This window comes from Nocardioides sp. Leaf307, from assembly GCF_001423135.1.
Classification (GTDB): domain Bacteria; phylum Actinomycetota; class Actinomycetes; order Propionibacteriales; family Nocardioidaceae; genus Nocardioides; species Nocardioides kribbensis.
This window is the reverse complement of the sequence record NZ_LMNY01000002.1, coordinates 746,554-976,408: the sequence shown is the minus strand read 5'-3', so window position 1 is coordinate 976,408 and position 229,855 is coordinate 746,554. Positions and strand designations below refer to the sequence as shown.

213 protein-coding genes, 1 tRNA gene and 2 riboswitches (2 of these 216 running past the window's edge) are annotated in these 229,855 nt (G+C 74.7%); of the genes, 108 read left to right on the top strand and 106 right to left on the bottom strand.

Features of this window, described 5'->3' with window-relative positions:
- Together truA and ASF50_RS13775 are read left to right on the top strand one after the other, a co-directional pair.
- Positions 1–150: the 3' end of a tRNA pseudouridine(38-40) synthase TruA gene (truA, locus tag ASF50_RS13780; RefSeq protein WP_056904798.1), read on the top strand. 681 nt of this gene lie to the left of the window's left edge; the window shows 150 of its 831 coding nt (coding positions 682–831); its start codon lies beyond the left edge, outside the window; the stop codon is at positions 148–150.
- Positions 143–763 (top strand): class I SAM-dependent methyltransferase, encoded by a 621-nt coding sequence (locus ASF50_RS13775; RefSeq protein ID WP_056904797.1) that lies wholly within the window; start codon positions 143–145, stop codon positions 761–763. The genes truA and ASF50_RS13775 overlap by 8 nt, the downstream gene beginning before the upstream one ends.
- A 104-nt stretch (positions 764–867) precedes the next feature.
- Here ASF50_RS13775 and ASF50_RS13770 read toward each other — a convergent pair whose 3' ends face one another.
- Genes ASF50_RS13770 through ASF50_RS13750 form a run of 5 tightly spaced genes read right to left on the bottom strand, consistent with a single transcriptional unit; the run spans position 868 to position 5,834 of the window.
- Positions 868–2,211, bottom strand: coding sequence for an ABC transporter substrate-binding protein (locus ASF50_RS13770; protein ID WP_056862106.1), 1,344 nt, complete (start codon positions 2,209–2,211; stop codon positions 868–870).
- On the bottom strand, positions 2,208–3,359 hold the full coding sequence (locus tag ASF50_RS13765) for a branched-chain amino acid ABC transporter permease (protein WP_082503179.1): 1,152 nt from the start codon (positions 3,357–3,359) through the stop codon (positions 2,208–2,210). Before ASF50_RS13765 ends, ASF50_RS13770 begins: the two co-directional genes overlap by 4 nt.
- A complete protein-coding gene (locus tag ASF50_RS13760; RefSeq protein ID WP_056862107.1) occupies positions 3,359–4,237 on the bottom strand; it encodes a branched-chain amino acid ABC transporter permease in 879 nt (292 codons plus the stop codon). Before ASF50_RS13760 ends, ASF50_RS13765 begins: the two co-directional genes overlap by 1 nt.
- A gap of 27 nt (positions 4,238–4,264) precedes the next feature.
- Entirely contained in the window at positions 4,265–4,969 is a 705-nt protein-coding gene (locus tag ASF50_RS13755) for an ABC transporter ATP-binding protein (RefSeq protein ID WP_056904796.1), read from the bottom strand.
- 1 nt (position 4,970) lies between these two features.
- Positions 4,971–5,834, bottom strand: coding sequence for an ABC transporter ATP-binding protein (locus ASF50_RS13750; RefSeq protein ID WP_056904795.1), 864 nt, complete (start codon positions 5,832–5,834; stop codon positions 4,971–4,973).
- Positions 5,835–6,084: 250 nt separating this feature from the next.
- Here ASF50_RS13750 and ASF50_RS13745 point away from each other — a divergent pair, with 250 nt between their 5' ends.
- Entirely contained in the window at positions 6,085–7,377 is a 1,293-nt protein-coding gene (locus tag ASF50_RS13745) for a PucR family transcriptional regulator (RefSeq protein WP_082503178.1), read from the top strand.
- A gap of 474 nt (positions 7,378–7,851) precedes the next feature.
- Here the strand turns inward: ASF50_RS13745 and ASF50_RS13740 are convergent, their stop codons facing one another.
- From ASF50_RS13740 to ASF50_RS13710, 7 genes are all read right to left on the bottom strand, one after another.
- Positions 7,852–8,550: a hypothetical protein gene (locus ASF50_RS13740; RefSeq protein WP_056904794.1), complete on the bottom strand. Its 699-nt coding sequence runs from the start codon at positions 8,548–8,550 to the stop codon at positions 7,852–7,854.
- An 81-nt stretch (positions 8,551–8,631) separates the two neighbouring features.
- A complete protein-coding gene (locus ASF50_RS13735; protein WP_056904793.1) occupies positions 8,632–9,570 on the bottom strand; it encodes an alpha/beta hydrolase in 939 nt (312 codons plus the stop codon).
- A gap of 44 nt (positions 9,571–9,614) precedes the next feature.
- Complete coding sequence (locus ASF50_RS13730; RefSeq protein ID WP_056862112.1) at positions 9,615–10,766, bottom strand: acyl-CoA dehydrogenase family protein; 1,152 nt, start codon at positions 10,764–10,766, stop codon at positions 9,615–9,617.
- A gap of 62 nt (positions 10,767–10,828) precedes the next feature.
- Complete coding sequence (locus ASF50_RS13725; RefSeq protein ID WP_056904792.1) at positions 10,829–11,578, bottom strand: SDR family oxidoreductase; 750 nt, start codon at positions 11,576–11,578, stop codon at positions 10,829–10,831.
- A 67-nt stretch (positions 11,579–11,645) separates the two neighbouring features.
- Positions 11,646–12,599 carry a phosphatase PAP2 family protein gene (locus tag ASF50_RS13720; protein ID WP_056862114.1) on the bottom strand — a complete coding sequence of 318 codons (954 nt, stop codon included), beginning with the start codon at positions 12,597–12,599 and terminating at the stop codon, positions 11,646–11,648.
- 32 nt (positions 12,600–12,631) lie between these two features.
- Positions 12,632–13,771 carry an acyl-CoA dehydrogenase family protein gene (locus tag ASF50_RS13715; RefSeq protein WP_056904791.1) on the bottom strand — a complete coding sequence of 380 codons (1,140 nt, stop codon included), beginning with the start codon at positions 13,769–13,771 and terminating at the stop codon, positions 12,632–12,634.
- 19 nt (positions 13,772–13,790) lie between these two features.
- Entirely contained in the window at positions 13,791–14,942 is a 1,152-nt protein-coding gene (locus tag ASF50_RS13710; protein WP_056862116.1) for an acyl-CoA dehydrogenase family protein, read from the bottom strand.
- Positions 14,943–15,148: 206 nt separating this feature from the next.
- Here ASF50_RS13710 and mfd point away from each other — a divergent pair, with 206 nt between their 5' ends.
- Genes mfd through ASF50_RS13695 form a run of 3 tightly spaced genes read left to right on the top strand, consistent with a single transcriptional unit; the run spans position 15,149 to position 20,066 of the window.
- Positions 15,149–18,730 carry a transcription-repair coupling factor gene (gene mfd, locus ASF50_RS13705; protein WP_056904790.1) on the top strand — a complete coding sequence of 1,194 codons (3,582 nt, stop codon included), beginning with the start codon at positions 15,149–15,151 and terminating at the stop codon, positions 18,728–18,730.
- On the top strand, positions 18,727–19,401 hold the full coding sequence (locus tag ASF50_RS13700; RefSeq protein WP_056904789.1) for a hypothetical protein: 675 nt from the start codon (positions 18,727–18,729) through the stop codon (positions 19,399–19,401). Before mfd ends, ASF50_RS13700 begins: the two co-directional genes overlap by 4 nt.
- Before the next feature lie 2 nt (positions 19,402–19,403).
- Entirely contained in the window at positions 19,404–20,066 is a 663-nt protein-coding gene (locus ASF50_RS13695; RefSeq protein WP_056862119.1) for a MazG nucleotide pyrophosphohydrolase domain-containing protein, read from the top strand.
- A gap of 27 nt (positions 20,067–20,093) precedes the next feature.
- Here the strand turns inward: ASF50_RS13695 and ASF50_RS13690 are convergent, their stop codons facing one another.
- A complete protein-coding gene (locus ASF50_RS13690) occupies positions 20,094–20,927 on the bottom strand; it encodes a class I SAM-dependent methyltransferase (protein ID WP_056904788.1) in 834 nt (277 codons plus the stop codon).
- Between the two features lie 135 nt (positions 20,928–21,062).
- Between ASF50_RS13690 and eno the strand changes: the two genes are divergently transcribed.
- From eno to ASF50_RS13630, 12 genes are all read left to right on the top strand, one after another.
- Positions 21,063–22,340, top strand: coding sequence for a phosphopyruvate hydratase (gene eno, locus ASF50_RS13685; RefSeq protein WP_056904787.1), 1,278 nt, complete (start codon positions 21,063–21,065; stop codon positions 22,338–22,340).
- Positions 22,341–22,529: 189 nt separating this feature from the next.
- The gene (locus tag ASF50_RS13680) at positions 22,530–22,976 is read left to right on the top strand and encodes an FtsB family cell division protein (RefSeq protein WP_227489012.1); all 447 of its coding nucleotides are present in this window, start codon (positions 22,530–22,532) and stop codon (positions 22,974–22,976) included.
- On the top strand, positions 22,973–23,470 hold the full coding sequence (locus ASF50_RS13675) for a DUF501 domain-containing protein (RefSeq protein ID WP_056904785.1): 498 nt from the start codon (positions 22,973–22,975) through the stop codon (positions 23,468–23,470). Before ASF50_RS13680 ends, ASF50_RS13675 begins: the two co-directional genes overlap by 4 nt.
- Complete coding sequence (locus ASF50_RS13670) at positions 23,455–24,384, top strand: exopolyphosphatase (protein WP_228941420.1); 930 nt, start codon at positions 23,455–23,457, stop codon at positions 24,382–24,384. Before ASF50_RS13675 ends, ASF50_RS13670 begins: the two co-directional genes overlap by 16 nt.
- A gap of 59 nt (positions 24,385–24,443) precedes the next feature.
- Positions 24,444–24,749, top strand: coding sequence for a hypothetical protein (locus ASF50_RS19055; RefSeq protein WP_056862124.1), 306 nt, complete (start codon positions 24,444–24,446; stop codon positions 24,747–24,749).
- Positions 24,750–24,759: 10 nt separating this feature from the next.
- The gene (locus ASF50_RS13660) at positions 24,760–25,557 is read left to right on the top strand and encodes a uracil-DNA glycosylase (RefSeq protein WP_056904784.1); all 798 of its coding nucleotides are present in this window, start codon (positions 24,760–24,762) and stop codon (positions 25,555–25,557) included.
- Positions 25,554–26,093, top strand: coding sequence for a glycine cleavage system protein R (locus ASF50_RS13655; RefSeq protein ID WP_056904783.1), 540 nt, complete (start codon positions 25,554–25,556; stop codon positions 26,091–26,093). The genes ASF50_RS13660 and ASF50_RS13655 overlap by 4 nt, the downstream gene beginning before the upstream one ends.
- Complete coding sequence (def, locus tag ASF50_RS13650) at positions 26,090–26,650, top strand: peptide deformylase (protein WP_056904782.1); 561 nt, start codon at positions 26,090–26,092, stop codon at positions 26,648–26,650. Before ASF50_RS13655 ends, def begins: the two co-directional genes overlap by 4 nt.
- A 37-nt stretch (positions 26,651–26,687) precedes the next feature.
- Positions 26,688–26,760 (top strand) — tRNA-Leu (locus ASF50_RS13645).
- Between the two features lie 112 nt (positions 26,761–26,872).
- On the top strand, positions 26,873–27,247 hold the full coding sequence (locus ASF50_RS13640; protein WP_056862843.1) for a VOC family protein: 375 nt from the start codon (positions 26,873–26,875) through the stop codon (positions 27,245–27,247).
- 34 nt (positions 27,248–27,281) lie between these two features.
- A complete protein-coding gene (locus ASF50_RS13635) occupies positions 27,282–27,896 on the top strand; it encodes a class I SAM-dependent methyltransferase (protein WP_056905031.1) in 615 nt (204 codons plus the stop codon).
- Positions 27,897–28,059: 163 nt separating this feature from the next.
- Positions 28,060–28,926 (top strand): Bax inhibitor-1/YccA family membrane protein, encoded by an 867-nt coding sequence (locus ASF50_RS13630; protein WP_056904781.1) that lies wholly within the window; start codon positions 28,060–28,062, stop codon positions 28,924–28,926.
- A gap of 142 nt (positions 28,927–29,068) precedes the next feature.
- Here ASF50_RS13630 and ASF50_RS13625 read toward each other — a convergent pair whose 3' ends face one another.
- Positions 29,069–30,121: an SGNH/GDSL hydrolase family protein gene (locus tag ASF50_RS13625; RefSeq protein ID WP_056862130.1), complete on the bottom strand. Its 1,053-nt coding sequence runs from the start codon at positions 30,119–30,121 to the stop codon at positions 29,069–29,071.
- A 69-nt stretch (positions 30,122–30,190) separates the two neighbouring features.
- Here ASF50_RS13625 and ASF50_RS13620 point away from each other — a divergent pair, with 69 nt between their 5' ends.
- The 5 genes from ASF50_RS13620 to ASF50_RS13600 all read left to right on the top strand — a co-directional run bounded on the left by ASF50_RS13620 (position 30,191) and on the right by ASF50_RS13600 (position 35,409).
- Positions 30,191–31,597 (top strand): cystathionine beta-synthase, encoded by a 1,407-nt coding sequence (locus tag ASF50_RS13620; protein ID WP_056862131.1) that lies wholly within the window; start codon positions 30,191–30,193, stop codon positions 31,595–31,597.
- 138 nt (positions 31,598–31,735) lie between these two features.
- On the top strand, positions 31,736–32,377 hold the full coding sequence (locus ASF50_RS13615) for an ABC transporter permease (protein WP_056904780.1): 642 nt from the start codon (positions 31,736–31,738) through the stop codon (positions 32,375–32,377).
- Complete coding sequence (locus ASF50_RS13610; protein ID WP_056904779.1) at positions 32,374–33,567, top strand: ABC transporter ATP-binding protein; 1,194 nt, start codon at positions 32,374–32,376, stop codon at positions 33,565–33,567. The genes ASF50_RS13615 and ASF50_RS13610 overlap by 4 nt, the downstream gene beginning before the upstream one ends.
- Positions 33,564–34,388 (top strand): ABC transporter permease, encoded by an 825-nt coding sequence (locus ASF50_RS13605; protein ID WP_235557667.1) that lies wholly within the window; start codon positions 33,564–33,566, stop codon positions 34,386–34,388. The genes ASF50_RS13610 and ASF50_RS13605 overlap by 4 nt, the downstream gene beginning before the upstream one ends.
- A gap of 1 nt (position 34,389) precedes the next feature.
- Complete coding sequence (locus ASF50_RS13600; protein ID WP_056904778.1) at positions 34,390–35,409, top strand: glycine betaine ABC transporter substrate-binding protein; 1,020 nt, start codon at positions 34,390–34,392, stop codon at positions 35,407–35,409.
- On the opposite strand, the gene ASF50_RS13595 is transcribed toward ASF50_RS13600, so the two are convergent.
- Complete coding sequence (locus ASF50_RS13595) at positions 35,399–35,923, bottom strand: GNAT family N-acetyltransferase (protein ID WP_056904777.1); 525 nt, start codon at positions 35,921–35,923, stop codon at positions 35,399–35,401. The two genes, ASF50_RS13600 and ASF50_RS13595, sit on opposite strands and share 11 nt — an antisense overlap.
- Positions 35,924–35,957: 34 nt before the next feature.
- Here ASF50_RS13595 and ASF50_RS13590 point away from each other — a divergent pair, with 34 nt between their 5' ends.
- The 6 genes from ASF50_RS13590 to ASF50_RS13570 all read left to right on the top strand — a co-directional run bounded on the left by ASF50_RS13590 (position 35,958) and on the right by ASF50_RS13570 (position 43,524).
- On the top strand, positions 35,958–36,803 hold the full coding sequence (locus tag ASF50_RS13590) for a hypothetical protein (protein WP_056904776.1): 846 nt from the start codon (positions 35,958–35,960) through the stop codon (positions 36,801–36,803).
- A gap of 102 nt (positions 36,804–36,905) precedes the next feature.
- Positions 36,906–38,369: a cytochrome ubiquinol oxidase subunit I gene (locus ASF50_RS13585; RefSeq protein ID WP_056904775.1), complete on the top strand. Its 1,464-nt coding sequence runs from the start codon at positions 36,906–36,908 to the stop codon at positions 38,367–38,369.
- Between the two features lie 17 nt (positions 38,370–38,386).
- Entirely contained in the window at positions 38,387–39,409 is a 1,023-nt protein-coding gene (cydB, locus tag ASF50_RS13580) for a cytochrome d ubiquinol oxidase subunit II (RefSeq protein WP_056904774.1), read from the top strand.
- Positions 39,406–39,765 carry a hypothetical protein gene (locus ASF50_RS19285; RefSeq protein ID WP_162242385.1) on the top strand — a complete coding sequence of 120 codons (360 nt, stop codon included), beginning with the start codon at positions 39,406–39,408 and terminating at the stop codon, positions 39,763–39,765. The genes cydB and ASF50_RS19285 overlap by 4 nt, the downstream gene beginning before the upstream one ends.
- Positions 39,657–42,797: a thiol reductant ABC exporter subunit CydD gene (gene cydD, locus ASF50_RS13575; RefSeq protein WP_162242384.1), complete on the top strand. Its 3,141-nt coding sequence runs from the start codon at positions 39,657–39,659 to the stop codon at positions 42,795–42,797. The genes ASF50_RS19285 and cydD overlap by 109 nt, the downstream gene beginning before the upstream one ends.
- A gap of 82 nt (positions 42,798–42,879) precedes the next feature.
- Positions 42,880–43,524, top strand: coding sequence for a response regulator (locus ASF50_RS13570; RefSeq protein ID WP_056862845.1), 645 nt, complete (start codon positions 42,880–42,882; stop codon positions 43,522–43,524).
- 22 nt (positions 43,525–43,546) lie between these two features.
- Here the strand turns inward: ASF50_RS13570 and ASF50_RS13565 are convergent, their stop codons facing one another.
- The 4 genes from ASF50_RS13565 to ASF50_RS13550 all read right to left on the bottom strand — a co-directional run bounded on the left by ASF50_RS13565 (position 43,547) and on the right by ASF50_RS13550 (position 47,002).
- Positions 43,547–45,166 (bottom strand): GAF domain-containing protein, encoded by a 1,620-nt coding sequence (locus ASF50_RS13565; RefSeq protein WP_056904773.1) that lies wholly within the window; start codon positions 45,164–45,166, stop codon positions 43,547–43,549.
- 92 nt (positions 45,167–45,258) lie between these two features.
- Positions 45,259–45,675: a pyridoxamine 5'-phosphate oxidase family protein gene (locus tag ASF50_RS13560; RefSeq protein WP_056904772.1), complete on the bottom strand. Its 417-nt coding sequence runs from the start codon at positions 45,673–45,675 to the stop codon at positions 45,259–45,261.
- Positions 45,676–45,764: 89 nt separating this feature from the next.
- Positions 45,765–46,160, bottom strand: a complete 396-nt coding sequence (locus ASF50_RS13555) for a YchJ family protein (RefSeq protein ID WP_056904771.1) — start codon at positions 46,158–46,160, stop codon at positions 45,765–45,767.
- Positions 46,157–47,002 carry an adenylate/guanylate cyclase domain-containing protein gene (locus ASF50_RS13550; protein WP_056904770.1) on the bottom strand — a complete coding sequence of 282 codons (846 nt, stop codon included), beginning with the start codon at positions 47,000–47,002 and terminating at the stop codon, positions 46,157–46,159. The genes ASF50_RS13555 and ASF50_RS13550 overlap by 4 nt, the downstream gene beginning before the upstream one ends.
- Positions 47,003–47,090: 88 nt before the next feature.
- On the opposite strand from ASF50_RS13550, the gene ASF50_RS13545 reads away from it, so the two are divergent.
- Genes ASF50_RS13545 through ASF50_RS13535 form a run of 3 tightly spaced genes read left to right on the top strand, consistent with a single transcriptional unit; the run spans position 47,091 to position 51,584 of the window.
- Positions 47,091–48,068, top strand: a complete 978-nt coding sequence (locus ASF50_RS13545) for a universal stress protein (RefSeq protein WP_056904769.1) — start codon at positions 47,091–47,093, stop codon at positions 48,066–48,068.
- A 53-nt stretch (positions 48,069–48,121) separates the two neighbouring features.
- Positions 48,122–49,510: a hypothetical protein gene (locus ASF50_RS13540; RefSeq protein ID WP_056862141.1), complete on the top strand. Its 1,389-nt coding sequence runs from the start codon at positions 48,122–48,124 to the stop codon at positions 49,508–49,510.
- A complete protein-coding gene (locus tag ASF50_RS13535) occupies positions 49,503–51,584 on the top strand; it encodes a vWA domain-containing protein (RefSeq protein ID WP_056904768.1) in 2,082 nt (693 codons plus the stop codon). The genes ASF50_RS13540 and ASF50_RS13535 overlap by 8 nt, the downstream gene beginning before the upstream one ends.
- A gap of 28 nt (positions 51,585–51,612) precedes the next feature.
- Here ASF50_RS13535 and ASF50_RS13530 read toward each other — a convergent pair whose 3' ends face one another.
- The 4 genes from ASF50_RS13530 to bla form a co-directional block, all read right to left on the bottom strand.
- Positions 51,613–52,008, bottom strand: a complete 396-nt coding sequence (locus tag ASF50_RS13530; RefSeq protein WP_056904767.1) for a DUF2695 domain-containing protein — start codon at positions 52,006–52,008, stop codon at positions 51,613–51,615.
- A gap of 92 nt (positions 52,009–52,100) precedes the next feature.
- The gene (locus ASF50_RS13525; RefSeq protein ID WP_156718283.1) at positions 52,101–52,670 is read right to left on the bottom strand and encodes a hypothetical protein; all 570 of its coding nucleotides are present in this window, start codon (positions 52,668–52,670) and stop codon (positions 52,101–52,103) included.
- A 143-nt stretch (positions 52,671–52,813) separates the two neighbouring features.
- A complete protein-coding gene (locus ASF50_RS13520; RefSeq protein WP_056904765.1) occupies positions 52,814–53,662 on the bottom strand; it encodes an ABC transporter substrate-binding protein in 849 nt (282 codons plus the stop codon).
- Between the two features lie 4 nt (positions 53,663–53,666).
- Complete coding sequence (bla, locus tag ASF50_RS13515; protein WP_082503172.1) at positions 53,667–54,647, bottom strand: class A beta-lactamase; 981 nt, start codon at positions 54,645–54,647, stop codon at positions 53,667–53,669.
- Between the two features lie 44 nt (positions 54,648–54,691).
- Between bla and ASF50_RS13510 the strand changes: the two genes are divergently transcribed.
- From ASF50_RS13510 to ASF50_RS13495, 4 genes are read left to right on the top strand one after another with little or no spacing between them, the layout of a single operon-like run.
- Positions 54,692–55,468 (top strand): TSUP family transporter, encoded by a 777-nt coding sequence (locus tag ASF50_RS13510; RefSeq protein ID WP_056904764.1) that lies wholly within the window; start codon positions 54,692–54,694, stop codon positions 55,466–55,468.
- Positions 55,469–55,472: 4 nt separating this feature from the next.
- Positions 55,473–56,114, top strand: coding sequence for an IMPACT family protein (locus ASF50_RS13505; protein ID WP_056904763.1), 642 nt, complete (start codon positions 55,473–55,475; stop codon positions 56,112–56,114).
- A 32-nt stretch (positions 56,115–56,146) separates the two neighbouring features.
- Entirely contained in the window at positions 56,147–56,536 is a 390-nt protein-coding gene (locus tag ASF50_RS13500) for a hypothetical protein (RefSeq protein ID WP_056862147.1), read from the top strand.
- 57 nt (positions 56,537–56,593) lie between these two features.
- Positions 56,594–57,121, top strand: a complete 528-nt coding sequence (locus tag ASF50_RS13495; RefSeq protein ID WP_228941399.1) for a GNAT family N-acetyltransferase — start codon at positions 56,594–56,596, stop codon at positions 57,119–57,121.
- A 13-nt stretch (positions 57,122–57,134) separates the two neighbouring features.
- On the opposite strand, the gene ASF50_RS13490 is transcribed toward ASF50_RS13495, so the two are convergent.
- Genes ASF50_RS13490 through ASF50_RS13480 form a run of 3 tightly spaced genes read right to left on the bottom strand, consistent with a single transcriptional unit; the run spans position 57,135 to position 59,412 of the window.
- On the bottom strand, positions 57,135–57,671 hold the full coding sequence (locus tag ASF50_RS13490) for a hypothetical protein (protein WP_156718282.1): 537 nt from the start codon (positions 57,669–57,671) through the stop codon (positions 57,135–57,137).
- A 23-nt stretch (positions 57,672–57,694) separates the two neighbouring features.
- On the bottom strand, positions 57,695–59,029 hold the full coding sequence (locus tag ASF50_RS13485; RefSeq protein ID WP_056862149.1) for an ABC1 kinase family protein: 1,335 nt from the start codon (positions 59,027–59,029) through the stop codon (positions 57,695–57,697).
- Between the two features lie 23 nt (positions 59,030–59,052).
- Complete coding sequence (locus ASF50_RS13480; RefSeq protein ID WP_056904761.1) at positions 59,053–59,412, bottom strand: hypothetical protein; 360 nt, start codon at positions 59,410–59,412, stop codon at positions 59,053–59,055.
- A 113-nt stretch (positions 59,413–59,525) separates the two neighbouring features.
- Between ASF50_RS13480 and ASF50_RS13475 the strand changes: the two genes are divergently transcribed.
- A complete protein-coding gene (locus ASF50_RS13475) occupies positions 59,526–59,912 on the top strand; it encodes a hypothetical protein (protein WP_056904760.1) in 387 nt (128 codons plus the stop codon).
- On the opposite strand, the gene ASF50_RS13470 is transcribed toward ASF50_RS13475, so the two are convergent.
- The 5 genes from ASF50_RS13470 to ASF50_RS18560 form a co-directional block, all read right to left on the bottom strand.
- Positions 59,909–61,192, bottom strand: coding sequence for an MFS transporter (locus ASF50_RS13470; protein ID WP_056904759.1), 1,284 nt, complete (start codon positions 61,190–61,192; stop codon positions 59,909–59,911). The two genes, ASF50_RS13475 and ASF50_RS13470, sit on opposite strands and share 4 nt — an antisense overlap.
- A gap of 38 nt (positions 61,193–61,230) precedes the next feature.
- Positions 61,231–62,286 (bottom strand): YihY/virulence factor BrkB family protein, encoded by a 1,056-nt coding sequence (locus ASF50_RS13465; RefSeq protein WP_200920155.1) that lies wholly within the window; start codon positions 62,284–62,286, stop codon positions 61,231–61,233.
- A complete protein-coding gene (locus ASF50_RS13460) occupies positions 62,273–62,770 on the bottom strand; it encodes a TetR/AcrR family transcriptional regulator C-terminal domain-containing protein (RefSeq protein ID WP_056904758.1) in 498 nt (165 codons plus the stop codon). The genes ASF50_RS13465 and ASF50_RS13460 overlap by 14 nt, the downstream gene beginning before the upstream one ends.
- Before the next feature lie 106 nt (positions 62,771–62,876).
- The gene (aqpZ, locus tag ASF50_RS13455; protein WP_082503170.1) at positions 62,877–63,650 is read right to left on the bottom strand and encodes an aquaporin Z; all 774 of its coding nucleotides are present in this window, start codon (positions 63,648–63,650) and stop codon (positions 62,877–62,879) included.
- A gap of 204 nt (positions 63,651–63,854) precedes the next feature.
- On the bottom strand, positions 63,855–64,028 hold the full coding sequence (locus ASF50_RS18560) for a CsbD family protein (RefSeq protein ID WP_082499875.1): 174 nt from the start codon (positions 64,026–64,028) through the stop codon (positions 63,855–63,857).
- 134 nt (positions 64,029–64,162) lie between these two features.
- Here ASF50_RS18560 and ASF50_RS13450 point away from each other — a divergent pair, with 134 nt between their 5' ends.
- From ASF50_RS13450 to ASF50_RS13410, 9 genes are all read left to right on the top strand, one after another.
- The gene (locus ASF50_RS13450) at positions 64,163–65,197 is read left to right on the top strand and encodes a LacI family DNA-binding transcriptional regulator (protein WP_056862155.1); all 1,035 of its coding nucleotides are present in this window, start codon (positions 64,163–64,165) and stop codon (positions 65,195–65,197) included.
- 166 nt (positions 65,198–65,363) lie between these two features.
- A complete protein-coding gene (locus tag ASF50_RS13445) occupies positions 65,364–66,716 on the top strand; it encodes an ABC transporter substrate-binding protein (RefSeq protein WP_056862156.1) in 1,353 nt (450 codons plus the stop codon).
- Complete coding sequence (locus tag ASF50_RS13440) at positions 66,713–67,672, top strand: carbohydrate ABC transporter permease (RefSeq protein WP_200920153.1); 960 nt, start codon at positions 66,713–66,715, stop codon at positions 67,670–67,672. The genes ASF50_RS13445 and ASF50_RS13440 overlap by 4 nt, the downstream gene beginning before the upstream one ends.
- Positions 67,669–68,493 (top strand): carbohydrate ABC transporter permease, encoded by an 825-nt coding sequence (locus tag ASF50_RS13435; protein WP_228941392.1) that lies wholly within the window; start codon positions 67,669–67,671, stop codon positions 68,491–68,493. The genes ASF50_RS13440 and ASF50_RS13435 overlap by 4 nt, the downstream gene beginning before the upstream one ends.
- 69 nt (positions 68,494–68,562) lie before the next feature.
- Positions 68,563–69,555, top strand: a complete 993-nt coding sequence (locus tag ASF50_RS13430) for an acetylxylan esterase (protein WP_056904757.1) — start codon at positions 68,563–68,565, stop codon at positions 69,553–69,555.
- Between the two features lie 3 nt (positions 69,556–69,558).
- On the top strand, positions 69,559–69,939 hold the full coding sequence (locus ASF50_RS19720; protein ID WP_056904756.1) for a LacI family DNA-binding transcriptional regulator: 381 nt from the start codon (positions 69,559–69,561) through the stop codon (positions 69,937–69,939).
- A gap of 28 nt (positions 69,940–69,967) precedes the next feature.
- Positions 69,968–70,148: riboswitch (cobalamin riboswitch) on the top strand.
- 132 nt (positions 70,149–70,280) lie between these two features.
- Positions 70,281–71,294 carry a FecCD family ABC transporter permease gene (locus tag ASF50_RS13420; protein ID WP_056862852.1) on the top strand — a complete coding sequence of 338 codons (1,014 nt, stop codon included), beginning with the start codon at positions 70,281–70,283 and terminating at the stop codon, positions 71,292–71,294.
- Positions 71,291–72,079 (top strand): ABC transporter ATP-binding protein, encoded by a 789-nt coding sequence (locus ASF50_RS13415; RefSeq protein ID WP_056904755.1) that lies wholly within the window; start codon positions 71,291–71,293, stop codon positions 72,077–72,079. Before ASF50_RS13420 ends, ASF50_RS13415 begins: the two co-directional genes overlap by 4 nt.
- 162 nt (positions 72,080–72,241) lie before the next feature.
- Positions 72,242–73,264 (top strand): ABC transporter substrate-binding protein, encoded by a 1,023-nt coding sequence (locus ASF50_RS13410; protein WP_056905026.1) that lies wholly within the window; start codon positions 72,242–72,244, stop codon positions 73,262–73,264.
- Between the two features lie 14 nt (positions 73,265–73,278).
- Here the strand turns inward: ASF50_RS13410 and ASF50_RS13405 are convergent, their stop codons facing one another.
- The gene (locus ASF50_RS13405) at positions 73,279–73,863 is read right to left on the bottom strand and encodes a helix-turn-helix domain-containing protein (RefSeq protein ID WP_056904754.1); all 585 of its coding nucleotides are present in this window, start codon (positions 73,861–73,863) and stop codon (positions 73,279–73,281) included.
- A 101-nt stretch (positions 73,864–73,964) separates the two neighbouring features.
- On the opposite strand from ASF50_RS13405, the gene ASF50_RS13400 reads away from it, so the two are divergent.
- The gene (locus tag ASF50_RS13400; RefSeq protein ID WP_056904753.1) at positions 73,965–74,627 is read left to right on the top strand and encodes a class I SAM-dependent methyltransferase; all 663 of its coding nucleotides are present in this window, start codon (positions 73,965–73,967) and stop codon (positions 74,625–74,627) included.
- 5 nt (positions 74,628–74,632) lie between these two features.
- On the opposite strand, the gene ASF50_RS13395 is transcribed toward ASF50_RS13400, so the two are convergent.
- The 16 genes from ASF50_RS13395 to msrA form a co-directional block, all read right to left on the bottom strand.
- A complete protein-coding gene (locus ASF50_RS13395; RefSeq protein ID WP_056904752.1) occupies positions 74,633–75,721 on the bottom strand; it encodes an MSMEG_0565 family glycosyltransferase in 1,089 nt (362 codons plus the stop codon).
- Positions 75,718–76,557, bottom strand: a complete 840-nt coding sequence (locus ASF50_RS13390) for a carbon-nitrogen hydrolase family protein (RefSeq protein ID WP_056904751.1) — start codon at positions 76,555–76,557, stop codon at positions 75,718–75,720. Before ASF50_RS13390 ends, ASF50_RS13395 begins: the two co-directional genes overlap by 4 nt.
- Entirely contained in the window at positions 76,557–77,828 is a 1,272-nt protein-coding gene (locus ASF50_RS13385; protein ID WP_056905025.1) for an MSMEG_0569 family flavin-dependent oxidoreductase, read from the bottom strand. The genes ASF50_RS13390 and ASF50_RS13385 overlap by 1 nt, the downstream gene beginning before the upstream one ends.
- Complete coding sequence (locus ASF50_RS13380; RefSeq protein ID WP_056862163.1) at positions 77,825–78,154, bottom strand: MSMEG_0570 family nitrogen starvation response protein; 330 nt, start codon at positions 78,152–78,154, stop codon at positions 77,825–77,827. Before ASF50_RS13380 ends, ASF50_RS13385 begins: the two co-directional genes overlap by 4 nt.
- Positions 78,147–79,067, bottom strand: a complete 921-nt coding sequence (locus ASF50_RS13375) for a carbon-nitrogen hydrolase family protein (protein ID WP_056904750.1) — start codon at positions 79,065–79,067, stop codon at positions 78,147–78,149. Before ASF50_RS13375 ends, ASF50_RS13380 begins: the two co-directional genes overlap by 8 nt.
- Complete coding sequence (locus tag ASF50_RS13370) at positions 79,064–80,479, bottom strand: MSMEG_0567/sll0787 family protein (protein WP_200920151.1); 1,416 nt, start codon at positions 80,477–80,479, stop codon at positions 79,064–79,066. The genes ASF50_RS13375 and ASF50_RS13370 overlap by 4 nt, the downstream gene beginning before the upstream one ends.
- Entirely contained in the window at positions 80,476–81,558 is a 1,083-nt protein-coding gene (locus ASF50_RS13365; RefSeq protein ID WP_056904749.1) for an MSMEG_0568 family radical SAM protein, read from the bottom strand. The genes ASF50_RS13370 and ASF50_RS13365 overlap by 4 nt, the downstream gene beginning before the upstream one ends.
- Positions 81,559–81,570: 12 nt before the next feature.
- Entirely contained in the window at positions 81,571–82,095 is a 525-nt protein-coding gene (locus ASF50_RS13360; RefSeq protein WP_056904748.1) for an MSMEG_0572/Sll0783 family nitrogen starvation response protein, read from the bottom strand.
- 70 nt (positions 82,096–82,165) lie between these two features.
- Positions 82,166–82,996, bottom strand: coding sequence for an amidohydrolase family protein (locus ASF50_RS13355; RefSeq protein ID WP_056904747.1), 831 nt, complete (start codon positions 82,994–82,996; stop codon positions 82,166–82,168).
- A gap of 144 nt (positions 82,997–83,140) precedes the next feature.
- Entirely contained in the window at positions 83,141–84,136 is a 996-nt protein-coding gene (locus tag ASF50_RS13350; RefSeq protein WP_056904746.1) for a bile acid:sodium symporter, read from the bottom strand.
- On the bottom strand, positions 84,133–86,673 hold the full coding sequence (locus ASF50_RS19930) for an AMP-binding protein (protein ID WP_268778358.1): 2,541 nt from the start codon (positions 86,671–86,673) through the stop codon (positions 84,133–84,135). The genes ASF50_RS13350 and ASF50_RS19930 overlap by 4 nt, the downstream gene beginning before the upstream one ends.
- On the bottom strand, positions 86,670–87,731 hold the full coding sequence (locus ASF50_RS13340) for an ABC transporter ATP-binding protein (protein WP_056904745.1): 1,062 nt from the start codon (positions 87,729–87,731) through the stop codon (positions 86,670–86,672). Before ASF50_RS13340 ends, ASF50_RS19930 begins: the two co-directional genes overlap by 4 nt.
- The gene (locus tag ASF50_RS13335; RefSeq protein WP_235557666.1) at positions 87,728–89,284 is read right to left on the bottom strand and encodes an ABC transporter permease; all 1,557 of its coding nucleotides are present in this window, start codon (positions 89,282–89,284) and stop codon (positions 87,728–87,730) included. The genes ASF50_RS13340 and ASF50_RS13335 overlap by 4 nt, the downstream gene beginning before the upstream one ends.
- An 8-nt stretch (positions 89,285–89,292) precedes the next feature.
- Positions 89,293–90,303, bottom strand: a complete 1,011-nt coding sequence (locus ASF50_RS13330) for an iron ABC transporter substrate-binding protein (protein ID WP_056904744.1) — start codon at positions 90,301–90,303, stop codon at positions 89,293–89,295.
- Positions 90,304–90,446: 143 nt separating this feature from the next.
- Positions 90,447–90,662 carry a hypothetical protein gene (locus ASF50_RS19050; protein WP_156718280.1) on the bottom strand — a complete coding sequence of 72 codons (216 nt, stop codon included), beginning with the start codon at positions 90,660–90,662 and terminating at the stop codon, positions 90,447–90,449.
- A 180-nt stretch (positions 90,663–90,842) separates the two neighbouring features.
- On the bottom strand, positions 90,843–91,490 hold the full coding sequence (gene msrA / locus ASF50_RS13325) for a peptide-methionine (S)-S-oxide reductase MsrA (protein ID WP_056904743.1): 648 nt from the start codon (positions 91,488–91,490) through the stop codon (positions 90,843–90,845).
- Between the two features lie 310 nt (positions 91,491–91,800).
- On the opposite strand from msrA, the gene ASF50_RS13320 reads away from it, so the two are divergent.
- The 8 genes from ASF50_RS13320 to ilvA all read left to right on the top strand — a co-directional run bounded on the left by ASF50_RS13320 (position 91,801) and on the right by ilvA (position 100,402).
- Positions 91,801–92,136 carry a hypothetical protein gene (locus ASF50_RS13320; RefSeq protein ID WP_056904742.1) on the top strand — a complete coding sequence of 112 codons (336 nt, stop codon included), beginning with the start codon at positions 91,801–91,803 and terminating at the stop codon, positions 92,134–92,136.
- Complete coding sequence (locus ASF50_RS19500; protein WP_056904741.1) at positions 92,129–93,943, top strand: hypothetical protein; 1,815 nt, start codon at positions 92,129–92,131, stop codon at positions 93,941–93,943. Before ASF50_RS13320 ends, ASF50_RS19500 begins: the two co-directional genes overlap by 8 nt.
- A 30-nt stretch (positions 93,944–93,973) precedes the next feature.
- Positions 93,974–95,467 carry a LysM peptidoglycan-binding domain-containing protein gene (locus tag ASF50_RS19495; protein WP_056862175.1) on the top strand — a complete coding sequence of 498 codons (1,494 nt, stop codon included), beginning with the start codon at positions 93,974–93,976 and terminating at the stop codon, positions 95,465–95,467.
- Between the two features lie 52 nt (positions 95,468–95,519).
- Positions 95,520–95,999 carry a peptidoglycan-binding domain-containing protein gene (locus tag ASF50_RS19035; protein ID WP_156718279.1) on the top strand — a complete coding sequence of 160 codons (480 nt, stop codon included), beginning with the start codon at positions 95,520–95,522 and terminating at the stop codon, positions 95,997–95,999.
- Positions 95,996–96,487: a hypothetical protein gene (locus ASF50_RS13300; protein WP_056862176.1), complete on the top strand. Its 492-nt coding sequence runs from the start codon at positions 95,996–95,998 to the stop codon at positions 96,485–96,487. The genes ASF50_RS19035 and ASF50_RS13300 overlap by 4 nt, the downstream gene beginning before the upstream one ends.
- Before the next feature lie 50 nt (positions 96,488–96,537).
- Entirely contained in the window at positions 96,538–97,701 is a 1,164-nt protein-coding gene (locus ASF50_RS13295) for a cystathionine gamma-synthase (protein ID WP_056862177.1), read from the top strand.
- A gap of 62 nt (positions 97,702–97,763) precedes the next feature.
- On the top strand, positions 97,764–99,122 hold the full coding sequence (locus tag ASF50_RS13290; RefSeq protein ID WP_165699012.1) for an AI-2E family transporter: 1,359 nt from the start codon (positions 97,764–97,766) through the stop codon (positions 99,120–99,122).
- Complete coding sequence (gene ilvA / locus ASF50_RS13285) at positions 99,119–100,402, top strand: threonine ammonia-lyase (RefSeq protein WP_082503168.1); 1,284 nt, start codon at positions 99,119–99,121, stop codon at positions 100,400–100,402. The genes ASF50_RS13290 and ilvA overlap by 4 nt, the downstream gene beginning before the upstream one ends.
- Positions 100,403–100,461: 59 nt before the next feature.
- Here the strand turns inward: ilvA and greA are convergent, their stop codons facing one another.
- Complete coding sequence (gene greA / locus ASF50_RS13280) at positions 100,462–100,971, bottom strand: transcription elongation factor GreA (RefSeq protein WP_056862178.1); 510 nt, start codon at positions 100,969–100,971, stop codon at positions 100,462–100,464.
- A gap of 202 nt (positions 100,972–101,173) precedes the next feature.
- Positions 101,174–101,575: a DUF4307 domain-containing protein gene (locus ASF50_RS13275; RefSeq protein ID WP_056862179.1), complete on the bottom strand. Its 402-nt coding sequence runs from the start codon at positions 101,573–101,575 to the stop codon at positions 101,174–101,176.
- A gap of 82 nt (positions 101,576–101,657) precedes the next feature.
- Here ASF50_RS13275 and mca point away from each other — a divergent pair, with 82 nt between their 5' ends.
- Positions 101,658–102,563 carry a mycothiol conjugate amidase Mca gene (gene mca / locus ASF50_RS13270; protein ID WP_056904740.1) on the top strand — a complete coding sequence of 302 codons (906 nt, stop codon included), beginning with the start codon at positions 101,658–101,660 and terminating at the stop codon, positions 102,561–102,563.
- Between the two features lie 12 nt (positions 102,564–102,575).
- On the top strand, positions 102,576–102,914 hold the full coding sequence (locus ASF50_RS13265) for a hypothetical protein (RefSeq protein WP_056862181.1): 339 nt from the start codon (positions 102,576–102,578) through the stop codon (positions 102,912–102,914).
- Between the two features lie 42 nt (positions 102,915–102,956).
- On the opposite strand, the gene ASF50_RS13260 is transcribed toward ASF50_RS13265, so the two are convergent.
- From ASF50_RS13260 to ASF50_RS19925, 4 genes are all read right to left on the bottom strand, one after another.
- Entirely contained in the window at positions 102,957–103,337 is a 381-nt protein-coding gene (locus ASF50_RS13260) for a thioredoxin family protein (RefSeq protein WP_056904739.1), read from the bottom strand.
- A 67-nt stretch (positions 103,338–103,404) separates the two neighbouring features.
- Positions 103,405–104,379 carry a YihY/virulence factor BrkB family protein gene (locus ASF50_RS13255; RefSeq protein ID WP_056862183.1) on the bottom strand — a complete coding sequence of 325 codons (975 nt, stop codon included), beginning with the start codon at positions 104,377–104,379 and terminating at the stop codon, positions 103,405–103,407.
- The gene (locus ASF50_RS13250; protein WP_056904738.1) at positions 104,376–104,924 is read right to left on the bottom strand and encodes a hypothetical protein; all 549 of its coding nucleotides are present in this window, start codon (positions 104,922–104,924) and stop codon (positions 104,376–104,378) included. The genes ASF50_RS13255 and ASF50_RS13250 overlap by 4 nt, the downstream gene beginning before the upstream one ends.
- Positions 104,921–106,105 carry a serine/threonine-protein kinase gene (locus tag ASF50_RS19925; RefSeq protein ID WP_156718278.1) on the bottom strand — a complete coding sequence of 395 codons (1,185 nt, stop codon included), beginning with the start codon at positions 106,103–106,105 and terminating at the stop codon, positions 104,921–104,923. The genes ASF50_RS13250 and ASF50_RS19925 overlap by 4 nt, the downstream gene beginning before the upstream one ends.
- A 233-nt stretch (positions 106,106–106,338) precedes the next feature.
- Between ASF50_RS19925 and ASF50_RS13240 the strand changes: the two genes are divergently transcribed.
- From ASF50_RS13240 to ASF50_RS13230, 3 genes are all read left to right on the top strand, one after another.
- On the top strand, positions 106,339–107,715 hold the full coding sequence (locus tag ASF50_RS13240; protein WP_056862186.1) for an ABC transporter substrate-binding protein: 1,377 nt from the start codon (positions 106,339–106,341) through the stop codon (positions 107,713–107,715).
- Between the two features lie 173 nt (positions 107,716–107,888).
- Complete coding sequence (locus ASF50_RS13235; RefSeq protein ID WP_082499881.1) at positions 107,889–108,851, top strand: carbohydrate ABC transporter permease; 963 nt, start codon at positions 107,889–107,891, stop codon at positions 108,849–108,851.
- The gene (locus ASF50_RS13230) at positions 108,848–109,807 is read left to right on the top strand and encodes a carbohydrate ABC transporter permease (RefSeq protein ID WP_056862187.1); all 960 of its coding nucleotides are present in this window, start codon (positions 108,848–108,850) and stop codon (positions 109,805–109,807) included. Before ASF50_RS13235 ends, ASF50_RS13230 begins: the two co-directional genes overlap by 4 nt.
- Here the strand turns inward: ASF50_RS13230 and ASF50_RS13225 are convergent.
- Complete coding sequence (locus ASF50_RS13225) at positions 109,797–111,203, bottom strand: GH1 family beta-glucosidase (protein ID WP_056904736.1); 1,407 nt, start codon at positions 111,201–111,203, stop codon at positions 109,797–109,799. The genes ASF50_RS13230 and ASF50_RS13225 overlap by 11 nt on opposite strands.
- Positions 111,204–111,250: 47 nt before the next feature.
- On the opposite strand from ASF50_RS13225, the gene ASF50_RS13220 reads away from it, so the two are divergent.
- Positions 111,251–112,267 (top strand): LacI family DNA-binding transcriptional regulator, encoded by a 1,017-nt coding sequence (locus ASF50_RS13220; protein WP_056862189.1) that lies wholly within the window; start codon positions 111,251–111,253, stop codon positions 112,265–112,267.
- Positions 112,268–112,282: 15 nt separating this feature from the next.
- Here ASF50_RS13220 and ASF50_RS13215 read toward each other — a convergent pair whose 3' ends face one another.
- Together ASF50_RS13215 and trhA are read right to left on the bottom strand one after the other, a co-directional pair.
- Positions 112,283–112,873, bottom strand: a complete 591-nt coding sequence (locus ASF50_RS13215) for a sugar O-acetyltransferase (protein WP_056862190.1) — start codon at positions 112,871–112,873, stop codon at positions 112,283–112,285.
- Positions 112,874–112,897: 24 nt separating this feature from the next.
- Entirely contained in the window at positions 112,898–113,632 is a 735-nt protein-coding gene (trhA, locus tag ASF50_RS13210; RefSeq protein WP_056904735.1) for a PAQR family membrane homeostasis protein TrhA, read from the bottom strand.
- Between the two features lie 96 nt (positions 113,633–113,728).
- On the opposite strand from trhA, the gene ASF50_RS13205 reads away from it, so the two are divergent.
- The 3 genes from ASF50_RS13205 to ASF50_RS13195 all read left to right on the top strand — a co-directional run bounded on the left by ASF50_RS13205 (position 113,729) and on the right by ASF50_RS13195 (position 117,157).
- A complete protein-coding gene (locus ASF50_RS13205) occupies positions 113,729–114,502 on the top strand; it encodes an isoprenyl transferase (RefSeq protein WP_056862192.1) in 774 nt (257 codons plus the stop codon).
- 323 nt (positions 114,503–114,825) lie between these two features.
- Positions 114,826–116,205, top strand: a complete 1,380-nt coding sequence (locus tag ASF50_RS13200; RefSeq protein ID WP_056862193.1) for a PhoH family protein — start codon at positions 114,826–114,828, stop codon at positions 116,203–116,205.
- A gap of 223 nt (positions 116,206–116,428) precedes the next feature.
- Positions 116,429–117,157, top strand: coding sequence for a lytic transglycosylase domain-containing protein (locus tag ASF50_RS13195; protein WP_235557665.1), 729 nt, complete (start codon positions 116,429–116,431; stop codon positions 117,155–117,157).
- A gap of 45 nt (positions 117,158–117,202) precedes the next feature.
- On the opposite strand, the gene ASF50_RS19705 is transcribed toward ASF50_RS13195, so the two are convergent.
- Positions 117,203–117,424: a hypothetical protein gene (locus ASF50_RS19705; RefSeq protein WP_082503167.1), complete on the bottom strand. Its 222-nt coding sequence runs from the start codon at positions 117,422–117,424 to the stop codon at positions 117,203–117,205.
- Between the two features lie 163 nt (positions 117,425–117,587).
- Here ASF50_RS19705 and ASF50_RS13185 point away from each other — a divergent pair, with 163 nt between their 5' ends.
- The gene (locus ASF50_RS13185; RefSeq protein WP_056862196.1) at positions 117,588–118,112 is read left to right on the top strand and encodes a DinB family protein; all 525 of its coding nucleotides are present in this window, start codon (positions 117,588–117,590) and stop codon (positions 118,110–118,112) included.
- Positions 118,112–119,131, top strand: a complete 1,020-nt coding sequence (locus ASF50_RS13180) for a zinc-dependent alcohol dehydrogenase (protein WP_056904732.1) — start codon at positions 118,112–118,114, stop codon at positions 119,129–119,131. The genes ASF50_RS13185 and ASF50_RS13180 overlap by 1 nt, the downstream gene beginning before the upstream one ends.
- 86 nt (positions 119,132–119,217) lie before the next feature.
- On the opposite strand, the gene ASF50_RS13175 is transcribed toward ASF50_RS13180, so the two are convergent.
- Positions 119,218–120,120, bottom strand: a complete 903-nt coding sequence (locus tag ASF50_RS13175; protein WP_056904731.1) for an SCO6745 family protein — start codon at positions 120,118–120,120, stop codon at positions 119,218–119,220.
- 196 nt (positions 120,121–120,316) lie between these two features.
- Between ASF50_RS13175 and ASF50_RS13170 the strand changes: the two genes are divergently transcribed.
- From ASF50_RS13170 to ASF50_RS13150, 5 genes are all read left to right on the top strand, one after another.
- Positions 120,317–121,258 (top strand): hydroxymethylglutaryl-CoA lyase, encoded by a 942-nt coding sequence (locus ASF50_RS13170; RefSeq protein WP_056862199.1) that lies wholly within the window; start codon positions 120,317–120,319, stop codon positions 121,256–121,258.
- Positions 121,255–122,538: a CaiB/BaiF CoA transferase family protein gene (locus tag ASF50_RS13165; RefSeq protein ID WP_082503166.1), complete on the top strand. Its 1,284-nt coding sequence runs from the start codon at positions 121,255–121,257 to the stop codon at positions 122,536–122,538. The genes ASF50_RS13170 and ASF50_RS13165 overlap by 4 nt, the downstream gene beginning before the upstream one ends.
- Complete coding sequence (locus ASF50_RS13160) at positions 122,535–124,925, top strand: transketolase-like TK C-terminal-containing protein (protein WP_082503165.1); 2,391 nt, start codon at positions 122,535–122,537, stop codon at positions 124,923–124,925. Before ASF50_RS13165 ends, ASF50_RS13160 begins: the two co-directional genes overlap by 4 nt.
- Positions 124,926–125,037: 112 nt before the next feature.
- Positions 125,038–126,009, top strand: a complete 972-nt coding sequence (locus tag ASF50_RS13155) for an AraC family transcriptional regulator (RefSeq protein WP_200920149.1) — start codon at positions 125,038–125,040, stop codon at positions 126,007–126,009.
- Between the two features lie 130 nt (positions 126,010–126,139).
- Positions 126,140–127,624, top strand: a complete 1,485-nt coding sequence (locus ASF50_RS13150) for an aldehyde dehydrogenase (RefSeq protein WP_056904729.1) — start codon at positions 126,140–126,142, stop codon at positions 127,622–127,624.
- A gap of 29 nt (positions 127,625–127,653) precedes the next feature.
- Here ASF50_RS13150 and ASF50_RS13145 read toward each other — a convergent pair whose 3' ends face one another.
- Both ASF50_RS13145 and ASF50_RS13140 read right to left on the bottom strand, forming a co-directional pair.
- Positions 127,654–129,093, bottom strand: a complete 1,440-nt coding sequence (locus ASF50_RS13145; protein WP_082503164.1) for a class II fumarate hydratase — start codon at positions 129,091–129,093, stop codon at positions 127,654–127,656.
- Positions 129,090–129,800 (bottom strand): hypothetical protein, encoded by a 711-nt coding sequence (locus tag ASF50_RS13140; RefSeq protein WP_228941356.1) that lies wholly within the window; start codon positions 129,798–129,800, stop codon positions 129,090–129,092. The genes ASF50_RS13145 and ASF50_RS13140 overlap by 4 nt, the downstream gene beginning before the upstream one ends.
- Before the next feature lie 146 nt (positions 129,801–129,946).
- Here ASF50_RS13140 and ASF50_RS13135 point away from each other — a divergent pair, with 146 nt between their 5' ends.
- Positions 129,947–130,399 (top strand): DoxX family protein, encoded by a 453-nt coding sequence (locus ASF50_RS13135; RefSeq protein ID WP_056862203.1) that lies wholly within the window; start codon positions 129,947–129,949, stop codon positions 130,397–130,399.
- A 125-nt stretch (positions 130,400–130,524) separates the two neighbouring features.
- Positions 130,525–130,833, top strand: a complete 309-nt coding sequence (locus ASF50_RS13130) for a hypothetical protein (protein ID WP_056862204.1) — start codon at positions 130,525–130,527, stop codon at positions 130,831–130,833.
- Between the two features lie 69 nt (positions 130,834–130,902).
- Here ASF50_RS13130 and ASF50_RS13125 read toward each other — a convergent pair whose 3' ends face one another.
- Positions 130,903–132,603 (bottom strand): fumarate hydratase, encoded by a 1,701-nt coding sequence (locus tag ASF50_RS13125; protein ID WP_200918912.1) that lies wholly within the window; start codon positions 132,601–132,603, stop codon positions 130,903–130,905.
- Between the two features lie 96 nt (positions 132,604–132,699).
- A riboswitch (TPP riboswitch) is annotated at positions 132,700–132,809 on the top strand.
- 112 nt (positions 132,810–132,921) lie between these two features.
- On the opposite strand from ASF50_RS13125, the gene ASF50_RS13120 reads away from it, so the two are divergent.
- The 6 genes from ASF50_RS13120 to ASF50_RS13095 all read left to right on the top strand — a co-directional run bounded on the left by ASF50_RS13120 (position 132,922) and on the right by ASF50_RS13095 (position 138,941).
- Positions 132,922–134,136 (top strand): FAD-dependent oxidoreductase, encoded by a 1,215-nt coding sequence (locus ASF50_RS13120; RefSeq protein ID WP_056904727.1) that lies wholly within the window; start codon positions 132,922–132,924, stop codon positions 134,134–134,136.
- Complete coding sequence (thiS, locus tag ASF50_RS13115) at positions 134,133–134,333, top strand: sulfur carrier protein ThiS (protein ID WP_056862207.1); 201 nt, start codon at positions 134,133–134,135, stop codon at positions 134,331–134,333. Before ASF50_RS13120 ends, thiS begins: the two co-directional genes overlap by 4 nt.
- On the top strand, positions 134,330–135,112 hold the full coding sequence (locus ASF50_RS13110) for a thiazole synthase (RefSeq protein ID WP_056904726.1): 783 nt from the start codon (positions 134,330–134,332) through the stop codon (positions 135,110–135,112). Before thiS ends, ASF50_RS13110 begins: the two co-directional genes overlap by 4 nt.
- The gene (locus ASF50_RS13105) at positions 135,109–135,906 is read left to right on the top strand and encodes a thiamine phosphate synthase (RefSeq protein WP_056904725.1); all 798 of its coding nucleotides are present in this window, start codon (positions 135,109–135,111) and stop codon (positions 135,904–135,906) included. Before ASF50_RS13110 ends, ASF50_RS13105 begins: the two co-directional genes overlap by 4 nt.
- Before the next feature lie 119 nt (positions 135,907–136,025).
- A complete protein-coding gene (thiC, locus tag ASF50_RS13100) occupies positions 136,026–137,792 on the top strand; it encodes a phosphomethylpyrimidine synthase ThiC (protein ID WP_056904724.1) in 1,767 nt (588 codons plus the stop codon).
- Positions 137,793–137,858: 66 nt separating this feature from the next.
- On the top strand, positions 137,859–138,941 hold the full coding sequence (locus ASF50_RS13095; RefSeq protein ID WP_056862211.1) for an ABC transporter ATP-binding protein: 1,083 nt from the start codon (positions 137,859–137,861) through the stop codon (positions 138,939–138,941).
- 78 nt (positions 138,942–139,019) lie between these two features.
- Here ASF50_RS13095 and ASF50_RS13090 read toward each other — a convergent pair whose 3' ends face one another.
- From ASF50_RS13090 to ASF50_RS13070, 5 genes are all read right to left on the bottom strand, one after another.
- Positions 139,020–140,225, bottom strand: coding sequence for an ABC transporter ATP-binding protein (locus ASF50_RS13090; RefSeq protein WP_056862212.1), 1,206 nt, complete (start codon positions 140,223–140,225; stop codon positions 139,020–139,022).
- Positions 140,226–140,232: 7 nt separating this feature from the next.
- Positions 140,233–141,066 (bottom strand): carbohydrate ABC transporter permease, encoded by an 834-nt coding sequence (locus tag ASF50_RS13085; RefSeq protein ID WP_056862863.1) that lies wholly within the window; start codon positions 141,064–141,066, stop codon positions 140,233–140,235.
- 5 nt (positions 141,067–141,071) lie between these two features.
- Positions 141,072–142,046, bottom strand: coding sequence for a carbohydrate ABC transporter permease (locus ASF50_RS13080; RefSeq protein WP_235557664.1), 975 nt, complete (start codon positions 142,044–142,046; stop codon positions 141,072–141,074).
- Positions 142,043–143,419, bottom strand: coding sequence for an extracellular solute-binding protein (locus tag ASF50_RS13075; protein WP_082503163.1), 1,377 nt, complete (start codon positions 143,417–143,419; stop codon positions 142,043–142,045). Before ASF50_RS13075 ends, ASF50_RS13080 begins: the two co-directional genes overlap by 4 nt.
- A 126-nt stretch (positions 143,420–143,545) precedes the next feature.
- Positions 143,546–144,496, bottom strand: coding sequence for an alpha/beta fold hydrolase (locus tag ASF50_RS13070; protein ID WP_235557663.1), 951 nt, complete (start codon positions 144,494–144,496; stop codon positions 143,546–143,548).
- Between the two features lie 97 nt (positions 144,497–144,593).
- On the opposite strand from ASF50_RS13070, the gene ASF50_RS13065 reads away from it, so the two are divergent.
- On the top strand, positions 144,594–145,448 hold the full coding sequence (locus tag ASF50_RS13065; RefSeq protein WP_056904722.1) for an alpha/beta fold hydrolase: 855 nt from the start codon (positions 144,594–144,596) through the stop codon (positions 145,446–145,448).
- A 100-nt stretch (positions 145,449–145,548) separates the two neighbouring features.
- Here the strand turns inward: ASF50_RS13065 and glpX are convergent, their stop codons facing one another.
- The 6 genes from glpX to ASF50_RS13035 all read right to left on the bottom strand — a co-directional run bounded on the left by glpX (position 145,549) and on the right by ASF50_RS13035 (position 151,414).
- Positions 145,549–146,586 (bottom strand): class II fructose-bisphosphatase, encoded by a 1,038-nt coding sequence (gene glpX, locus ASF50_RS13060; protein ID WP_056904721.1) that lies wholly within the window; start codon positions 146,584–146,586, stop codon positions 145,549–145,551.
- Positions 146,583–147,632, bottom strand: coding sequence for an ABC transporter ATP-binding protein (locus ASF50_RS13055; protein ID WP_082503162.1), 1,050 nt, complete (start codon positions 147,630–147,632; stop codon positions 146,583–146,585). The genes glpX and ASF50_RS13055 overlap by 4 nt, the downstream gene beginning before the upstream one ends.
- Positions 147,614–148,441 carry an ABC transporter permease gene (locus ASF50_RS13050; RefSeq protein ID WP_056862217.1) on the bottom strand — a complete coding sequence of 276 codons (828 nt, stop codon included), beginning with the start codon at positions 148,439–148,441 and terminating at the stop codon, positions 147,614–147,616. Before ASF50_RS13050 ends, ASF50_RS13055 begins: the two co-directional genes overlap by 19 nt.
- Positions 148,438–149,265, bottom strand: a complete 828-nt coding sequence (gene modA, locus ASF50_RS13045; protein WP_056904720.1) for a molybdate ABC transporter substrate-binding protein — start codon at positions 149,263–149,265, stop codon at positions 148,438–148,440. The genes ASF50_RS13050 and modA overlap by 4 nt, the downstream gene beginning before the upstream one ends.
- A gap of 68 nt (positions 149,266–149,333) precedes the next feature.
- The gene (locus tag ASF50_RS13040; RefSeq protein WP_414855739.1) at positions 149,334–149,750 is read right to left on the bottom strand and encodes a TOBE domain-containing protein; all 417 of its coding nucleotides are present in this window, start codon (positions 149,748–149,750) and stop codon (positions 149,334–149,336) included.
- Between the two features lie 326 nt (positions 149,751–150,076).
- Complete coding sequence (locus ASF50_RS13035; protein WP_056904718.1) at positions 150,077–151,414, bottom strand: SLC13 family permease; 1,338 nt, start codon at positions 151,412–151,414, stop codon at positions 150,077–150,079.
- A 59-nt stretch (positions 151,415–151,473) separates the two neighbouring features.
- Between ASF50_RS13035 and ASF50_RS13030 the strand changes: the two genes are divergently transcribed.
- Positions 151,474–152,154 (top strand): DUF4245 family protein, encoded by a 681-nt coding sequence (locus ASF50_RS13030; protein WP_056904717.1) that lies wholly within the window; start codon positions 151,474–151,476, stop codon positions 152,152–152,154.
- A gap of 37 nt (positions 152,155–152,191) precedes the next feature.
- Here ASF50_RS13030 and ASF50_RS13025 read toward each other — a convergent pair whose 3' ends face one another.
- On the bottom strand, positions 152,192–152,410 hold the full coding sequence (locus ASF50_RS13025; RefSeq protein WP_056862222.1) for an exodeoxyribonuclease VII small subunit: 219 nt from the start codon (positions 152,408–152,410) through the stop codon (positions 152,192–152,194).
- Positions 152,403–153,668: an exodeoxyribonuclease VII large subunit gene (gene xseA, locus ASF50_RS13020; protein ID WP_056904716.1), complete on the bottom strand. Its 1,266-nt coding sequence runs from the start codon at positions 153,666–153,668 to the stop codon at positions 152,403–152,405. The genes ASF50_RS13025 and xseA overlap by 8 nt, the downstream gene beginning before the upstream one ends.
- Before the next feature lie 160 nt (positions 153,669–153,828).
- Here xseA and ASF50_RS13015 point away from each other — a divergent pair, with 160 nt between their 5' ends.
- Both ASF50_RS13015 and ASF50_RS13010 read left to right on the top strand, forming a co-directional pair.
- On the top strand, positions 153,829–154,833 hold the full coding sequence (locus ASF50_RS13015; protein WP_056904715.1) for a 4-hydroxy-3-methylbut-2-enyl diphosphate reductase: 1,005 nt from the start codon (positions 153,829–153,831) through the stop codon (positions 154,831–154,833).
- Positions 154,834–154,874: 41 nt separating this feature from the next.
- The gene (locus ASF50_RS13010) at positions 154,875–155,891 is read left to right on the top strand and encodes a phosphotransferase (protein WP_056904714.1); all 1,017 of its coding nucleotides are present in this window, start codon (positions 154,875–154,877) and stop codon (positions 155,889–155,891) included.
- Between the two features lies 1 nt (position 155,892).
- Here the strand turns inward: ASF50_RS13010 and ASF50_RS13005 are convergent, their stop codons facing one another.
- Positions 155,893–156,372 (bottom strand): GtrA family protein, encoded by a 480-nt coding sequence (locus ASF50_RS13005; protein WP_056862226.1) that lies wholly within the window; start codon positions 156,370–156,372, stop codon positions 155,893–155,895.
- Positions 156,373–156,398: 26 nt separating this feature from the next.
- A complete protein-coding gene (locus tag ASF50_RS13000) occupies positions 156,399–157,454 on the bottom strand; it encodes a glycosyltransferase family 2 protein (RefSeq protein WP_082503161.1) in 1,056 nt (351 codons plus the stop codon).
- Between the two features lie 148 nt (positions 157,455–157,602).
- Between ASF50_RS13000 and ASF50_RS12995 the strand changes: the two genes are divergently transcribed.
- The gene (locus ASF50_RS12995; RefSeq protein ID WP_056862227.1) at positions 157,603–158,223 is read left to right on the top strand and encodes an L-threonylcarbamoyladenylate synthase; all 621 of its coding nucleotides are present in this window, start codon (positions 157,603–157,605) and stop codon (positions 158,221–158,223) included.
- Here ASF50_RS12995 and ASF50_RS12990 read toward each other — a convergent pair.
- From ASF50_RS12990 to ASF50_RS12960, 7 genes are all read right to left on the bottom strand, one after another.
- Complete coding sequence (locus tag ASF50_RS12990) at positions 158,183–158,692, bottom strand: DUF6542 domain-containing protein (protein WP_156718276.1); 510 nt, start codon at positions 158,690–158,692, stop codon at positions 158,183–158,185. The two genes, ASF50_RS12995 and ASF50_RS12990, sit on opposite strands and share 41 nt — an antisense overlap.
- Positions 158,693–158,737: 45 nt before the next feature.
- Positions 158,738–159,814: a DNA recombination protein RmuC gene (locus ASF50_RS12985; RefSeq protein WP_056904712.1), complete on the bottom strand. Its 1,077-nt coding sequence runs from the start codon at positions 159,812–159,814 to the stop codon at positions 158,738–158,740.
- A 461-nt stretch (positions 159,815–160,275) separates the two neighbouring features.
- Positions 160,276–161,046 carry an exodeoxyribonuclease III gene (locus ASF50_RS12980; protein WP_056904711.1) on the bottom strand — a complete coding sequence of 257 codons (771 nt, stop codon included), beginning with the start codon at positions 161,044–161,046 and terminating at the stop codon, positions 160,276–160,278.
- Between the two features lie 129 nt (positions 161,047–161,175).
- Positions 161,176–162,390: a cysteine desulfurase-like protein gene (locus ASF50_RS12975; protein ID WP_056904710.1), complete on the bottom strand. Its 1,215-nt coding sequence runs from the start codon at positions 162,388–162,390 to the stop codon at positions 161,176–161,178.
- Positions 162,391–162,605: 215 nt separating this feature from the next.
- Positions 162,606–163,919 carry an acyl-CoA dehydrogenase family protein gene (locus ASF50_RS12970; protein ID WP_082503160.1) on the bottom strand — a complete coding sequence of 438 codons (1,314 nt, stop codon included), beginning with the start codon at positions 163,917–163,919 and terminating at the stop codon, positions 162,606–162,608.
- Positions 163,916–164,815: a poly(3-hydroxyalkanoate) depolymerase gene (phaZ, locus tag ASF50_RS12965; protein ID WP_200920147.1), complete on the bottom strand. Its 900-nt coding sequence runs from the start codon at positions 164,813–164,815 to the stop codon at positions 163,916–163,918. The genes ASF50_RS12970 and phaZ overlap by 4 nt, the downstream gene beginning before the upstream one ends.
- Positions 164,812–166,557 (bottom strand): PHA/PHB synthase family protein, encoded by a 1,746-nt coding sequence (locus tag ASF50_RS12960; RefSeq protein WP_200920145.1) that lies wholly within the window; start codon positions 166,555–166,557, stop codon positions 164,812–164,814. The genes phaZ and ASF50_RS12960 overlap by 4 nt, the downstream gene beginning before the upstream one ends.
- 232 nt (positions 166,558–166,789) lie before the next feature.
- Here ASF50_RS12960 and ASF50_RS12955 point away from each other — a divergent pair, with 232 nt between their 5' ends.
- Together ASF50_RS12955 and ychF are read left to right on the top strand one after the other, a co-directional pair.
- Entirely contained in the window at positions 166,790–167,290 is a 501-nt protein-coding gene (locus ASF50_RS12955) for a pyridoxamine 5'-phosphate oxidase family protein (protein ID WP_056904709.1), read from the top strand.
- A 151-nt stretch (positions 167,291–167,441) separates the two neighbouring features.
- Positions 167,442–168,518, top strand: coding sequence for a redox-regulated ATPase YchF (gene ychF / locus ASF50_RS12950; RefSeq protein ID WP_056904708.1), 1,077 nt, complete (start codon positions 167,442–167,444; stop codon positions 168,516–168,518).
- Between the two features lie 30 nt (positions 168,519–168,548).
- Here the strand turns inward: ychF and ASF50_RS12945 are convergent, their stop codons facing one another.
- A complete protein-coding gene (locus tag ASF50_RS12945; protein ID WP_156718274.1) occupies positions 168,549–169,100 on the bottom strand; it encodes a phosphate-starvation-inducible PsiE family protein in 552 nt (183 codons plus the stop codon).
- Positions 169,101–169,301: 201 nt separating this feature from the next.
- Here ASF50_RS12945 and ASF50_RS19030 point away from each other — a divergent pair, with 201 nt between their 5' ends.
- Together ASF50_RS19030 and ASF50_RS12935 are read left to right on the top strand one after the other, a co-directional pair.
- Positions 169,302–169,685, top strand: coding sequence for a helix-turn-helix domain-containing protein (locus ASF50_RS19030; RefSeq protein ID WP_156718273.1), 384 nt, complete (start codon positions 169,302–169,304; stop codon positions 169,683–169,685).
- A gap of 216 nt (positions 169,686–169,901) precedes the next feature.
- A complete protein-coding gene (locus tag ASF50_RS12935; RefSeq protein ID WP_056904706.1) occupies positions 169,902–172,070 on the top strand; it encodes a PAS domain-containing sensor histidine kinase in 2,169 nt (722 codons plus the stop codon).
- A 25-nt stretch (positions 172,071–172,095) separates the two neighbouring features.
- On the opposite strand, the gene ASF50_RS12930 is transcribed toward ASF50_RS12935, so the two are convergent.
- A complete protein-coding gene (locus tag ASF50_RS12930) occupies positions 172,096–172,566 on the bottom strand; it encodes a DinB family protein (protein WP_056862236.1) in 471 nt (156 codons plus the stop codon).
- Between the two features lie 48 nt (positions 172,567–172,614).
- Here ASF50_RS12930 and ASF50_RS12925 point away from each other — a divergent pair, with 48 nt between their 5' ends.
- Together ASF50_RS12925 and ASF50_RS12920 are read left to right on the top strand one after the other, a co-directional pair.
- Complete coding sequence (locus ASF50_RS12925; RefSeq protein ID WP_056904705.1) at positions 172,615–173,196, top strand: DUF664 domain-containing protein; 582 nt, start codon at positions 172,615–172,617, stop codon at positions 173,194–173,196.
- Between the two features lie 155 nt (positions 173,197–173,351).
- A complete protein-coding gene (locus ASF50_RS12920; protein WP_056904704.1) occupies positions 173,352–174,896 on the top strand; it encodes a serine/threonine-protein kinase in 1,545 nt (514 codons plus the stop codon).
- A gap of 378 nt (positions 174,897–175,274) precedes the next feature.
- On the opposite strand, the gene ASF50_RS12915 is transcribed toward ASF50_RS12920, so the two are convergent.
- From ASF50_RS12915 to ASF50_RS12900, 4 genes are all read right to left on the bottom strand, one after another.
- The gene (locus ASF50_RS12915) at positions 175,275–175,829 is read right to left on the bottom strand and encodes a GNAT family N-acetyltransferase (RefSeq protein ID WP_056904703.1); all 555 of its coding nucleotides are present in this window, start codon (positions 175,827–175,829) and stop codon (positions 175,275–175,277) included.
- Complete coding sequence (locus ASF50_RS12910) at positions 175,826–177,382, bottom strand: S28 family serine protease (protein WP_082503158.1); 1,557 nt, start codon at positions 177,380–177,382, stop codon at positions 175,826–175,828. The genes ASF50_RS12915 and ASF50_RS12910 overlap by 4 nt, the downstream gene beginning before the upstream one ends.
- Before the next feature lie 85 nt (positions 177,383–177,467).
- The gene (locus ASF50_RS12905) at positions 177,468–178,616 is read right to left on the bottom strand and encodes an acyl-CoA dehydrogenase family protein (protein WP_056904701.1); all 1,149 of its coding nucleotides are present in this window, start codon (positions 178,614–178,616) and stop codon (positions 177,468–177,470) included.
- Between the two features lie 148 nt (positions 178,617–178,764).
- On the bottom strand, positions 178,765–179,793 hold the full coding sequence (locus tag ASF50_RS12900) for a GNAT family N-acetyltransferase (protein WP_056904700.1): 1,029 nt from the start codon (positions 179,791–179,793) through the stop codon (positions 178,765–178,767).
- A 141-nt stretch (positions 179,794–179,934) separates the two neighbouring features.
- On the opposite strand from ASF50_RS12900, the gene ASF50_RS12895 reads away from it, so the two are divergent.
- Positions 179,935–180,981: a GNAT family N-acetyltransferase gene (locus ASF50_RS12895; RefSeq protein WP_056862243.1), complete on the top strand. Its 1,047-nt coding sequence runs from the start codon at positions 179,935–179,937 to the stop codon at positions 180,979–180,981.
- A gap of 111 nt (positions 180,982–181,092) precedes the next feature.
- Here ASF50_RS12895 and ASF50_RS12890 read toward each other — a convergent pair whose 3' ends face one another.
- The 6 genes from ASF50_RS12890 to ASF50_RS12865 are packed head-to-tail and all read right to left on the bottom strand — an operon-like array spanning position 181,093 to position 190,629.
- Positions 181,093–182,310, bottom strand: a complete 1,218-nt coding sequence (locus tag ASF50_RS12890) for a phosphotransferase (protein WP_056904699.1) — start codon at positions 182,308–182,310, stop codon at positions 181,093–181,095.
- On the bottom strand, positions 182,307–183,893 hold the full coding sequence (locus ASF50_RS12885; RefSeq protein ID WP_056904698.1) for a flippase: 1,587 nt from the start codon (positions 183,891–183,893) through the stop codon (positions 182,307–182,309). Before ASF50_RS12885 ends, ASF50_RS12890 begins: the two co-directional genes overlap by 4 nt.
- Positions 183,890–186,292 carry a glycosyltransferase gene (locus tag ASF50_RS12880; protein ID WP_056904697.1) on the bottom strand — a complete coding sequence of 801 codons (2,403 nt, stop codon included), beginning with the start codon at positions 186,290–186,292 and terminating at the stop codon, positions 183,890–183,892. The genes ASF50_RS12885 and ASF50_RS12880 overlap by 4 nt, the downstream gene beginning before the upstream one ends.
- The gene (locus tag ASF50_RS12875; protein WP_056904696.1) at positions 186,289–188,232 is read right to left on the bottom strand and encodes an O-antigen ligase family protein; all 1,944 of its coding nucleotides are present in this window, start codon (positions 188,230–188,232) and stop codon (positions 186,289–186,291) included. Before ASF50_RS12875 ends, ASF50_RS12880 begins: the two co-directional genes overlap by 4 nt.
- Positions 188,229–189,350, bottom strand: a complete 1,122-nt coding sequence (locus tag ASF50_RS12870) for a polysaccharide deacetylase family protein (RefSeq protein ID WP_056904695.1) — start codon at positions 189,348–189,350, stop codon at positions 188,229–188,231. The genes ASF50_RS12875 and ASF50_RS12870 overlap by 4 nt, the downstream gene beginning before the upstream one ends.
- Positions 189,343–190,629 (bottom strand): hypothetical protein, encoded by a 1,287-nt coding sequence (locus tag ASF50_RS12865; RefSeq protein WP_156697679.1) that lies wholly within the window; start codon positions 190,627–190,629, stop codon positions 189,343–189,345. Before ASF50_RS12865 ends, ASF50_RS12870 begins: the two co-directional genes overlap by 8 nt.
- A 257-nt stretch (positions 190,630–190,886) precedes the next feature.
- On the opposite strand from ASF50_RS12865, the gene ASF50_RS12860 reads away from it, so the two are divergent.
- The 5 genes from ASF50_RS12860 to ASF50_RS12840 all read left to right on the top strand — a co-directional run bounded on the left by ASF50_RS12860 (position 190,887) and on the right by ASF50_RS12840 (position 195,627).
- Positions 190,887–191,621: a maleylpyruvate isomerase family mycothiol-dependent enzyme gene (locus tag ASF50_RS12860; protein WP_200920144.1), complete on the top strand. Its 735-nt coding sequence runs from the start codon at positions 190,887–190,889 to the stop codon at positions 191,619–191,621.
- Between the two features lie 228 nt (positions 191,622–191,849).
- Complete coding sequence (locus ASF50_RS12855; RefSeq protein ID WP_056904694.1) at positions 191,850–192,857, top strand: alpha/beta hydrolase; 1,008 nt, start codon at positions 191,850–191,852, stop codon at positions 192,855–192,857.
- Positions 192,858–192,908: 51 nt separating this feature from the next.
- On the top strand, positions 192,909–193,478 hold the full coding sequence (locus tag ASF50_RS12850; protein ID WP_056862251.1) for a TetR/AcrR family transcriptional regulator: 570 nt from the start codon (positions 192,909–192,911) through the stop codon (positions 193,476–193,478).
- 59 nt (positions 193,479–193,537) lie between these two features.
- A complete protein-coding gene (locus tag ASF50_RS12845; RefSeq protein ID WP_082503156.1) occupies positions 193,538–194,599 on the top strand; it encodes an SGNH/GDSL hydrolase family protein in 1,062 nt (353 codons plus the stop codon).
- Between the two features lie 305 nt (positions 194,600–194,904).
- Positions 194,905–195,627 (top strand): DUF1275 family protein, encoded by a 723-nt coding sequence (locus tag ASF50_RS12840; protein WP_056904692.1) that lies wholly within the window; start codon positions 194,905–194,907, stop codon positions 195,625–195,627.
- Between the two features lie 162 nt (positions 195,628–195,789).
- Here ASF50_RS12840 and ASF50_RS12835 read toward each other — a convergent pair whose 3' ends face one another.
- Positions 195,790–197,328, bottom strand: a complete 1,539-nt coding sequence (locus ASF50_RS12835; protein WP_235557662.1) for an AtzH-like domain-containing protein — start codon at positions 197,326–197,328, stop codon at positions 195,790–195,792.
- A 78-nt stretch (positions 197,329–197,406) separates the two neighbouring features.
- Positions 197,407–198,516 (bottom strand): acetamidase/formamidase family protein, encoded by a 1,110-nt coding sequence (locus ASF50_RS12830; RefSeq protein ID WP_056904691.1) that lies wholly within the window; start codon positions 198,514–198,516, stop codon positions 197,407–197,409.
- 1,187 nt (positions 198,517–199,703) lie between these two features.
- Between ASF50_RS12830 and ASF50_RS12815 the strand changes: the two genes are divergently transcribed.
- The gene (locus ASF50_RS12815; RefSeq protein ID WP_056904688.1) at positions 199,704–200,114 is read left to right on the top strand and encodes a hypothetical protein; all 411 of its coding nucleotides are present in this window, start codon (positions 199,704–199,706) and stop codon (positions 200,112–200,114) included.
- A 13-nt stretch (positions 200,115–200,127) separates the two neighbouring features.
- Here the strand turns inward: ASF50_RS12815 and ASF50_RS12810 are convergent, their stop codons facing one another.
- Entirely contained in the window at positions 200,128–201,738 is a 1,611-nt protein-coding gene (locus tag ASF50_RS12810; RefSeq protein ID WP_156718270.1) for a hypothetical protein, read from the bottom strand.
- A gap of 336 nt (positions 201,739–202,074) precedes the next feature.
- Here ASF50_RS12810 and ASF50_RS12805 point away from each other — a divergent pair, with 336 nt between their 5' ends.
- Both ASF50_RS12805 and ASF50_RS12800 read left to right on the top strand, forming a co-directional pair.
- Positions 202,075–205,065, top strand: coding sequence for a hypothetical protein (locus tag ASF50_RS12805; protein ID WP_056904686.1), 2,991 nt, complete (start codon positions 202,075–202,077; stop codon positions 205,063–205,065).
- A 630-nt stretch (positions 205,066–205,695) separates the two neighbouring features.
- Entirely contained in the window at positions 205,696–215,721 is a 10,026-nt protein-coding gene (locus tag ASF50_RS12800) for a hypothetical protein (protein ID WP_156718268.1), read from the top strand.
- An 81-nt stretch (positions 215,722–215,802) separates the two neighbouring features.
- Here ASF50_RS12800 and ASF50_RS12795 read toward each other — a convergent pair whose 3' ends face one another.
- Both ASF50_RS12795 and ASF50_RS12790 read right to left on the bottom strand, forming a co-directional pair.
- On the bottom strand, positions 215,803–217,137 hold the full coding sequence (locus tag ASF50_RS12795) for a hypothetical protein (protein ID WP_056904684.1): 1,335 nt from the start codon (positions 217,135–217,137) through the stop codon (positions 215,803–215,805).
- Positions 217,134–217,517, bottom strand: a complete 384-nt coding sequence (locus ASF50_RS12790; protein WP_056904683.1) for a hypothetical protein — start codon at positions 217,515–217,517, stop codon at positions 217,134–217,136. The genes ASF50_RS12795 and ASF50_RS12790 overlap by 4 nt, the downstream gene beginning before the upstream one ends.
- 182 nt (positions 217,518–217,699) lie before the next feature.
- On the opposite strand from ASF50_RS12790, the gene ASF50_RS12785 reads away from it, so the two are divergent.
- Positions 217,700–218,323 (top strand): hypothetical protein, encoded by a 624-nt coding sequence (locus tag ASF50_RS12785; RefSeq protein WP_156718267.1) that lies wholly within the window; start codon positions 217,700–217,702, stop codon positions 218,321–218,323.
- A gap of 126 nt (positions 218,324–218,449) precedes the next feature.
- A complete protein-coding gene (locus tag ASF50_RS12780) occupies positions 218,450–218,971 on the top strand; it encodes a hypothetical protein (RefSeq protein WP_056904681.1) in 522 nt (173 codons plus the stop codon).
- 250 nt (positions 218,972–219,221) lie between these two features.
- Here ASF50_RS12780 and ASF50_RS19920 read toward each other — a convergent pair whose 3' ends face one another.
- A complete protein-coding gene (locus tag ASF50_RS19920) occupies positions 219,222–219,632 on the bottom strand; it encodes a YidH family protein (RefSeq protein ID WP_056862263.1) in 411 nt (136 codons plus the stop codon).
- A gap of 63 nt (positions 219,633–219,695) precedes the next feature.
- Between ASF50_RS19920 and ASF50_RS12770 the strand changes: the two genes are divergently transcribed.
- Positions 219,696–220,529, top strand: a complete 834-nt coding sequence (locus tag ASF50_RS12770; RefSeq protein WP_056904680.1) for a thioesterase family protein — start codon at positions 219,696–219,698, stop codon at positions 220,527–220,529.
- Positions 220,530–220,549: 20 nt separating this feature from the next.
- On the opposite strand, the gene ASF50_RS12765 is transcribed toward ASF50_RS12770, so the two are convergent.
- Positions 220,550–221,662 (bottom strand): hypothetical protein, encoded by a 1,113-nt coding sequence (locus tag ASF50_RS12765; RefSeq protein WP_056904679.1) that lies wholly within the window; start codon positions 221,660–221,662, stop codon positions 220,550–220,552.
- A 215-nt stretch (positions 221,663–221,877) separates the two neighbouring features.
- Positions 221,878–223,002 (bottom strand): DMT family transporter, encoded by a 1,125-nt coding sequence (locus ASF50_RS12760; protein WP_156718266.1) that lies wholly within the window; start codon positions 223,000–223,002, stop codon positions 221,878–221,880.
- A 47-nt stretch (positions 223,003–223,049) separates the two neighbouring features.
- On the opposite strand from ASF50_RS12760, the gene ASF50_RS12755 reads away from it, so the two are divergent.
- From ASF50_RS12755 to ASF50_RS12740, 4 genes are all read left to right on the top strand, one after another.
- Complete coding sequence (locus tag ASF50_RS12755) at positions 223,050–223,784, top strand: (deoxy)nucleoside triphosphate pyrophosphohydrolase (protein WP_056904677.1); 735 nt, start codon at positions 223,050–223,052, stop codon at positions 223,782–223,784.
- A 110-nt stretch (positions 223,785–223,894) separates the two neighbouring features.
- Positions 223,895–224,863, top strand: coding sequence for an N-acetyl-1-D-myo-inositol-2-amino-2-deoxy-alpha-D-glucopyranoside deacetylase (mshB, locus tag ASF50_RS12750; protein WP_056904676.1), 969 nt, complete (start codon positions 223,895–223,897; stop codon positions 224,861–224,863).
- Positions 224,864–224,940: 77 nt separating this feature from the next.
- Entirely contained in the window at positions 224,941–225,396 is a 456-nt protein-coding gene (locus ASF50_RS12745) for a hypothetical protein (protein ID WP_056904675.1), read from the top strand.
- A 32-nt stretch (positions 225,397–225,428) separates the two neighbouring features.
- Complete coding sequence (locus ASF50_RS12740) at positions 225,429–227,201, top strand: VanW family protein (RefSeq protein ID WP_056904674.1); 1,773 nt, start codon at positions 225,429–225,431, stop codon at positions 227,199–227,201.
- Positions 227,202–227,253: 52 nt separating this feature from the next.
- Here the strand turns inward: ASF50_RS12740 and ASF50_RS12735 are convergent, their stop codons facing one another.
- Entirely contained in the window at positions 227,254–227,601 is a 348-nt protein-coding gene (locus tag ASF50_RS12735; RefSeq protein WP_056904673.1) for a hypothetical protein, read from the bottom strand.
- A 110-nt stretch (positions 227,602–227,711) separates the two neighbouring features.
- Between ASF50_RS12735 and ASF50_RS12730 the strand changes: the two genes are divergently transcribed.
- Entirely contained in the window at positions 227,712–228,668 is a 957-nt protein-coding gene (locus ASF50_RS12730) for a DUF389 domain-containing protein (RefSeq protein WP_056862272.1), read from the top strand.
- A 6-nt stretch (positions 228,669–228,674) separates the two neighbouring features.
- Here the strand turns inward: ASF50_RS12730 and ASF50_RS12725 are convergent, their stop codons facing one another.
- On the bottom strand, positions 228,675–229,679 hold the full coding sequence (locus ASF50_RS12725; RefSeq protein ID WP_056904672.1) for a GNAT family N-acetyltransferase: 1,005 nt from the start codon (positions 229,677–229,679) through the stop codon (positions 228,675–228,677).
- Positions 229,680–229,755: 76 nt separating this feature from the next.
- Between ASF50_RS12725 and fdxA the strand changes: the two genes are divergently transcribed.
- Positions 229,756–229,855, top strand: the beginning of a protein-coding gene (gene fdxA / locus ASF50_RS12720) for a ferredoxin (RefSeq protein WP_056862274.1). The gene runs 227 nt beyond the window's last position; only the first 100 of its 327 coding nucleotides appear in the window; it begins with the start codon at positions 229,756–229,758; its stop codon lies off the right edge, out of view.

Here is a 229,855-nt window from a genome sequence, read left to right as displayed (position 1 = left end):
CCCGCCGAGGTGCTGGCCGCCGGCGTCCGCTCGCCCGCGGTGGCCGTGGCCCACGCCCACGGTCTCACGCTCGAGGAGGTCGCCTACGCCGAGGACGACCAGCTCGCCGCTCGCGCCGAGCAGACCCGCGCCAGGAGGACCTGTGACTGACCAGCCCGAGGACCGCTCCGAGGACCACTACTTCACCGCCGACCCCTCGGTGCCCTTCACCCGCGCCGCCGTCGCGGCGCACGTGTGGGGCCACGACCTCGAGCTCGCCTCCGGGTCGGGCGTCTTCGCCCGCGGCCGGGTCGACGTCGGCACCGCGGTGCTCTTCCGCGAGACCGAGCCGCCGTCGGCCGGGCGGGTGCTCGACCTGGGCTGCGGCTACGGCGTCATCGGGCTGGCCGTGGCCGTCGCCGTGCCCGGCGCCGAGGTCACCGCCGTCGACGTCAACGAGCGCGCGGTGCTGCTGGCGGGGGAGAACGCCGCGGCGCTCGGCGTCGCGGACCGCTTCACCGCGCTCACGCCCGACGCGGTGGCCGAGGGCGCGACGTACGACGAGATCTGGTCGAACCCGCCCATCCGCATCGGCAAGGCCGCGCTCCACGAGCTGCTCCTCACCTGGCTGCCGCGCCTGGCGCCGGGCGGGCGCGCGGTGATGGTGGTGGGCAAGAACCTCGGCGCCGACTCGTTGCAGCGCTGGCTGGGCGAGCAGGGCTGGCCCACCGAGCGGCTGGCCAGCGCCAAGGGCTTCCGCGTGCTGGAGACGCGGCGGGGCTGAGGCCCGGCCGGGGACGGACGCAGACGGGCCGCCCGCCCCCGGAGGGACGGACGGCCCGTGCTGTGCGGCTCGGCGTGCTGTGCGGCTCAGGTGGTGCGGCCGGCTCAGGGCGCCTCGGGGATGCCGGACTCCGGCGGGGCGTCGTCGGCCTGGCCGGAGCTGTCCTCCTCGATCGGGGCGTCGCCGATGTCGGTGACCAGCACCGGGGTGATCGGGTCGCTGGCGCCGCCGTTGAGCTCGACCAGCTGCACGCCGGAGATGCCGAGGTGGCTGTCGGCGGAGTAGCGGAAGGGCGCCAGCTGCGGGCCCTCCAGCGACTCGCCGGACTCCTCGAGGGCCTCGACGAGGCCGTCGCGGGTGAGGTCCTCGCCGGCCGCGGCCAGGGTCTGCACGAAGGCGTAGGCGCTGGACATGCCGTAGATGCGGAAGTTGCTCAGCTCGCCCTCCTCGCCCTCCTGGTCCCAGACCTTCTGCCACAGCTGGGTCCACGGGTTGTCGGTGTCCTCGACGCCGGGGATGTACTCCGAGGTCAGGATCCCGTCGAGGGAGGAGTTGTCGCCCTCGACCGCGCCCTCGGAGAAGCGCGAGAGCAGGGAGCCGACGAGCTCGGGGTCGGAGCCGATGTTGGAGTAGAACCACTGCGGCTCGTAGCCCAGCCGCAGCGCCACGAGCTGGCTCAGCGCGGTGTAGGACGGGGTGTTGAAGGACAGCACGAGGTCGGCGTCGGCCGACTGGAGCGCGGCGATCTGCGGGCCCACGTCGGTGTTGCCGGAGGTGTAGCGCTGCACCTCGACGATCTGCTCGTCGAGGAACTGGCGCACCCCGACCTCGGCGTCGGCGCCCAGGTCGTCGTCCTGGAGGAAGAGACCGACCTTGGCGTCGGGCATGTTCTCGGCGACGTACTGGCCGATGATCTTGCCCTCGATCTCGTAGTCGGGCTGCCAGCCGAAGGTGTAGGGCCGGTTCTCGACGTCGTCGCCCCACTGCAGCGAGCCCGAGGAGACGAACATGTCGGGCACGCCCTCGTCGTTGAGGAAGTCCACGACCGCGCTGTGGGTCGGGGTGCCGAGGCCGCCGACCATCGCGAAGATCTCGTCCTGGAGCACCAGCTCGTTGGTGACGGTGCTGGTGTTGGTGGGGTTGTAGCCGTCGTCGCGCACGATGTAGTCGATCTGGCGGCCGTTGATGCCGCCGGCGGCGTTGACGTAGTCGAAGTACGCCGCGGCGCCCAGCGGGATCTCGCTGTAGCCCGGGGCCGCGACCCCGGTCAGCGGGAAGTGCGCGCCGATGGTGATGGTGTCGTCGGTGACGCCGATGTCGGTCGACCCGCCGCTGTCACCTCCGCCCCCGTCGGACTCGCGGTCGCCGCCGGCGCCGCACGCTGCGAGCAGCGTGGAGGCGGCGACCAGTCCGGCCAGCGGGCCGATGAGCCTGGCTCGTCTTGTCATGTGGGTGTTCCCTTCGAGGAGGTGGGGACGGTGCTGCGGGTGGGGGAGTCGGGGGTGCCGGTCGTGCCGGTGGTGCTGGCCGCGACCGGCGCCGGGGCAAGGGCGACCCGGGCCTGGCGGCGGATGCGCCAGGCGCGGAAGGAGCCGGCGATGCCGGCCGGGGCGAGCAGGATGACCGCGATCATGACCAGGCCGTAGACGAGTGGCGCCAGCTCGGCGGCCCGCAGGTCGCTGAGGCCGGCGTCGCTGCCGACGCTGGTGACGAAGGGCGGCAGGAAGGTCAGCAGCGCCGCTCCGACCAGGGCGCCGCCCAGGCTGCCCAGACCGCCCAGGACCACCGCGGTGAGCAGGGTGAGGCTGAGGGTGAGCGTGAAGCCGCTGGGCGCGGCCAGCCGCACGGTGAAGGCCAGCATGGCGCCGGCCGCCCCCGCCGCGGCGGCGCTGACCATGAAGGCCGAGACCCGCGAGCGGCCCAGCCGGACGCCGGCCAGCTCCGCGGAGACCTCGCCGTCGCGCACGGCGCGCCACCGGCGGCCGACCCGGCCGCGGGAGAGGTTGGCCAGCAGCACGTAGGTGACCGCGAGGGTGGTCCACGCCATGAGGGCGACCCAGCCGCTGCGGGTCATCTCGGTGCCGGTGAGGAGGTACTCCGCGTCCAGCGCCCAGACCGGCACGTCGGGCATCGAGACCCGCAGGCCCTGCTCCCCGCCGAGGGTCTCGCCGAAGTAGAGCGCGATGCCGGGCACGGCGACGGCCAGGGCCAGGGTGGCGCCGGCGAGGTAGGGGCCGTGGAGACGGGCGGCGGCCGCGCCGACCGCCGTACCGACCGCGAGCGTGACGAGCACCGACACCAGCACCACCAGCGGCAGCGGCGTCGAGGCGTCGCGGTCGGGCAGCATGAGGGCCGCGGTGTAGGCCCCGATCGCCATGAGCGCCCCGTGGCCCAGCGAGATCTGGCCGTTGAGGCCGGTGAGGATGGTCAGCCCGCCCGCGGCGATGCCGAGGTAGGCCATCGAGGAGAGCTGGATGGCCCGGAAGTCGTTGACCGTCTCGAGCAGCAGCAGGACGACCAGCAGGCCGACGAGCGCGACGAGGACGTGGCGACCCAGGACGGAGTCGCGCCAGAGGCGTTGCAGCTTCGCGGGCATCAGACGCGCCTCTCCGCGGCCTGGGAGAACAGGCCCCCGGGTCGCAGGGTCAGGACCAGCATGAGGATGCCCAGGGCGGCCAGGGCGACGAGCTCGGAGCCGACGTAGCCGCTGACGAAGCTGAGCGAGACGCCGAGGGTCAGGCCCCCGACCACCGCGCCGATGGGGCTCTCCAGGCCGCCGAGCACGGCGGCCACGAAGCCGTAGACGACGACGGAGTCCATGTAGCCCGGGTGGACCAGGCTGCCGCCGGCGATGAGGATGCCGGCCAGGGAGCCGACCAGCGCCGCCAGGGCCCAGCCGAGGGTGAGCATGCGCCCGACCCTGACGCCCAGCAGGCGGGCGACCTCCTGGTTGTAGGCCGCGGCCCGCATGCGCAGGCCCACGTCGGTGAAGCGGAAGAGCGCCACCAGCAGCGCCATCACCACCACGACCGCGCCGATGGTGAAGACCCCGAAGCCGGTCAGCGCGATGGTGCTGCCGCCGACCTCGAAGCCGCGGATGCCGAACGGCGCGGGGAAGGAGCGGTAGGCGTTGCCGAACACCACGGCCGCGAGGGCGTGGAGCACGATGAAGAGGCCCAGGGTGAGGATGACGGCGTTGATCTCCGGCTTGTCCTCGACCGGGCGGATCAGCACCCGCTCGACGACCGCGCCGAGCACGAGGCCCGCGAGCAGGGCGGCGGCGAAGCCGATCCAGTAGGAGTAGCCGGCGTCGATGAGGGTGAGGGCGATGAAGGTGGTCACCATCGCCATCGGCGCCTGGGCGAAGTTCACGATCCGCGTGGAGCGGAAGATCAGCACGAGGGCCAGCGCGAACGCGGCGTAAACCATGCCGAGGGTCAGACCGCCGAGGGCGGTGTTCAGCAGCTGCTGCACGAGGTCTCTCCTTCTCGTCGCACGGGGTCAGAACCCGAGGTAGGCGTGTCGGAGCTGGTCGTCGGCCGCCAGCGTGGCCGCGTCGTCGTCGGCCACCACACGGCCGAGGTTGAGCACGACGCCGTGGTCGGCGACCGACAGGGCGCTGCGGGCGTTCTGCTCCACGAGCAGCACGCTCAGCCCGTCGGTCTGCACGAGCCCGCGCAGCAGGTCGAAGATCTGGGCGACGATGCGCGGGGCCAGGCCGAGGGAGGGCTCGTCGAGCAGCAGCATCCGGGGCCCGGCCATCAGCGCGCGGCCGATGACGAGCATCTGCCGCTCCCCACCCGAGAGCGTGTGGGCCAGCGCCGCCCGACGGTCGCCCAGGATGGCGAAGAGGTCGTAGACGCGGTCGAGGTCGGCGGGCTGCACGCGGCGCCCGCGTCCCAGGCCCCCGAGGCGGAGGTTCTCCTCGATGGTCAGCTCGGTGATCACGCCGCGGCCCTCGGGCACGTGGGCCATGCCGAGCCCGGGCATCCGGTCGGCCGCGACCTTGCCGAGTCGCCTGCCCTCGAGCTCGATGGTGCCGGAGTCGGCGCGCTGCAGGCCCGAGACCGTGCGCAGCAGCGTGGTCTTGCCGGCGCCGTTGGCCCCGAGGACGGCGGTGATCTCGCCCTCGCGGGCGGTGAAGGAGACCTGCTGCAGCGCCTTGACGGGGCCGTAGCTGGTCGACAGCTCGTGGAGGGTCAGCACGTCAGCGACCTCCCTCGGTCGTCGCGGGCAGGGCGCCGGGGGCGTCCTCGTCGCCGACGACCTCGCCGAGGTAGGCGGCCAGCACGGCGGGGTCGTCGCGGACCTCGGCCGGTGTGCCGTGGGCGATGACGCGGCCGAAGTCGAGCACCGTGATCTCGTCGCAGACCCGCATGACCAGGTCCATGTGGTGCTCCACGAGCATCACCGACATCCGGTCGGTCAGGCTGCGCACCAGGTCCCCGAGCTCGTCCATCTCGTCGGCGGACAGCCCGCTGGCGGGCTCGTCGAGGAGCAGCAGCGTCGGCTCGGCGGCCAGCGCCCGGGCGAGGGCGACCCGCTTGCGCACGGGGTAGGGCAGGCTGGGCGGGTAGCGGTCGGCGTACGCCGCGATGCCGAGCTCCTCGAGCACGGCGCGGGCCCGCTCGCGCAGCTCACGCTCCTCGCGGGCCGCCCGGGGCAGGGCGAGCAACGAGCCCAGGAACCCCACGCTCGCGTGGCGGTCGGCGCCCACGACGACGTTGTCGAGCACGCTCATCCGGTCGAAGAGGCCGAGGCCCTGCAGCGTGCGGGCCATGCCGAGGCCGGCCAGCTGGTGGGCGTGCAGGCGGCCCAGCTCGCGAGCCTCCCGCACGATCGTGCCGGTGTCGGGGGTGACGAAGCCGCACGCGACGTTGAAGAGGGTCGTCTTGCCGGCGCCGTTGGGGCCGATGACCCCCAGCACCTGGTGCGGACGGACGGCGAGGCCCACGCCCGAGAGGGCCGTGACGCCGCCGAAGGTGACGGTCACGTCGCGCAGCTCAAGCACGGGGCCGGTGGCCGAGGCGGCCCCGGGGGACGGCGCAGCGGGGGAGGAGGTCGCGGACATCGCGCCCTTTCGTCGGGGGGTCGGCGGGGGTCGTCGCAGGTCGGTCGCGGGTCGGTCGCGCGCGGCGGGGTGGCGCCGCGGGAGGACGGTGTCGACCAGGTCGAGGGTGGGGCCCCGGTGTGACGGCCACCACTTTGGTCGCAGCGCACAGGAAGTGCACTAGGCGCGGAGCACAAAGATCCTTGGATCCAACGCAGTGATCGGGGTCAAGGGCTGGTCAAGATTGTGCGCGGAGTGCGAACGTCGTCCCGTGTCCTCCTCTGGGCGACCCGGCGCCTCCCCCGGGGCCGCCGAGCGGGCCCCCGGCCGCCGGTCGGCGTGGCCGGCCCCCGACCCGGTCGGCTTCGACCGCGCCACGACGGCCGACGTACGTCGGGCCTGGCGGCTGCTGGTCGACGACGCCGACCGCATCGCCGACCAGATCACGCTGACCCTGCTCGAGCGCGACGCCGAGGTCTACGACCGCGTGGGGCCCGACCTGCGTCTCGACGTGCGCGAGAGCACCCGGATGCACATCCGGCGAGGGCTGGAGATCCTCAGCGGCAGCGCGCAGCCGGGGGGCGAGGGTGCGCGCGACGTGTGGCGGGAGACCGGCCGGCGGCGCGCCCGCCAGGGGGTGCCCCTGGAGGTCGTGCTGAACGCCTACACGCTCGGTGCGCGGGTGCTGTGGCAGGCGCTCGTGGAGCGCTCCTCGACCGGCCCCGCCGACCTGCGGGTCGACGACGCCGTGCTCCTCCTCGCCGGGCGGGGGGTCTGGGCCGACCTGGACATCCAGAACGCCGTGCTCATCGACGCCTACCGCCGAGAGGCGCGCCGGCTCCAGCGCCAGGACCTCCAGCGCCAGCAGACCGTGCTCGACGCGCTGCTCGAGGGCCGCGGCGCCGATCCCGACTTCGCCGGTGAGGCGCTCGCGGTGCTGGGCATCCGCGGCGACGCCGACCTCGCCTGCGTGGTCGCGCTCCAGGACGGCTCGCTCGACGACGCCCTCACGCTGGCCGAGGACGGCCTCGAGCGGCTCGGGGTCACCGCGGTGTGGCACGTCCGCGCCGGGGCCCACTTCGGCCTGCTCGCCGGCCCCCTGCCCGACGAGCCCGGGCTGGCGCAGGTCTTCGCGCCGCACGCGGCCGGTCGAGTCGGCGTCGCCGGCTGCCCCGACGGGATCGCCGGCTTCGCCGCCGCCTACCAGCTCGCCACCCGCGCTGCCGAGACCCTCCCGCGCGGCCGGCCCCAGGTGGTCTCGGTCTCCGAGCGGCTCCCCGAGGTGCTGCTGGCGGGCAGCCCCCAGGTCGCGCCGCTGCTGCTGCGCGAGACCCTCGGCGACCTGCTGAACCAGCCCGAGGCCCAGCTCACGACCCTCGTCGACACCCTGCGCGCCCTGCTGCGCCACGACGGCTCCCCGACCCACGCCGCGGAGGAGCTCTTCTGCCACCGCAACACCGTCATCTACCGCCTCAAGCAGATCGAGGCCCTCACCGGCCGCCACCTCGCCAACCCCCGGGACAAGCTGATGCTCGAGCTCGCCCTGCTGGCCTACGACCGCTGACGACGTCGGTCCCCCCGGGTGCTCGAGCAGTCGGTCGAGGTCTCGGGCGACGGAGCGCCTGAGGCGGCGCGTGGTCCCGCCGGTGGTCCCGCCCTCGGTGGCGCGGCGGGTGACGTCGTCGCCCGGGTGTCGTGGTCGTCGCGGATCCGAGACGGCGTGCTGGTGCGCAGGGCGCGGTCGGTCTGCCGGTCGCCGTAGCGTGGCCCGCCCGAGAAGTGGCGGCGTACCACCGGTCGAGGGCCGCCGGAGGTGTCGTCTCCCGCCACTCCCGGTCGGTCGGTCACCGCGCGCGCTGCCGACCCGTCACGCGCGGGCGCCTCGTGTCCTGGGGTGGGTCGTCCGGGGAGTGGCGGCGTACGACGGGTGGAGGGCCGCTTGGAGGTGTCGTCTCCCGCCACTTCCGGTCGGTCGGTCACCGACGCCGACCCACGGGCCGGTCGCCGGGCGGCACCGACGGCTGGGTGGAGCGGCTGGTCAGGCGGCGGTGAGGGAGTCGAGGACCAGGTCGGTGAGCTCGTCGCTGGTCGTCTCGGTGCCGGCGGTGACGGTGATGGTCACGAGCTGCCCGTCGACGTCGACGGCCAGGGCCTGCGATCGCACCTGGCCGCCACCGGCCTCCAGGGTGTAGGCGACACGGAGGGCGTCGCCGGCACCGGTCTCGACGGCCTCGATCGAGGTGATGGTGGCGCCGATCTGCTTCAGCTCGGCCCGCGCGGCGGACTCGGTGGGGAGGGCCCCGGGGACGTGCACGACGTTGAGGTTGGTCAGGACACCCGCGTCACGCTCGCCGTCGCTGGTGACGATGAGGTCCATCTGGGCGAAGGTCTGCACGGCCTGCTCGGGGGTGACGCCGAGGCGCTCGGCGAGGTCCTGGACGACCGGGTCTTCGGTGGCGTCGTCGCCGGAGAAGGCCTCGGCCGCGTCGACCGTCACCCACGACCCGGGTACGTCGAAGGCGACCTGGTCGGTCGCGACCTCCTGCGTGTCGGTCTCGGTGTCGGTGTCGGGCTCCGAGGTCTCCGACGGCTCCGAGGCGGATGCCGAGGGCGACGACGCGGCGGAGGTCTCCGGGGAGCTCTCGGAGGGGCCGTCGGCCGAGTCGTCGGAGGAGCAGCCGGTGGCGACGAGGGCGAGGCACAGGGCAACGGGGGCGAGGAACGGGCGCAGGCGCATGGCGTGACGCTACCCGCCGGCGCTCACGCCTGGGCCGCTCCTCCCCGCTCGGGCCGCACAGCTCTGCTCGGCCCTCCCTGGTCAGCGGTGCAGCAGCCCCCGGAAGAGCGCGAGCGACTCGTCCACCGCGGCCTGGGCCGCGGCGGAGTGGCGTCCCATGTCGACGAAGCCGTGGATGAGGCCGGGGAAGACGCGGTGCTCGACCGGCACGCCGGCCGCGGCCAGGGCCTCGGCGTAGGCGTTGCCGTCGTCGCGCAGCGGGTCGAACTCGGCGGTGACGACGACGGCGGGGGGCAGCCCCGCCTTGTCGCCGAGCATGGGGGAGAAGCGCGGCGACCCAACCACCTCGCCCCCGCCGGAGCCGACGTAGTGCGCCCCGAACCACAGCATGGTGGCCTGGTCGAGGAAGTAGCCCTCGGCGTTCTCGGTGGTGGAGGGGTAGCTGCCGGCCAGGTCGGTGGCGGGGTAGAAGAGCAGCTGCGCGTCGAGCGGGCGACCCTCGTCGCGCATCACCTGGGTGACGACCGCCGAGAGGTTGCCCCCGGCGGAGTCGCCGGTGACGGCCAGCACGTCGTTGCCGCCGAGGTCGGCGAGGTGCTCGGAGGCCCACCGGGTGGCGGCGACGGCGTCGTCGACGGCGGCCGGGAACGGGTGCTCGGGGGCGAGGCGGTAGTCGACGGAGACCACGACCGCGTGGCACGCGTCGGCGACGCAGCGGGCGTAGAGGTCGTGGGTGTCGAGGTCGCCGACGACGAAGCCCCCTCCGTGCAGCAGCACCACGGTGGGGAGCGGGCCGTCGGAGGCCGGGCGGTAGACCCGGGCGGGCCGCGGGCCGTCGCCGCCCGGGACCTCGACGTCCTCGACCCGCTCGACCTCCGGGAGCACCGCGGGGTCGCGCAGGTCGACGGCGAGGGTGCGGAAGTCGTGGCGCGCCTGCTCGGCGGTGCCCTCCGACATCGACGGCGCGCCGGAGTCGGCGAGGAACTGCAGCAGGGTGGCCAGCTGGGGGTCGAGCGGCACGGAGGGTGCTCCTGTCAGGGGTGGAGGGTGTGCGGCGGGAGGGGTCAGACGAAGGCGTTGATGCCGGTCTCGGCGCGGCCGATGAGCAGCTTCTGGATCTGGCTGGTGCCTTCGTAGAGCGTCATGACCCGGGCGTCGCGCAGGTACTTCGCGCCGGGGTACTCGTCGACGTAGCCCGCGCCGCCGTGCACCTGGATGCAGTTGTTGGCCGCTCGCACCGCGGCCTCGGAGGCGAACAGCTTGGCCTTGGAGGCGGCGGTGCCGAAGGGCTCGCCCCGGTCGATGAGGTCGGCGCAGCGCCACACCAGCAGGCGCGCGGCGTCGGCGTCGAGGGAGATGTCGGCGATCATGTCCTGCACCAGCTGGAAGCCCGCGATGGGCTTGCCGAACTGGGTGCGGTTGAGGGCGTAGTCGACGCTGGTCTCCAGGCACCCCTGCACGATGCCGACGCAGCCGGCGGCGACCGCCAGCCGTCCCTTGTCGAGGGTGCTCATGGCGATCTTGAAGCCCTTGCCGACCTCGCCGAGCACGGCCGAGGCCGGCACGCGCACGTCGGAGAGGAACAGCTCGGCCGTGGCCTGGCCGCGCAGCCCGAGCTTGCCCTTGATCTCGCGGGCCTCGAAGCCGGGGGTGTCGGTGGGCACCAGGAACGCCGTGACCCCGCGGGGTCCGTCGTCGCTGGTGCGGGCGAAGACGAGGGCGACGTCGGCCCAGGTGCCGTTGGTGATGAACAGCTTCTGGCCGTTGAGGACGTAGTCGTCGCCGTCCTTGACCGCGCGCGAGGTCAGGTTGCCGGCGTCGGAGCCGGTGCCGGGCTCGGTGAGCCCGAAGCAGCCCAGCTTCGAGGCGGTGGCCAGCTGCGGCAGCCACTCCTGCTTCTGCTCCTCGCTGCCGAAGAACAGGATCGACTTGCCGACCAGGCCGCTGCTGACCGAGACGATGCCCCGCAGGGCGGAGTCGGCGCGGCCGAGCTCCTCCATGGCGATGGCGTAGGTGACGTAGTCGCCGCCCAGCCCGCCGTACTCCTCGGGGATGGTCAGGCCGAAGAAGCCGAGCTCGGCCATCTTCGGCACGATCGCGAGGTCGACCGACTCGTCGCGGTCCCACTGGATGCGGTGGGGCACGGCCTCCTTGTCGAGGAAGGCCCGCGCGGTGTCGCGGAAGCTCTGCTGCTCGTCGCTCAGGGAGAGGTCCATGACCTCATCCTGACCCACGGGTGGTCGCCGTCACAGTCCCGGTCCCGGCGGGCGGACCGTGCTCAGCGGTGGGCGAGGGTGACGCCGCCGTCGAGCACGACGGTCTGCCCGGTCAGCCAGGAGGCCTCCTCGGAGAGCAGGAACGCCACGGCGCCCGCGACGTCGTCGGGCACACCGAGGCGGCGCAGCGGGTACGTCGCGGCGACCTCCTCCTCGCGGCCCTCGAAGAGGGCCTCGGCGAAGCGGGTCTTCACGACCGCGGGGGCGACCGCGTTGACCCGCACCGACGGGCCGAGCTCGACGGCGAGGTCCTTGGTCAGGTGGATGAGCATCGCCTTGCTCGCGCCGTACATCGCGATGCCCGGGGCGCTGCTGACGCCCGCGACCGAGGCGACGTTGACCACCGCACCGCCGTGCTCGCCCATCCAGGCGCGGTGGGCGACCTGCACCCAGCCGAGGGCGGCGACCACGTTGACGTCCACGATCTTGCGGGCGGCGTCGAGGTCGAGCGCCATCAGCGGGCCGTAGGCGGGGTTGATGCCGGTGTTGTTGACCAGCAGGTCGACGCTGCCAAAGGCCTCGAGGGTGCGGGCCACCGCCTCGTCGCGGTGCGCGGCGTCACCGGCGTTGCCGGCCACGCCGATCGCGTGGTCGGGGCCGCCGAGGCTCGCGACGGCCTCCTCGAGCGCCTCGGGCTTGCGGGCGGTGACGCAGACCCGCGCCCCCTCCGCGACCAGCCGCTGGGCCACGGCCAGGCCGATGCCGCGACTGGCGCCGGTGACGACGGCGGTCCTGCCCTGGAGTCCTCGCACGGTGGTGCCTCTCGTGTGTCTCGGTCGGTGGTGTGGGTCAGTCGGGTGGGGGTCAGGCGGGTGGGGGTCAGGCGGGGGTGGGGCGCTCGTGGCGGCGCTCCCACCAGGTGGAGCCGGCGAGCACCAGGCCCGCCAGCAGCCCGCCGGCGACCACGTCGACGACGTAGTGCTCGGCGTAGTAGACCAGGGCCACCGACATCAGCAGCGGGTAGAGCAGCAGCAGCCAGCGCCAGCGGGTGCGCAGGTGGCCCACGCCGTAGAGCGCGACGAGGAACGTGATGCCCGCGTGCAGCGAGGGCATGGCGGCGACCGGGTTGCCGACACCCTGGAGCACCAGGTCGAAGCGGCCCAGGCCCAGGTCGGCCCACCCGCGGCCGGTGATCCGGGTGACCTCGCCGAGGTAGCCCTGCTCGGAGGCCATCCACGGCGGGGCCATCGGGTAGACGACGTAGATGACCAGGGCGCCGAAGTTGATGGCCAGGAAGCGGCGCATCCAGCGCACCCACTGGGTGCGGTTGCGCACCCACAGCACGGCCGCGATGGTCAGGCCGGTGAGGAAGTGGGAGGCGTAGACGGTGGTCAGGACGACGTCGTACCACCGGGGCGGGCTCTCGCGCAGGCACGGGTCGCCGCACCACGCGTCCTGGAGGCGCTCGGTGGGCGTGACGCCCCCGCCGAGCCACTCGTCGACGGTGATCGGCATCCGCACGTGCACCGGGAGGCCGAGCTCGTCGGTGAGGCCGCGGCTGTAGAAGTAGACGACCAGGCCGATGACCGGCAGCGACCAGTCGCGCAGGAACAGCAGGTGGTAGCGCCACGGGGCCTGCACGTTCCACGCGATCGTGCCGAGCCACAGCCACACGAACACCTGGACGGTGTCGTTGGGGATGCCGAGGAGCTCGCTCCACAGCACCAGCAGCACGGCGTAGACCGCCATGGCCAGGGCCCGGGGGCCCCGGCTCGTGGTCGGCGGCAGGCCCGGGGGTGCCGAGCGGGTGGTGTCCTCGGCGGTGCCCGTCATGGGAGGGATCCTAAGGACCCCTCCCACCGGTGTCAGGGAAGCGGGTCGATCGAGCCGTAGTCGCCGATGCCGCCGGCCAGGGCGGAGAGGTGGTGCTGGCCGTCGCCGAGGAGCCGCTCGAGGGCGGTGAGGACCGAGACGTAGCTGCCCACGGAGTACTCCGCGGTCATGCCGATGCCCCCGTGCAGCTGGATCGCCTCCTGACCGACGTGGCGGCTGGCCCGGCTCACCTGGAGCGAGGCGCGGTGGGCGGCGTCACGGGTGGCCTCGGCGTCGCCGGTGGCCAGCACCATGGTCGCCCACTGGGTCAGGCTCGTGGCCAGCTCCAGGGAGACGTACATGTCGGCGGCGCGGAAGTTGAGCGCCTGGAAGGTGTTGAGCGGCACGCCGAACTGCTTGCGGCTCTTGAGGTACTCCGTGGTGGTGCGCAGCGCCACCTCCATCGCGCCGACGGCCTGGTTGCAGGCCATGATCCGGCCGATGTCCTGGACCGTGGCGATGCTGGCGGTGACGTCGCGCCCCGCCTCGCCCAGCGGCGTCGCGGCGGTGCCGGAGAAGGTCACCTTGGCCGCGCGGCCGCCGTCGTAGGTTGGGTAGTCGGTGCGCTCGGCGGCCGAGCCCTCGACGAGGAAGAGGCCGGTGCCGCCGTCGGGCAGCGCGGCGCTCACCACGAGCAGGTCGGCGCGCGCGCCGTGGACGACCGGCTCCTTGACGCCGCTCAGCGTCCAGGAGCCGCCCTCCTCGGCGGCCGTGACCGCGCCGGCCGAGGCGCTCCAGCGCGAGCCGGGCTCGTCGTGGGCCAGCGCCAGGACGCTCTCGCCGGCGCTCAGCGCGCCGAGCACCTCGCCGCGCTGCTCGGTGGTGCCGACCGCGGAGACCAGCCCGCCGGCGAGCACGACGCTGGTGAGGTAGGGCTCAGGCGCGATGACGCGGCCGAGCTCCTGGGCCACGATCGAGATCTCGACCGGCCCGGCGCCGACCCCGCCGTCGTCCTCGCTGAAGGGCAGGCCCAGCACGCCCATCTCGGCCAGCTGGGTCCAGACCTTCTCCGAGAAGCCCGGGTCGGCCTTGGTGGTCTGGCGGCGCTGCTCGAAGTCGGAGTAGGCCCGGCCGACCAGTCCGCGCACCGCGTCGCGCAGGGCGTCCTGCTCGTCGTCGTAGGTGAAGTCCATGATGAGTCTCCTGCCCGGCTCAGAGGCCGAGGATCGTGCGGGAAATGATCTGGCGCTGGATCTCGTTCGAGCCGCCGTAGATGGAGGCCTTGCGCAGGTTGAGGTACGACGGGGTCGCGTGGCGCGCCCAGTCGGGCAGCGCGCTGTCGTCGCCCGCGCCCGACGCCAGCGACCCGGGCCCGGCGAGGTCGACGAGCAGCTCGCTCACGGCCTGCTGCAGCTCGGTGCCCTTCAGCTTGAGCACGGAGCTCGCCGGGTGGGGCTCGCTGCCGGCGGAGTGGGCGACCACGCGCAGGGCGGTGAGCTCGAGGGCGAGCAGCTCGTTCTCCAGCTCGGCGATGCGGGCCGCGGTCAGCGGGTCGTGGGCCTGCTCGCCGGCCAGCTCCTTGGCCCGGGCCAGGCGGCGCTTGGTGGAGCCCACGGGGGCCACGCCGACGCGCTCGTTGCCGAGCAGGAACTTGGCCATCGTCCAGCCCTGCCCGGGCTCGCCGACGAGGTTCTCGCCCGGCACGCGCACGTCGCTGAACCACACCTCGTTGACCTCGTGGCCGCCGTCGATGAGCTCGATGGGCCGCACCTCGACGCCGGGGGAGGTCATGTCGATGAGGAGCATCGAGATGCCCTTCTGCTTCTTCACCTCCGGGTCGGTGCGCACGAGGGTGAAGATCCAGTCGCCGTACTGCCCCAGCGTGGTCCAGGTCTTCTGGCCGTTGACGACCCAGTCGTCGCCGTCGCGGACCGCGGTGGTGCGCAGGCCGGCGAGGTCGGAGCCGGCGTCGGGCTCGGAGAAGCCCTGGCTCCACCAGATGTCGAGGTTGGCGGTCTTGGCCAGGAAGCGCTCCTTGATCTCCTGGCTGCCGAACTGCGCGATGACCGGACCGATCATCGAGGCGTTGAAGGCCAGCGGCGGCGGCACCGCGGCGGCCTGCATCTCCTCGTTCCAGATGTGGCGCTGGATCTGGCTCCAGCCACGACCGCCCCACTCCTCGGGCCAGTGCGGCACGGCCAGGCCGGCCGCGTTGAGCGTCTGGTGGGCCTCCACGATCTGCTCGCGGGTGAGCTCGTGGCCCGCCGCCACCGCGTCGCGGATCTCCTGGGAGACCTTGGTGGTGAAGAAGTCGCGCATCTCCGCGCGGAACTCCTGCTCCTCGGCCGTCAGCTGCAGCTCCATGTCACGCCTCTCGTCGCGGCCCCCGCGGGGCCCAGTGCTGTGGTGCCGATCTCATCATGGCCTCCCGGTGGTTGCCCGCCCCCACCCGTCCGGGCCGCAGACGATCCCGTCGTCGGTGGTGCGACCTAGACTGGGACGGTCACCACCCCCTGTCGTCTCGACCGGGGGCCGTCGTCGTGGGTGACGCCCGTCAGTCGAGGAGCCTCGTGACCACCACCGTCCTTCCCCCCGCCCCGTCGACCAGCCCCGCGGTCACGGCGCTGGCGCAGGCCGTGCTCGCCGACGCCACGCTGTCCGAGGTGCTGGCCGACGCCGCCGGCGGCGCCCTGCGTGCGCTCGACCTCACCGGGCCGGAGGCGCTGCGACCCTTCGTGGTGGCGGGCCTGGTGGCCCAGGGCCGCACGGTGCTGGCCGTGACCGCCACCGCCCGCGAGGCCGAGGACCTGGTCGGGGCGCTCGGCGACCTCGTCGACCCCGCGACGGTGGCCTACTACCCCAGCTGGGAGACGCTGCCCCACGAGCGGCTCAGCCCGCGCAGCGACACCGTCGGGCGCCGCCTCGCGGTGCTGCGCCGCCTGCGTCACCCCGGCACCGACGCCTCCAACGGACCGCTCAAGGTGGTCGTGGCCCCGGTGCGCTCGGTGCTCCAGCCGCAGGTCGCGGGCCTCGCCGACCTCGAGCCCGTCGAGCTGGTCAGCGGCGAGGCCGCCGGCCTCGACGACGTGGTGCGGCGCCTGGCCGACGCGGCCTACAGCCGGGTCGACCTGGTCGAGAAGCGCGGCGAGTTCGCCGTGCGCGGCGGCATCGTCGACGTCTTCCCGCCGACCGAGGAGCACCCGCTGCGCGTGGAGTTCTGGGGCGACGACGTCGAGGAGATCCGCAGCTTCTCCGTCGCCGACCAGCGCACCCTCGAGAAGGTCGAGCGGCTCTGGGCGCCGCCGTGCCGCGAGCTGCTGCTCACCGACGCCGTGCGCGAGCGGGCCGCCGAGCTGGGCCGCAGCCACCCGCAGCTGCTGGAGCTGACCGACAAGATCGCCGCCGGCATCGCGGTGGAGGGCATGGAGTCGCTGGCCCCGGTGCTGGTCGACGAGATGGAGCTGCTGGTCGACCTGATGCCGGCCGACACCCACGTGCTGGTGCTCGACCCCGAGCGGGCGCGCCGCCGCGCCCACGACCTGGTCGCGACCAGCGAGGAGTTCCTCGGCGCGAGCTGGGCCGCCGCGGCCGGCGGGGGCACCGCCCCGGTCGACCTGGGCGCTGCGTCGTACCAGGACCTGGCCGAGGTGAGGCTGACCAGCCTCGAGCAGCGCAAGCCGTGGTGGACGATGAGCCCCTTCGGCATCGCCGACGACGCCGAGACCGCCACCGGCATGAGCGCCAGCGACGCCGGCGTGCCGACCCGGGCCCTGCCGGCCCACCCGGTCGACGCCTACCGCGGCGACGTCGAGAAGGCCATCACCGACCTCGAGGGCTGGCGGGCCGCGGGCTTCCGCACCGTCGTGGTGCACGTCGGGCACGGTCCGGCCAACCGCATGGTCGAGGCCCTCGGCGAGCACGACGTGCCCGCGCGGCTCGACGGTGAGCTGGGCCCCGACGTCGTGACCGTCACCTGCGGCTCGCTGACCCAGGGCTTCGTCGACGAGAGCAACCGCCTCGTGCTGCTGACCGGGGAGGACATCTCGGGGCAGAAGTCCTCCACGCGCGACATGCGCAAGATGCCGGCGCGGCGCAAGAAGCAGATCGACCCCCTCGAGCTCAAGGCCGGCGACTTCGTCGTGCACGAGCAGCACGGCGTGGGCCGCTTCATCGAGATGAAGCAGCGCGAGGCCGGGGGAGCGGTGCGCGAGTACCTCGTGCTCGAGTACGGCGCCTCCAAGCGCGGGGGTCCGGCCGACCGGCTCTACGTGCCCGCCGACGCCCTCGACCAGGTCACCCGCTACGTCGGCGGCGAGCAGCCCAGCCTCGACCGGCTCGGCGGCGCCGACTGGTCCAAGCGCAAGAGCCGCGCCCGCAAGGCCGTGCGCGAGATCGCCGCCGAGCTGATCAAGCTCTACGCCGCGCGCCAGGCCACCAAGGGCCACGCCTTCGGCCCCGACACCCCCTGGCAGCGCGAGCTCGAGGACGCCTTCCCCTTCCAGGAGACCGTCGACCAGCTGACCACGGTCGACGAGGTCAAGGCCGACATGCGCCAGGTCGTGCCCATGGACCGGCTGGTCTGCGGCGACGTGGGCTACGGCAAGACCGAGATCGCGGTGCGGGCGGCCTTCAAGGCCGTGCAGGACGGCAAGCAGGTCGCCGTGCTGGTGCCGACCACGCTGCTGGTCACCCAGCACCTGTCGACCTTCGCCGAGCGGATGAGCGGCTTCCCGGTCGTGCTGCGGGCGCTGAGCCGCTTCCAGAGCGACAAGGAGGCCGCCGAGGTGATGAAGGGGATGGCCGACGGCTCGATCGACATCGTCGTCGGCACCCACCGCCTGCTCAACCGCGACGTGCGCTTCAAGGACCTGGGCCTGATCATCGTCGACGAGGAGCAGCGCTTCGGGGTGGAGCACAAGGAGCAGATGAAGCGGCTGCGCACGTCGGTCGACGTGCTGTCGATGTCGGCCACGCCGATCCCGCGCACCCTGGAGATGGCGATCACCGGCATCCGGGAGATGTCGACCATCACCACCCCGCCCGAGGAGCGCCACCCCGTGCTGACCTACGTCGGCGCCTACGAGGACCGCCAGGTGGTGGCGGCCGTGCGCCGCGAGCTGCTGCGCGAGGGCCAGGTCTTCTACATCCACAACCGGGTGCAGTCGATCGAGAAGGCCGCCGCGCGCATCCGCGAGCTGGTGCCCGAGGCGCGCGTGGCCACCGCCCACGGGCAGATGGGGGAGAAGCAGCTCGAGCAGGTGATGCTCGACTTCTGGGAGAAGCGCTTCGACGTGCTGGTGTGCACGACCCTGGTGGAGTCGGGCCTCGACGTCTCCAACGCCAACACCATGATCATCGAGCGCTCCGACACCCTGGGCCTCTCCCAGCTGCACCAGCTGCGCGGGCGCGTGGGCCGCTCCCGCGAGCGGGCCTACGCCTACTTCCTCTACCCCGCGGAGAAACCGCTCACCGAGACCGCCCACGAGCGGCTGGCCACGCTGGCCCAGCACTCCGACCTGGGCGGCGGCATGGCGATCGCGATGAAGGACCTGGAGATCCGCGGCGCCGGCAACCTGCTGGGCGGGGAGCAGTCGGGCCACATCGCCGACGTCGGCTTCGACCTCTACGTGCGCCTGGTCGGCGAGGCCGTCCACGAGTTCAAGGGCGAGGGCGAGCCGGAGCTCGACGAGGTGCGCATCGAGCTGCCCGTCGACGCCCACCTGCCCCACGACTACATCCCCAGCGAGCGCCTGCGCCTGGAGATCTACAAGCGCCTGGCCGAGGTGCGCACCGACGAGGACGTCGACGCCATCAACGAGGAGCTGCTCGACCGCTACGGCGAGCCGCCGGTCGTGGTCGTGTCGCTGCTGCTGGTGGCCCGCTTCCGCGCCCGGGCCCGTCAGGCCGGCGTGGGCGAGGTGACGGTCGCCGGCAAGAACGTCCGCTTCGCGCCGGTGAGCCTGCCGGAGTCGCGGGTGGTGCGGCTGATGCGGATGTATCCGAAGGCCATCGTGAAGACCGGGGTCGACACCATCCTCGTGCCGCGGCCGCAGACGGCGGTCGTGGGTGGCAAGCCCATCGACGGGATCGCCCTGCTTGAATGGGCCCGCAGTGTGATCGACGCCATCATCGACCCGCGGGAGTCCACGTGAAGATCGTCCGCCCGGCAGCCGGTCTGGCCACCGTCGTCCTCCTCGGCTCGGGGCTCGCGGGCTGCGGGGTCGCCGACACCCCGATCCGTCCGGGCGTCGCCGCGACGGTCGGCGACGAGGACATCACGCTGAGCGAGGTCGACACCTACGCCGCCGACACCTGCGAGCTGCTGGAGTCCAACGAGGGCCAGGCCCCGATCGCCGGTGCCGTCTTCCGCGACCAGGTGCTCTACAGCCTGGTGCTGGGCTCGATGGCCGAGCAGATCGGCGCCGACTACGACGTGGACGTCGCGGCCGCGCGCCGCCAGGTCGAGCAGACCACCCGGGAGGGGCTGACCGGCGCCGACCCCGACCTGGTCGACGACGTGCTGCCCGTCTTCGCCGGGCCCGACCTCTTCACCGCCGTGCTCAACAGCGCGGTGACGTCGCAGGTGGAGGAGGGCACCAGCGGCGAGGAGGCCCAAGCCGCGGCCACCGGGCTGGTGCAGCAGTGGCAGGACGAGAACGGCGTGGAGACCAACCCCCGCTTCGCCTCGATCGACGTGGCCAGCCAGGAGGCCGGCACCGTGCCCGAGCTCTCGGTCGCCGTCGGGGAGGCCGCCACCGCGCTCGACGGGGAGCTGACCCCGGAGCAGGTCGCCGCCCTGCCCGCGTCGCAGCGCTGCGGCTGAGCGTGGCGGGCGCCGGGGAGCCCGGTCGGGAGGGGAGCGGGCAGGAGCCGCTGCTCGTCTTCCGCACGATGATGCGACGCCTGCGCGCCGAGTGCCCCTGGAAGCGCGAGCAGACCCACCGCTCGCTGTCGCGCTACCTGCTCGAGGAGGCCCACGAGACCCTCGAGGCCGTCGACGCGCTCGCGGCGGCCGAGGACGCCGGCGACCCCCGGCGTCGCGACGCGGCCGCCTCCCACCTGCGCGAGGAGCTCGGCGACCTGCTGCTGCAGGTCTACTTCCACGCCGCGGTGGCCGAGGAGCACGGCGACTTCGACCTCGACGACGTGGCCTCCGGCCTGGCCGAGAAGATGGTGCGGCGCAACCCGCACGTCTTCGGCCCCGACCCGGTCGCCCACGACGACGCGACGTCGGTCGACGACGCGTGGCAGCGGATCAAGGCCGAGGAGAGGCCGCGCGCCGCGCTGCTCGACGGCGTGCCCGCCACGCTGCCCGCCCTGCTGCTGGCCGACAAGGCCCTCGACCGGCTGGCCCGGGCGGGCCGACCGGTCGAGGACCTCGACCCCGACGACCTCGGCGACCGGCTGCTGGGCCTGGTCGCGGAGGCCCGCGCCGCCGGCGCCGACCCCGAGCAGGCGCTGCGCGACGCGGTGCGACGGCGGGTCTGAGCCGGCCCGGGCGGGTCCGGGGTCGGCTCAGGGGCGGGCGAGGGTGTAGCGCACCACCAGGTGCAGGTGGAGCCGGCCGTCGTCGCCGCGGGTGCCCTCGAGCACCTCGCCGATGCGCTCGAGGATCTCGGGGTGCTCCTCGACGGGGCTGCGCATCCACACGTCGGTGAGCCACGTGGTCAGCGACCAGCGTCGCCAGTGGTCGAGGTCGTCGAAGACCAGGTCGTGGGTGAGCGTGGCGTGCTCCACGTCGCTCCAGCCGGCGCCGGTGAGGAAGTCGGTGACCTCCTGGTCCTCGTCGACCTCGGGGGCCTGGGTCATGCTGCGCCGGCCCGTGCGGTGGGCGTGGTCGTCGAAGACGTCGAGCACCGCCCGCCACGCCGGCGGCCAGGTGCCGAAGGTCGTGAAGCCGGCGCGCCCGCCGGGCCGCACCAGTCGGCGCCACGCGGTGAGCGCGACGTCGGGCTCGGGCAGGAAGAAGAGCAGCAGCGAGGAGGCGAGCACGTCGTACGACGACTCCTCCAGCGGCGGCTCGACCGCGTCGCCGAGCACGACCTCGACCTGGGAGGCGCCGCGATGCCGGGCCTCGCCGGCGGTCAGCTCGACCATGCTCGGCGCCAGGTCGAGGGCGTCGACGTGGCCCTCGGCGCCGACGGCCTCGGCCAGCGGGAAGGTGACGGCGCCGCGGGCGCACCCCAGGTCGACGGCCCGCTCCCCGGCCTGCGGGGCGAGACGGCGCACCAGCTCGGCGCCGACCGGTCCGCTGAAGGCGACGTCGGAGGTGTCGTAGGTGTCGGCGAGACCCTCGAAGAGGGCGGTCACCTGGCGGATGCGGGTCTCGGGCGGGGGCAGGGGCTCCATGCGCACCGATCCTGCCCGGCGAGCGGGCGGGGCGGCTCACCCGAGACGACGGGGTCGCAGGGTCGGCGCGGGGTGCCGGGTCCCCTAGGCTGGCCGGGCCCTCACCCGAGACACCTCTGCACCAGGAGCAAGCCAGTGGCATCCATCGAAGCAGTCGGCGCCCGCGAGATCCTCGACTCCCGCGGCAACCCCACCGTCGAGGTCGAGGTCCTCCTCGACGACGGCACCTTCGCCCGGGCGATGGTGCCCAGCGGCGCCTCCACGGGCGCGTTCGAGGCCGTCGAGCTGCGCGACGGCGGCGACCGCTACCTCGGCAAGGGCGTCGAGAACGCCGTGCGCGGCGTCGTGGAGAAGATCGGCCCGGCCGTGGAGGGCCTCGACGCCGACGACCAGCGCCTGGTCGACCAGGTCATGCTCGACCTCGACGCCACCCCCAACAAGGCCGAGCTCGGCGCCAACGCGATCCTCGGCGTCTCGCTGGCCGTGGCCCGCGCGGCGGCCGACTCCGCGGGTCTCCCGCTCTACCGCTACGTCGGCGGCCCCAACGCCCACGTGCTGCCGGTGCCGATGATGAACATCCTCAACGGTGGCTCCCACGCCGACTCCAACGTCGACATCCAGGAGTTCATGATCGCGCCGATCGGCGCCCCCACCTTCCGCGAGGCGCTGCGCCAGGGCGCGGAGGTCTACCACGCGCTCAAGGCGGTGCTGAAGAAGAAGGGCCTGGCCACGGGCCTGGGCGACGAGGGCGGCTTCGCCCCGAACCTCGACTCCAACCGCGCCGCGCTGGACCTCATCGCCGAGGCCGTCGCCGCGGCCGGCCTGACCCTGGGCACCGACATCGCCCTGGCCATGGACGTCGCGGCCAGCGAGTTCTGCACCGACGGCACCTACGCCTTCGAGGGCGGCTCCAAGACCGCCGCCGAGATGGTGGCCTACTACGCCGAGCTGTGCGAGGCCTACCCGATCGTCTCCATCGAGGACCCCCTCGACGAGGACGACTGGGAGGGCTGGAAGGCCATGACCGACCAGCTCGGCTCGAGGATCCAGATCGTCGGCGACGACCTCTTCGTCACCAACGTCGAGCGCCTCCAGCGCGGCATCTCCGGCGGCCAGGCCAACGCGCTACTGGTGAAGGTCAACCAGATCGGCTCGCTGACCGAGACCCTCGACTCCGTCGAGCTGGCCCACCGCAACGGCTACCGCTGCATGATGAGCCACCGCTCGGGCGAGACCGAGGACACCACCATCGCCGACCTCGCCGTGGCCACCAACTGCGGCCAGATCAAGACCGGCGCCCCGGCCCGCTCCGAGCGCGTCGCGAAGTACAACCAGCTGCTGCGCATCGAGGACGAGCTCGGCGACGCCGCGCGCTACGCCGGTGTGTCGGCGTTCCCGCGGTACACCGCGTAGGGGACCCTAGGAGGCATGGCCGACAAGCGACGCACCCCCGCGCGGGGGGCCGCCTCCCGGCCGGGAGCCCGGGGCCGGTCAGGCCCCGGGCGTCCCGCGGGCGGCCCGCGGACCCGCGCCCCCCTGGCCGGCCGTGCCCCCGACGGGCCCGGCCCGTCGGTGCGGCGCCCGCGGCTGACCGGTCGCGCGATGATCCTCGTGCTCGTGCTCGCCGTGCTGGCGGTGTCCTACGCCTCCTCGGCGCGGGCCTACCTCCAGCAGCGGGCCCACCTCGACGACCTGCGCACCGAGATCGCGGAGCGCCAGGCCGACATCGACGTGCTCGAGCGCGAGCAGCGGCGCTGGGAGGACCCGGCGTACGTCGAGCAGGTGGCGCGCGAGCGCTTCGGCTACGTCATGCCCGGCGAGCGCTCCTTCGTGGTGCTCGACGAGGACGGCGAGCCGCTGGAGGCCGAGGCCACGCTCACCGACCCCGCCGACGTCGCGCCCGAGGAGCCCACCGCGTGGTGGGACGAGGCGTGGGCGTCGGTCGAGACCGCCGGACGCCCCCCGAAGGACGAGGGCACCCCGCCCGCCACCGAGATCGACGGCTCCCCGGAGCAGGCCCCCAGCGGCCAGGAGGACAGCGACCAGTGATCGACCCCGCCGACGAGGCGGCCATCGGCGAGCAGCTGGGCCGTGAGCCCCGCGCCATCCACGCCGTGGGCCACCGCTGCCCGTGCGGCAGCCCCGACGTCGTCACCACCGAGCCGCGGCTGCCCAACGGCACGCCCTTCCCGACGACCTTCTACCTCACCTGCCCCCGCGCCGCCTCCCGCATCGGCACCCTGGAGGGCTCGGGGCTGATGAAGGAGATGGAGGCCCGCCTCGGCGAGGACCCCGAGCTGGCCGCGGCCTACGCCCGCGCCCACGAGCGCTACCTCGAGGCCCGCGGCGAGCTGGAGCGGCGGACCGGTGCAGTGCCCGAGATCGCCGGCATCTCCGCCGGGGGCATGCCGAGCCGGGTCAAGTGCCTGCACGTGCTCGCGGGCCAGGCCCTGGCGCAGGGCCCCGGTGTCAACCCGCTGGGCGACGAGGTGCTCGCGCTGCTGGGCCCGTGGTGGGAGCAGGGTCCGTGCGTCGGCCCGTAGCCGCCGTCGACTGCGGCACCAACACCATCAAGCTGCTGGTCGGCACCATGCCGGAGGTGCTGGTGCGCGAGGCCACCGTCGTGCGCCTCGGCGCGGGCGTCGACCGCACCGGACGGCTCTCCCCGGAGGCGCTGGAGCGCACCTTCGCCGAGGTCGAGCGCTACGCCGCGATCCTGGCCGAGCACGGGGTGCGACCCGAGGACGTCCGCTTCTGCGCCACCTCGGCCACCCGCGACGCGAGCAACGCCGAGGACTTCCGCGAGGGCGTGCGCGCGCGCCTCGGGGTGCTGCCCGAGGTGCTCTCCGGCGCCGAGGAGGCCGCCCTGGCCTACGCCGGGGCCGTGCGCGAGCTCGACGCGCCGGCCGAGCCGGTGCTGGTCGTCGACGTCGGCGGCGGCTCGACCGAGCTGATCCTCGGCGGGGCGGCACCGACGGCGGCGCACTCGATGGACGTCGGCTCGGTGCGCCTGCACGAGCGGCACCTGCACTCCGACCCGCCGACCGCGGACGAGGTGGCGGCCTGCGTCGCCGACGTCGACGCCGCCCTCGACGCCTGCCCGGTCGACGCCGCCGCGGCCCGCACGGTGGTCTGCGTCGCCGGCACCGCGACCTCGGTCGCCGCGGGGGTGCTGGGCCTGCCGGCCTACGACCGCGACGCCGTCGACCAGGCCGAGCTCCCCGTCGAGGCGGTGCACGAGCTGACCGAGCGGCTGCTCGCGATGACGGTGGCCGAGCGGCTGGCCCTGCCCTGGATGCACCCGGGACGCGCCGACGTCATCGGGGCCGGTGCCCTGGTGCTCTCGCGGGTGCTGCGACGCACCGCGGTCGCCGGGGTCGTGGCCTCCGAGACCGACATCCTCGACGGGATCGCCTGGTCGGTGGCCGCCCCCGCAGGGGTGGTGCCGCCCGCCTGAGCGCGACGGCACAGTGGGGGGCTCGAGTGATCCACCCCCCCACAGGAGGAGAACGACCGATGAGCAAGACCACCCTGATCGCCGCCGGAGCCGTCGGCTACGTGCTGGGCGCCCGCGCCGGCCGTGACCGCTACGACGAGATCGTCACCGCCGCCCGCAAGGTCGCGCGCGACCCACGCGTGCAGTCGGCCAAGGACAGGGCCGCCGACACCGCCCGCACCCAGGCCACCGCCGCTGCCGAGGTCGCCCGCGAGAAGGCCGGCGACGTGGCCGCGGCGGCCAAGGACAAGATGAGCAGCGACGACGCGGCGTCCCCGACCGGAGGCCCGGTCGCCACCCAGACCACCACCCAGACCCCGCTCTGAGGTCGGGCCGGTGCCGGACGGGCTGCCCCACCCGCTGACCGGTGAGGTCTTCGCCTCGCCGGTGCCGCCCGGCACCGGCTGGCCCGACGACCCGGCCGAGCCCCGCATCCCGCTGGAGCGGCTCGCCCGCGAGGTGACCACCTGCCGGGCCTGCCCGCGGCTGGTCGCCTGGCGCGAGGAGGTGGCGCTCACCAAGCGCGCCGCCTTCGCCGAGCAGCCCTACTGGGGGCGGCCCGTCGCCGGCTGGGGCGCCGAGCGCCCGAAGCTGCTGGTCGTCGGGCTCGCCCCGGCCGCCCACGGCGCCAACCGCACGGGGCGGATCTTCACCGGCGACCGCTCCGGCGACTGGCTCTTCGCCTCGCTGCACCGCGTCGGGCTGGCGGAGCGCCCCACCAGCGAGCACGCCGGCGACGGCCAGCGCCTGGTGCACACGCGCATGGTGGCCGCCGTGCGGTGCGCCCCGCCGCAGAACAGGCCGACCCCGGCCGAGCGCGACACCTGCGCCCCCTGGCTCGACCGCGAGCTGGCGCTGGTCGGCGAGCACGTGCGCGTCGTGGTCGCGCTCGGCGCCTTCGGCTGGGCGGCGGCGCTGGGCGGCGTACGGCGGGCCGGGTGGCAGGTGCCGCGGCCGGCCGCGAGGTTCGGCCACGGTGCGCAGGCGCGGCTCGTGCGGCCCGACGGCGAGGAGGTGGCGCTGCTGGGCTGCTACCACCCCAGCCAGCAGAACACGTTCACGGGGCGGCTGACGGAGCCGATGCTGGACGAGGTGCTCGGCCGCGCCGCGGCCCTTGCGACAATGGAGCGGTGAGCACCCCCACGCCGCCCCCGACCCAGCACGCGATCACCGTCCTGGGCCACGACCGCCCGGGGATCATCGCCGAGACCACCGGCCGCCTGGCCGAGCTCGGGCTGAACCTCGAGGACTCCACGATGACCCTGCTGCGGGGTCACTTCGCGATGATGCTGGTCTGCGCGGGCGAGCCCTCGGCCGCGTCGATCGAGGCGGCCCTGGCGCCGCTGGCCGACGACGGCTCGCTCACCGTGACCGTGCGCGCGGTGTCGCCGGGCGCCGGCGCCGCGCCCGCGGGCAGTTCCTGGGTGCTCACCGTGCACGGCGGCGACCGTCCTGGCATCGTGTCGTCGGTGGTGGGCCGCGTCGCCGAGGTCGGCGGCAACATCACCGACCTCACCACCCGCCTGGCCGGCGACCTCTACCTCCTCGTGGCCGAGATCGACCTGCCCGCCGGGGCCGACGTCGACGCCCTCGAGGCCGCCGTGCGCACCGCGGCGACGGCGCTGGGCGTCGGGGCCACGCTGCGCCGCGCCGAGGCCGACGACCTGTGAGCGCTGTCGATCCCCGGGTGGCGGCCTGGACCGAGGCCGAGCTCGGCGTGGAGGGCCGGGTGCTCGACGTCCTCACCGCGCCGGCCCCGGTGCTGTCGGGGGTGGGGGAGCGGGTCGACCCGACCTCCGCCGAGGTCGTGCGGCTCGCGGCCGACCTGGTGGCCACGATGCGGGTCAGCCCGGGCTGCGTCGGCCTGGCCGCCCCGCAGGTGGGGGTCGGGGCGCAGGTCTTCTGCGTCGACGTCTCCGAGCACCCCAAGACCCGCGAGCACCACGGCACCTTCGTGCTCTGCAACGCCGAGGTCGTCTCCTCCAGCCGCAACGAGAGGGCCCGCGAGGGCTGCATGAGCGTGCCCGACCTCACCGGCGACGTGAAGCGCGCCGGCCGGATCACGGTGCGCGGCCAGCTGCCCGGCACCGGCGAGGAGGTGGAGGTGTCGACCAGCGCCTTCGAGGCCCGCGCGCTGCAGCACGAGATCGACCACTGCCAGGGGCTGCTCTTCCTCGACCGCGTCGCCGGGGCCCACGCGATCTACGCTCGCAAGACCTACCTCTAGGCGCTCGACCGGACGCTCCGCCGGAGGATCGGAGCCGGCCCCCGTATCCCAACGGCAGAGGAAGGCGCCTTAAAAGCGCCGCAGTGTGGGTTCGAGTCCCACCGGGGGCACACCGTCAACGAGGGCTCGTGTCGCGATGAGTCCGCGGCCGGAAACCGGTCGGACCACCCAGGACGCCGGCGACGGGCCGGCTCGAGGACCGAGGAGATCTCCGTGACCCGCATGATGTTCGTGAACCTGCCTGTGGCCGACGTGGCGGCCAGCCGCGCGTTCTGGGAAGGTCTGGGCTTCACCTTCAACGATGACTACAGCGACGAGCGAGCGGCCTGCATGGTCGTCAACGACTCCGCATGCGCCATGCTCCTGCGCCAGGACTACTTCCACTCCTTCCACGGCACCACCGCCCCGCCGTCGGGAGACCAGGTGCTGGTGGCGCTCACCGCGTCCGACGCCGCGGAGGTCGACCGCACGGTGGAGCGGGCGCTCGCCGCCGGCGGATCGCCGGCGGGCGCCAAGCAGGAGCACCCGGGGATGTACGGCTGGTCCTTCCGCGACCTCGACGGTCATGTCTGGGAGCTGGCTGCGATGGGCGGTTGACCTCAGGTCGACCTGAAGGGGGAGCATGGCCCCCATGACCGACGACATGTGGACCGCGGAGTTCTGGGACGAGCGCTACTCCTCCTCCGAGCGGATCTGGAGCGGCGCCCCCAACCCCCACCTCGTCGACGTCGTCGGCGGGCTCGCCCCCGGCTCGGCGGTCGACGTCGGCTGCGGCGAGGGGGCCGACGTGCTGTGGCTGGCCCACCGCGGCTGGCGCACCACCGGCGTCGACCTCTCGCAGGTGGCCCTCGACCGGGGGGCGGCCCGGGCGGCGCAGGAGGGGGTCGGGGCCACCTGGCTGCAGACGGACCTGCTCGCCGAGACCCTGCCCGAGCAGTACGACCTGGTCAGCGCCCACTTCGTGCACGTGCCGACCCAGCTCTTCGCGCCGCTCTACACCCGCCTCGGCGCCGCCGTCGCGCCCGGAGGCTCGCTGCTGGTGGTGGGCCACCACCCCCACGACGTCGAGACCGGGGTGCGCCACCACCACGGCGACGACATCCTCTTCACCCCCGACCGGGTCGTGGGCCTGCTCGACCCGCAGCACTGGGACGTGCGCCGCGCCGACGCCCCGACCCGCACGCATCGTGTGGAGGGCGCCGAGGTCGCCGTGACCGACACGGTGGTGCACGCCGTACGCCGCTAGCGCCGGTCGGGGGTCGGGGCCCGCCGGCGGCTCAGGAGATTCACAGCCGCACCGGGAACGCCCCGGACGGGTGTGACGTTGAGGCTGGTGAGGACCCCTACAGTGGTCCCCACTCAGTGAACCGTCAGGGAGACGGTCACCACCGGCCTCCAAGGAGAGACCAATGCAGAGCAACAACCCGGTGTTCCGCCGGTCGGAGGAGTTCAACCGCTCCGGCGCGAACGCCTACGGCAACCAGACCTACGCGGGCAACGGGTACCCCGGCTACTCCAACGACCCCTCGCAGTGGGGCGTCGGCACCCCGGGCGGCCCCGCCCAGCAGACGCCGGCCACCACCGGCCCGATGACGATCGACAGCGTCGTGCAGAAGACGGCGATCACGCTCGGCGTGGTCATCCTGACCGCCCTCGCGACCTGGATCGCCATGCCGGAGGTCACCGAGACCACCGCCGAGACCGCCCTGCCCACGGTGGGCGCGGCCGCGACGATCGGTGCGCTCGGCGCCTTCGCGCTGTCGATGGTCAACTCCTTCAAGCGGGTCATCAACCCGGCTCTCGTGCTCGTCTTCGCCGCCTTCGAGGGTGTCGCCCTCGGCGCGCTGAGCCTGCTCTTCAACGTCATGTACCCCGGCGTCGTCCAGGGCGCGGTCATCGGCACCTTCGCGGCCTTCGCCGGCACGCTGGCGGCCTACAAGGTCCTCAACATCCAGGTCACCCCGAAGTTCCGGATGATGGTGACCGCCGCCGTGCTCGGCATGGTCGGCCTGGCCGTCATGGAGCTCGTGCTCGGCCTCTTCGGCGCCCAGATCGGCTTCTTCGGTGTCGGCACCGGCCTCAGCCTCGTCTTCGCGGTGGTCGGTCTGGTGCTCGGCGTCTTCATGCTGATCATGGACTTCGACTTCGTCGAGCAGGGCATCGCCAACGGCCTGCCCGAGCGTGAGTCGTGGCGCGCGGCGTTCGCGATGACCGTGAGCCTGGTCTGGATCTACACCAACCTGCTGCGCATCCTGGCCTTCTTCCAGCAGGACTGACCCAGGAGCAGCACCCACCTGTCCGGCCCCGCTAGGTCGGCGTGGAACACGGAACCCCCCGGACCTCGGTCCGGGGGGTTCCGTCCGTCTGCGCCAGCGTCTGCGTCTGCGTCTGCGTCTGCGCCGGGGTCGTGGGGCGAGGTCAGCCGCGGGCGAGCTCGGGGTCGGGCGTGCCCTGCTCGCCCGCGTCCTCGTCGTGCTCGTCGGGGGTCTCGCCCTCGGTCTCGGGCCGGCGACGACGGTGGCGCAGCTCGACCCACAGGCCGCGCACGCCGAGCCGGTTGCCACCGATCTCGGTGCCGCCCAGCTCGGTGCCGGGGTGGTTGACGGCCTGGATCGCGGCGGCGGTGATGGGCAGCACGCCCTCGCCCCGCAGGGCCTCGAGCTGGGCCTCGTCGGTGTCGATGACGCCGAGCGCCGCCAGCGTGGAGGGCAGCAGCACCGCGGAGAGCGAGCGGTAGCCGGCGGCGGAGGGGTGGAACTGGTCGGGGCCGAAGAGCAGCGCGGGCGCCGCGGCGAACTCGGGTCCGAGCACCGAGGCCAGCGACACGGTGCGCCCGCCCTCCTCGATGACCGCGATGGTCTGGCCCGCGGCCAGGCGGCGCGACCAGGCGCGGGCGACCTGCTTGAGCGGCGGGGCGATGGGCTTGAGGGTGCCGAGGTCGGGGCAGGTGCCGACGACGACGGCCACCCCGGCCTCGCGGAGGCGGCGCACCCCCTCGGAGAGGTGGCGCACCGAGACCGCGGGCGTCACGACGTGGGTGACGTCGTTGGCGCCGATGAGGATGACCGCGACGTCGGGCTCGATGGGCAGCGCCCGGTCGATCTGCTCGCCGAGGTCGGAGGACTTGGCGCCGACGACGGCGAAGTCGCGCAGGTAGACCCGCCGGTCGGCGTGCTCGGCGACGCCGGAGGCGACCAGCGCGCCGGGGGTCTCCTCGACCCGCTCGACGCCGTAGCCCGCGGCACTGGAGTCACCGAGCAGGGCGACCTTGATCGCGGGCCCGGGCCGGCCGCGGCCGTACCAGCCGGTCGGGTCGGGCGGCGGCTCCTCGAGGATCGGCCCGATCGTCTTGCGCGCCAGGCGCGCCTCGGCGGTCAGGACGCCGTAGAGACCGGCGCCGAGCACCGACAGACCGCCGCCGCCGAAGGCAGCGGCGGAGGCGAGCTTGCGTGCCGCTGCTGCTTTTCCCACGCGGGGATTCTACGGAGCACGCCCGTCCACACTTCGCCGGGAGGGGTGAACGGGCCCTAGATTGACCGGGTGCAGTACGTCGACTCGCTCCTGGACCTGATCGGCAACACCCCGCTGGTGCGCCTCTCGCGCACCCTCGACCTGCCCGCGACGGGTGGCCCGCTGGTGCTGGCCAAGGTGGAGTACCTCAACCCGGGCGGGTCGGTGAAGGACCGCATCGCCACCCGGATGATCGAGGCGGCCGAGGCCTCCGGCGCGCTGCAGCCCGGCGGCACGATCGTGGAGCCGACCTCCGGCAACACCGGTGTCGGGCTGGCCATGGTCGCCCAGGCCAAGGGCTACCGCTGCGTCTTCGTGTGCCCCGACAAGGTCAGCGAGGACAAGCGCAACGTGCTCAAGGCCTACGGCGCCGAGGTCGTGGTCTGCCCGACGGCGGTGGCCCCGGAGCACCCCGACTCCTACTACAACGTCTCCGACCGCCTGGCCTCCCAGCCCGGCGCCTGGAAGCCCGACCAGTACTCCAACCCCCACAACCCGCGCTCGCACTACGAGACCACCGGCCCGGAGATCTGGGCGCAGACCGAGGGCCGGATCACCCACCTGGTGTGCGGTGTCGGCACCGGCGGCACGATCAGCGGCACCGGGCGCTACCTCAAGGAGCAGGCCGCCGCGGCCGGCCGCGAGATCCAGGTGGTCGGTGCCGACCCGGCCGGGTCGGTCTACTCCGGCGGCACCGGGCGGCCCTACCTCGTCGAGGGCGTCGGCGAGGACTTCTGGCCCGAGACCTACGACCGCGGCGTCGCCGACCGCATCATCGAGGTCTCCGACGCCGACTCCTTCGCCTTCACCCGCCGCCTGGCCCGCGAGGAGGCGCTCCTGGTGGGCGGCTCGTGCGGCATGGCGGCCTACGCCGCGCGCCGGCTGGCCCACGAGCTGGCCGGCACCCCCGAGGGCGAGGACGCCGTCATCGTCGTCATCCTCCCCGACTCCGGGCGCGGCTACCTGACCAAGATCTTCAACGACGACTGGCTGGCGCAGTACGGCTTCCCCTCCGGCGACGGCGCCCCCCACGCCCAGACCGTGGGGGAGGTGCTGCGCGGCAAGTCCGGCCAGCTGCCCGACCTGGTGCACACCCACCCGGCCGAGACCATCGCCGAGGCCGTGGCGATCCTCCAGGAGTACGGCGTCTCGCAGATGCCCGTCGTGCGCGCCGAGCCGCCGATCGTCGCGGCCGAGGTCGCCGGCGCCGTCTCCGACCGTGCCCTGCTCGACGCCCTCTACGCCGGCACCGCGCGGCTCACCGACCCGGTCGAGGAGCACATGTCGCCGCCGCTGCGCACCATCGGCGCCGGCGAGGACGCCCGCGAGGCGGTGCACCTGCTGGAGGAGGTCGACGCCGTGCTCGTGCAGGAGGACGGCAAGCCCGTCGGGGTGCTCACGCGCCAGGACCTGCTGGCCTTCCTCGCGCGCTCCTGAGGCCGCGCATGGTCGCCCCCGCGGGGGTCACGGGTGTTCACCCACCCGGGTGACATCACGGGACGCACCGGCCACACCTGTGGTGGGGTGGCCGCGGACCGCTGACCCCCGGCGGATCCTGGAGGCGGTGGACGCGACGTGTGGGACTTCGTCAGGGAACGGCAGGACCAGATCCTGTACAACACGTTCCAGCACTTCAACCTGGTGATGCAGGCCGTGCTGGTGGCCAGCGTGCTGGCGGTGCTGCTGGCCGTGGTGATCGTGCGCTACTCGTGGCTCCAGGGCCTGGCCAACGCGCTGAGCGCGATCGGCCTCACCATCCCGGCCCTGGCACTGGTCGGCGTGATGCTGGCCCTCACCGGCATCCAGCCGATCTCGGCCTTCGTCGCGGTCGCCTTCTACGCCCTGCTGCCGGTGCTGCGCAACGCCGTGGTCGGCCTCCAGGGCGTCGACCCGACGCTGGTGGAGTCGGCCCGCGGCATGGGCATGAGCCCGCTGGCGGTGCTGTGGCGGGTGCGCCTGCCGCTGGCGTGGCCCGTCATCCACGCCGGGGTGCGCACGTCGACCCAGATGTCGATGGGCATCGCGGCGATCGCGGCGTACATCCTCGGACCGGGTCTCGGCGGCTACATCTTCACCGGCCTGGCGCAGATCGGCGGCGCCAACGCCGTCAACTACGCCCTGGTCGGCACCCTCGGCATCGTCCTCGTCGCCCTCGTGGCCGACGTGCTCCTGCTGCTCCTCGGGCGGCTCACCATCTCGAAGGGAATCAGGGCATGACCACGCAGCACACGACCGGGCACACGACCGGGCACACCACCGGGCAGACCGCCGGCATCAGCGGGGCGGAGATCCGCCTCGAGGAGGTCGTCAAGCGCTACCCCGGCCAGAAGACCGCGGCGGTGGAGTCGCTGTCCCTGACCATCCCCGCCGGCGAGATCGTGATGTTCGTCGGCCCGTCGGGCTGCGGCAAGACCACCTCGCTGAAGATGATCAACCGGCTCATCGAGCCCACCTCGGGCACGATCCTCATCGACGGCGAGGACGTGCGGAAGAGCAGCGCCGACGAGCTGCGCCGCAAGATCGGCTACGTCATCCAGGGCGGCAGCCTCTTCCCCCACATGACCGTGGCCAAGAACATCGCGATCGTGCCGAAGATGCTCGGCTGGGACGCCTCGCGGGTCAAGGGCCGCGTCGACGACCTGCTCGACCTCGTCGGGCTCGACCCCTCGCGCTACCGCGACCGCTACCCCCGCGAGCTCTCCGGCGGGCAGCAGCAGCGCGTCGGCGTGGCCCGCGGCCTGGCCGCCGACCCGCCGGTGATCCTCATGGACGAGCCCTTCGGCGCCGTCGACCCCATCACCCGCCAGCGCCTGCAGGACGAGCTGCTCTCGATCCAGCGCGAGCTGCGCAAGACCATCGTCTGCGTCACCCACGACATCGACGAGGCGATCAAGCTCGGCGACCGGATCGTGATCCTGCGCGAGGGCGGCCACATCGCGCAGTACGACACCCCCGAGGTCGTGCTCGCCTCGCCGGCCGACGACTTCGTCAGCGACTTCGTGGGCTCCGGCTCCACGCTCAAGCAGCTCAGCCTGGCCCGGGTCAACGAGGTCGACCTGCGCGAGACGGTCACCGCCCGCATCGGCGAGCCCACCGCCGACGCCGTGCAGCGGGCCGAGGCGGCCGGCGAGCGCTCCGTGATCGTGCTCGACGACCGTGACCGGCCCCGCGGCTGGCCCTGGCTGCGCCAGCTCAAGGGCGACCGGATCGTCGAGCCCACCGAGGACCTCGTCACCGTCGACGAGCGCTCGACGCTCAACGACGCCCTCGACACCATGCTCACCAGCAGCCACGGCGCCGCCGTGGTCACCGGTGACCGCGACCGCTACATCGGCATCGTCACCTTCGACACCGTCACCGACCACATGCGCCTGCTCGAGGACCGCGCGGTCGAGGAGCGCGCGTGAGCACGGCGCCCGCGGTGACCTCGGCGACCTCGGCCGGGCCGTCGGCCGACCCGACCGCCGAGCCCGTGCCGACCGGGCGTCGGGGGCGGCGCCTCGACCCGGAGATGCTGCTGCTCCTCGTGCTGCCGCCGGTGCTGGTGGCGCTGGCCTTCGGGGCCTGGGTGCTGTGGCGCCAGACCGCCGACCTCGACTCCGTCGAGCAGAGCCAGCTGGCGTGGTCGACGGTGACCTCGCTCATGGTCGAGCACGTCAAGCTCACCGCCGTGGCCGGTCTGCTCGTCGTCGCCGTCGCCGTGCCGCTCGGCATCGCGCTGACCCGCGGCCGGCTCAAGGCGGCCTCGCCCGTGGTCGTGGGCCTGGCCAACGCCGGCCAGGCGGCGCCCGCCGTCGGCCTGATCGTGCTGCTCGCGCTCTGGCTCGGCTTCGGCTTCGGCACCGCGATCATCGCCCTGGTGGTCTACGGCGTGCTGCCCGTGCTCCGCAACACCATCGTGGGTCTGCAGGGCGTCGACCCCACCCTGGTGGAGGCCGGGCGCGGCATCGGGATGACCCCGGCCGCGGTGCTGCTGCGCGTCGAGCTGCCGCTGGCGCTGCCGGTGATCATGTCGGGCGTGCGCACCGCGCTGGTGCTGATCGTCGGCACCGCCGCCCTGGCGACCTTCATCAACGCCGGCGGGCTCGGCGCCATGATCGTCGCCGGCATCAACCTGTTCCGCTACTCGCTGGTCGTCTCCGGCGCGCTGCTCGTGGCCCTGCTCGCCCTCCTCGTGGAGTGGCTGGGCCGGGTCCTGGAGTTCGTCGCCCGACCGAAGGGGGTCTGAGATGACCGGTCCTGCCACCACCCGCCCCACCCGACTGCGCACGCGCGCCCGCCGACTGGCCGCCACCGGGCTGGCCGTCGCGGCACTGGCCGTGCCTGCGGGCTGCGGCCTGGGCACCGCCGGCGGCTACGTGCCCGACGCGACCCTGGCCGGTCCGCTCGAGGGGGTCTCCCTCGACGGGGCCGAGATCGCCGTGGGCTCGAAGAACTTCTCCGAGAACATCCTGCTCGGCAAGATCGTGCTCATCCTGATGAAGGCCGCAGGAGCGGAGGTCACCGACCTCACCAACATCCCCGGCAGCAACTCCGCGCGCCAGGCCCAGGTGCAGGGCGAGATCGACGCGATGTGGGAGTACACCGGCACGGCCTGGATCTCCTACCTCGGCGAGGACGAGCCCATCCAGGGCACCGAGGAGCAGTACGACGCCGTCGCGGAGCGCGACCTGGCCGAGAACGACCTGCGCTGGCTGCCGCCCACGCCGGCCAACAACACCTACGGCTTCGCGATGACCGCGCAGAGCGCCGAGCGGCTGGGCATCACCAAGCTCTCGCAGATCCAGGACATCCCCGTCGACGAGCGCACCTTCTGCGTGGAGTCGGAGTTCGAGAACCGGCCCGACGGCCTGCCCGGCATGCTCGAGACCTACGACATCCCGCGCGGCGAGGCCCAGGGCACCCCCGACGACAACATCGGGCTCTACCAGACCGGCGCGATCTACGAGGCGACCGCGCAGGGGGAGTGCACCTTCGGCGAGGTCTTCACCACCGACGGCCGGATCCTGGCCCTCGACCTCACCGTGCTCGAGGACGACCGGCAGTACTTCCCCAACTACAACATCTCGCTCGTCGTCGGCGACCGGCTGCTGCAGGACCAGCCCGGCATCGAGGAGCTGGTCGACCCCGTGGCCGCGGAGCTCACCGACGAGGTGCTGCTGGGCCTCAACGCCGAGATCGACGTCGAGGGCCGCGAGGCCTCCGACGTGGCCGAGGACTGGCTGCGCGAGGAGGGCTTCATCGCCTGAGCGGCAGCTCCATGAGGATCAGGTCGGGACGGTCGGCGCGCAGCCAGTCGGGCCGCGCGGTGCCCACCTCGACCCAGCCGCGCCGGCGGTAGACGGCCAGCGCGCGCGGGTGGGAGGGGGCCACGTCGAGCACCGGGCGCAGCCCGGCGTCGCGGATCCAGGCGACGGCGCGGTCGAGCAGCAGCCCGCCCGTGCCGGTGCCCTGGGTGGCGGGGTCGACGTACAGCACCGCCACCATGGCCGGGGCGGGCTCCGGGGCCGGGCGCGCGAAGGCCCCGGCCAGGTCGGGCGGCACGTCGGTGACCGAGACGTGGCCGACGACGCGACCCTCGTGCTCGGCCACCCAGGCCGCGCGCTCGCCGGGGCGCACCACGAACTCCTCGGCCGGGAAGGGCAGCGGCCAGCGCATCGGGTAGCCCGAGCCGGGCTGCTGGGCGGCCAGCACCGCGACCAGGGCGGGCAGGTCGTCGGGGCGGCGCGGCCGCACCGCGACGGAGGCACGTACGTCGGGCACGTCGCCATCCTGCCGCCCCGGTAGCCTCCGGGCCGTGCCGACCCCCGCGACCCCCTCGAGCCACGTGCTCGACCTCTTCGCGGTGCCCGAGGTCGTCGAGCCGCTCCCCGGGGCGCTCACCGACAGCGTGCGCGCCGGGGACCTCGTGCTCAGCCCCGGTCGGGACGCCGCCGTGCAGGCCTGGCTCAGCCCGCTGCTGGCGCGCCTGGCCGTGCGCCTCGACGAGCGCCCCGACCGCCGGGCCCAGGACCTGCGGGTGGCGATGCCGGTGCCGGCGCGCGACGGCGCCTGGGTCGTCGAGGGATGGGCGGCCAGCCGCTGGGAGCCGGGCACCACCGCCTGCCTCGACCCCGCGGTGACGCTGGCCGCGGGGCGGCTGCTGCACGCCCGGCTGGCCCCGCTCGTGACCGAGCCGCCCGCGGTGGTGCTGGAGCGCACCGACGCCCGAGCCCGCGCCGAGCGGCTGGCCTTCGCGGGCGGCGCCGACCTGCGCGCCGCGGCCGGCACGCTCCCGGCCAGTGCCGCGGGACTCGCGCGCCGCGTCGCCGACCTGCTCGACGGGCTCGACCCCGACGCGGCCTCCCCGGCGGCGACCCGCCACCAGCTGGTGCACGCCGACCTCGCCGGGCACGTGCTGCTCGACGCCGCCGGGGCCCCGGTGGTGCTCGACGTCGCCCCGGCGTGGCGCCCGCCGCTGTGGGCCGAGGCGGTCGCCGCCGTCGACCTCGTGCGCGGCGGCGCCGACCCCGCCCGCCTCGACCGCTACGCCGGCGCGGCGACCCGCGCCGCGCTGCTGCGGGCGCTGCTCTTCGGGGCGCTGGTCGACCCCGCGGCCGACGTCGCGGCGTACACGGCGGTGCTCGACCGGCTGGACCGCTGAGAGGTCGCCGAGCCGCTGGGCCCGCGCGGCGGGGACGAAGGTCCCGACCGCGCGGTCCGTCGTGCCGTGGCGGCCCGGCGAGGGGGCCCCGAGGGTGGAGGCGTGGACCTCGACACCCTCGACATCGCCCGCTGGCAGTTCGCCATCACCACCGTCTACCACTTCCTCTTCGTGCCGATCACGATCGGCCTGTCGGCGATCGTGGCCGGCTACCAGACCGCCTGGGTGCGCACCGGGCACGAGCAGTGGCTGCGGCTGACGCGGTTCTTCGGGAGGCTCTTCCTCATCAACCTGGCCATCGGCGTGGTGACCGGGATCGTGCAGGAGTTCCAGTTCGGGATGAACTGGTCGGACTACTCCCGCTTCGTCGGCGACGTCTTCGGGGCGCCGCTGGCCATCGAGGGCCTGCTCGCCTTCTTCCTGGAGTCGACCTTCGTCGGCCTGTGGATCTTCGGCTGGGACCGGCTGCCGCCACGGCTGCACCTGGCCACCATCTGGCTGGTGCACGTCGGCACCGTGCTCTCGGCCTACTTCATCCTGGCCGCCAACTCCTGGATGCAGCACCCGGTCGGCTACCGCTACGACGCCGTGACCGGTCGCGCGGAGCTCACCGACATCGTGGCCGTGCTGACCAACCGGGTGCAGCTGGTGACCTTCCCCCACACGCTGCTGGCGGCCTACATGACCGCCGGGGCGTTCGTGGTCGGGGTGGCGCTGTGGCAGCTGAGCGCCGGCCGCAGCAGGCCCGGGGCGGACCGGTCCGAGGACCGCGGGATGTTCCGCTCGGCCGCCCGCGTCGGTGCCGTGGTGCTCGTCGTCGCGGGAGCGGGGGTGGCGCTGAGCGGCGACCTCCAGGGCAAGGTGATGACCGAGGTGCAGCCGATGAAGATGGCCGCGGCCGAGGCGCTCTACGACACCGAGCAGCCCGCTGCCTTCTCGCTGGTCACCGTGGGCAGCCTCGACGGCTCCGAGGAGCTGTGGTCGCTCCGGGTGCCCCACCTGCTGTCCTACCTGGCCACCGGCGACCTCGACGGCGAGGTCCGCGGCATCGACGACCTGCGCGCGGAGTACGAGCAGACCTACGGCACCGACCCCGGCGCCGCCTACTACTCACCGGGCGACTACACCCCGGTGGTCCCGGTGACCTACTGGAGCTTCCGGCTGATGATCGGCCTGGGCGTCGCGGGGGTCGCCGGCGGACTCGCGGTGCTGTGGGCCACCCGGCGCGGCCGGGCGCCCTCGTCGCGGCGCTGGGTCTGGCTGGGCGTCGCCCTCCCGCTGATGCCGCTGCTGGCCAACTCCTTCGGCTGGGTCTTCACCGAGATGGGCCGCCAGCCCTGGGCGGTCTTCGGCCTGATGACCACCGAGCGCGCCGTGTCGCCCTCGGTGAGCCCGACGGAGGCCCTGGTCTCGTTGCTGGCGCTCACCGGCGTCTACGCCGTCCTCGCCGTCGTCGAGGTGCGCCTGCTGCTGCACTACGTCGCGCGCGGCGCCGACCCCCACGTCGAGCCGCGCCTGCGCGACGACGAGCACGACCCCGAGCGCCCGCTCGCCGTCGCCTACTGAGTCCGGAGGACCCGAGCATGGAGCTCACGACCGTCTGGTTCGCCCTCATCGCCGTCCTGTGGATCGGCTACTTCTGCCTGGAGGGCTTCGACTTCGGCGTCGGCATGCTGCTGCCGGTGCTCGGCCGCTCCGAGGCCGAGCGACGGGTGCTGCTCAACACCGTCGGGCCGGTCTGGGACGGCAACGAGGTGTGGGTGCTGGTCGCCGGCGGCGCCACCTTCGCCGCCTTCCCGGAGTGGTACGCCACCCTGTTCAGCGGCTTCTACCTGCCGCTGCTGATGATCCTGGTGGCGCTCATCGTGCGCGGCCTGGCCTTCGAGTACCGCGCCGAGGTCGACGACGACCGTTGGCGCGCGCGCTGGGACGTCGCCCTCGTGGTGGGCTCCTTCGTGCCGGCTCTGCTGTGGGGCGTGGCCTTCGCCAACATCCTGCACGGGGTGCCGCTCGACGCCGACAGCGAGTACGCCGGCGGCCTGCTGACCCTGCTGCACCCCTACGCCCTGCTCGGCGGCGTCACCACGCTGCTGCTCTTCCTCACCCACGGGGCGGTCTTCCTCGCCCTCAAGACCGACGGACCGGTGCGGCGCGACGCCCGGGGCCTGGCCACGGGGCTGGGCACCGCGGCGGCGCTCGCCGCCGTGGCCTTCCTGTCGTGGACCCAGCTCGACACCGGCGACCTCGCCTCGGCGGTCCTCTTCCTCGGCGCGGCGCTCGCGCTGGTGCTCGGTGTGCTGGCCGTCGGCGTGGGCCGCGAGGGCTGGGCCTTCGTCGGCACCTTCGCCGCCATCGCCCTCGCGGTGGCCGGTCTCTTCGCCGCGCTCTTCCCCGACGTGATGCCCACGACGCTGGCCGACGGCACGGGCCTGACCACGACCAACGCCGCCGCGACCTCCTACACCCTCGGCGTGATGACGGTGGTCGCCGCCGTCTTCACCCCCGTCGTGCTGGCCTACCAGGGGTGGACCTACTGGGTCTTCCGGCAGCGCATCTCGGTGCACCACATCCCGGCCGCCGGGCGCGTGCCCGAGCCGCAGCGGTGAGACCGACCGACCCGCGCCTGCTGCGACGCCTGGCCCCGGCGCGGCGCGAGCTCGCCGCGGTGCTGGCCGCCGGCGCCGTCGGCGGTGCGCTGGTGCTGGCCCAGGCGGGGGCGCTGGCCGGGCTGCTCGTCGCCGTCGTCTCCGGGGCGCCGGTCGGCCCCTGGGCGTGGGCCCTCGCCGCCGCCCTCGCCGGTCGCGGCGTCGCCTCGCCGTCGGGGACCGGGCCGCCGCACGCGCGGCGGCGCTGGTGGCGACCGACGTACGCCGCCGGCTGGTGGCGCGCGTCGGCGACGACCCGGGCGGGGGCGTCGCGCTGCTCGCCACGCGCGGGGTGGCGGCGTGCGAGCCCTACCTGACCCGCTACCTGCCCGCCCTCGTGCTGGCCCTCGTGCTGCCCCCGCTCGCGGTGGCGGCGATCGCGACGCAGGACCTGCTCAGCGCCGGCATCGTGCTGGTGACCCTGCCGCTGGTGCCGGTCTTCGCCGCGCTGGTCGGCCTGGCCACCCGCGACCGCGCGGAGCGGCAGTGGCGCGAGCTGGGCTCGCTGGCCGGCCATTTCGTCGACGTGGTGAAGGGGCTGCCGACCCTGGTCGTGTTCGGTCGCGCCGAGGCGCAGTCGACGCGGATCCGGGTCGCGACCGAGCGCTACCGCCGGGCGAGCGCCGCCACGCTGCGGCTGGCCTTCGCCTCCTCGGCCGTGCTCGAGCTGGTGGCCACGCTCTCGGTGGCCCTGGTCGCCGTCAGCGTGGGTCTGCGGGTCGCCGACGGGGGCCTCGACCTGCGCACGGCGCTGGTCGTGCTGCTGCTGGCGCCGGAGGCCTACTGGCCGCTGCGCCGCGTGGGCGCGGAGTTCCACGCCGCCGCCGAGGGCGTCGCGACGTTCGAGCAGGTCGCGGCCGTGCTGGACGCGCCCGTGGCCGACCACCCCCGCGCCCACGAGGCGACGAGGGTCGGGTCCGGCCCGCTGCGGGTGCGCGGGCTGACCCTCCTGCACCCCGGTCGGACGATCCCCGTGCTCGACCACCTCGACGCCGACCTGCCCGAGCGCGGCCTCACCGTGGTGGTCGGGCCCTCGGGGTGCGGCAAGTCGACCCTGCTCGCGGTGCTGGCCGGCCTGCTGCCGGCGACCGCCGGACACGTCGACCGGGTCGCCGCCGACCCCGCGTGGCAGCGGCGGGTCGCGTGGCTCCCGCAGCGTCCGGGCTTCGTGGCCGGCACCGTCGGCGACAACCTGCGCCTGGGCCAGCCCGGCGCCGGCGACGTGGAGCTGTGGGCCGCGCTGCGCCGGGTGGCGCTGGAGGAGCGGGTGCGCGACCTGCCCGCCGGGCTCGACACCGACCTCGCCGAGGACGGCGCCAGCCTCTCCGCGGGGGAGCGGGCCCGTCTCGCGCTGGCGCGCGTGGTCGTCGCCGACCGGCCCTGGGTGCTGCTGGACGAGCCGACCGCCCACCTCGACGACCTCACCGAGCAGGTCGTCGCCGACACCCTGGTCGACCTCGCCCGCTCCCGGGCGGTGGTCGTGGTCACCCACCGCCCGGCGCTGGTCGGCCTCGCCGACCACGTGGTGCGCGTGCCCGCCCCTCCTCCGTCCATCTCGTCTCTGTCCGTCCCGCCTGTGCCCGTCCTGCCCGCGCCCGTCCTGCCCGCGCCCGCACCCCGACCGGCTGCGGGGGAGGGGCCCCGGCCCGACCCGTCCCGCGCCGCCGGCCGCCTGGGCGGCCTGGGCGGCCTGGGCGGCCTGGGGGCGGCCACCGTGCTCGGGTCCCTCGCCTCGGCCTCGGGGGTGGCCCTGACGGCGACGGCGGGCTGGCTGCTGGTCCGCGCCTCGGAGCAGCCGCCCGTGCTGACCCTCATGGTGGCCATCGTGGGCGTGCGGGCCTTCGGGCTGGCGCGACCCGCGCTGCGCTGGGCCGAGCGCCTGCGCGCCCACGACGTGGTGCTGGGCATGCTCGCCGAGCAGCGCGCACGGGTCTACGACCTGCTGGTGCCGCTCACGCCCGGCGCGCTCGGGCGACGCCGCGGCGACGTGCTGGCCTCGGTGGTCGACGACGTCGACAGCGTGCTCGACCGCGAGCTGCGCGAGCGGCTGCCGGTGCGCTCGGCCGTCCTCGTGGTGGTCCTGGCCTCGGTGGTGGCCTCCCTCGTGCGGTGGCCCGCGGGCCTCGTCGTCGCCGGGGGCGGCGCCGGCGCCGCGCTGCTGGCCCACGCCGTCGCCCGCCGTGGCGCCGCGCGGGCCGAGGCCGGTGCCGTGGCCACCCGCGCCCGGCTGGCCGAGCACGTCGTGGAGGCGGTCGACCTGGGCGAGGAGCTGCGCCTGTGGCAGGCGCGCGGACGCGCCGCCGACCGGGTGGCCGCCGACTCCGAGGACCTCGGGCGCGACACCGTGCGCGCCGCCACCGCGCTCGCCACCGGGCGCGCCGTCGTGCTCGTCGCGGCGGCCGCGTCCACGGCGGCGCTCGCGCTCCTGCTCGCCCCGGCGGTGGCCGACGGTGCGCTCGACGCGCCGCGGGCCGCGCTGCTGCTGCTCCTGCCGCTCGCGCTCACCGACGTGCTGCTGCCGGTGGCCGACGCGGGCGCCGTCGGCGTGCGCACCCGCGCCGCCCGCGAGCGCCTCGACGCGCTGGCCGCCCTGGCCCCGCGCGTGCTCGACCCGCCACGGCCGCGACCGGCGCCCGAGCACCCGGCGGTGGTCCTGCACCGCGTCGGCGCCGGCTGGGGCGAGGAGGAGGCGGTGGGCGACCTCGACCTCCGGCTGCCGCCCGGTCGCCGCGTGGCCGTCGTCGGTCCGTCGGGGTCGGGCAAGAGCACCCTGGCCGCACTGCTGCTGCGCTTCCTGGACCCGAGCACGGGCAGGGTCCTGCTCGACACCGTGGACCTGCGGTCGCTCGCGCTCCACGACGTACGCCGCACCGTCGGGCTGGTCGACGACTCACCGCACGTGTTCGCCTCGACCCTGGTGGAGAACGTGCGCCTGGCCCGGCCCGACGCCGACGACGACCGCGTGGAGGCCGCCCTGCGCGCGGCCCGGCTCGGCCCGTGGCTCGACGCGCTGCCCGACGGCCTCCACACCTGGCTCGGCGAGGGCCACGCCGGGGTCTCCGGCGGTGAGCGCGCCCGCCTCGGCGTGGCCCGTGCCCTGCTCGCCGACCCACCGGTGCTGGTGCTCGACGAGCCGACGGCCCACCTCGACGAGGCCACGGCCGCCGACCTGGCGCGCGAGGTGCTCGGCCCGGACGGGCGCGCGGCGGGTGCGGGGCGCACGGTCGTGTGGATCACCCATGGCTCGGCGGGTGTCGACCTGGTCGACGACGTGGTACATCTGGGCCGGCACGACGGGCCCCCACGGCCCGACCCGGTGGCCGAGACCGAGGAGCTGCACCGTGGCTGACCAGACCCCGTTCGACCACACCCCGAGCGACCAGACCCCGGGTGACCGGAGCGGGCAGGCCGGGCAGGACCGTCCGGTCCGCGTGTTCCTCCTCGACGACCACGAGGTGGTGCGCCAGGGCATCCGTGCGCTGCTGGAGCAGTCGGGCGGCATCGAGGTGGTCGGGGAGTCGGGCTCGGCGCACGAGGCCACCTCCCGCATCCCCGCCCTGCGCCCCGACGTGGCCGTGCTCGACGCCCGCCTGCCCGACGGCTCGGGCATCGAGGTCTGCCGCGCGGTGCGCGCCGTGGACCCCGGCATCAAGGCCCTGGTGCTGACCTCCTACGACGACGACGAGGCCCTCTTCGCCGCGATCATGGCCGGCGCCGCGGGCTACGTGCTCAAGCAGATCCGCGGCCAAGACCTCGTCGGCGCCGTGCGCTCGGTCGCCATGGGGCACTCCCTCATCGACCCCGCCCTCACCGCCCGGGTGCTCGACCGGGTGCGCACCGGCTCGGCGACCGTGCCGGAGCTGGCCGAGCTGACCGAGCAGGAGCTGAAGCTGCTGGCCCTCATCGCCGAGGGCCTCACCAACCGCCAGATCGGCGAGCGGGTGCACCTGGCGGAGAAGACCGTCAAGAACTACGTGTCGAGCATCCTGGCCAAGCTCGGCCTGGAGCGGCGCACCCAGGCCGCCGTGCTGGCCAGCCGACTGCTGGGCCCGGGCGCCGGGAGCCCCCGGGACTGAGCGGCACCCGGGCCCCACGGGCTCACGACCCGGCGCGGGCGCGCCACACCAGCACCGTGCCGCGCGGCTCGCGGGGGGCCAGCTCCAGGGAGCCCCCGAGCCCCTCGGCGCGGTGGGCGGCGTTGCGCAGCCCGCTCTCGACGCGCTCGACGGGCAGACCGCGACCGTCGTCCTCGACGCGCAGCGTCACCTCGCCGTCGTCGACGCCGAGGGTGACCCAGGCGGCCCCGGCCTCGGCGTGGCGGGCGATGTTGCTGAGGGCCTCGCGCAGCACCGGCAGCAGGTGCTCGCGCACCCGGGCGGTGACCGCGGTGTCGACCGGGCCCTCGGTGCGCAGCAGCGGGGTGAAGCCGAGCAGGGGGGCGGCGTCGCCGACCAGCTCGTCGAGCTCGTCGCGCAGAGTGGCGACGCTGCGGTGGCGCAGCGCGAAGATCGTGCCGCGGATGTCGCGGATCGTGGCGTCGAGGTCGTCGACGGCGCGGTCCACCCGCGCCGCGACCTCGCGGTCGGTGGTCAGCATGCCGGCGCCCTGCAGCTGCAGGCCGGTGGCGAAGAGGCGCTGGATCACCACGTCGTGGAGGTCGCGGGCGATCCGCTCCCGGTCGGAGACGACCGCCATCTGGGCCCGCTCGGCCAGCGCCTGCGTCCGGTCGAGGGACAGGGCGGCCTGGTCGGCGAAGGAGACCAGCAGCTCGCGCTCCTCGACGTCCTGCGGTCCGTGGGCGAGGTCGGTGACCACCGCGAGGGCGACCGGCGAGGTGAGGTGGGTCCGCACGGGCACCAGCACGACCGCCTGGCCCTCGACCTCGAGGTCGACCGGCTCCGGCAGCGGTCCCTCCACCGCGTCGACGTGGCCGGCGACGAGCGGCAGGGCGGCCTCGAGCAGGTCGGTGAACGCCTCGCGCTGGGCCTCGTGGCAGGCCAGCGCCGCGATCGTCGGGGCCTGCGGGCCGGTGGGCAGGCGCAGCACGGCCGCCGCGCGGGCACGCCCCACCGTGCGGGTCGCCTCGGCCACGCGCACGAGGGTGTCGCCCCGGTCGACGGGCGGCTGGAGGTGCTCGCCCAGCACCGCCGCGGCCTCCAGCCACTCCCGCCGTCGCTCGCTCAGGCCGTAGGCGCGCGCGTTGCCGATCACGAAGCCGGCCGCCGAGGCCAGCGCCTCGACCAGCGCGACGTCCTCGTCGGTGAAGCCGGGCTCGGGCTCCGCAACGCCATCGACAGGGTTCTTCTGCGTCAGGTAGAGGTTGCCGAAGACCGCGCCGCGCACCCGCACGGGCACCCCGAGGAAGGTCCGCATCGGGGGGTGGTGGGCGGGGAAGCCGTAGGAGGCGGGGTGGGCGGAGAGGTCCTGCAGGCGCAGCGGCTCCGGGTGGTCGACCAGCAGCCGCAGGATGCCCCGGCCGTGCGGCGGGGCGCCGATCGCCTCACGCTCGGCGTCGTCGAGGCCGGTGGTGACGAAGTCGGACAGGTCGCCGTCGCGGCCGATGACGCCCAGCGCGGCGTACTGGGCGCCGGTGAGCTCGGCGGCCGACTCCACGATGCGCAGCAGCACGCTGTGGAGGTCGAGGTCGGAGGAGATGGCGACCACGGCGTCCAGCAGCGCGTGGGTGGAGCCGCTGAGGTCGAGTCGACGGTGGGGCACCGGCTCAGTGTGGCGCACGGACGGCCTCCTGCGTCAGGGCCGGCCCGGCCCGTCGTGCGGGTCGGTCGGGCGGATCAGGCGGGAGGGGGCGGTCAGGCCGAGTGCGCGACCGACGACGCACCGAAGGTGCGGCCGGTGACGTCGGTGGTCGGCAGCGCGACCACGAGCGTGCGGGTGCCGGCGGCCCACGGCACGGGCCAGCACTCGCGCACCGCCGCCAGCCGGGCGGGGTCGGTCACGAACTCGCCGCGCCCCCGCACCACCACGCTCCAGCCGCTGCGGCTGGCCACGTCGAGCGCGTCGACCTCGAAGGCGACCAGGCCCTCGCGGGCGTGCGTGCCGACGATGCTCCACGGGCTGGTCCGCACGACCACGCGGCCGTCGTGGAGCACGTAGGTCAGCGGCACGATGTGGGGCCCGCCCGGCGTGGAGACGGCCATCCGGCCGACCTCCGCCTCGCGCAGGTGGGCGAGGCACTCGTCGGGGGAGAGGTCACGGTGGTGGAGCACGCCTCCGAGCCTGCGCCGGGGCGCTCGGGCGCGGCGAGGGCCGATGGTCCTCTCCCCACGGGACGGGTGTCCTCGGCTCCGCGAGGGGGCTAGCCGCCGGCCCCGCCGTGGTCGCCGCCGCTGCCGTCGAGGTAGACCCACCGCCCGGCCCGCCGCACGAAGCGGCTGTGCTCGCGCTGCTCCCCGGGGAGCCCGTGCCGCTCGTAACGGGCCACGAAGGCGACGTCGTCGGCCCCGGCCGAGAGCACCTCGAGCCCGGTCCACACCGTGGCGGGGTCGAGCTCGAGGTCGTCGGGGCGGGTGCGCGGGTGCCAGGTGCGGAAGAGGTACGCCGCGTCGCCCACCGCGAAGGCGGCGTAGCGCGAGCGCATCAGCTCCTCGGGGGTCTCCGCCCGCGCGGCGCCACGGTGCAGGCGCCCGCAGCAGGCGTCGTAGGCCGCGCCGCTGCCGCACGGGCAGGTCGCGCGCAGCGGTCCGGTGCTCACCCGACCTCCCCGCGGGGCAGGACCCGCCACAGGGCGTGCACGCCCGGCAGGCCCTTGAGCCCGACCTCCCCGGCCTCGACCAGGTCGACCGCGGCGTCGTCGTCGAGGGCGGCGCGGACGGCCTCGCTGGCCAGGACCTCCCCGCCCTGGGCGGTGTCGGCGACCCGGGCGGCCATGGCGACGTTGCGCCCGAAGTAGTCGCCGTCGCGGGCGACCACGGGGCCGGTGTGGATGCCGATGCGCACCCGCACCGGCGCCACCAGCCGCAGCCGGGGGTCGAGGGTGCGCTTGAGGTCGCGCTGCACCCCCACGGCGGCGCGGCAGGCCGCCTCGGGATCGCGGAAGGCGACCATGAAGCCGTCGCCGGCGGTCTTGACCACCTGGCCGCGGTAGCGCTCGATCCGGGCGCGCAGGAGGGTGTCGTGGGCCTGGAGCACCCGCACCCAGGTGGCGTCGCCGAGCCGCTCGTTGAGCCGTGTCGACCCCTCGATGTCGGAGAACAGCAGGGTCACCCGACCGTCGGAGCTGGCCATGCTCGCCACGCTCTGCTGCTGCTCGGCGGCCCAGGCCTGGAGGTCCTCCAGCGAGGACTGGAGCAGACCCGCCACGCCCTGCTCGCGGACCCTGGTGGCGGTCCGCACGACCCGGCGCACGGCGCGCTCGGCCGGGGTGGCCGCGGGACGCGGGCGCAGGGCGACGTCGAGGTCGGCCTCCAGCACGGCGACGCGCCGCCGCGCCTCGCGCTCCCGCCGGCGGGCGGCCGACAGGCGCAGGGCCAGCGCGGCCACGGCAACGGCGAGCACGGCGCTGAGCGCCGCCAGGAGGACCACCGCGAGCGTCACGAGCCGAGAGCGTAGCGACGACCGAGGGCCCGCGGGGTCGGGACCTTCGTCCGTGGCTGCCGCCCGCGGGGCTGGTGAGGCTGGAGCCATGACGGTGACCGACCTCTCCTCCGCCCGCCCGACCGCCGACCTGCCCACCGGAGCCGTGGTCGTCGGGATCGACGGCTCCCACGACGCCGACCTCGCGCTGGCGTGGGCGGCGCGGCAGTGCCTGCTGCTGCGCCGGCCGTTGGCCCTGGTGCACGCCTACCGCCTGGTGGGCTCGGTGTGGCTCGACCAGGCCGGTGTCGACTCGCGCGACGTGCTCGACGCCGTCGGCGACGACGCGTGCACGCTGCTCCAGGACGCCCGGGGGCGGGTGCTGGCCGACCACCCCGACCTCGAGGTGGTGCTGCTGCTGCGTGCCGACGACCCGCGCTCCATGCTGGAGGACCTCTCCCGCCACGCCTCGCTGCTCGTGCTCGGGTCCCGGGGGCGCGGCCCCGTGGCCTCGCTGCTGCTGGGCTCGGTGAGCGTCGCCGTCGCGCGCCACGCCCACTGCCCGGTGGTCGTGGTGCGCCCCGGCGCTGCCGTGCGCCGCCCCGGCCGGGCGGGTCGGGGCGCCCACCCCGACGACCGCCCGCGCGGCGGGGTGCTGGTCGGCGTCGACGGCACCCCGGGCTCGCTCGCGGTGGTCGAGTTCGGCTACCAGCAGGCGGCGCTGCGCGGCCTGCCGCTGGAGGTGCTCCACTGCGTCTGGGACGTGCGGGCCACCGCCGCCGGCCTGCACCGCGCCCCGGCCGAGGACCCCGAGGTCGCCGACGTGCGCGCCCTGCTGTCGGAGGCGGTCGCCGGCCTGGCCGAGCGGCACCCCGGCGTCGACGTCACCCTGACCGTCGCCTACGGCCTGGCCGACGACGAGATCGTCGCGGCCTCACGGGGCCGCGACCTCACCGTCGTGGGCTACCGCCCCGGCTCCCCGGTGCGCTCGCTGCTGCTCGGCTCCGTGGCCCCGGCCGTGCTCGAGCACGCCGACGGCGCCGTGGCCGTGGTGCCCGTGGCCCCGCTGGGAGCCGAGCGCCCCTGACCCGCGCCCGACGCGCGACGGGGCGGTTGCGACCCGTCAGTAGCGTGGATCGCGTGACGTCTGCTCCCACCTCCACCACCGTCGGCGAGCTGCGGGCCTCGGGCCACGAGCACCGCCCGCTGCGCACCGAGATCCGCGACAACCTCCTCGCCGCCCTGCGCGAGGGCCGCGACCCCTGGCCCGGCCTGCACGGCCTCCAGGACACCGTGATCCCCCAGCTCGAGCGCGCCCTCATCGCCGGCCACGACATCGTGCTGCTCGGCGAGCGCGGCCAGGGCAAGACCCGGCTGCTGCGCACCATGGTCGGCCTGCTCGACGAGTGGACCCCGGTCATCGCCGGCTCCGAGCTCGGCGAGCACCCCTACGACCCCATCACCGTGGCCTCGCGCCGCCGGGCCGGCGAGCTCGGCGACGCCCTGCCGATCACCTGGCGCCACCGCGACGAGCGCTACGCGGAGAAGCTGGCCACCCCCGACACCAGCGTGGCCGACCTCATCGGCGACGTCGACCCGATGAAGGTGGCCGAGGGCCGCTCGCTGGGCGACCCGGAGACCATCCACTTCGGGCTCATCCCGCGCAGCCACCGCGGCATCGTGGCCATCAACGAGCTGCCCGACCTCGCGGAGCGGATCCAGGTGGCGATGCTCAACGTGATGGAGGAGCGCGACATCCAGATCCGCGGCTACGTGCTGCGCCTGCCGCTCGACACCCTCGTCGTGGCCAGCGCCAACCCCGAGGACTACACCAACCGCGGCCGCATCATCACCCCGCTCAAGGACCGCTTCGGCGCCGAGATCCGCACCCACTACCCGACCGAGCTGGTCGACGAGGTCGCGGTGATCCGCCAGGAGGCCGACCTCGTGGCCGAGGTGCCCGACTACCTCGTCGAGATCCTCGCCCGCTTCACCCGCAACCTGCGCGAGTCCTCCTCGGTCGACCAGCGCTCCGGCGTCTCGGCCCGCTTCGCCATCGCCGGCGCCGAGACCATCGCGGCCGCCGCCATCCACCGCGCGGTCTCCCAGGGCGAGGACGACGCCGTGGCGCGTCCGGTGGACCTCGAGACCGCCGTCGACGTGCTCGGCGGCAAGATCGAGTTCGAGTCGGGCGAGGAGGGCCGCGAGGGTGAGATCCTCACCCACCTGCTGCGCACCGCCACCGCCGAGACCGTGCGCACGCACTTCCGCGGTCTCGACTTCGGCGTGCTCGTCGACGCCCTCGAGAGCGGCGTGATGGTCACCACCGGCGAGCAGGTCACCGCCCGCGACTTCCTCACCGGGCTGCCGGTGCTGGGGGAGTCGGAGCTCTACGACGACGTCTGCGACCGGCTCGGCGCGACCAACGACGGCCAGCGCGCCGGCGCCATCGAGCTGGCCCTCGAGGGACTCTACCTCGCCCGCAAGGTGAGCAAGGAGTCCGGGGGTGGCGAGACCGTCTATGGCTGACCGCTGGAGCCGTCGCCGCGCCGCGAGCTACGGCCGCTACGACGGGGGCGCCGACCCGCTCGCCCCGCCCGTCGACCTGGCCGAGGCCCTCGACGCCATCGGCGAGGACGTGATGGCCGGTGCCTCGCCGGAGCGGGCGATGCGCGAGTTCCTGCGTCGCGGCGGCCGCGACCAGCAGGGCCTCGACGACCTCGCCCGCCAGGTCGCGGAGAAGCGTCGCGAGCTGCTCTCGCGCCACAACCTCGACGGCACGATGCAGGAGGTGCGCGAGCTCCTCGACCGGGCCGTGCTTGAGGAGCGCAAGCAGCTGGCGCGCGACGCGATGATGGACGACGCCGACCGGGCCTTCCGCGAGATGCAGCTCGAGGGCCTCCCGCCGAGCCCCGCGGCCGCGGTCAGCGAGCTGTCGTCCTACGACTGGCAGTCGCGCGAGGCCCGCGAGGCCTTCGAGCAGATCAAGGACCTGCTCGGTCGCGAGATGCTCGACCAGCGCTTCGCGGGCATGAAGCAGGCCCTGGAGAACGCCACCGACGAGGACCGCGCCGCGGTCGCCGCGATGGTCTCCGACCTCAACGACCTGCTCGACAAGCACCGTCGCGGCGAGGACACCGAGCAGGACTTCGCCGACTTCATGGACAAGCACGGCCAGCACTTCCCCGAGGACCCCCAGAGCGTCGAGGAGCTGCTCGACTCCCTGGCCCAGCGCGCCGCGGCCGCCCAGCGGATGCGCAACTCGATGACCCAGGAGCAGCGCGACGAGCTCGACGCCCTGGCGGCGCAGGCCTTCGGCTCACCGGAGCTGATGGACCAGCTCGGCCGCCTCGACGGCAACCTCCAGGCGCTGCGCCCCGGCGAGGACTGGGGCGGCTCGGAGCGGATGGACGGCCAGGAGGGCCTCGGCCTCGGCGACGGCACGGGCGCCTTCCAGGACCTCGCCGACCTCGACGCGCTCTCCGAGCAGCTCTCGCAGTCCTACGGCGGCGCGCGCATGGACGACCTCGACCTCGAGCTGCTGGCCCAGCAGCTCGGCGACGCCGCGGGCGTCGACGCCCGCACCCTGCAGCAGCTCGAGCACGCGCTGCGCGACTCCGGGACGCTGCAGCGCGGCTCCGACGGCCAGCTGCGGCTGACCCCGAAGGCCATGCGCCAGCTCGGGAAGTCGCTGCTGCGCGACGTGGCCCAGCGCATCTCCGGGCGTCAGGGCCAGCGCGACCTCGACCGCGCCGGCGCCTCGGGCGAGCGCTCCGGCGCCACCCGGTCGTGGGCCTTCGGCGACACCGAGCCGTGGGACGTCACCCGCACCGTCACCAACGCCGTGCTGCGCACCGTCTCCGAGGGAGGCTCGGCCGCCGACGGCGTGCGGCTGACCATCGACGACGTCGAGGTGCAGGAGACCGAGGCCCGCACCCAGGCCTGCGTCGCGCTGCTGGTCGACACGTCGTTCTCGATGGCGATGGACGGGCGCTGGGTGCCGATGAAGCGCACCGCGCTGGCGCTGCACACCCTCATCCGCAGCCGCTTCCGCGGCGACCACCTGCAGCTGATCGGCTTCGGCCGCAGCGCCCAGGTCATGGAGATCGAGGAGCTCACCGCCCTCGACGCCATGTGGGACAAGGGCACCAACCTGCACCACGCGCTGCTGCTGGCCAACCGCCACTTCCGCAAGCACCCCAACGCCCAGCCGGTGCTGCTCATCGTCACCGACGGCGAGCCGACCTCCCACCTGGAGACCAGCGGCGAGGTCTACTTCAGCTACCCGCCCCACCCGCTCACCGTGGCCTACGCCGTGCGCGAGCTCGACAACGCGATGCGGCTGGGGGCCCAGACCACCTTCTTCCGCCTCGGCGAGGACCCCGGTCTGGCTCGCTTCATCGAGCAGATGGCCCAGCGGGTCGACGGCCGGGTCGTCGCCCCGGAGCTCGACGACCTCGGCGCCGCCGTGGTCGGCTCCTACCTCGGCGACCGCAGCGGCCGCTCCGGCGGGGGCGGCGGCTGGGACGAGGGCGGCGCCCGCGGCGGCGGCTACGGCGGGCTCTTCGGCGGCGGCCGGGGCTGGTGGGTCGGGGGCGACTGAGACCGCGGCCCCGCCTCGGGCCCTCGGCTCAGCGCGGGGCGCGCTCCCAGTGGCCGCAGCCCCGCGACGACGTCCGGCGCACCCCTGCGCAGTCGGGCCACCGCGCGGGCGCGCTGAGCTCGTCGGTGTGCAGGTCGCGCTCCATCACGTGACGCGCCGGTCGCCACCCCGCGGCGAGCGCGGCGCAGTCGCACCCGCCGCCTCGGTGGGACAGCCGCCGCTCCAGCCCCGTCGCCGTGGGGGAGCGCACCTCGCGGAAGCGCTCGGCCCAGCGCATCGAGCCGTCGCAGCCGTGGACCTGCAGCATCCGGGCCACGAAGCACAGCGAGCACTCCCGCGGGCGCGGCCAGGTCGCCTCGGCGGCCTCGTCGAGGATCGGGACCGCCACCCGGTCGCGCAACGGTGGGGTGTCGTGGTCGTGCACGCGTCCTCCGCTCCCGTCCGATGCACCCTGCTCCGGCGTACGACAGGTCTAGCGGGGGGCACCGACAGTCGCGGGCGGCGGCACGAGGGCCGCTAGGACCGCGCCACCGCCGCGCCGAAGGAGCGCGGCGAGCGCAGCCAGTCGACCGCGACCCCGCCGTCGGGTCGCGAGCCGGCGACCCTGACCTCCACCCGCACCGGGCCCTCGCCCGGCTCGGCCTCGAAGCAGTCGGTGTCGAGGCGCATCCTGACCAGGTCGTCGGCGTAGCGGGGGTGCAGGGCGTAGTCGCACAGCACGCGCTCCCCGGTCTTGCGCAGGCTCCAGGAGGAGGTGCGCAGCAGCGCGTAGTCGGTGCCGGCGAAGAAACCGCCGGTCAGCACGTAGTCGGGCTCCCGGTCACCGTCGGTGTCGAGGAAGACCGAGCCCCCGGTGACCTTCGGGCCGCTCTTGCGCAGGTCGCGCACCTCCACCGTCACCCGCACGGCGCCCTCACGGTTGACCACCGTCACCGCGCGCAGGTCGGCGGGGTGGTCGAGGTCGCCGGCCTTGTCGGAGAACGTCCTGGTCGCGGCGCTCGCCGGCAGCGCCGCCGTCACCAGCACGGCCACCGCCGACGCCACCACGGCGCCCACCGAGCGGCTCCCGCGTCTCGTCAGGACCATCCCCACCACGACCTTCCACGTCCGCGCGGCACCCCGACGGGCGCCGTCACCCCAGGCCTACTCCGGGTGCGTGCGCCGGCGCAACCGCCCGACGGCCCTCGACAGGGCGCGACGGCGCTCCGACGCTCGACGGGCACGGCGGCTCACGCAGGGTGCAGCACGGCGGCGAGCTCCTCGACGCCGTCGACGACCCGCGGGCCGGGGCGGGCCCAGTGGGCGTCGGCGTCCACGGGGTGCACGAAGACCCCGGCGGGCAGCAGGTCCGCGGCGAGGAGCGCGTCGGCCTGCTGGCGGGCGCCCTCGCGGTCGTAGCCGCACGGGGCGACCACGACGACGTCGGGGCGCGCCTCGTGCACGCGCTCCCACAGCACCCGGGTCGACTTCTCGCCCGCAGCGCCGAGCACGCACTCACCGCCGGCGGCCTCGACCATCTCGGGGATCCAGTGGCCGGGGGCGTAGGGCGGGTCGGTCCACTCCAGCACCACCACCCGCGGGCGGGGTCGGCCCGCCACGCGCGCCCGGACGGCGTCGAGGCGGGTCGACAGCGAGGCGGCGAGCGCCTGCGCGGCAGGCTCGCGGCCGGTGGCCCGGCCCAGGGCGACGACGGTGTCGAGGACCTCCGCCAGGGTGTGGGGGTCGCAGGTCAGGACCTCCGCGGTGCAGCCCAGGTGCGCCAGCGCGTCGTCGACCACGCCGACGTCGACCGCGCAGACCGCGCAGAGGTCCTGGGTCACCACCAGGTCGGCGTCGAGTCCCGCCAGCGCGCCGGCGTCGAGGCGGTAGAGGTCCTCACCGCGTGCGGCCGCAGCGGAGACGAAGGCGTCGATCTCCTCCGGCGCCAGCCCCTCGGGCATCGCCGAGGTCGACACGATGGTGCGGCTGCGGGCCTCGGCGGGGGTGTCGCACTCGAAGGTCACGCCGACGACGTCGTCGCCCGCGCCGATGGCGAAGAGCGCCTCGGTGGTGGCGGGGAGGAGGGAGACGATGCGCACGCCGTCAGTCTGCCTCTCCGAGCTCGCGGGCCACGACCCCGGCGGCCGCCGCGACCAGGGCGTCGCGCGCGACGGCGTCGACGTCCTCGCTGCGGGTCAGCACGGCCACCACGACCGGTGCGCGGCCGGGCGGGGTGACGACGGCGACGTCGTTGCGGGCGGCGTAGGTGGCCCCCGACCCGGACTTGTCGGCGACCGCCCAGTCGTCGGGCACGCCGGCGCGCACCAGGGTGTCACCGGTCTCGTTGCCCGACATCCACCGCAGCAGCAGCCGTCGGTCGGCGGGAGCGAGGGTGTCGTCGACCGCGAGGGTGCGCAGCGTGGTGGCCAGCGCCCGCGGCGTGGTGGTGTCGCGGTCGTCACCGGGCTCGAAGCGGTTGAGCGTCGGCTCGGTGCGCCGCGGGTCGGTCACCCGGTCGCCCAGCCCGCGCAGGGCGCGACGCAGGCCGTCGGGCCCGCCGATCGCCTCGAGCACGATGTTGCCGGCGGTGTTGTCGCTGACCCGCACGGCGGCCTCGGCGGCGGCGCCGAGGGTGAGGCCGCGCCCCACCCGCTGCTCGACCACGGGGGAGTAGTCGACCAGGTCGGTGCGGCGCACCGGCACGACCCGCTCGAGCTCGGAGGGCGTCGTGCGGTCGAGCAGCACCGCGGCGGCCAGCGCCTTGACGGTCGAGGCGTGGGGGAAGCGCTCGTCGGCGCGGTGGGCCAGGGTCTCACCGGTGGCGGTGTCGATGGCCACGACGCCGACCCGGGCGGCGTACCGCTCCTCGAGGGCGGCGAACGCGGCTCGCCCGGTGGCCGGCTGCTGCGGGTCGACCGAGGAGGTGGCCCCGGGGCCGCCCGAGGGTCCGCTGCTGCGTGCAGGGGCGTCGTCGCCCCCCGCGCCGGCGCCGCAGCCGGCGGTCAGCACGAGGGCGAGGAGACCCGCCGCGGGGGTCAGGCGGCGGCGGGGGCGGTCGGACAGGGGCGGGAGGGCACGCGTCACCCCTCCTGCCTACCAGCCCCGGCCAGACGCCTACAGTCGGCGCAGTGGGGGACCTGTCGCTGACCGTGATCGCGCTCCTGGCCCTCGCGGCGGTCTCGGCGGGCTTCGTGGACGCCGTGGTGGGAGGCGGCGGTCTGATCCAGCTGCCGGCGCTGCTGCTCGGCCTGCCGGGCGCCTCGCCGGTGCAGGTGCTGGCGACCAACAAGCTGGCCTCGATCTGCGGCACCAGCACGAGCGCGGTGACCTTCTACCGCCGCGTGCGCCCCGACCCGCGGACCTTCCTGCCGCTCATGCTGGCCGCCTTCGTCGGCTCGGTGCTGGGCGCACTGCTCGCCTCGCAGGTGCCCCGCGAGGCCTTCGAGCCGATCGTGCTCGTCGCCCTGGTGGTGGTGGGGGCCTACGTGCTGCTCAAGCCCAGCCTCGGCGAGGTCACCGCGCTGCGCTTCGCCGGCCACCACCACACCACCGCCGCGCTCGGCGTCGGGGTGCTCGTCGGCTTCTACGACGGGGCGCTCGGCCCGGGCACCGGCAGCTTCTTCGTCTTCGCCCTCGTCGGCCTGCTCGGCTACGGCTTCCTCGCCGCCTCCGCTCAGGCGAAGATGGCCAACTGGGCCACCAACCTCGCCGCGCTGTGCGTCTTCGTGCCCCAGGGCGCCGTGCTGTGGCAGATCGGGCTGCTCATGGGCGCCTGCAACGTGCTCGGGGCCTACGTCGGCGCGCGCACGGCGGTCGCGCGCGGCGCCGCCTTCGTGCGGGTCTTCTTCCTGCTCGTGGTCTCGGCCTTCGTGGTGCGCCTCGGCGGCGTGCTCGGGGTGTGGTGAGCCCGTGAGCGCCCAGGCCTACGTGACGGTGCGCGGCTCGGTCGCGGTCGAGACCGAGGTGAGGCGCTCGCGCTTCCTCTGCGTCGTGGAGCGGGTCGGGGGCGGGGCCGCGGAGGAGGCCGCCCGGGCCGTGGTCGAGCGGCAGCGGCGGGCCCACCACGACGCGCGGCACCACTGCTCCGCCTTCGTGCTCGGCCCGCCACCGCAGCCGGTGGAGCGCTCCTCCGACGACGGCGAGCCCGCCGGCACGGCCGGCGCCCCGATGCTCGAGGTGCTGCGCGGGGCCGGCCTCAGCGACGTCGTCGCGGTGGTGACGCGCTGGTTCGGCGGCACGCTGCTGGGCGCCGGCGGCCTGGTGCGCGCCTACGGCGACGCCGTGCGCGCCGCGCTCGACGAGGCCGACGTCGTGCGCCGGTCGCTGCTCGTCGAGCTCGAGGTCGACGTGCCCCACGCCGACGCGGGCCGGATCGAGGGCGAGCTGCGGGCGCGCGGCACCCGCGTCCTCGGGGCGACGTACGCCGGGGCCGTCACCCTGCGCCTGGGGGTGGCCCCCGAGCGAGAGCCGGCCCTCCACGCCACGCTGGCCGAGCTGAGCTCCGGGGCGCTCGCGGCCCGCGAGGTCGGTCGCCGCTGGGTCGACGCCTGACCCCGGCCGCGGGCAGCGCCTAGGCTCGGGGCATGAGCATCCCCGTGGAGATCGCCGACCTGGCCGCCGCGCTGGAGGACTTCGGCGCGGGCTACCTGCTGACCGTCTCCACCTCGGCCGGGGTGAAGGCCGTGACGGTCGAGCCGACCCTCGAGGGCGGCACGCTGCTCGTGCGTGCCCCCGGGCGCGGCACGCTGGCCAACCTCGCGGCCCACGAGGCGGTGACCGTGCTCTTCCCGCCCCGCGAGCCGCGCGGCCACACCCTGCTCGTCGACGGCACCGCCACGGCCTGCGGCGACACGGGCGAGGACGTGAGGGTCGAGCCCACCGGCGCGGTGCTGCACCGCCCGGCCGACCACGCCGACGGGCCGCCCGCCCCGGGGGCCGGCGGCTGCGGCCACGACTGCACACCGGTCACCTGAGCGCTCACCTGAGCGGTCACGTGAGCGCCGGGCAGGACGCCCGGGCAGGATGACCGGGTGACCGAGCAGCCCTCCGCCGCGCCCGACCCCGCCATCCGTCCCGCGACCGAGGCCGACTGGCCGCGCGTGTGGACCTTCTTCGAGCAGATCGTGCGGGCCGGGGAGACCTACGCCTACCCCGAGGACCTCACCTGCGAGGAGGCCCGTGCCCTGTGGACCGGCGGCCCGGGCGCGGTGGTCGTGCTCGAGGAGGACGGCGAGGTGCTCGGCAGCGCCAGGATGGGCCCCAACCGGCCCGGCCGGGGCGCCCACGTCGGCACGGCGTCATTCATGGTCTCCGAGCGGGCCCGCGGGCGCGGCGTCGGGCGGCGGCTGGGCGAGCACGTGGTGCGGTGGCACCGCGAGCAGGGATTCCGCGCCATCCAGTTCAACGCGGTGGTCGAGACCAACACCGCCGCCGTCGCGCTGTGGCGCTCGCTGGGCTTCACCGTCGTCGGCACCGTGCCGGAGGCCTTCGACTCCCGCGCCCACGGCCTGGTCGGGCTCCACGTGATGCACCTGCCGCTGACGGGCCCCACGCCCTAGCGGCGCCGGCGGGTCAGGTCGCGGCGCCGGCGGGGCCCGGGTCGTGCCCGCGGACCTCCGCGGTGAGGCAGGAGGCGAGCAGCGCCAGCCCGGCGAGCAGCCCCGCGACCGGCGCTGCGTCCCCGACGCCCAGGCCCGCCGCCACCGCGCCGGCGCCGCCGACCAGCACCAGCAGGCCGCCGAGCCGGGTGAAGACGGGGGCGCCGAAGGCGCGTGCGAAGGGCAGGAAGTGGGCGCCGACGACGAGCACCACCCAGGGCAGCACCACCGCCTCGAGGTCGAGGGCCACCCACGCGCGCGCACCGACGACGATCGCGACCGCCATCAGCGTGACGCTCCAGCCGTAGGTGCGCACCGCGCTGCGCGGGGGTGCCGCGCCCCCACCGCCGCGACCGCGTCGGGCGACCAGCGCCGCACCCACGGTCAGGACGAGCAGGGCCACCGCCGCGGCCCGCAGCCACGTGGTGGCGGCCAGGTCGCCGGCGGCGTTCCAGACGAAGAGCGCGCCACCTGCGGCTCCGACCACGCTCCCGAGAGATCGACCGTCCACCGGGCCACCCCATCACACCCGGCTCAGCCCTCCGCGAAGCCCGGCATCGACTCGGTGAGGATCTCGCGGAAGGGCACCTCGGCCTCGAGCTGGCTGAGGATCCCGATCGCGCCCAGCCAGGTGCGGTGGATGAGGAGGTAGGACGGGGGCAGGTTGATCTTGATGGCGACGGTGAAGGAGGGGTCGCGAGGGTTGTTGATCCGCTGGAACTGCTCCTGCATCCACGCGCGGGTGAAGCGGAAGCGCTCGGTCTTGGTCGGCTCGACGAAGGGCGCGAGGTAGTCAAGCAGCTGCTGGGGGTCGAGGCTGACCTTGTCGCGCACGAAGCCCTCGCCCCGCAGCCCCTCCATGAGGGCCTCGGCGTCGCCGGTGGCGGCGACGCGGATGAGCCGGCCGGTGGCCTCGGGCAGGCGCCCCTCGGGGAGCCGGGCCACGGCGCCGAAGTCGAGCACGCCCATGCCGCCCGGCTCGTCGTCGCGGCGCGGCAGGATGCGGAAGTTGCCGGGGTGGGGGTCGGCGTGGAGCATGCCCGTGCGCGCCGGTCCGGCCACGAGGAAGCGCACGAAGAGCTCGCCGTAGTGGTCGCGCTCGGCCTGGGTGCCCTCGGCGATCACCTTGGCCAGCGAGGAGGTCGACTCGAGCCACTCGGTGACCAGGGTGGTGTCGCCGGCGGCCACCACGTCGGGCACGAGGATGTCGGGGTCGTCGCGGAACGCGGCTGCGAAGGCCCGCTGGGCCTCGGCCTCGAGGCGGTAGTCGAGCTCCTCCTCGGTGCGGGCCTGCATCTCCTCGATGAGCGGCTTGACGTCGAGACCGGGCACCATCGGCCCGATGGTGCGGGCCAGGCGGGAGAGCTGCTTGAGGTCGGAGCGCAGGGCGTCGCCGGCGCCGGGGTACTGCACCTTCACCGCGACGTCGCGCCCGTCGTGCCACCGGCCCTTGTGCACCTGGCCGATGGAGGCGGCCGCCGTCGGGCCGCCGTCGAGCCAGGTCAGCTGGCTGCGCCAGGTCGGGCCGAGGTCGGAGGCGATGGTGTCGCGCACGGTCTGGGTCGGCATGGGGGGCGCGGAGTCCTGGAGCTTGGTCAGCTCGGCGCGGTAGGGGCCGGCGAGCTCCTCGGGCAGGGCGGCCTCGAGCACCGAGAGCGCCTGGCCGAACTTCATGGCCCCGCCCTTGAGCTCGCCCAGGGTGCGGAAGACCTGCTCGGCCGTGCGCTGCTGGATGTCGGACATGACGGTCTCGGCGGGTCTGCCGCCGATCCGCTTGCCGAAGCCGAGCGCGCTGCGCCCGGCGTATCCCAGCGGCAGGGCCGCGAGGCGGGCCGTGCGCGCTGCTGCCTTGCGGGGGAGTTCGGGCATGGCCCCATCCTCCCCGAGCAGTCCTAATCCGGGCCGAGCACGACCGCCGTCCCGGAGCCGGGGCCGGGGTCCGCGCCGACGGGCGCAGGCTCCTTGAGCTCCACGAAGAGCACCCGGGTGTCGGTCTCGCCGATGTTCTCCCCGAGGTGCTCCTGCGCCGGGAGCCACACCGCCGCGCCGGCCGGCAGCTCGACGTCGACCTCGGACTGCCCGCCCACCAGGCGCCGACGGAAGGACGACAGCGTCCACATCACCGAGTCGGGGTGGCGGTGGACCACCGTGCGGACGCCGGGGACGTCCTCGTAGAGCAGCACGCGCACGCGCTCGTTCTCCATGACCACGCGGTAGTGCTCGGGGTTGGAGGCGACGCAGTCGAGGGCCATGGCCCCGAGCCTCGACCCGGCGGGCGGGTCCGGCCAGGGTCGGAGGTCCCGCGCCCGGGCGGACGAGCCCGCGTGCTCAGGCGCCGGGGTGCGGCGGCCCCGAGGCTGGGGCGATGAGCTACTCCTTCATCCTCCTGCGCACCGCCCTCCAGGTCTTCGGGCTGCTGATCACGCTCGGGCTGGCCACGGCCGGGTCGGCGCTGCTCGGCTTCGGTGTCATGACCGCCTGCACGTCGACGACGCCGTCGTGCGGTCTGACCGACGCCGTGCTCGTCGTCGGCTGGCTGCTCCAGGGGGCGCTGCTCCTGGTGGCGGCCGCGCTCTGCGTCGGCCCCGTTGTACGCCGTCTGCGCCCGGTCACCCACCTGGCCCTGGCCGCGGCCGTGCCGCTCACCGCGCTGCTGGTGCTCGTGGGCACCGGCTGGGTGGCCGAGCGGTCCTACTGCCTGCCGTGGCACGACTCGGCGCGCCCCGACGACTACTGCGAGGTGACCCTCTAGGCCCGGCGCGGGGTGGCCCGGCGCAGCGCGGGCAGCAGGGCGAGGGCGAGCAGCCCGCCGCCCAGCGAGAGCGTCGCGAAGCTGCTGGCGCTCACCACCAGGCCCGACAGCACGCCGCCGGTGGCACCGGCCAGGGCGACCAGCACGTCGATCGCGCCCTGCACGCGGGGCCGGGTGGCGGGCTCGGTGGCGTCGACCACGAGGGCCGTGCCGGCGATGAGCCCGAGGTTCCAGCCCAGGCCGAGCAGCACCAGGGCCAGGGTGGTGAGCACGAGCGAGTCGCCGGGCGCGAGGGCCGCGGTGACCCCGGAGGCCAGCAGCACCGCGCCGGCGAGCACCGCCACCGGTGTGCGGCCCCACCGGTCGACCAGCCGGCCGGTGAGCGGGGAGGGCAGGTACATCGCGGCGATGTGCAGGCTGATCACGAGGCCGACGTCGGCCAGGTCGTGGCCGTGCTCGCGCATGTGGACCGGCGTCATCGTCATGATCGCCACCATCGTGACCTGGGTGAGCACCATGACGGTGGCGCCGACGTGGGCGCCGGGCCGGGTGCCGGGCCGGGTGTCGCGCCGGGTGCCGGGGGAGACCGGCGCACCGGCCGCGGTCGGTGCGGGCGTGGTGTCGAGGCGCCGGGCGAGCAGCAACGGGTCGGGCCGCAGCAGGGCGAGCAGCACGACCCCGGCCGCGGAGTAGGCCACCGCGGCCAGCAGGAACGGCCCGGCCAGGGCGGGCAGACCGAGCCCGACCGCGAGGCGGCCCAGCGGGCCGACGAGGTTGGGCCCGGCGACGGCGCCGACCGTGGTGGCCACCAGCGCGGTGCTGATCGCGCGGCCGCGCTCGGCGGGGGAGGCCAGGTCGGTGCCGGCGTACCTCGCCTGGAGGTTGGTGGCCGTGCCGGCGCCGTAGACCAGCAGGGCCGGGAGCAGCAGCACGACGCTGTCGAGGGCGGCGGCCACGACGATGCCCGCCGCTCCCGCCCCGCCGGCCAGGAAGCCCGCGGCGAGCCCGACCCGGCGCCCGAGCCGCTGGCTGGTGCGCCCCACGACGTACGCCGCGAGCGCCGAGCCGAGCGTGAAGAGCGCGACGGGCAGCCCGGCCAGACCGTCGGAGCCGAGCATCTGCTGGGCCAGCAGCGCCCCGACCGTGACACCCGCGGCCAGCCCGGCCCCGCCCAGCACCTGGCCGGCCACGACCACGCGCATCGTGTGCCGCTGGACGCGCAGGCGCTCGGCCTCGCCGACCGAGGCGGTCCCGGCGGTCCCGGCGGTGGGTGCGGTCACGTCGGCCTCCTGGGCGGCGGTGGGGTGGCCCCCGGAACCTAGCCGGGCCCGGAGGACCTGTCGTCGCCGAGGTCCTCTGCGAGGTCGTCGGGCAGGTGCTCGGTGGCGAAGCCCACCTCGACGCGCTGGAAGCCCTTGAGCTGCTGGGCCTTGGCCAGGTCGGTGTAGGAGCGCACGTCGCCCTCGGTGAGGGTGACGTTGTCGGTGAAGGGCGTCAGCAGGGTGCGCGGGTGGAGGCGGTCGACGAGCACGACGTTGAGCTCCAGGCAGAGCACCAGCATCACGCTGGTGAGGTAGAGGAAGCCGAGCAGACCCAGCACGACGGCGAAGACGCCGTTGGTGGCGCTGGCGCCGCCGCTCGAAGCGCCGACCAGCGCGACCCCGGCGTACTGGAGCCCGAGCCAGGCCACTGCCGCCACGCAGGCCCCGGGCAGGACGTCGCGCCGCTCCAGCTCACGGGTCGTGGCGAAGCGGAAGACGAAGGAGAAGGCGGCGGCGTGGATGAGCAGGGTGCCGACGAGGATCGCCACCGACGAGAGCGGGCCGAGCACGTCGATCGCGCCCACGATCCCGGCGACGGCCGTGGTGGCGAGCACGTCGGCCCCGATCACGCCGAGCAGCACCAGGCTGCGGCCGCGGGCGGCGATGGGGTTGGGACGCTGGTTGCGCGGCACGGTCCAGGCGTTGTTGACGGCGTTCTGCACCGCCTGGCCCACGCCCATCGCGCCGTAGAGCGCGCCGCCGAGACCGACGACGATGCCGGTCACGCCGCCGCCGAGGCCCTCGGGGCGCTGGAGGTCGTCACCGACCGCCGGCAGCTGCGCCAGCGCGGAGTCGAGCAGCCGCTCCTGGAGGTCGGGGTGGCCGACGAGCACGAAGCCGAGGATCGTCGAGGCCAGGAGCAGCAGCGGGAAGAGCGAGACGAAGGCGTAGTAGGTGATCTGCGCCGACAGGCTGCCGCCCGCGTCGTCGACGTACTTGTAGACCACCGCCAGGGGCAGGCCCACGGCCTTGTGGCGCTGCTGGAAGCGGTCGACCCGGGAGACCAGGCCCTCGTCCTCGGTGTGCTCGGGGCGGGTGTCAGTGCTCGGCACGCAGGGCCTCCATCCGGGCCAGGACGGCCTCGAGGGCGTCGTCGAACTCGTCGGCGTCGTGGTCCTCGGCCAGGCTGGCGCCGAGGCGGTCGAGCACGGGGCGGCGACCCCGGGCCGCGGGGTCGCCGGGCGCCCCGGGGGAGTCGGGGCCACCTGCGTGCAGCGAGGCCTCGAGCAGCAGGTGGCCGAGCACGCAGGTCACGAACGCACGGTACGCCGCCACCGCGGCCGCGTCGTCGAACCCGCCGTCGACGAGCACGACCAGCACCTCCTCGACCCAGTCGACGTCGCCCAGCGGCGGGCGCAGCCCCGGCGCCGCCGCGGGAGCCGTCGCCAGGGTGGCGAAGGCCTCCGGGCGGGCCAGCGCGACGCGGCGCAGGTCGTGGGCCAGCCGCTGCAGGTGGTCCTGCCAGCAGTGCGCCGCGCCCGGGTCGGCGCGGCGCTCCGCGCGCAGCCGGTCGAGGAGGTGGTGCAGGTCGTCCACGGGTGTCCTTGCCGTTCGTTCCGGTTGAGGCGGCCCTGGCTCCATCCTGGAGCGCACGCAGGGACTTACAGTGTAAATCCGCTCAGCGCGCCGGGCCGCGGTCGGGTCAGTGCCGCGTGTCGCCCTCGATGTCGACCCCGGCGTGGCGGTCGCCGGTGGCGCCGGCGTAGGCGAGACCGGCCAGCGCGGCCCCGACGAGGGGCGCGACGATGAAGAGCCACGACTGGCCGAGGGCGGCGGTGTCGAACCAGGCCACGCCCAGGGTGCGGGCGGGGTTGACCGAGGTGTTGGTCACCGGGATCGAGACCAGGTGCACCAGCGTCAGGGTGAGGCCGATGGCCAGGGGGCCGAAGCCGGCGGGCGCGCGACGGTCGGTGACGCCGAGGATGACGAAGACGAAGACGGCGGTGAGCACGACCTCGGTGACCGCGGCGGCGAGCAGGGTGTAGCCGGCCGGCGACAGGTCGCCGTAGCCGTTGGTGGCGAAGCCGTCGGCGGTGGTGAAGCCCTCGCGGCCCGAGGCGATGACGTAGAGCAGGCCGCCCGCGACGCTCGCTCCGACCAGCTGGGCGCCGACGTAGGCCGGCACGTCGCGCCACGCGAAGCGGCGGGCGACGGCGAGGCCCAGGCTGACGGCGGGGTTGAAGTGGCTGCCCGAGACGTGACCGACGGCGTAGGCCATGGTCAGCACGGCCAGGCCGAAGGCCAGCGCGACGCCGAGGTAGCCGACCTCGTCGCCGGCCAGGACGGCGGTGCCGCAACCGGCCAGCACGAGCCAGAAGGTGCCGACGGTCTCGGCGGCCAGGCGCACGGGCAGCGGCGGCGGCGCCGGTGCGGGAGAGGTGCGCGGACGGGCCGGGGTGGTGGTCGAGCGGGACATCGGGTCGTGCCTCCTGGTCGTGACGCGCGGTGGCGTCGGTCGGTGGGTGGGTGGCGCCCCGGCGGTCCGGGGCGCGACAGGCGGCCCTCGCACGACGCGGACCGGTCGCGGGAGAGCCGCCTGCTGGGCGTGAGGAGTGCGGTGCGGGGGAGCGTCACGCGGCGCGCCGGTCGTCGACCGGCCCCCGGGGGCCTGGGGCCCGGGTCAGCCCTTGAAGACGTCCTTGACGTCCTCGCCGGTCTTCTTGGCCGAGGCCTTGGCCTGGTCGGCCTTGCCCTCCGCCTTCAGCGAGTCGTTGCCGGTGACGTCCCCGACGACCTCCTTGGCCTTGCCGAGAGCGTCCTCAGCGGCGTTCTTGGCCTTGTCAGCGATACCCATGATGGTTCCTCCTCGGTGTGGTGGGTCGTTCGTGGATGCGAACACCAGGTAGTCGCACCGACCTGCGCGATCGTCACGCGCGGCCGGGATGATCTGGATCACGCCGGGGGGTCGGCGGTGTGTAGCCTCCCCCCATGCCGGGGCCCCCCCGTCGCGCCGCGACGATCTACGACGTCGCCCGCGAGGCCGCGGTGAGCATCTCGACGGTGTCCAACGTGCTCAACAAGCCCGAGCGGGTGGCGAGGCCCACCCGTGAGCGGGTCCTCGCGGTCGCCGACGAGCTGGGCTACGTGCCGAAGTCGAGCGCGGCGCACCTGGCCCGCAAGCGGGTCGGGCGGATCGGGGTCGTCGCTCCCTTCACCGCCTACCCGTCCTACCTCCAGCGGCTCACCGGGATCCTCCGCGGCGCCTCCGGCCAGCAGCTGGAGGTCGGGGTCTTCGACCACGAGTCGGCGGCCACGGCCGCGACCCCGCTGCTGGCGAGCATCCCCGTGCGCGGTGCGGTCGACGGGCTGATCGTCATGGGCTCCTCGATCGAGCAGGTCGTCGAGGAGCGGCTGCTGGCCCACGGGGTGCCGGTGGTCGTGGTCGACGCCGACAGCGGCGCCTTCAGCGTGGTGACCATCGACGACTTCGGCGCAGGTCGCACCGCCGCGCAGCACCTGCTCGACCTCGGCCACCGCCGGCTCGGCTACGTGCTGGAGCGGCAGGAGGCGGAGTACGAGTCGCAGGCGCGACGTCGGCTCGGGGGCTTCCGCGAGGCGGTGGCCGAGGTGCCCGGGGCCACCCTCGAGGTGGTCTCCTGCCTCGGCACCGCGGCGGCCGCGGAGCAGGTCGCGGCCGGGATGCTGGCCGGCGGACCGGGCGGGCGGCCGACGGCGGTGATGGCCCACTTCGACGACCTCGCGCTCGGCGTCGTGCGGGCCGCGCGGGCGCTCGCGCTGCGGGTGCCCGACGACGTGAGCGTGCTCGGCTTCGACGACGGGCCGGTCGCCGACGCCGCCGACCTGTCCACGGTGCACCAGCCCTTCGAGGAGTCCGGGGAGGTCGCCGTACGGCTCCTGCTGCAGGCGATGGCGGCGGCCGTCGCCGGGGGAGCCGCCCCGCAGCGCCAGACCTCGGTGCTCGACTGCTCGCTGGTGCAGCGGGCCTCGACCGCCGCACCGTGAGGGGGCGCCGCGTCCCCGGAGCGGTCCGGGAGGGTCCGCGCGGGGGCTGGATCGTTCCATAAAAGTGCTTTACAAGAAGTTGTTGACGCGCGTGACGGACGCCACTTAGGTTGGCGCCGTCGCGGACTCGGGTCCCACCCGCGGCACCCCGATCGAAGGAGCACCCGTGACCAGGACGACCGTCCGCTTCCCCGCCCGGCTCACCGGCCTCGTGGCGACCCTCTCCGTGCTGGCCGTGGCCGGCTGCGGCGCGCCGGGGTCGGGCAACGAGACCGCGACCCAGGACCCCGACCGCGAGGTGGGCACCGAGCTCACCGACGAGGACGTGACCCTGGACCTCTACCTCGAGACCGGCTTCCCGCTGGTCGAGGAGCTGAGCGAGGAGTTCACCCGCCAGCACCCCAACATCACCTTCGACATCCGCAGCGACCAGTTCGCCGCGCTGACCGAGAACGCCCCGCGCGTCATGGCCAGCGACGACGCCCCCGACCTCATCCGCCTGCCCACGATCGTCGACGCGGCCAAGGACGGGCTGCTGCTCGACCTCGACCCCTACTACGACGCCTTCGGCTGGGACGAGTTCCCCGAGTCGCAGCTCGAGCAGCTCCGGGTCGACGACGACGGCACCCGCGGCAGCGGCTCGCTCTACGCCATGGGCGTGGGCTACTCGGTGACGGGCGTCTACTACAACACCCGCATCGCCGAGGAGATCGGGCTCGAGGAGCCGCCGGCCACCATCGACGAGCTCGAGGACGCCATGGCCGAGGCCAAGGCCGCCGGCGAGCAGCCGATCGTGCAGTTCAACGACATCGGCGGCGTGGCCTTCCCCTTCCAGGCCCTGCTGAACCAGATGGGCGACCCGGCCGAGGTGGCCGCGTGGACCTACCAGAAGCCCGGCGCCACCATCGACACCCCGGCCGCCGTCGAGGCGGCCGACTACGTCGGGCGCTGGGCCGAGGAGGGCTACTTCCCCTCCGACGCCAACAGCCTCGACTACACCACGATGATGGGCCGCTTCGTCGACGGAGAGGGCCTGTTCATGTTCAACGGCGACTGGGAGTCGGCCAACCTCGACTCCTCGATGGGCGAGGACGTCGGCTTCTTCCTCATGCCCCCCGTCGAGGAGGGCAACGCCCCGGTCGCGATGGGCGCCCCCAACACCTACGCGATCCCGGCCAAGGCCGAGCACGCCGACGAGATGGCCTACTTCCTGAACTGGGTCCACACCGACGAGACCGCCCGCGAGATCGTCGTCGAGCAGGGCGGTGCCGCCCCCGGCGGGCCCGCCTCGCTGCCGCTGCCCGAGGTCGACCCCGACTCGCTGATCGCCCAGACCCTCGCCGGCGCCCAGACCATCGGGGAGTCGGGGGTGCTGGTGGACTTCATCGCCAACGCCACCTCCGGCATCTACGCCAACTCGATCCGCCCGGAGCTCCAGTCGCTCCTCGACGGCCGCACCAGCGGCGCCGACGTCCCCCCGGCGCTCCAGGCGACCTACGAGGACGAGCTGTCGTCGTGAGCGTCTCCGCAGCTCCCGTGGCGGCTGGGGAGGCCCTGACCTCCCCGGCCGCCACGGGCCGCGCACCCCGGCGCGGTCCCCGCCCCGGCGGCCTGCGCCGGTGGGGCCACCTGGCCTTCGTCGCGCCGGCCCTGGCCTTCTACGGCTACTTCGTGCTCTTCCCGCTCGGCACCTCGGTGCAGTACTCGCTCTACGACTGGAACGGCATCGGCCCCGCCACGTGGGTGGGTGCGGAGAACTACCGCCGGGTGCTCACCGACCCCGACCAGCTCGAGACGCTGCTGCACGCCTTCGAGCTGATCCTGTTCTTCACCGTCGTGCCCGTCGTGCTCGGCCTGGTCGCCGCCTCGCTGATGCACGGGCTGCGACCGGGTCCCTTCGCGACCGTCTCGCGCACCGTGCTCTTCATCCCGCAGGTCATCCCGCTGGTGGCCGCCGGCATCGTGTGGGACTGGGTCTACTCCAGCGACGGCATCGCCAACGAGGTGCTGCGCGCGATCGGGCTCGGCGACGTCGCCCGGCCCTGGCTGGCCGACTTCGAGACCGCGCTGCCCGCGGTGGGGCTCATCGGCTCCTGGGTGATGCTCGGCCTGTGCACCCTGCTGCTGCTCACCGGCATCAGCAAGATCGACCCCTCGCTGTACGAGGCGGCCCGCATCGACGGGGCCGGGCGGCTCAGCGAGCTGCGCCACGTCACCCTGCCCGGTCTGCGCCGCGAGCTGGGCGTCTGCGTCACGGTCACGATGATCGCGGCGCTGGCCAGCTTCGACATCATCTACATCTCGACCCAGGGCGGTCCCGGCCGCTCCACGATGGTGCCCGGGGTGGAGATCTACCGCCTCGCCTTCACCGAGCGCGAGATCGGCCAGGCCTCGGCCATGGCCGTCGTGCTCATGGTGCTGGTGCTCGTCACCATCGTCCCCGTCCAGCGACTGACCCAGAGGGCCGACCAGTGACCGCGACCCGCCGCGCCGACCTCGCCGGACGGGGCCTCCTCGTCGTCTTCATGGTGCTGACCCTCGTGCCCTTCGCCAGCCTGCTGCTCACCGCGCTCCAGCCGCAGGGCAGCATCCCCACCGGGCTCAGCTGGCCCGCCGACCCGCAGTGGCACAACTTCGTCGACGCCTACCGCGTCGCCGACCTCACCCCGCTGCTGGTCTCGAGCATGCTCATCGTGGCCGGCGTCGTGCCCGCTGCGCTGGTGCTGGCCAGCCTGGCCGGCTACGGGCTGGCCTCGCTCAAGGTGCCCGGCGCGTCGTGGATCTTCCTGCTCTTCGTGCTCGGGCTCACCATCCCGTTCGAGTCGCTCATCACGCCGCTCTACTACCAGATCGAGGCGCTCGGGCTGCTCAACACCCGCGCCGCGCTCGTGCTGCCGCTCATCGCGCTCTACATGCCCTTCGCGGTCTTCTGGATGCGGGCACACTTCCTCACCGTGCCGGTCGAGCTCTCCGAGGCGGCCTACGTCGACGGCGCCGGGGCCTGGCGCACCTTCCGCCACATCCACCTGCCGCTGGCCGTGCCGGCCCTGTCGTCGCTGGCGATCCTGCTCTTCCTGTGGACCTGGAACCAGTTCATCCTCGCCATCGTCCTGGTCAGCGACCCCAGCAAGCGCACGATGGCCGGCGCGCTCGGCGCCTTCCAGGGCCAGTACGGCACCGACATCGTGCTGCTCTCCGCCGGCTCGCTGCTCATCCTGGCGCCCACCGTCGCGGTCTTCGTGCTCTTCCAGCGCCAGTTCTCCCGCGCGCTGCTCCAGGGCGCCGTCAAGGGCTGACCGCCCGCCGCTGCGCGCCCCTCCCGTCCACGCCCGTCCGCGCCCGTTCCCGACCCCTCGAGGACCACCGTGCCCCAGTACGACCTTCCCGCCGCCGAGCTCGCCGCCTACCGCGGCAGCGTCACCGAGCCCACCGGCCTCGCCGCCTTCTGGGAGGAGACCCTCCAGGCCTCCCGAGCGCGTGCCCGCGCTCCGCGGGTGGAGCCCGTCGACGCCCGCCTGCCCCTGGTCGAGGTGAGCGACGTGACCCTCAGCGGCTACGACGGCGAGCCCGTGCGGGCGTGGTACCGCCGCCCCGCCGGGGTGGGCGGCGACCTCCCGCTGGTCATCCGCTACCAGGGCTACACCGGCGGCCGCGGCCTGCCCCACCAGGTGCCGCACTGGACGCTGGCGGGCTACGCCACCCTCGACGTCGACAGCCGCGGCCAGGGCTCCGGCGGCGGCTGGGTCGGCGACACCCCCGACCCCCACGGGCACGGACCGTCGTACCTCGGGGGCTTCATGACGCGGGGCCTGGAGGACCCGGCCCGGCACTATTACCGCCGGCTCTTCACCGACGCGGTGCTGGCGGTCGACGCCGGCGTCGCGCTGCCGGGCGTCGACCGCGACCGGGTCGTCGTCGCCGGCGTCAGCCAGGGCGGCGGCATCGCGCTGGCCGTCTCGGGCCTGCACGACGGACTGGCCGGCGTGCTCGCCGACGTGCCCTTCCTGTGCGACATGCCGCGCGGGGTGGCCATCGCCTCGACCGGCCCCTACCTCGAGGTGGCGGCCTTCCTCGCCTCCCACCGCGACGCCGCCGACCGCGCCTTCGCCACGCTCGCCCACTTCGACGCGGCGGTGCTGGGGCGCCGCGCGAGCGCGCCCGCGCTGATGTCGGTGGCGCTGATGGACACCGTCTGCCCGCCCTCCACCGTGCACGCGGCCCGCAACACCTACGGCGGCCCCAGCGAGCTGGTCGTCTACCCGTGGAACGACCACGAGGGCGGGCAGTTCCACCAGGAGGCGGCCCAGCTGGAGTGGCTGGCCAAGCTCCTCGGCGGCCCCACCCCCGGCCAGGCCTGAGCCGTGCCCGCGCGGGTCACCGTGGCCGACGTGGCCCGGGAGGCGCGGGTCTCGGTGGCCTCGGTCTCCCGGGCGCTCCACGACGCCCCGGGCGTCGGCGCCGCGACCCGCGACCACGTGCGCGCCGTCGCCCGACGGGTGGGCTACGAGCGCTTCGCCCCGGCCGCCGACCTGGCGCACGGAGCGGGCCGCGGCTCCGGGCCCGGGGCGGCCACGATGGCCGACGTCGCGGCCCGCGCGGGGGTCTCGCCCGCCACGGTCTCGCGCGCCCTCGCCGGCTCGCCCCGGGTCAGCGCCTCCACCCGCGCGCGGGTCGAGGCGGCCGCGCGGGAGCTCGGCTACACCGTCTGCACCGCCGCGGCCTCGACCGCCCGGGCCCGGTGAGCGCGGCGCCGGGGGCGACCGCGGCGTGCTAACTTCGCCGCGAGCCAGAACACATCTGACGATGTGCGGGAATCCGGTGAGAATCCGGAGCTGACGCGCAGCGGTGAGAGTGACTGGTGGGACGACGCACCACTGGGCCCGTGGCCTGGGAAGGTGTCCCACCGGGACGAACTCGAGTCCGAAGACCGGCTGGCTCGCCTGACCGATGCCGGCCCGCGCGACTCGGGTCCCCGACAGATGCGAGACCCGCTGTGGCCGTGACCCGTCCCGCCCCGCCGACCGCGCCCGCGCGCGCCGCCGACCCGCCCCCGCCCGGCGTACGACGCGGCCCGCGGCTCGCGCTGCACCTGGGCCTGCTGGCGGCCCTGGCCGTCTCGCTCGTGGTGGCCCTCGCGCTCGGCTCGGAGCGGCTGCCGGTGGGCGGGGTCGTCGACGTGGTGCGCGAGCGCGTGCTGCACGGGCGCCCGGGCCCCGACCCGGTGCTCGACGTCATCGTCTGGGAGCTGCGCGCCCCGCGCGTGCTGATGGCGGCGGTGGTCGGCGCCGGGCTCGCGCTGGCCGGCACGGCGATGCAGACCCTGGTGCGCAACCCGCTGGCCGACCCCTACCTGCTCGGGGTCTCGGCGGGTGCCGGCGTCGGGGCGACGGCGGTCATCGCCTTCGGTGCGCTCGCCGCGCTCGGGGCGTGGGCGCTGTCGGTGGGCGCCCTGCTCGGGGCGCTCGGCGCGGCGGTGCTCGTCTTCGGGGTCTCGCTGGCCCAGGGCGGCCTGACCCCGCTGCGGCTGGTGCTGACCGGGGTGGTGATGTCGTCGGCCTTCTCGTCGGTCTCCAGCCTCATGGTCTTCCTCGGCGAGGAGCCCCGCGCGACCGAGTCGGTGCTCTTCTGGCTGCTCGGCTCGCTCGCGGGCGCGACCTGGGCGCAGCTGGTGGCGCCCGCGGCGGCGGTGCTGGTGGCGGCGGTGCTCGTCGTCGGCGTGCACGGCTGGCTCGACGCGCTGGCCACCGGCGACGACACCGCCGCCGCGGTCGGCGTGCCGGTCGCGGCGCTGCGGGTCGCGCTCTTCGTCCTCACCTCCGCCCTCGTCGGGGTGCTGGTGGCGGTCTCGGGGGGCATCGGCTTCGTCGGCCTCGTCGTGCCCCACCTGGCGCGCCTGGTCGTCGGCGGCGGCCACCGGGCGATGCTCCCGGTGGCCGCGCTCGGTGGCGCGGTCTTCCTGGTGTGGGTCGACGTGGTCGCCCGCACCGTCGTGAGCCCGCAGGAGATCCCGCTGAGCGTGGTCACCGGCCTCGTGGGCGCGCCGGTCTTCCTGCTGCTGCTCGGGCGCCGGCGCTACCACTTCGGGGGCGGGGCGTGAGCGGCCGGCCCGCACCGGCCCTGACGGCCCGGGCGCTGTCGTGCGCGGTCGGCGGGCGCGTCGTGCTGCGCGGTGTCGACCTCGACCTGGCACCCGGCAGCACCACCGCCGTGCTCGGCGTCAACGGCTCGGGGAAGACGACGCTGCTGCGCACGCTGGCGGGCCTCCAGCGCCCCGAGACCGGGGCGGTGCTGGTCGGCGACCGCGAGGTCCACGACCTGCCGGCGCGCCGCCGGGCGCAGGTCGTGGCGTTCGTGGCGCAGGAGGAGAGCCCGCCGGCCGACATGACCGCGGGGGAGTTCGTGGCGCTGGGGCGCCTGCCCCACCACCGGCCGTGGGCGCGCGGCGACGGCGACCGGCCCCACGCCCGCGCCGCCCTCGCCGAGGTCGGGCTCGACGCCGCCCTCGACCGGCCCTGCGCCCAGCTCTCGGGCGGCGAGCGGCGGCGGGTCTGCCTGGCCCGCGGCCTGGTGCAGGACTGCGAGCTGCTCGTGCTCGACGAGCCGACCAACCACCTCGACGTCAGCCATCAGGTGGCGCTGCTCGCGCTGCTGCGCGCCTCCGGGCGCACCGTGCTGACCGCGCTGCACGACCTCGCGCTCGCCGCGGCCTACGCCGACCAGGTGGTCGTGCTCCACGAGGGCCGGGTCCACGCCGCGGGTGCACCGCACGACGTGCTCACCCCCGACGTCGTCGCCCGGGTCTTCGGCGTCGACGCCGCCCACCTCAGCGACTCGCGGGGTCGCCACCACCTCGTCGTCGGCCCCGGCCGCCACCTGCGCTGACCCGGCTCCCGCCGCGTCGGCCCACCGCCCTCCCGCCACCCTCCCGCCGCCCTCCCGTCGCTCCTCCCTCCCGAAGGCAGGTCCCCCGTGCACCGTCCCCTCCCCGTCCGTCCAATCCCGGTCCGTCTCCTCGCCGTCCGCCCCGTCTCCGCGCTCGCCGCCGTGGCGGTCCTGGCCCTGACGACGTCGTGCGGTGCCGGCCCCGCGACCGGCCCGGCGGCGGGCTCGCCGGGCGCGACCGGCGCCTCGCTCGTGCTCGAGAACTGCGGGGAGGAGCGCGCCTACCCCGACCCGGCCGAGCGCCTCTACGTCTACGACGGCGGCATGATCGCGATGGTGCTCGCCGTGGGTGCCGCCGATGCGGTCGCCGGCATCAGTGGGCTCCAGGACGACGCCGAGGCCCTGGCCCGGGTCTACGGCGAGGACGTCGTGGCCGACCTCCCGGTGGCCAGCGAGGACCGCCCCACGGTCGAGAACGTCCTGCTCCAGCGCCCCGACCTCATGGTCGCCGGCTGGAGCTACGGGTGGGACGAGGACGCCGGTCTCACCCCCGACGGGCTGGCCGAGCGCGGCATCGCCGCCTGGACGCTCACCGAGTCGTGCCGCCAGAGCGACGGCGAGAGCCGCGGCGTCGTCGACCCCTGGACCGCGCTGAGCACCGACCTGACCGCGCTGGGCCGCCTGACCGGACACGAGGACGACGCGGCCGCCCGGGTCGCCGACGTCGAGGAGCGGTTGGCCGCGCTGGAGCAGGCGCCGCGCGCCGCGGAGACGCCCACCGTCTTCCTCTTCGACAGCGGCACCACCTCGCCCTTCACCAGCGGCTCCTACGGCGGGCCGCAGGGCGTCATCGACGCGGCCGGCGCCCGCAACGCCACCGAGGACGTCGCCGACACCTGGACCACCGTCTCCTGGGAGCGGGTGGCGGCCGCCCGGCCCGACTACATCGCCTTCGTCGACTACCCCGGCCAGAGCCTCGAGCAGAAGGTCGACGTGCTGCGGGCCAACCCCGCCACCCGCGACCTGCCCGCGGTGCGCGAGGAGCGCTTCCTCGACCTGCCCTACGCCGCCTGGGTCAGCAGCCCGCTGAATATCGACGCCGCCGAGCAGCTGCGCGCCGCCCTGGAGGAGGTCGACCTGCTGCCCGACTCCGGCATCGAGCCCGCCCACGACCTGCGGCCCTGAGTCCGCGCCCCGGCTCAGGGCGCGCGCAGGTGGGCGCGCTGGCCCTGGCGCCCGATGAGGCTGAGGAACTCCACCGGGCCGGCCGAGGTCGCCCCGAACCAGTGCGGGGTGCGGGTGTCGAACTCGACGGCCTCGCCGGGGCCCAGGCGCAGGTCGTGCTCGCCGAGCACGAGGCGCAGGATCCCGTCGAGCACGTAGGCCCAGTCGTGACCCTCGTGGGTGCGCAGGGTGGGGCGCGCGTCGTCGCGCCCGGTGGGTAGCACGAACTTGTAGGCCTGGATGCCGCCCGGGCGCCGGGTCAGTGCGATGACGCTGCCGCCGTCACCGGTGGCCACCGGGCGCAGGTGCACCCGGGGGTCGCCGGTGGCCGGTGCGTCGACGAGCTCGTCGAGGGTGACCCCGTGGGCGCGGGCCAGGGGCAGCAGCTGCTCGAGGGTGGGGCGGCGCAGCCCCGACTCGAGCCGCGACAGCGTGCTGGTGGACACGCCGGTCTCGTCGGCGAGCTCACCGAGCGTGAGGCCGCGGTGCTGGCGCAGGGCACGCAGCCGTGGGCCCACGGCGTCGAGGGTGCTCTCGGCCTGCTCCCGGGGATGGGTCACCGGGCCAGTTTGCCGTTCGGCAACAGTGATTGCCAGAGGTGGTCCGGTCCGTCATCGTCGGGAGCCACGGCCGCCGCGGTGGCGGCCACGGAGGGAGACCCGTGACGCACGCGTTCGACAAGGACTACTGGGAGGGCGTCTGGCGCGGCGACCGCGCCCTGGCCATGGCCGCCGGCGAGCCCCACCCCCACCTCGTGGCCGAGACCCGGGACCTCGAGCCCGGCGCGGCGCTCGAGGCCGGCTGCGGCGCCGGCGTGGAGGCGGTGTGGCTGGCCGGCGCCGGCTGGCGAGTGACCGGCGCCGACATCGCCGCCGACGCGCTCGCCCGGGCCGCCGAGCGGGCCGCCGCGGCCGGGGTCGCCGACCGGGTCCGGTGGGTCGAGGCCGACCTGTCGGTCTGGGAGCCCGAGGAGCGCTTCGACCTCGTCACCACCCACTACGCCCACCCGGCCACCCCGCAGCTGGACTTCTACGACCGTCTCGCCAGCTGGGTCGCCCCCGGCGGCACGCTGCTGCTGGTCGGTCACCTCCACGACGAGGGTCACCAGCACGGCTCCGGTCACGGGCACGGGCACGGGCACGGGCACGGCGAGGAGGCGGGACCGCCGGCGGAGGCCTCGGTGCGCGCCGCCGACGTCGTGGCGCGGCTCGACCCGGCGCGGTGGGAGGTGGTCACGGCCACCGAGTCGCGCCGCACCGTCACCGTGCCCGACGGGCGGGAGGTGGCGGTGCACGACGCCGTCGTGCGGGCCCGGCGCCGCTGAGCGGCTCAGCCCAGCGCGCGGTAGAAGGCGAGGTGCTCCGCGGCGGCGCGCCGCCAGGTGAAGCCGTGGCTGTGGGCCCGGCCGCGGGCGGGGTCGGGCGGGGCGGCGAGGGCGTCGAGCAGGGCGGCGGCGATCGCGTCCGGGGTGGCGGCGTACGCGACGTGGTCGCCGAGCACCTCCCGCAGCACGGGCAGGTCGCGCGCCACGACGGGCACCCCGGCGGCGAGGGCCTCGAGCGGGGCGAGGCCGAAGCCTTCCTGGGTCGACACGAAGCCCAGGGCGGCGGCCTCGGCGACCAGGGAGGGCAGGGCGTCGTGGGCGACCACGCCGAGCACCTCGGGCTCGACGCCCAGCTCGGCCGCGCGGCGGTCGAAGGCGGCGCGGTAGTCGCGGTAGTCGAAGAGGGTCTCGCCGCCGGCGAGCACGAAGCGCAGGTCGGGCACCTCGCGCCGGGCCAGGGCGTAGGCCTCGAGCAGGTCGAGGGTGCCCTTGCGGGGCTCGATGCCGCCGAGCGCCAGCACGTAGCGACCGCACCGCCGTCGCCAGCGGGCGCGGCCCTCGGTGTCGCGCCCGCCGGCCTCGAAGCGGGCGGCGTCGACGCCGTTGGCGATGACGGTGGCCGTCAGGCCCCAGCCGGCCTCGACCTCGGCGGCGACGGCGGCCGAGACGCAGACGCGCGCGACCGGCTCGACCACGGCCCGCTCGTGGCAGACCACCAGCTCGGGGGTGGTGAAGGTGTCGAGGTGGTGCACGGTGCGCACGCACGGCCCCGAGCGCATGGCGGCGTTGGCGCTGATGCAGTCCTGGGCGTGGACCACGTCGTAGGCGTCGCGCTCGGCGGCGAAGGCCCGGTCGAGGGTGTCGATCGAGCGCAGGATGCGGGGCCCGACCTCGTCGCCGAGGTCGGGGAAGGGCACCGCGTGCACGGTGACCGCCGGGTCGACGGGGCGGAAGAACGTGGTGTCGCCGCCGCGGCCCAGGGTCCACAGGTGCACGTCGAGCCCGTCGAGGCCCGCCAGGGCCTCGGCCAGCGCGAGGGTGTGCACGACCCCGCCGCGGGGCTTGGTGGAGTAGGTCAGCAGGGCGATCCTCACGGGTGCCTCCCCGGGGCGTGGGCCGAGCGGCTGAGCTCGTCGAGGTGGTGCAGCGTGCGGCGGGCCCGGGCGACCTCGCCGTCGACGTCGACCGTCGCGACGGCCAGCCCGCCCTTGGTCGCGGTGCGCGCGAGCACGTCGCCGCCCGGGCCCACCACCTTGGCCTGACCCAGGAAGCGCAGCGAGCCCAGGGAACCGGTCTGGTTGGAGGAGGCCCAGACGACCTGGTTCTCCGCGGCGCGGGCGCAGTCGTAGAGGTCGAAGAGGCGGGCCTGCCGGTCGTGCACGAGCCGCTCGGCGCGGTCGGTCACCGAGGCGGGCCAGGCCGAGAGACAGGCCAGGACACGTGCGCCGTCGAGCGCCATCGCGCGGGCCGCCTCGGGGAAGGTCTTGTCGTAGTCGATGAGCAGGCCCAGGCGACCGACCGGGGTGTCGAAGGCGCGGAAGGTGTCGCCGGGGGCGTAGACGCGCGACTCGCCGGCCGGAAGGTGCACCTTGCGGTGGTGGCCGAGCACGCCGTCGCCGGTGAGGCAGACCGCGGCGTTGTAGATGCGTCCGCTGCCGTCGTCGGCGGCCTCGGCGTACCCCAGGCAGACCACCGTGTCGCCGGCGATCCGGGCCACCCGCCGCAGCTCCTCGGAGTCGGGTTGCAGCGCGGGCGGCGGGCCGGAGGGGGTGCGCAGGTCGTCGAGGTAGCCGCCGAGGGCGGCGTCGGGCAGCACGACGACGCCGCAGCCGGCCGCCCGCGCGTCGACGACGATGCCCTCGACCTTGGCCAGCGCGCGGTCGAGGTCGCGCCCGAAGTGCGCGGCGACGGCACCGATGGTGACCGGCACTAGGAGACCCGGCGCACCTGTGGCCGTGCCCCCACGGACTCGCGGATGGTGGCCGCCACGTGCTCGGCGTCGCGGGCGATCCCGAGGAAGCGTCCCGAGCCCCACGTGTGCAGCCAGGGCAGCCCGAGGAAGGACAGCCCCGGCACCGCCGTGACACCGCGGTGGTGGGTGGGGCGCCCGCTGCCGTCGAAGGCGCCGACGCCGACCCACCGGTAGTCGGGGCGGTAGCCGATGGCCCACACCACGCTGGTGACGCCGGCCGCGGTCAGGTCGAGCTCGAGCGGGTCGGCGTCGGGGGTCCACACGGGGGAGTAGCGCGAGGGCGGCGGGGCGTCGATCCCCTCGCGCTCGATCCAGCGGTCGATGTCGGCGCAGATGGAGTTGTAGGTCGCGTCCGCGGCGTCGAGCGCCGCGGTCAGCGTCGGGCGGAACTCCAGGCGTGTGCCGCGGCCGCCGGCCAGCAGGCCGTGGAGCCGCATGCCCTGCGAGGCCAGCAGGCGCAGGTCGAGGTCGCGGCCGCCGTCGCGCCCCGTCACGTAGTGGTTGGTCTTCTCCCGGGCCGCGAGGCCTCCGGGGTACTGCGCGACCGCGGTGTCGTAGAGGCCCATGTCGGCCAGCCAGGTCATGCAGTCGCGGCCGCGGTAGGTGCGCGCGACCCGCGGGGCGTCGCCGAGGGCGAGGTGCACCTGGCGGCCCTCGAGGTGGAGGTCCTCGGCGATCTGGGTGCCGGACTGGCCACTGCCGACGACGAGCACGCCGCCGTCGGGCAGGTCGGCCGCGCGCTTGTAGTGGGCCGACTCCAGCTGGGTGAGGCCCGGGTCGAGCGCCGCGGCCCAGGGCGGCACGATCGGCACGTGGTAGCCCCCGGTGGCCACGACCACGTGCTCCGCGCTCCAGGTGGTCTCCCCGTCGGGGCCGGTGCTCTCGAGCACGAAGCCGCCGGCCTCGCCCTGGCGCAGGGCGGTGACCCGTGTGTGCTCGCGCAGCGGCGGGTCGAAGGTGGCGGCGTAGCCCCCGAGCCAGGCCACGACCTCGTCGCGGGTCATGAACCCGTCGGGGTCGGGGCCGTCGTAGGCGTAGCCCGGCAGCCGGCAGTGCCAGTTGGGGGTGACCAGGGTGAAGTTGTCCCAGCGGGTGTCGGCCCACTCGTGGGCGGCCGTGGCGGCCTCGAGCACGACGTGGTCGATCCCGTCGCGGGTCAGGCACCAGCTCGTCGCGAGCCCGGCCTGGCCGCCGCCGACGACGGCGACGGTGGTGTGCACGGTGGTCATGGGCGCTCCGGGGTCGTGGGGCTGGTGGGTGCGGCGGCGGGCAGCGGGGGCCACATCCGCACGACCTCGACGAGGTCGTCGGGGCGGTGCACGGCGGCTCGGCGCCGCACCAGCTCGGCGCTGGCTGCGGCCGAGGTGCAGGCGAAGCCGTAGCGCTGCCGCACGCGCTCGCCGGCCTCGGCGAGCGCGGTCGTGGCGCGGTGGGCGAAGTCGGCGACGGTGTAGCGGGCGCCGGGGGCGAGGTGGTCGTGCATGACCAGCGAGGGCGACCAGCAGTCCTGGAGGCTGCCGTCGGGCCAGCGCACCGAGACCGTCATCTCAGGCATGCGCCGCGACCCGCTCGTGCTCGACGTAGAGGTCGGGGCGCCGGTCGCGCAGGTGGAACATCGCGCGCCGGGCGGTGCCGAGCAGCTCCTCGACGTCGACCCGGGCGTAGGCGACGCCCTCGGTGGTGCCGGTGGCGGCGAGCACGTCGCCGCCGGGTCCGACGACCTTGGCCGAGCCGACGAAGCGCAGCGACCCGAAGGTGCCGGCCTGGTTGGAGGCCACCCAGAGGACCTGGTTCTCCAGCGCCCGGGCCTGGTCGAAGAGGTCGAAGCGCCGCTTCCAGCGGTCGTCGGCCAGGTCGCCGGCCGTGGCTGTGCGCGAGGCCGGCCAGGCCGAGATGCACACGACGGTCTCGGCGCCGTCGAGGGCCAGGCCGCGGGCCGCCTCGGGGAAGGCCTTGTCGTAGCAGATGAGGGCGCCGAGTCGCCCGACGGCGGTGTCGACGGCGCGGAAGACGTCGCCGGCCTCGTAGTAGAGACTCTCGCCGAGGGGCTGGTGCACCTTGCGGTGCACGCCGAGCACCCCCTCGCCGGAGACGATCGCGGCGCTGTTGAAGCGTCGGCCGCCGTCGGACTCGCAGAAGCCGACCACGAGCGTCATCTCGCGGGCGAGCGCGGCCACGCGGCGCAGCTCGGGTCCGTCGGCGTCGAGCACGGGTGGGAGCGAGTCGGGGGCGTCGGGGTGCGTGCCGTCGCGTCCCGAGCCGAGCACCGACAGGTAGCCGCCCAGGCAGGCCTCGGGCAGCGCCAGCAGCGACGTGCCGCGCTCGCGGGCCCGCGCCACCAGGTCGCCGACCTGGCGCAGGTTGTCGTCGAGGTCGCGCCCGAAGCCTGCGCTGACGGCCCCGACGGTGAGCGTGCCGGGCGTGCCGGGCGTGCCGGGCGTGCCGGGCGTGGTGGGTGTGGTGCTCATCGGGAGGACCCCATTCCGGTGACGGTGGAGGTGACGGCGTCGGTGACGACGCCGTCGGGCCAGCGCAGGCCGACGCCCGCGCCGGAGGTGAGCTCGCCGCAGGCGGCGGAGGTGACGAAGGGGGGCAGCGCCGCGCGGGCCGGTGCCGCCTCGGCGGTGACCATGGCGAAGCCGGGGAAGCAGGTCAGCCAGTCGCCGTACGCCGCCCCCTCGGGGGCCGGGACGGCCGCGACGTCGAGCACGGCCCGGCAGCCGGAGGCCTCGGCGAGCATGCCGGTGGTGCCGACCAGGCCGCTCATGCTGACGTCCTTGGCCGCGGTGGGCCGCAGCGCGGGCACGACCCCGGCCAGGGCCCGCAGCTGCGCGCCGGTGCGGTGGCTGGAGGAGTCCCACTGCGACCCGGTGTAGCCCGGTCGCCAGCCGCCGCCGAGGTCGGCGGTGACCCGCAGCGTCTGCCCCGGGTCGGCGCCGCCGCCGGCGACGGGGCGCGAGGTGCGGCCCAGGGCGGTCACCGACAGGGCGGCGGGCACGCCGAGCTGGGTGTGCCCGCCGACGACCGGCACGCCCCAGGCGCGGCTGGCGTCGGTGAGCCCGCGCAGGACGCGGCGGGCGAAGGAGGCGTCGCGGGCGCCGAGGGCGTCGAGCAGCGCGACGGGGGCGGCGCCCATGGCGGAGAGGTCGTTGAGGTTCACCAGCACGGCGCACCAGCCGGCCCACTCGGGGTCGCGCTCGACCATGGAGGGGAGCACGGCGTCGCAGGCGGCGACGAGGTCGGAGCCGGGCACGGGCGCGCCGTCGTCGCCCAGGAACCCGGCCGGCACCCCGGCCGACACCTCGTCGAGCAGGCTGCCCAGGGCGGCCTTGGTGGCGTCGACCAGCCGCTGCACCCGCCCGATCGGCCAGTCCACGACCACGTGGGGGTGGCCGTGCCGGTGGGTGCGCTCGCGCGGCACCCAGCCGAGGCGGCGGAAGAGGGGCTCGTTCTGCGCCTGCACCGTGGCGTCGAGGCGCAGCGCGCCCGAGGCCTCGGCCGCGGCGCAGGCCGCGCGCACCAGGGCGGCGCCGACGCCCAGCAGCAGCCGGGCGTCGGAGGCCACCGCGAGCCGCGAGCCGCGCCACCAGCCGAGGTCGCGCCCGGCGGTGGCCGGGTGGAGCCGCACGCCGCCCAGCACCTCGCCGCCGGCGTCGGGGTGGGTGGCGACGGCGACCAGCACCACGGTGCGCGGGTCGTCGTCGACGTCGTCGCGGTCGGAGCCGACGAAGAGGCCCTGCTCGCGCACGAACACCTCGCGGCGCAGCGCGTGGTAGGCCGCGACCTCGCGGGCCCCGGCGCGCACCACGACGAAGGCGTCGAGGCTCGGGGCCGCCCGGCGGGCGCCGGTGAGGACCACCTCGTCGACCAGGCCGGTCACGACGCGGCCTCCGCCGAGGAGCACGAGCCGAGCGCCGAGCAGGCCCCGCAGGCCGCGCAGCCCGCCGCCTGGTCGGAGCCCAGCATGCCGTGGGCGCGCAGCGCGGCCGCGACCTCGGTGGTGACCCGGTAGACGTCGGCGGGCCTCGGGGTGACGGCTCCGTCGACGTCGACGGCCAGCGTGCCCGCCAGCGGGCGGAAGGGCACGACGAAGGGGTAGACGCCCATCTCGATGAGCTCCACCGCCCCGGCGACGAGCTCGTCGGGGTCCTCGCCGAGGCCGACGAGGAGGTAGGTCGAGACCTGGTTCCACCCGAAGACGCGCACGGCCTCGGCCCAGGCGGCGCGGTAGTCGGCGAGCGGCACCGAGCCCTTGCCGGGCATCCAGGCGAGGCGGGCGGCCTCGTCGAGGGACTCCACGTGGATGCCGATGGAGCGGGCGCCGGCGTCGTGGAGCTCCTGGAGCGAGGCCAGGTCGCCCGGCGGCTCGCACTGCACCTGGATCGGCAGGTCGGGCAGCACCTCGTGCACCGCCCGCACGCAGCGGGCCAGGTGGGTCGCCCCGCGGTCGCGGCCGTTGCTGGTGCCGGTGGTCATCACGAGCTGGGTGATGCCGTCGAGGTCGTGGGCGGCGCGGGCCACCTCGGCGATCTGCGCGGGCGTCTTGACCGCGACCGTCGCGCCGGCGCGCAGCGACTCCTCGATCGCGCAGAAGCGGCAGCGCTCGGCCTCGGCGTACCGCACGCAGGTCTGGACGACGGTCGTGGCCAGCACGTTGCTGGAGTGCAGCCGCGCGATCTGCTCGTAGGGGACGCCGTCGGCGGTCCGGAGGTCGTAGAAGCGGGGGCGGGCCACCGCCTCGACGCCCATGCCGGTGTCGGCGCCGTCGAGGAGCAGCTTGCCGCCGCTCACGGTGTAGGGGCTGCGCGGGTTGAGCGGCACCGCCGCCCCCACACCGTCGAGGAGCAGATGCCCGTCGTCGCTGGGGCCGGCGCCCGCGCGGCGCGCGACCGGGGCGTCGGACGGGTCGGCGAGGCGGATGCCCAGGATCGCCACGTCCACGCGGGTGTCGGCCGTCATGACGTCAGCCGCTCAGAGGTTGTAGACGGAGTTGATGATGGCGCCCTTGTTGGCGAAGTGGATGACGGCGTCCTGCACGTCGAGCGGGTGGCAGGGGATCACGCCCTCGATGAGGTCCTCCTCGCGCTGGCCGTGCAGGGCCATCCCGAAGCGGCAGCACAGCACCGTGCCGCCCTCGGCGATGAAGGTCCTGATGGCGTCGTTCATGTTCTGGTTGCCGGGGAAGGCGACGTCGCCGGTGGTGGGGAAGCCGCGGGTGTCGGCGCAGGCCAGGGCGCCGGGGCCGTAGAAGTAGAGGGTGGCGTCGAAGCCCTTGCGCAGCGCGCGGGTGGTCTGGAGGACCGCCACGAACGACACCGACGACTCGTGCGGGATGCCGTGCACCAGGGTCAGCCAGGACTGTCCCTCGCTGGCCTGGTAGTCGGGGAAGAGCTTGGTCGAGCCGTAGAGGTTGGTGCCCTTCTCCTGGCTGGGGTGGGGGATCTCCGAGCGGGACTTCTCCATCGCGGCCAGGATCTCGTCGTCGAACACGGACATGTGCGGCTCCTCGGTTGGGGTGCGGGGCTGGGGTGGTGCGTGGTGGTGGTGCGGGTGGTGCCGTGGGGTCTCAGGTGCCGTAGAGGGCGTCGAAGTTGGCGTGGAAGAAGGCGTCGGCGAGCGCGCCGTCGCCGGCCGCCGCGGCCAGGCGGGCGTGCTCACCGGCGAAGTCGCCCCAGGGAGCGTCGGTGGCGAAGAGGACCCGGTCGTGGCCCACGCCGCGGCGCTCGATCTCCTGGGCCAGCCAGGCCGGCGCGAAGCCGATGGCCCAGCTGGTGTCGGTGTAGACCTGCTTGCCGGCCTCGATCCAGTCGAAGAAGAGGCCGCCGACGAGCTTGAGGTGGCCGCTCATGCCCCCGCCCAGGTGCACGAGGTGGATCTTGGTGGCGTCGCCGTAGGTCTCCACGAGACGGCTGATCCGGTCGACGTCGGAGGCGGCACCCGGCGAGGTGTGCACGTGCACGACGAGGTCGAGCTCGGCGGCGGTGGTGAACATCCGGTCGAGCTGCTCGGCGCAGTCGGGGGCGTCGGGCGCCCCGCCCAGCAGGAAGCTGGTCTTGAGCGCGACCACGCCGTCCTCGCGGGCCAGGGCGAGAGCCTCGTCGTTGCGCGCCGCGTCGCTCTGCTGCGGGCTCACCCACAGGCCGCAGCGCACGCGGTCGTCGCGCTGCGCCGCCTCGAGGGCGAGGTGGTTGAGCCCGAAGGCCACCGCGGGGTCCGGCACGCCGTAGTTGGGCAGCACCAGCGCGCGCTCGGTGCCCTCGGCGTCGAGGGTCGCGACGAGCTCGGCCACGGTCTCCAGCGCCGTGGTGTCGGGACTGATTGGCGGGCCGCCGTAGAAGCGGTACGCCGGGAGCCGGCCGATGTGCCGGTGGGCGTCGCGGTGGGCGGTGCGGGTCATGGCGAGAAGCCAACGCCCGCGGTGTTGCCGGGTGGTTTCGCGCGGAAGACGATCCGCGGCGCCACGCGTAAGGGTCGTGTTACCTGCGCCGGCTCCGCGAGCCGCGCCACGGGTGGGGGTGCACCAGCCCGCGACGGTGGAACCTCAGGTCGGCGTCGACGGCGCGAGCCGGGGGACCAGCCGCACGAGGACCAGCATGGCCAGCAGCTCGACCATGGTCTGGGTGACGACGGCCAGCGGGGCCAGCGCAAGCGACTCGGGGAGCGCGAGGGCCAGCGGCAGCACGACCAGCGAGTTGCGGGTCGCCACGGAGAAGACGGCCGCACGCGTGCCCGGCACGTCGAGCCCGGCGGACCGGCTCGCGGCCAGGCCGACCGGCACGGCGAGCACCACGAAGGCGGCGTAGAGGGGCACCAGGCGGGCCAGCTGCAGCGCCTCGGAGCCGACCGCGGCGATCTGGGACCCGATCACGACGGTCAGCGTGAGCATCATCAGCGGCACCATGGCGCCGGCCGTGGCGCGCTCGACGGCGCGCCCGGAGCGGTGGTGACGTCCCAGCGCCTGCACGAGCGCCGCAGCGGCGAGCGGCACCACGATCAGGACGAGGAAGGCCTCCACGAACGGCGCGGGCTCCACGACCGCGAGGACGTCGCCGCCCGCGAAGAGGAGGAGGTACGCCGGGAGGAGGAGCACCTGCGCGAGCATCAGCAGGGGCGCCGCCGCCAGCAGCCGGGCCCGGGCGCCACCGGCCAGGCCGGCGAAGACGATCACGTAGTCGATGCACGGGGTCAGCAGCACCAGCAGCACGCCGAGCGTCAGCCCCCGGTCGTCGGCGACGAACCGCGACAGCCCGAAGGCGAGGAGCGGCACCACCAGGAAGTTGCCGCCCAGCACCGCTGCGAGGAAGCGGAGGTCGCCGAACGCCCGGCCGACCTCCACGAGGGGCACCCCCAGGAAGGTCGCGAAGAGCAGCAGCGCCAGCGCCGGGTTGATCGCGTTCTCGAGCGACGGGGCGGCCCGGGGGGCCGCGAGACCGAGCAGCGCCCCGCCCAGGATCGCGACGAGGTAGAGCGCGACCTGGTGGGAGTCCCACCACGCGACGAGCGTGCGGCTGGGCGCGGTGGGTCCTGGGCCGTTCACCTCGGCGGCCGGGGCACCGGCTCGGCGGGGGCGGGCGCGACCGCCCGGCGGGCGGCCAGGAGCAGCCGGTGGACCCGCGCCGCGGCGAGGCCGACGACGAGGCTCGCCACCAGCGCGGCCCAGGGGTGCCCGGCGTCCTCCAGGGGCGGGTAGACCTGCCAGTGCGTCAGGTAGATCCAGAGCGAGGCCTGGGCGACGGGCACGAGCAGCCGCGCCACCGGCGTCGGCACCCTCACCGGCCGGCGCAGGAGGAGCGCCGCGACGCCGAGCACCGCGACGACCTGCCTGGTCGTGTCCTCGCCGAAGTAGCCCGCCAGGGCCACGACCAACGCCGCCGCCACGACCGCCCGCTGCGCCGGGGTCCGGGCCTCCGCGGCGGCCCACCCCAGCGCGACGCAGAAGGCGGCCGTCGCGACGGCGTACTCCTGCAGCGAGGCGGTGCTCCACCCCACGAGCACGAAGCGGAGCGCGACGGTGCCCACCACGGCGGCCATCGCGGCCGCGAAGCGGTGCGCCCGCTGCCACCGGTCGACGGCGGGCACGGCGAGGAGGGCGGCCAGCGCGAGCAGGCTCCACACCAGGACCTCGAGGAACCAGAACTCCCAGTCGTCGGTCCACCGGTCGGGCCCGAGGAGCTGGTTGAGGTAGAGCGCTGTCGTGGGGCGGTAGTCGCCGGTGACCGCCCCGGCCACGAGGATCCAGACCGAGGCCGGTACGGCGAACGCCGCGACCGCGGCGAGGATCGCGCGGGTCCTGCGGCGCAGTCCCTCCACCGGGAGCGCGAAGCGCGCGACGTTGTAGCCCGCGACCGCGAGCAGCACGTGGGCGCCGCCCATGAGGCTCACCAGGTCGGTGTGGGACGCGACGATGGCCAGGATCGCCACGGCGCGCAGGACCGTCGGCACCTCGAGGAGGGTGGTCCACGCACGCACGGGACGCGCCCGGCGCGCCAGCTCGACGGGGGTCAGGTGCGGCCAGCGCGCCGGGAGGTCGCCGAGCAGGCCGGCGAGTCGCGTGGAGGTCTCCACGAAGGCCAGCGAGTCGCCGCCGAGGTCGACGAAGCTGTCGCCGGTCGTGGCGTCGGGCCGACCGAGCACGACGGCGTAGAGGTCGCGCAGACGCTCGGCGGTGACCGGGCCTGACCCCTCGTCGTGCGCCGAGGCCTCCCGGGCCGCGGAGGCGGCGTGGCGGCGCAGGGCCGCGTGGTCGACCTTGCCGCTCGAGGTGAGCGGCACCGCGGCCAGCGTGTGCACCACCACGGCTCCGTGGGGGAGGCCGGTGGCCGCCCGCAGCGACGCGCGTGCCGCTGCCGCCGACCGGGGGCGGTCGACGAACGCGTGGAGCCGGCCGTCGTGCTCCACCAGGCGGACGGGGACGGTGCACACCTCCTCGAGGCGTCCGAGGTCGAGGCGCAGCCCGAAGAGCTTGACGTGGCGGTCGAGGCGTCCCACGACCTCCCACAGCCCGTCGTCGCACTGCCGGCCGAGGTCGCCGGTGCGCAGCTCGTCGAGCTCGCCGCCCCGCGCGAGGTCGCCGCGCCCCAGGGCGTAGCCCATCATCACGTTGGGCCCGGAGTAGACGAGCTCCCCGACGCCGTCGGGGAGGTCCTGGCCCTCGACCGGCGCGAGACGCAGGTCGCCGCCGGGCACCGGCAGCCCGATGGCGTCGGGCCGGCTCGTGGCGAGGTGGGGCGGGAGGTAGGCCATGCGGGCGGTGGCCTCGGTGGCGCCGTACATGACGAAGAGGTCCCACCCGCGCCGTCGACCCAGCTCGGCGAAGCGCCGGACCGTGGCGGGCGCGAGCCGTCCGCCGGCCTGGGTGAGGTAGCGCAGGTCGGGCAGGTCGCGCTCGGCGAACCCCGAGGCGTCCAGCAGGTCGAAGGTGTGGGGCACGCCGGCCAGGCTGGTGACGCGGTGGCGACGGGCCAGGCGCCAGAAGCACTCGTCGGTGACCGAGAGACCGGTCAGCACCACGGCCGCGCCGGCCCGCAGGTGGGAGGTCAGCACCGACAGGCCGTAGCAGTAGTGGATCGGCAGCGAGGTGATCGCGCGGTCCTCGGTGGTGAGACCGAGGTAGGAGGCGATGCTGTCGGCGTTGGCCAGCACGTTGGCGCGCGAGAGCCGCACCAGCTTGGGCGACCCGGTCGAGCCCGAGGTCGACAGGAGTAGGGCCAGGTCGGGGTGGAGGTCCTCGTCGCCGGCCCCGAGGAAGCGCTCCTCCACCTCGCGGTGGCGCGCGGCGTCGTCGGCACCCAGCAGGACGACGGGGAGGCGCCGGGCCCACGCGGCGAGGAGGTCGACGACGGAGTCGAGGTCGTTGCGGGCGCGGACCGCGAGGAGCCGTCGGGTCCCGCCGAGGGAGGCGGCCCGGGCCGTGACCAGCCCGGCGAGCTCGCCGTAGGTGACCAGGCGGTCGCCGTCGACGAGGGCGAGGTCACCGTGGTCGCCCCCCAGCAGGTCGAGGTCGAGGTGGAGGTCGAGGTCGGGGTCGGGGTCCGGCCGGGTGCCGAGCGGACCGGAGGCGGGCAGCGCGGTCACGGCCGACGGTCCGACGAGAACGCCACCACGTCGCCGGTCACGACGACGCCGACCCTCTCGCCGGGCAGGGGCACGACGCCCGCCGGCGTGCGCGCGACGACCAGCTCGCCCGTGGCCAGCCGCACCCGGACGGTGGCGTCGTGGCCGAAGAAGCTGGTGTCGAGGACCTCGGCGGCCACACCACGGTCGGCCGGGGTCACCTGCACCTGCTCCGCGCGCACGGCCACGCGCACCGGGCCGGCCGGCGCCGGGCCACGCAGTCCGATCTCACCCAGGGCGCAGCGCACCGCGCCGGGCGCGGACCCCTCGACCGTGCCGTCGAGGAACACCGACAGGCCGACGAAGTCGGCGACGCGCTCGTCGGCCGGCGAGAGGTAGACCGCGGCCGGCCGCCCGACCTGGAGCAGTCGCCCGCTGTGCATCACCGCCACCTGGTCGGCCAGGGAGAGCGCCTCGCCCTGGTCGTGGGTCACCAGCAGCGCGGCCGCGCCGCGCCGGCGCAGTGCCCGCACGACCGCGCGTCCGGTCTCCTCCCGCAGGCCGGCGTCGAGGGAGGAGAAGGGCTCGTCGAGGAGCACCATCGAGGGCCGGGGAGCCAGCGCCCGGGCCAGGGCGACCCGCTGCTGCTGGCCGCCCGACAGCTCGTGGGGGTACCGGTCGGCGAGGGCGTCGGGGAGGTCGACGAGCTCGAGGAGGCCCGCGACGGTGGCGCGCGCGGCCCGTCGCTGGGAGCGGGGGAGCCCGAAGACCACGTTGGCCGCGACGTCGAGGTGGGGGAAGAGCCCGCCCTCCTGGGGCACGTAGCCGAGCCGTCGGTGCCGCGGGGCGACCGCGGTCCGGTCGGCGACCACGGCCCGGCCGGCCACCGTGACGGTCCCCGTGCGGGGGGTGACGAACCCGGCGACGGTGCGCAGCAGCGTGGTCTTGCCGCAGCCCGACGGGCCGAGGATGGCGGTGACCCCGTCGGTCACGGTGAGGTCGAGGTCGTGGACGACGTCGCCGTCGCCGTAGCCCACGCTCAGGCCGCGCACCTCCAGCGCTGGCGCCGCGGCCGTCACGACGCCCCTCCGATCGAGACCCGGCCCAGCAGCCACGTCGCCGGGAGCGACAGCAGGACCAGCGCGAGGGCGTAGGGCGCTGCTGCGCCGTAGGCGACCGAGGAGGCGTCGGACCAGAAGCGGGTCGAGAGGGTCTCGGTGCCGATGGGGGCCAGGAGGAGCGTGGCGGTCAGCTCGGTCGAGACCGCGAGCGACACGAGCGCGACCGAGGCGGCCAGGCCCGGCGCCACGAGGGGCACGGTCACCCGCGCGGCCGCCGCCGGGCCCGAGCAGCCGAGCGACCGGGCCACCTCGTCGAGACCGGGCGGCACGAGCTCCAGCGACGCGCGCACGCTGACCACGGCGCGCGGCAGGAACAGGACGGCGTACGCCGCGAGCAGCACCACCACCGTCTGGTAGAGCGCGGGCAGCACCCGGATCGACACGGTGACGAGGGCGAGCGCCACCACGATGCCCGGCAGCGACCCCGCGACGTAGGTGCTGCGCTCGACGAGCGTGGCCAGCGGGCCACGGTGCCTGACCGCGAGCCACACGACCGGCACCGCGAGCGCGGTGGCCAGCGCGCCGCCGGCCGCGGCCAGGGCCAGGGTGGAGCCGAGGGCACCGAGCAGGGAGTCGACGTCCAGCCGGGTGGAGGTGCCCCGCACCAGCCACCGCAGCAGGCTCGCCACGGGCACCACGAGCGCCAGGGCGACCAGCAGGGAGAGGCCGGCGACGACGGCGGCCATGCTCCGCCCGAGGGGGACGCGCTCGCCGGTCCGGCTGACCCCCGACCCGACGCGCGAGCGCCGCCGACGCCCGCGCAGGGCCAGCTCGAGGACGAGCAGCACGGCGCAGAAGCCGACCAGCACCAGGGCGAGCAGCGTGGCCTGCGGTCCGTTGAACACGGTGGCGTACTGCTGGAGGATCGCGGTGGTCAGCGTGGGGTAGTTGAGCAGCTGCAGCGCGCCGTACTCGGCGAGGAGGTGGAGCCCGACGAGGAGCGCGCCGCCGAGGACGGCCGGGCTGATCGCGGGCAGCGTGACCCGCCAGAAGACACCCCGGGCGCCGTGGCCCAGCGACTGCGCGACCTCCTCGACGCTGGGGTCGAGCCGGCGCAGCGCGGCGACCGTGGGCAGGTAGACCAGCGGGTAGTAGGACAGCGTCACCACCATGACGGCCCCGCTGAAGCTCTGCACGGCGTGGGTCGTGGAGACCCAGCCGTAGCCGTTGACGAAGGCGGGCACCGCGAGCGGCGCGCACAGCAGGCCGTGCCACCAGCCGCGACCGGGCAGGTCGGTGCGCTCGACCACCCACGCCGCGGCCGTGCCGAGGGCCACGCTGAGCGCGGTCCCGACGAGCAGCAGGCGCACGGTGTTCCACAGCAGCTCGCCCACGCGCGGGCGGACCAGGAAGTCGCTCGCCTGCCCGGGCTCGAGCTCGGAGGTGGTCCACAGCACGTAGCCGAGGGGGACGAGGGAGGCGGCCGCGACGAGGAGGCCGGTCAGCACCAGCGGCCACGGCGCGCGGTGGTGGGCCCGCCGACCGCCGGTGCCGGCAGGGACCGCCGTCACCGTGGTGCTCAGAGGAAGCCCACCTCGGTCATGAGGTCGACCACCGTCCGCGAGTCGAGGTCGGAGACGTCGACCCGAGGCGGCTGGAGCTCGTCGAAGGGCTTGACCGGGGGGTCGAGCCGGACGTCGGGGTTGAGGGGGTACTCCAGGGCGTAGCTGTCGGCCAGGGCCTGCTGGCCGGTCCGGTCCACCAGGAACTGCACGAACTTCTCGGCGTCGCTCGCGTCGTCGCTCGCGGCGAGCACGCCCGCGCCCGAGACGCTCACGAACGCACCGGGGTCCTCGTCGCCGAAGAAGTACAGCGCGCTGTCGTCGCTGACGTCGCCGCCCTCGGCGAGGTCGCGGTACCAGTAGTAGTGGTAGATGATCCCGACCTCGGACTCACCGGAGTCGACCGCCTCGAGCACCACGTTGTTGCCGTCGTAGACCGTGCCGTTGGCCTTGATGCCCTCCAGCCACTCCCGCGTCGCGTCCTCGCCCTCGAGCTCCAGCACCGCGGCGACGATGGCCTGGAAGTCGGCGCCGGTGGGGGAGAAGGACAGGCGACCGGCCCACTCGGGGTCGGCGAGGTCGAGGATCGAGCTCGGCAGCTCGTCGGGGTCCACCAGGTCGGTGTTGTAGACGAGCACGGTCGAGCGCGCGACGAAGCCGGTCCACAGCCCGCTGGCGGGGCGGTACTGCTCCGGGATGGGGGCGACGAGCTCCTCGGGCAGCGGGGCGAACAGCCCGGCCTCCTCGACCTGGGACATGGCCGGGGAGTTCTCGGTGAGGAACACGTCGGCCGGCGAGGCGTCGCCCTCCTGCACCAGCTGGTTGGACAGCTCGAGGTCCTTGCCGTTGCGCAGCTCGACCTCGATCCCCGTCTCCTCGGTGAACTGCGGCGCCAGCTCCTCGAGCAGCTGCTCGTGCTGGGCGTTGTAGACGGTGATGCTCGGCCCGTCGTCACCGCTGCAGGAGACCAGCGCGGGCGTGAGCAGCGCGAGCGCGAGGGCAGGAGCGAGCCGGGAGCGGCGGATCATGGGACCCCTTCGACGTCAGGTGAACCCCGTTCAAGTGAGGCGAGGCTTACCTACGTTACCGCAGCTCGCCGCCGGCTGGCTGGCCCACCCCGGTGCCCGGACGCCGGTTGGTCGCGTCGACCCACGGCCGCCACCGTGCGGACTCAGCGTGGAGGGTGCCGGCGTCGTTGCTCGTGCCGGAGGAGACCGCCGGTGACCAGGGCGACCGACGTGCCGGCGACCACCCACCAGCCGACCTCGAACTCGTCGAGGTCCCCGAGGGCCAGGTCCGCGAGGAAGGCGAGGAGGAACAGCCCCATCCCGGTGCAGAAACCCGCGAAGACAGGGTGGCCACGTCGGAACCATGCCGGCCTCGTCATGAGGTCGACGCTACAGCGGCTCCTCCCGGACAGACGTCCGAAGATGCGCCGCGCCTGTCCGAGTCGGACGGGCACAGGTCGTCCGGGCAGCAGCAGGGCCGCGGTCCTCCAGGGTGCTGGAGGGCCGCGGCCCGGGGGTGCGCGAGTCCGGCTTCGGGAGCCGGACGGTGGTGGCGCTGCTCAGGCGGTCTGCGGGAACCGCACGCCGGTGTTGGCGTGGCAGCGGTAGCCGTAGGGGTTCTTCGCGAGGTACTGCTGGTGCTGGTCCTCGGCGTAGTAGTACGTCGGCACCTCGCGGATCTCGGTCGTGATCTCGCCGAGGCCGCGGCGGGCCAGTTCGTCGCCGTAGACCTTCGTCAGCTCGCGCGCGGTCTGCTCCTGGGCGGAGGAGGTGTAGTAGATCGCCGAGCGGTACTGCGTGCCGACGTCGTTGCCCTGGCGCATGCCCTGGGTCGGGTCGTGCACCTCGAAGAAGGCCTTGACGAGGTCGGCGTAGGAGACCTGGGCGGGGTCGAAGACCACGCGCACGGCCTCGGTGTGGTTGGTGCGCCCCGAGCACACCTCCTCGTAGGACGGGTTGGGCGTGTCGCCGCCGGCGTAGCCCACCGACGTCGACCAGACGCCGGGCGTCTTCCAGTAGATCTCCTCGGCTCCCCAGAAGCAGCCGAGGCCGAAGACGGCGACCTCGTAGCCCTCGGGGGCCTCGTCGGTGCGCACGGGTGCGTCGAGCACGACGTGGCGCTCGGCGAGTCGGAAGGGGCTCTCGCTGCGACCGGGCAGGGTCTGCTCGGGAGCGATCAGGTCGGTCTGCTTGCGGGTGAAGAACACGGGACCTCCTCGGGTCGTTGCCTACGAGTGTGCAACACCGCCGGTGGCGCCGACCTTCCCGGCGAGCTCCCTTGATCGGGACCGATCCGGGGACCTTGGGCCGTTGACAGGGGCGGGTCGCGCGAGGAGGTTGGGGGCCGTCGCAGCCCGCGGAACCACCGGCTGCCACCTCACGACTTCTCGGGTGCCGAGCCTCGGCGCTCCTCAGGAGCCCCACCCGTCGCCCGCGGGCGCTCGCGCGCCCGCGGCGTACGCAGTCCTGTCCTGCCCGTGCCTCCGGCGCTGCGCGCCGGGTGAGCGAGGTGCTGTCGTGCCCGACGACCGTCGGCGCCGTGCCGACCCGCGCGCGCTGCTGCTCGACGCCGACGACCGGCCCACGCCGGTCTACCGGCGCTACCTCGAGCTGCAGCGCGAGTACGACGCCGCCGTGCGCCGACGCGACGAGGCGCGCGACCGCGCCCACCTGCGACCGGCCCTGCTTCAGGCCTGGCCGCAGGACTCCCGGGCCTACACCGAGGCCGTCGACGCCGCCCTCGTGCGGTGGCAGGCGCTCGGGCACAAGGCGGAGGTCGAGGCCGTCCTCGACCAGCTCGCCGACCCACCCACCACGACCGATCCGCCCACTGGAGGACCCCACCATGCCTGACGTCCACGACATCCTGCGCGAGCTCGAGCTGAAGGCCGTCGGCCTCGACGAGGAGACCAAGAAGATGCAGGAGGGCTACTTCGTGGCCTTCCGCAGCGTCGGCCTGCCGATCCGTAAGGACGACTTCTACAACCCCTGGGACCCCATGGGCGGCAACCTCGCCAAGAACGCACCGGTCGTGCCGCCCCAGACCGATCCCGCTGCGGCGCCGACCACGGGAAGCAAGGCCCTGGACCCGGAGAAGCTCTACGACGACGCGCTGCTCGCCAACATCTCGCGCTCCCAGCGCACCTACCTCAACACCTTCATGCTCACCGACAGCAAGCTCAACATGAACGCCACCTACTCGGTCATGCCGGCCGCCAGCAAGGTCAGCGACTCCTGGTGGGCGATCATCACCGGCGCCAACGGGATCGCGGGCGACCTCGAGGCCAACGCCGAGCTCCAGGCCGGCTACGACCGCGCCCAGGCCACGCTGATGGATCCGGCCACCGGCGACCCGACCGCCCACTACGAGAAGTACCTGGACTACCAGGACGAGTACCGCTCGAAGGTCCGCAGCTGGAACAAGGCCTACGCCATCGTCTTCACCGATCCCGACCGCCGCCAGATGTGGCCCATCGAGGGCCGGCTCTACCACGAGGAGGCCAACGAGGCCTGGGACCGCTGGCAGAGCTTCGGGCACAAGCAGGAGATCGAGGACGCCATCGCCATCCTCTCGGCCCGCGGCACCGACCCGGCCATCGCCCTCATCGGGCGGGCCAAGAAGAAGCTCAACGACAACCTCTTCGAGTTCCCCGGCGTCGGGCTGATCCCGTGGACCGCCATGATCCCGGAGACCTGGGCCGACCCCGACAACGACGAGGGGTGGAACGAGTACGACAGCACGAAGAGCCACTCCGAGGAGCACTACCAGTCGTCGAGCACCTCCTACGGCGGGGGCGGCGGCTTCGACATCGGCTTCTGGAGCGCCTCGGCCAGCGTCGACCACTCCGAGTCGCACCAGGCCATGCAGATGCAGGGCAGCAACCTGGAGATCCGCTTCAGCTACTGCACCGTCGACATCTTCCGGCCGTGGATGGACACCTCGCTGCTCAACCTCGACAACTGGTTCCTCTTCGGCGACTACCCCGCCCACACGATCTCCGACGGCACCATGGCCCAGCAGAAGCCCTCCACCAAGGAGCCGGCCTTCCTGCCCTCGGTGGTCACCAGCCTGATCCTGGTCAAGGACCTGCGCATCAAGTGGGACGACTGGAAGTCGCAGTGGGAGTCCGACAGCGCCACCACCAGCGTCTCGACGTCGGTGGGCTGGGGGCCGTTCGCGGTCAAGGGGCACTACGGCACCAGCGAGCACACCTTCGACGCCTCCTCCGACTACGAGAGCGAGGGTCTGACCGTGAAGGGCATCCAGCTGGTCGGCTACGTCTCGCAGATCAACCCGGCCTCCCCGCGCAAGAACGGCCTGGACTACCTCCAGCACGCGCCGGCGCCCGCGGACCCCGTCGCCGAGCCGGTCGCGACCCCTGCGCCGACGCCTGCGCCGACGCCTGCGCCGACGCCTGCGCCGACGCCTGCGCCGGCACCGGTGGCCACGCCGACGCCGGCTCCGGTGGCCACGCCGACGCCGACGCCCGCACCGGTCGCGACGCCCGCTCCGACGCCGGCCCCGACGCCGGCCCCGACGCCCGCTCCGACGCCCGCACCGGTCGCGACGCCTGCCCCGACGCCCGCTCCGGACCCCGCGCCCGTCGCGACCCCTGCGCCAGCACCGGCCCCGGTCGCCCCCGCTCCGGCCAACGGCTGAGGAGCGCGGTCGAGGACGGAGGAGACGGCCATGGCCCTGTCGCTGGACGCGCTCCACCAGCCGATGAACGACTTCTTCCTGGAGCACTTCGCCACGGCGGCGTCGACCCACGTCGTCTTCCGCTTCGACCGCTTCGGATCGACGCTGTCCCCGAGCGACTTCGAGGACCCCGCCGACCCGGCGGCGGGCTGGAGCGCCGTGGTGGCGCGGGAGCGCTTCTCCGACCTGGTCAACCGGATCCCGGTGGACGCCGGCGACGGGGCCAGCGTGGTGATGACCTCCGACTCCGTCGACAGCCTCTGGTTCGACCGGCTCCTCGGCCCGGCGCAGCCCTACCTGGCCCCCGACGCCGGCGCCGAGGAGCGGGCCGAGGCGCTGCGTGTCTTCAGCCTGGTCAAGTCACGCGCCCTGCGGCTGTGGGAGGACCTCAGCCTCGAGTCCTCCTCCGGCCTGCGCAGCCGCTTCCGGGTGGCGGAGGCCAGCCCCTCCCGGTGGTCCGACCCGACCGCGCAGGAGGTGTGGACGAGCACGACCTTCCAGGTCGGCTCGCCCACCCCGCCCGACACGGGCACCGTCGAGCCCGTCGACCCGGAGGCCGAGCACCTGCAGTGGCGGCTGCGGGCCAGCAGCACGGTGCTCGCCGACGCGCTGGCCGCCCCCGACCTGACCGCGCTCCTGGTCGCCGAGCCCGCCCCGGTGAGCGCGGTCGCGGTCGCGCTCCGGGCCGAGCCGGCCCTGGCGCTCCGGGCCGAGCCCGCGCTGCGGGCGACGGCCCTGCGGCGCCTCGTCGAGACGGAGCCGGACACGGTCGCCCCTGCCGGGGCGAGCGTGGACGCGCCCCTGCTGGCGCGCGCCTTCGACACCGCCACCCTGCGCCTCGACCTCACCGAGCGGCTCCACGTGCGCCAGCTGGTGCAGGAGCAGGCGCCCAGCGAGGCCGTGACGACCTCGTCGGTCCGTGTCGAGCTGGAGTACTGCCTCGTCGACGTGCGCCGCGAGTGGCTGCTCGACTCGCTGGTCAACGACGACGGCTGGTGCATCCCCGGCTCGGTCGCGGGGGAGCTGACCGACCCCGCGCGTCGCGGCAGCCTCCCGCTCCTGCCGGTCGGCATGGTCGTCGTGCGGCGCCTCCACATCAGCGCCGCGTGGTCGGCGGCCGACCTCGCGCTGGCCCGCTCGGCGACGTCGTTCGGACCGTTCGACATCACCCCCGACCAGGCCACCGGTCGCCTCGACCACGAGGGGCCGCAGGTGATCGGGTGGATGCTCCAGCAGCTGCCCCCGCTCCCGCCGCAGCCCGTGCTCGCCCCCGACCGGGCGGAGCCGGTCGTGGAGTCGGTCGTGGAGCCGGCCGAGCCCGGCACCGCCGAGCCGCGCACCCACACGGTGCGGCGCGGCGACACGCTCTGGGCGATCGCCCAGGCGGCGTACGGCGACGGCGCGCGGTGGCCGGAGATCGCCCACGCCAACGGCGAGCTCGACCCGGTCGCCCTGCAGGTCGGCGCCGTGCTGACCCTGCCCTGACCCGTCCTGACCCTGTCCGACCCGTGCACCGATCCAGAGAGAAGCCACCACCATGGACGAACCAGACCTCAGCGCAGGATCCAGCGGGGAGTGGGTGACCTACCTCCAGCAGCTGCTGCAGCAGGCCGGCTACCTCGCCACCGAGCCCGACGGCGACTTCGGTCCCGCGACCGAGGGCGCCGTGCGCGACTTCCAGGCCGCCCAGGGCCTCGACGCCGACGGCGCGGTCGGGCCCCTGACCTGGGCCGCGCTCACCGGCAGCGCCGCGCCCGAGACCCCGACCGACCCCGACACCCCGACCGACCCGGAGCCCGACCCCGGGCCCGACCTCGGCGGCGAGACCGACGACGTGCCGGTCTCGCTGCAGGAGGCCGGGGCGCCGGCGAGCCTGTCGGAGTGGACCGACGAGCAGAAGGAGGCCTTCTTCGAGGGCACGGTGACCTCCCAGGTGACCGCCGAGGCCGAGCCCGAGCCGGTCGAGGTGCTGGCCATGTCCGACGCCGGGAGCTCCGACGGGGGTGTCGTCGCATGAGCGCCGACATGGTCGTCAACGTGGCCAAGGCCGCGTGGGAGGTCTTCAAGGACGGCGCGCCGTCGGGGGAGATCACCTCCTCCACCGCCAACGCCGTGCCCCAGGTCGACGACTGGCAGACCCTCGCGGGGGCGCGCGGGCCGATGGCGATCCGCGGTCACTGGGAGCGGCTGTGCGCCTGGCCCTTCGAGGACTACGTCGTCGCCGACTTCACCTTCCTGCTCAAGTGGGACTACGCCGCGACCTACCGCGGCGGCGGCGCCTTCATCCCCAACCTGTGGCTCGAGGTGCCCAGCTACGACATCTTCTGGGGCCAGCACCTCGACCTGCGCCTCACGGTGCGCAACCCCACCAACGCCGGCACGCCGCAGGCGCCGCTGGCCCGGCTGCCCGTCACCATCGCCGGCACGGCCAGCAACGGCCTGCGCAACCTGCACGTCGAGTGGGGCCTCACCGTCTTCGGCGACGGCACCTGGCAGGAGGCCTGAGCCGCGGTCCGGCGCGGTGCGCGCGGGCCGGCGGGCGCTAACCTCGAGCGGTGAGCGAGCAGCAGCACCCGAGCAAGGCGGGCTTCGAGACCCGCGCCATCCACGCCGGCTACGAGCCCGACCCGACCACGGGCGCGGTGATCCCGCCGATCTACGCGACGTCGACCTACAAGCAGGACGGCGTGGGCGGCCTGCGCGGCGGCTACGAGTACTCCCGCTCGGCCAACCCCACCCGCACCGCCCTGGAGGGCAACCTGGCCGCGCTCGAGGAGGGGGAGCGGGCCTTCGCCTTCGCCTCCGGCCTCGCCGCCGAGGACACCCTGGTGCGGGCGCTGTGCCGCCCCGGCGACCACGTGGTCATCCCCGACGACGCCTACGGCGGCACGTTCCGGCTCTTCGACAAGGTCGAGCGGGCCTGGGGCCTGGAGCACAGCCCGGCGCCGGTCTCCGACGTCGACGCCGTGCGGGCAGCGATCCGCCCGGGCAGCACCCGCCTGGTCTGGGTCGAGACCCCCACCAACCCGCTGCTCACCATCGGCGACATCGAGGCCCTGGCCGCGGTGGCCCACGACGCCGGGGCGCTGCTGGTCGTCGACAACACCTTCGCCTCGCCCTACCTCCAGCAGCCGCTGACCCTCGGCGCCGACGTGGTGGTGCACTCGACCACGAAGTACTGCGGCGGGCACTCCGACGTCGTCGGCGGCGCGCTCGTGGTGCGCGACCTCGACGTCGCCGAGAAGGTCGCCTTCCACCAGAACGCCATCGGTGCGGTGGCCGGCCCCTTCGACGCCTGGCTGACCCTGCGCGGGCTCAAGACCCTCGCGCTGCGCATGGACCGCCACTGCGACAACGCCGAGAAGGTCGTCGACTTCCTCCTCGACCACCCGCGCGTGGAGGAGGTGGTCTACCCCGGCCTGGCCTCCCACCCCGGTCACGAGATCGCCTCGCGCCAGATGCGCCGGTACGGCGGGATGGTGTCGTTCCGGGTCGCGGGAGGGGTGGACGCCGCGCTGTCGGTCTGCGAGCGCACCGAGGTCTTCACCCTCGGGGAGTCGCTGGGCGGGGTCGAGTCGCTCATCGAGCACCCGGGCCGGATGACCCACGCCAGCGTCGCCGGCACCGACCTGGAGGTGCCCGCCGACCTGATCCGGATCAGCGTCGGCATCGAGACCGCCGACGACCTGCTCGCCGACCTCGACCGCGCCCTGGGCTGAGCCCTCCGGACGAGCACCCCGCCCCGGTCGGGGCGGGGTGGTGCGGCGGATAGCCTGCGGTGGTGGACGACGACGCACGACCGGCCGAGGCCCCGGACGGCGCCGAGGGCGACCTCGGGGGTGCGGAGAGCGCCGAGGTGCGCCGGCGGCGCGCGGTGCGCCGGGCCCGCGCCGACGCCGAGCGCGACGAGGGGCTGGCGGCGCGGCTGGCCCAGCAGTGGGCGGCGCTGCGCGACGAGCGGGAGCGGCGGCTGACGCCGGCCCCGATCACGCCCGGCCGGTCGAACTTCACCCGCGCCCAGGTGCCGTGGGGCGTCGACCTCGCCGCGGCCTGGTCGTGGCGCTTCCTGGTGATCGTCGCCGCCGGCGCCGTGGTCGCCTGGACGCTGGGCTACTTCGCGGTGGTCGTGCTGCCGCTCGCCGTCGCGCTGCTCATCAGCGCCCTGGTCGTGCCGATCGTCGACCTGCTCCAGCGGGTCGGACTGCCCCGCGGGCTGGCGGCGCTGCTGGTGGTGCTCGGCACGCTGGCCCTCGTGGGCTCGCTGCTGACCTTCGCCACCCAGCAGGTCGCCAACGGTGCGACCGACCTGGCCGAGCAGACGGTCGCGGGGCTCGGGGAGATCCGGACCTGGCTCAAGGAGGGGCCGCTCAACGCCAGCGACACCCAGATCAACGACTACCTCGACCAGGCCCAGCAGGCCATCCGGGCCCAGAGCGACGGCGGTGAGCTCACCGCTCGCATCACCGAGGTCGGCACGGCGGTGGGGCACGTGTTCGCAGGCTTCTTCATCGTGCTCTTCTCCTTCTACTTCTTCCTCGCCGACGGGGAGCGCATCTGGGCCTGGATCGTGCGGCTGACCCCGCGCGCCGCCCGCGCCCACGTCGACGGCTCGGGTCGGGTGGCCTGGATCTCGCTGACGCAGTTCGTGCGGGCCACGGTCATCGTGGCCGCGGTCGACGCGCTCGGCATCGCGCTGGGCGCCGCCGTGCTCCAGGTGCCCTTCGTGCTGGCCATCGGCGTGCTGGTCTTCCTCGGTGCCTTCGTGCCGATGATCGGTGCCACCATCGCCGGCAGCGTCGCCGTGCTCGTGGCCCTGGTCGACCAGGGGCCCGTCACCGCGCTGCTCATGCTCGGCGTGATCATCCTCGTGCAGCAGGTCGAGGGCCACGTGCTGCAGCCCTTCCTGATGGGGCGCTGGGTCTCGGTGCACCCGCTCGGCGTCATCGTCGCGATCGCCGCGGGCGTGCTCGTCGCCGGGATCGCCGGGGCGCTGGTGGCGGTGCCGCTGGCCGCCGCCGTCAACGCCGTGGTCCAGCACCTCGCGGCGAGCACGGTGGTCGGTGACGACCCGGTGGAGGCGCTCGAGGACGACTACGAGGTGACGGGCGAGCAGCCCGCCGTGACCCAGGAGGACGCATGACCGACCAGGCGGACGCCCCCGTCGAGCAGGCCGAGCCGGCGGGCCCCGGGGTGCCGCTGGGCCCCGTGCCACCGGTGCCGGAGGTGACGCTGGCCGACATCGAGGCCGCCCGTGAGGTGCTCGAGGGCACGGCCATCGTCACGCCCATGGAGGAGTCGCGGTGGCTCTCGGCCATCGCCGGCGGCCGGGTCGGGCTCAAGTGCGAGAACCTCCAGCGCACGGGCTCGTTCAAGGCCCGTGGCGCCTTCGTGCGGATCAGCCGGCTCAGCGCCGAGGAGCGCGCCCGCGGCGTGGTCGCGGCCTCGGCCGGCAATCACGCCCAGGGCGTCGCGCTGGCCGCGCAGCAGCTCGGCATCGCCGCCACCGTCTTCATGCCCGAGGGGGCCCCGATCCCCAAGGAGCGGGCGACCCGCGGCTACGGCGCCGACGTCGTCTTCTCCGGGCGCTACCTCGAGGACGCCCTCGAGGCGGCGCGCGCCTTCGCCGAGCGCACCGGCGCGGTGATGATCCACCCCTTCGACCACGTCGACGTCGTCGCGGGCCAGGGCACCGTGGGCCTGGAGCTGCTCGAGCAGATGCCCGACGTGCGCACCGTGGTCGTGCCCACCGGGGGCGGCGGGCTCCTCGCGGGCATCGCGCTCGCGGTCAAGGCCGCACGGCCCGACGTACGGGTCGTGGGGGTGCAGGCCAAGGACGCCGCGGCCTACCCCGGCTCCCTGGAGCGGGGCCGGCCCACGCCGCTGGAGCACATGCGCACCATGGCCGACGGCATCGCCGTGGGCCGCCCGGGCGACATCACCTTCGCGGCCGTGCGCGACCACGTCGACGAGGTCGTCACGGTGAGCGAGGACCTGCTCGCCCGGGCCCTCCTGGCGCTGGTGGAGCGGGCCAAGATGGTCGTCGAGCCGGCCGGCGCCGCGGCCGTGGCGGCGATCCTCGACCACCCCGAGCGCTTCGAGACGCCCGCGGTCGCGGTGCTGTCCGGGGGCAACGTCGACCCGCTGCTGCTCGGCAAGGTGATCCGCCACGGCATGGCCGCGGCCGGGCGCTACCTCAACCTCCAGGTGACCATCCCCGACGCTCCGGGCGGCCTGGCCCAGCTGCTGACCGAGGTCGGCGCCACCGGCTCCAACGTGCTCGAGGTCGCCCACGAGCGGATCTCGCCCTCGCTGGGCATGGACGAGGTCACCGTGCAGCTGCAGCTGGAGACCCGGGGTGCGGAGCACTCCGCGCTGGTGCTGGCCCGGATGCGCGAACGCGGCTACCGCGTCGTCGAGTGAGGCTCGACGCGGCAGCCGCGCTGGCGGTGCTGGGCCCCGGGGGAGCCCCCGGGCGTTGATCAGCCGGTGTAGGGCACCGCGTCGACGATGACGACCTGGAGCTCCTTGCCGTTGGGCGCGACGTAGGAGACCGTGTCGCCCTTCGAGGCGCCGATGATCGCGGAGCCGAGGGGCGACTGCGGGGAGTAGACCTTGAGGTCGCTGTCCTCGTCCTCCATCTCGCGCGCGCCGAGCAGGAAGGTCTCGGCCTCGTCGTCGTCGTCGCCGACGAACTTGTAGGTCACCTTCATGCCGGGGGAGACGGTGCCGTCGTCCTCGGGGGTCTCGCCCACCTCGGCGCGACGCAGCATGTCCTCGAGCTGGCGGATGCGGCCCTCGATGCGGCCCTGCTCCTCGCGGGCGGCGTGGTAGCCGCTGTTCTCCTTGAGGTCGCCCTCGTCGCGCGCGGCGCTGATCTTGTCGATGATCTCCTGGCGCACGGGGCCCTTGAGCTCGTCGAGCTCGGCCTGCAGCTTGTCGAAGCCCTGCTGCGTGAGCCAGATCGTGCCCTGCTCGGTCGACTGCGTCATGGGTGTACTCCTGCGGGTGAGCGGCTGCGGCCGTGCCGCGTGCTCGTCGATGGTGGATCGGTCATGCCGTCCCCGGTCGGTCGGCGAAGGACCCCGGATCGTCTGTGCTGGGCCCCTTGCCGGACGGCCCTGCGGACGGTCAGAAGAAGGAGTTTACCCCTATCCGGGGCGGCACGGGCGGATCCCCGCCGGCGGGGGTGGCTCAGCGGGGGCGGGGCTGGCCCTCGGCGGTGCAGCCGATCTTCTCCACCGAGGTGGCCATCCGCTCGGTGCGAATGGTGAGGTCGAGGCGGCCCGAGGACTCGGGGGTGAAGGCCAGCTCGCCCACCGTGGAGTGGTCCTCGGCGAAGGCGCGCAGCAGGCAGTCGGCCTCGACGTCGGCGTCGCGCAGGTCGACCTGCACGGTGGCGTCGACGGTGTGCTGGTCGACGGTGTCGAAGGTGACCAGCTCGGAGGTCACCGGCGGGTCGGCGTGGGCCACCGTGGTCCAGGTCAGCCAGCCGCCGAAGACCAGCACCACCACCGCGACCAGCGCGAGGAGCGCACGCCGTCGCCAGGGCGCAGGCGCGCCGTACCGCTGGGTCATCAGGTCGGTGGAGCTCACCCCACCAGGGTGACACGCGGGTCCAGGGCGCTGCGCCGGTGCCCCGGCACGACGGGGGAGCGGCCCACCTAGACTCGGGCCCATGTCGCAGTCGCACGCCACCGGACCCCGCGCGGGCCTCCGGCTCATGCACGTCCACGCCCACCCCGACGACGAGTCGAGCAAGGGCGCGGCCTCGACCGCGCGCTACGTCGCCGAGGGCGCCGAGGTGCACGTGGTCACCTGCACCGGCGGCGAGCGCGGCTCGATCCTCAACCCCAAGATGGACCGCCCCGACATCCTCGAGAACATCTCCGAGGTGCGGCGCCAGGAGATGGAGCGGGCGCGCGACATCCTCGGGATCACCCAGCACTGGCTCGGCTTCGTCGACTCCGGCTGGCCCGAGGGCGACCCGAAGCCCCCGCTGCCCGAGGGCTGCTTCGGCCTGGCCCCGCTGGAGGAGGCCACCGGGCGGCTGGTGCGTCTGATCCGCTCGATCCGCCCCCACGTGCTCACCACCTACGACGAGCGCGGCGGCTACCCCCACCCCGACCACGTGCGCTGCCACGAGGTGTCGGTGGTCGCCTTCGAGGCCGCCGCCGACCCCGAGCGCTTCCCCGAGGCCGGCCCCGCCTGGCAGGTCGCCAAGCTCTACTACCACCACTCCTTCAACCGCGAGCGGATGCAGCGCCTGCACGACGCCACCGTGGCCCACGGGCTGGAGTCGCCGTGGGGCGAGCGGCTCAAGGAGTGGAAGCCGGAGCCGGAGTGGGACGCCCGGGTCACCACCAAGGTGCCCTGCGGCGACTTCTTCGGCGTGCGCGACCAGGCGCTGCTGGCCCACGCCACCCAGATCGACCCCGACGGGCACTGGTTCGCCATCCCGCGCGAGGTGCAGGTCGACGTGTGGCCCACCGAGGACTTCGAGCTCGTCACCGCCCACGTGTCCTCGGCCACGCCGGAGGACGACCTCTTCGCGGGCGTCGACGCCTCCTACGACGGCTCCTGAGAGGATGGCGTCATGGTGACCACGCTCGGATCGCAGCTCAGCCTCCAGCTCACCGCGCTCGTCCTGCGGGTCGCCGACCCGACGCCCGAGCCCGAGGACGTCAAGGCCGGGTGGCCTGCGCTCGGACTCTTCCTGCTCCTCGTCGGCTTCGTGGTCTTCCTGTTCTTCAGCCTCGTCAAGCGGCTGCGCAACGTGGAGACGGCGCGCAAGACCGGCGTCTACGGCGACGCCCCCGAGACCGACGGGACTCCTGGCGAGACGGGAGCGGACCCGGCGGTCGACCCGGCCACGGAGCCGGGCGGCGACCCCTCGGGCGAGCGCGGCGACGCGCCGCCGACGCCCCGGGCCTGAGGCCCGACGCGCCGCGGCTGCGGGTCGGGGTGTGCTCCCGGCTCAGCCCTGGCCGGCGCCGGGCTGCTGCTGCTCGGCGACCTGCTTGCGCACGTCGTCCATGTCGAGGGCGCGCACCGCGCCGATGACCTGGTCCAGCGCCGGTGCGGGCAGCGCCCCGGGCTGGGCGAAGACGAGGATGCCCTCGCGGAAGGCCATCAGGGTGGGGATCGACTGGATCCCGGCCGCGGCGGCCAGCTCCTGCTGCTCCTCGGTGTTGATCGAGCCGAAGGTGATGTCGGGGTTGGCCTCGGAGGCCGCCTCGTAGGTCGGCGCGAACTGCTTGCACGGGCCGCACCAGCTGGCCCAGAAGTCGACGAGCAGGATGTCGTCGCCCTGCACGTGCGTGGTGAAGTTGTCCCCGGTCAGCTCGATGGTGGCCATGCCCCCACCGTACGTCGGGCACGCGCCGCGGCCCACCGCCCCGGTGGGTGGCCGCCGGGGTGTCCCCTCAGTCGACCACGTGGCCGTGGGGTCGGCCGGGGTCGTCGTAGGCCGGGTCGTCGCGACCGGCGCGCAGCGCCTCGAGCTGCGCGCACACCGCGACGCCGTAGAAGAACGACACCGAGCCCATCAGCGACCACAGCAGCAGCGCCACGATGCCCGCGAGGGGCCCGTAGGTGCTGCCGAAGGAGTCGCTGAGCCCGACGTAGGCCGCCAGGCCCACGGTGGCCAGCATGCTGAGCGCCACCGCGACCACCCCGCCGAGGGCCAGCCAGCTCAGCGCGGGCTGCCGGCGTCGCGGCGCGTGGTCGAGCAGCACGGCGATGGTGAGGACGCCGAGCGCGACCCCGACCGGCCAGCGCAGCACGTTCCACGTGGTCCGTGAGGCCTCCGACCAGCCGTAGGCCTCGGTCACGGCGTCGGCGAAGGCACCGCCGGCCACGAGCAGCAGGAAGGCCAGGGCCGCGGGTGCGGCGAGCAGCGCGGTGAGCACGGCGGCCCGGCCGTACTTGGCCCGCGCGGGCCGGTCGCGACGGATGCCGTAGATGCGGTTGGCACCGCGCTCGACCTGCGCCATGGCCGTGGTCATCGACACCAGGGAGAGCAGCAGGCCGAGGACGAGCGCGACCTCTCCGGCCTCCTCGCTGGAGTCGGAGCCGGAGACCGCCCCGGCCAGGGCGTCGCCCGAGCCGCTGCCCGGCGAGACGCCGTCGATGGTGGCGGCCATGACCGCGGCCACGCGCTCCTGGTCGACGTCGGCGGCCAGGCCGGTGAGGGCGAGCAGGAAGGGCACGACGGCGAGGCAGGCCTGCAGGGCCAGGGCCCGGCTGTTGGTGAAGCCGTCGCCGTAGCGGAACCGCACGAAGGCCCCGACCGCGACGGCCCGGAGCCCGTGGCGGCGCGCGAGGTGCCAGGCGTCCTCGGCGTCGAGCTCGTCACCGTCGAGCTCGACGGTCACCGGCACGAGGCGGGCGGTGGTCACGGCTTCGGTCCCTTGCCCGGCTTCGGTCCCTTGTCGGCGGGCCCCTGGCCGGGTCCCTTGCCGGGCTTCGGGCCCGGTCCCTCGTCGGGCTCGTCCTCGTCGGGCTCGTCCTCGTCCGGCTCCTCCTCGTCGGGCTCCTCCTCGTCGGGCCCGCCCGCGTCGGTGGAGGGGGACGGGGTCGGCGTGGGGGTGGGCGTGGGGGTCGTCGACGACCCGGGCGCGGTGTCGTCGGCCTCCTCGACCGCCTCCAGGGCCGCCTCGAGGCGGTCGGCGGCGCGCTCGATCCGCTCCTGCTCGGCGGCGGTGAGCTCGCCGGCGTCGACGGCCTCGTCGGCGGCCTCGCGCAGGGCGTCGAGCGCGTCGAGACCCGCGTCGGCGTCGCGGGCCACCAGGGCCTCGTCGACCGCGGCCAGGGCGTCGGTCACGGCGGTGGGAGGCCCGGTGGTGGTCTCCTCGGCGCAGCCGAGCAGGCCCCCGCCGAGCAGTGCGAGCGTGCCCAGCGCGAGGGCGCCGCGGCTGCGGCCGCCCGGGCGCGCGGGACTCATCGGCCGGCCTCCCCGACCGCGTCGTGGAGGTCCTCCAGCGGGCTCTGGAGCCGGGCCGGCACGTCGCCGGGGGCGGGGTCGACCTCGGCGGGGGTCTCGGCGCTCCCGGTGGAGGCCAGGGCCGCGACCACGAGGAGGAGCACGATGCCGGCGAGCGCCCCGGCCAGGCCCTTCTGGTGCGGCTCGAGCGCGGCCAGGCGCGCCCCCGGGCCCCGGCGGGGTCGGCCCGGGCCGCCCGTCGGCGGGTGCAGCGGCGGCGGGGGAGGCGTGGCGGGCCCGGGGGGTCTGGCGGGTGGGGGAGACCCGAGCGACGCGACCGGCGCGGTGAGCACGGCGGTGCGCGCGGGCTCGACGTACGGCGGCGGGCCGGGCGGACCCGAGGGCGGGCCCTGGCGCAGCGCACCCAGCCGGGCGGCCACCTGGGCGGTGCTCGGCCGCGCGGCCGGGTCGGCCGCGGTCATGGCGCGCAGCAGGTCGGACCAGCCCGGCGGGAGGTCGGCGGGCACCGGGGGCGGTCGGTGCAGCCGGGCCATGGCCGACTCGGTGGGGCTGCCGGGGTAGGCGCGCTCGCCGGTGAGCGCCTCGAGCAGCACCAGGCCCAGCGACCACACGTCGACGGAGGTGTCGAGCTCCTCGCCGCGCACCTGCTCCGGGGCGAGGTAGGCCGCCGTGCCCACGGCGGTGCCGGTCTGGGTGTGGCGCACGGTGTCGCCGATGAGTCGCGCGATGCCGAAGTCGGCCAGCTTGACCCGGCCGTCGGGGGCGAGCAGGACGTTGCCGGGCTTCACGTCGCGGTGCACGACGCCGCGGCCGTGGGCGTAGGAGAGGGCGTCGGCGACCTGCTGACCCACGCGCGCCGCCTCCGGCGCGGGCAGCGGGCCGTCGGCCAGCCTGGCCCCCAGGGTGGGGCCCTCCACCAGCTCCATCACGAGGAAGGGGTGCTCGTCGTCGACCCCGGCGTCGAGCACGGTCACCAGGCCGCGGTGCGAGAGCCCCGCCAGGGTGCGGGCCTCGGCGGTGAAGCGCGCGCGGTCGCTGGCCTGGTCGGCGGTACTGCGCAGCAGCTTGACCGCCACCTCGCGGGCCAGGACCGTGTCGGTCGCGCGGTGCACGTCGGCCATGCCGCCGCGTCCCAGGACCTCGCCGAGCCGGTAGCGGCCCGCGACCATCGTCGTCGTCACCCCGGGACCGTACCGGTCGGGCCGGCCCGGCCCGTTCCCGACCGGTCGGACGGCTGGCGGTGTCCGGAGGCGCTCACCCGTCGGGGTGACGACACCATGACCGCCGTCACGTGACGTGCGTTACACGATCGTTACCCCTCCGCCTTGACCCCTCGATTGCGTAAGCGCTTTCATTCATCACGCCCCGGACGCTCGGCAGTGGTCTGGGTCACGACCCAGAGAGGGAGCACCCCATGCGCTCACGCACCATCCGACACGCCAGTGTGGCGGTCGTCCTGGCCGCCGGCCTGGTCCTGGCCGGCTGCGCCGAGGAGGAGTCCACCGAGGTCCAGTCCGCCGGTGGCACCTCGCCCGGCGAGGGCAAGGCCGAATGCGAGCAGCTGACCCAGTTCGGTGACCTCACCGGCACCAGCGTCAGCGTCTACACCTCGATCATCGCCCCCGAGGACGCCGCCCAGAAGAAGTCCTACGAGCTCTTCACCGAGTGCACCGGCGCCGAGATCGAGTACGAGGGCTCCAGCGAGTTCGAGACCCAGCTCAAGGTGCGCGTGCAGGGCGGCAACGCCCCCGACATCGCCTACATCCCGCAGCCGGGCCTGCTGGCCAGCCTCGTGCGCGACGACGACGCCGTCGTCGAGGCGCCCGACACGGTCGCGGAGAACGTCGACCAGTGGTGGGGCGAGGACTGGAAGACCTACGGCACCGTCGACGACACCTTCTACGCCGCCCCGCTGGGCGCCAACGTGAAGTCCTTCGTGTGGTACTCCCCGAAGACCTTCGCCGACAACGGCTGGGAGATCCCCGAGACCTGGGACGACATGATGGCCATCACCGAGGACGCCGTCTCCAAGGGCATGAAGCCCTGGTGCGCCGGCATCGAGTCCGGTGACGCCACCGGGTGGGTCACCACCGACTGGCTCGAGGACTCGATGCTCCGCGAGGTCGGCCCCGACGTCTACGACCAGTGGGTCAACCACGAGATCCCCTTCGACGACCCGCAGGTCGCCGCCGCGCTCGACCGCGTCGGCAGCATCCTCAAGGACGAGGAGTTCGTCAACGGCGGCCTCGGCGACGTGAAGTCCATCGCCACCACCGCCTTCCAGGACGCCGGCTACCCCGTCGTCGACGGCGAGTGCGTCATGCACCGCCAGGCCAGCTTCTACGCCGCCCAGTGGGAGCCCGGCACCGACGTGTCGGAGGACGGCGACGTGTTCGCCTTCTACCTGCCCACCGTCACCGAGGACTTCGGTCGTCCGGTGCTCGGCGGCGGCGAGTTCGTGGCGGCCTTCGACAGCCGGCCCGAGGTCCAGGCCTTCCAGACCTACCTGTCCTCCGACGTGTGGGCCAACGAGAAGGCCAAGGCCACGCCCGACGGTGGCTGGGTCACCGCCAACACCGGTCTCGACATCTCCAACCTGAGCAGCCCGATCGACATCCTGTCGGCCGAGACGTTCCAGGACCCCGACGCCGTCTTCCGCTTCGACGGCTCCGACCAGATGCCCAGCGCCGTCGGCGCCGGCTCCTTCTGGAAGGAGATGACGGCGTGGATCACCGGTCAGAGCACCGCTGACGCGCTGACCAACATCGAGGAGTCCTGGCCCGCCTCCTGAGGTGAGCCACCGACGTCGGGCCGCGGGCCGCCCCCGCGGCCCGACGTCGACCCCGCCCCGGCTCCCGGGGCGCCCAGAGCCGGCCGGCGCACAGCGTCGAGCCCCAGGTACGGCGTGACCAGGCGGACGAGCCCTCGGGGGCCCGACGCGGTCACCGACAGGAACGGTGAGACGTGACCACCTCCGACAAGCTCCTCCACATGCTGATCGCCGTCGTGCTGTTCTTCGGCGTGATGGCCCTGATCCTCCTGGCCACACAGCGGCTGCGCTCGCGCCGCGGCGAGCGCGTGCAGGCGGCCGCCTTCCTCGGCCCCTCCCTGCTCCTCGTCGCCGTGGGCCTGCTCTACCCCGCGGTGCTGACCGTCTGGCAGTCCTTCCACGGCCCCAACGGCGAGGAGTTCGTCGGGCTGGAGAACTACGTCACGGTCGTCACCGACAAGGAGCAGCTGACCGTGCTGCGCAACACCGCCCTGTGGGTGGTGCTGACCCCGCTGCTGGCCACCGGCATCGGCCTGGTCTACGCCGTCATCATCGACAAGTCGCGCTTCGAGAAGGTCGCCAAGGCGCTCATCTTCCTGCCGATGGCGATCTCGCTGGTGGGGGCCTCGATCATCTGGAAGTTCGTCTACGACTACCGCCAGACCTCCGCCGACCAGATCGGCCTGCTCAACCAGGTGCTCAAGAGCCTGGGCTTCGACACCTACCAGGTGCTGCTGACGGGCCCGTGGAACACGCTGTTCCTCATCGTCATCATGGTCTGGGTCCAGGCCGGCTTCGCCATGACGATCCTCTCGGCCTCGATCAAGGCCATCCCGGAGGACATCGTCGAGGCCGCGCGGCTCGACGGCGTCAACGGCCTCAAGCTCTTCCGCCACATCACCGTGCCGAGCATCCGGCCCTCGCTGATCGTCGTGCTGACGACCATCAGCATCGCCACGCTGAAGGTCTTCGACATCGTGCGCACCAGCACGGGCGGCAACTTCGACTCCAGCGTGCTGGCCTACGAGTTCTACCGCCAGTACTTCGTCGCGGGCAACGAAGGGCTGGCGACCGCGCTGGCCGTCGTCATCTTCATCCTCGTGACGCCCATCGTCATCTACAACATCGTTCAGATGCGCAAGCTGGAGGCCCGATGACCACCGCCACGCCCCTCGTCGGCACGCCCGGCACCCCCGGGACCGGGAGCGACCAGCCCGTGGTCCCGGCGTCGACCGCGGCCAAGCAGCAGCTCACCAACCGCTGGGCCTCGCTCGCAGCGGTCGTCATCGCCGCGCTGTGGACGGTGCCGACCTTCGGGCTCTTCATCTCCTCGCTGCGCCCCGAGGGCGAGGTCAAGGGCAGCGGCTGGTGGAACTTCTTCACCGACCCCAACGTCACCCTCGACAACTACAAGCAGGTCATCAACGGCGCCGACACCGACCTGGCGACCTACCTGGTCAACTCCGCGGTGATCACCATCCCGGCCGTGCTCATCCCCATCAGCCTGGCGACCCTGGCCGCCTACGCGTTCGCCTGGATGGACTTCAAGGGCCGCGACGCGCTCTTCGTGGCGATCTTCGCCCTCCAGATCGTGCCGATCCAGGTCACGCTGATCCCGCTGCTCTCGCTCTACGTCGAGCCGCCGTTCAACCTGATGCCGCTGGCCGGCCGCGACGCCCCCGGCGGGGGCTTCTACACGATCTGGCTCTCCCACGCGATCTTCGCGCTCCCGCTGGCGATCTTCCTGCTGCACAACTTCATGCGCGAGATCCCCGGCGAGCTCATCGAGTCGGCGCGCGTCGACGGCGCCGGGCACGTGCAGATCTTCACGCGCATCATGCTGCCCCTCATGGCCCCGGCCATCGCCGCCTTCGGCATCTTCCAGTTCCTCTGGGTGTGGAACGACCTGCTCGTGGCCCTCGTCTTCGGCGGCGGCAACCTCGACATCTCACCGCTCACCGTGCGCCTGGCCGCCCTGGCTGGTCAGCGCGGCGAGGACTGGCACCTGCTCTCGGCCGGGGCGTTCGTGTCGCTGATCGTGCCGCTCGTGGTGTTCCTGTCGCTGCAGCGCTACTTCGTGCGCGGGCTGCTGGCCGGCAGTGTCAAGGGGTGACCTCACCCCGCGCGACCTGAGCCAGCCACTGGTAGGAGGCCTTCGGGGTGCGGGTCTGGTCCGCCGGGTCGATGTGGACCAGGCCGAAGGTCTTGGTGTAGCCCTCGGCCCACTCGAAGTTGTCCAGCAGCGTCCACACGACGTAGGCGCGCACGTCGGCGCCGGCCGCGCGGGCGCGGTGGGTGGCGGCGAGGTGGCCGCGCAGGTAGTCGATGCGGTCGTCGTCCTGCACCACCCCGTCGACGCGCTCGGCGTCGGCGCAGGCGGCGCCGTTCTCGGTGACGAGGATCGGCAGCCCGGTGCGGCGGTGGGTCTCGACGAGCAGCTCCTCCAGCCCGTCGGCCACGACCTCCCAGCCGATGTCGGTGCGCGGCTCGCGCACGACCAGGTCGAAGTCGCCCACCCCCGGGTACGCCGCGCCCTCGGGGTGCGGCGGTCGGCCGGGCACGACCAGGTCGGGGCGGGTCGGGGTGTAGTAGTTGACCCCGAGCCAGTCGGCCGAGCCCTGCACGAGCTCCAGGTCGCCGGGCCGGACGAGCTCGGGGTCGGCGAGCTCCGGCGCCACGGCGAGCACGCTCTCGCCGTACTCCCCGTCGACGAGGGGGTCGAGCCACACCCGGTTGCGCAGCGCGTCGATGCGCTCGGCCAGCGGCTCGGCCTCGGGGCGCTCCGGCCACACCGGGGCGAGGTTGAGCACCGTGCCGACGTCGACGGCGTGCGCGGCGCGGATGCGCTCGGCGGCCAGGGCGTGGCTGAGGTTGAGGTGGTGCACGGCGCGGTGCGCGCCGCCGCCCTCGCGGCGACCCGGGGCGAAGACGCCCGCGGCGTGGCCGAGGTAGGCGGTGCACCACGGCTCGTTGTGGGTGGCCCAGACCCCGACACGGTCGGCCAGCCGGTCGGCGACGACCTCGGCGTAGTCAGCGAAGGCCTCGGCCGTGCTGCGCACCAGCCAGCCGCCCTCGTCCTCCAGGGCCTGCGGCAGGTCCCAGTGGTAGAGCGTCGCGGTCGGCACGATCCCGCGCTCCAGCAGCGCGTCGACGACGCGGTCGTAGTGGTTCAGCCCGCGGGTCTCCACGCGGCCGCGGCCCTCGGGCTGGATGCGGGGCCAGGCGATCGAGAAGCGGTACCACCGCACGCCCAGGCCGGCCACGAGGTCGGCGTCCTCGAGGTGGCGGTGGTAGGAGTCGCACGCGGTGGCGCCGCTGCTGGCGTCCTTGATCGTGCCGGGGCGCGCGGTGAAGGTGTCCCACACCGACGGGCCGCGGCCGTCGACGTCGACGGCGCCCTCGATCTGGTAGGCCGCCGTGGCGGTGCCCAGCTCGAGCACCGACCCGTCGGGCAGGCGGTGCGGGAGGCGGGCTGCGGTGTCTGCCGGGCGCGGGTCCACTGTGCTCATGGCCACACCGTACGGCCCGCCACCCCCGGACCGGCAGGACGGCGCCGATGACCGGCATCCACGACCTCGCCCGCGAGGTCGGTGTCTCGACCGCCACGGTCTCGCGCGCGCTGCGGGGGCTGCCGCGGGTCTCGGAGTCCACCCGCGAGCGGGTGCTCGAGGCCGCGGTGCGGCTGGGCTACGTGCCCTCCCCGCACGCGGTCGGCCTGGCCAGCGGGGGCCAGACCCGCTCGGTGGCGATCGTCGTGCCGTTCGTGACCCGGTGGTACTTCGCCGCGGTCGTGCACGGCGCCGAGCAGGTGCTGCGCGAGCAGGGCTACGACCTGCTGCTCTACAACCTCGCCGGCGACTCCGCGGCGCGGCACCGGGTGCTGCGGACCCAGGTGCTGACCAAGCGCGTCGACGCCGTGCTGGTGGTCGGGCTGGGTCCGACCGCCGAGGAGGTGGCGGCGATGCAGCGGCAGGGCAGCCCCGTCGTGACCCTGGGTGCACGGGTCGAGGAGTGGTCGAGCGTGAGGATCGACGACGTCGAGGCGTCGCGCACCGCGATGCGTCACCTGCTCGACCTGGGCCACCGCCGCATCGCCTTCGTCGGGGGTCTGGGCGAGGACGGCCTCGACTTCACCACGCCGACGGCGCGGCTGGAGGGCTACCGCTCCTCGCTGCGCGACGCCGGGCTCCCGCTCGACCCCGCGCTCGAGCTCGACGGTCGCTTCACCCTCGACGGCGGGGTCGACTGCGGTCGCGCCGTCGCGGCCCTGGGCCACCGTCCCACCGCGGTCTTCTGCGCCTCCGACGAGATGGCGATCGGGCTGATGAGCGCGCTGCGCGAGGCCGGGCTGCGCGTGCCCGAGGACGTCTCGGTGGTCGGTGTCGACGACCACGAGATGGCGCGGTTCTTCGACCTCACCACGGTGCGTCAGCCCGTGCACGAGCAGGGCCGCATCGCCGCCCAGCAGATCCTGCGGTCGCTGGGGGCCGCCGACGGGCCGGGCGAGGTCGTGCCCGAGCACGTCGAGCTCGCCACCGAGCTGGTCGTGCGCGCCACCACCGCCGCGGTGTGAGCGGCCGGGCGGCCCTCAGAGCCGGCGGATCACCTTGGCCGGGTTGCCCACGGCCACGACGTCGGCGGGCAGGTCGCGGGTGACCACGGAGCCGGCGCCGACCACGGTGTTGGCGCCGATGGTGACGCCGGGGCACACGATCGTGCCGCCGCCGAGCCAGACGTTGTCGCCGATGGTGATGGGTCGCGCCCCCTCCCACTTGGCGCGCCGCGGCTCGGCCTCGACGGGGTGGGTGGGGGTGAGCAGCTGGACGTTGGGTCCGATCTGCACGTCGTCGCCGATGACCACCTCGGCGACGTCGAGGCAGACGAGGCCGAAGTTGACGAAGGTGCGGGCGCCGATGCGGGTGCGGTAGCCGTAGTCGACGTGGAGCGGGGGGCGGATCTCGGTCTCCGCGCCGATCGCGCCGAGGAGCTCGACCAGCAGGGCGCGACGCTCCCGCGCCTCCGAGGGCGGCAGGTGGTTGATGCGGTGGGCGAGGTCGCGCGCGGCGAGGCTCTCGCGCTCCAGGTCGGGGTCGTCGGCGATGTAGGGGTCGCCGGCGAGCATCCGCTCGCGCATCGAGCGGTTGTCGGGGAAGGACGGGTCGGGCAGGGCGTCAGGCATGCGCCGATGCTTCCACGCCGTCGGTCAGCGCAGCGAGTAGGTGGCCATCGAGACCGCGACGTAGTGGCTGGCGAAGGCCAGGATCGTGAAGGTGTGGAAGACCTCGTGGAAGCCGAACCAGCGCGGCGAGGGGTTGGGCCGCTTGAAGCCGTAGACCGCGCCGCCGAGGGTGTAGAGCACCCCGCCGGCGGCCACGAGGACCAGCACACCGATGGCCATCGACGTGCCGAGCTGCTCGGTGGCGCCCTCGATGAACCCGGGGATGAAGAACACCGCGGCCCAGCCCATCGCGATGTAGATCGGGGTGTAGAGCCAGCGCGGCGCGTCGGTCCACAGCACCCGGAAGCCGACGCCGAGCAGGGCGGTGGACCAGATGGTCGTCAGCAGCACGACCTGTTGCGAGCCGTCGAGCAGGATCAGCGTCAGCGGGGTGTAGGAGCCCGCGATGAGGATGAAGATGTTGGAGTGGTCGAAGCGGCGCAGGAAGCCCCAGACGGCCGGCGACCAGGTGCCGGTGTGGTAGATCGCCGAGACGGTGAACAGCAGCAGCGCGGAGCCGGTGAAGACGGCCGAGCCGATCTTCGTGGTCTCCGTCGGCGACAGCACGACCAGCACGATGCCCGCGGCCAGGGTCAGCGGGGCCGTGCCGAGGTGCAGCCACCCGCGCAGCTTCGGCTTGATGTCGGCGAGGGTCTCGCTGATGGTCTCCTGCACCGAGTCGACCCTCGAGCGCACCGCCTGGGGGATGTGCTGGTCCATGGCCCGACAGTACCGGCCGGCACGTCGACCCGCCGAAGCCAGGACGCCTGGTCGGCGAGGCGGTGACCACCGCCCCGACGGCGCTAACCTTGTCCGGTGGCGGACTGGAAGCGCGGGCTCAGGAGCGTGCTCTACCCGGCCTACGAGGCGCGGGTGCTGCGGCGCATGCCCGCCAACCTGCCCCAGCACGTCGGGGTGATGCTCGACGGCAACCGTCGGTGGGCCCGCGCCGTGGGTCGCGACACCGCCCACGGCCACCGCGCCGGGGCCGCCAACATCGAGCCGCTGCTCGGCTGGTGCGACGAGGTCGGCATCGGCGTCGTCACCTTGTGGCTGCTCTCCACCGACAACCTCAACCGGCCGCCCGACGAGCTCGAGCCGCTGCTGGAGATCATCGAGGAGGCCGTGGCCTCCCTGGCCGACCAGCAGCGCTGGCGGCTGCACCCGGTGGGCGCGCTCGACCTGCTGCCGGCGGCCACCGCGGAGCGGCTCAAGGCGGCGCAGGAGGCCACGCGCGAGGTCGACGGCATGCTGGTCAACGTCGCCGTGGGCTACGGCGGACGGCGCGAGATCGCCGACGCCGTGCGCTCGCTGCTGCTCGAGCACGCCGAGCGCGGGACCTCGCTGGAGGAGCTCGCGGCCCAGCTGGAGGTCGACCACATCTCCGCCCATCTCTACACCAAGGGCCAGCCCGACCCCGACCTCGTCATCCGCACGAGCGGCGAGCAGCGGCTCGGCGGCTTCCTGCTGTGGCAGAGCGCGAAGTCGGAGTTCTACTTCTGCGAGGCCTACTGGCCCGACTTCCGCCGCGTCGACTTCCTGCGCGCGATCCGCGCCTACGCCCTGCGCGACCGCCGCCACGGCTCCTGAGGCCGACCTGCCCGACGCCCGCCCGGCGGCGACGGCGGGGCGCCTGCGCGTCCGCCTGTCCCGGCTCGGTGACGTTCACGAGCGCGTCACGGCGTGTTGCCTCGAAACCGGTCGGCGGGGGGCTACTTTCGCAAGCATCGGCGGGTGGGGAAGCCCGCCGTACCAGGAGGCCCGATCGTGCTCACCCACGACTGCACCACGCACGGCTCGTCGCCGTGCGCGGACGGAGGCGGGCACTCCCGCCTGCGGGTTCCTTCCCGGTCCATCCGTGTGAAGTAGGACCGCGGCGAGGAGTGCGCGCGGCGGTCCGTGAGGGGTGTCCCGTGCCGTCTCAGGCCCAGCAGTCGCAGCAGTCCCCCGGATCCACCCGCACCCGCCGCAAGGCCCCCGCCCGCGCCGCGGCGCCGGCGGTGCGCACCTACGTGCTCGACACCAGCGTCCTGCTGGCCGACCCCGGCGCCCTCAAGCGCTTCGCCGAGCACGAGGTGGTGCTCCCCGTCGTGGTCATCACCGAGCTCGAGGGCAAGCGTCACCACCCCGAGCTGGGCTACTTCGCCCGCACCGCCCTGCGCACGCTCGACGAGCTGCGCATCCTCCACGGCCGCCTCGACGAGCCGGTGCCGGTGGGGGAGGAGGGCGGCACCCTGCGCGTCGAGCTCAACCACACCGACGCCAGCTCGCTGCCCTCGGGCTTCCGCCTCGGCGACAACGACACCCGCATCCTCGCCGTCGCCCACAACCTCTCCACCGAGGGCCTCGCGGTCACCCTGGTCTCCAAGGACCTGCCGCTGCGGATCAAGGCCTCGGCGGTCGGGCTCGACGCGCAGGAGTACCGCGCGGAGGCGATCAGCGACTCCGACACCGGCTACTCCGGCATGGCCGAGCTGGAGGTCGCGGCCAGCGACCTCGACGAGCTCTACGACGACGGCGTCGTCGACCTCGACGCCGCCCGCGACCTGCCGTGCCACCAGGGTCTCGTGCTGCTCTCCGACCGCGGCTCCGCGCTCGGCCGCGTCGGACCCGACAAGCAGGTCCACCTCGTGCGCGGCGACCGGGAGGCGTTCGGCGTCCACGGCCGGTCGGCGGAGCAGCGGATCGCGCTGGAGATGCTCCTCGACCCCGAGGTGGGCATCGTGTCGCTCGGCGGCCGCGCCGGCACCGGCAAGTCGGCCATGGCGCTGTGCGCGGGGCTGGAGGCGGTGCTCGAGCGCGGCCAGCACAAGAAGGTCGTGGTCTTCCGCCCGCTCTTCGCCGTGGGGGGCCAGGAGCTCGGCTACCTGCCCGGGTCGGAGTCGGAGAAGATGTCGCCCTGGGGCCAGGCGGTCTTCGACACCCTCGGCGCGATGACCTCGCGCGACGTCATCGACGAGATCCTCGACCGCGGCATGCTCGAGGTGCTCCCGCTGACCCACATCCGCGGCCGTTCGCTGCACGACGCCTTCGTCATCGTCGACGAGGCGCAGTCGCTGGAGCGCAACGTGCTGCTCACGGTGCTCTCCCGCATCGGGGCCAACTCCAAGGTCGTCCTCACCCACGACGTCGCGCAGCGCGACAACCTGCGGGTCGGGCGCCACGACGGGGTCGTGGCGGTGATCGAGAAGCTCAAGGGCCACCCGCTCTTCGCCCACGTCACGCTGACGCGCTCCGAGCGCTCGCCCATCGCCGCACTGGTCACCGAGATGCTGGAGAACGTCACGCTCTGACGGCTCCAGGTCCTCGCCCCTCACCGGCCCCGCCCACCCCGGGCGGGGCCGGTGTGGCGTCGGAGGTCTGCTGTGACGCATGTGACGAGACCCGCGCCACCTTTGTCCACCACCGTGGCGGTTCGGTTTGCGTGCCCCTGGATGGTCATGCAAGGTGGACGGCGTTCGTCACTCGTGATCCACCGGGGCAGACCGCCCGATCGCGTGACCAGAGCATCGGCCCGTGTCGTCTACCCGTGAGTCCATCGCCTTGTCGAAGCACGTGAAGTACGTCCCGAAGCACCGCTCGGCTCCCGCGCCCTCGCGCGTGGCCCAGGTGCCCCGCCAGGCCCTGCGCAGCACCGTGGTCCTCTCCTCGTTGGCCGTCGCGGCCACCGGCGTGAGCGTCGCCGGCGGCGTGGTCGGGTCCGACCCGGCCGTGAGCGCCGCCGACTCCGTGAGCGCCGACGCCGCCTCGCCGGTCGCGGCGGCGGTCGACCCCGACGACGCGACCGCCGGCGTCGAGCTGGTCACCGGCAGCGCCGTGCTCGAGGAGCGCCAGCCCTCCGTGTCGCGCTCCGCCGACCGCCGCGTCGCCAGCGACCCGGCCAAGGTCGCTGCGCTCTCGGCCGACGAGGGCCCGGCGCTGACCCGCACCGAGGACATCGCCGACCTCGACCCGCGCTCGATCGCGCAGTCGCTGATGGGCGAGTTCGGCTTCTCCTCCGACCAGTTCGGCTGCCTCGACTCGCTGTGGACCCGCGAGTCGAACTGGACCGTGAACGCCGACAACCCGACCTCCTCGGCCTACGGCATCCCGCAGGCGCTGCCCGGCGAGAAGATGGCCTCCGCCGGCGCCGACTGGGCCACCAACCCCGCCACGCAGATCCGGTGGGGGCTGGGCTACATCCAGGACCGCTACGGCAGCCCCTGCGGCGCCTGGGCCCACAGCGAGAGCGTCGGCTGGTACTGACCGGCGCGTCGACCGCCACCGGTCGACGTCAGGACCGCGGTGCGCTCACGCGTCGTGGAAGAGCTGCACGCCTCGGGCGACGGCCGCGGTCAGCACGCTGTAGCCGCCGAGGACCCCGAGCACCCACCCGGCCGCGGTGAGGACGGGCTCGCCCCCGACGGCGTCGACGAGCAGCGCGCCGAGCACGAGGGCGATCACGCCCAGCACGAGGTAGCCCAGGCCGAGCGACGTGCGGTAGCGGGGGCGGGGCTGCGTCTGGGTCTCCACGCCCGCAGTGTGGCCGACCCACGGCGTCGCGCCGCGCAGCCGCGCCCGGCTGCGACGAGGTGGTGCGGCGTTGCGCTCAGCGGCCTTGTGGACGCCGTGCGGGCGGTCGGAGGATCGCAGCAGCGCCGGGTCGCCGACCTGGCCCTGCCCGAGAGGACACACCGTGGTCGACGCTGACACCACCGACGCCACCACCACCGGCCCCCCTGCGGCCATTGCGCAGGCCCTCGCCGACGCCGACCGCGACCTGGGCCGGCTCGACGCCGCTCTGGCCGAGCTCACCGACGGCGACCTGCACCGCGCCCACCGCGACGGTGGCTGGACGGTGGCCCAGGTCGTCTCGCACATCAACATGTGCGCGATCCTGTGGCTCGGCGACATGCGACGCCTCGAGGCCGACCCCGAGCTCGACTTCTTCTTCCGCGAGGAGGTCGGTCACGACCTCACGGGCTACCCGCCGCCCACCATCGACCTCGCCCGTGGGCAGCTCGCCCGCACCCGGCGCACCCTGGCCACCGCCGGTGCGGTGGTGCCGGCCGAGCTGCTCGCTCGCACCGTCACCATCCCCGACCTCGGCACGATGACGGTCGAGGAGTGGACGCCGCTCATCGTGGGCCACGCCTCCGGCCACACCGAGCAGGCCTTCGAGATCATGCGCGACCGCGGCTTCGCGCCCGAGGGCGTCTGATGCGCGCCGCGGTGCTGACGGGCCTGGAGACCGTCGAGCTGCAGGAGCGCCCCGAGCCCGAGGCCCGCCCCGGGTGGGTCGTGCTCACGATCGAGGCGGCGTCGCTGTGCGGCACCGACGTCCACCAGTACGACGGGCGCATCGACACCCCCTTCCCCCGGGTCCCGGGCCACGACTTCTCCGGCCGGGTGCTCAGCGTGGGCGAGGGCGTCGACGAGTCGTGGGTGGGTCGGGCCGTCGCGGTGAAGCCGTCGCTGCCGTGCGGCGACTGCCCCGAGTGCCACACCGACAAGCCCTTCGACTGCAAGAAGAAGAAGCTCATCGGCCTGTGGTCCGACGGCTGCCTCACCGAGCGGATCGCCGTGCCCGTGGTGAACCTCATCCCGCGTCCCGACGGCGTCGAGGCCTGGCAGGCCGCGCTCCTGGAGCCGCTGGCCGTCGGTCTCAACACCGTCGACCGGCTCCGGATCGTGCTGGGCGAGAGCGTGGTCGTGCTCGGGCAGGGCCCGATCGGGCTCGCGCTGACCCGCCTCTGCGCGCTCTCGGGCGCAGGCCGCCTGATCGTCACCGACGCCCGGGAGGCGCCCTTCGCGGTGTCGCGGGCCTACGGCGCGAGCGACTGCATCGACGTCACCCGGACCGACGCGACCCAGGCGATCCTCGACCTCACCGACGGCGCGGGCGCCGACATCGTCATCGAGACCAGCGGCTTCCCGGCGTCGTCGGCGATGGTGCTCGACGCGGTGCGCAAGGAGGGCAAGGTGGCGCACATCGGCTGGGCCAACGACCTGCCCCCGCTGCCGGTGATCCCGATCATGGCCAAGACCCTCACGGTCTACGGCGTGGGCGGCAACGGCGGGCGCGGGCAGTACGAGCGCAGCCTCGAGCTGGTGCGCTCCGGGCGCATCGACCTCGACCCCGTGGTGACGCACCGCTTCGGCCTCGACCAGATCGAAGAGGCCTTCGCGACCGCGGCCTCGAAGAGCGACGGCGCGATCAAGGTCGTCGTCACGCCCTGACCCGCCCCGACCCGCCCTGCTGTCGCCAGCGCGACGGCCGCGCCGCCCCGAGACCCCTCGGGGCGGCGCGGCCGTGGGTGCGGGGCTCAGCCCGCGGCGCGCTTGTAGGGGTCGGGCGGGAACCAGCCACGGTCGACCACGGCCTGAGACCACCCCGAGAGCCGCTCCAGGAGACCGTCGAGCTCCTCGCCCAGCGCCTCGACGACCCGCTGCTCCCCGCGGTCGGTGGCCTCCTCGACCTCCTCGCGCAGCGCGCGGCCGGCCTCGGTCAGGCGCCCGTCGGCCACCAGGCCGCGCGCGGTGAGCGAGGCGGTCGCCGCCTCCATCTGCTCCGGGGACCACCCGCGGCTCGCGGTGTAGGCCAGCGGCTCCCAGCCCACCCACAGCTCGGTCAGCACGTTGGCCTCCACGCCGTCGAGGCCGGCGCCGGCGAGCGCCGCCAGGTGCCCGTCGCCGCGGTGCTCGCGCAGCAGGTTGCAGCCGTGCCACAGCCGGGCCAGGCGGTCCTCGGGCCAGCCGGCCCCGAGCAGCCCGGCGAACATCGGACGCCCCGGCAGCGGCGCGGCCGCGACCGCCCGCTCCAGCAGCGCCAGGACCTCGTCGAGACCGTCGGGGTCCTCACCCAGCACGGCCGCCAGGGCCGCCGAGGACCCCGCGGCGCGGGCGGCGCGCATCTGCGCCAGCGGCAGCGCGGCGCGCCCGGCGTCGTAGAGCCCGCTCACCAGGCCGGGCTCGAAGACCCCGAAGGACGAGACCGCGACCATGGCCTCGGGCTCGCCCAGGCTGCTGGAGCGGCCCCACACGTAGCCGAGCAGGAAGTCGAGGCCGTGCGCGGCGTAGGCGTCGTAGGCCGGCTCGCTCCAGTAGCAGACCGCGGCCAGCGGCTCGATGGTGTCGCGCAGGCGGCGGGCGGGGGTGCTCCACCCGACGTCGTGGGTGGTGCCCTCGCGGGGCGTGAAGAAGGCGGCTCGGGCCTCGGCGTAGTCCATGACGTGATGATGGCCACAGCAGGGGCCGCTCGGCCATGGCTGGGGGCCAGGTGTGCACGGATCGGTCAGGTGGGTGCGCAGGCCGGATAGTGACCCCGCGGGGGCCCGACCAGACTGCGGGAGGACGCACCGTCCGGCGGTGCGTCCTGCCGTCCCGACCACGCGGCCGCGAGGCCGCTCTGAAGAAGGAGCCCGCGTGACCGGCGCCCCCCGCACCCCCGTCGAGCTGGTCGAGGTCGGCCCGCGCGACGGCCTGCAGAACGAGGACCGCGCGCTCCCCGTCGAGACCCGGGTGGCCCTGGTCGAGCGGCTGCTCGACCTCGGGCTGCGGCGACTGGAGGTCGCGAGCTTCGTGCGCCCCGACCGGGTGCCGCAGATGGCCGGGGCCGAGGAGCTCCTCGCCGCCCTGCCCGACCGCAGCGACGCGACGTACGTCGGGCTGGTGCTGAACCGCCGTGGGGCCGAGCGCGCGGTGCTCACCGGCTGTCACGAGCTCAACATGGTGGTGCCGGTGACCGACACCTTCGCCGTGCGCAACCAGGGCGCCGACACCGCGGCCCTGCTCGAGCAGGCCCGCGACGTCGTGAGGATCGGCCACGAGGCGGGCCGCACGGTCTCGGTCACCCTCGCCGTGGCCTTCGGGTGCCCCTTCGAGGGCGACGTGCCCGCCGCGCGCTGGCGCGACGTCGTCGACCGTGCCCTCGACCTGGGCGCCGACGAGCTGGCGCTGGCCGACACGGTCGGCGTCGGCGTGCCCACGCAGGTCGAGGAGCTGGGCTCCCACGTGGCGCAGGACGCGCGCGCCGCCGGGCTGCGCTTCCACTTCCACAACACCCGCAACACCGGCTACGCCAACGCCTGGGCGGCCACCGGGCTGGCGCTGCGCGAGGGCGCGCGCGTGGCCCTCGACGCCTCGATCGGCGGCTTCGGCGGCTGCCCGTTCGCGCCCGCCGCCACCGGCAACATCGCCACCGAGGACCTGGCCTGGCTGCTGCGGCGAGGCGGGGTCGACGTCGCGGGGCCGGCCCGGCTCGACCAGCCGGCCGCCGCCGAGGTGGCGCGGTGGCTCTCGCAGCGGCTCGACAGCCCCGTGCAGGGCCTGCTCGTGCCCGCCGGCGACTTCGGCGGCCCGGCATGAGCGCCGCCGGACCGGACCGCGAACGGCCCCTGGCCGGCCTGCGGGTCGTGGAGCTGGGCAACTTCATCGCCGCGCCGACGGCGGGACGGCTGCTGGCCGACTTCGGCGCCGAGGTGGTCAAGATCGAGCGCCCGCGCACCGGCGACGAGCTGCGCAACTGGCGCCTCTACGCCGGCGACACCTCGATGCTCTACCGCACCATCAACCGCGGGAAGCTCTCCGTCGAGCTCGACCTGCGCACGCAGGAGGGGCGCGACACCGTGCTCGACCTCGTCGCCCGCTCCGACGCCCTGGTGGAGAACTTCCGCCCCGGCACCCTCGACCGGTGGGGCCTGGACGCCGCGACGCTGGAGCGCGTCAACCCCGAGCTCGTGGTGGCCCGTGTCTCCGCCTTCGGCCAGACCGGGCCGCTGTCGGCGCGGCCGGGCTTCGCGGCGGTCGCCGAGGCCTTCGGCGGCATGCGCGAGCTGGTCGGGGAGGCCGACCGTCCGCCGGCACGGGTCGGGGTCTCGATCGGCGACTCCATCGCCGGCCTCTACGCCGCCTTCGGCGTCGTGATGTCGCTCTTCGACCGCGAGCAGCGCCGCCGGCTGGCAGCGCCCCCGGTGGGCCCTGCCGCGCGCCACATCGACGTCGCCCTGCACGAGGCGGTGTTCTCGATGATGGAGTCGCTGGTGCCCGACTACAGCGCCCACGACGTGCTCCGCGAGCGCACGGGCGGCCGCATGGAGGGCATCGCCCCCTCCAACGCCTACCGGTGCGCCGACGGCCAGTCGGTGGTCGTGGCCGGCAACGCCGACGGCATCTTCGGGCGCTACATGCGCGCCATCGGCCGTCCCGACCTCGCCGAGGACCCCGGGCTCGCGCGCAACGCCCAGCGCTGGGAGCGCCGCGAGGAGCTCGACGGGGCCATCGAGGCGTGGACCGGCACCCTCGACCGCGCCGAGGTCCTCGCGCGCCTCGAGGAGGCGGGCGTGCCGGCCGGGCCGATCTACCAGGCCGACGACATCGTGGCCGACGAGCAGTACCTCGCCCGCGACATGGTGCAGTGGCGCCCGGTCGACGTCGGCGGCACCACCCGCGAGGTCGCCTTCCCGGGGATCGTGCCCGTGCTCGGCGAGCGCTCCCTGCCGCTGGGCGAGGTCGGGCCCGACCTCGGCGAGCACACCCACCAGGTCGTGGCGGGTCTGCTCGGGCGACCCTGCCCGTGCCGCGCGTGCACCGCCGAGGCAGAGTGCGACCAGCCCGACCCCGCCACCGGATCCCAGGAGACAGCGTGACCAGCACCCCCGAGCAGGCCACCGACCGCGGCGACGTCCCGAGCGGCCCCGACGGCCCCGAGGCCACCCGCGGCGTCGACGTCGAGACCCTGCGGCAGGTCTCCCAGCGTGTGCTGTGGCTGGCCAGCGCCATCGTCGACGCGGCCAACCGCGGTCGTCCCAACGACACCGGGGTGAAGGTGGGCGGCCACCAGTCGTCGTCGGCCTCGATGGTCGACATCATGGTGGCGCTGTGGTTCCACGGTCTCGACCACCGCGACCGGGTCTCGGTCAAGCCCCACGCCTCGCCGGTGCTCCACGCGGTCAACCACCTCCTCGGGGACCTCGACGCCTCCTACCTGCCGACCCTGCGCGAGCGCGGCGGCCTCCAGGCCTACCCGTCGCGCTCCAAGGACCCCGACACCGTCGACTTCTCCACCGGGTCGGTCGGCATCGGGGCCACCGCCACGCTGTGGGCGGCGATGGCCCACCGCTACGTGCGCTCGCAGTTCCCCGGCTCCACCCCCGAGGCGGGCCGATTCATCAGCCTGCTCGGCGACGCCGAGCTCGACGAGGGTGCGATCTGGGAGGCCGTGGCCGACCCCCAGGTCGCCAGCCTGGGGGAGCTGCTGTGGGTGGTCGACCTCAACCGGCAGTCGCTGGACCGGGTCGTGCCCGACATCCAGATCCAGCGGCTCGCGGCGATGTTCGAGGCGGCCGGCTGGCAGGTGGTGACCCTCAAGTGGGGCCGCCGCATCGGCGAGCTCTTCGCGCGCCCCGGCGGCGAGGCGCTGCGCCGGCGCATGGAGTCGATGCCCAACGAGGAGTACCAGCGGCTGCTGCGCGCCGACTCCTCCGAGCTGGCCGCGCGCGTGCTGGGCGACCAGGGCGACCAGGGCGACCCCGCGCTGCGCGACCTGCTCGCCGCGGTGCCCGCGGCCGAGCTGTCGGCGGCGGTGCGCGACCTGGGCGGCCACGACCTCGGCCTGCTCGTCGACACCTTCGCCGCGGTCGACGACCACCGGCCCACCGTGGTCTTCGCCTACACCGTCAAGGGGCGCGGCCTGCCCACCGAGGGCCACCCCAACAACCACTCCGTGCTGCTCAACGCCACCCAGATGCAGGCCCTCGCGGAGGCCTCCGGCACGTCCCTGGACGACCCGTGGGTCGGCTTCGCCCCCGACTCGCCCGCCGGTCGCCTCGCGGCCCGCCGCGCGGCCGACCTGGCCCGGCCGCCGGTCTCCGAGGTGGGCCGGCTCAGCGTGCCCGCCGAGCTCGGCCACGAGCACCGCAAGCCCGTGTCGACGCAGGCCGCCCTCGGCCGGCTGCTGGCCGACCTGGTGCGCGACGCACCCGAGACCGCTGCCCGGGTCGTCACCTGCAGCCCCGACGTCGCCTCGTCGACCAACCTCGGCGGCTGGATCAACAAGACCGGCGTGTGGTCGGTGGCCGAGCGGCGCGACTGGTTCGCCGACGACGCCGAGCGGCTGCTGCGCTGGTCGGAGTCGCAGAGCGGCCAGCACATCGAGCTGGGCATCGCGGAGGTCAACACCGTCGGCCTGCTCGGCGAGCTCGGCGCCACCTGGTCGCGCTGGGGGGAGCGGCTGATCCCGATCGGCACCTTCTACGACCCCTTCGTGGGGCGTGCGCTCGAGCCGTGGTCCTTCGGCCTCTACGCCGGCGGCCAGTCGATCCTCGTCGGCACCCCGTCGGGGGTCACGCTGGCGCCCGAGGGCGGCGCCCACCAGTCGGTGTCGACGCCCTCGATCGGCCTCGAGCAGCCGGGCTGCGTGGCCTGGGAGCCGGCCTTCGCCCACGACCTGGAGTGGTGCGTGCTGCGCGCCATGGACCAGGTCGGGCGCCCCGACGGCACCTCGGCCTACCTCCGCCTCTCGACCCGACCGGTCGACCCGGCGCTGGCGCGGGTGCCGGAGGACCCGGAGGGGCGCGAGCGGCGTCGCCGCCAGGCCGTCGCCGGCGGCTACCGCATCACCGACCACGACCCCGCGACGGAGCAGGTCACCCTGGTGGGAGTGGGCGCGGTCATGCCCGAGGTGCTCGCCGCGGCGACGCGGCTGGGCGAGCGCGGGATCGTGGCGGGCGTGGTCTGTCTGACCAGCCCCGACCTGGTCTGGCGCTCCTTCCAGCAGCGTGGCGACCGCGAGGGCGGCACCGGCTCGGGCGTGCTCGACCTGCTGCTGCCGCCGGGTCACCCCGCCCCGCTGGTCACGGTGCTCGACGGCCACCCCCACACCCTGGCCTTCCTCGCCGGTGCGCGCGGCGACCGGATGCGCTGCCTCGGGGTCTCGCAGTTCGGGCAGTCCACGAGCCTGCCCGACGCCTACGCCCTGCACGGGATCGACGTCACGAGCATCGCCTCGGCGGCCCTCGACCTGCTGGGCCGCTGAGGGGCCCCGAGCGGTCCGCCCCGGGGCGGGCCGCTCGGGGTGCGGCTACACCGCCTCGCCTACGATGCGTGACGACGGTCACGGGGCGGTTCCCCGGCCGGGGAGGGACGACGTGGGCGACTACCTGACCAGCGCTCCGGTGGTGCACACCACCAGCTTCGAGGAGGCCCGGGAGGCCGTCACGTCGGTCTACCTGCCCCACCGTCTCGAGGGCGGCAGCGACGTGCTCGACATGCGTCTCAACGCCGTCACCGACCGTCACCTCACGCTGGGCTACCTCACCTACCAGGCCGAGACCGAGCTGTGGATGCCGCCGACCGACGTGTGCTACCACGTCAACCTCGACCTGGTCGGGGAGACCTGGGCCTCGCGCGGCGGACGGTCGAGCGCCCACACCCGGCCCCGGCGCGGCGGCACGGTGCTCACCCCCGACGTGCAGACCACGGTGCGGTGGTCCCACGACGCCGAGCAGCTCATCCTCAAGATCTCGCGGGCGGGCCTGGAGTCGCACCTCGCCGACCTGCTGGGCCGTCCGGTGGTCGACGTCGTCGCCTTCGACCTCTTCCTCGACCTGGAGTCGGCGGCCGGGCAGTCGCTGCTGCGCTCGGTGCAGTTCCTGGCCACCGAGCTCGACCGGCCCGGTGGGCTCGCCGACAGCCCGCTGGCGCGCCGCCAGCTGGAGTCCTACGTGCTGACCCAGCTGCTGCTGGCCGGGCGCCACCAGTACACCGACGACCTCACCGGTCGTGGCGACCGTGCCCGGCTGGGACGGCTGGCGCCCGTCGTACGCCACATCGAGGAGCACGCCCACGAGGCGCTGACCCCCGAGGTGCTGGCCCGGGTGGGCTGCGTGAGCGTCCGCACGCTGCACGCCGCCTTCCAGGAGCAGCTGGGCGAGTCGCCCATGGCCCACGTGCGCCGGGTGCGCCTGGCCAAGGTGCGCGCCGAGCTGCTGGCCAGCGACCCGCTGGAGACCCGCGTCACCGACGTGGCCACGCGCTGGGGCTTCTTCCACCAGTCGCGCTTCGCCCAGCAGTACCGCGCGCAGTTCGACGAGCTGCCCAGCGCCACCCTGCAGCGCTGAGCCCACACGTGGGCGCGCTGCGCTGAGCGGCCGGGGGCGGGCGCGCAACGGATAGTCGGCCCGCCGCCGGGCCGCCTAGCGTCGTGACGACGGCCGGCGTCGGAGCCGGCCCCCGACCACGGGAGTCCACGTGAGCGAGTCCGGCGACCTCGAGACCTTCCAGCTCTTCATCGACGGCGAGCGGGTCGACGCCCTGTCGGGCCGCACCTTCGAGTCGACCAACCCCTACACCGGCCGCCCCTGGGCCGTCGTGGCCGACGGCGGGCCGGACGACGTCGACCGGGCCGTGGCCTCCGCACGCGCGGCCTTCGAGGGCGAGTGGGGAGCGCGCAGCGGCTTCGAGCGCGCTGCGGTCATGCGCGACATCGCCGCCGCGATCACCGCCAACGCCGAGCGCCTGGCGCTGCTGGAGGTGCGCGACTCGGGCAAGCTCATGCGGGAGATGCGCGGCCAGCTCAAGGGCCTCGGCGCGTGGTACCTCTACTTCTCCGGCCTGGCCGACAAGCTGGAGGGCAAGACCGTGCCGGCGCTCGCGCCGCAGACCTACTTCGGCTACACCGTGCGCGAGCCGGTCGGCGTCGTCGGCGCGATCACGCCCTGGAACAGCCCCCTGCTGCTGCTCACCTTCAAGCTCGCGCCGCTGCTCGCCGCCGGGTGCACCGCGGTGGTCAAGCCCTCCGAGCACGCCCCGGCCTCGACCGTGGCCTTCGCCGAGGTGCTCCACGAGGCCGGCCTGCCCGCCGGGGTGCTCAACGTCGTCACCGGCTGGGACCGCTCCACCGGCGAGCGCCTGGCCGCCCACCCGGGCGTGGACAAGGTCGCCTTCACCGGCTCCACCGCGACCGGGGCGAAGGTGGCCCAGGCCGCCGTGGCCAACATCAACAAGGTCACCCTCGAGCTGGGCGGCAAGTCGCCCCAGGTCGTCTTCGCCGACGCCGACCTCGACGCGGCGGCCAACGGCCTGGTGGCCGGGGTCTTCGCGGCCACCGGCCAGACCTGCATGGCCGGCTCCCGCCTGATCGTGCACGAGTCGGTCAAAGACGAGCTCGTCGCCAAGGTCGTGGCCCGCGCCGAGAGCATCGTGCAGGGCGACCCGACCGACGCCGGCACCGAGATGGGGCCGGTCGCCAACCGCCCGCAGTACGAGAAGGTGCTGGGCTACCTCGACGGCGCCCGCGAGGAGGGGTGGACCATCGCCACCGGCGGCGGCCCCAACGACGACCTCGGCGGTCTCTTCGTGCGCCCCACCGTGGTCGTCGCGGAGCCCGAGGCGACCATCGTGCGCGAGGAGGTGTTCGGGCCCGTGCTGTCGGCCTACACCTTCAGCGACGAGGACGAGGCCGTGCGCCTGGCCAACGACACCCCCTACGGCCTGGCCGGGGCGGTCTGGACCAAGGACGTGCACCGCGCCCACCGGGTGGCCGGCAGGCTGCGCGCGGGCACGGTGTGGATCAACGCCTACCGCGTCGTGGCGCCCAACATGCCCTTCGGCGGCTTCGGGATGTCGGGCATCGGTCGGGAGAACGGCAGCGACGCCGTGGGGGAGTACCTCGAGGACAAGTCGGTCTTCGTGGAGCTCACCGGCGGCACCCGCGACCCCTTCCAGCTGGGCTGACCCGCGCCCGGCGGGCTCGCCCGCCGGGCTCAGGGGTGCGTCATCGACTCCACGTCGAGGGCCTCGTCGAGCTGGGCCTCGGTGAGCTCGCCGCGCTCGAGGAAGCCCATCGCGACGACGGTCTCGCGGATGGTGGCGCCGTCGGCGAGGGCCCGCTTGGCGACCGTCGCGGCGGCCTCGTAGCCGATGTGCTTGTTGAGCGGGGTCACCACGGAGGGCGAGGACTCGGCGTAGCCACGCATGCGCCCGGCGTCGGCGGTGACGCCGTCGACGCAGCGACGCGCCAGCAGGGTCGAGGAGGTGGCGAGCAGGCGCACCGACTCCAGCAGGTTGCGCGCGATCACCGGCATCGCGACGTTGAGCTCGAAGGAGCCGCTGGCGCCGGCCACGGTGACGGTGGTGTCGTTGCCGATGACCTGGGCGCAGACCATGAGCGTGGCCTCGGGCAGGACCGGGTTGACCTTGCCGGGCATGATGCTCGAGCCGGGCTGGAGGTCGGGCAGGTGGATCTCCGCCAGACCCGTGGTGGGCCCCGAGGACATCCAGCGCAGGTCGTTGCAGATCTTGGTCAGGCCCACGGCGTAGGTGCGCAGCACCCCGGAGAGCTCGACGAGGGAGTCGCGGGTGCCCTGGGCCTCGAAGTGGTCGCGGGCCTCGGTGAAGGGCTGCCCGGTCTGCTCGCCGAGCAGCGCGATGGCGCGCTGCGGGAAGCCCCGCGGGGTGTTGATGCCGGTGCCGACGGCCGTGCCGCCCAGCGGCAGCTCGCGCACCCGGGGGAGCACCGACTCCAGCCGCTCCGCGGCGTAGCGCACCGTGGCGGCGTAGCCGCCGAGCTCCTGGCCGAGCATCACCGGGGTGGCGTCCATGAGGTGGGTGCGCCCCGACTTCACCAGCCCGGCGAACTGCTCGGCCTTGGCCTCCAGGGAGGAGGCCAGCACGTCGAGGGCGGGCAGCAGGTCCTCGGTGACGGCCAGGGTGGCCGCCACGTGGATCGCGGTCGGGAAGGTGTCGTTGCTCGACTGGCTGGCGTTGACGTGGTCGTTGGGGTGCACCTCGACGCCCGCGCGGGCGGCCAGCGAGGCGATCACCTCGTTGGCGTTCATGTTGGAGCTGGTGCCGGAGCCGGTCTGGAAGACGTCGACGGGGAAGGCCTCGACGTGGGCGCCGGCGGCGACCTCGTCGGCGGCGGCCGCGATGGCGGCGGCCTGCTCCTCGGGCAGGATGCCCAGCGCGGCGTTGGCGCGCGCCGCGGCCGCCTTGACCTGGCCGATGGCCGCGACCAGCCGCGGCTCGATCGGCGTGCCGCTGATCGGGAAGTTCTCCACCGCACGCTGGGTCTGGGCCCGCCACAGCGCGTCGCGCGGCACCTCCACCTCGCCCATGCTGTCGTGCTCGACCCGCGTCGGTGGGCCGTCGGACGCGGGGGAGGTGCGGGTCGGGGAACCGGTGGGGAGGTCGGAGTCGCTCACACCTGGGACGGTACCCGCGAGACGTAGAGCCAGTACGTCTCCTCGCGCTCCTGCAGGCGCACGGGGAAGGGGCGCGCCTCGACCTCGCCGAGCACCGCGCGCATCGTCTCCTCCAGGCGTGGGGAGGCGTCGGCCGACCACACCACCAGCACCCCGCCGGGGCGCAGCACGCTGCGGGCCCGGTCGAGGAACGGCGCCTGGTAGAGCGAGGCGTTGGCGTCGTGCACGAGGTGGTCGGGTCCGTTGTCGACGTCGAGCAGCAGCAGGTCGTACGACGCGGGGCGCGCCTCGGCGAGGGCGACCGCGACGTCGGCCACCACCACGCGGGCCCGGGCGTCGGCCATCAGCGCGGGGCCGTGCGGCACGGTGCCGTCGCGCATCCAGGCGACCAGCGCCTCCTCGACCTCGACCACGGCGCAGCGCTCGACCCGGGGGTCGGCCAGCACCTCGTGCATCGTGTAGCCCAGGCCCAGACCACCGACGACGACGTCTCGGGGGTCGTCGCACAGCTCCAGCGCGGCACGGGCCAGCGCCCGCTCGGTGTGCACCTCCACGGTGTCCATGACGAAGACGCCGTTGGCGCGCAGCTCCAGCGCCCGCGAGCCGTCGTCACCGCGGCGCTCGCGCAGCACCAGCTCGCCGCGCGCGCTCTCGGCGCGGGCGACCTCGACGTGGTGGACCTCGACGGGACCGGCTCCGGGCTGCACCCCGTCATCCTCGCCCATCGCGGGACGCGACGTCACCCGGGCGTCACACGGCCGTCACGCGGGGCTCAGGTCGCTCTCAGCCGGGCTCCCTACGGTGGTGGAAGCGTCAACTACCGACCCCCGTCGCCCCCTCTGGAGGAACCCCCGTGTCGACCGTTCTCGGGAACCGTCTGCCCCCCGCCGCGCAGGACGTCGTGCTCCTGCTCGCCCGCCTGCTGCTCGGCGCCGTGCTGATCGCCCACGGCTGGCAGAAGCTCGTCGACCAGGGCGTGGGCGCCACGGCCGACGGCTTCGCCCAGCTGGGCATCCCCGCCCCCACGGCCGCGGCCGTCTTCGCGGTCGTGGCCGAGCTCGGCGGCGGCGTCCTGCTCGTGCTCGGGCTGCTCACGCCGGTCGCCGGCCTGCTGGTGGCGGCCACGATGGCCGGCGCGTGGTGGTTCGTGCACCGCGGCAGCGGTCTCTTCGCCGCCGAGGGCGGCTGGGAGCTCGTGGCCGCGCTGGGGCTCGGCGCGCTCGTGCTCGGCGTCGTGCCGGGGCGCCTCGCCCTCGACCACGTGCTCGCCGGCCGGGGAGCGCGCCGCGAGCCCGTCGCGGCCTGACCGGCCCACCCGGCCCGCCCACCCTTTGGGACCGGATCGGCCCCGGGACCCCCGGTGGGCTCGGGGCCGGGCCGGCGGCGCAGTACGTTCGAGACGGTCGGACCCGCCGACCGCGAGGAGGACCGATGAGCGACCACGAGGCCGGCACCGGCCAGGGATCCCAGCACGCGACGCCGAAGCCCGACGCCGCCGGCTCGAAGCTCTACACCGAGCACGACCCGGAGCGCGCCGCGGAGAAGGACAACGCCCACGAGCGCCCCGGTCCCGGCGACCAGGACGGCCAGCTCTCCGAGGTCGGCAACCTCGAGGACGCGGGCGACCCGATCATGCCCGACCAGGCCGTCGCCGGCGCCCCCGACGCCGAGAGCGGATCCGTCGACGAGGGTCCTGCGGGGCCCAACGCCAACCCCAACGCCGGCGCCCGACGTACCTGACCGGACCCTGCGACGCACGACGCCCCCGCACCGGACCGGTGCGGGGGCGTCGTGCGTCGCGGGGTAGGGCTACTCCTGCGAGCGCACCCGCAGGCCGGCGCCCAGCGCGCTCAGCGGCACCGTGACGGCGCCGGAGGGGTCGGTGAAGAAGTCGTTGCCCTTGTCGTCGACGACGATGAAGGCCGGGAAGTCCTCGACCTCGATCTTCCACACCGCCTCCATGCCGAGCTCGGCGTACTCCAGCACCTCCACCGAGGTGATGCAGTCCTGGGCCAGCCGGGCGGCGGGTCCGCCGATGGAGCCGAGGTAGAAGCCGCCGTGGGCCTCGCACGACTCGGTGACCTGCTTCGAGCGGTTGCCCTTGGCCAGCATCACCTTCGAGCCGCCGGCGGCCTGGAAGGACCGCACGTAGGAGTCCATCCGCCCGGCGGTGGTGGGGCCGAAGGAGCCGGACGCCATGCCGTCGGGGGTCTTGGCGGGGCCGGCGTAGTAGACCGGGTGGTCCTGGAGGTACTGCGGCATCTCCTCGCCGGCGTCGAGGCGCTCCTGGATCTTGGCGTGCGCGATGTCGCGGGCGACCACCAGCGGGCCGGTGAGCGAGAGGCGGGTCTTGACCGGGTGGCGGGTGAGCTCGGCGAGGATCTCGTCCATCGGGCGGGTCAGGTCGATGCGCACGACGTCGCCGGCGCCGACGAGGTCCTGCACCTCCGGCTCGGGGAGGTACTGCGCGGGGTCGGTCTCCAGCTGCTCGAGGAAGACGCCCTCGGCGGTGATCTTGCCCAGCGCCTGGCGGTCGGCCGAGCAGGAGACGGCGATCGCGACCGGGCACGAGGCGCCGTGGCGCGGCAGGCGCACGACCCGCACGTCGTGGCAGAAGTACTTGCCGCCGAACTGCGCGCCGATCCCGAAGGACTGGGTCAGCTCGAAGACCTGCTCCTCCAGCTCGAGGTCGCGGAAGCCGTGGGCGCTCATCGAGCCCTCGGTGGGCAGGTTGTCGAGGTAGTGCGCCGAGGCGTACTTGGCGGTCTTGAGCGCGAACTCCGCGCTCGTGCCGCCGATGACCACGGCGAGGTGGTACGGCGGGCACGCGGCGGTGCCGAGGGAGCGGATCTTCTCGTCGAGGAACTCCAGCATCCGCTTCGGGTTGAGGATCGCCTTGGTCTCCTGGAAGAGGAACGACTTGTTGGCCGACCCACCGCCCTTGGCCATGAAGAGGAACTTGTACTCCGGCGAGCCGTCGGCGGCGGGCGTGGAGTAGAGCTCGATCTGGGCCGGCAGGTTGCTGCCGGTGTTCTTCTCCTCGTAGGTGGTCAGCGGGGCCAGCTGGGAGTAGCGCAGGTTGAGCCGGGTGTAGGCGTCGAAGACGCCCCGGCTGATGGCCTCGCCGTCGTCGGCGCCGGTGAGCACGCCCTCGGACTTCTTGCCCATGACGATGGCGGTGCCGGTGTCCTGGCACATCGGCAGGACGCCGCCGGCGGAGATGTTGACGTTCTTGAGCAGGTCGAGCGCCACGAAGCGGTCGTTGCCGGAGGCCTCGGGGTCGTCGATGATCTTCCGCAGCTGGGCCAGGTGGGCCGGGCGCAGGTAGTGGCTGATGTCGTGCATCGCCTCGGCGGTCAGCCGCCGGATCGCCTCCGGCTCGACCTGGAGGAAGGTGCGCCCGCCGGCCTCGAAGGTGGAGACCCCCTCGTCGGTCACCAACCGGTAGGGCGTGTCGTCCTTGCCGGTGGGGAGGAGGTCGGAGTACCGGAAGTCGGGTTCGCTGGCCACGGGCCGCAAGGCTACGCCTGGGCGCGCCCCCGTGGGGCAGGACCCCGCTCCGCGGTCGACCCCTGGAAGGCGCCCGGAGCGGCTGCTACGGTCGACGGCGTCCACCACGGGAGCTCGCGGCAGCGAGCTGAGAGGGAGCTGAGCCGCTCCGACCGTCGAACCTGATCCGGGTCATGCCGGCGAAGGAAGCGAGGAGCAGCCGTGCTGTCGTCACGTCCCACCACCCGTCGTCCGAGCCCGCCGTCGAGCGCTCCGTCGAGTCCCCCGACAAGGGGGTGCGCCGGGGCTCCGCCCCGCTCGGCCCGGAGGGGCTGAGCCGTGCGCGTGCGGGTGCTCGGCGCGGGGGTCGTCGGCCTGGCCTGCACCGACGAGCTGGTGCGGCGCGGCCACGAGGTCGAGGTCGTCGACCCGGCCCCCGGTGGCGGTGCGTCCTACGCCGCCGCGGGGATGCTCGCGCCCACCGCCGAGGTGTGGCACGGCGAGGAGGCGCTGCTCGACCTGGGCCTGCGCAGCCTCGCGCTGTGGCCGTTCGCCGCCCGCCGCTGGGGTGTCGCGCTGCGCCCGGGCGGCACGCTCCTCGTCGGTCGTGACGACGCCGACCTCCAGCTGGTCGAGCGCCAGGCCGCGCTGCTGGCCCGCCTGGGCCGGCCCGTCGACGTCGTGGGCGGACGGGCCGCCCGCAGCCTCGAGCCGCGCCTCGGCGCCGGCGTCGCCGGAGCCGCCCTGCTGCCCGACGAGGGCAGCGTCGCCCCGCGCGAGGTCGTGGCCGCCCTGCTCGACCGGCACCGCGCCCGCCTCCTCCCGGCCCCGTCGGGGGCCCCGGTCGACCGCACGGTGGTCGCGACCGGGATCGCCGCGACCGGACTGGTGCGCGGCGTGCGCGGGGAGGTCCTGCGGCTGCGCAGCGACGACCCGCCCGAGCGCACCGTGCGCGGGTGGGTCCACGGCGAGCCCGTCTACGTCGTGCCCCGCGCCGACGGCGAGGTGGTCGTCGGCGCGACCAGCGAGGAGCACGACGCGCCCCCGGTGGTCACCGCCGGCGGGGTGCGCCGCCTGCTCGAGGCCGCCTGCCGGCTGCTGCCCGGGCTCGACCGCGCCGAGCTGCTCGAGGCGACCGCCCGCGACCGTCCGGCCACGGCCGACAACCTGCCGCTCGTGGGGCCGGCCGGGCCGCGCTGGTCCGCGGGTCGGGCCGACGGCGGCCACGACACGGGCACCGGCGGGCGCGAGACGCCGGGAGCCCGCGACACGGCCACCGTCGGCGACAGGGGCCCCGACGGCGACACCGTGCTGGCCGTCGGTCTCTTCCGCCACGGCGTGCTGCTCGCCCCGCTCGTGGCCGCGCTGGTGGCCGACCACCTCGACCACGGCCACGTCGAGCCCGCCCTCGACCCGCGCCGCCTCGACCCGCGCCGCCTCGATCGGCGCCGCCTCGATCCGCCGCCCGCGCCACCGCACCGCCACCCGACCGCCCCGGCACACCCCCACCCGACCGCCCCAGCACACCTCCACCCGGACGGAGACCGCCCATGACCCACGTCGTGCTCAACGGCGAGGCGCGCAGCCTCGACGACACCACCACGCTGGCCGAGCTGCTGGCCCCCACCGGCGCCGGGCGCGGCTGCGCGGTCGCCCTCAACGGCGTCGTCGTGCCCCGTGCGCAGCTGGCGGACCGGCGCCTCGCCGACGGCGACGTGGTCGAGGTCGTGACGGCGGTGCAGGGCGGATGAGCGCCGACGACGACCTCGTGGTCGGTGGCGTCGCGCTCGCCTCCCGACTCCTGCTCGGCACCGGCGGCCTGCCCTCGTTGGCGCTGCTGCCCGCCGTGCTGGCGGCCGCCCGCCCCGGCCTGGTCACGGTGAGCATGCGGCGCACCGGCGCCCGGGGCCCCGGCGGGGTGCTCGACGTGCTCGACCGCGCCGGCGTGCGGGTGCTGCCCAACACCGCCGGCTGCACCACCGCCCGCGAGGCCGTGCTCACCGCGGAGCTGGCCCGCGAGGCGCTCGGCACCGACTGGGTCAAGCTCGAGGTCGTCGGCGACGAGGCCACGCTGATGCCCGACCCCGTCGAGCTGCTCGAGGCCGCCGGGACGCTGGTGCGCTCCGGCTTCACCGTGCTTCCCTACACCACCGACGACGCCGTCGTGGCGCGCCGGCTGGCCGACCTCGGCTGCGCCGCGGTGATGCCGCTGGGCTCGCCCATCGGCTCGGGGCTGGGCGTGCTCAACCCTCGTGCCATCGAGGCCCTGGTCGCCGCCGTCGACGTGCCGGTCGTGCTCGACGCAGGCGTCGGCACCGCCAGCGACGCCGCGCTCGCGCTCGAGCTGGGCTGCGACGCTGTCCTCGCGGCGACCGCCGTGACGCGCGCCGAGGACCCCGTGCGCATGGCGTGCGCCCTGCGGCTGGCCGTCGAGGCCGGTCACGCCGCGCGGCACGCCGGGCGGGTGCCCCGCCGGCGCAGCGCCCGGGCCTCCAGCCCCGTCGAGGGCCGGATCGGGGCAGGGGCGTGAGCGCCCGGCCGACCCGCCCCTCGCCGTGGCCCGGACCCGGCGGACCGCCGCGCCTGCTGCTGCTCACCGACCGCTCCCAGCTGAGCCTGGGCCGGAGCCTGGTGGGCACCGTCGCGGAGTGCGTGGAGGCCGGCCTGCGCGCGGTGGTCGTGCGCGAGCCCGACCTGCACCCGCGTGCGCGCCACGCGCTCCTGGCCGCCCTCGCCCGGCTGCCCGGTCTGGTGGTGATCTCCTCGCGGCTGCCGGACCCCGCCGCCCACGGCGTGCACCTGGCCGCCCACCAGCGACCCGGCCGCTGGGCGGCGTCGGCGGCCGGCCCGGTGATGGGCCGCTCCTGCCACGCGGTGGGGGAGGTCCGCACGGCGGCGGCCGAGGGCGCGACGTACGTCGTGCTGTCGCCCTTCGGCGTCTCGCCGAGCAAGCCCGGCCACCTCCCGCCGCTGCCGCGGACCGCGTACGCCGAGGCAGCGGACGCCGGCGTGCCGGTGCTCGCCCTCGGCGGGATCGGCCGCGACGACGTGGCCGCCGCACTCGCCGCCGGCGCCCACGGGGTGGCCGTGATGGGGGGCGTCATGCGCGCCCGCGACCCCGCCGCCGAGGTGGCCGCCCTGCTGGCCCGGCTGCCCCCGCCCGCCTCCCAGCCGCCCGCCTCCCAGCCACCCGCCTCCCAGCCACCCGCCTCCCAGCCACCCGGGGGCCCACCTCCCGCCCCCGGCCGCCCACGTCCCACCCGCCCGAGCGCGAGCTGTGACGCCCCGTCAGCCGCTCTGCCGGCCCGCCGGCCCCCCTGCTGACCCGTCACGACGGAGCGGTGGACGAGCGGACCGCGCGTGGCGGCGCGCGGCCCCCGACCCGACCCCGACCCGGCCCAGACCTGACCTGACCTGACCCGACCTGACCCGAGGAGCCCCCCATGACCACCCACCCCGCCCACACCCGCGTGCTGACCGAGGCCGGCACGCCGGTGACCCGCGTGGCGCTGACCAACGGCGAGACCTTCGACCGCTACTGCACGGCCGGGCCCGGCTGCGACCCCGAGGTCGGCCTCCCGCGGCTGCGCGCCGACTGGATCGCGGCGCGCGGCGACACCGAGACCTACGCCGGGCGCACCCCGCAGCTGCTCGACGACGGACGGGGCGCGGTGCGGCGCGGCGCGGCCACCGACGCGTGGCGCGGCCCGCAGGCGCAGCCCCGCCGCGCCGTGCCCGGGGCACGGGTGACGCAGCTGCACTACGCGCGCCGGGGCGAGGTGACCCGGGAGATGGAGTACGTCGCCGCGCGCGAGGGCTGCGACGTCGAGCTGGTGCGCAGCGAGGTCGCCGCGGGCCGCGCGATCATCCCGCTCAACGTCAACCACCCCGAGGCCGAGCCGATGGTCATCGGGCGACGCTTCCTGGTGAAGGTCAACGCCAACATCGGCAACTCCGCGGTCACCAGCTCGATCGCCGAGGAGGTCGAGAAGCTCACCTGGGCCACGACCTGGGGCGCCGACACGGTGATGGACCTCTCGACCGGTGACGACATCCACACCACGCGGGAGTGGATCGTGCGCAGCTCGCCGGTGCCGATCGGCACCGTGCCGATCTACCAGGCGCTGGAGAAGGTCGGCGGCGAGGCCGACCGGCTGACCTGGGAGGTCTACCGCGACACCGTCGTCGAGCAGTGCGAGCAGGGCGTCGACTACATGACCGTGCACGCCGGGGTGCTGCTGCGCCACGTGCCGCTCACCGCGCGCCGCGTCACCGGCATCGTCAGCCGCGGCGGCTCCATCATGGCCGGCTGGTGCCTGGCCCACCACGAGGAGAACTTCCTCTTCACCCGCTTCGAGGAGCTCTGCGAGATCCTCGCCGCCTACGACGTGAGCATCAGCCTCGGCGACGGCCTGCGCCCCGGGTCGGTCGCCGACGCCAACGACGAGGCCCAGCTGGCCGAGCTGCGCACGCTGGCCGAGCTCACCACCCGCGCCTGGGAGCACGACGTGCAGGTGATGGTGGAGGGGCCCGGCCACGTGCCGCTGCACCTGGTGGAGGAGAACGTGCGCCTGCAGCAGGAGTGGTGCCACGGCGCGCCCTTCTACACCCTCGGCCCCCTCGCCACCGACGTCGCGCCCGGCTACGACCACATCACCAGCGCCATCGGCGCCGCGGCCATCGCCATGCACGGCACCGCCATGCTCTGCTACGTCACGCCGAAGGAGCACCTCGGCCTGCCCGACCGCGACGACGTGAAGACCGGCGTCATCACCTACAAGCTCGCCGCCCACGCCGCCGACGTCGCCAAGGGCCACCCCGGCGCGCGCGACTGGGACGACGCGCTGTCGCGGGCGCGCTTCGAGTTCCGCTGGCACGACCAGTTCGCGCTCTCCCTCGACCCCCGCACCGCGCAGGCCTTCCACGACGAGACCCTGCCGGCGGAGAGCGCCAAGACCGCCCACTTCTGCTCGATGTGCGGGCCGAAGTTCTGCTCCATGCGGATCAGCCAGGACGTGCGCGACCGCTTCGGCACCCCCGACGCCCAGGCCGACCCCGACCTCGACCCGGCCGCCGGCATGGCGCGGATGTCGGCGCAGTTCGTCGAGCTCGGCGGCACGGTCTACGTCGAGCCCGGGGCGGGGCCCGACCGGGGAGGGCCGCGTCCACGACGTGTGACCTGCCTCGCGCAACCGCTTGCGCTGCCCTAGGGTGACCCGAGTCACTTCACAACGGATCGTCCGGCACGTACCTGCCGGTGAAGGGAGCTGGTCATCATGGCCTCAGTGACGTTCGAGAAGGCACAGCGCTGGTACCCCGGGGCGGACAAGCCCGCGGTGCCCGGCATCGACCTGGAGGTGCGCGACGGGGAGTTCATGGTCCTCGTCGGCCCGTCGGGGTGCGGCAAGTCCACCACCCTCCGCATGCTCGCCGGGCTGGAGGAGGTCAACTCCGGCACCATCCGCATCGGCGACCGCGACATCACCACGATGCCGCCCAAGGACCGCGACATCGCGATGGTGTTCCAGAACTACGCGCTCTACCCCCACATGACCGTGGCCGAGAACATGGGCTTCGCGCTCAAGATGGCCAAGGTCCCCACCGCCGAGCGCGACAAGCGCGTCAAGGAGGCCGCCGCCATCCTCGGCCTCGAGGAGTACCTGGAGCGCAAGCCCAAGGCGCTCTCCGGCGGTCAGCGCCAGCGCGTGGCCATGGGTCGTGCGATCGTGCGCCAGCCGCAGGTCTTCTGCATGGACGAGCCGCTGTCGAACCTCGACGCCAAGATGCGCGTGCAGACCCGCACCGACATCGCCCGGCTGCAGGCCGACCTCGGCGTCACGACCGTCTACGTCACCCACGACCAGGTCGAGGCCATGACCATGGGCGACCGCGTCGCGGTGATGAAGGACGGCTACATCCAGCAGGTCGACACGCCCCTGGCGCTCTACGACCGGCCCGCCAACCTCTTCGTCGCCGGCTTCATCGGCTCCCCGCAGATGAACCTGCTGGAGGCCACCGCGGTCGAGGGCAAGGCGCAGATCGGCGACTACCAGGTGCCGGTCGACCCGACCGCCGCCCAGGTCATGCGCGGCAACGTCACGGTCGGCGTGCGCCCCGAGTCGTGGCGCATCGTCGGCGAGGGCGAGGGCGGCCTGCCCGTGCGGGTGACGGTCGTCGAGGAGCTCGGCGCCGACGCCTTCGTCTACGGCACCAGTGGGGTGGAGGGCACGCCCAACAACATCATCGTGCGCGTCAACGGCCGCGACCACGTGCACAAGGGCGAGACGATCTACGTCACGACCGACCCCCAGCACGTGCACGTCTTCGACACCGACACCGGGGAGCGGCTCTCCGCCTGAGCCGCAGGCCCCCGACGTACGACGAGACCGGCGCGTCCCCCACGGGGGGCGCGCCGGTCTCGCGTCGTGCGGGTCGGCTCAGCCCGGGGTGGGCTCGAGGGCCCGGGCGGGCACCTCGCCGGCGTGGTCGTGGTCGATGGTGAGGTTCTCGCCCGTGCTCGGGTCGAAGAGGTGCATCTTGGAGGTGTCGACCCAGATCTCGGCCTCGTCGCCCTCCGCGATCCGGCTGGAGCCGTCGAGCCCGACCACCAGCTGGGTGCGCAGCGACTCCCCGTCGAGGTCGCGCTCGAGCTGCTGCAGCTGCTGCTGCACCTCCGGCGGGGCCTCGAAGGGGATGTAGGCGTAGGCCTCGTTGCCCAGCCACTCCACGACCTCGACGGTCGCGCGGAAGGTGGAGCCCTCGCGCCCGGCGTCGACCACGGAGGCGTCCTCGAAGGCCTCGGGGCGGATGCCCGCGATGAGCAGGCCCTTGCCGGCGACCCGCTCGGCCTTCTCGGCCGAGATCTGCACGCTGCCGAAGGGCAGCGTGACGGTGGTGCCGTCGACCTCGGCGGGCAGGAAGTTCATCGGCGGGGAGCCGATGAAGCCGGCCACGAAGAGGTTGCACGGGTTGCCGTAGAGCTCGCGCGGGCTGGCCAGCTGCTGGAGCAGGCCGCGCTTGAGCACCGCGACGCGGTCGCCCAGGGTCATCGCCTCGGTCTGGTCGTGGGTGACGTAGACGGTGGTGATGCCCAGCTTCTTCTGCAGCCGCGCGATCTCGCTGCGCATCTGCCCGCGCAGCTTGGCGTCGAGGTTCGACAGCGGCTCGTCGAAGAGGAAGGCGTCGGCGTCGCGCACGATCGCGCGCCCCATCGCCACCCGCTGGCGCTGGCCGCCCGAGAGGTTGGCCGGCTTGCGCTCGAGGTGCTCGTCGAGCTCGAGGGTCTTCGAGGCCTCGCGCACCTTGGCGTCGACCTCCTCGTCCTTGGCCCCGGCCAGGCGCAGCGGGAACGCGATGTTCTCGTAGACGCTGAGGTGGGGGTAGAGGGCGTAGTTCTGGAAGACCATGGCCAGGTTGCGGTCGCGGGGGGCCAGGTCGTTGACCCGCTTCTCGCCGATGACCATGTCGCCGGAGGTGATGTCCTCCAGGCCGACGATCATCCGCAGCAGCGTCGACTTCCCGCAGCCCGAGGGGCCCACGAGGATGACGAACTCCCCGTCGGCGATGTCGATCGACACGTCGTTCACGGCCGGGAAGCCGTCGCCGTACTTCTTGACGATGTTCTTCATCTGGATGGAAGCCACGACGAGGTCACCCCTTCACCGCGCCGGACGTCAGCCCGGCCACGATCTTGCGCTGGAAAATCAGGACGATGATGACGATCGGGATCGTCGCGATGACGGCTCCCGCGGCCAGCAGCGAGGCCGGCCGGTTGAACGGGTCGGCGCCGACGAAGAAGGACAGCGACGCCGGGATGGGCCGGGCCGCCTCCGTCGAGGTCAGGGTGATGCCGAAGACGAAGTCGTTCCACGCGAAGAAGAACGTCAGGATCGCCGCGGTGAAGACCCCGGGCGCCGCGAGCGGCACGATCACCTTGCGGAAGGCCTGCCACGACGTGGCGCCGTCGACCTGGGCCGCCTGCTCCATCTCCCACGGGATCTCGCGGAAGAAGGCCGACAGGGTCCAGATCGCCAGCGGCAGCGTGAAGGACATGTAGGGGATGATCAGGCCGGGCCAGGTGTCGTAGAGCCCGATCGCGCGCCACATGTCGAACAGCGGGCTGACCAGCGAGACCACCGGGAACATCGCGATGGCCAGCGCCGTGGTCAGCACCAGCTTCTTGCCGCGGAACTCCAGGCGCGCGATGGCGTAGGCGGCCAGCGTCGCCAGGATCACCGACAGCGTGGTCGAGATCAGGCTGATGCCCAGGGAGTTGACGATCGCGCGACGGAACTGGTCGTTGCCCCAGGCGTCGCGGTAGTTGTCGAGGCCGGCGAACGCGCCGTCGGCCGGGAAGAAGCCCGGGCTGCCGTTGGTGACCGCGACGGCGTCCTTGAAGGACAGCGAGACGATCCACACCACCGGCAGCAGGCACCACACCAGGATCAGGCCGACGCCGACCACGAGTCCGATCTTCTGCTTCATGCCGCTCACCCCTCTCCTCGTGCCTTGGCCAGGTCGACCCGGAACAGCTTGACGATCAGGAAGGCCACCAGCAGCACCGAGAGGAACAGCAGCACCGACAGGGCCGAGCCCATGCCGAGCTGGAACTGCTCGATGGTCTGGCGGTAGACCAGGAACGAGATCGACTCGGTGCCCACGGCACCGCTGGTCATGACGAAGATGTTGTCGAAGATCCGGTAGGCGTCGAGGGCCCGGAAGAGCACTGCGACCATGATCGCCGCACGCATGTTGGGCAGGATCACCCGCCACAGCCGCTGCCACCAGGTGGCCCCGTCGACCTTGGCCGCCTCGATCATGTCGTCGCTGACCTGGGCCAGGCCCGCCAGCAGCAGCAGCGACATGAAGGGCGTGGTCTTCCAGATCTCCGAGACCATGATCGCGATGACCGCGGGCGTGGTCTCGCCGAACCAGTTGAAGGAGTCGCTGATCCCCGGCAGCCAGCCGTTGATGAAGCCGTTCTGGTAGGTGAACGCGAACTGCCAGGCGAAGCCGGAGACCACGGTGATGATGCCGTAGGGGATCAGGATCGAGGTCCGGATGATGCCGCGGGCGAAGACCACGCGGTGCATGACCATCGCGAAGGCGAAGCCGATCACCAGCTCGATGGCGACGGTGACCACCATGTAGAGCACGGTCACGCCGATGTCGCGCCAGAACAGCCCGTCGGTCAGGGCCGTGACGTAGTTGTCGATCCCGATGAACGCGCGGTCCTCGGGAGAGGTCAGCGAGTAGGTGTAGAACGACAGGTAGAGCGCGCGCAGGATCGGGAACGCCGTGACCAGCAGCATGATGACCACGGCCGGGGCGACCAGCCGCTGGCCGAGGCGCTGCTCGTGACGGGCCCGGTCGGAGAGCTCCGGGCGCTTGTCCTTGCGCCGGTCGCGACGGTTGTCGGTGGCCTCGCGCTCCTCGCCCCGGGCCGGGGGCGCCACGGCGCTCACAGCAGGGCCTCCGAGCGCAGGACCTCACGCAGGTAGTCCGCCGACTCGGCGGGCGTGGTGTCGGGGTCGACCTCGGTGGGGGAGTGCCACGAGGCCTGGATCGCACCCGAGATGAGGTTGTAGTAGGCGCTCTTGGGCCGCGGGGCGCCGGCCTCGAGGCTCTCCTGGAAGAGGGTCAGCAGGCTGGGGTCGAAGGCGTCGACGAGCTCCTGGGCGTCGTAGACCGACTGCCGCGAGGGCATCAGGCCGTCGGTGACGGCCAGCTGCTGCTGGGCCTCGGGGGAGGACACGCACTGCGCGGCCTCGAAGGCCCAGTCCTTGTTCTCGGTGAACTCCCCGACCGCGATGTCGATGCCGCCGACCGGGGGCCGGGACTCCTCGCCCTCGACGGTCTGGGGGTAGCGCGCCCAGCCCAGGTCGTCGAACTGCTCCTGGGTGAAGGCGCCGCCCTCGGTGGGCTCGTAGTTCTTGTAGACGAAGGTCCAGTTGGTCATGAACTCACCCGGCCCGTCGAACATGAAGGGCAGGCTGGTGCCCTCGCGGGAGACCGACAGGTCGGGCTGGGCGGCGCCCGACTCGGCGAGCTCCTGCACGACCGTGGCGGCGGCCCGGCCGGCCTCGGAGTCGATGTCGACCTGGGCCTCGCTGCCGGCCTCGGTGTCGGAGACGATGTCGCCCCCGGCGCCGGCGACCAGCGAGTTGATCCACACCATGTAGGCCTCGTAGCGGTCGGCCTGCACGCCGACGGTGCCGCCCTGGTCGGCGGCGGCCTCGATGACCTGCGACCAGGTGACCGGCCGGCTCATGTCGAGGCCGGCGGCCTCGGCCAGCGACTTGCGGTACCACAGCACCTGGGTGTTGGCCCACTGCGGCGCGGCGTAGACGCCGTCGTCCCAGCGCACGGTCTCGGCGGGGCCGGAGAGCACGTCGTCGTCGACGACCTGCGAGGCCAGCTCCTCGGGCCACTCCGCGATCCACCCGGCGTTGGCGAACTCCGGCACGAAGACCGGGTCGAGGCTCATCAGGTTGGTCTCGGAGTCGGAGGCCGCGAGGCGCCGGGCCAGCTGCGTGCGCTGGTCGGTGGCGCCGGTGGGCAGCAGCTGGATCTCGATGTCGTAGTCGTCGGTGCTGCAGTCGGCGGCGAGCTGGGTGAGCGTGGCCTGGCCGTCGGGGTTGATGTACCAGTTCAGCACCGGCTTGCCGTCGCTGCCGCAGGCGGCCAGCAGGCTCGAGGCCAGCGCCAGGCCGGCCAGGCCCGCGATCGCGCGGCGCGGCCGTCGGGACGCACGGGGGAGCCGGGAGCGGTGCGGGGGCGCGGGGAGGGAAGTGTCACCGCCCCCCGCGCTGGTGGAGGGTGGGGCGCTTCGATGCATGGGGGAGCCTCTCCGGTCCGGGGTGGTCCCACACGTCTAGTCCTCCCCGGTGCGGATGTCCACCCCTCCCACCGCGAGGGGTGAGCGGGCACCGGTGGCCGCGGCGGGCCGGGCCGGCGGGCCGGGTCAGGCCGGCCGGGCGCGGTCCGCCGTACGTCGGATCGCGGCGACGAAGGTCTCGAAGAGGGCGGGGGGCATGTCGTGGCCCATGCCGTCGACCAGCAGCAGCTCCGCGCCGGGCAGGGCGCGGGCGGTGGCGCGGCCGCCGGAGACGTGGACCATCTTGTCGGCCAGGCCGTGCACGACGACCGCGGGCGCCGTCACCGCGCGCAGGCGCGGGGCACGGTCGGGCTGAGTGAGGATGGCCAGCATCTGGCGCATCACGCCGTGGGCGCTGACGCCCCGGTCGAAGGTCTCCTCGGCGCGGGCGCGGCGCTCCTCCTCGGTCTGGGGGTAGGCGGGGGAGCCGATGAGCTGCCACATCTTCTCGCTGGAGCGCACGTAGGCCTCGCGGCCGGCGCCGGCCCGGGCGATCAGCGCCGGCAGGAGGGAGGGGTGCTGCCAGCCGACCGTGCGCTTGCCGGTGGTCGACATGATGCTGGCCACCGACCTGACCCGGGAGGGCTCGGCGATCGCGACCGTCTGCACGATCATGCCGCCCATCGAGACCCCGGCCAGGTGGGCCGACCGCACCCCGAGGTGGTCGAGCAGCGCGACGGCGTCGCCGGCCAGGTCGGCCATGGAGTAGGGAGCGCGCACCTTGGTGCCGGCGAAGGCCCGCACCAGGGCGGTGCGCCCGACCCGCCCGGGCATCCGGCTGGAGCGGCCGGTGTCGCGGTTGTCGTAGCGCACGACGTAGAAGCCCTGGCGCGCGAGCATGCGGCACAGCTCGGCGTCCCACCAGGTCATCGGGCCGCCGAGGCCCATCACGAGCAGCAGCGGCTCGTCGTCGGGGTCGCCGAAGGTCTGGTAGCACAGCTCGAGGTCGGGGCGCACCGGAGCGAGGAGCTCCTCGGAGACGGCCACGTCGTGGGCGTCGTCGGTGCGGTCGTCCTGCTGGGGCGTCCGGGAGGCCATGGCCCCAGTGAACCGCATGGGCCATACCGCCCCCCGAACGGACCCGATGGGGTGAGTGGGGTCACATACCGGCGTTACGTGGGCGTAACGTCGGGGCATGAACGACGCGACCCCCGGCTCGCTGGACCCCCTCGGCTCCTTCCTGCTGCCCGACGGCTTCCGCCGCCCGCCCCTCGTGGCGATGCTGCGCGAGGGCCGCGTGGTCGGGGAGGCCGGGCGCCACGTCGTGCGGTCGGTGGGCGAGCGGCGCGAGCGCCTGGGCCGGCCCTACGCGACGCGGGCGGGGGGCCGCGACGCCGACCCGGTGCTGCTCGTGCCCGGCTTCATGGCCGGCGACGGGTCGCTGCAGTGGATGCGCTCCTCGCTGCGCCACCAGGGCTTCCGCACCTACCGCTCGATGATCCACGTCAACATCGGCTGCACCCTGGCCGCGGCGACCCGCCTCGAGGCGCGCCTGGAGTCGATCGCCATTCGACGCGAGAGCCGCGTGCAGATCGTCGGGCACAGCCTCGGCGGCATGCTGGCGCGCGGCGTCGCCGTACGCCGCCCCGACCTGGTCTCGGGCATCGTCACCATGGGCAGCCCGATGCTGGCGCCCGGCGCCCACCACCGCGCGCTGAGCGCCGGCGTCGAGACCCTCGTGCGGCTCAGTCGCGCCGGCGTGCCCGGGCTGATGTCGGAGGAGTGCGTGGCCGGGGCCTGCGCGCGGGAGAGTTTCGAGGAGAGCCGCTCGCCGATGCCCGCGGGCGTGGGCTTCACCGCGATCTACTCCCGCCGCGACGGGGTCGTGGACTGGCAGGCCTGCGTCGACCCCGAGGCGCACGCCGTCGAGGTGCGCGCCTCCCACCTCGGCATGGCCGTCGACCCGCGCGTGGCCGCCGAGGTCGTCGCCGCCCTGCACCGCCACCGCGCCGGTGTCGCCGGCGAGCTGCAGGCGGCCGAGATCGCCTGAGCCCTCCGCCGCTGCCGGGCCGCGGGTGGGCTGCGGGTGGGACGTCATGCGGAGGGTGGAGGCGCATCCACGTCTCGCATGACGTCCGCAGCCGTGGTGCTCAGCCCCCGAAGTCGATGGAGGAGAAGGCGCTCAGCTTCTGCAGCCGGTGCTCGGCGGTGATGGTGCGCACGGTGCCGCTGCGCGAGCGCATCACCAGCGACTCGGTGGTGGCGCCACCGGCGCGGTAGCGCACGCCGCGCATCAGGTCGCCGTCGGTGATGCCGGTGGCCACGAAGAAGCAGTCGTCGCCGGTGACCAGGTCGTCGGTCGACAGCACGCGGTCGAGGTCGTGGCCGGCGTCGAGGGCGCGCTGGCGCTCGTCGTCGTCGGTGGGCCACAACCGGCCCTGGATGACGCCGCCCATGCACTTGAGCGCGGTGGCGGCGATGATGCCCTCGGGCGTGCCGCCGATGCCGAGCAGCAGGTCGACGCCGCTGTCGGGGCGGGCCGCGGAGATCGCGCCCGCGACATCGCCGTCGACGATGAACTGGATCCGCGCGCCGGTGGCGCGGATCTCCTCGGCCAGGTCGGCGTGGCGCGGACGGTCGAGGAGCACCACGGTGACGTCGGAGGGGCTGGCGCCCTTGGCCTTGGCCACGGCGCGGATGTTCTCCGAGACGGGGTTGCGGATGTCGACGACGTCGGCGGCCTCGGGGCCGGCGACCAGCTTCTCCATGTAGAAGACCGCGGAGGGGTCGTACATCGAGCCGCGCGGGGAGACCGCGAGCACGGCCACGGCGTTGCTCATGCCCTTGGCCGTCAGCGTGGTGCCGTCGATGGGGTCGACGGCGACGTCGCACTCCGGGCCAGTGCCGTCGCCCACGGACTCGCCGTTGTAGAGCATGGGGGCGTTGTCCTTCTCGCCCTCGCCGATGACGACGGTGCCGTTCATGCCGATGGTCGAGATCATCACGCGCATCGCGTTGACCGCGACCTCGTCGGCGCCGTTCTTGTCACCCCGCCCCACCCAGCGTCCGGCGGCCATGGCAGCCGCCTCCGTCACGCGCACCAGCTCGAGGGCCAGGTTGCGGTCGGGCGACATCGGGGCGACCCGGAGGGCCTCCGGCTCGGCGGGGTGCGGCGTGGGGCGGGTCATGGGCGCATGCTAGCGGTCCGGGGATAGGTCCTCACCGACGTCTCCTTCACCGTCAGCCAGACCTCGCGGCCCGGGTCGAGCCCGAGCTCGACCGCGGCCTCGGGCGTCACGTCGGCGATCAGCTCCTGCGCGCCGTCGGTGCGCGCGAGCAGGCGTACGGCGTCACCGTGCGGCACCACGCTCAGCACCGAGGCGCGCCACCGGTTGCGCGCCGACCCCTCGGGCGCGCGCAGCGAGACCGTGACGGCGCTGGGCGGGAAGGACCGGTTGGTGTCGGAGTCGGCGACGACGTTGAGCCCGACGAGGCGAGCGACGTGGTCGGTGAGCGGGTGGGCCGCCACGTCGCGGGGGGTGCCGGTCTGCGCGACGCGGCCCTCGTCGAGCACCAGCACCTCGTCGGCGAGGGTGAGCGCGTCGAGGGCGTGGTGGGTGACCAGCAGCGCCACCCCCGCGAAGTCGGCGAGGTGGCGGGCCAGCTCGATGCGCAGCGCGGTGGCCACGCCGACGTCGAGGCCGGAGAAGGGCTCGTCGAGCAGCAGCAGCTCGGGCTCGGTGGCCAGGGCCCGGGCGATCGCGACCCGCTGCGCCTGGCCCCCCGAGAGCTGGCGGGGCCGGCGCGCGGCGAGGTCGCCGACCCCGAGCCGGTCCAGCCACTCCTGAGCGTGGGCCCGCGCGGGGGTGCGGGCCCGGCCGCGGGCGCGCAGGCCGAAGGCGACGTTCTCCAGCGCGCTGAGGTGGGGGAAGAGCGACTGGTCCTGGAAGACCAGCCCGACGCGGCGGTGGCGCACGGCGAGCGGCGGGGCGGTCCAGCTGCGCCCGCCGACCTCGACCTCGCCCGCCATCGCGGTCGTGCCGGCGAGGGCGCCGAGCAGGGTGGACTTGCCCGCGCCGTTGGGTCCGATGACCGCGACCACCGACCCTGCGGCGGCGGTGACCTCGGCGTCGAGACGACCGGGCACCCTGACGCGGGCGCGGAGGCCCGGCCCGGTGGCCCTGCCGGGCCCGCTCAGGGCCTCCTCGGAGCCGGTCACGAGGTCGTCAGCCATCGGTTGCGCAGGCCGGCGAGCACGCCGACGGAGACCAGCAGCAGGATCATGCTCAGCGTGCGGGCCACGGCGGGGTCGGCCTGGAGCTGGGTGTAGATCAGCGACGGCATGGTCTGGGTGGTGCCGGGGAAGTTGCCGGCGAAGGTGATGGTGGCGCCGAACTCGCCCAGCGAGCGGGCCCAGGCCAGCACGGCGCCGGCCACCACGCCCGGCATCGCCAGCGGCAGGGTCACCCGGCGGAAGGCGTGCCAGCGGGTCGCACCCAGGGTGGCCGCGACGACGTCGTACCGCTCGCCGGCCGTGCGCAGCGCGCCCTCCACGCTCAGCACGTAGAAGGGCATGGCCACGAAGGTGTGGGCGATGACCACGGCGGTCGTGGTGAAGGGCACGGTGAGGCCGGTGGTCTCGCGCAGCAGGGAGCCCACGACGCCGTTGCGGCCCAGCGCGGTCACGAGCGCGACGCCGGCCACCACCGGTGGCAGCACGAGCGGCACGGCCACCGCCGCGCGCAGCACCGAGCGGCCGGCGAAGTCGACCCGCGCCAGCAGCCACGCCAGGGGGGTGCCCAGCACGAGGCAGGCGAGCACGGTGACCGCCGAGGTCAGCGCGGTGATCCTCAGCGCCGCCAGCACCGGCGCCGAGCCGAGCTGGTCGAGGAAGTCGCCCCAGGGGGTGTCGAGCACGAGGGTCACGAGGGGTACGACGAGCAGCGCCGCGGCCACCGCGCCGGGCACGACGAGCACCAGCGGCGGGCGGCCGAGGTGGGAGCCGGGGCGCGTGGTCGCCCCCGCGTCGGGGGGTGGGGTCACGGCTGCCCGAAGCCGGCGTCGGCCAGCACCTGCCGGCCGGCCTCGGAGAGCACCAGGTCGACGAACTCCTGGGCGAGCTCCGGGTCGCCGGCCTGGTCGAGCGGGGCGATGGGGTAGTCGGTGACCTGGTCCTCGGCGCCCGGCACCTCGAAGGTCTCGACCTGGTCGCCGGCCGCGACCGCGTCGGTCTCGTAGACGAAGCCGGCGTCGGCCTCGTCGTCGGTCACCTTGGCCAGCACCGCCTTGACGTCGACCTCGAGGCTGGCCGGCTGGGAGGTCACCCCCTCCTCGGCCGCGACGGCCGCCCAGATCGCGCCGCAGGGGGCGGTGTCGACGCACACGACGTAGGTGGCGTCGCCGTCGGCGACGTCCTCGAAGCCCGACAGGTCGGCCGGGTTGCCGGCCGGCACCGCCATGACCAGGGTGTTGGTGGCGAAGACCTGCGGATCGGCGGCCAGCACGTCGGCGGCGGTGTCCATGGTGCGGGAGTCGGCGGTGGCGAGGACGTCGGCCGGAGCCCCCTCGACGGCCTGCCCGGCGAGGGTGGCGGAGGAGTCGAAGGCCAGCTCCACCTCGACGCCCTCGTGGTCGGCCTCGAACTGCTCGGCCAGGGTCGTGAAGGTCTCGGTGAGCGAGGCGGCGGCCAGCACGGTGATCGTGGTGTCGCCCGTGCCGTCACCCGCGCCGCCGGTGTCGCCGCTGCCGTCGGCGTCAGTGCCGCAGGCGGCCAGGGGGAGGACGAGCGCGACCGCGGCGGCCGTCGCGGCGAGGCGGCGGGTGGTGCGGGTGGGGCGTGTGGTGCCGCGGCTGGCGGGGCTGGTCATGGCTGGCTCCTGGTCGGGGCTGCGGGGGGGGGKGGGAGGGACGGCGTGGCGGGTCGGGCGCGCGCGGCTCACGTGGGCCGCTCGACGACGACGTTGGTGGACTTCACGGAGGCGATGGCGCGCACGCCGCGCTCGAGACCCAGCTCGTCGGCGGCCTCGGCGCTCATCAGCGACACCAGCCGGAAGGGCCCGCAGACGAGGTCGACCTGCGCCATGACGGTGTCCTTCCTGACGCGGGTGACGATGCCCACGAGGCGGTTGCGCGCGCTCACCGCCGAGGCGCGGGTGCGCTCGCGGTCGGGCTCGTCGACCAGGGTCTCGGCCAGGCCGGCGAGGTCGGCGCCGGCGATGACCGCTGGCCCGTCGGGTCGCGTCGCCGCCACCCGGCCGGAGTCGACCCACCGGCGCAGCGTGTCGTCGCTGACCCCGAGCAGCTCGGCGGCCTCGGCGATCCGGTACGTCGTCACGCCCGCATCATGCCTCATCCGCGGATGATCTGTCCTACAAGCGCCCGCGCCCGCGGACGAAACCCGACTGTGGGCCCGTGTCTGCGGTGGAGGGCGTCGGTGGCGGGTTTCGCCGGTCGGCTGGTGATACCCGCACCTGTCGGCCCACGCGTCGGCCGACAAGTGCGGGTCCGGGCCGACAGGTGCCCCGGTGCGGCGGCGGCGTACGACGTCGGGTTTCACCGGTCGGCTGGTGATACCCGCACCTGTCGGCCCACGCGTCGGCCGACAGGTGCGGGTCCGGGCCGACAGGTGCCGCGATGCGGCGGTCACGAGGGGCCGCGCCAGGTCGGCTCGGGTCGGGGTCAGGTCAGGGTGAGGGCGGTGACCGCGGCGAGGAGCACGACCGGGGTGGTGGTCAGCGACCACGCGTGGAAGGTGCGCATCGACGGTGCGGCCGTGCTGTGGCCCAGGCCGCGGCGCCAGAGCAGGTTGGCCAGCGAGCCGGTGTAGGTCAGTCCGGAGCCGATGTTGAGGCCCAGCAAGGCGGCCAGCACGGCGTCGGTGCCGAGGGGGGCCACGAGCGGCACGACCAGCAGCGTCGCGCTGAGGTTGGTCACGAGGTTGGCCAGCACCGTGGCGACGAGCGCGACGACCAGCAGGTCGGTCCACGACGGCGCGCCGGAGGGGTCGGGCAGCAGGCGTCCCACCGCGTCGCCGAGCGGGCCGGTGGTCAGGGTCGCCACGACGACCCCGAGACCGAGCACGAAGAGCGCGAACGACGGGTGGGTGGCGCGCCCCGCCTCGGGCCACGTCAGCAGCCCGCGGCGGGCGGCCCAGCCCACCAGCACCACCGCGGCCACCGCGGCGACCCAGCCCGGCTCGACGCCCAGCGGGGAGCCGACCGCGAAGCCCGCGAGCATGAGCGCCACGACGACCAGCGGCACGCGCTCCCAGTGCGGTGCGAGCGCGGCCGCGCCGCCGTCCTCGTCCGCACCGGCCTCGCCGACCGCGCCCGCACCCGGCCCGCCGACCGCGCCCGCCCTGGGCCTGCCGGCCGTGGCCGGGCTCAGCTCGCGGCGGAACAGCACGCGCAGCGCGACCCACTCCACGACCAGCACCACGACCAGCACGGGGGCCATCGCGAGGGCGAAGCCCGCGAAGGTGAGGTCGAGGTCGCGCATCGCCAGCAGGTTGGTGAGGTTGGAGACCGGCAGCAGCAGCGAGGCGGAGTTGGCCATGCGCAGGCAGGCCCAGGCCACCGGCCGCGAGGACCAGCCGGCGCCGCGGGCGGCGGCCACCACGACGGGGGTGACGAGCACGACGGTGGCGTCGAGGCTGAGCACGCAGGTGACGGCCGCGGCGAGCACGAAGGCGCCGAGCAGCAGGCGGCGCGGGTCGCCGCGGTCGGTGCGGCGTACGACGGCGGCAGCGGCGGCGAAGAGCCCCGCGCGGGAGCACACCTCGGCCACGACGAGCACGGCCGCGAGGAACACCACCACCGGGGCCAGGTGGGCCAGCGTGCTGCCCACCGCGTCGAGCCCGAGCCGACCCGTGGCCAGCGCGGCCAGCCCGGCGACGACCGCCACGGCGGCCTCGACGAGCGGGCGGGGGTGGGCGTAGGCGGTGACCAGCAGCGCGAGGAGCGCGACCACGGCCACGACGTCGGCGAGGCTCCCGGCGAGGGCCTCCTGGATCTGCACCCGGCGAGCATGGCAGCCCACGGGGCGCCGTCGTACCGGTGGTCTGCCAGCATGGACACGTGAGCGAGACCCCCGGCACCCCGTCGCAGCCCGCGCCCGAGGGGCAGGACCCCGGCCAGGACCCCGGCCAGGGCGCCGGTCAGGGCGCCGGTCAGCCCCAGGGCAAGCCGGGTCGCTACCAGCGCACCACCGGCGGTCTCATCGGCTCGATGATTGTGCTGGTCGCGGCGGTGATCGGCATCGTGCTCTTCCGCGGCGCCTTCCGCGACACCCCGGAGTTCGAGCCGACCAGCGTCGACTACCTCAGCGAGGTCGTGCGCCCGGTGCAGGGCGCCGGCAGCGAGATCGTCTACCCCGCCGCGGTGCCCGAGGGCTGGATGGTCAACGACGTCACCTACACCCCCGGCGAGCAGCCGGTCTTCGAGCTCGCGCTGCTGACCCCCGAGGAGAGCTTCGCCGGTCTGCACGAGGAGGCCGAGGACGTCGACGACCTCGTCGAGGAGCTCGTCGACCCCGAGGCGGTCGAGGGCGAGGCGCTGGCCACCCCCGACTCCGACGTCGCCACGAGCTGGCAGACCTTCACCGACGAGGGCGGCGACACGGCCTACGTCGCGACTACCGGCAGCGGCGACGACGAGCGCACCGTGGTCGTCTACGGCTCGGCGACGCCCGAGGAGCTGCAGGAGCTGCTGGGCGAGCTCACCGTGGAGACCCTGCCCGAGCGCGGCTCGGGCGCCTGACGCGGTCTGCCGGGGCACCGGCCCCCGGGGTCGCGCCTCAGTCCTCGGAGCCCTCGCGGTCGGCGGCCACCACGGCGTCGAGTCGCTGGCGCGCGCCGTCGAGCCAGTCCTGGCAGACCCGGGCCAGGTGCTCGCCGCGCTCCCACAGGGCGAGCGACTCCTCCAGGGTCGTGCCGCCCGCCTCGAGGCGGCGCACGACCTCCACGAGCTCCTCGCGGGCGGCCTCGTAGGACGGGGTCTGCGGCTGCTCAGGCATCGGTGGGCTCCTCGAGGCGGGTGGTGCGGGTGGTGGTGGCGTGGACGCGGCCGTCGGCGACGCGCACGGAGACCTCGACGCCCGCGGCCCCGGTGGACCCGGCGCCTCCGGCGGCCAGGTCGTCGACGGAGGTGACGACGCGGCCCTCGGCGTCCTGCAGGACGGCGTAGCCGCGGCGCAGGGTCTCCAGCGGGGAGAGGGCGCGGGCGCGGGCGCGCTGGTGGCCCACGTCGTCGGCGGCGCGGTCGAGGCGGTGGCCCAGCGTGCGGCGGGCCCGCTCGAGCAGGGCGTCGAGCTCGGCGGAGCGGGCGTCGAGCAGGGTGCGGGGGTCGGCCAGCGCCGGGCGCGAGCGCAGCGCGGCGAGCCCCTCGGCCTCCCGGCGCAGCCAGGCGTCGAGGGTGGAGCGCACCCGGTCGCGGGCCCAGGCCACGCCGCGGGCCTCCTCGGCCACGTCGGGCACGATCAGCTTGGCGGCGTCGGTGGGCGTGGAGGCGCGCACGTCGGCGACCAGGTCGAGCAGCGGGGAGTCGGGCTCGTGGCCGATCGCGGAGACCACGGGGGTGCGCATCGCGTGCACCGCGCGCAGCAGGGCCTCGTCGGAGAAGGGCAGCAGGTCCTCGACCGCGCCGCCGCCACGCGCGACGACGACCACGTCGACGTCGGCGTGGCGCTCGAGGCGGCCCAGCGCCTCGATCACCTCGCTGGCGCACCGGGGACCCTGCATCGCGGCGTAGGCCGTCTCGAACTCCACCGCCGGCCAGCGGCGACGCGCGTTGTCGACCACGTCTCGCTCGGCGGCCGAGCCGGGCGCCGTGACGAGGCCCACGCGGGTGGGCAGGAAGGGCGCGGGGCGCTTGAGCTCGGCGGCGAAGAGGCCCTCGGCGGCCAGCAGCTGGCGGCGCCGCTCGAGGCGCGCGAGCAGCTCGCCCAGGCCGACCATGCGGATCTCGCGGGCGTAGAGCGAGATCGTGCCGCGGTTGGCGTAGTAGGACGGCTTGGCGTGCACGACGACACTCGCGCCCTCGACCAGGGGAGGGTTGAGCCCGTCGAAGAGGGTGCGCGAGCAGGTCACGGTCACCGACAGGTCGGCCACGGCGTCGCGCAGGGTCATGAAGACGGTCTGGACGCCGGGGCGACGGTTGACCTGGGCGATCTGGCCCTCGACCCAGATCGCGCCCAGCCGGTCGATCCAGCCGGCGATGGCGTTGGCGACCTGGCGCACCGGGGCCGGCGACTGCGCGGAGGTCTCCATGGCCATGCGAGGACCCTAGGCGACGGTGGGGACACCACGACGGACAGCACGGAGGACAGCACGACGGTCAGCACGGGGGACAGCACGGGACACGGCCCGGGGTACGGCGCCGCCCCCTCCCGGCGGCCCGCCGGGAGGCTCCCCGCGGCCCGCCTAGGATGGGGCCATGAGCACCGACATGGGGATGCCCCCGATCCTGTCGCCCGACGAGGCCGAGAAGGCCGTCCTGCTGGCGGCACCGCGGGGCTACTGCGCGGGCGTGGACCGGGCGGTCGTCACCGTGGAGCAGGCGCTCGACCTCTACGGCGCCCCGGTCTACGTGCGCAAGCAGATCGTGCACAACAAGCACGTCGTGGCCGACCTCGAGGCGCGGGGCGCGATCTTCGTCGAGGAGCTGGTCGAGGTGCCCGAGGGCGCCACGGTCGTCTTCTCCGCCCACGGCGTCTCGCCCGAGGTGCACCGCCAGGCCGAGGAGCGCACCCTCAAGACCATCGACGCCACCTGCCCGCTGGTCACCAAGGTCCACCACGAGGCCAAGCGCTTCGCCGCCGACGACTACGACATCCTCCTCATCGGCCACGCCGGCCACGAGGAGGTCGAGGGCACCGCGGGCGAGGCCCCCGAGCACATCCAGCTCGTCGAGAGCCCCGCCGACGTCGCCGGCATCGTCGTGCGCGACCCCTCCCGCGTGGCCTGGCTCTCCCAGACCACGCTCTCGGTCGACGAGACCCTCGAGACGGTCGCCGCGATCCGCGAGCGCTTCCCCGAGCTGCTCGACCCGCCGAGCGACGACATCTGCTACGCCACCCAGAACCGTCAGCTCGCGGTCAAGGAGATCGCCCACGGCTGCGACCTGCTGATCGTGGTCGGCTCCGGCAACTCCTCCAACTCCGTGCGCCTGGTCGAGGTGGCCCTCGAGGCCGGCGCCAAGGCCTCCTACCGCGTCGACGACGCCTCCGAGATCGACGAGGCCTGGCTCGACGGCGTGCGCACCGTCAGCGTCACCTCCGGCGCGAGCGTGCCCGAGAGCCTCGTGCAGGGAGTCCTCGCCTACCTCGCCGAGCGCGGCTACCCCGACGCCAAGGCCGTCCACAGCGCTGAGGAGTCGCTCATCTTCTCCCTGCCCAAGGAGCTGCGCCGCGACATGAAGGCCGCGGCCCGCGCGCAGTAGACCCTCGGACGGGACCCCGGACGGCGCGGGAGGGTGCTCGGGTGAGGCTGCACGACGACGAGCTCGAGGTCGACGAGCCCCTGGTGCACCGGCTGCTCGCGACCCAGCACCCGCACCTCGCCGACCTGCCGCTGCGGGCGCTCGGCGGCGGCGGGCAGGCGGCGGGCTCCTCCAACCGGCTGTTCCGCCTCGGTGACGACCTGCTGGTGCGCCTGCCCCGCCAGCCCGGCGGGTCGCGCGCGCTGGAGACCGAGCGGCGCTGGGGGCCGCTGGTCGCGGCCGCGCTGCCGCCCGGGGTCGTCGTGCCCGAGGTGGTGGCGAGCGGGCGCCCCGGGGAGGGCTACCCCGAGGCCTGGTCGGTGACGCGGTGGATCGAGGGCACCCCGCCGGCGGTGCCGGCGCTCGCGGCGTACGCCGGGTCGTCGGGGCCGCTGGCGCGCGACCTGGCCGCGGTCCTGCGGGGGCTGCGGGACGCCCCGGTGCCGGCGCAGGCCGTGGCCGACCCGGCGCTGCGGGGCTACCGCGGCGGCCGGCTGGGCGACCTCGACGACGACCTGCGCGAGACGGCGGCCGTGTGCGCCGCCCTGCCCGGGTGGTCCGACCTCGGCCTCGACCTCGACCGCGTGCTCCTCGTCTGGGAGAGCGCGCTGGTGGCGGAGGCGGCGCTCGAGGCCGCCGGGCCGGTCGCGGAGGGCTGGCTGCACGGTGACCTGCTGGCCGAGAACCTGCTCGTGCGCGGGGGCCGACTCGCCGCCGTGCTCGACCTCGGCGGGCTCGGGGTCGGCCGGCGGGCCGTCGACCTGGTCGTGGCGTGGGAGGTGCTCGACGCCCCCGGTCGCGCCCTGCTGCGCGAGCTGCTCGACGTCGACGAGGCGACGTGGCGGGTCGGCCAGGGCTGGGCGCTGCTGCTGGCGCTCATCACCATCCTCTACTACGGGCGCACGATGCCCGCCCGCTGCGCCGCTCGCCGGGCGATGGCCGCCGCGGTGCTGGACGCGGTGGTCGACGTGGTGGTCGTCGTGGGGCCGGTCGTGGGGCCGGTCGTGGGGCCCGGCTGAGTCAGGCGTGGGTGCGGCGGCGGGGCCAGACGACGAAGCGGTAGGCGCAGAAGTTGAGCACGATGACGACGCAGATCGCGCCGAGCTTGGCCAGCAGCACCGCGTCGTCGCCGAGCACCGCGAGCAGGGCGTAGATGACCAGCGGCTGCACGAGGAAGAGCACGGTGCCGGTGCTCGCCACGAAGCGCACGGCGTCGCCGAGCCGCAGCCGCTCGGCGCGGAAGGTCAGCAGGCCGTTGACCACGAAGCTGAAGGTCATGCCCGCGGCGGTCGAGACCACGTTGGCCAGCACGATGCCCAGGGTGTCGTGGAGCAGCCAGAAGAGTCCGACGTCGATGCCGGTGTTGACCGCGCCGACCGCCACGAAGCGCACCAGCGTGCTCTCGTGCAGCGTGCGCAGACGCTCGCGTCGCGACGGCGCGCTCGGGGTGGCGCTCGGGGTGGCGCTCGGGGGCCCGCTCGCGGGATCGCGCGGTGGCACGGGCTGCGGGGCCGGGTGAGAGGAGGTCAGGACACGCTCCCGTGCTGGGTACGGAGGTCGGGCTGGGTCTGCGGCAGCGAGCGTACGCCGGAGTGCTCGCCGCGGGCGGTGAGGGCCAACGAGTAGAGCGGACGACCCTGCACCTGGGTGTAGGTGCGCCCGACGTAGCTGCCGATGACGCCCATCATCACCAGCTGCAGCCCGGCGAGCAGGAACATCCCCACCCCGAGGAAGGCCCAGCCGGGCACCGAGTCCTCGGGGCGCAGCAGCCGCACCGAGGCGACGTAGGCCGCCATGACGACGCTGAGCGCCGAGAGCGCGAAGCCGAGCCGCGTGATCATGCGCAGCGGGGCGGTGGAGAAGCCGAGGATGCCGTTGGCGGCGAAGGCCAGCATGCGCCCCAGCGGGTAGCCGCTGGTGCCGGCGTGGCGCTCGTCGCGGTCGAAGAGCAGCGCCTCCTGGCGGAAGCCGACGTGGGCGACGATGCCGCGCAGGAAGCGGTCCTGCTCGCGGTAGCGGGCCACCTCGGCCACGACGCGGCGGTCCATGAGCCGGAAGTCGCCGACGTCGCGGGGGATGTCGACCGAGGCCAGCCGGTCGAGCACGCGGTAGAACGCCCAGGCCGTGGTGCGCTTGAAGAGGGTGTCGCGCCGCGAGCGGCGCTGGGCGTAGACGACGTCGGCCCCGTCCTCCCACAGCCCGACCATCTCCAGGCTGACCCGGGGCGGGTCCTGGAGGTCGGTGTCCATGACGATGACCGCGTCGGCGTCGCCGGCGGCGTCGAGGCCCGCGGTGACCGCGATCTGGTGCCCGCAGTTGCGGGCGAGGTCGAGCACGCCGACGCGCGGGTCGTGGCGGCGCAGCTCGAGCAGCCGGGCCAGCGACTCGTCGCGGCTGCCGTCGTTGACGTAGAGGAACTCCCAGTCGAGGTCGTCGCGGACGGCGGTCGCCTCGGTGAGAGCGGCGTGGAAGGGCGCGACGTTGTCGGCCTCGTCGTAGACCGGCAGCACGTAGGTCACCTTCGGACGCGGGGTGTCGGGGGTGCGGACGGGCAGGGCGCGGGGGCTGGTGCGGGCGGGCATGGCCGGGTCCCTTCGCAGGCGGGTCGGGGCTGGGGGGTGGTCTGGTCCCAGTCAGCCCGGGTCACCTCTGCGTGGGCTGTGAGCCGCCCCCGGACCCGCCGTGAGTGGCGCGTGGATGCTGTGGGCCGGGGCGGCGTAGTCTCGAGCGGTGGCGAGGTACGTGGACATGCACCCGGACAACCCCCAGCCCCGGCTCCTGGCCCAGGTGGTGGAGGCGCTGCGCGACGACGCGCTGATCGCCTACCCGACCGACTCCGGCTACGCCCTCGGCGCCCAGCTGGGCAACCGCGAGGGGCGCGACCGGATCCTGCGGATCCGCGGCCTCGACGAGCGGCACCACTTCACGCTGGTGTGCCGCGACTTCTCCCAGCTGGGCCAGATGGTGCACGTCGACAACTCGGCCTTCCGCGCCATCCGCGCGGCGACGCCGGGGCCCTACACCTTCATCCTGCCGGGCACCCCCGAGGTGCCGCGACGGCTGCTGCACCCCAAGAAGAAGACCGTCGGCGTGCGCATCCCCGACCACGTGCTGGTGCAGGCGCTGCTCGCCGAGCTCGGGGAGCCGCTGCTGAGCAGCTCGCTGATCCTGCCCGGGGAGTCCGAGCCCCGCACGAGCGGCTGGGACGTCAAGGAGGAGCTCGACCACCAGGTCGACCTGGTCATCGAGGCGGGGGAGACCCCGGCGGAGTCGACCACGGTGGTGGACTGGTCCGAGGGGGCTCCCGAGGTCATCCGGCGGGGTGCCGGGGACCCGGACCGCTTCGCCTGAGGTCACCGCGGCCGCCCGGGCCGCCCGCGCGCTGCTCCAGCCACGCGGTGGCCCAGCCGGGGAGGGGTGCGCCGGTGCGGCGTACCTGGTTGCGCGCGGCGAGGGCCAGCAGGCACAGGGCGTAGCCCACGACGAGGGCGAGGCTGTGGTCGGCCAGCCCGGTGACGACGACCTGCACCACGCCGTCGCCGGGGTCGGCCAGCGCGCCGGGACGGGTCGCGCCGAGCATCGCGAAGACGCCGACCATGAGCAGGGGCGGCAGGACGCCGACGGTGAAGAAGTCGCGGGGACGCACCAGCAGGGCCAGCGCGAGGGCGAGCGCGACGAAGGCGAGGTCGAAGAGCCAGCCGATCACGGCCGCGCCGACCAGCAGCTCGACGGCGCAGGCGGTGAGCAGCACGGCCACGCCGAGCGCGACCATCTCGTGCGCGGGAGCGCGGCCTTCCTCCCACAGGGTGTGCGACGTCATCGCCTGATCACCTCACTGCCTCGGTGACGGGCCGGGAGCGACCGGTCACCACGCCACGCTAGGGCGCTCGTCGGGCTCCTCGGGGGCGGCGCGCCGGTCGACGGCGCGCAGCTCCACGGTGCGCGGCGTCGGCAGCGGGTCGTCGGTGACGCCCAGGTCGGCGAAGCGGCGGGTGGTGACGAGCACGCGCGACTCCAGCGAGCCGACCGCGGAGTTGTAGTGGCCGACCGCGGCGTTGAGGGAGCGGCCGACGTGGTCGAGGTGGCCGCCCAGCGTGGCGACCCGGGAGTGCAGGTCGCGCCCGAGGCGGTGGATCTCGGCGGCCCGCTCGGCGAGCACCTCGTGGCTCCAACCGTGGGCCACGGTGCGCAGCAGCGCGATGAGGGTGGTCGGGGTGGCCAGCACGACCTGCTGCTCGGCGGCGTGCTCGATGAGCCCGGGGTCGGCCTCGAGCGCGGCGGCCAGGAACGACTCGGCCGGCACGAAGAGCACCACGAACTCCGGGGTCTCGGGCAGCGAGCGCCAGTAGGCCTTCGACGACAGCAGCGCCACGTGGGCCCGCAGCTGGCGGGCGTGGCGCTGGAGGTGGGCGGCGTGCTCGGTCTCGTCGTCGGTGGCGGTGGCGTCGAGGTAGGCGTCGAGCGGGACCTTCGCGTCGATGACGACGTGGCGCTCGCCCACCAGGTGCACCACCAGGTCGGGGCGCCGGGCGCCGTCGTCGAGGCGGTGCTGCTCGCTGAAGTCGCACCGGTCGACCAGGCCGGCGAGCTCGACGGCGCGGCGCAGGTGCAGCTCGCCCCAGCGCCCGCGCACCTGCGGCTTGCGCAGCGCCGTGGACAGCGACTGGGTCTCGCGGCGCAGCACGTCGGTGGAGTGGCGCACGTCGGCCACCTGCTCGCGCAGCTGGCCCTGCCACGTCGCGCGCTGGTGCTCCAGGTCGACCAGCTGGTCGCTGAGCCGGTCGAGCCCCTGCATCACCTCGGCCTGCTCCACCAGCCCCTGGCCCAAGGCACCCACGTGCTCGGGCCGCGACCGGGCCCACAGCACCCCCAGGACCACCCCGAGGCCCAGCCCCAGCACCAGCCCCGCCCCGAGCACCCCCAGCATCGCCGTGATCTCCATGCCCGCAGCATGCGGCACGCCACCGACAGTGGGGTGGCGGCGGGCGGGGGCGGTCGGGGGCGGTCGCGGGTTTCACCGGCCGGCTGGCGAAACCCGCACCGGTCGCGCCGACGCGTGGGCCGACAGGTGCGGGTCCGGGCCGACCGGTGGGGCTGAGGGGACGGGTGGGGCTCGGCGCTCGACGTCCCCCTGGGGCGCGGTGGGGTGCGGGACGTGGCGGCGTACGACAGCTCGGCCGGGCCCGGGGGCGTCGTCTGCCGCCACTTCCGGCGGGAGCCTCCGGTACGGCGACCACCGCGGCGGCACGCGTCGGGGGCGGTCGCGGGTTTCACCAGCCGGCTGGCGAAACCCGCACCGGTCGGCCGATGCACGGGCCGACAGGTGCGGGTCCGGGCCGACCGGTGTGACAGGAGGGGCTCGAGGGGCGGCTCGCGCGCGGGGCCGGCCGGGGCGGGTGGGGCTCAGTCGGCCAGGTCGACGACGACGGGGGCGTGGTCGGAGGCGCCGGTGCCGGCCCGCTCGTCGCGGTCGATGAAGGCGCCGGTGGTGCGGGCGGCCAGGCCGGGGGAGCCGAGGACGAAGTCGATCTTCAGGCCGCGGTCGCGCTCGAAGCGCTGGCGGTAGTAGTCCCAGTAGGTGTAGCCGGGGGCGTGCTCGCGGGTGACCTCGGCGTAGCCGTCGTCGAGGAAGCCCTGGAAGGCCGCGCGCTCGGGCGGGGTGACGTGGGTGGAGCGGCGGAACTGCTCGATGTCGAAGACGTCGGAGTCGAGCGGCGCGATGTTCCAGTCGCCGACCAGCGCGGTGTCCTCGCCCAGCCAGGAGCGGGAGGCCTCGCGCAGCCGCGCCAGCCAGTCGAGCTTGTAGACGTAGTGCGGGTCGTCGGGCTTGCGGCCGTTGGGCACGTAGAGCGACCACACCCGCACCCCGCCGCAGACGGCGCCGATCGCGCGGGCCTCGGGCGCCAGGGGATCGCCGTAACCCGGCATGCCCTCGAAGCCGACCTGCACGTCCTCGAGACCGACGCGGCTGAGCAGGGCTACGCCGTTCCACTGGCTGTAGCCGACCGATGCCACCTCGTAGCCCAGCGACTGCAGCCCCAGGAGCGGCAGCTGCTCCTCGCGGGCCTTGGTCTCCTGCAGGGCCAGCACGTCGACGTCGTGGCGCTGCACGAAGGCCTCGACGCGCTCGATGCGGGAGCGGAGGGAGTTGACGTTCCAGGTCGCGAGGCGCACCCCGACAACCTAGGCGCCGCCACCGACGCCGTGGGTGCCCGGGTGGGCGCCCGGGTGGGCCCTGGTCCGGCGGGCCCGGGTCGGGTATGCCGACGCGTCGGCGCTCCGGCCGGTCGGCGCCCCAGTCGGTCAGCGCACCAGCGCGGAGACCCCGGCCAGCAGCCGGTCGACGTCGTCGTCGCTGCTGTAGGCCGCGAGCCCGGCGCGCACGGCCCCGTCGTCGCCGAGCCCGAGGCGCCGGGAGGTCTCGAGGGCGTAGAAGTTGCCGGCGGGGGCGTTGACGCCGAGCGCCCCGAGGTGGGCGTGCACCTGGGGGCCGGGGTGGCCGGCGACGGAGAAGAGCACGGTGGGCGTGCGGTGGGCCGGGGAGCCGACGAGCGTGACGCCGGGCAGCGCGGCGAGGCCGTCGAGCAGCCGGGCCAGCAGCGTCTCCTCGTGGCGCTCGACGGCGCCCATCGAGGCCACGACCCGCTCGCGCCGGGTCAGCTCGGCGGGCACCGAGGAGGCCTCGGCGAGGCCGGCGACGTAGTCGACGGCCGCGGTGACGCCGGCCAGCAGCTCGTAGGGCAGCGTGCCGAGCTCGAAGCGCTCCGGCACGGCGTCGGTCGAGGGGAGCAGCTTGTCGGGGTGCAGCCGCTCCAGCAGCGCGGGCGGCGCGGCGAGCACGCCGAGGTGCGGACCGAAGAGCTTGTAGGGCGAGCAGACGACGACGTCGGCGCCGAGGGCGGTCGCGTCGACGGCCGCGTGGGGCACCAGGTGGACGGCGTCGACGTACGACAGCGCCCCGACCTCGCGGGCGGCCCGGGTGACGGCGGCGACGTCGGGTCGGGTGCCGATCAGGTTGGACGCCGCGGTGACCGCGACCAGCCGGGTGCGGGGGCCGATGGCGGTGGCGGGGTCGTCGAGCTCGCCGGTGACGGGGTCGAGGTCGAGCCAGCGCACGGTGGCGCCGGCGCGCTCGGCGGCGATGACCCAGGGCCTGACGTTGGCGTCGTGGTCGAGGCGGCTGACCACCACCTCGTCGCCGGGCGCCCACCCGCGCGCGAGCGTGCGGGCCAGGTCGAAGGTCAGCTGGGTCATCGAGCGGCCGAAGACGACGCCGGCCGGGTCGGCGCCGAGCAGGTCGCCGGCAGCGGCCCGGGCGTCGGCCACCACCGCCTGCGTACGACGCTCCGTGGCGGTGCCGCTCCCACGCTGTCCCAGGCCCGCGGTCATCGCGCCCGCGACGGCGTCGGCCACCGCGCGCGGCACCTGCGAGCCGCCCGGCCCGTCGAAGTGGGCCACCCCCAGCGACAGCGCCGGGAAGTCGTCGCGGATCGGTCGCAGGACGGGTGCGTGGCTCATGGGGCCGAACCTACGCACCACCTGCGCGCGGTCGGCCGGACGGCCCCGACGCGCCCGCGGGACACGCCTGCGCGACCCGGCTGCGCGACCCGGCTGCGCGACCCGGCTGCGCGACCCGCCTGCGCGACCCGGCTGCGCGACCCGGGTGCGCGACCCGCCCGGGCTCGACCCGCTCGTGCGACGCCTCCGCTCGCACCGCCGGCGCGGCACGTCCCTCAGACGAAGGCGCTCTCGCCGGTGATGGCGCGCCCCACGATGAGGGTGTTGATCTCGCGGGTGCCCTCGTAGGAGTAGATGGCCTCGGCGTCGGCGACGAAGCGGCCCACGTGGTGCTCCAGCAGGATCCCGTTGCCGCCGAGCACCTCGCGGGCCCAGCCGACGGTCTCGCGCATCCGCACGGTGCTGTGGACCTTGCACAGCGAGGCGTGCTCGTCGCGCAGCAGGCCGGCGACCTGCAGCTGCGAGGCGCGCACGTTCATCGCGGTGGAGGCGGTGACGTTGGAGAGCATCTTGACCAGCAGGTCCTGAACCATCTGGAAGGACGCGATCGGGCGGCCGAACTGCTCGCGGGCCTTGGTGTAGCGCAGCGCGTGCTCGTAGGCGCCGCGCGCGCAGCCGGCGGCCTGCCAGGCCACGCCCATGCGGGTCACCCGCAGCACCTGGGAGGTGTCGTGGAAGGAGTGGGCCTCCTGCAGCCGGTTCTCCTCCGGCACCCGCACGTCGCGCAGGTGGATCTCGGCGTTCTGCACCACGCGCAGGGCGATCTTGTCGCGCTGCACATCGAAGGTCATGCCCTCGGTGTCCTTCTCGACCACGAAGCCCTTGACCTGGCCGTCGTCCTCGTCGCGGGCCCAGACGACCACGAGGTCGGCGAAGGAGGCGTTGCCGATCCACTTCTTCTCGCCGTTGAGCACCCAGGCGTCGCCGTCGCGGCGCGCCGTGGTGGACAGCCCCTGGGAGATGGCCGAGCCGGTCTCGGGCTCGGTGAGGCCGAAGGCGCCGATGAGCTCCAGGCGCGCCATCGCGGGCAGCCACCGCTGCTGCTGCTCGGGGGAGCCGCACAGCGCGATCGAGCCCATGGCCAGCCCGCCGTGCACGCCCATGAAGGTGCCGATGGAGGGGTCGACGCGGCTCAGCTCCATGGCCACGAGGCCGTCGACCAGCGCGCCGCGGGCGGGGCAACCCGGCCCGTCGTAGGCCAGGCCGGCGATGCCGAGGTCGGCGATGCCCCGCACCAGCTCGTGGGGGAACTCCCCGCGCGTCCAGTGCTCGTTGATGACCGGCTCGACCTCGCGGTTCATGAAGGCGCGCACGCGGCCGAGCAGTTCGCGGTCGTCGTCCTCGAGCAGCAGCTCGAAGCCGAGGAAGTCGGAGAAGGGGGAGTCGGTGAGCTCCACGTCCTCCAGGCCGGTGGTGCGGGGGTCGCCGCTCAGGTCGCCGTCGGGGCGGGCCGCGGCCTCGGCGGCGTGCTCGGTCGGCTGCTCGGTCGCGGCGTCGGCGGTGTCGGCGGTGGGGGGAGGGGTGCTCATCGGTCGGGCTCCTGGTCGTCGAGGAAGTGGTCGATCAGCGGGGCCAGCTCGTCGCTCTCGGTGAGGATCCCCAGGTGGCCGCCACGGTAGACGTGCAGCTGCGAGCGCGGCACGAGGCGGGCGATGACGCGGGCGTTGACCAGCGGGATGATCGGGTCGTCGTCGCCGGCCATCACGAGCACCCGCTGGCGCAGGAAGGGCAGCGCGGGCAGGCTCGACCAGCCGGTGCCGGCGAGCAGCTGGAGGTAGTAGCCGCGGCGGGGGCCGCTGCGGGTGGCCTCGTGCAGCAGGGCGGCGCCGCGGGCGGGGTCGGTGCGCATGGTGCCGCCGTAGATGTCGCCGGCGATGGAGGCGGCGTAGCCCGCGTCGCGGTGGCGCTTGGGGGTCAGCATCCGCGAGAGCACCCGCGGGTGGGCGGGCACCATCAGCGAGCCGGTGCCGGTGGCCACGAGCACGACGTGGCGCACCCGTCGCGGCGACTGGAAGGCCAGCTGCTGGGCCAGCCCGCCGCCCCAGGAGAGGCCGAGCACGTCGAAGCGCCGGTGGCCCAGGCGGTCCATGAGCGCGGTGAGCCAGGAGGCGATGCCGGCCATCGTGTAGGGCACCGGCGGCGCCGGCGACCCTCCGACGCCGGGCACGTCGAAGCGCACCACCCCGCGCCGCGGGTCGAGGGAGTCCACCAGCGGCTGGAGCGCCTCCAGGCTGGCCCCGATGCCGTTGCACAGCAGCAGCGGTGGCTCGCCGGTCAGCGCGCCGGTGCCCGGGCGCACGGAGACCCGCACCGGGATGCGGCGTACGGCGAGGGTGCGGATCCGGTCGGGGGCGGCCGGGCCGCGGTCGTCGGCGCCGGGACCGTCCGGGCCGCCGGGGCCCCGGGTCGCCATCGTGGGGCTCACCGGTCGTGGACGTAGGCGCCGGGCGCGGCTCCCACGGGCTCGTAGCGGGCCGAGCCGTGCCGGCGGGGGCGGTTGCGCTCGGGGCCGGTGCGCTCGGCCAGCCAGGCGGCGTAGTCCTCCCACCAGCTGCCGCGCACCTTGCGCGCCCCGGCCAGCCAGGCCTCGGCCGTGTCGGGGTTGTCCTCGGCGGTCTGGAAGCTGGCCTTCTCGTTGCCGGGCGGGTTGACCATGGCGGCGATGTGTCCGCTGGTGGAGAGCACGAAGCGGGTCTCGCCGCCGAAGAGCTGGGTGGTGCGGTAGCACGACTCCCACTTGCACAGGTGGTCGGCGATGCCGGCCACGACGTAGGCGTCGGTGTCGACCTTGGCCAGGTCGACCGGCGAGCCCAGCATGGTGGAGCCGTCGGGCTCGGTCAGCGCGTTGCGGATCGCGAGGTCCATGAAGTCGCGGTGCATGGCGGCGGTCATCCGCACGGGGTCGGCGTTCCAGTAGAGGATGTCGAAGGCCTTGGGGGCGTGGCCCATCAGGTAGTTGTTGACCCAGTAGTTCCAGATCAGGTCGTTGGGCCGCAGCCAGGCGAAGATCTCGGCCAGCGCGGCGCCGTCGAGGTAGCCCTTCTCCCGCGAGGCGCGGGTGGAGGCGGCGGCGCCCTTGTGCGAGAGCAGCGCGCTGGGCAGCCCGGCCTCGAACTGGTCGAGCACGGTGACGGCGAGGCTGAAGGCCGCGACCCGGTCGAGGTCGCCGGTGGCGGCGAGGTGGGCCATCACCATCGAGGCGAGCATCCCGCCGGAGCAGATGCCGAGGATCGCGACCTGCTCCTGGCGGGCGATGTCCTGGGCGGCGCCCATCGCCTCCACGATGGCCTGGCCGTAGGTGTCGAGGCCCCAGTCGGCGTGGCGGGCGTCGGGGTTGCGCCAGGAGATGCAGTAGACCTGCTGCCCGGCGCGCACGAGGTGCTCGACCAGGCTGCGGTCGGGGGCGAGGTCGATGACGTAGTACTTGTTGATCGTCGGCGGCACGATCAGCAGCGGCACCGAGCGCACCTTGGTGGTCTGCGGGGTGTACTGGATCAGCTCGAAGACGTCGGTGCGCAGCACCACCTCGCCGGGCGTCACCGCGATGTCCTCGCCCACCTCGAAGGCGTCGGCCTCCACCATCGACGGCACCCGCGGCGCGGTGGCGAAGTCGCGCACGAAGCGGCGCCCGCCGGCCACGAGGTTGCCGCCGCCGGTGTCGATGACCCGCTTGAGCACCTTCGGGTTGAGCGCGGGGTTGTTGGTGGGCGCCGAGGCCTCCACGATGTTGTCGACCACGAAGCCCATGCGCTGGCCGTCGCCGTGGTCGAGGCCCGCGTCGGCGACCAGGCCGCGCAGCGCAGCGCCCGTGGCGAGGTAGCTCTGCAGGGTGCGGCGGAAGAAGGGGTTCTTCTCCCACGCCTCGTCGCTGAAGCGGCGGTCCTTGGGGTGCGGGGCCAGCTCGGAGCGGCCCACCTGCACCTTGGCCAGCTCGGCGCCCAGGCCGGCGACACGGCCGACCACCCGACGCGGGTGACGGGCCAGCCCGACCCCGAAGCGCACCCCCGACATGCCCGGCAGCAGCCGCCGCAGCGGGCCGCGGGTGGCGTCGGCGAGCAGCAGGTCGAGGGGCGTCGCGAGCTCGCCGGGGCCCGGGGCGTCGGCGGCGCCGGCCTCGCGCATCCTCTGGTCGGCCTCGCGGGCGGGTCGTGCGCTGAGATCGGTCATCGTGCCTCCGAGCGGCTGGGCGTGGCCGACGTACGCCGGCCCTGCTGCGCCCAGTGTGACTGGTGCCACACCGGGCGGGACCACCCGGTCGGATGGGCGGTCGACGGGCGGGTCGGCGGGCCGACCGGGCGGGCCGGGCGGGGCCCGTCGGGGTGAGGGTGCGGGCCGCGGGGGCGACGTACGTTCGAGGGGCGGGCAGGACCTGCCCGCCCCACGATCCCCAGGAGGCACCATGAGCGCCCACGACCAGAGCACGAGCGAGCAGGAGCAGCGCGTCGTCGAGCTGCTGAAGGACTCGAAGGTCGCGATGCTGACCTACCTCGACCCCAGCGGCAAGCTGCTCAGCAAGCCGATGGCCACCCAGGACGTCGACTTCGACGGCACCCTCTACTTCATCGCCGAGCGCGGCTCCGACAAGGTCCAGGCCCTCGTGGCCGACTCCCGGGTCAACGTGTCCTACTCCAACAACGGCTCCTGGGTCTCGGTGGCCGGCACCGCCTCGGTCGTCAACGACGAGACCAAGCTCAAGGAGCTGTGGAGCAGCTTCACCGACTCCTGGCTCGAGGGCGGCCCGGAGAACCCCGAGAACGTGCTCGTCGAGGTCACCCCCGACTCCGCGGAGTACTGGTCGGCGCCGGGCGGCAGCACGATCATCTCGCTGACCAACCTGGTCAAGGCCAAGCTCACCGGCTCGCGCATCGAGGGCGACAACGAGCAGGTCGACCTGCGCTGACCCGGCTCTGAGCTGCGCCGGGCCCGCGCCGACCCCGCGCCGGGCCTGCGCCGGGCCGGCCCCGGGCACGCCCCGGCCCGGCCGGGGGCGCGACGGCCCGGCCCGGGCGCGATTGCGGCCGGGTCGTCGCCCGCCCGTAGAGTTTCCGCCCGTGGCACTCACCATCGGCATCGTCGGTCTCCCCAACGCGGGCAAGTCGACCCTCTTCAACGCCCTGACGAAGAACGACGTCCTCGCGGCGAACTACCCCTTCGCCACCATCGAGCCCAACGTCGGCGTGGTGGGGGTGCCCGACGGGCGCCTGGCCCGGCTGGCCGAGGTCTTCTCCTCGGCCAAGGTGCTGCCCGCGACGGTGGAGTTCGTCGACATCGCCGGCATCGTGCGCGGCGCCTCGGAGGGCGAGGGCCTGGGCAACAAGTTCCTCTCCCACATCCGCGAGTCGGCCGCGATCTGCCAGGTCACCCGCGTCTTCCGCGACGAGGACGTCACCCACGTCGACGGTGAGGTCAACCCCGGCAACGACATCTCCACCATCCAGACCGAGCTGATCCTGGCCGACCTGCAGACGGTGGAGAAGGCCATCCCGCGCCTGGAGAAGGAGGCGCGCGGCAACAAGGCCGTCACCGCCAACCTGGAGGCCGCCAAGGAGGCCCTCGGCCACCTCGAGGCCGGCACCCCGGTCATCGACACCACGGTCGACCGCGCACTCGTGCGCGAGCTGTCGCTGCTGACCGCCAAGCCCTTCATCTACGTCTTCAACTGCGACGCCGACGAGCTGGCCGACGAGGAGCTCAAGGACCGCATGCGCGCCCTGGTCGCCCCCAGCGAGGCGATCTTCCTCGACGCCAAGTTCGAGTCCGAGCTCGTCGAGCTCGGCGACGACGACGAGGCCCGCGCCATGCTCGAGGAGATGGGCGTCGAGGAGCCCGGCCTCGACGTGCTCGCCCGCGTCGGCTTCGACACCCTCGGCCTGCAGACCTACCTCACCGCCGGCCCCAAGGAGACCCGGGCCTGGACGATCCCGAAGGGCGCCACCGCCCCCGAGGCCGCCGGCGTGATCCACACCGACTTCCAGCGCGGCTTCATTAAGGCCGAGATCGTCTCCTTCGACGACCTCATGGAGCTCGGCACCATGCAGAAGGCCAAGGAGGCCGGCAAGGTGCGCATGGAGGGCAAGGACTACGTCATGGCCGACGGCGACGTGGTGGAGTTCCGCTTCAACGTCTGACCCGAGTGACCCGGCGCTCGTCGTCCCGGGTCAGGACGCACGCTGCTCGCTGTCGGGCGAGGCGGTGCTGTCCTCCACGGCGTCGTCGTCCTCGCGGCCCTCGTCGGGCTCGCGCTCCTTGCGCCGCAGCAGGTAGGCCGCGGCCGCGAGCAGCAGGGTCAGCACGCCGAGCACGCCGATGAGGGTCACGTCGTCGCGGAAGACGTCGCCCTTGCCGGTGGCGTCGGCGGCCTTGACCGACACGACCACGATCTCCTTGATCGAGGCGATGATGCCCACGATCAGGAAGGGCTCCGCGACCAGCTCGCGGCGGGCGACCGTCGCACGCACGGCGAAGAGCAGCTCCACGACGATGAAGACCAGCAGGACGGCGTCGAGCACCTCGAGCACGGGTGCCTGACCACCGGTGGAGAAGAGGTCGGGCACCCCGCGGGCCAGGTCGACCACCAGGGCCGTGGCGCAGAGGGCGAGGACGACGGCGATGACGACGTAGAGGAGGTCCTCCAGCCAGCCGATGGCGCGGTCGATGACCTCCGCGCGGCGTTCCTCGCTCGACGGAGCGTCCTTGGATCGTGTGCTCATCGGCTGATGATGGCAGCCCGACGGCGGCGGCGTCGCCAGCGCCGCGCGGAGGTCCGACGGCGCCGGGCCCGCGGTGCCCGCGCGGCGGGCGCGGAGCCCGCCGCGTCCTCCTCGACCGGTCGCGCCAGGTGGTGCAGGACCTGCCGCGATCCGGCGCTGCTGCGGTGCGGTCCGGCGCCCGTGGCGCGGAATCATTCTCGGGTGCTTTCTCGGGAGTGGATCGACAGCAGGCAGGCGGCCGAGGTGCTCGGCCTGACGCGGAGCCAGGCGGTGTGGCTGGCGCGGCGGGGGAGGATCCCCGCCGAGCAGCGCGACGGACGGTGGGTCTTCGACGCCGCCCACGTGCGCGCCGACGCCGCCGAGCGGCGGGGGTGGGTGTCGTGGCGGGAGGCCGTCGACCTGGCCGACTGCACCGAGCACGCGCTGTGGGAGGCGGTGGCCGCGGGCCACGTCGAGCAGCGCACCGGGCGGGGGCCCTCGCTGCGGCGCGACAGCGTGCTCGCCTGGGCCCGGTCGCGACGGGTCCGGGGGATCGTCCGCACCCCGCGCCAGGGCTGTACGCCGGGAGCCGGGCCGACGACCTAGCCCGGGCCCACGAGCCGGCCGCGCAGCGGGGTGGGCCAGCGGGTGCGCCAGCGGGTGCGCGGCGCCCGCCACCCGGCTGATCGACCCGCGGCCCGACCGGCCGATCGGAGGGGGAGCCCCCGCGGGGTGGCGCCGTACGGGCTCCACCGGTGACCGCGGACGCTGAGTGCGTCGACCCCCCTGAGCGACGCGGCAGGGCGAGCACACGGAGGCACCATGTCCACGACCAGTGCGCGACGCTCTCGGGCGCGCCTCGCACCCGCCGGCCCGGTCACCCACGGCACGCCGCGCCGGGTCCTGCTGCTCCTCGCGGTGCTCCTCGGGGCCCTCGCGGGGATGCAGACCGTGGCGGCCGGGAGCCTGACCCCGACCGTCTGGCCCCCGGCCGGGCTGGCCGCCGGGCTCTACCTCACGACGCCGCCGCGACGTAGGCCGCACGTCGTCGGTGCGTTGCTCGGCCTCCTGGTGCTCGCCCACCTGCTCGACGGCGCGGGCGGGCGGGTCTCGCTCGGGCTCGCCGTCTCGACGGTGCTCGGGGCCGTGGTCACCGAGACCCTGCTCGTCGCCCGCCGCCCCGACGGGCGCGCACGGTTGCGCGACCAGGGCGACGTCTCGCGCATGATCGGGGCCATCGCCGTCGGCTCCGCCGTCGCCGGGGCGGGCTGGGTCGCGACGCTGCTGCTCACCGGGGGCCCGGTCGAGAGCACGTGGCGCGTGGCGCTGGCCGCGGCGGGCGCCCACGCCGCGGCCGCGGTCGTGCTGGTGCCGCTCTTCCTCGACAAGCTGGAGTTCCAGGCGCTGGCCTCGACGGGTGAGAGGGCGGTGCAGCTCGCGCTCACCGTCGGCACGACGGTGGCGGTCTTCGTGCCCACCGACCTGCCGCAGCTGATCTTCGCGGTGATGCCGATGTTCACCTGGCACGCCTTCCGCGGCAGCCTGCGCGAGTCGATGGTGGTGCTCGTGGTGGTGGCGGTGGTCAGCACGACCCTGACCACGGCCGGCCTCGGGCCGGTCGCCGCGGCAGGTGCGCTGCTCGACCTGCCGCCGGAGGTGTCGCTGGGGGTCCTCCAGCTCTTCCTGCTCGACTGCGGGCTGATCCTGCTCCCGCTCTCAGTGATGGTCACCCAGCAGCGGGTGGCCACCGCCTGCGCCGAGCAGGAGCGGGAGACGATGATCCGGCTCGTCGACGCCGCCACCGGCACCGCCGTGGTGGCGACGGCGGCCGACGGCACGGTCACGCTCTTCAACCCCGGCGCCGCCGCGGTCTTCGGTCGCCGCGCCGACGAGGTCGTGGGCTGCCGGCCCGACGCCCTCTTCACCGAGGCGGAGCTGCGCCGTCACGCCGACGCCGTGGGGGCGGCGCCGGTCTTCGCCGACATCTGCCGGGCCTCGGTGGCCCAGGGGGTGCGCGACGCCCACTGGCGCGTGCGGCGCGGCGAGGAGGAGCGCATCCTGCGGATGACGCTGACCGCGGTGCCCGACTCGGTGGGCGGACTGACCGGCTACCTCGCCACGGCCGAGGACGTCACCGACCGCGAGCGCGCCCACCGCTCGCTGCTGGCCACCCTCGAGGCCGAGCGCGAGGCGGTGGAGCGGCTCAGCTCCCTGGAGCGCACCAAGACCGAGCTGGTCGCCACCGTCAGCCACGAGCTGCGCACCCCCATCACCAGCATCCTGGGCTTCGCCGAGGTGCTGGAGGACGGCGACGTCGGCGAGCTCACCGGGCCGCAGCGCGCCGTGCTCACCCGGATCAGCAGCAACTCGCGCCGGCTGTCGGCGCTCGTGGAGGACCTGCTGATGCTCTCCAGCGTCGAGGAGGCGACCGTGCGGCTCCAGGTCGAGTCCCTCGACCTGCGCGACGTCGTGGCGCGCGCCGCGGCGGCGGTCGTGGACTGCGTGCCCGAGCGCTCGCTCGACGTGGCGCTCCACCTGCCGCCCGGCCCGGTCCTGCTCGGCGGCGACGCGGGCAAGCTGGAGCGGGCGGTGACCAACCTGGTGAGCAACGCGCTGAAGTTCACCCCCGACGGGGGCGCCGTCACCGTGGCGGTCGAGCCGGGGGCCGACGAGCACGTGGTGGTCGTCAGCGACACGGGCATCGGTATCGCGCAGGAGGAGCAGGCCCAGCTCTTCACCCGCTTCTTCCGCTCGGCCGAGGCCAACCTCCGCGCCATCCAGGGCACGGGTCTGGGGCTGTCGATCGTCCAGGCCATCGTGGAGCTGCACGGGGGTCGGGTCGGCGTCGACTCGGCGCCGGGCGTCGGCACCACGGTCACCGTGGTGCTGCCCCTGGTGATGCCCTCGGTGCTGTCGTCGGCGGTGCCGCTCGCGGCCCCGGCGTCCGAGCCGGCCGGGGGCGGGGAGGGCCTGGCGGTCCTCCCCGCGTGACACGGGCGCCTGCTGCTCGGGCGGCTCAGCGCTGGGAGCGCAGCAGCTCCACCAGGATGTCGCCGTGCCCGGCGTGGCGGGCCAGCTCGGTGAGCAGGTGCAGGTGCACCGCCCGCAGGCTGGTCTCGCCGTGGTGGGAGGAGTAGGTCTCGTCGAGGTCGCGACCGGCCACGATCTCGCGCGAGCGCTCGCAGGCGGCGAGGTAGGTCGCGCGCACCGAGGCGACGGTGTCCTCCTCGTCGATCACGAAGCTCTCGTCGACGGTGTCGGGGAGACCGAGCGCGGCGCGCGGCACACCGGCGACCCGTGAGTGGAACCAGACCCGCTCCACGAAGGTCAGGTGCTTGACCAGGCCCAGCGGCGTGGTCGCGGACGGCACGAGGCGCGCGCGGGCCTCGTCGTCGTCGAGGCCGTCGAGGACGGCGACGACCTCCTCGCGCTGGCGGTCGAGGGCGTCGGCGAGCAGCGTCCGCTCGTCGTCGGGGGAGTGGGCCATGCCGGCAGGCTAGCGACGGACGTCGGTGCCCGGGCCTAGCGTGTGGCCATGGACCGACACGACGCTGCCGCGATGCCCTGGGAGATCCCGCTGGCCGGCGACGAGGTCGACCACCTCGTCGGGTCGCTCGACCGGCTGCGGGCGACCTTCCGCTGGAAGGCCGGTGGTCTCGACGCCGCCGGGCTGTCCGCCCGGGTGGGCGTCTCGGCCATGACGCTGGGGGGCCTGCTCAAGCACCTGGCCCTGGTGGAGGACGACGTCTTCGCCTGTCGCCTGTCCGACGACCCGCTGGGTCCGACCTGGGACGCCTACTTCGCCGGGATGACCGCGCCGCCCGCCGACGACTGGTCCTTCGCGTCCGCCGCCGACGAGTCGCCCGCGGTGCTCTACGCGCTCTACGACGGCGCCATCGCGCGCTCGCGCGTCCGCCTGGCCGCCGCTCTGGCCGCCGGCGGGCTCGACCAGGAGGTGGCGATGGCCGACGACGCGGGGCGGCACGCCAGCCTGCGCCGGCTGCTGTGCGACCTGCTGGAGGAGTACGGCCGCCACACCGGCCACGCCGACCTGTTGCGCGAGGCCGTCGACGGCCGGGTCGGGGAGGACCCGCCGGCGTACTGGGTGGGAGGCTGAGGCCCCCGGACGATGTGACATACACCGTAAGGCGGCACCCTCAGGGGTGGTCGTCGTGCTTGGCGGCCTGTGGTGCACTGGATAGTCGACCACGCGTCGGGGAGACCCCTGCCGCGCCGACAGACCCCGGGCCCCGGGCCCGACGAAGGAGCCAGATGACGCCGGACCCCATCGCAGGCCGCTACCGGATCGTGCGCGAGATCGGCCGTGGAGGGATGGGCGCGGTCTGGCTGTGCCACGACGAGACCCTGGGCCGCGACGTCGCGGTGAAGAGGGCGGGAGCGCTGCCGGGCGTCGCAGTCGACGGCGCCCGCGCGCTGAGGGAGGCCCGCTCGGCCGCCGCGCTCAACCACCGCAACGTCGTCTCGGTGCTCGACGCGGTCGAGGACGGCGGGGAGGTGTGGCTGGTGATGGAGTACGTCGCGTCGCGCAACCTCACCGAGGTCGTCGACCAGGACGGTCCGCTGACGCCCCGGCGTGCGGCGGCGATCGGCGCCCAGGTGGCCGACGGCATCGCCGCGGCCCACGCCCGCGGCACGATGCACCGCGACGTCAAGCCCGGCAACGTGCTGGTGACCTCCGACGGCACGGCCAAGATCTCCGACTTCGGCATCGCCCGCACCGCCGGCGACGACCAGCTCACCGGCACCGGTCTGGTGCTCGGCACCCCCGCCTACTTCGCGCCCGAGCTGGCGCGCGGCGACGACCCCACGCCCGCCGCCGACGTCTGGGCCCTGGGCGCCACGCTCTACGCCGCGGTCGAGGGCCGCCGTGCCTACGGCGAGGGCAGCGCGCTCGAGGTGCTGGCCCGCATCGCCGACGGCCCGCCCCCGCCGCCGCAGCGCGCACAGGCCCTGGGCCCCGTGATCGAGCAGATGATGGACCCCGACCCCACCCGTCGCCCGAGCATGCCCGAGGCGGCGGAGTCGCTGCGCGCGCTGGCCGCCGGTCGCGCCGTGCCCGCCGGCGCCGCTCGGGCCGACGCCACACAGGTGATCGCGACCCAGGCGGTCGCCACGAGGACCGTGCCCGCCGTGGCCCCGGTGCCCGTCCCGGCGCCGACCCCGGCCGGGGCCTCGTACGACGGCTCGCGGCGGCGTCGGGCGCCGTGGCTCGTCGCCGCGGTCGTGCTCCTCGTGCTGGCCTTGGCCGGCGGAGCGGTCGCGCTGGTCGTCGGCGACGACGGCGTCGACGAGGCCGGGCGCGCCGAGCAGGCCTCCGCCCGCACCGGCAACGGCGCCGGCGACGGTAACGCGCGGGACCGCTCGGCCACGCCGACTCCGACGCCGACCCCCACGCCGACCCCGACGCCCACGCCGACGCCGACCCCCACGCCGACTCCGACCCCGACTCCCACGCCGACGCCGACCCCGAGGCCGACGCCCGCGGACCAGGCCCCGAGCAGCAGCCCGGCCGCCTTCGTGCAGTCCTACTACGCAGCCCTGCCCGGCGACCCGTCCCAGACCTGGCCGGCCCTCTCGCCGCAGCTGCAGGCCCGGGTCGGCAGCTACGACGACTACGCGTCCTTCTGGTCGAGCATCGACGCCGTCACCGTGACGGGCACGTCGGGCTCGGGCCGCACCGTCGACGTGTCGCTGACCTACTCCTCCGGAGGCGGCCAGCAGAGCGAGGTGCGCCGACTCACCCTGCAGCCCACCGACGGCACGTGGCTGATCGTCGGCGACGCCGTCGTCGGCTGACCCGGCCGCCGAGCGCCCGCGGCCCCCGCACTGCGCGGACAGCGCAAACCTCTGCGGTGGCGGTGCTCGGGCGCGCGCAATTGCGCTGCTCGTGCAGACCTCGGGCCCTGTGCGTGGCGCGGACCGCGCAAACCTCTGCGGTGGCGGTGGTCGGGCGCGCGCAATTGCGCTACTTGCGCAGACCTCGGGCCCTGCGCGTGGCGCGGACCGCGCAAACCTCTGCGGCGGCCGCGGTCGGGCGCGCGCAATTGCGCTGGTTGCGCAGACGACGGGCCCCACACCTGGCACGGACCGCGCAAACCTCTGCGGCGGCCGCGGTCGCCCGCACGCAATTGCGCTGGTTGCGCAGACGACGGCAGGCCGCCGCGCGCGGTGCCGTCACCAGTCGTCGCCGGGGCGTTCCTCGCAGGCGATGGGCGCGGTGAGGTCGAGCGGGCGGTCGGGGTCGACGACGAGCACCATGAGGCCGTCGTCGTCCTCGGGGGTGCGCTCGCGCCCGCCCGTGCGCACGACGTACGACGGGCCGCGCCAGGAGCGCCACCCCAGCGACTCGTAGAACAGCGGCACCCCGGTGCTCAGCACGCCCAGGTCGTGGCGGGCGACCAGCTCCTCCTGCAGGGTGCGCATCACGGCGCGCCCCACGCCGCGGCCGCGGACCGGGCCCAGCGTGCAGACGGCCTCGACGTAGCCCGCGTCCCACACGGTGAGCGCGTCGCCCTCGCCGACCAGGATGCTGCGGGGCACCACGCTGGCGTGGCCGACCAGGACCCCGTCGAGGTGGGCCAGCACGTGCACGCCGCCGAGCGCGTGGTCGGCGTCGGTGTCGGCGAAGTCGCCGTCGAAGGCGTCGTGCCACAGCGCGCGCAGCGCGGTCAGCTCCGCGGCGCCCAGCTCGTCGGTGGCGGCCACCCACAGCTCGGGGCCGGTGCTCACCGCAGGACCCGCGCCGGGGCGAGGCCCCTCAGGCGGGCAGGGGTGGGGCCGTCGTCGGCGACGGCCCAGCCCCGCGGGGCGAGGTCGGCGCTCGAGGTCGTCAGGCCGGCCCACCGGCGGAGCGTGCGCACCAGCCGGTCGCGCTCGGCATCGGGGAGGTCGGCGATCGGGGCGCCGTGGGTGCCGCCGGGCACGGCCGTGGTGAGGCAGGCACGGGCTGCGGCCGCGGCCGGGTCGTCGCCGCAGCTGAAGGGCTCGGCGTGCCAGGGGTCGACCCCGCCGTCGACGAAGAGCATGCGCTCTGCCTCCTCGCGCACCCACGCGTCGACCGCCGGCATGGCGCTGGGGTCGAGCGCGAGCGGGCGCAGCCGTCGCGGCACCAGCTCCGCGGCGGTGTTGGCGCCGGGGTGGCGCAGGAGGTCGGCCAGGGCCGACTCGTCGAGCTGGGGCGAGCCCAGCTGGGTGGCGGCCTGCACGTAGTAGGGCGCGTAGGTGCGCAGGACGGGGTCGACGTAGGCGATCGGGGGCGCGACCTCGGTGACCTCGGCCCACAGCCGTCGCGGGCCCAGGGCGGCGGGGTCGCGGGGCAGCGTCGGGCAGGCCTCCTGCCCGCGGTAGGCCCAGAAGCCGAAGGCCAGGTCGGTGGCGAGGAACTCCAGCGCCCGGTCGGGCCCGCCCAGGATCTTCGTCGGGCCGAGGTCGGCCAACCGGGGCGCCAGCGCCTCGCGCTGCACCAGCACGGCCCGCTGCAGGGCCACGAGCCGGTCGCGGCAGCCCGCGCTCGTGCCGACCCGGTCCAGGAAGTCGCTGTAGGCGTCGTCGGTGTCGACGACGTCGTCGGGCGCGCCGTAGGGGATCGTGCCGGCGACGTCGTCGGGGTAGGACCTGCGGTGGTAGACCGCGGCCATGCCGCCCTTGGAGACGCCCGTGCTCAGCCACGGGCGCGGGTAGAGCCGGCGCAGCGAGGCGATGATGCGGTGCTCGTCGGCGGCGGCCTGCTCGAGGGTGAGGTAGGTCCGCCACGACTCGGGGCTGAGGTCGGTGGGGCGCGAGCGCCCGAAGAAGCGGTGCTCGAAGCCGACCTGGTTGCCGTCGACCAGGCGCGTGGGCTCGGTCGGGTCGGGCCCGGGCAGCGAGTAGCCGCTGGTCGTCACGACGGTGGGCCGACCCACGCCGCGGTGGGTGACCACGACCTGCTGCACGAAGGTCGGCCCGCCGCGCACGGTGTGGTCCACCGGCTGGCGGAACCGTACGTCGAGCACGCGCGGCCCGCGCCGGCTCACGCCCACGACGTGCGGCAGCCGGTCGATCCGCTCCTCCAGGCTGTGCCGCGGGGCCCGGCGGACCTCGGCGGACGCGTGGGCCGGGCGGTCGGCCGCCGTCGCCGAGGCCGTCGACGGGGCGGCCGCGACCCCCGGGCCGGCCGGCAGCAGACCGCCGAGCAGCAGGCTGGAGACGACGACACCGGCGACCACACCGACGACGGGACCGACGACGAGAGCGGCGCCGGGGCGCCGGGAGCGGCGTGGGGCGCGGGGAGGAGCGAGGGGCACGGGGGACCTCCGAGACGTGGGGCTCCACCCAAGCAGACGCCGGCGACACCCCCGTCGTGACGGGGCCGACGCCGGCGTGCGTGGCTCAGATGCCGAGGGAGCGCCCGACGATCTCCTTCTGGATCTCGGTGGTGCCGCCGTAGATGGTCTGGATGCGGCTGTCGACGTAGGCCTTGGCGATGGGGTACTCCATCATGTAGCCGTAGCCGCCGTGCAGCTGCACGCCCTGGTCGACCAGCTTCTTCTGCAGCTCGGTGGTCCACCACTTGGCCATCGAGGCCAGCGAGGTGTCGACGTCGCCGGCGTTGAGCCGCATGACGCAGTCGTTGACGAAGACGCGCGCGATGTGGACCTCGGTGGCCATCTCGGCCAGCAGGAAGCGGTTGTGCTGGAACTTCCCGATCGGGCGGCCGAAGGCCTCGCGCTCCTTGGCGTAGGACAGGCACAGGTCGAGCACGTGCTCGCAGGCGGCGACGGCGATGGCGGCGATGGAGATCCGCTCCTGGGGCAGGTTGACCATGAGGTAGATGAACCCCTGGCCCTCCTCGCCCAGCAGGTTCTCCTTCGGCACGATGACGTTGTCGAAGAACAGTTCGGCGGTGTCCTGGGCCTTGAGGCCCATCTTGTCGAGGTTGCGGCCGCGCTCGAAGCCCTCCATGCCGCGCTCGACGACGAGCAGGCTGATGCCCTGGTGGCCGGCGTCGGGGTCGGTGCGGGCGACGACGATGACCAGGTCGCTCATGATGCCGTTGGAGATGAAGGTCTTCGACCCGTTGAGCACGTAGTGGTCGCCCTTGTCGACCGCGGAGGTCTTGATGCCCTGCAGGTCGGAGCCGGCGCCGGGCTCGGTCATCGCGACCGAGGAGATCAGCTCGCCGCTGACCAGGCCGGGCAGCCAGCGCTGCTTCTGCTCCTCGGTGCCGAGGGAGGAGATGTAGGGGACGATGATGTCGGTGTGCACGGGGAAGCCGAGCCCGCTCGCGCCGACCTTGGAGATCTCCTCCGCGACGATCATGTTGTAGCGGAAGTCCTGGATGCCCATGCCGCCGTACTGCTCGTCGACGTCGAAGCAGAGCAGGCCCTGCGCGCCGGCCTTGGTCCACACCTCGCGGCTGACCTGGCCGTCCTTCTCCCACTGCTCGTGGAAGGGCACGACCTCCTTCTCCATGAAGGAGCGCACCATGGCGCGGAAGTCGTCGTGCTCGGTCTCGTAGATGGAGCTGGCGGTGCTCATGGGGCGGCCTCTCGGGGGTCGGGACGGTGCCTGCACGCCCTACTGTGACAGCGGTACTGTCACAGTTCAAGAGGTACGCCGAGGTTCGCCCGACGCCGTGTCGCACGCGTCGCGACACCGCCCGCGGCGCCCTCGGCGACCCGGCGGCTCAGCCGCGGGCGAGCCGGTCGGAGACCCGACGCCGGGTTTGCTGGGCCGCGCCGACCCCGAGCGCGGCCAGTCCGCGCGACGAGCGCGGGAAGAGCCCGAGCTGCACGTGGGGACGCACGTGGGGGGTCCACACCCGCGTCCACGCCTCCTCCTGGCCGAGCATCTCGACGCGCTCCAGGCCGCGCCCCAGGCTCCAGCCGATCACCTCGGCCAGGAGCAGCTGGCCCGGGGAGACCCGGGCGAAGGCCTCGTCGTAGCCGATCTTCAGCAGCCACAGCGCCCCGTGGCGCTCCACGGCCAGCTGCATCGCGGCGAGGTCGTCGCCCACGTGCAGCAGCGCCACGCGCAGCACGCCGGCGCCGGCCGCGGCCCGGGCGTAGCGGCGGTAGAACCCCTCGCGCACCGGGTCGCGCAGCAGGGCGGTGCCCGCCGGGGCCTTCCAGCTGCGCAGCTCCACGGCCAGGGCGGCGTCGAGCAGTGCGTCGACCTCCCCGGGCCCGGGCGCGTGCACCTGCGCGCCGAGCGGCCCGAGGGCCTCGGCGCGGCGGCGGGCCCGGCGCAGGTCGGAGCGGCGCCCGGGGTTGAGCACCGCGTCGGGCGCGTCCAGCCCCGCGAGGTCGACGTACGGCGTGCCGGGCCCGTCGCGCCGCACCCGCACGGCGCGGGGTCCGTAGGCCCGCTCGAGCGCGTCGACGACGGGGGAGTCGCGCGGCACCCGTCGCAGCATCAGCGGCAGCGCCTGCGCGGCGAGGGCCTCGGCGAGCCGGGCGGCGGCGTCGGCGTCGGCGGCGAGCACGTCGACGGGCTCGGTGACCTCGACCGCGCCGGGCACCTCCCACCACGGGGCGCGGGGCCCGCCGTGGGCGAGCACGGCCACCGCGCCGTCGACGGCGACGACGCGGGTGCGGCGGGGCTCGGCGAAGACGGCGGCGCAGCTCTCGAGCCACTCGGCGTCCTGCACCACCGAGGTGGCCGCTCCCTGCAGCCGGCGCACCGCGCCGAGGTCGGGTGCCGCTGCCGTGCGCATCGGGCAAGCCTAGGCAGGAGCCGCGGCCGGTCGGGCCGCGGGTAGAGCGCCCGCCGCCCGAGCGGGGCGCACCTCACCCCGGTGGTCCGGGTAAAGGCTCAACGACCCACGGCGGGGTCGCGCGGACCCTAGACTCCGCGCATGCCTCTGACCGCCGGCCCCTCCCCGGCCGCGTGGAACCGTCTGGCGCACGACGCCGGCAACCTCTTCGCCACCCACACCTGGGCGTCGTGCTGGTGGGACTTCTACGGCGACGGCGCGCAGGCCGACGTGCTGTGCGACGACCTCGCCGACCCCACGGTGGTGCTGCCGCTGGTGGTCACCGGCCGGGTGCTGCGCCAGGCCCGCTTCATCGGCCACGGCCCGGCCGACCAGCTCGGCCCCGTCTGCGCCCCCGAGCACCGCCCGCGCGCCCAGGCGCTGCTGCGCGAGGCCCTCGAGGGCGGACGGGTCCGCGCCGACGTGGTGCTGCTCCAGGACATGCCGCTCGACGAGCCGTGGTGGCAGCCGCTCGGCGGACGTCAGGTCAGCAGCGAGGTCAGCCCGGTGGTCGACCTCGTGGAGCACGACGACTGGGAGTCCTTCCTCGCCTCGCGCAGCCGCAACCTGCGCGCCCAGATGCGCCGCAAGACCGCCAAGCTGGAGGACGCCCACGACGTCACCTACCGGCTGGCCACCGCGGAGACCATCGAGGCCGACCTGGCCACGCTCTTCGACCTGCACGCGCGCCGCTGGGAGGGCGAGAGCCCGCTGCTCGACGAGCGGCAGGGCGGCTTCACCGCGGCCTTCGCCCGTGCCGCGCTGGCCCAGGGCTGGCTGCGGCTGTGGTTCCTGGAGATCGCGGGCCGACCGGTGGCCACGGCGCTGGTCTTCGAGTTCGCGGGGGCGTCGTACTGCTACCAGCTGGGCCGCGACCCCGACCACGACCACGAGTCGGTCGGCTTCGTGCTCATGGTGCGCATCATCCGCGCCGCCCTGGAGTCGGGGCTGCGCGAGTTCCGCTTCCTGCGCGGCGACGAGGGCTACAAGGGCCGCTTCGCCACCCGCGAGCCGATGATCGAGAGCATCGCCCACGCCCGCACCGCCCGGGGCCGGGTGGCCGTGCGCGCCGCCCTCGTGCGCCGCCACCACCGCGAGGTCGCCGCCGAGGAGCGGGCCGCGGTGTCGGAGCCGGCCGCCGCCCGTTGAGGGGCCCGCTCGGCGGGGCGTCCTACTGATCGTTGCGACCACTGGCCGACCGTCAGGACTGTCAGCCAGTGGTCGCAACGGTCGGTAAGACGGGGCGCGGGCGGCGCACCCTCAGCCGCGGGCGACGTGGTCGAGCATGCGCTCGGCGGTGTCGACGTCGAGGGCGGCGTGGCCGTCGCCGACGGCGACCCAGCCCAGCCGGCGGGCGAAGAAGGCCAGCTGGAGCGGCTCGGCGAGACGGTCGGCGAGGGCCTCGGAGCCGGTGGCGGCGACCAGGCAGGCACGGTGGGCTCGCCGGGCCTGGGCGAGCAGCGGCTCCTCGTGCCAGGCGCGGGTGAAGGTGCTCAGCACCCGCTCGGGCGAGCGGGAGCGCAGGCCGACGCCGTGCTCGAGCAGCGACACCGCGGCGTGCAGGGCGTCGTGGCCGGGCACGCCGTCGAGCATCGCGGTGTCCCAGTCGACGAGCCCGACCAGCGCGTCGTCGCGCACCAGCCAGTTCTGCGCCGAGAGGTCGTGGTGCTGGAGGCTGCGGTGGGTGAGGCGGCGTACGTCGCGCAGCGCCGCCTCGACCAGCAGCCGGGTGCGGGGGGAGCGCACCAGCGGCAGGGCGGGCTGGGCGTCGGCGAGCAGCCGGTCGGGCCCGCCGGGCACCGCGGTGGCGGAGGCGAGCCGCTCCAGGCCGGCCCCCAGCGAGGCGTAGGCGTCGGTGTAGGCGCCGCTCCAGCCGGGACGCCCGGGTGGCCGCACCCACAGCGGCCGGCCCGTGAGCCCCTCCTGGGCCTCCAGCCCGGCGATGCGGCCCAGGCAGCGGGGGGCGAGACCGAGCGCGGCGGCGCGGGTGAGGGCCTCGGCCTCGGCGGCGCCGTCGGCCGTCGCGTCGGGCGACTTGAGCACCAGCAGCGGGTGGGGGTCGTCGGCGAAGACGAAGACGAAGCGGCGCCCCGAGCGGTCGACCTCGAGCGCGGCCAGCCGCGCGGGAGCGTCACCGGCGAGACGTCCGGGGCGGGGCGCCCCGCCATCGCCACCGCCGCCACCGGCGCCACCGGCGGCCGCGACGAGGGTCGGCCAGGCCTCCCGCACCGCGTCGAGCACGGCGTCGGTGGCCGGGGCGGGGCGGTGCGGCAGCCGGGCGACCAGGGAGGCGACGGCGGGGGCGGGCAGGCCGCGGCGTCCGACCGCGGCGGCGAGCGGCCCGCTGCGCCGGTGCGCGGGCAGGCCGTGGTTGAGGGCGTGGGAGAGCTGCTCGCCGAGGAAGAGCGCCGGCCAGGGCAGGTCGGTCGAGACCAGGGCCCGCCGCGGCCGGCGGACCCGCGCGTAGCGGCCGCTCACCGGCGCGCGACCCGCCGGGCGACGCCGGCGACCATGGCGTACTGGTCGGGGGCCAGGCGCCGCGAGACCAGCGCCCACACCGCGAGGTAGACCACGCCGCCGAGGGCGAGCTCGACCACCACGGGCAGGTCGAGGGCCAGCAGCACGCCGAGGAGCACGACGCCGCCCAGGGCGGCCGAGGTCAGCGGCTGGAGCAGGCGGGGGCGGTCCTCCAGGTCGCGCACGACGTAGACGACCAGCAGGCTCTGGGCGAGGTAGGCCACGCTGGTGGCGATCGCGGCGCCGACCCCGCTGTAGGCCGGGATGAGGGCCAGGTTGAGCCCGGTGTTGACGACCAGGGCGAGCACGGAGGAGGCCAGCAGCAGCCGGTTGCGCTGCTGGGCCAGCATGAGGGAGTTGCCGAAGAAGGCGATCGCGAAGAGCATCGGCGCGGGCGCCAGCCAGGCCAGCACGGGGGCCGCGGCCTCGCCGTAGGGCGCCCCGAAGAGCAGCCGCAGCACCCGCTCGCCCTCGACGACGCAGACCACGGCGAAGGGCAGGTAGACGAAGCCGGCCACGGCCACGCCCCGCTCGAAGGCGTTGCGGCGGCGCAGGGTCGAGGAGGTCGAGCTGAGCACGGGCAGCACGGCCTGGTTGATGGCGTGGGTGACGAAGAGGACCGTCTCGAGCAGCCGGTAGGCCACCGAGTAGACCGCCACCGCCTCGTCGCCCTTGAGCGCGGCCAGCAGCACGGCGTCGAGGCGGAAGAGCAGCATCAGCACGAGGCTGGAGACCCCGAGCAGGAAGGTGCCCGAGGCCGCCGCGGCGAGGTCCTCGCGGGTCAGCTCGCGGGTGCGGGTGTGCAGGTCGAGGCGGCGTACGGCGAGCACGTGCGCGCCCCAGCCCGCGAGGGTGCCGACGAGGAAGCCCGACGCCACGCCGACCGGTCCGAGGCCGAGGGCCAGGGCGGCGACGATGACCACGGCGGTGACCAGCCGCTGCACGACCAGGGCGCTGGAGACCGCCGCGGCGCTCTGCCGCACGGCGGCCGCACCGCGGGCGCTCTGGCTCCACATCTCGGGGAAGCCGGCCAGCACCATGAGCACGATCACCACCCAGGTGCCGGTGTCGGCGCGTGACTGCACCGCCACCAGGGAGGCGACGGAGAAGACGACCAGCCCGAGCCCGGTCTTCTCGACCTGGGTGGCGCGGTAGAGCCGGGGCAGGGAGTCGGGCTCGGCGGCGCCGCGGCGCACCAGGCCGGCGTCGAAGCCCCACGCCGCGACCGAGCTGAGCAGCAGCATGAGGGTCAGGGCGTAGGAGATGGCACCGAAGTCCTCGGTGCTCAGGGTGCGGGCGGCCGCGACCGTCCAGGCCAGGGTCGCCACCTTGCCGAGGATCTCGGCCACGCTGCGCACGGCGGTGTTGAGGGCCGCCCGGCGGCTGAGCTCGCCGACGCCCGAGGTCGGTGACGGGGTGTCGCCCGAGGTGTCGGTCGGGGTCTCGGCCGGGGTCTCGGTCGGGGTGTCGCCCGACGTGTCTGCCGGGGGCTCGTCGGGGCCGGCCGGGCCGCTCGCGGGGGCCGGCGGGTGCGGTGAGGTCACGCGCGGTCCCCTCGCAGCCGGCCGAGGCTGCCCCGGGCGCAGCCCACGGCCTTGGCGACGTCCTTGAGGGCGAGCGCGAGGGGCATCAGGGCCACCGTGGCGGGGTCGGCGTGCTCGGCCCGGGCGCGGCTGAGCGGCACCGCGAGGTAGCCCAGTGCTCCCAGGGCCAGCAGCGCGCGGGTCGCGGCGCCGCCGCGCACGGCGAGCACGGGGGCGACGAGGTAGGCCGAGCCGCGCACGAGGTCGCGGCTGACCAGCGGCCAGGAGCCGGCGCGCCCGCCCCACTCGCCGTACTTGCGGTACATCGCGGCCGTCTCGCCGATCCGGCCCGACTGGGCCCAGGTCACGCACGCGTCGAGGGCGAGCACGCTGCGCCCGCCGGCGGCGCGCACCGCCGAGCCGAAGACCGCGTCCTCGGAGGAGTAGAGGGACTCGTCGAAGCCGCCGGCCCGTTTCCAGGCCTCGACGGTGCAGGCCATGGAGCGTCCGTCGAGGCGGGCGGCGTCGAAGCGGCGACCGGTCAGCGTGCCGGCCATCCGCACGAGCGGGGTGCGCCGGCGTGCCTCGGCCACCGCGGGGAAGAGCGCGAGCCGCGCGGCGTCGCGCCAGGGGTCGCCGCCGTCGACCTCGTAGACGCCGACCACGAGGTCGACGCCCCGGCCGCTGGAGGCCACCGCGTCGGGGCCGAGGGGGCTGGCGGGGCCGCCCTGGTCGGCCGCTGCCGCTGTGTCGCTCGGCGCGGCGGGCAGCCGCTCCGCGAAGGGCGTCCGCAGCGCGTCGAGCCATCCGGGGGCGGGCTCGACGCCGGCGTCGGTGCAGGCGACGACCGCGTGGGCGGCGTGGGCGAAGCCGTGGTTGCGCGCCGCGGAGAGGTTGATCCCGGGGCCGGGCAGCACGCGGATGCGGGGCTCGCGGCGCGCCCAGGCGGCCAGCTCCTCGCTCGTGCCGTCGGTGGAGTGGTCGTCGACGAGGAGGTACTCGTCGTCGGGGCCGAGCTGCTCGACCACGCGGGCGACCACGCCGTCGACGTGTCCGGCCTCGTCCTTGAAGCAGGTGAGCACCGTGACCGGCTCGGCCGGGGCCAGGCCGGCGCCGGGGCGACCGGCGGTCTCGGCCAGCAGGCCCACGGTGAGGGCGGTGCACGTGGCGGCGTCGGGGTGGGCGGTGTGGAGGCGCTCGGCGCCCAGCCGCGTCGCGCGGCGTACGTCGGGGTCGCCCAGCTCGGCGAGGCCCCGGGCCACGTCGGCGACGGCCCGCGCCCCGTCGGGCGTCGCGGGGTCACCGGTGGCCACGACCCGGCCCGCGGCGGCGGCCATCCGCTCGACCTCGGGGTTGCCGCGGCCCCCGAGCAGCGGCACGCCGGCGGCGAGGGCCTCGAGCGCGACGAGGGAGTAGCCCTCGCGACCGAAGGCCCCGGCGCTGCGGGTGAGCACGGCGACGGCGTCGACTGCGGCCAGCCAGCGGCCCGCGTCGTCGACCTCGGGCACCAGCCGCACCCGTCCGGCCACGCCGAGGTCGGCGGCGAGGGCCTCGAGGCGGGCGCGCTCACCGGGCTCGGAGGGGTCGTCGGGGCCGACGACGAGGAGGTCCCAGCCGGCGGCGGCGGGCTCGGCCAGCGCCGCGATGGCGGTGTCGACGCCCTTGTAGGCCACCAGGCGGGTCAGCATCGCGAGGGTGCGGCGCCCGGCGGCCGGGGCATCGGCCGGCACCGGCGCGCCCGCGGCCGACCAGAAGGCCTGGGCCTCCAGCCGCGAGGCGGGCTCGCGGGCCGGGCGCGGCGGCGGCACCAGGGCGACGTCGTCACGGCCCGTGGCCGCGGCAACGGCGGCCGAGGTGGCGAGCACGGCGTCGGCGAGCGCCCCGAGGGGGCGGGCCAGGGTGGAGTCGAAGGAGAAGTCGTGCTTGGCCCACACCACGGGCACGCCCACCATCCGGGCGGCGGGCACGGCGGCGGCCGCGGCCTTCACGCCGTTGGCGAGGAGCACGTCGGCGTCGCCGGCGCGCAGGCGGCGCGCCAGGTCGGCGCCGCGGGCGGCCAACGAGCGGGCGTCGGCGCCGGTGGGCAGCACGAGGGTCGGGACGTCGCGCCGCTCGAGCTCGGCGCGCAGCGGACCGTCCTCGAGCAGCCACACCTCGGCGTCGAGGCGGGCGGCGGCGCCGTCGAGCAGCGCGAGCAGCCAGCGCTCCGAGCCGCCGAGGGTCGCGTAGGGCGTCACCACCACGCACCGCAGCGGGGGAGTGGCCGGGCGGTCGGCGGCGCCACGCGTCGCGACCGGCTCGGCGGCCGACCCGGCGTGCGACCCGGCGTTCGACCCGGCGGCCGGCCCGGTGACCGGCCCACCGCGCGACCCGGCGTCGGACCCGAGCGGGTCGGTCGGGCCGGTGCTGGTGCTGCTCATCGGGAGTCCTCCATGCTGCGCGGGGCGCGGGTGGGCTGGTGCGGCGGGAGGGGGGTGCGGGTCGTGCGGTGGGCCGGGTCGAGGTCGACCTGACCGGCTCCAGTGTCGCGGGTGCTGCCGGCGCGGACGTGCTCGGGGCGGGCACCGGGGTCGGTCGCCGGGAGGTCGGGGGCGGTGGGCGTCGGGCGCCGCGGCTCGACGGGTCGCACGACGCCGGCCAGGTCGGCGGCGCGGGTCTCGCCGGGCAGGTCGGGGCGCTCGGAGCCGCGCACCCGGCCGGCGAGGTCGGCGAGGCGCGCTCCGGAGCGTGCCGCGGCCCGCGGGCGCTGCGCCGCGGCCCGCGGGCGCTGCGCCGCGGGGTGCCCTGCGCCGCGGGCGGCGGCTGCGGCGCGACCGGCCGGGGTGGGCACGAGGCTGGGGTGCACGGCCACGACCGGCACGTCGGCGAGGTGGAGGTCGGGCGCCCGGGCGGGGTCGGGCGCGGGCGGCGCGGCGACGTCGGCCCCGTGGAGGTGCCAGGCGCCCAGCAGGGCCACGACGAGGAAGACGGTGGTGACCACGGCGGCGTTGCGCAGCGGGTAGTCGACCATGCCGTGGGCCACCACGGCCACGAGGGCGGCGGCCAGGGCCACGGGCACGCCGGCGTCGCGGGGGTGCGGCCCGGCGGCCAGCAGCCGCGTGGCGCGCACCGCGGTCACCACGACACCGGCCATGAGCGCGAGGAGGCCGAGCAGGCCCGGCACGCCGTACTCGCTGGCCGCGGCGAGGAAGAGGTTGTGGGCGTGCTCGATCTCCAGCACGATGCCCTCCCCGCTCAGGCCGCGCGCGGCGTAGGGGAAGCCGCCGGGGCCCTGGCCGGTCACCGGGCGCTCGGCGAGCTGGCGCAGCGCCTCGGCCCAGATCTGGCCACGCTGGTCGTAGGGGTTGTCGCTGGCGTTGAGCACGCTGTCGAGGCGGGCCAGCAGCGCCTCGGCGATGCCGGCGCCCGCGAGCTGGAGCACCACCACGACCGCGAGGGCGGCCCCGGAGAGCGCACCGATCGGGCGGCGCGCCTGGGGGCTGAGCAGGGCCAGCGTGACGAGTCCGGCGACGGCCCCGATCCAGGCCCCGCGCGAGAGCGACTGCGCCAGCGCCGCGGCCAGCAGCCCACCGGCCACCAGGCACAGCAGCTGCTGGCGGCGCGAGGTCGCGGTGGTGCCGAAGCCGATGGCCACCACGAGCAGCACGGCGCTGAAGAGGCCGAGCTCGTTGGGCTGGGAGAAGACGCCCTGGGCGCGGCCGCTGACGACCGCGCCGCCGTAGAACGTCGTCGAGGGCCCGGAGCTCACCAGCGCCCAGCCGGCCGCGAGCGCCCCGCCCGCCACGGTCGAGGCGGTGACGAGCACCAGCGCCCGGCGGCTGCGCAGGGCGCTGGCGGCGGCCACGGCGAGCAGCACCAGCAGCAGCAGCTGTACGTCGAGCCTGAAGGCCACGTCGCTGCCGCGGGCCAGCGGCGTGGCCAGCGCGGCGCTGAGCAGCATCGCCAGCAGCGGCACCGCCAGGGCGGGGGCCGGCAGCCGCAGCCCGTGCGTCAGCGCGGCGCGGCCCAGCAGGGCGACCACGGCGAAGGCCACCGTGAGCTGCACGACCTCGACGGGGCCGACCGGCACGGGGCCCAGCGGCAGGGTCAGCCCGACCGCCGCGAGCATCGTCTCGGGGCGGCGCGGCACCACCGCGGCCAGGCCGGTGGCCACGACCACCGCCACCACCGCGGCCGGGCCGAAGCGCACGCCGAGCTCGGCCAGCAGCAGACCGGCGGCGATCCCGCCGACCACGCAGCCCACGACGCAGGCCAGCGTGGTCAGCGCGGCGGGCAGGAGCGGCACCAGGGGCCGGAGCGGCCCCAGGAAGGCCGGTCCGCGGGCCGGTCGCGCGGGCGCGGCCGGCAGCAGCGTGGTCATCCCCGGGGCCCCCTGCCGTCGGCCGGCGGGGTGGTGCCGGTCGACGGGTCGGGCTCGGGGGCGGAGGCGAAGGCTGCGCGCTGGGTCGTGGTCCGGTGCGTGGACGTGGACGTGGGGGCGGCGTCGGTGCGCGGCGGGCGCCTGATCGGGGTCGGCTCCGAGGCCGCCTGCTCCGAGGCCGCCTGTTCCGGCGCCTCGGCGACCGGCGCCTCGGCGACGGGGGGCTCGCTCGGCACGGCGGTGGGCGCGGCCTCGGGCGGGCCGTCGGGGGTGCGGTTGGGCGTGCGGGTGCTGACCTTGTGCACCAGGCGGCGCAGGGCGGGAGCGCTCTCGAGGGCGCGCCAGGCGCGGCGGTACTGCGGCATCAGCTTGACCCGGAAGGAGCGCAGGGTGTCGGTGGCGTTGACGTCGACGCGGGAGACCGCCATCGGCCCCGCGTCGTCGAAGACCGAGAAGGCCTCCAGGAAGCCGGCCGCGGCGACGGCGTCGCGGGCGGCTCGGTCGTGGGCGCCGTAGGGGTAGGCGAAGGACCGCACGCACCGCGCGGCCGGGGCGCCCAGGAAGTCGGCGAGCTCGGCGCGGGCCAGCGCCGTCTGGCGGTGCAGCTCGTCGGGGTCGATGCCCCGCAGGTCGCGGTGGTCGCGTCCGTGGAGGCCGATCTCGACGCCGCGCGCCGGCAGCTCGCGCAGCCGCTCGGGCTGGAGCAGCGGGCTGGAGGCGGGCTCGGGCAGCCAGGTGGCGGTGGCGCCGACCAGGCCCGAGGGCACGAAGAGCACCGCGGGCACGCCGAGCCGGTGCAGCACCGGCGCGGCGAGGTCGGCGACGGAGTCGAAGCCGTCGTCGATGGTGACCAGGAAGGTGCGGTGACCCGAGCGGCGACCGGCGCGCACGTCGCGGTAGCCGTCGAGGTCGAGCGCCTCCCAGCCGTGGGCCAGCAGCCAGGTCATCTGCTCCTCGAGGCGGGCGACCTCGACGAAGAGGTTCTCCGGGTCGTCGGCGCGACGGGTGGTGCAGAAGCCGTGGTACATCAGCACCACCGTCGAGCGCGACGGGCGCAGCGGCGAGCGGCGACCGGGGGCCGCGGTGGAGCCGGTGGTGGCGGGCCGCGGCTCAGCCATCGGCGTGGCTGACGGTCGCGACGGTGCGCATCGACTCCACGACCCCTCGCGGCGCACGGTTGAGCACGACGCCGCGCACGGGGATGCCGTGGCGGGCCAGGCGCCGCGCGGCGCGGCGCACCCGGTGCACCGGCGCCCCGAGCGGCACGACCAGCAGCACCGACGCGGCGTGGAGGCCGACGACGTCGGCGCCCTGGCTGCCGACCGGCGGGGCGTCGACGATCACGCGCTCCCAGGAGCCGGCGGCTTCCTTGAGCACCTCGCCGAGGCGGCGCTCGGTGAGGGCGTCGGAGCCGAGCTTGCGGCGCGTGCCGACGACGGGCACGCGGCCCTCGCGGTCGATGGCGGCCTCGAGGTCGGCGCGCCCGGCGAGCACGTCGTCGAGGCCGACGTCCTGGGGGAGCAGCAGGTGCTTGCTCAGGCCCGTGCCCTCGAGGTCGCCGTCGATCAGCAGCACGGCCTCGCCGGCGTCGCTGGCCGAGCGGGCGAGCAGGAAGGAGATGGTGGTGCCGCCGGCGCCGAGCTCGCTGCCGAGCACGCAGATCGGGCCGCTCGGCGCGCTGCGCTCGCTGGCCAGCAGGCCGGTGCGCAGGGCGCGCGCGGCCCGCAGCACCTCGTCGTCGCTGACGACGTTGCGCCGCAGCAGGCCGGGCTGGGGGAAGCGGCGCATGCCGGCCACGACCATCGCGCCGGTGGCGGCCTCGGCGTCGCCGCCGGTGCGGATGCGGGGGCGCGCCAGCTCCACGGCGCAGGCGGCGCCCAGGGCGACCACGAGGGCGATGAGCAGGAGCACGGCCTCGAGCACGCGCTTGGAGGCGGTGAGCGGCGGGGCCTGGACGACGGCGGGGGAGAGCACCGAGACGTCGGTGGCGTCGTCGTCGGCGCCGAGCACCCGGGCGTGGGCGGCGACCGCGTCGGCGATCTCCTCGGCGCGCTCCTCGGTGGCGGCGTCGACCACGATGCGCAGGTTGGCCGAGTCGAGGCTGGACTCGACCGAGACCGCCCGCTCGAGCTCGTCGACGTCGATGCCGGTGTCGTCGGAGACCCCCTGCAGCCCCGTGGGCGAGGCGAGCAGCACGGCGTACCGGTTGACGGTGAGCTGCACCAGGTCGGGGTTGGCGTACTCCACCGACGCCGGGGTCACGCCGACGACGCTGACGGCCTCGGCGCGGGTCGGCTGGGCCTCGACCCACCAGATGCCCACGACCGCGACGGGCACGAGCACGAGCACCATCCACGGCCACCGCCAGCGCAGTGCGCGGCGAACTGTCTCGATCATCGTGCGGTTCCTCCTGCAGGCACGGCGAAACCTCCCCCCGGAGGAATTGTCGCTCCATGATCTACCCACGATGGGTGAGGGCCAATCTGAGGGACACGTCACGTGAGTCGTCCCCTCGGGCGCGGGGAGGCGTCCGGGGTCACCCGGGCGGGGGTTCCTGGCCGGCCCGGTGCGCCGATAGGCAGGACCCTGGGCGTGCCGGCCGCGGGGGTGGTGGGCCCCTGACGGCGTGCAGGGACGACGAGGAGGAGGCCGACGTGGCTGGTGGCAAGGACCTGACCGACACGGGTGCCGACCCGGGCACCGACCCGGTGTCGCAGTGGGAGGTCGCGCGGCAGCGGGTGCGAGCGCTGGTGACCGGGCTCGACGAGGAGCAGGTGCAGCGCCACGTGCCGGCCTGCCCCGACTGGACCGTGCGCGACCTGCTCAGCCACGTCGTCGGTCTGCCCGTCGACGTGCTCGACGGCGACGAGCCCGAGGACCACGACCCCGCCTGGACCCAGGCCCACGTCGACCGGCGCCGGGGCCGCTCGGTGGCCGAGCTGGTCGCCGAGTGGGACGACGTCGCCCCGCGGCTGGTGGCCTGGATGGGCGAGCACGGCAGCCGCCCCCTCAACGACGTCGTCATCCACGAGCAGGACCTGCGCGGCGCCGTCGGCGAGCCCGGCGGGCGCGACACCCCGGGCCTGGCGGAGGTACGCCGGCGCATGGCCGGCCGGCTCGCCGACGCCGTCGCCGACCTCCCCCCGATCGCCCTGGTCGACCCCGCCCCCGAGGGCTGGCGCTGGTGCAGCCACGGCGGCGACGGCGGGGTCGACCCCGACGACGCGCCCGTGCGGCTGGAGGCCTCCGGCTTCGACCTCTTTCGCGCCCTCACCAGCCGCCGCACCGCCGACCAGCTGCGCTCCTGGACCGTGCGCGGCGACGTCACCCCCCACCTCGACGCCTTCGCCGGCCTCGGCGACCTCCCCACCGAGCCGCTCCCCGAGTAGCCCGTCGCGGTGGTCGAGGAGCGAGGAGCGCCGGCGACGGCCTCCGGCGGTTGAGGAGGGAGGAGCGCCGGCGACGACCGTCTCGGAACCATTCTCCGGTGGGGAGTGGTTTCGAGACGCTCGCTGGCGCTCGCTCCTCAACCACCGTGGGGCCCCGGTGGTCGGGGAGGGAGGAGCGCCAGCGACGAGCGTCTCGAAACCACCACCCCGCCGACCTACGATCCCTGCGTGCCCACCCCTCGCCCGCGACTCACCCCGGGCATCCGCCTGGTCGACGCGGTGATGCGCGCCAGCCCGTCCTTCTCGGTCGCGCGCATGGACCCCGCCCGCCTCGAGCGGGTCCAGGCCCTCGCCCTGCCCGACCGCGGGCCCGTCGGCCGGGTGCTGGGAGGGGTGCTGGGGCGGGTGCAGCCGGGGGTGGTCGTGCGGACGACGGCGTACCCCGCCGCCCACGGCGAGGTGCCCCTGCGCGTCTACACCCCGCCCGGGCCGCGACCGGCCGCCGGGCGCCCGCTGGTGCTGGCCTTCCACGGCGGCGGCTTCGTGCTGGGCAGCGCGCGGCAGGGCGACTGGGCCTCCAGCGTGGTGTGCCGCGAGGTGGGCGCGGTGGTGGTCTCGGTCGACTACCGGCTCGCCCCGACCCACCGGTTCCCGGCGGCGCTCGACGACTGCCTCGGCGCGCTGCTGTGGGCCGTCGAGCACGCCGCGGAGCTCGGCGCCGACCCCGAGCGGGTCGCGGTGATGGGGGAGTCGGCCGGCGGCAACCTCGCCGCGGTGGTCGCGCTGCTCGCCCGCGACCGCGGCGGTCCGCGGCTGCGCCACCAGACGCTGCTTTACCCCGCCACCGACCTCACCGAGGCCCTGCGCGAGCACGACTCCTTCGCCGCCAACGACCACGGCGTCGTGGTCAGCCTCGAGGACCTCGAGGTCTTCCTGGACCACTACCTGCCCGAGCCCGGCTCCACCGCGGTCGACGCCTCCGACTGGCGGCTCTCCCCGCTGCTCGCGCCCGACCTCGGAGGCCTGCCCCCGGCGCTGGTCGTGGTGGCCGGGCTCGACCCGCTGCACGACTCGGGTGTGCGGTACGCCGAGGCGCTCGCCGCCGCCGGGGTCCCCGCCCGCGTCGAGGACTTCCACCGCATGCCGCACGGCTTCCTGGGCTTCCCCCACCTCGCCCGCTCGGCGCGGCCCGCCATGGACGCCGTCGTCGCGGCCCAGCGCGCGGCGCTGGGGTGACCGGGCCGGGGCCAGGCGACACCGCGGTGTAGCGATCGCTACACTCGAGGGATGTCCCGACGCACCCAGCTGCTCGACCAGGTCACCGACCACGTGCTCGAGCACGGTCTGACCGGGCTGACGCTGCGCCCGGTGGCCGCGGCGATCGGCACGAGCGACCGCATGCTGATCTACCACTTCGAGAGCCGCGACGGCCTGGTCTCGGCGGTCATCACGCGGGTCACCGAGCGCGCCATCGAGATCGTCGAGGCCCTCCCGACCGCCCGCACCGTGCGCTCGGGGGTCAACCGGCTGTGGGAGACCTACCAGGAGGAGCCGATGCACGGCTGCCTCACCGCCTACTGCCAGGCCGCGGCCACCGGCCTGATCGGCGACGAGCCATACCTCTCCGAGGCCCGCGCGGCCAACGAGCGGTGGGCGGCCGCGCTGCGCACCTACTTCGTGCGCTGCGGCGCCCCGCCCCGCAAGGTGCGCCGCGTGGTCACGCTGGTCGAGGCGTCGCTGTCGGGCTTCCACCTCGACCTCGCCACCGACCGGCCCGAGTGGCTCGCCGCCGGCGTCGACGACCTGGCCCGCGCCGCGCAGGAGCTCGCGGGCCCGCGGGAGCGGCGTACGGCCTGAGGTCGGGTCGCCGCCGGATCCGGGCGTGACCTCGGCGGGAGTGTGACGTTGGTCTCCGCATGAGGTCCTCGCGCCGTCTCGTGCCCGCCGTCCCCCTCGCCGCGCTCGCGCTCGCCGCGGCCCTGCTCACCCCGGGCGTGACGCCCCTGGCCGGGTCCGACGCCCAGGCCGCGCCGACCGCCACGGCGGCCACGACCGCACCGCCGACGCAGACCCGGGCCCCTGCGACGCAGGCCCCCGACCGGCGCCGGCTGCCGTCGCTGACCGAGTACGTCGCCCTCGGCGACTCCTGGACCGCCGACGTGGTGCTGCTCAACCGCGACGGCGCGCCCGACACCACGCACGTGCCGGTCGACTGCGCGCAGTCGCACCACAACTACCCCAAGATCGTGGCCGAGGCCCTCGGCGCCGACCGCTTCCGCGACGCCTCCTGCGGCTCGGCGACCACCCGCGACTTCCGCCACCCGCAGACCGGGCTGCCGCTGGGCGGCACCAACCCGCCGCAGTTCGACCGGCTCACCCGCCGCACCGAGCTGGTGACCATCGGCATCGGCGGCAACGACGCCGGCATCGCCTCGGCGGGCCTCGACTGCCTCGGCGTGCTGCCGGTCGACAACCCGCTCACCGACTCCGGCGCGGGCCTGCCCTTCGGCGGCTGCAAGGCCAAGTACACCGCCGGAGGCACCGACCAGCTGGCCGAGCAGATCCGCGCCTCGGAGACCAAGCTGGTGCGGGCCTTCCGCGCCGTGCACCGCCTCGCCCCGCGCGCCCGCGTGCTGGTGCTCGACTACATGGACGTCATCCCCGACCACGGCTGCTACCCGACCGTGCCGGCCAGCGACGAGGACATGGCCTACATCGCCGCGAAGTTCCGCCAGCTCAACCGCATGGTCGAGCGGGCCGCGCGCCGCGGGGGAGCCGAGTTTGTCGACACCTTCAGCCACACCGGCGGCCACGACCTGTGCCAGGACCCCGTCACCCGCTGGGCCGAGACCTACGGCCCCTCGGTCAACGACCCCGCCGTCGGCGTACCCGCCCACCCCAACGCCGCCGGCGCCCGCGCCCAGGCCGCCGTGCTGCTGCAGTACCTGCGCGACACCGAGTGCTACTCCTGCTCCTGACCCGCCCTCGGGTGCTTGAGGAGCGAGCGGAACTCCGACGGTGGTTGAGGAGCGAGCGCCAGCGAGCGTCTCGAAACCACCCGACCGCCACGGTGGTTGAGGAGCGAGCCCTTCGAGACGCTCGCTGCGCTCGCTCCTCAGGGACCACTCCAGCGAGCGCCTCGAAACCACCCGACCGCCACGGTGGTCAGGGAGCGAGCCCTTCGAGACGCTCGCCGCGCTCGCTCCTCAGGGACCACGCCAGCGAGCGTCTCGAAACCACCCGGCCACCCACCCCCACCCGCACGCCCGGCGAGGATGACCCGGTGACCTCCCGCCTCGCCGCCGTGTCGCACGAGCGCATGCACCTGGTGCTCATGCTCGTGCTGACCTTCACCACCGGCATCGTCGACGCCGTGGGCTACCTCGGCCTCGACCGCGTCTTCACCGGCAACATGACCGGCAACGTCGTCATCCTCGGCATGGCGATCGTCGGCGCCGACGACCTCCCGGTGCTCGGGCCCGTGGTGGCCCTGGCGGCCTTCATGGCCGGCGCGGCGCTCGGCGGGCGGGTGCTGCGCCGCGCGGGCGGAGCGTGGACCGCGCGCACCACGCTGCTCTTCACCGCGGTGGCCGTCGTCTGCGCCGGTCTCGGGACGCTGCTGCTCGTGCTCGGCGAGACCCCGGGTGAGACCCCCGCCCGGGCCGTGGCGCTGCCGGTCACCGCAGCCCTCGGCGCGGCGATGGGGGTGCAGGCCGCCACCGCGCGCTTCATCGCGGTCAAGGACGTCACCACCGTGGTGGTCACCTCGACCATCACCGGCCTCGCCGCCGACTCGGTGCTCGGCAGCGGCAAGGGCGGTGGCTCCGGGCGCCGTGTGCTCGCCGTCGCGCTCATCCTCCTCGGCGCCGCCGCCGGGGCCGCGCTGCTGCGCTGGCACCTCGGCGCCGGGCTCGTCGTCGCCGGCGCCCTCGTCGCCCTCGCCACCCTGCTCGGCGCGGTCCACGCCCGCGTCGCCGCCCGGGCGACCCCCCGGGTGCCGGCGTAGGCGGAGGGGCACTGTCGACCCTTCGGCGACCTCGGGCGGCCGAGCGCCGCGTGGTGGTGGGCCGCGACCCGGCTGCCGCCGGGGCGGACGCCGACAGTGCCCGTCCGGCTACGGCGACCCGGCGACGGCGACCCGGCCGTGGTGACCCCGTCGCGCTCGGTCTCAGCCGGCGAGGCTGGCGGCCAGCGCGAGCAGGTCGCGGTCGCGACCGGGGCCGGCGACCAGGCACACGCCCGCGGGCAGCCCGTCGCTGGTGGTGACGGGCAGCGACACGGCGGGCAGGCCACCGAGGCCGGCCAGGCAGGTGAGGGCGAGGGTGGCCTCGCGCACGCGGCCGAGGTCCTCGCCGATGAGCGGGGCGACCGAGGGCGCGGAGGGCAGCACGAGCACCCGGTCGCCGACGAGCTCGCGCACACGGGCGCGGGCCCCGGCGACGACGGCTTGCGCGGCGTCGGCCTCCGCGCGCGAGACCGCCGAGGCGGCGGCGAAGCGGCCGCGCACGTCGGGGCCGAGGGTGTCGAGCCGCTCGGCCAGCCACGCGCCGCGCACCTGCCAGGCCTCCCAGGCCTGCCAGGTGGAGAAGGCGCGGCGCCAGGCGTCGAGCTCCCCGAGCGGCCAGCTCTCCCGCACGACCAGTCCCTGGTCGCCGATCCAGCCCTCCACCGCGGCGCGCACCGGCGGGGTGGCCAGCCCCAGCAGCTCGGGCACCACGACGAGGTCGCTCGAGCCGCCGGGGGAGTCGGGCAGCAGCACCTCGCCGACGAGGGCGAGCAGGTCGGCGTCGCGGGTCATCCACCCGACGGTGTCGAAGCTCGGCGCGAGCGCGAGCAGCCCGTGGGTGGCGATGGCGGCGTGCGTCGTACGGATGCCGTAGAGGCCCTGGTAGGCCGTCGGCACGCGGATCGAGCCGCCGGTGTCGGTGCCGAGACCGATGGTGGCGTGACCCAGGGAGACCGCGGAGGCCGAGCCGGAGGAGGAGCCCCCCGACACGCGGTACGGCGCCCGCGGGTTGGGCGGGCTGCCGAAGTGGTGGTTGGTGCCGGCGAGGGAGTAGGCGAACTCGTCGGTGCGGGCGATGCCGCGCACCGAGGCGCCGGCCTCGACGAGCAGGTCGACGACGCGGGCGTCGCCGCGCTCGACGGGGGCGGCGGCCTCCCAGGCGGGGTTGCCCGCGCCGACGACCTGGCCGGCCACGGCGTAGAGGTCCTTGACCGCGAGGCTCTCCCCGGCCAGCGGGCCGCCGGCGGCACCGGGCACGAGGGGGTCGCCGACGACGCGCCAGATGCGGCTGTCGATGGTGGGGGCGGGCGCCGAGACGTGGGCGGCGGTGACGACCCAGCCGTCCGCGCCGCGGGCCCACAGCTGGGTCTGCTGACCGCGGCCGCCGCGCTCGAGCTCGGTGACGGCGACGACCAGGGCGTGGTCGGGGTCGGTGACCTGCACGTGGGTCTGGACGATCCGTCGCCGCGGCGCCGCGCCGTGCGAGCGGCGGAAGGCGCTGATCTGGTCGTGGCCCACCAGCAGCCCGGCGGCGTCGCCGCGCAGCGTGGTGGAGGCGCGCGCGAAGAGCCGGTCGAGGGTCTCGACGTCGTCGGCCATCAGGGCTCGCTCGTAGGCCCAGAAGGCCTCGACCAGGCCGTCGGGCACGGGCAGGCTCGGGCCGGTGGGTCCGGGGACGGGTCCGGGGGGAGTGGCGCTCACGCGCTGATCATCCCCTGCCGGGCCGCACGGCAGGCGGCGTGCCGCCCACCGGTCGCCCCGGCGCCGGTGGGCGGGGCGTCACGCACGGGCGCGGCGACCACGCCGCTCCAGGTGGGCGAAGTCGGCCTTGCGGATGGTGGCGTGCACGCCCTTGACCACGTCGACGACCTGGGAGATCTCGAAGTCGGTCGCCGCGGAGAGGTAGGCGTAGGCCTGGCGCGGGTCCATGCCCCAACGGGCGCCGAGCAGGGCGATCGCGGCGCGCACGCAGCGCTGCACGGCGACGTCGAGGTCGGGGTCCATGCCGGTGGGCACGAGGTGCTCGGCGGTCTCGGCCAACGGCCCGGCCAGCTGCCCGAAGTGGGCCACCGCCTCCTCCCGGGCGATGACGTCGAGGCGCACGGTGGCGCGCAGCGAGGCCTCCATCGCCGTGAGGCCCACCTCACCGTTGCCCTGCGCGAAGTGCGGGTCGCCGACGTGGGCCATGGCCCCGTCGACCTGCACCGGGAGGTAGAGGGTGGCGCCGGCGGTGAGCAGGGCGATGTCGACGTTGCCGCCGTGGGGGCCGGGCGGCACGGAGTGGGGCCGCTCGTCGCCCTCGACCGCCACCCCGATCACGCCGAGGAAGGGCGCCAGCGGGAAGCGCGGCCCCTCGCTGCCCCCCGGCACGAGCGGGAGGCCGGCGTGGGCGCCGTCGTCGGTGACCCGGGCGAAGGCGCTGAAGACGCCGCCGTCGCGCGGGTACTCCTCGGGCAGCGACCCCTTGCCGTGCCGGTTGGAGATCACGCCGTAGGGCACCCGCGGCAGCGTCTCGAGGATCGTCACCGCGAGCAGGTCGCCGCGCCTGGCCCCCGCCACCTCCACCGGCCGGCTCACGACGTGCGGCCCGTCGACGCCGGGCGCCCGCTCGTACGTCGACCCCGCCAGCGCCACCGCGTCGTCGAGCACCTCGACCTCGTGGGGCGCGAAGAACGCCCGCGGGTCGCGACCCTGGTCCTCGAGGATCCCCTCGTGGCTGATCGTGTCGAAGGTGACCTCGGCGCCCGGCTCGACCTGCAGCTGGGGCGCGTCGGCCGCGCACGGCAGCCGCCCCCAGAGCACCTCGTCGACGCCGGCTGCGACGTACTGGCCCCGGATCGGGCCCGTCCCGGGCTGCAGGACCGGCGGCGGCGCGGGTGTCTCGGGCATGGCGCGCAGCGTAGGCAGCGGTTGTTTCAGCCGTGTGGCGCGCGCATCCGTCCGCGGGCGCCGCGGGGTCGGGCTCAGGCCTCGCCGACCGCCGGGGGCCGACGGCAGCTGTCGGCGTCGTAGATGGCCGGCCCGGTGGCCGCCCACCAGCGCGCGGCGCGCGCCGACTCCTCCGAGGCCCGGGCGACCTCGGCCACGTGGCGGGGCCCGGCCATGCCGAGCGCGAAGACCGCCGAGGCCCTGACGTCGGCGTGGGGGGTCTCGCGGGCCACGGCGAGCAGCTTCTCGGCCTCGTCCTCGTCGAGGTGGCGCTGGCCCAGCCCGACGCTCACGAGGGCCTCGCCCTGCAGTGCGGAGCGGGGCTCGCCGACGGCGAGCGCCACGACCTCGGCGCGACGATTGCCGTGCCCGAGCACGAGCAGGGAGTCCCAGGCCCGGGCGGCGAGCACCTCGTTGNAGCCCGACGCTCACGAGGGCCTCGCCCTGCAGTGCGGAGCGGGGCTCGCCGACGGCGAGCGCCACGACCTCGGCGCGACGATTGCCGTGCCCGAGCACGAGCAGGGAGTCCCACGCCCGGGCGGCGAGCACCTCGTTGACCCCGCCGGCCAGGGGCACGCAGGCGTCGGCGACCGCGGGGCCGTAGGGGCTCAGCGCCAGCACGCGCCCGGCCATGCGGCGCCGCACGCCGTGCACGTGGAAGAGCCGCTCCCATGCCCGGCCGCGCTCGACGGCGTCGCGCNCCGGGCGGCGAGCACCTCGTTGACCCCGCCGGCCAGGGGCACGCAGGCGTCGGCGACCGCGGGGCCGTAGGGGCTCAGCGCCAGCACGCGCCCGGCCATGCGGCGCCGCACGCCGTGCACGTGGAAGAGCCGCTCCCATTGAGCGCGTTCTGCACAGCGCCGCAATTGGAGCAGGCGGGCATGGATGCACTGCAGGGTGACTTGATCGTCAAGACGTCCAGGTTCAAAGCGGAGCGAGCAGCGCGACCCCCGCTGCTCCTCGGTAGGAACGGAGTCAACTGAGCGGCAATCGACCGCAGCAATCGAGACCTTGAGCCGCAAGGCAACCCGCTCCGCCACTTGGTGTGGGCGGTGGTGGGGCCGCTGCATCCCTGCGTCCGATGCCAGTGTTTTACTCCCGTCATGCGCTCATCACGACTCGTCACGGTTCTCCTCTGTGTCCCTCTTGTGATCACGGCCGTGGGATGCACCGGTGACGAATCCGCCCCGACTTCTTCTGAGCAGACCCGTTCGGCCGACCCGGTCGAAGAAGAGACAGCCTGCGACGCCACGGTGAAGATCACAGGCGACAAGAGAGTCTCTTGGTCGGGAAAGGCCTTCGCAATCACTGCCGACGGTTCTTTCGCGATCTACAAGACGAGCAAGGGCAACAACGCCATCACGGTCTTGCCGGCCGAGGACGACATCCCTGCCTCGGTCACCTTGACGTCCGGCAAGGCCAACTGGACGACCCAGCCCGACTCGGGCACGGTCGAGGTAGAGCCCGACGGCGCGGGCGCCACGATCGACGCACCTGCTGAGGGGGCGGCTCCGGGTGACGTGGTGCAGATCGTCGCGAACTTCGCCTGCGAAGGCTGATTGCGTCTAGAAGTCAGCCCCCGGCGCGGGCCTGCTGACCGCAGCTGTCGGCGTCGTAGATCGCCGGGCCGGTGGCCGCCCACCAGCGCGCGGCGCGCGCCGACTCCTCCGAGGCGCGGCCCGCGTCGGCGATGTGCCCGGGGCCGGCCATGCCGAGCGCGAAGACCGCAGAGGCCCTGACGTCGGCGTGGGGGGTCTCGCGGGCGACGGCGAGCAGCTTCTCGGCCTCGTCCTCGTCGAGGTGGCGCTGGCCGAGCCCGACGCTCACGAGGGCCTCGCCCTGCAGTGCGGAGCGGGGCTCGCCGACGGCGAGCGCCACGACCTCGGCGCGACGATTGCCGTGCCCGAGCACGAGCAGGGAGTCCCAGGCCCGGGCGGCGAGCACCTCGTTGACCCCGCCGGCCAGGGGCACGCAGGCGTCGGCGACCGCGGGGCCGTAGGGGCTCAGCGCCAGCACGCGCCCGGCCATGCGGCGGCGCACGCCGTGCACGTGGAAGAGCAGCTCCTTGACCAGCTTCTCCAGCAGCGCGTCGGGCTCGGCCGGCCGGGCGGTGGGGGTGACGGCCTGGGCCTGGCCGGCGATGGTGCGGCACAGCACGTTGATGTGCTGGGCCGGGAGCAGCAGTCCCTTGTCGCGGGTGTGCTGGAGCCGGGGCCGCTTGCCGGGGTCGCGCAGCCCGCGCAGCACCCGCTCGAAGCCGTCGTCGGGCAGGTGGGTGACCAGGTCGATGGTGTCGACCGCGGCGCGGGTGGTCTCGTGGGTGTCGAGGCGCCGGGCCGCGACCTTCTCCAGCTTGCGCAGCGAGAGCGAGTCGAAGTGGCCGCGCGCCGCCTTGCCGGCGGCGACGCCGATGGCGGCCTCGCGCAGGGTGGCGTTGTCGCTCTGCAGCAGCCGCAGCACGAGCTCGCCGGCCGGGGCGTCGGGGATCTCGCGCAGCAGCGAGACCGCCGGCGCCGCGAGCTGCACGTCGGGGTGCGTCAGCCAGGAGCCCAGGGCGTGGAGCATGTGGGGGCGTGCGATGTCGTGGCCGATGAGGGTCACACAGGCCTCGTAGCGGCGCAGGTGGTCGATGCCCATCGTGCGGGAGAGCTCGTTGACCAGCCGGCCGCAGAGCACCTGCCAGGAGTCGGCCATGAGGAAGAAGTAATCGAAGCGGGCCAGCTCCACCGCGAGCTGCAGCCACTCCCCGCCGGTGAGGGGGTCGCCGGCCAAGGCACGCTCGAGGAGCACCTGCACGAGCTGGGGTCCCCTGTCCTCCTCGCCGTAGGTCGCCCGCTCGGGCGGCGGGGGAGTGGGTGCGGAGTTGCGCAGCAGGCTGCGCGAGGTCGACAGCATCGAGCCCGACGGCAGGCCGAGGGCCTGCTCGTAGGCGAGCACCACCTTGGTCGGCACGGCCTGCTGCCCCGACTCCCACCGGCTGACGCGGCTGAGGTCGGCGGCCAGGCCGAGACCTCTCATCGTGTCGACGAAGGTCGAGCGGCTGGCCAGCTCCAGGTCGGTGCCGAGCATGCGCGAGGTGGCCAGCAGCCACGCGGTGCGGGGCCAAGCGCCGAACGTGCGCGATCGCAGCGAGCTGGGGTCGTCGGGCATCTGCTGCGGACGGCCGCGTCGCCGGCCCGTCACGCCGAGCCCTGGTGGCAGTGGGTCTGTCGCTGCAGTGAGCGCGTCGGGGGGGACGCAACGCCCATGGTTGATCGTGCTCCTCACGTCGTCGTGCAGGAGAAAGGTAGGGGAGCACCTCGGGCTCCGTCTCAGGAACCACAACGATCACCCGGCGCCATAGTTATTGCGGATCAAAAATCGGTACACATAAAAGGGGGTGCTCACCTCTTTACCTTCCTAGGGTCCTCACTGTTTGGGTCTGCTCGGCAGACCTGGGCCCGGGTCCCAGCGGGGGCCCGGCGAGTCCCCCGGCAGGTGTCGGAGGCTCACTTCACCTTCCGGAAGGAACATCTCCACATGAACAGCAGCGGCATCAAGCGGGGACTGGCCACCACGGCCATCGCCGCCCTCGCGATCACGGGCGTCCCCGCGATCGCTAACGCGGTCCCCCTTTCCTCGGTGGCCGGCGGCGCGGACCAGGTCGTCCTCTACGCCCCCGACGTCGTCAACGTCTCCACCGCCAACGACGGCACCAACACCACCGTCTCCCTTCTCGCCGGCGCCGGCGCCGACGTGGCCTCCGTCGTCTTCCAGTACCAGACCACCGCCTCGGCCGGCGCGTGGATCGACGTGCCCGGCGGCAACGTCGCCCGCGGCGCCGACGGCGCCTTCGGCGTCGACTGGAGCAACATCCCCACCGACCTCCTCGCTGTCCGCGTGGTCGGCGCGGGCGCTGGCGACATCGACTCGCAGACTGCGACGTTCCTCGCGAACACCGCGACCGTCGAGCTCGACACCGAGGGCTCCCTCGGTGTCTTCCAGGCCCCGTACACCGAGGTTGGCCGCGACGGTGACTACGTCGGCGTCACCGGCACCACCTCCGGCACCGCCGTCAACGTCGAGGACCGCAGCAACGCCACCGCTGGTGGCTCCACCGCCGCTACCGTCGGCACCCCCGCCAACGGTGTCAGCCAGTTCAGCGCCGTCTATGACGCGTCGGGCTACCAGTACAGCGGCGGCAACGAGGCCAACCAGATCGTCATGGGCGCCGAGACCGGCACCACCGACGACGCCGAGGCTTCGACCCTCTACGTCCAGACCATCGGCCAGATCACGGCTCGCTCGACCAACACCTCGGTGATCCTCACGGTCACCGACACCCAGGGTCAGCCCGTCGCCGGTGCGCAGATCTTCCAGGCTGACAACGCCACCACGCCGACCACCGGCACGCTGGTGGGTTACACCAACGGCCTCGGTCAGTTCGAGGACACCACGCCTCCCGCCGCCGGCACCGCAGCTGCCTACTACGTCAACGCCAACGACAACGACAACTACGACGCCGCCGTCGACAAGATCGTCAACGTCAACCGCGTGACCCCGGTCGCGACTGCCGTCCAGATCGTCAACGTCCGCAACCGCGCCGCGTTCGACATCGACGAGTTCACCGACGCCGACGACTTCGCCATCGTCGTGCGCGACCAGGCCGGCGACCCGCTGCAGGAGACCGCTGGCGTCGAGTACCGCTACGTCATCGACCCGACTGCCGCAGGTGCTGCCACGCAGACCTCGAACTGGATTCCGCTGACGACCACCAACGGTCGCGCTGCCGTTCCCGCCCTTACCAACGCGCAGTACTCCAACACTGCCGTGTTCCCGGGCAGCACCGCCGGTGCAGTTCTCCCCGCGGGTTCCTACACCCTCGAGGCTCGCCGCCCGAACGTGAACGGCACCGGCCTGGTCAACGCCACGCCGCTGACCGTCTCCGCGGCCGAGTCGGAGATCGACTTCGCTGACGGCAACAACGCCAACGCGACCGTGAACGGTGAGTTCACCGTGACGGGCACCCTGGCCCTCGTCGACGCCGCCGAGACCGGCCTGGCCGGTCGCCTGGTGGACATCGACTACCCGGCGGTCCTGGGCGAGAGCGACTCCCGGATCGCGCCGCAGGCCCAGCAGCCGGCTGGTGTCACGGTGATCGATGGTCAGAACGCCACCGTCACCACCGGCACGGGCGGCAGCTTCAGCATCGTGCTCACGGACCCCGATGTTCCCACCGGCGTGACCCCGCGGCCCGAGTCGCGCACGCTCACCGCCACGGCTTTCGAGGCTCCCAACGACATCACCCCGCTCAAGGGCGACAACGGTGCAGCTGAGGCCGCCACGGCTCCCAACGCCGACGCCAACGCTCAGGAGTCGCTGACCGTCAACTTCCAGCAGGCTGCCGTGGTCAAGCGCATCGACGTCGACACCAGCTCGGTGTTCTTCGGCGACGTGGCCCCCGGCAAGCCGGTCGAGATCAACGTCACCGTCCTCGGCGAGGGCCCGACGGCGTCCGACAACGACGACGTCGTGCTCAACGACTACCCCGTCTCCTTCTCGGCCGACAAGGGCTTCTTCACCACCGACACCGTCGACGGCGTGGGCAACCTCGGTCCCGAGGACCTGGTGCTCGACGCCGACAACGACGACGAGGGCGACCTCTTCGGGTTCTACGAGGACCTCGGTGACGAGGAGACCGTCGACACCGACGAGTCCGGCGACGGCGCGGGCATCGTGGCCGCGATCGAGGACGACGCCGACTTCGACGACGACGGCCTCGCCGAGATGACCGTCACCGTCACCGCCGGTGGCGTGTCCGAGGACGTCGAGGTCACCTTCGACTCCTCCGACTACCTCAACCTGGGCAACGTCACGCTCGAGCGCGCCGACGGCGGCACGGGCGACGTGACCGTGGGCGACGAGGTTCCCTTCTCGCTCACCGCCGAGGACCAGTTCGGCAACCTCGTCCGCGAGGTCGCCCGGGTCACCGACGACACCCCGCTGGCCGACGTGACCACCGACGGCGACTTCGGTGACACCGAGACCGACTTCGAGAACGACAACGCGGGCATCATCGCCACGTCGGACAACGAGGTCGTCCAGACCCTCATGGCCCGCATCGCCGGCGTCTCCGAGGTCCTGGTCGACGAGGACGAGGACCCCGACTACGGTTCGCGTACCGTCACCGAGTCGGCCGCCCCGCTGAACTGGGTCGAGGGCGACGTCGTCACCCCGCCGAACCCGCCCACGGTTGCGACCCTCAGCGCTAACAACAACGGCGCCAAGGCTGACCGCCTGAAGGTTTCGGCTGGCTCGTTTGCTGGTGCCGCCGGCGCCACGGTCGACTTCTTCCGGATCAAGAAGGACGGTTCCCGCAAGCTGGTCGGCACTGCCGTGCTCAGCTCGGACGGTATCGCCAAGGTCAACGCCCCCGACGTGAACGGCAAGCGCTTCACGAAGTACTTCGCCATCGTCAAGGCCACCGCCACCACCACGCGCGACCGCTCCAACAACACCCGGGTCCGCTGATCCAGGTCACCACGTGAGGCTTCAGGGCGGCCTCAGCCGCCCTGAAGTCCTCTCGGGGGCTCGCTCGGGCCCCACACCTCTCCATCACAGCTGCATCCACTGAGCCGGGAGACACAGACGCGGTCCGGGCCATTCTCTGTTGCCGCTGCTTGAGAATGGTCCGGACCGCCTGTCCACCCTAGGCCACTCAGGTCGGTCTGCTGCCGCACCGGGGCGACACACGATGTGTGTCGCCCCGGTGGGCATTTCGTCCGCCGCGGTCCATGGGTGAAGCACCCCCGTGCCATCGCCATTGCGTCGGCCGGCCGGTGGGACGACTGGCCTGCGTCGAATCGACGTCATGGTCGGTCCCGGGGTGCTCTTCGCTGACACCACCGACCACGTCCGAGCCGCCGTCAGCCTGAGCCATGAGCGCGCGAGCAGTACCGACGAACGTGGCGCGGAGAAGGGCCGGAAGCCCCTACCTGGTGGCGCGCGAACTGTCCGCCGATTCGCTGAGAACCATCCGTTTTTACTGTTCTCTCAGGCTCGAATCGACTATGGGCCAGTCGGGTGGGGACGTGGTGAGGTTCTCCTGGCCGAGTGTGCGCAACAGGGGGTTGCCCCGGCCGTGTGAGTCCGGAGTTCCTCGTGCGTGCTTCCCGTCCTGCTGTCCTGCGTCGCTCCCGTCGTCTGCTGGGGGTCGTCGCTGCTCCCACAGCGCTCGCCGTCGCCGCGGCGACCCTGTCGGTCAGTCCGTCCCAGGCGGCCCCGCCGGTCGGTTCGACCTCGGCCTCCGACGTCGTGATCGGCCTGCTCGGCCTGGGCAACGCCCTCGGCGCCGCGGCCCAGCAGCCGGCGCTCGCCGACAGCTTCCCGCTGACCGACCTCTCGGTGCGCGACGTGCTCCAGCTCGACACCGCACTGGGACGCCGGGTCACCGCGGCCGTGCTGAACAAGAACGCCACGCTCGACACCATCGACGACGTCATCTCCGCCGATCCCGCGCTGGAGATGCGCGCCGTGACACCACTGTCCAGCGCCCCCGCCGACAGCATCGAGTGGCTCCTCGACATCGACCTCACCGGCACCGCCCCCGTCGCGCTGACCTACGCCGACGACCGCATGCAGTTCGGAGCCGCCGAGCTGAGCGGCGAGGCCACCGGCCGTCTCACCGGCCAGGTCCGCCTCCGCTTCGACGACTCCGCCGAGGACCTGCGCGAGTTCTCGGTGGTGGGCCAGTCGGAGCTCACCACGCACGTCTGGACCCGCCCGGCCGGCAGTGGCGCGGAGACCGGCCAGGACCTCCCGATCGCCCCCTTCACCGTGCGCGACGGGTTCGTCGAGCTCGCGGCCCAGGGCGCCGGTCGCATCGACACCACCACCGTCCTGCGGCTGCGCGACCCCAACGGCCGCGGTGCGCTGACCACCGAGGACCTCCAGCTCAGCGACCCCGCCGAGATGTTCGCGACCCGCCGGCTCCCCGGCGCCGACGACGTCTCGATGGACGTCTCGCTCACCAGCGACCTTCTCGACGGTGGCCCGCACGGCGACGTCAGCGTCGGCACCCGTGCCGCCGACGCCGAGACGCCCTACGCGACGCCCGTCATCACCCGCGAGACCTCCCTCGAGCAGCTCACCGCCCTGACCCGCACCCAGGCACTCACCGGCTTCACCCAGTACGCCACTGCCCTGCGCAGCGCCGAGGGTGCCGCCGACGCCGAGCTGCCCCTGCTCGACGCGAACCTGTCCGATCTGTACTCACCGGCCGACGACCTCATCGAGCTGCTCAGCCAGCAGGCCACCGCGACCATCACCTGCGGCGCCGCCGACACCAACCCGCCGAGCGGCGCCCCTCGCCCCGGTCAGGTGCAGTACTGCCAGGCCACGACCACCGGGGTGAGCGTCGACGACGGCGCCACCGTCACCTGGGACTCGCCCGATCCCTCGGTCGCCATCACCGGGGTCACCGGCGCCACCGTCGGCACCGCCCCCACCGACAACGTCGAGGTCACCGGCGGCGGCGGCTTCCCCGTCCTCACCACGAGCTTCGTCAGCAACGGCGAGAAGCGCACCGCGCGCACCGTCACCGGCTCGATCCAGGAGCTGGGTCGCGCCATCGGCGACCTCGGCCTCGACGGCACCGTGTCCTACGCCCCCGACACCCGCGCCCTCGAGGTGGCCGTCCGCCAGGACGACGCCGCCTCCCGCAGCGTCGACGTGCTCACCGGCGGCAGCGGCAGCCTCGCGCCGCTCACGGGGCTCACCGGTCTCTGCCAGGCCCTCGTCGCCGACGGCGTGCGCTCCTGCCCGAAGACCGGCGACGCCCCCGGCGCCGTCGAGCCGCCCGCGGGCGCCGCCACGGTCGCCACCGCCGGGCGCTACCTCGAGGCCACCTTCGGTCTCGGTCTCGTCGACCCCGCCCCCCTCGAGGAGGGCGACCAGCCGAGTCTCGCCGAGGCCGACCAGGTCCCCGTGGCCTACCTGAAGCCCGGGGCCGACGGCAAGCTGTGGGAGATCGGATCGGTCGACGCCGGCCTCGACGGCGACACCGCCATGGCCGCTCGCATCGGCTTCCTCAAGGTCGACGTCGACGTCACCGACTACGACCTCACCCAGGCCGCCGGGCAGCCTGCTGCCCGCGTCACCGTGCCCACCGGCACGGTCGACCTCGAGTACGGCCAGGTGGCCGACGCGCTCCCCGTCGCCGATCTCCTCGACGACGGCCAGAGCACCGTGGTCGCCGAGCCCGAGGGCTCGGTCGCCCTGAGCGCCACCGCCTCCCTCGACGTCGCCGACGCGCCGACCATCGCCACCGGCGGCGGGGCCGGGGAGCGCCTGGTCGGTTCCGACGGCACCATCGACGCCACCTGGGCCACCCTGGCCGCCGGCGCCCTGCCCACGGTCACGACCGGCGGCGCCTACGACGACCTGCGCCTGCTCGACCTCGTGCCCTCGCGCAACGGCACCATGGGGGAGACCTCCGACGGCGCCACCCTGGTCGACGAGACCGCCGACTTCTACACGCAGTTCGGCGTCACCGACGACACCGCCGCCGAGGACCGCGTGGTCAACCGTCAGCTCTACGACCTGGCGCCCACCGACCCGACCGCGAGCATCTGCACGCAGTTCACCGTCGACACCGCCACCACCGTGACCTGCACCGACGGTCCGCTGGCCGAGGTCGGCTTCACCGCCGGCCACCCCTACGTGATCAACGGCGACCCCGAGGCGCTGCGCGACAAGCTCATCGACGACTACGCCGCGGTGCTGCTGTCCTTCGCCTCGCCCGCCCCCGAGCTCGGCGCCGACCAGACGCTGCCGCTGCTCGACGTCGTGCCCTCCGAGCTCAACCGCGCCCGCCAGGGCCTCAACGCCGTGCTGCTCGGGCTCCAGGGCTCGGCCACCGGCACGGCGGCGCCCGCCGACACCCAGGACGTCTCGACCCTGCAGGCCTTCGCCGCCGCCATCCCGGCGATCGCGCCGGGCACCGAGGCGACCTTCGGCCTCGACGGCGACCGTCTCAGCTTCGCCACCACCCGCAGCGAGAGCGACCAGAGGGACAGCGTGCCGCTGCGCCTGGCCGCCGGTGAGAGCCAGCTGCGCATCGTGACCGACGCCGTCGACGACGACGGGGTCCGCAAGCCCGCCCAGGTCCTCCTCGGCTCGGAGTCGAGCGCCACCGTCGACCTCACCGTCGACCTGGCCACCGCCACCTCGTTCGTCGGCTCCGACACCCGCACCGTCGAGACCGTCACCGACGTCGCCTCTGCCGACGTCGCCGCCCTGGGCGGCAAGGACGCCGAGTACGGCTCGGCCGCGCTGACCGTCGGCGCCACCGGCTCCGACCTGCGCATCGGCGTCACCGTCACCACCGAGTCCGGCAGCACCGAGGCCCTCGTGCCGCTCGCCGACTTCCGAGACTCCCTGACCCAGGACCGTGCCCTCGCCGGCTCGGCCCAGCAGTGCCCCGGCAACGCCGGGGGCGCCGACGTCGCCGCCTGCGCGACGGTGCCGCTCGACGGCTCCGACACGGTGCGGCTCGACCTCAAGGCCACCGACAGCTCCGGCGGCACCGGTGCCGACCTGGCCAACCAGCCGCTCGCCACGCAGTTCCTGGTCGACGCCCTCAGCGGCTTCGACCGCACCCTGGGCGACTCCCTCGACGGCGAGCTCGCCGGGGTGACGATGCCGCTGGTCGGCGCCGACCTCGACGCCGCCGCCGACATCCCGGCCGCCGTCCGTGCCTTCAGCGGCGCGGCCCGCCAGGCCCTCGACGTCGAGTCGGTCACCGACATCGCCACCACCGCCGACGCCAGCACCCTCGAGACCGCCGTCGAGGACGCCCTGAACGGCATCGACGACACCCCCGAGACCACCCTCGCCCCCGTCGACGTGACCCTGCGCTGCACCAGCTCGTGCACGTCGTCGTCGAAGGTCTCCGACGTCACCTCGATCTCGGCTCCCCTGGCGCTGAGCGGCACCGTCATCGGGGAGCCCGTCGCCTTCGACGCCGGCCTGCCCGGTGTCTCGATCGACACCGTCGGCGAGGTCGTCACCACCGTCGACTGGGACCTCTCGGTCACCGTCGGCATCCAGAAGGGCACCGGCCCCTACCTGCAGCTGCCCGACACCTCCACTCCGCTGACCGCGACCGTCGAGGCACGGCTGCCCGCGCGCACCGACGACAGCTGCCACGCCTGGACGCGTGCCTCCTACTGGGAGGCGGAGGCCGGAGCCGGCTCCGTGCCCGCCCCGACCGCTGCCCGATGCATCGACGCCGTGGTCGGCACGATGCCGAGCGTGCTCGTCGACCTCGGCGGCACCGGCCTGCAGGCCGACGTGGCGGTCGAGATCGACGCCGCCGACGCCAACGGCAACGACGGGCGGGTCTACCTGCCCTCCATCTACGACCGCGAGCTCGGCTTCACGACCTCGGCCGCCGGCACCGGAGGCCTCGACGTCTACTCCGAGTCCTTCGCAGGCGAGCTCGGCTTCTTCGACACCGTCGGGGCCATCTCGCTGACCTGGGAGGACGGGGAGTTCTCCGACCTGTCCTTCGACAACACCTACCTCGACGCCACGACCTTCTACAAGGCCGTCGGCGAGGGCTTCGGCAAGGCCCGCCAGTGGCTGGCCCCGCTCAACCCGGTCGTGGAGACGCTCAGCGCACCGATCCCGGTCATCAACGACCTCGCCACCCTGGTCGGAGCAGGGCCTGTCTCGATGCTCTCGATCCTGGTCAAGCGCTACCCCAACCTCGGCCTCATCACCAACCTCATCGCCTTCCAGCAGCTCGTCGGCAACCTGCCCGAGCTCAAGGACGAGCCCGAGCTGGTCAGCCTGAGCAGCATCGACGAGGGCGGCAGCTTCGAGATGGACGCCGAGTCCCTCAAGGTCGGCTCCTGCTCGTCCACCGCGGTGGAGAAGCTCGACGACGGCTCCACCAAGACCGAGAAGAGCAGCAAGAGCAACGTCGGCGCCGAGTCGGCCTGCGACGTCGAGGACGAGGACGAGAAGAAGGGCGAGGAGGGCGCCGAGGTGCCCGCCGAGGAGGAGCAGGAGAAGCCCAAGACCGTCACCGAGGTCTCGAGCGAGGCCTACTTCGACCTGCCCAGCATCAGCGTGCCCGTGCTGCAGGACTCCGAGCAGGTCTACAACCTGCTGCTCGGCGAGGGCGACGCCACCCTGCTCTACGTCGACCTCGGCCACCTCGGCTTCAACGTCGGCGTCTCGCGCAGCTTCGGCCCCTTCATGGTCGGCCCCGTGCCGGTCAGCGCCTCCATCGGCGGCGAGATCGGCATCGACGGCCGCATGGCCTTCGGCTTCGACACCCGCGGGCTGACCCAGAAGATCGAGGCCATCGACCCCGGCGCCACCGACCAGCTCACCGGCGGTGGGTCGGTCTTCAAGGACGGCTTCTACATCGACGACCTCGAGGAGGGCGACGACGTCCCCGAGATCGAGCTCACCTTCACCGTCGAGGCCGGCGCCGCGGTCAGCATCGGCTTCGCCGAGGCCGGCATCAAGGGCGGCGTCGTGCTCGACCTGGGCCTGGACGCCTTCGACCCCGACGGCAGCGGCAAGATCTACACCGACGAGTTCATCGGGGCGAGCGCCGGTCCCAGCTGCGCCTTCAACGTCTCGTCGGGGATCGTCTTCTTCCTGCAGTTCTACTTCAGCATCGACCTCTTCCTCTTCTCCATCGAGGAGGAGTTCGACATCGTCCGCAGCCCCCGCATCACCCTCTTCGAGTTCAACTGCGCCACCGAGGAGCCCGTGCTCGCCAAGCGGGTCGGCAACGACCTGCGCCTGCTGATCGGAGACTCATACGCCGGCGAGCGCAAGGTCTACACCAGCCAGCAGAACGAGAAGTTCACCGTGCGCCAGCTCAGCCCGACCCGGGTGGAGGTGACCGCCTTCAACATCGTGCAGGAGTACGACGTGCCCGCCAGCGGGCGGATCCTCGCCGACGCCGGCAGTGGCAACGACATCGTGCGGCTCTACCCCGGACAGCTGCTGAGCACCGACGGCGGATCCACCAAGGTCACGACTGTGCCGGTCACGACACAGGCCGTCGTCAACGGTGGCGCCGGAAACGACGCCGTCGTCACCGGCGGTGGTGCCGACACCGTCACCGGCGGCTCGGGCAACGACACCGTCGACGCCGGCGACGGCGAGGACACGGTGAGCGACGAGTCCGGCAACGACATCCTCGACGGCGGTGCCGGTCGCGACGACGTAGACGGCGGCGCGGGCGACGACCGCACCAGCGGCGGCCCCTCGACCGACGAGGTCAAGGGCGGCGACGGCAACGACGTCGTCGAGGGCGGCCTCGGCATGGACGTCGACTCGCTCTTCCCGACCGACGACGACGCCGCGATCGCGGCCCTGGTCGACTCCGGCGACGTCCTCGTCGGCGGCAACGGCTCCGACACCGTCAACGGCGGCGACGGGTCCGACCTCACGGTCGGCGGCGCCTACGACACCGCAGGCATCCGACGCGACCAGAGCGTCACGATCACCGTGAGCTCCGCGAGCGGCACGCAGATCATCGACAACAACGTCTCCGTGCTCACCGTGGCGCTCCCGACGGAGAGCGCGGTCCTGGAGTCCTGCGGGGAGCAGGGGGCGGCCAGCGACGGCGGGGTCGACTCCGTCACCGGCGGCGACGCCCGTGACTACGTGCTCGGCGGTGCCGGCCCGGACACCCTCTCCGGGGGTGGCGACTCCGACATCGTCTGCGGGCGCGGCGGGGACGACCTCCTCGACGGCGACGGCTCCGACGTGCTGATCGACGACCAGGGCGACGACCTCGTCCGTGGTGGCGACGGTCGGGACCGCATCTACGGCTCCGCCGGCACCGACACGCTCTCCGGCGACGCCGGGGACGACCTGGCCCGCGGTGGCGAGGGTGACGACACCCTCGCCGGCGGCACGGGCAGCGACCTGCTCGTGGGCGACGCCGGGGACGACGTGGTCAAGGGCGAGCCCGCCGACCCGTCGGCTCCGCTGGGCGCCGGTCGCTCCATCGTGTGCCGCCCGTCCACGAGCATCGTGGTCGGTATGGTCGACCTCAACGGCGACCTCTCCGGCACGGCCGAGGACGACGGTCAGCTCGAGGGTCTGCAGGTCACCGACGGCTACGTGATGGCCGCCGGCGGCGGACGCTACTCCGGGGTCCTCTCCGGAATCGTGTTCAGCGACGGGCGCGCCGACCTCGACGGCAACGGCAAGGTCGAGGGCCGGCCGGCAGGCGGCGCCGTGCTCGGCGACACCGGGACCGTGGAGCTCGCCGGCCTCACCGGCGCCACCGGCGACGGCGACTGCGTGCTTGGTGGCGAAGGCACCGACGAGCTCGACGGCGGCGCCGGAGGCGACTTCGTCGACGCCGGCGAGGGCGACGAGACCAAGATCCGTGGCGGCGTCGGCGACGACTTCGTGCGCGGTGGCGACGGCGCCGACCTGCTCCACGGCGACGCTGGCAACGACCTGGTCTCCGGCGACGCCGACGGCGACATCCTCTACGGCGACGCCGGCAACGACGTCGTGCGCGGCAGCTCCGGCACCGACCTCCTCGCCGGCGGCAGCGACACCGCCGGCGTGGCCGACGGCGCCGACGAGGTGCTCGGAGACGGCAGCGTCGACGTGGTCGCGGGCGGCAACGCCGCCCTGGCCTTCAAGCCCGGAGTCTCCGGCTCGATCGTCGACGGCGTCGACGCCACCCTCCTGGCCACCCCGGCCTCGGGTGACAACGACAAGCTCTACGGCGGCTACGCCTCCGACTGGGTCTTCGGCCAGGCCGGCGACGACCAGGTCTTCGGTGGGCCCGACGACGACAACGTCGAGGGTGGCAACGGCGCCGACCTCGTGCAGGGCGACGACGGTGCCGACCTCCTCGTCGGTGGATCCTCGACCTCCGGGCCGTTGACCCTCAACCGCTCCGGTGCGGGGCAGGCCGACGGCGCCGACACCCTCGTCGGCGACGAGGGCGTGGACGAGATCGAGGGCCAGGACATCCTGGCCGGCGACAACGCCAAGCTCGTGCCGCCGTCGCAGAACGCCGCGGCCGCGCGCACCTGGTGGGCACGGATCCGTCCGACCGTGGGCATCACGCTCTACGACACCGCCACGACCCAGGCCCCGGCCACGGCCGTCTCGGGCGCCGACACGCTCTACGGCAACGGTCAGGACGACCTGCTGCTCGGCCAGGGCGGCAACGACACCGTCTACGGCGGCGACGGTATCGACGCCGTCGAGGGCGCAGCCGGCGGCGACACGCTCTTCGGCGAGGCCGGCGACGACCACCTCATCGGCGGGTCGTGGGCGGCCGGCTCCTACGACGGGGTCTCCACCGACACCGTCGACGGCGGCGAGGGCAACGACCTCGTCCTCGGCGACAACGGCACCGTCACGGGCGCAGGCACCACGGCCGACCCCGCCAAGGTCACCCTGCTCAACTACCCCGCCATCGGCGGCACTGCCCCGGTCTCCACCTACGGCCCCGACCGCCTCGGCGGCGGCGTCGGCGACGACCTCGTCTTCGGCCAGGGCGGCGACGACGAGCTGCGCGGCGGCGACGGCTACGACGGGCTCGAGGGAGGCGCCGGCAACGATGCCCTCTTCGGCGAGCTCGGCGACGATGCGCTGACCGGTGGTAGCTCCTCGCGCGACGGGGTCATCGTTCCGACACGATTCGCGAACGGCCAGCTCGACGGGGCGGACAGCCTCAACGGTGGCGAGGGTGACGACGTCCTCGCAGGTGACAACGCACGTGTGATCCGCCGTGACGACACACGCGCCGATGGGACGACCTACCGATCAGTGGTCCTCTTCGACACGGACCGCGCCGACGGTCGGGTCGCGTCTGGCCTGGGGGGCTCGGACACCCTGGCCGGCGACACCGGAAAGGACCTGCTCTTCGCGCAGCTTGGGGACGACACCGTCGCCGGCGGCGACGGCGACGACTACGTCGAGGGCGGCCCCGGTGGAGACACCATTTCTGGTGGCCTGGGAGAGGACGACCTCATCGGCGGGGGCTCGACCTCTACTGGGGCAGTCATCGACTCGTCGAGCGCTTCAGACCGGTTGCTGGTGAAGCCGACGAGCTCGACGGACGCCTCTGCGTCCGCCATGGTCGACGGCAACGACACGATCGACGGCGGCGACGGGCCCGACGTGGTCCTCGGCGACAACGGTCGGATCACGCGTGACGCCGCTGGCACGACCATCCTCGGTGGAGCGGGTGGCAGTCGGGTGGTGAGGCACGTCGCCATGGGTGACTCCGCACCCGGCGTGTGGGCCGGAAGCGACACTCTCATCGGTGGGGCGGGCGACGACGACCTCTACGGTCAGTTCGATGCGACCGGCACCACCCGCCTCCAGCAGATCTGGTCGGGCAAGGTCGTGGAGGGTGATGTGCTCGACGGCGGCTCAGGTGAGGACGCGCTGATCGGCGACCAGGGCATCGATGTGCCCACGCCGGCGAACGCGTTCGGACGCACCAACGCGGTGCTGTCGGACCGCACCGGATTCGTCAGCGAGACTGTGCGACCCACTGGATCGCTGGTCCGCGTGGTCACGACGACCCAGCCGGGCACCGGCGGCGCGGATCTCCTCCTCGGAGGTGTCGGCAACGATTCCGTCCACGGCGGGGCCGGCAACGACGTGGTCAACTCCGGAGACGGCGACGACGTGGCGTTCGCAGGTTCGGGAGACGACGCAGTCTGGGGCGGCATCAACCACGACCGACTCTTCGGAGGATCGGGTGACGACTTCGTCGACGCCAAGATCATGAGCCGCTTCACTCCGCTGTGGACCGCTGCCGCACCGGTGCAGGACACCGACGGCCGGGTCGCCACCGTCAACGGTGTCGACACCATCTACGGCGGAGCGGGGCATGACGCGATGCAGGCCGACCCGGGCGACATGGGCCGCGACGTCGGTGACCGTCTGATCGACTGGACCAGCACGTACAACGTCACCCTCATCTGCGGGGAGCGCAACGGGCTGGGCCGAGCGATCGACACCTACGAGGCGTCCATGGTCACGTTCCTCCAAGCGCTCGCTCTCCAGACGGGCTCGGTGGGACCCGAGGAGCTCGCACTCGTCGACAACGGGGCGGAGCGGACTCCTGGCCACCCTCTGCGCAACCCGCTGGTCTGCGAGTCGCGATAGGGGACCGGCCTAGATAAAGAACGTCGGCCCTCACCCTGAGGTGGGGGCCGACGTTCTCTTCTCGACCAAGATGGCCGAGTGCTACTTCAGCACCGTGGTGCCGGAGTCCTCGTCGTCGATCCAGTCCTGGCCGTCGTCCCAGAAGTCCTCGCCGCCGGCGCCCTTCTTCTTGTCCTTGCTGCCGCGCCCGGCGCCACCGCCGGCCCCGGCCACGCCGCGACCGCCGGCCCCGCGGCCCCCGGCGCCGGTGCCACCGCGCGCGGCCCCACGGGCCCCGCTGCGGCTGCCGCCACGACCGCCCGCACCGGCGGCGCCCGCCGTACGGGCTCCGCCCGTAGAGCCGGGAGCGACCGCCGCGCCGCGGCCCAGGGCGCCCGAGGCGCCCGTGCGGGCCGACGCGCCGATGGCGCCGGCCTTCGTGGCGGCGTTGGAGAGCGAGCCGGTCAGGCCGCTGAAGGCGCCGCTCTTGATGCCGCCCAGGAGCGCGCCGCCCCCGATGGCGCCGGCGGCCACGCCGCCCGCGACACCGCCGGGGAAGCCGCCGCCCGTGCTGCCGCCCGAGCCGCCGGTGCCCGTGCCCGACGCGCCGCCGTCGGTCCAGGAGCCGGGGTCACCGATGTCGGGGTCGGTGCCGTCGGGGACCTCCGGCTCGCCGGTGATCGGCGGCTCGGTGATGATCGGGGGCTTGGGCTCCTCGGGGTCGACCGGGTCGATGATCGGGTCGCGGTCACGATCCGGGTCGCGGTCACGATCGGGATCGCGGTCGATCCGGCCGCCCTCGTCGGGGCGCCACGTGCTGTTGCCCCCGCCGCCTCCGCCGGAGCCGTCGCCGTAGGGGTTGTCGCCGCCGCCACCGCCGCCGTTCCTCGTGCCGGGGAGGGGCTCGGGGTCGGGGATCTTGTGGATGTCCTTGAAGATGGTGATCGGCTCGTCGTAGTCGGCCTCCATCTGGTCCGCGATCTCGCGGGCGCGCTGCTCGCGGGCCTGCTCGCGTTGAGCCGCCAGGGTCGCGGAGTTGTCGGCCGTGGTCTTGGCCTGGTCGTTCTCCGCCTGGGTCTTCTCCGGGTCGGGCGTGTAGGTGATCGGCGTCAGGGACGGCAGCTCGGTGTCGATCTTGTCGCGGGCCTCGCGGGCCTTGATCACGCCGTCCTTGGCCATCTCGAGCGCCAGCTTGCCGCGGAAGGCCTCCGTGCCACGCTCGCGCATGCGGTCGGCGGAGGCACTGAGGGCGTTGAACATGGCGGGACCGGTCTCGCCTCCGATGTCCACCCCGTTCTGGGCGGCCGTCGCGAGGTGGATGGCCACCCTGTTGAGCACCTCGGAGACGTTCTCCCACGCCGTGACGCCGTTGGTGATGGCGTCGTCGCTCGACTGGTCGACGGCCTGGTCGAGGCGCGTCCGCTCGGTGCCCTTCATCGGTTCTCCAGGTTCTGGTTGATCGCTTCCACCGCGTCGGTGCTGCTCTGGATCTGCGCCAGGGCCTCCGCGGAGTGCGTGTCGGTCGTGTTGGTCCCGTCGCGGAACGTCTGGACCGCCTCGATGTAGATGTTCATCGCCTGCCGGAGGTCCACCAGGCTGTCGCGGAGGTAGTCCTTGGCCTTGTCGGCGTGTCCGCTGAGCTCGGTGCCTCGCGGCAGCGAGCCGAACGACGACCCGGCCGCCCAGTCCAGGTCGGTGGAGCTGAGGTCTCCCTCGCCCGTGCTCAGCTCGTCGAGGATGCCCTCGATGACGCCGTAGTCGATGATGAGCTCCTGCAGGGCACCTACGAGCCCTGGCAGTGGCGTGGTGTCGCTCATGAGCGCGTCCTCCTGGGACAGTCGAGGTGTCGTGGGCTCAGGGTGTGGCCGAGACGCTCCTTCCCCTCGCGCTGCGACTTCTAACGTCCTCGACATAAGTCGTCCGCCCCGCGTGCGCTCCCTCGGCCGGCAGGGCCTCCCGCGGGCGGCTGCGCCCGTGGGGGGTCTGGCACGCTGTGGCCATGCTGTCCCGTGCGCGCACCGTCCTGCTGTCCCTGACCGCCGCTGCCGTCGCGATGACCGGCGTCGCGTGCTCCGACAACGGCTCGGGAGACGATCCCGACCCGTCCTCGACCGCGGCGGCGTCCCCCACCGACGCCGGCTCCGCGGGCTCCACCAGCGCCCCGGCGGAGCCCTCGGAGCCCTCGGAGCCCTCGGAGCCCTCGGAGTCCGAGGCGCCCGCCGGCACCGAGCTGCGGATCGAGGGGATCTCCGTCGTCGCGCCCCAGGGTGCGAAGCCCCAGGAGCTGGGCGAGGGGCTGATCAGCGCCGACTACGCCGACGGGTCCTTCGTCAACGCCGGGTCGATCCCCGACTACGGCGGGTCGCTGCGCGAGCTGGCCCAGACCGCCGCCGAGACCTCGCGCTTCCCGACCCCGCCCACCGTGCTGGCGCCGGTGGAGTACGTCGGACAGCGCTGGTGGCACCTCGCCGGGCCGGCCGGCCTGGGCGACCGGGTGGAGTCGTTCGGCACCAGCACGGGGGAGTACGTCGTCTACGTGGAGTTCGGCATCCCGCAGGGCACCAGCCGGGCCGACGCTCAGGAGCGGATCGAGTCGGTGATGGGGAGCGTCGAGCTCGGCTGAGGTGTGACGCCGCTGCGCCCGGGGGAGGGTGGGGGCATGAGGTCGTACCGCCTGGCCGCTGCTGCGGTCGTCTCCTGCTGCGGCGTACTGGTCTCGGGGTGTGGGGGCGGCTCTGAGGACGACCCTGTGGACACGGCGCAGTCTTCGACGTCCTCGGCTGGTCCGACCGGCGCATCCTCGGGGCCGCCCTCGGCTGACTCCGATCCGACCGACGATCCCGCCACCGGCGAGCGGGTCGAGATCCCCGGCCTGAGCGTCAACGCCCCCGAGGGCACGACGGTCGAGCCGATCAGCGACGACCTGGTGCAGGTCGGCTTCTCCGGCGCGACCACCGACGCGATGCAGATCGCCTCCATCCCGTCCTACGGCAGCACGCTGCGCGAGCAGGCCGACATCTTCCGCGAGACCGCGCCCTACGGACCCGACCTCGAGTCGCAGCAGCCGGTGGAGTACGCCGGGACGCGGTGGTGGCACCTCGCGGGCTCCGCCGACGGTGGCACCGGCCTGGGCACGACGGCCGAGGTCTTCGGCACGACCTCGGGCGAGCTGCAGGTCTACGTCGTCTTCGAGCTCGACCGCAGCGTCTCCGACGCCGAGGCGCAGGAGCGCGTCGAGTCGGTGATGGGCAGCGCCGAGCTGACGGGGTGACGCGCCGACCGGTCGGCGGGCGTGGTTTCGAGACGGTCGCTGGCGCTCCCTCCTCAACCACCGGGGGCGGGTGGCGCTGCCTCCTCGACGACCGGGGGTGGTTTCGAGACGGTCGCTGGCGCTCCCTCCTCAACCACCGGGGCCGGGTAACGCTGCCTCCTCGACCACCGGGGGTGGTTTCGAGACGGTCGCTGGCGCTACCTCCTCAACCACCGGGGCCGCTGGCGCTGCCTCCTCGACCACGGCGCGGTCAGGCGCTGAGCAGGACCACGACGGCGAGGAGCAGCGAGACGCCGACGACGGCGGCGGTCATCAGCAGGCCCAGGCCGAAGGCGGGCAGGGGGCGGCCGGTGCGCATCGCGCGCTCGACGCGCGCCCAGCGGGCCAGCGCGACCGCGGTGGTCAGCCCGCCGAGGAGCACCAGCACCACGACGAGGGTCAGCCGCAGCCACGTCGGCTCCGGCACCCCCAGCGACGACAGCGCGACGCCGCCGGCGAGCAGGGCCAGCGAGGTGCGCACCCAGGCGAGGAAGGTGCGCTCGTTGGCGAGGACGTAGCGCGGGTCGGGCTCCTGGCCCTCGCCGTAGACCCACGCGGGGCGGCGCGGGCGCTCCTGCCCACGGGGGCTCTCGCCGGGAGCGGGGGAGGCGGACGCGGGCACGCGACCATCGTGCCGCACGACCGCGGGCGCGGGAGGGTCGGCGGCGGGCGGTAGCGTCCGGCCATGACCGCAGGCCTCCCCCCGACCTCCGAGTTCGACACGCAGACCGCCGTCACGGCGCAGGGCGAGGGGCGCTACGCCGCCGACCTCGCCGCCGGGTGGAAGGTCGGGGGCGGCCTCAACGGCGGCTACCTGCTGGCCACCCTCGGCACCGCCGTGCGCGCCGAGCTGGCCGAGCGCGGCAAGCCCGACCCGCTGGTCATCAGCGCCTACTACCTCTCCGCCGCGACCGCGGGGCCGGCCGAGGCCCAGGTCGCCGTACGCCGCGACGGCGGCCGCGTCGCCACCGTCGCCGCCGACCTCGTGCAGGACGGGCAGACCCGCATCACCGCGCTGGCCACCTACGGCGACCTCGCCCGCGCCACCGACGACGTGCGCACCACCGCCGTCGAGCCCGAGCTCCCGCCGCTGGAGCAGTGCGTGCGCAACACCGACGCCCCGCCCGAGGTGCGCGCGATGGCGCCGCTGATGGAGCGCTTCGACATGCGCTTCGCCCCCGAGAGCGCCGGCTGGGCGGTCGGCGCGCCGAGCCGCCGCGGGGAGATCGCCGCGTGGTTCCGCCTGCACGACGACCGCGAGCCCGACCCGCTCTCGCTGCTGCTCGTCGTCGACGCCCTGCCGCCGGTGACCTTCGACCTCGGGCTCATGGGCTGGGCCCCCACCGTCGAGCTCACCGCCCACGTGCGCGCCCGGCCCGCCCCTGGCTGGCTCAAGGTGCGCCACGCCACCCGCAACCTCGCGGGCGGCATGTTCGAGGAGGACTGCGAGGTCTGGGACTCCTCCGGGCGCCTCGTGGCCCAGGCGCGCCAGCTCGCGATGGTGCCGCGCGGGGCCTGAGCCGCCTGCGGGCGCGGGCGTCAGCGGGGCACGCGCAGCTCGCAGATCCAGCGGCGGCGGGGGTGCTCGGTGACGGTCCAGAGCCGGTCGTCGGCGGGGGTGTCGCCGGGCCAGACGGCGAGGTCCTCCGGACCCATCGGGGTCGCCCAGCGTCGGGGCCGCCAGGGGTCGGCGGCGTCGGGAGAGGCGCCGGTGACCAGGGTGCCCGGGGTCCAGGGGCCGTGGGAGGTCGTCACGTGCCAGCGCCCGCGCGAGACCACCGCGCCCTGCATGCCGGCCACCCCGCTGTCGTGCACCGACAGCGGCCGGGCGCGTCCGTCGTCGCCGACCACGGGGGCGCCCTCGGGGGTGAGGGCGAAGCGGGCCAGGCGCCGGGTCCGGCGGCCCCTGGCGTACTCGCCGACCACCAGCTCCGGGCCCGCCGCGGGCGCGGCGGACGACGCGGGTGACGCGGGTGACGCGGGGGAGGCGTCGACGGAGAGGAACGAGTAGCGCAGCGGCTCGACGCCCTCACCCGAGCCGGCGGCGTGGCCGCGCCGCACGGGCAGCACCCAGCGGTGGCCGAAGGTCTCCGCGCGGCGACCGGCCGGCACCTCGACGACGTCGTCGACCCGGGCGCTCCAGAAGCCCTTCGCGGTGGCGGCGACGTGCAGCCACGACCCCACCCACGCGATGCCGCCCGCGTGCACCTGCAGCGGCTTCCACGACCCGTCGGCCTGCGCGCGCACCAGCAGGACGTGGTCGTAGCGGCGCGCCTCGAGGTCGACGACGCTGATCCGCGAGCCCTGGTTGCCCGGCGGCGTGGGGTCGCCGGGCATCGTCTTGGCGTACCAGCTGATTATCAGCACCCGTCCCGGCACCGGCGCCTCGGCCGCCCCCGCCGCGGCGTCGGCCGACGACGTCACCCCCTGCGGCCACCAGCGGGGGTCGCGCCGGTCGGGCCCCTGCCACGTCCACGAGCGTCGCGCCGCGAGACCCGGCGACAGGGTCCGCCGCAGGCGCCGGCCCTCGTGCGGCAGGGCGGCCACCAGTCCCGCGACACCCGCGCGCCGCCCGCCGTACGACGAGACGAGCGCGTCGATCGCGGGGCCCGCGTCGCGGCCGGGGGTGAGCCAGAGGTCGGGGTCGGTCACGGGGTCCTCCTGGTCGACGGGCGGGGCTCCAGCCTGGCAGGTCGTCCTGGTCGGGCTGACCGGGACGGGTCGTCGAGAGGGAGGAGCGCCAGCGACGAGCGTCTCGCGATCACCGTCGGGCCGGTGGTTGAGGAGGGAGGAGCGCCAGCGACGAGCGTCTCGAAACCACTGTCCCCGGGCGTAGTGGTTTCGAGACGGTCGCTGGCGCTCCCTCCTCAACCACCGGGGCTGGGGCTCCCTCCTCGACCACCGGGGCTGGGGCTCCCTCCGCAACCACCGGGGCTGGGGCTCCCTCCTCGACCACCGTCGGGGTGAGGGCGGGCGGAGCGGGTGGCGACGGCGACACCGAGGACGGCGACGACCAGGCCGACGAGCTCGCGGGCGTCGAGGGTGTCACCGAAGCAGAGCCAGGCCATCACGGCGGTGACGGGGGGCATGAGGAAGAAGACGCTGGCCGAGGCGCCGGCGCCGCCGCGGCGCACGACGGCGCCGAGCAGCAGCAGGCCGACGATGGAGTTGACGATCGCGAGGTAGGCCACGGTGGCGACCGCGACGGCGGGGTCGTGCACGGGGCGGGTGCCCTCGAGCAGCAGCCCGAGCACCACCAGCGGCACGGCGCACACCGCGAACTGCACCACCGCCGCCCACACCGGGTCGATCGCGCCTCCGGGCGGCGTCGCGCCCGACTCGGCCGCACCGGCCTCCTCGAGGGAGTCGGACGGTCGGGGGGACCCGGGGGCGGCGGCCGTCCAGCGCTGGCCGAGCGTGCCGAGGCAGAGGCTGAGGGTGCTGAGCACGCCGAGGGTGAGGCCGACCGCCCCGCCGGCCTCCTCGACGTCGGGGCCGAGGATCGTCACGACGCCGGCGACGCCCACCACCAGGCCGACGACCTGCACGCGGGTGACCCGCTCGCGCAGCAGCACGCCGGCGAGCACGACGGTGAGCACGGGGGAGAGCGAGTGCATCAGCGCGCCGAGGGTGGCGCCGAGGCCGACGTCGAAGGCGAGGTACATGAAGACGAACTGCAGCCCGTTCATCATCAGCCCCACCGCGCCCAGCCGCACGAGCACGCCCCGCGGCAGCCGCATCGGCCCGCGGCGCCACCGCGCCCAGGCCCCCAGCAGCAGCGTGGCCACCACGAAGCGCAGCGCCAGCAGCGTGATCGGCTCCACCGCCTCGACGCCGAGCGGGCCGGCGATGTAGCCCGAGGACCACACGACCACGAAGGCCGCCGCCGGCACGAGCGGCACCTGCGGGTGGGCCGGGCCCGGGGCGTGCGCGGCGCCGGCCGGTGGTGGCGTCGGCAGGGCAGGCGCGCGACGAGGTCCCCGAGACAGCATGGGCCCACCCTGCACCACCGGTGCACGGGAGACCTAGAGTCGCGCTCGTGGACGGGCAGCGGGAGCGGCTGGTGGTGGGCGCGGCGCTCGTGCGCGGCGGGCGGGTGCTGGCCGCGCGGCGTACGGCTCCGCCGGAGGCGGCGGGACGCTGGGAGCTGCCGGGCGGCAAGGTCGAGGCGGGGGAGACCCCGGGCGACGCGCTGGTGCGCGAGGTCGCCGAGGAGCTGGGCTGCGAGGTCGAGGTGGTGGCGTGGCTGCGACCGCTGACGGGGCCGGGGGCGGGCGCCGCCGGGGCGCCCGCCGACGGTGTCGCGGTGCGGCCCGGGCTGAGGCTGCGGGTGGCCACGGCGCGGCTGGTGCGCGGCGAGCCCGAGCCGGGCGAGCACGACCTGCTGGCCTGGGTCGGCCCCGACGAGCTCGACGACCTCGACTGGCTCGAGCCCGACCGGCCCTTCCTGCCCGAGCTGCGCCACGTGCTGCTCACCGCGCCGGTGGCCTCGGCGCGCGCGGTGTTCTTCTCCGACGACGACGCCCGGGCCGTGGAGCGCCGGCTGCGCGCCGACGGCTACGACGCCCTCGTCGAGCGCGAGCGGCTGGCCGGGGAGGACGACGACGAGGACCACCCCTGGGCCGTGGTCACCGATGCCCCCGCCTTCGTGCTCGACGTGCTCTGCGACGAGCACGACGGCTGGCTCGACGAGGGCCTCGAGGCCCCCGACGCGCCGCCCGCGGCGCCGCTGGACCTGCCGAGCGCGCCGAGGCGGATCAAAAAGCCGCAGTGAGGTGTTGGGGCCACTGACCGGCCGGTGCGCCGGTCGCGGTGCACGGCGGCGGGACTCCCGCGGCCGGGCGCCCTCCGCCCCTGTCGGACCTCGTCCCTAGGATCCTCGCCATGCCCGCAGCGCCCGCCCACGCCTCCCAGCAGCCGCCCGCCGCCACGCCCGCCGAGCAGCGGCTGCTCCTCGTGCACGCCCACCCCGACGACGAGACGATCGGCCAGGGCGCCACGATGGCGCAGTACGCCGCGCAGGGCCGCTCGGTCACCCTCGTCACCTGCACCGCCGGCGAGATGGGCGAGATCCTCGTGCCCGAGCTCGAGCACCTCGCCGCCGACAAGGAGGACCGCCTCGGCGAGCACCGCCGCGGCGAGATCGCCGACGCGATGGCCGCCCTCGGCGTCACCGACCACCGCTGGCTCGGCGGCTTCGGGCACTACCGCGACTCCGGCATGCAGTGGCACGCCGACGGCCACGCCGTCGCCGCCGACGACGTGCACGACAACGCCTTCTCCCGCGCCGACCTCACCGAGGCCGCCACCCTGCTGGTCGAGGTGGTCCGCGAGGTGCGCCCGCAGGTGCTGGTGACCTACGACGAGTTCGGGGGCTACGGCCACCCCGACCACATCCAGGCCCACCGCGTCGCGATGTACGCCGCGCAGCTCGCGGCCGTGCCGTCCTACCGCCCCGACCTCGGGGCGGCGTGGGACATCGCCAAGGTCTACTGGGGCGCCATGTCGGAGAGCCGCATGCGCGCCGGCCTGCGCGCCCTGCGCGACGCCGGCGACACCACCTCCTTCGAGGGCATGGACCCCGACGGCCCGCTGCCGCACTTCGTGACCGCCGACGACGACCTGTCCTGCGCCGTCGACGCCCAGGACCACGTCGAGCGCAAGATGGACGCCCTGCGGGCCTACCCCACGCAGGTCACCCTCGACGGGCCCTTCTTCGCGCTGTCCAACAACGTCGGCGCCGCCGCCTGGGGCGTGGAGTTCTACCGCCTGGTCAAGGGCGTGCTGGGCCCGGTCGGCGACGACGGGCTCGAGAGCGACCTCTTCGCCGGGCTCGCCGGCGACGCGGGCTGACCCCGCCCGTGGTGGCCGAGGCACCGGCGCACCCCCGGGCGCCGGGGCGAGCGGCCCGACCGGGGCCGGTCGGGCTGGTGCTGCGCGTGCTCGCCGCCGGGCTGCTGGCCGCGGTGGGCGCGGCGACCGCGACCGCCGTCGTGCTGGTGCACCCGCTGTGGTGGGGCCTGCTGCTCGGCGCGGCCGCCACCCTGGCCACGGCGTGGGCCCTGCCGCGGTCGTGGTGGGCGCGCCCGCCGTGGGCGCTGGGCTGGGTGGTCGTGCTCGGCGTCGTGCTGGAGAGCTCCCCGGGGTCGGGCTACCTCGTCGCCCAGGACGTCGCGGGCTACCTGCTGCTCGGCCTCGGGCTGGTCGTCGTGGTCCTCGTCGTCTCCGACGTGACCACCCTGGTGCTCCGTCCGCGGGGCGCCCGACCCGATGACCGGCCCGGTGACCGGCCCGATGACCGGACCGACGACCAGCCCGGTGCTCGGCCCCCGGAGGGCGCCGCCGCGGCCGACCCCGCGCCGCCCGCCCAGGGCCGGGGATCCTGACCCGGCGCGGGCCCTTCCTTAGGATGGGGGTCGTGAGCCCGCGAGACGACGCCAAGCCGCCCCGCCCCGACCGCGAGGGGAGCGGGGGCAAGGTCGTCGCCGCGGTCATCGGCGGGCTGGCCCTGCTCGCCGGTGGCGGCTACGCCGCGCTGGCCCTCACCGCCGGCGACAAGGTGCCGCGCGGCACGGCCGTCTCGGGCGTCGACATCGGCGGGCGCACCCAGGCCGACGCGGTCGCCGCCCTCGAGGAGGGCCTCGCCGAGCGCGAGGGCGGCCGGCTGCGGGTCTCGGTGGCCGGCTCCGACGCCGAGCCGCTGCGCATCAGCCCCGCCGACGCGGGGCTCTCGGTCGACCACCTCGCCTCGGTCGAGGCCGCGGGCGGCGAGCGCACCTGGGACCCCCGCCGCCTGTGGGACTACTACACCGGCGGCGACGACCTCGAGGCCGTCGTCGACGTCGACCCCGCCGCGCTGGACGCGCTGGTGACCCGCCTCGACGACGAGGCCGGTGCTCCCGCGGTCGACGGCGAGGTCGTCTTCGGTCCCGCGGGCGTCAGCACCGTCTCCCCGCAGCAGGGCCGTGCCCTCGACGCCGCGGAGGTCCGCGAGGCGATGGAGGCGGCGTACGTCGCCGAGCGCCGCGCCGACCGCAGCGTCGAGCTGGAGCCCGTCGTGGTGGAGCCCGACATCGACGCCGCCGACGTGCAGGCCGGCCTCGACGACTTCGCCAACCCCGCGCTCTCCGCCTCGGTCGTGCTGCGCTTCGACGGCACGCCGCTGCGGCTGCAGCCGGCCGACTACCGCGAGGCGCTCTCGATGGAGCCGGTCGACGGGGAGCTCGAGCCGCGCGTCGACACCGAGGCGCTGAGCGCGCTGGTCGACTCGATGACCACCTCCGACGACCCCGTCGACGCCACCGTCGCGCTGGTCGACGGCCGCCCGGAGGTCGTGCCGGGCCGCCCCGGGGTCTCCTACGACCCCGACGACGTCGCCGCCGACTTCCTCGACGTGCTCACGCGTCGCGAGGGCAGGCGGGAGGTCGACGTCGCGGCCACCGTGGCCCGGCCCGACTTCACCACGAAGGACGCCCGGGCGCTGGGGATCCGCGAGCGGGTGTCGTCGTTCACGACGTACTTCCCCTACGCGGAGTACCGCAACGTCAACATCGGCCGCGCCGCGGAGATCGTCGACGGCACGGTCGTGAAGCCGGGCGAGACCTTCTCCCTCAACGACATCGTGGGCGAGCGCACGGTCGAGAACGGCTTCACCACCGGCACCATCATCAGCGACGGCGTCTTCGTCGAGGACCTCGGCGGCGGCGTCTCGCAGATGGCGACCACGACCTACAATGCCGCCTTCTTCGCCGGCCTCGAGGACGTCGAGCACAAGGCGCACTCGGTCTACATCGACCGCTACCCCGTGGGCCGCGAGGCCACCGTCGTGTGGGGCGCGGTCGACCTGCGCTTCCGCAACGACACCGACCACGGCGTGCTGGTCGACACCGCCTTCTCCGACAGCACCCCGTCGTCGCAGGGCGTGCTGACGGTCTCGATCTGGTCGACCAAGACCTGGGACATCACCACCCGGACCTCCGAGCGCTACGACTACACCGCCCCGGCCACGCAGACCCTGAGCACCGAGAACTGCCTGCCCAACACCGGTTACTCCGGCTTCTCGGTCGACGTGTGGCGCTACTTCCGGCGACCCGGCGACGACCGGCTGGTCAAGCAGGAGAAGATCCACACCGATTACATCCCCTCCGACACCATCATCTGCCGCCCGCCGGCGGGTGCCGGGCGCGGCTGACCCGAGCGGCTGACCCGAGCTGCCGGCCAGGGGTCCGGCCAGGGCCCCGACCTCAGGCCGGGGAGACGCGGAGCCGGTCGCGACCGACGTCGTGGCGACGCCCGCGCGAGTCGGTGGCCCGGGCGAGCAGGGTGTGCACGCCGGGGGCCTCGGGCACCCAGGGGTGCTCCCACTCGACGGGGCCGGCCGGCTCGTTGGGCCCGGTGAGGGTGGCCTCGTGCCAGCTCTCGCCGCCGTCGGTGCTCACCTCGACGATGGCCACGGTGGCGTCGTGCACGCACGCCGTGCCCCGCAGCACGCACATCCGCCCCTCCTGCGCCTCGACCGCGGTGTCGATCGCCACGCGGGGGTCGAGGGGCTGGCAGCCAGACGGCTGGGGGAGGCCGGCGTCGGTCATCATGCGCGTAACCATACTGACCTAGGTGAGTTACGCGAACTACTGGCTCGGCGTGTCCGGCGCGCACCCGGGCCCGTCGGAGCCGACGAGGCCGGCCGCTCTAGCCTGGGCGCGTGCTGCTCCACCTGCGCGTGACCACGCCCGCCGACCTGACCGAGTCGGTCTGCCAGACCCTCTGCCGCCACGACTGGATCACCAACGTGACCCTCCAGCGCGGCGTCGTGCTCGAGCCCGCCGGCGACCTCGTCGAGGCCGACGTGGCGCGGGAGAAGGCCGGACCGGTGATCCGCGAGCTGACCCGCCTGGGGCTGCGCGAGCGCGGCGGGATCGTGGTGACCTCGCCCACCGGCACGCCCTTCGACGCCGCCGACCGGCTCGAGCGCGCCGCCCCGGGCCATCCCGACGACGCCGTGATCTGGGAGTCGGTCGAGGCGGCCGCGGAGGCGGGCGCCGTGCCCACGGTGTCCTTCCACGTCTTCCTCGTGCTCGCGGTCGTGCTGGCCGCGGTCGCCGTGATCACCGACTCCGCGGTGCTGGTCATCGGGGCGATGGTGGTCGGCCCGGAGTTCAGCGCCATCGCGGCCACCTGCGCCGGGCTGCTGCTGGGTCGCTGGGGGCTCGTCGGCCGCGGGCTGCGGCTGCTCGTGCTGTCGTTCCTGCTCGCGATCGTGGTCGTGACGCTGCTGGCGGTGCTGGCCCGGGCGACCGGGCTGGTCACGCTCGAGGAGGTCGTGCGCGAGCGGCCCAACACCGGCTTCATCTGGCACCCCGACCGGTGGTCCTTCATCGTCGCCCTGGTCGCCGGCGCCGCCGGCGCCCTCGCGCTGGCCATCGAGAAGACCGCCACCATGGTCGGGGTGTTCATCAGCGTCACCACCGTGCCGGCCGCCGGCAACCTCGCCCTCGGCCTGGCCTTCCTCGACGGCGGCGAGATCCGGGGGTCGCTGGCCCAGCTGGGGCTCAACGTCGCCGGCATGATCATCGCCGGCACCCTCGTGCTGGTGGTGATGCGGCTGTGGTGGACGCCGATCACCGTGGCCAGCGAGCGGCTCTTCCGCCGGCTGTCGTGACCGGGCTCAGGTCCCGCCGCCCGGCCCGCCGCCGGTGGAGCCGTCGCCCGGCCACGCGGCGACCCCGGGCGGGAGGAGGTAGCGCGTGAGGTGGTGGGGCAGCAGGCCCAGGCCGTCGTAGAGCGCGAGGGCGGGCTCGTTGTCGGTCTCGACGTGCAGCCACACGGTGCTCGCCCCGCGCTCGGCGCCCCACTCCAGCAGCGCGTCCATCACCTCGCCGGCCAGGCCCTGGCGGCGGTGCTCGAGGCGGACCTTGAGCGCGTGCAGCCCCAGCCAGTCGCCGTCGAGGATGGCGCGGCCCTCGGCGATGCGGCCCGCCGAGGTCGCGACCACCGCGAGCGCCCGGTCGCCGGTGACCTCCACGTGGGTGCGGTCGACGGCGGGGGCGAGGCCGCGCCGGCGTCGGCGTACGGCGGCCAGCGAGCCGAGCCGGAACTCGACCTCCCCGTGCGGCAGCAGCCCCCAGCCCGCGGCGAGCGCGGCGGCCTCGACCGGCCCGTCGGCCTCGACCTGCAGCAGCGCGGGCCGGTCGCGCTCGGCGTAGAAGGCCTCGACCCGGGTCAGGGCCTCGGCCACCGGCACGCCGGGGTCGCCCACGGCCAGGCAGGAGTTGGCGCGCTTGAAGGGCCTCCCCACCGGCATCGGGTCGCTGCGGGCCACCCAGTCGCCCAGGTCGCGGCGCTCGACGTCGGGGAAGGCCGAGAAGGAGTGGCCCTCGGCCTCGCGGGCCGAGACCCGCTGGCGCACCGAGGCGCGCGGCGGCACCGGCTTGCCCGAGACGATGTCGCGCAGCGCGATCTCGACCGGCTCGCCCCGCTCCGGGGCGATCGTGCAGGTCTCGGCGCCCCAGGCCGTGCAGGTGCCGAGCAGGTCGGTGAAGGCGGGGCCGCCCGTGGGGCCGGTCTCGGGCTCGTCGCCCGAGGCGCCGCCGCCGCGCACGACCCGCCTCACGACGACCCGCGTGCCCACGACGTGCGGACCCAAGCGGTGGGCGGGGGCGGCGTCGGGCACGCCGGGATACTAGGCTGTGGGAATCCATCAGCACCCCCAGGCCCCGGCCTGGATCTCCACTCCCAGGAGGATCCCGGTGACCTACGTCATCTCCCAGCCGTGTGTCGACGTCAAGGACCGCGCCTGCGTGGACGAGTGCCCCGTCGACTGCATCTACGAGGGCAAGCGGATGCTCT

Coding starts and splice junctions, on each gene's coding strand:
- ASF50_RS13065 (WP_056904722.1), top strand. CDS start 144,594: ATGAACGACGCGACCCCCGGCTCGCTGGACCCCCTCGGCTCCTTCCTG.
- ASF50_RS12805 (WP_056904686.1), top strand. CDS start 202,075: ATGAACAGCAGCGGCATCAAGCGGGGACTGGCCACCACGGCCATCGCC.
- ASF50_RS13000 (WP_082503161.1), bottom strand. CDS start 157,454: ATGCCCGCCCGCACCAGCCCCCGCGCCCTGCCCGTCCGCACCCCCGAC.
- ASF50_RS13690 (WP_056904788.1), bottom strand. CDS start 20,927: ATGGAGCCCCTGCCCCCGCCCGAGACCCGCATCCGCCAGGTGACCGCC.
- ASF50_RS13450 (WP_056862155.1), top strand. CDS start 64,163: ATGCCGGGGCCCCCCCGTCGCGCCGCGACGATCTACGACGTCGCCCGC.
- ASF50_RS19500 (WP_056904741.1), top strand. CDS start 92,129: ATGCCTGACGTCCACGACATCCTGCGCGAGCTCGAGCTGAAGGCCGTC.
- ASF50_RS13380 (WP_056862163.1), bottom strand. CDS start 78,154: ATGCCTGAGATGACGGTCTCGGTGCGCTGGCCCGACGGCAGCCTCCAG.
- ASF50_RS13385 (WP_056905025.1), bottom strand. CDS start 77,828: ATGACCACCGTGCACACCACCGTCGCCGTCGTCGGCGGCGGCCAGGCC.
- ASF50_RS12930 (WP_056862236.1), bottom strand. CDS start 172,566: ATGGCCCACTCCCCCGACGACGAGCGGACGCTGCTCGCCGACGCCCTC.
- mca (WP_056904740.1), top strand. CDS start 101,658: ATGTCGCAGTCGCACGCCACCGGACCCCGCGCGGGCCTCCGGCTCATG.
- ASF50_RS12895 (WP_056862243.1), top strand. CDS start 179,935: ATGCCTCTGACCGCCGGCCCCTCCCCGGCCGCGTGGAACCGTCTGGCG.
- ASF50_RS13015 (WP_056904715.1), top strand. CDS start 153,829: ATGAGCACCGACATGGGGATGCCCCCGATCCTGTCGCCCGACGAGGCC.
- ASF50_RS13355 (WP_056904747.1), bottom strand. CDS start 82,996: ATGACCCGCACCGCCCACCGCGACGCCCACCGGCACATCGGCCGGCTC.
- ASF50_RS13750 (WP_056904795.1), bottom strand. CDS start 5,834: ATGTCCGCGACCTCCTCCCCCGCTGCGCCGTCCCCCGGGGCCGCCTCG.
- ASF50_RS12735 (WP_056904673.1), bottom strand. CDS start 227,601: ATGATGACCGACGCCGGCCTCCCCCAGCCGTCTGGCTGCCAGCCCCTC.
- ASF50_RS12770 (WP_056904680.1), top strand. CDS start 219,696: ATGACCGCAGGCCTCCCCCCGACCTCCGAGTTCGACACGCAGACCGCC.
- greA (WP_056862178.1), bottom strand. CDS start 100,971: ATGACGCAGTCGACCGAGCAGGGCACGATCTGGCTCACGCAGCAGGGC.
- ASF50_RS13545 (WP_056904769.1), top strand. CDS start 47,091: ATGACGGTGACCGACCTCTCCTCCGCCCGCCCGACCGCCGACCTGCCC.
- ASF50_RS13730 (WP_056862112.1), bottom strand. CDS start 10,766: ATGGACCTCTCCCTGAGCGACGAGCAGCAGAGCTTCCGCGACACCGCG.
- ASF50_RS13130 (WP_056862204.1), top strand. CDS start 130,525: ATGAGCGACCACGAGGCCGGCACCGGCCAGGGATCCCAGCACGCGACG.
- ASF50_RS13740 (WP_056904794.1), bottom strand. CDS start 8,550: ATGCGCCTGCGCCCGTTCCTCGCCCCCGTTGCCCTGTGCCTCGCCCTC.
- ASF50_RS19050 (WP_156718280.1), bottom strand. CDS start 90,662: ATGACGAGGCCGGCATGGTTCCGACGTGGCCACCCTGTCTTCGCGGGT.
- ASF50_RS13085 (WP_056862863.1), bottom strand. CDS start 141,066: ATGAAGCAGAAGATCGGACTCGTGGTCGGCGTCGGCCTGATCCTGGTG.
- ASF50_RS13475 (WP_056904760.1), top strand. CDS start 59,526: ATGAGCTACTCCTTCATCCTCCTGCGCACCGCCCTCCAGGTCTTCGGG.
- ASF50_RS12920 (WP_056904704.1), top strand. CDS start 173,352: ATGACGCCGGACCCCATCGCAGGCCGCTACCGGATCGTGCGCGAGATC.
- ASF50_RS13300 (WP_056862176.1), top strand. CDS start 95,996: ATGAGCGCCGACATGGTCGTCAACGTGGCCAAGGCCGCGTGGGAGGTC.
- ASF50_RS13765 (WP_082503179.1), bottom strand. CDS start 3,359: ATGCCCGCGAAGCTGCAACGCCTCTGGCGCGACTCCGTCCTGGGTCGC.
- ASF50_RS12935 (WP_056904706.1), top strand. CDS start 169,902: ATGTCCACGACCAGTGCGCGACGCTCTCGGGCGCGCCTCGCACCCGCC.
- ASF50_RS13640 (WP_056862843.1), top strand. CDS start 26,873: ATGATGTTCGTGAACCTGCCTGTGGCCGACGTGGCGGCCAGCCGCGCG.
- ASF50_RS13075 (WP_082503163.1), bottom strand. CDS start 143,419: ATGCATCGAAGCGCCCCACCCTCCACCAGCGCGGGGGGCGGTGACACT.
- ASF50_RS13220 (WP_056862189.1), top strand. CDS start 111,251: ATGACCGGCATCCACGACCTCGCCCGCGAGGTCGGTGTCTCGACCGCC.
- ASF50_RS19035 (WP_156718279.1), top strand. CDS start 95,520: ATGGACGAACCAGACCTCAGCGCAGGATCCAGCGGGGAGTGGGTGACC.
- ASF50_RS13095 (WP_056862211.1), top strand. CDS start 137,859: ATGGCCTCAGTGACGTTCGAGAAGGCACAGCGCTGGTACCCCGGGGCG.
- ASF50_RS13180 (WP_056904732.1), top strand. CDS start 118,112: ATGCGCGCCGCGGTGCTGACGGGCCTGGAGACCGTCGAGCTGCAGGAG.
- ASF50_RS18560 (WP_082499875.1), bottom strand. CDS start 64,028: ATGGGTATCGCTGACAAGGCCAAGAACGCCGCTGAGGACGCTCTCGGC.
- ASF50_RS13225 (WP_056904736.1), bottom strand. CDS start 111,203: ATGAGCACAGTGGACCCGCGCCCGGCAGACACCGCAGCCCGCCTCCCG.
- ASF50_RS13500 (WP_056862147.1), top strand. CDS start 56,147: ATGAGCATCCCCGTGGAGATCGCCGACCTGGCCGCCGCGCTGGAGGAC.
- ASF50_RS13215 (WP_056862190.1), bottom strand. CDS start 112,873: ATGCCTGACGCCCTGCCCGACCCGTCCTTCCCCGACAACCGCTCGATG.
- ASF50_RS13535 (WP_056904768.1), top strand. CDS start 49,503: ATGGCTGACCGCTGGAGCCGTCGCCGCGCCGCGAGCTACGGCCGCTAC.
- ASF50_RS13265 (WP_056862181.1), top strand. CDS start 102,576: ATGGTGACCACGCTCGGATCGCAGCTCAGCCTCCAGCTCACCGCGCTC.
- ASF50_RS12975 (WP_056904710.1), bottom strand. CDS start 162,390: ATGAGCCACGCACCCGTCCTGCGACCGATCCGCGACGACTTCCCGGCG.
- ASF50_RS13330 (WP_056904744.1), bottom strand. CDS start 90,303: ATGATCCGCCGCTCCCGGCTCGCTCCTGCCCTCGCGCTCGCGCTGCTC.
- ASF50_RS13250 (WP_056904738.1), bottom strand. CDS start 104,924: ATGAGTCCCGCGCGCCCGGGCGGCCGCAGCCGCGGCGCCCTCGCGCTG.
- ASF50_RS13715 (WP_056904791.1), bottom strand. CDS start 13,771: ATGGACTTCACCTACGACGACGAGCAGGACGCCCTGCGCGACGCGGTG.
- ASF50_RS13110 (WP_056904726.1), top strand. CDS start 134,330: ATGAGCGCCGACGACGACCTCGTGGTCGGTGGCGTCGCGCTCGCCTCC.
- ASF50_RS13230 (WP_056862187.1), top strand. CDS start 108,848: ATGACCACCGCCACGCCCCTCGTCGGCACGCCCGGCACCCCCGGGACC.
- ASF50_RS12865 (WP_156697679.1), bottom strand. CDS start 190,629: ATGATCGAGACAGTTCGCCGCGCACTGCGCTGGCGGTGGCCGTGGATG.
- ASF50_RS12905 (WP_056904701.1), bottom strand. CDS start 178,616: ATGAGCACCGCCAGCTCCATCTACGAGACCGAGCACGACGACTTCCGC.
- ASF50_RS13635 (WP_056905031.1), top strand. CDS start 27,282: ATGACCGACGACATGTGGACCGCGGAGTTCTGGGACGAGCGCTACTCC.
- ASF50_RS12970 (WP_082503160.1), bottom strand. CDS start 163,919: ATGAGCACCCCTCCCCCCACCGCCGACACCGCCGACGCCGCGACCGAG.
- ilvA (WP_082503168.1), top strand. CDS start 99,119: ATGACCGACCAGGCGGACGCCCCCGTCGAGCAGGCCGAGCCGGCGGGC.
- ASF50_RS13055 (WP_082503162.1), bottom strand. CDS start 147,632: ATGGCTGACGACCTCGTGACCGGCTCCGAGGAGGCCCTGAGCGGGCCC.
- ASF50_RS12900 (WP_056904700.1), bottom strand. CDS start 179,793: ATGCGCACGGCAGCGGCACCCGACCTCGGCGCGGTGCGCCGGCTGCAG.
- ASF50_RS13070 (WP_235557663.1), bottom strand. CDS start 144,496: ATGGCCTCCCGGACGCCCCAGCAGGACGACCGCACCGACGACGCCCAC.
- ASF50_RS12845 (WP_082503156.1), top strand. CDS start 193,538: ATGAGGTCCTCGCGCCGTCTCGTGCCCGCCGTCCCCCTCGCCGCGCTC.
- ASF50_RS13710 (WP_056862116.1), bottom strand. CDS start 14,942: ATGGAGCTGCAGCTGACGGCCGAGGAGCAGGAGTTCCGCGCGGAGATG.
- glpX (WP_056904721.1), bottom strand. CDS start 146,586: ATGACCCGCCCCACGCCGCACCCCGCCGAGCCGGAGGCCCTCCGGGTC.
- ASF50_RS13240 (WP_056862186.1), top strand. CDS start 106,339: ATGCGCTCACGCACCATCCGACACGCCAGTGTGGCGGTCGTCCTGGCC.
- ASF50_RS13770 (WP_056862106.1), bottom strand. CDS start 2,211: ATGACAAGACGAGCCAGGCTCATCGGCCCGCTGGCCGGACTGGTCGCC.
- ASF50_RS12850 (WP_056862251.1), top strand. CDS start 192,909: ATGTCCCGACGCACCCAGCTGCTCGACCAGGTCACCGACCACGTGCTC.
- ASF50_RS13175 (WP_056904731.1), bottom strand. CDS start 120,120: ATGGACTACGCCGAGGCCCGAGCCGCCTTCTTCACGCCCCGCGAGGGC.
- ASF50_RS13360 (WP_056904748.1), bottom strand. CDS start 82,095: ATGTCCGTGTTCGACGACGAGATCCTGGCCGCGATGGAGAAGTCCCGC.
- ASF50_RS13680 (WP_227489012.1), top strand. CDS start 22,530: ATGATCCTCGTGCTCGTGCTCGCCGTGCTGGCGGTGTCCTACGCCTCC.
- ASF50_RS13025 (WP_056862222.1), bottom strand. CDS start 152,410: ATGCCTGAGCAGCCGCAGACCCCGTCCTACGAGGCCGCCCGCGAGGAG.
- ASF50_RS13630 (WP_056904781.1), top strand. CDS start 28,060: ATGCAGAGCAACAACCCGGTGTTCCGCCGGTCGGAGGAGTTCAACCGC.
- thiS (WP_056862207.1), top strand. CDS start 134,133: ATGACCCACGTCGTGCTCAACGGCGAGGCGCGCAGCCTCGACGACACC.
- cydB (WP_056904774.1), top strand. CDS start 38,387: ATGGAGCTCACGACCGTCTGGTTCGCCCTCATCGCCGTCCTGTGGATC.
- ASF50_RS12925 (WP_056904705.1), top strand. CDS start 172,615: ATGGACCGACACGACGCTGCCGCGATGCCCTGGGAGATCCCGCTGGCC.
- ASF50_RS13165 (WP_082503166.1), top strand. CDS start 121,255: ATGAGCGCCGCCGGACCGGACCGCGAACGGCCCCTGGCCGGCCTGCGG.
- ASF50_RS13480 (WP_056904761.1), bottom strand. CDS start 59,412: ATGGCCCTCGACTGCGTCGCCTCCAACCCCGAGCACTACCGCGTGGTC.
- ASF50_RS13375 (WP_056904750.1), bottom strand. CDS start 79,067: ATGAGCACCACACCCACCACGCCCGGCACGCCCGGCACGCCCGGCACG.
- ASF50_RS12785 (WP_156718267.1), top strand. CDS start 217,700: ATGCTGTCCCGTGCGCGCACCGTCCTGCTGTCCCTGACCGCCGCTGCC.
- ASF50_RS19055 (WP_056862124.1), top strand. CDS start 24,444: ATGAGCAAGACCACCCTGATCGCCGCCGGAGCCGTCGGCTACGTGCTG.
- ASF50_RS12985 (WP_056904712.1), bottom strand. CDS start 159,814: ATGGAGATCACGGCGATGCTGGGGGTGCTCGGGGCGGGGCTGGTGCTG.
- ASF50_RS12870 (WP_056904695.1), bottom strand. CDS start 189,350: ATGGCTGAGCCGCGGCCCGCCACCACCGGCTCCACCGCGGCCCCCGGT.
- ASF50_RS13365 (WP_056904749.1), bottom strand. CDS start 81,558: ATGACGGCCGACACCCGCGTGGACGTGGCGATCCTGGGCATCCGCCTC.
- ASF50_RS13260 (WP_056904739.1), bottom strand. CDS start 103,337: ATGGCCACCATCGAGCTGACCGGGGACAACTTCACCACGCACGTGCAG.
- mshB (WP_056904676.1), top strand. CDS start 223,895: ATGCCCGCAGCGCCCGCCCACGCCTCCCAGCAGCCGCCCGCCGCCACG.
- ASF50_RS12790 (WP_056904683.1), bottom strand. CDS start 217,517: ATGAGCGACACCACGCCACTGCCAGGGCTCGTAGGTGCCCTGCAGGAG.
- ASF50_RS13485 (WP_056862149.1), bottom strand. CDS start 59,029: ATGCCCGAACTCCCCCGCAAGGCAGCAGCGCGCACGGCCCGCCTCGCG.
- ASF50_RS13040 (WP_414855739.1), bottom strand. CDS start 149,750: ATGAGGCATGATGCGGGCGTGACGACGTACCGGATCGCCGAGGCCGCC.
- trhA (WP_056904735.1), bottom strand. CDS start 113,632: ATGGACCAGCACATCCCCCAGGCGGTGCGCTCGAGGGTCGACTCGGTG.
- ASF50_RS13600 (WP_056904778.1), top strand. CDS start 34,390: ATGACCGGTCCTGCCACCACCCGCCCCACCCGACTGCGCACGCGCGCC.
- aqpZ (WP_082503170.1), bottom strand. CDS start 63,650: ATGTCCCGCTCGACCACCACCCCGGCCCGTCCGCGCACCTCTCCCGCA.
- ASF50_RS12880 (WP_056904697.1), bottom strand. CDS start 186,292: ATGAGCAGCACCAGCACCGGCCCGACCGACCCGCTCGGGTCCGACGCC.
- ASF50_RS19495 (WP_056862175.1), top strand. CDS start 93,974: ATGGCCCTGTCGCTGGACGCGCTCCACCAGCCGATGAACGACTTCTTC.
- ASF50_RS13525 (WP_156718283.1), bottom strand. CDS start 52,670: ATGGTCCTGACGAGACGCGGGAGCCGCTCGGTGGGCGCCGTGGTGGCG.
- ASF50_RS12760 (WP_156718266.1), bottom strand. CDS start 223,002: ATGCTGTCTCGGGGACCTCGTCGCGCGCCTGCCCTGCCGACGCCACCA.
- ASF50_RS12945 (WP_156718274.1), bottom strand. CDS start 169,100: ATGAGCACACGATCCAAGGACGCTCCGTCGAGCGAGGAACGCCGCGCG.
- ASF50_RS13610 (WP_056904779.1), top strand. CDS start 32,374: ATGACCACGCAGCACACGACCGGGCACACGACCGGGCACACCACCGGG.
- ASF50_RS13720 (WP_056862114.1), bottom strand. CDS start 12,599: ATGACGGGCACCGCCGAGGACACCACCCGCTCGGCACCCCCGGGCCTG.
- ASF50_RS12830 (WP_056904691.1), bottom strand. CDS start 198,516: ATGCCCGAGACACCCGCGCCGCCGCCGGTCCTGCAGCCCGGGACGGGC.
- ASF50_RS12990 (WP_156718276.1), bottom strand. CDS start 158,692: ATGACGTCGCACACCCTGTGGGAGGAAGGCCGCGCTCCCGCGCACGAG.
- ASF50_RS12955 (WP_056904709.1), top strand. CDS start 166,790: ATGAGCGCCCACGACCAGAGCACGAGCGAGCAGGAGCAGCGCGTCGTC.
- ASF50_RS12960 (WP_200920145.1), bottom strand. CDS start 166,557: ATGACCGATCTCAGCGCACGACCCGCCCGCGAGGCCGACCAGAGGATG.
- modA (WP_056904720.1), bottom strand. CDS start 149,265: ATGACCAGCCCCGCCAGCCGCGGCACCACACGCCCCACCCGCACCACC.
- ASF50_RS12795 (WP_056904684.1), bottom strand. CDS start 217,137: ATGAAGGGCACCGAGCGGACGCGCCTCGACCAGGCCGTCGACCAGTCG.
- thiC (WP_056904724.1), top strand. CDS start 136,026: ATGACCACCCACCCCGCCCACACCCGCGTGCTGACCGAGGCCGGCACG.
- ASF50_RS12875 (WP_056904696.1), bottom strand. CDS start 188,232: ATGACCACGCTGCTGCCGGCCGCGCCCGCGCGACCGGCCCGCGGACCG.
- xseA (WP_056904716.1), bottom strand. CDS start 153,668: ATGGCCATGGAGACCTCCGCGCAGTCGCCGGCCCCGGTGCGCCAGGTC.